This window comes from Rhodoferax sp. TS-BS-61-7 (assembly GCF_002943465.1).
In the GTDB taxonomy this organism is placed as follows: Bacteria; Pseudomonadota; Gammaproteobacteria; order Burkholderiales; family Burkholderiaceae_C; genus Allorhodoferax.
The window spans coordinates 114229-340261 of sequence record NZ_PTQY01000002.1 but is presented as its reverse complement, the minus strand read 5'-3'; the positions used below and the strand labels follow the sequence as shown (position 1 = coordinate 340261).

Genomic DNA, 226033 nt, shown 5'->3' with positions numbered 1-226033 from the left:
CTGCAGCTCCATGGTGTCCTTGCGGCCATGGGTTTCCACCACGCCCACCAGCACCCGCTGGCCGGCGCGCTGCGCCCGTTGCGCAGCGCTGAGCATGGCGTAGGTTTTTCCCACGCCCGCGTTGGCGCCAAAGTAGATGCGCAGCTTGCCGCGCTGCTGCGTGGCCTGCGCCTCTTGCAGCTGCGCCAGCAGGGCGTCTGGGTCGGGCCGTGAATCTGAAGGGCTTGCCATCTACTTAGTGTGCATCAAGCGCCAGATTCAGTTGCAGCACATTCACCACGGGTTCGCCCAGCACGCCCAGCAGCGGGCGTGTGGTGTGCTGCGCCACCAGTGCTTGCACAGCTTGCGGGGAGAGCTTGCGGGCGGCGGCCACGCGAGCCAACTGGTACTGGGCTGCTGCGGGGCTGATATGCGGGTCCAGCCCGCTGGCCGAGGCTGTGACAAGTTCCACCGGTACCGGGGCCGTGTTGGTGGGGTCAGCAGCGCGCAGCACTTTCAAGCGGCCTTTGGCAGCGTCCACCAGGGCCGGGTTCAGCGGGCCCTGGTTGGAGCCGCTGGAGGCGGCCGCATTGTTGCCAAACGGGCCAGTGGCCGAGGGGCGGCCCCAGAAGTGGCCGGGGTCGCTGAAGTTCTGGCCAATCAGGGCAGAGCCCACTGGTTTGCCATCCCGCACGATCAGGCTGCCATGCGCCTGGTGCGGGAAGACTGCCTGACCTACACCGGTGACGACCAGCGGGTAGGCCACGCCGGTGACCAGGGTGAGTGCCGAAAACAGAACCAGCAGAGGGCGAAGTGTTTTGTTCATGATGAGACTCCTTAAACCAGATTCAATGCAACGAGCAACAGGTCAATGGCCTTGATGCCGATGAAGGGCACGATCAGCCCGCCCAGGCCGTAGATGGCCAGGTTGCGGCGAAGCAGTGCGGCAGCACCCACGGGGCGGTATTTCACGCCCTTGAGTGCCAGCGGGATCAGCACCACGATGATCAGTGCGTTGAATATCACCGCCGACAAAATAGCCGAGTTCGGGCTACCCAGACGCATCACATTCAGCGCACCGAGTTGCGGGTAGGTGCTCACGAAAATGGCAGGGATGATGGCGAAGTACTTGGCCACGTCGTTGGCAATAGAAAAAGTGGTGAGCGAGCCCCGTGTCATCAGCAGCGCCTTGCCGGTCTCCACAATCTCCAGCAGCTTGGTCGGGTTGGAGTCCAGATCCACCATGTTGCCGGCTTCCTTGGCAGCCTGGGTGCCGCTGTTCATAGCCACCGCCACATCGGCTTGGGCCAGCGCGGGGGCATCGTTGGTGCCGTCTCCCGTCATGGCGACCAGGCGACCTTCAGCCTGGTAGCTGCGGATCAGCGTGAGTTTGTCTTCGGGTGTGGCCTCGGCCAGGAAGTCGTCCACACCGGCTTCGGCGGCAATGGCAGCTGCGGTGAGTTTGTTGTCGCCCGTGATCATCACGGTCTTGATGCCCATGCGGCGCAGCTCGCCAAAACGTTCCTTGATGCCGGCCTTGACGATGTCCTTGAGCTCCACCACGCCCAACACGCGGTTGCCATCGGCCACCGCCAGCGGCGTGCTGCCACGGCGTGACACTTCATCGGCAGCGCGCAGCACCTCGGGGGGCATGCTGGAACCCATGGCTTCCAGGTACTTGCGCACGGCATCTACCGCGCCTTTGCGCAGTTGGCGTGTGCTGTCATCGGGGCGTGTCAGGTCCATACCGCTCATGCGGGTCTGTGCGGTGAAGGCAACCTCCTGGGTCTTGCCCACCAGCGGCTCGATCTGCACCTTGCTCTGCGCCAGGGTCACGATGCTGCGGCCTTCGGGCGTTTCATCGGCCATGGAGGCCTGTGCGGCGCACAGGGCCAGCTGGTTCAGAGTGATGCCGGGTGCGGGAATGAACAACGCGGCCTGGCGGTTGCCGTGGGTGATGGTGCCGGTCTTGTCCAACAGCAACACGTCTACATCACCGGCAGCTTCGACTGCGCGGCCCGAGGTGGCAATCACATTGGCCTGCATCATGCGGCTCATGCCGGCCACACCTACAGCCGACAACAGACCACCAATGGTCGTGGGGATCAGGCACACCAGCAGCGCAATGAGTGCGGTGATGCTGACCACGGTGCCACTGCCCGCAGCCTCTACGCTGAAGATGGAAAACGGCAGCAGCGTGACCGTGACGACGAGGAACACGATGGTCAGCGCCACCAGCAGAATGGTCAACGCCACTTCGTTGGGAGTCTTCTGGCGCTTAGCGCCTTCCACCATGCCGATCATGCGGTCCAGAAACGACTCGCCGGGGTTGACGCCAATACGCACCACCAGCCAGTCGGACAACACCCGCGTGCCGCCGGTAACCGAGGCAAAGTCGCCACCGGACTCGCGCACCACTGGTGCCGATTCACCGGTGATGGCGCTCTCGTCCACTGTGGCTACCCCCTGGATGATTTCACCGTCCACAGGGATCATGTCACCGGCTTCCACCAGCACCACATCACCCTTGCGCAGGTTCTCGGCTTGTTCTGGCAACCAGGTGGAGCCATGGACGGGGTCCTTAAGCTTCTTGGCCCAGGTGCTTTTTTTCAGGCCTTTGAGCGAATCCGCCTGGGCCTTGCTGCGGCCTTCGGCCAGCGCTTCGGCAAAGTTGGCAAACAGCACGGTGAACCACAGCCACACTGCCACGGAGAGGATGAAGCCCGGCGAATCGCCCACGCTGCCCTGCAATGCCTGCAGGCCCAGCAAGGTGGTGACGATGCTGCCGATGTAGACCACAAACATCACCGGATTGCGCCACTGCACGCGGGGGTCCAGCTTGGCAAATGCGGCCCACACGGCGGGCTTGACCAGTGCCGGGTCCATTAGGGTTAAGGAAGTTTTGCTTGTCATAAAGTTATCTCGCAAATAAGGGGGGCGTTTATGCGGCGGGCCAGAGCATCAGGTGCTCCACCACAGGGCCCAGGGCCAGCGAGGGCACGTAGTTCAGCAGGCCCACCAGCAGTACCGTGCCCATCAACAGCACCACAAACAACGGGCCATGCGTGGGGAAGGTGCCAGCCGTAGCAGGCAGGCGCTTCTTGGCGGCCAGCGCGCCGGCAATCGCCAGCACCGGCACGATCACGCCAAAGCGGCCAAACCACATGGCAATGGCCAGCAGGTAGTTGTAGAACGGCGTGTTAGCCGACAGACCCGCAAAGGCGCTGCCGTTGTTGTTGGCAGCCGAGGTCAGCCCGTACAAGATCTCGGAGAAACCATGGGCGCCGGGGTTGGCAATGCCGGCCTTGCCCGCACCGGCCAGCACCGCAATGGCGGTACCTGCCAGCACCAGTATGGGGGTGACCAGAATCGCCATCGAGGTGAGCTTCATCTCATGCGACTCGATCTTCTTGCCCAGGTACTCGGGGGTGCGGCCAATCATCAGGCCCGCAATAAACACCGCCAGGATGGCGAAGATCAACATGCCGTACAGGCCGGTGCCCACGCCGCCAAACACCACCTCACCCAGCTGCATCATCACCATGGGCACCATGCCGCCCAGCGGCGTGAACGAGTCGTGCATGGCGTTCACGGCGCCGCAGGAGGCCGCGGTGGTGATCACGGCAAACAGGCTGCTGGCAGTGATGCCAAAGCGCGTTTCCTTGCCTTCCATGTTGCCGCCGCTCTGCAGGCTGCTGGCGGCTTGGTCCACACCCAGTGCGGCAATTTGCGGGTTGCCTGCCTGCTCGGCCGGCATGATGGCGGCCACGGCGATCACAAACATCACCGTCATGGCAGCCAGCACAGCCCAGCCCTGGCGCTGGTCACCCACCTCGCGGCCAAAGGCGAAACACAGCGCCGCAGGGATCAAAAAGATCGCCAGCATCTGCAAGAAGTTGCTCAAGGGCGTGGGGTTCTCATACGGATGGGCCGAGTTGGCGTTGAAGAAACCACCGCCGTTGGTGCCCAGCATCTTGATGGCCTCTTGCGACGCCACCGGGCCCTTGGGCAGGGTTTGCATGGAGGTGCTGGTGTCTTCCATCAACGGTGCACCCTTGTCGTCCAACACCGGTTGACCGTCCGCGCCCAGCTTGGCTTGCTGGAACTGGGTGGCTTCTAAGGTGGTGACGCTCTGATACGCGTCAAAGTTCTGGATCACGCCCTGGCCGACCAGGAAGATGGCGAAGACAAGCGACAGTGGCACCAGCAACCAAGCGGTGATACGCGTGATATCGACCCAGAAGTTGCCAATCACGGAAGTGGATTTGGCCGCAAAGCCGCGGAACAGCGCAAACACCACGGCAATGCCGGTGGCGGCGGACAAGAAGTTTTGCACCGCCAAGCCCAGCATCTGCGTGAGGTAGCCCATGGTGGACTCGCCCGCATAACCCTGCCAGTTGGTGTTGGTGGCAAAACTCACCGCGGTGTTGAGGGCTGAGTCCACAGACACGGCGCCCATGCTCGCAGGGTTGAGAGGCAACACCGCTTGCCAGCGCTGCAAGAGGTAGACCACCAGCGCGCCCAGCACATTAAAGGCCAGCAGCGCGATGGTGTATTGCTTCCACGGCATGGACTGATCGGGCGAAGTGCCCGCCAGGCGGAACAACGGCGCCTCCAGCCGCAGCAGCCACTGCGGCAGGCGGCCAGAACTGATACGTGCAATCCAAATGCCCAAAGGCCAAGACGCAATCAAAAGGGTCGTAAGAAAGAGGGCCAGCAGCCCCCAAGCCGAGCTGCTCATTAAAAGTCCTCCGCGCGCACCAGCGCATAAATCAAATACGCCAGCAACAGGGCGGCACAGCTGCCGCCCAGGCCGTAGATCACATGCAATGTGTTCACCGTTTCCATCATTTCTCCTGCATCAAATCGATGGGAGAAGTGTGGTCAGGCGTGCGTAAAAACGGGGTTTAGATTGGGAGTGGGGGTATAAAAAAAGCGTAAATGTGCGCGGCTTACTTGGCGGTACGCAGCCCCACACCCAGCGCCGCACCCACGCTCAGCAACAGCACCAGGGCGGCGCCCAAGAGCGTGGCGCCGTACCAGCCGCGGTCCATAAACACGCCGAATACGATGGGCGAAATGGCAAAACCGGTGTCCAGGCCCGAATACACCAGGCCATAAACGCGGCCCGTGGCCCCCTTGGGCGTGGCCTTCTTGATCATCATGTCGCGCGAAGGGCCGCCAATGCCCACTGCAAAACCGGTGATGGCCAACACCACCATGGTGCCGGTGGCACCCAGCAGGCCAGTGCCGCACAGCGCCAGCAGCACGGCGCCCGCGGCCATGGCCAAGGCCACCACGCGGTCCGAATGTTTGGACTTGGCTGCCACAAAACCGCCAATGAACATGCCCACCGCGCCGCACAGCATGTAGGAAGAAATGGTCAGCGTGGCCGCCTCAAAGCTCACGCCGTGCATGGCCTTGAGGATGGACACCGCGTAGCTTTGCACCACGGCCAAGGTCATGGTGGACAGCAAAAAGAACCCAAAACACCACCACACCACAGGCAGCTTCATGAAGGCCAGGTCGTGCTCGGTCTTGGCATGCTCCGCTACACGCGGCGCCACCGTGGTGCTAAGGTGTTCCCGCTGCACCACCAGCAGCGCCAGGATGGCGGCGTACATCACCGCTGCGGCCAGGTAAGCATTGCGCCAGCCCATCAAAGCGCCCAGCCCGGCAAAGAACACCGGTGCCACGGCCCAGCCCAGGTTGCCCGTGAGCCCGTGCGCGCTGAAGGCGTAGCCAAGGCGCGGGGCGGATACCCGCTGGTTCAGGATGGTGAAGTCCACCGGGTGGAACGTGGCGTTGCCCAGGCCCGCCAGCACCGCCACCACAAACAGGCCGGAGTAGCCCGTCACAAACGACGCCGCCACACAGGCCACCATGAACAAGACCAGGGCCACATACATCAGCGGCCGTGCCCCCAAGCGGTCCACGACAAAACCTGCGCTGGCCTGGCCCACACCCGACACCACAAAAAACACGGTCATCAGCAGCCCCAGCTGCGAGTAGCTGAGCCCAAACTCCTGCATAAACACCGGAAACAGCAGCGGCAGCAGCAAATGGCCGAAGTGCGAGCTGGCATGGGCCAAGCCGACAAGGCCAATCACGGTAGCGTCCTGCTTCATGGGAACCAAGGATGCGGCGGCGGGGGAAGAAAGTGTGGCGCTGGTCATGTGGGGCATCGTACGGACGAAAGCATTTTCTTGATTACGACAAAAAGACAATAATTGTCGAAATCCCGCCAAACCTGACCCAACGATCAATACCCATGAAACGCAAGGCCCCGCTCAACTCCGTGTCCTTCGACACCTCGGCCAAACGCCCACCCACAGCCCAGCGCCCGGTGCGCAGCCGGGCCCGCTCGCTGGCCATGGACGCCCACATCGAGCCCCACCAGCACCCCTGGTCGCAGTTCACCTACTGCGCCAGTGGGCTCATGCAGGTCACCGTGACACAGGGCGAGCGGCAGACCACTTTCATCGTGCCGCCCAGCCGCGCGGTGTGGATTCCGCCCCACGTGCAGCACAACGTGGTGGTGCTGGAAACCGCCGAGCTGCGCACCGTGGACATTGCCCCCAGCGTGCTGCCCGCCAACTGGACTGAATGCCGCGTGCTGGTAGTGAGCAAGCTGCTGCGCGAACTGGTGCACGCACTGGAGGGCAGCGAACCCGGCCCACGCGATGACGCCCTGATGGCCCTGACCGCGGATGAGATGGCGCGCGCCGACATCCAGGCCCTGGGCGTGCCCATGCCCCACCCCGAACACGGTGACAAGCGCCTGCGCGCCTTGTGCGAAGCCGTGCTGCGCGACCCGGCCGAAAAAGGCCAGCTCAAGGAATGGGTGGCCGACGTGGGCGCCAGTGAGCGCACCATGGCCCGCCTGTTTCGTGACGAGTTGGGCACCAGTTACCAGCAGTGGCGCACCCAGGCCGTGCTGGCCCACGCCCTGCCCCAGCTGGCGCGCGGCGTGCCCATCGCCCAGGTGGCCGCCGCCGCGGGCTACGCCAGCGACAGCGCGTTTTCCGCCATGTTCAAACAGAGCATGGGCAAGGCGCCCAGCCACTTCAAGGTAACGGGCTGAGCCAGGCAAGTACCATCGTTGCAAAGGAAATCTTCATGCACTTCTCCAACTGGCTGGTCTTCTGCGGCGTCGCGTTTCTGGTCACTTTCAGCCCCGGGCCCGGTGTGCTGCTGGCCATCTCCAACGCCATGGCGCATGGCAAACGGGACTGGGTGGCCAGCTCGCTGGGCAATGCCACGGGCCTGTTCATCCTCTCGGGCGTGGCCATGACCGGCATGGGCGCCATCCTGGCGGTGTCGGCCCTGGCGTTCACCGTCCTCAAGGTAGCGGGCGCCCTGTACCTGGTTTACCTGGGCATCCGCCAGTGGCGCAGCCAGGCAGTGTCGTTTACCGCTGCCGAGTCAACCGCGCAAGTGTCTGGCTCCGCGGAGGACAAGGCCATCACCCGCAAGCTCTACGGTCAAGGTATGGGCGTGGCGCTGACCAACCCCAAAGCCATCCTGTTTTTCTCCGCCCTGTTTCCGCAGTTCATCACGGCCGATGCGCCGGTGCTGGAACAGGTGGCGGTGCTCACCTGCACCTTCGTGGCCATGTCACTGCTCTCGCACCTGTTTTATGTGCTGGTGGCGCGCCTGTTCAAAGGGCAGCTGGCCAACCCGCGCAAGCAGCGCCTGTTTAACCGCATCTCTGGCGGCCTGTTTGTGCTGCTGGGCCTGAGCCTGCTACGCCTGAAGAACAAGGTAGCCGCCTGATCCAACCCAGCTTGCTATCAAAATAGAAGCTGTTCGCGCATATTCCACGGGGGCTAGAGGCCTATTTATCTCTCAATTGGCTGGCGCAGCGTCTGCACCAGCCCCAGAATAAACAGGCACACCACGACCAGGTCAAAGCCGATGGCCAGACCCGCCGTGCCCAGATACGCCTGGCCGTATACCAGCACCAGCCCGATGAAAACCAGCTTGCTGACGATGGCCACCACCAACACCAGCGGGCGGCTGGCAGGCCGGTAGGCGCCGTAGATCAGCAGCGCCCCCACCAGCGTGATCAGCACACCCCAGTTGCGCACCACGATGTCGGCCAGCGGCCCTTCCAGCGTAGTGCCAAAGGTCTGGCGCAAGGCGCCCTGCGGGTCGATGGCGGCATACAGCATGGTGCAGGTCAGCACGCCCGACACCAGCATGATCCACTTCAACGGTTTGGCAATCCAATGCATGACGTACTCCTTCAAGACGATGATGGTTGGGCCGACGCAGGCAGTCCGAATATTTTGTCAAACGCCCAGGTGAAACCCACGGTGTAGAAAAAGAAGAAGGCCAGCAGGCCCAGGTCCGCCACAAAGGCGGCCCACAGCGAAATGTCTAACCAATACGCCATCACCGGCATCAGGATGATCGCCAGCCCACCTTCAAAACCCATGCCGTGCGCAAAACGGCGCAAGGGCGAACGGCCCTTGACGGTCTGGCGCGCCTCCCAGCGCTCAAACAGGCTGTTGAAGATGTAGTTCCAGGCCAGCGCAATGGTGGACATGACGGCCGACAGCACAAAGGCCGAACCGGGGGGATGGGCGAAAGCAAACGCCAACGTGGGCGTAACAACGGCAATGGCAATGCTTTCGTACAGGGCGGCCTGCACGATGCGGCGGGTAATGGGAGTCATCACCCAATCGTAACGGCTGCGCCCCGCCGCGCTATATGCGCCTGCGTATCATGGCCATGGCCTGTTCATTGCATGCCATAGGGCCATCCCAGCCCGATTCTTGTGGAGCCCACCCTTGCTGATTGCCCAACTGTCTGACCTGCATGTGCGCCCGCCCGGCGAGCTGTACCGCGGCGTGGCCGACTCCAACCGCGCGCTCACCAACGCCATCGTCCACCTGCACCAGCTAGACCGCCGGCCCGACCTGGTCGTCATCACCGGCGACCTGGTGGACTACGGTGAATCCGAGGAATATGCCCACGCCCGGGCCCTGCTCTCGCAGCTCACCATTCCTTACCTTGTGCTACCCGGCAACCACGACCACCGCGAGGCGTTCCGCGCCGCCTTTGCCGACCACACCTACCTACCGACAGATGGCCCGCTGCACTACTGCGTGGACGACTACCCGGTGCGCATCATCGCGCTGGATTCCTGCGTGCCGGGGCAACACCATGGCGCGGTGGATGCCGCCGGCCTGCAATGGCTGCAGCACACGCTGCAGGCCACCCCACACAAGCCCACGCTGGTGCTGCTGCACCACCCGCCGTTTGTGAGCGGCATTCCGTATCTGGACGAGTACTGCTACCGCGACCCCGCGCCGCTGGAAGCCGTGTTGCGCACGGCAAGCCATGTGGAGGCAGTGCTCTGCGGCCATGTGCACCGCCCCATGGTGCGGCGCTGGGCCGGCACCGTGGTCGCCAGCTGCCCCAGCACCACCACCGAGATTGCGCTGCAGCTGGCATCCAATGCCGTGCCCCAGTCCTTTATTGGCCCCGCGGCCTGCCTGCTGCACCTGTGGCAGCCCGCGCACGGGCTGGTCACCCACACCAGCTACATCGGCCAGTATCCGGGTCCGTATCCCTTCTTCTGAACCCACCACACCAAAGCGGTGCGTCAAATCTGGCACACCAATTGCTTGATCCAGGTCAGAGTAGAAGCTGTCAGTAACCACCGGGCACCCGCCCCAGGTTATCGGTCATTGCTCTGGTGACGGTAGTGCCGTCGCATGCTGAAGGTTCGCTTTCAGCATTTGGGTTCGTACCCAACAGAGACTGGCAGCCCCTGGGCTGCCGCCTGGCCCGGCACTGTCGTCTTTCCATATCAACTTTTGGAGAGATCGACGATGCAACGCAAACTGACCCAACACTTCACTCGCCTCGCCTGCGCCACCGTGCTGGCAGCCCTGTCCAGCGCCACCTGGGCGCAAGACAAAGTCACCCTGCTCACCTCCTGGTACGCCCAAGCCGAGCACGGCGGCTTCTACCAGGCGCAGGCCACCGGCCTCTATAAAAAATACGGCCTGGACGTCACCATCAAGATGGGTGGCCCCCAGGTCAATGGCATGCAGCTGCTCACCGCAGGCCAGGCCGACTTCATCATGGGTTACGACTTCCAGACGCTCAACTCCATTGAGAAGGGCCTGCCTGTCGTCACCGTGGCTGCGTCTTTCCAGAAAGACCTGCAAGGCCTGTTGGCCCATGCGGATGTGAAGGGCCTGGATGGCCTGAAAGGCAAAACCATTCTGGCTAACAGCTCGGCCCAAACCAGCTGGCTGCCCTGGCTGCTGACCAAATACGGCTACGGTGCGGAGCAGGTGCGCCCCTACACCTTCAACCTGCAGCCCTTCTTTGCCGACAAGAACGTCTCGCAAAGCGCCTACCTCTCGTCCGAGCCCTTTATTGCCCAGAAGAACAATGTGCCTGCCAACTTCTTCCTGTTTGGGGACTATGGCTACCCACCCTACGGCACCACCATCGTCACGCAGCAAAAGATGGTGAGCGAGAAGCCCGAGGTGGTGGCCCGCTTTGTGCGCGCCACTATGGAAGGCTGGAAAAGCTACCTGGCCAACCCCGCGCCCGGCAATGTGCTCATCAAGCAAGACAACCCCAAGATGGAAGATGACCTGATCGCCTTTGCCATCAAGCGCCTGAAAGAAGTGAAGGCCGTGGACGGTGGCGATGCCGCCACCCAAGGCGTGGGCACCATGACCGATGCGCGCTGGGAGCAGACCTACAAGTTCATGGTCTCGGCCAACCTCATCAAACCCGGCACCGACTGGAAGAAGGCCTACACCACCCAGTTCGTCAAAGACCTCAAGGTCATGCCCTGAGCCCCGCACGCACGCAAACCAAGGAGTCACCATGGTGATGTACACCGAACCCGTGCGTGCGCTGCGGCCCACGCTGGACATAGGGCCCTGGCTGGACGGCAGCGACAAACCCGGCGTGGCCCGCGCGCTGGACCGCATCTGCCGCGAGATTGGCTTCTTCTACCTGGTGGGCCACGGCCTGGCCAGTGAAGAGATGGAGTCCATGCTGGCGCAGGCGCAACGCTTCTTCGCCCAGGGCGATGCCGCCAAACAGCGGCTGGCCGTGAACACTGCACGGCGCGGCTACGAGAGCATCGGCTCTCAGGCGCTGGATGTGGATTCGCCACCCGACTTGAAAGAGTCGTTTCTGCTGGGCCACGAAACCCCGGCAGACCACCCCTTTGTGCAGGCCGGCCTGCCCAACTACGGTGCGAACCAGTGGCCCACCGAGGCCGAGCTGCCCTGGTTTCGCACCCTGTGCGAGCTGTACCTGCAAAAGGTGAGCAGCATCTCGGAAACGCTGATGCGCATCTTTGCCGTGGCCACCGGCGAGCGGGAGGATTTTTTTGACGAAGCCCTCATCGACCCCATGGCCACGCTGCGCCTGCTGCACTACCCACCGCAGGCCAAGGTGGTGAACAACCAGATTGGCTGCGGCGCGCACACCGACTGGGGCGCGTTCACCATCCTGCTGCAGGACGCTACCGGTGGCCTGGAGGTGCAAGCCGCCAGTGGCGAATGGCTGTATGCCGACCCGGTGCCCGGCGCCTTTGTGGTGAACCTGGGCGACATGATGCCGGTGTGGACCAACGGGGCTTACCACTCCAACGGCCACCGCGTGCGCAACCGCTCGCCACAGAAGCACCGCTACTCCATCCCCTTCTTTCAGGACCTGAACTACCACACGCGCATTGCGTGCCTGAAGGCCTTCCGCACGGGGGATGACGAAGACCTGCCCACCCGCACCGCGGGCGAGCACTTTGAGTTGATGTACCGGCTGACGCACGAGGCGGCCCTGGCTGCCTAGTGTGCTGTGCCCTGCTGGCGAAGGCGACCATTCTGGCGCGCCGGCCAGCGCTGCCCCACCTGCCTCAGCAGGCGGAGCAGCAAATCTGGAGATACGACTATGTTGGTCACCCAACAACCTGTGCTGCGCCGCTTCTGGTACGCACTTTTGCCCATCAGCCAGTTGGACGATGGCCCCAAACCTTTCACACTGCTCGGTGAAAACCTGGTGCTGTGGAAGAAGGCGAATGGCGAGCCCGCCGCCCTGCGCGACCGCTGCTGCCACCGCACCGCCAAGCTGTCCAAGGGTTTTGTCGAAGGCGACAACATCGTCTGTGGCTACCACGGCTGGACCTATGACTGCAGCGGTACCTGCGTGCGCATTCCGCAAAACCCCGACGCCGCCATTCCTGCCGGTGCCAAGGTGCCCGCCTTCCACTGCCAGGAGAAATACGGCTACGTGTGGGTAGCACTGGAAGACCCGCTGCGCCCGATTCCCCACTTTCCCGAAGACGGTGCACCGGGCTACCGCCGCATCTTCCAGTTCTACGAAGAGTGGAAAACCAGCCCGGTGCGCGTGATGGAAAACTCGTTCGACAACTCGCACTTCAGCTTTGTGCACAAGGCCAACTTCGGCATCCTGAACCAGCCCGTGCCGCAAAAGTACGAACTGGTGGAAACCGACTTTGGCTTTGAGGGCGAAACGCTCATCCCCATCAACAACCCACCCGCAGGCCACCGCGTAACTGGCGCCACCACGCCCACCACCACGCGCCACCTGGCCAACAAGTACTACCTGCCCTTCTCGCGCCGCTTTGGCTGCCACTACCCGGACAGCGGCATCGACCACATCATCTACAACTGCGCCACCCCCATCAGCGACGACCGCCTCATGCTGGTGCAGTGGCTGTACCGCAACGACACCGAAGAACAGTGCAGCACGCAGGAGCTGATTGACTGGGACGCCACCATCACCGCCGAAGACCGCGACATCCTGGAGGCCACCGACCCCGATGCCTGCATCGACACCAAGCGCCGCCAGGAATTCCACATGCCGTCCGACAAACCCGGCCTGCTGATACGCCGCATGCTGATGGACGTGCTGGCCGAACACGGCGAAGTGGAAATGCACGCCGGCAACCGCCGCACCGTGGTGCCCATTCACCCCGAACCATCTGTGAAGGAGTGACCATGCTCATGAAAACCAGCACCGATACCGCCATGGCCGACGAAGAAACCCCGGCCCCGCAAATGCCCGATGCCCCCGACGCGCAGACCGTGTTGCACGCCAACAAGGTCGAGAAGACCTATGGCAACGGCACCCACGCGCTGGCGCGCATGAGCCTGCGCATCCAGCGCGGCGACTTTGTGTCCCTGCTCGGCCCCTCGGGCTGCGGCAAGAGCACGCTGCTCAAGATGTTTGCCGGGCTGGAGGAGCCCAGCCACGGCCACATCCGCTGGGCCGGGGCCGACCAGCCGGCCAAGTCCGGCCTGACATCGGCCATGGTGTTTCAGGAGGCCACGCTCATGCCCTGGGCCACCGTCGCTGCCAATGTGCGCCTGCCGCTAGACCTGCAAAAGGTGCCACGGCCCGAGGCCGATGCCCGTGTGGCCGAAGCGCTGGCACAAGTGGGCCTGGGCGCTTTTGGCCATGTCTACCCGCGCGAGCTGTCGGGCGGCATGCAGATGCGCGCATCTATCGCGCGTGCGCTGGTCACCCAACCCGACGTGCTGCTGATGGACGAGCCCTTTGGCGCGCTGGACGAGTTCACCCGCAACAAGCTCGACACCGACCTGCGCGCTCTCTGGCAGGCCACAGGCCTGACGGTGGTGTTTGTCACCCACAGCATTTACGAGGCGGTGTTCCTCTCCAGCCGCGTGGTGATGATGGCCGCGCGCCCCGGCCGCATCGTCGCCGATGTGCCGCTGGATGAACCCGACCGCTCCGAGGCCTACCGCCTCTCGCCCCCGTTTGCCGAACACTGCCGTGACCTGTCCGCCATGCTGATGGCCGCCAGCGACCCTGCCGATTTGCACTAAGGACCCAACGCCATGCAAACCTCATTTTTCAAAAACACCGCCACCCTCAAATGGCTGGCCCCGCTGGTCGTGGGCGCCTTCTTTCTGTTGCTGTGGCAGGGCATCTGCACCGCCTGGCAGGTGCCGGTCTACCTGGTGCCCAAGCCCACAGACATTGCGCAGACGCTGGTGAGCGACGGCCCGTCTCTGCTCATGGCGCTAGGCACCACGCTCAAGATCACCGTGCTGGCCTTTGTGCTGGCCACGGTGTTGGGCGTCATCGCCGCCTTTCTGTTTGTGCAGAGCCGTCTGATCGAGGCCAGCCTCTTCCCCTACGCCATCCTGCTGCAGGTCACACCCGTGGTGGCGGTGGCGCCGCTCATCATCATCTGGGTCAAGCAGCCCACGCTGGCGCTGGTCATCTGCGCCACGCTAGTCACGGTGTTTCCCATCATCTCCAACACCGTGCTGGGCCTACGCAGCGTGAACCCCGGGCTGGTCAACCTGTTCAAGCTCAACCGAGCCAGTCGCTGGCAAACGCTGGTGCGCCTGCGCATTCCCAGCGCGCTGCCCTTCTTCTTTGGGGGCTTGCGCATATCCAGCGGGCTGGCGCTCATTGGCGCCGTGGTGGCCGAGTTTGTGGCTGGCACCGGTGGCACTGGTGCGGGCCTGGCGTATGAAATTTTGCAAGCGGGTTTTCAGATCAACATCCCGCGCCTGTTTGCCGCGCTGGCGCTCATCTCGCTCACCGGCATCGCCCTCTTCCTTAGCATGGACTGGCTCAGCAAAAAAGCCCTGGGCCACTGGCATGACAGCGCGCAAGGCGCCTAACAAAAACTCTCTATGACATCAACCCTCATCCGCAACGCCGCCGCCATCGTCACCGGCCAGCGCGGCGCAGCCTCGCGCAGCGCCGGCCCCGATATCCGCATACGCGGCAACCTCATTGAAGCAATAGGCCAGCTCACGCCCGAGCCCGGCGAACGCGTGGTGGACGCCACCGACTGCGTGGTCTACCCCGCCTGGGTCAACACCCACCACCACCTGTTCCAGTCCCTCATCAAGGGCGACACGCACGGGCTGGACCTGCCGCTGACCGCTTGGCTGGCCGCCACGCCCTACCGCTTTCGCGCCGCGTTTGACGAAGGCTTGTTCCGCACTGCCGTGCGCATTGGCCTGCTGGAGCTGGCGCTGTCGGGCTGCGGCACCGTGGCCGACCACAACTACCTCTACTACCCCGGTATGCCGTTTGACAGCTCGGCCATCCTGTTTGAAGAAGCCGAGCGCATGGGCCTGCGCATGGTGCTGTGCCGTGGCGGCGCCACCAAGGTGCGCCAGTTGGAAGCCGAACTGCCCCAGGCCCTGCGCCCCGAGTCGCTGGACGCCTTCTTGGGCGACGTGCAGCGCCTCACCAAGCTGTACCACGACGCTTCGCCCAACGCCATGCGCCGCGTGGTCATGGCGCCCACCACACCGCCCTACTCCATGGCCCCGGCCGAGCTGGTGGAGTGCGCCCGCACCGCGCGCAGCCTCGGTATCCGCCTGCACTCGCATTTGTCAGAGACGGTGAGCTACCAAGACTCCGTGCACAGCATGCACGGCATGAGCCCGGTGCGCTTTGTGGCCGAGCACGAGTGGCTGGGCAGCGATGTGTGGTTTGCGCATCTGGTGAAGCTGGACGCCGAAGAGATTGCGCTCTTGGGCAGCACCGGCACCGGCATCGCCCACTGCCCGCAAAGTAACGGCCGCCTGGGCAGCGGCATCGCCCCCATCCTGGCGTTACAGGCCGCAGGCGTGCCCATCTCCATGGGCGTGGACGGCGCCGCATCCAACGAAGCCGCCGACATGATTTCCGAAGTGCACGCCGCCTGGCTCATGCAACGCGCAGCGGCGGGCGACCGCTGCCAGCCGCTCTATCGCGATGGCCAGGGTGAAGGCGAAGCCACTGCGGTGAGCGCCGACGACGTGGTGGCCTGGGGCACATCCGGCGGCGCCAAGGTGCTGGGCCTGGACGCCATAGGCACGCTAGCCCCCGGCATGGCCGCCGACATCGCCCTCTACGCGCTGGACGACCCGCGCTACTTCGGCCTGCACGATGTGGCCGTGGGACCAGTGGCCAGCGGTGGGCGACCTGCGCTTAAGGGGCTTTGGGTTAATGGGCAGCGTGTCGTTGAGGACGATGTGCTGCGGGGGGTGGACGTGGGGGAGCTGCGGAGCGAGGCGCGTGGGGCGGTGCGGAGGTTGATAAATCAATAAGACCATACTCGCAACATACAGCAGCCCCCACTCTGTTGAATTCGACGGCTCAACCTTTCGTAACAGGAGCTACCGCTTGGACCGTTTTTGGAATCTTGCCGGGCTTGTCGATTTCAACTGTATTTCCACCAACATTCAAAGATAGCTTTGAGGCACTACCCATAAGTGCTGACGCCAACTCATCCGCCGGATGAAGCACCGAGGTGACAGTGTCTCGCCCTGCAAACAATCCCCGAGTAAGACTATTAATCAACTCTGTAGGAATGTCTGACTTTGTCTCTTTTCGCCACTCCAAACAAGTCTCAACTACCCAATTTGCACGGTTCACATCAATATGGAACTGCTGAAGCGATTGTTCAGTCGTGGCGTAAGAAGTAGCCCACTGGTTTTGCCAACGAATGTAGTACAGGATCGAAGCTGCCAACCCAAGCGAAAGAAGACTGAAACGCAACCAAAGAAAGATTCGCTCAATATTGCTTTGACTGACCAATTCACTGCTAAAACTCGATGTGGGTAGTTGGTCTATACCAGTCGCCTTAGATGATGTGGACGGTGAAGTCAGGGCTGTGAGCTTATCGACTTGCATTGCAAGTGTTTTGAGTAAAGCAGAGGAATTGTCCGGTCGAACTGTCGCGATTTCATAGCCAGTAAAAAGGAGAAGGCCAAACAAAAGATACATGAGCACGTAAATACCCATCGCGACTGGTCTTCTAGCTCTCACAGTTGCTTCTGAAAGCCCGAAGTTTTTAACTCTTTCAGATACATCGCTGAGCATCCTTTCGCGAATTTGGCGACGAGCAAAAGTGTTGTCACTTTCATCAAGTAACCTTCTTTGTTCAACTAGCTCTTGCTCCCTATTTTCTAGATCGTCAGTTTGTTTCTGAAGACGCTGGTCCGCTTCAATCTGCTTCTGTTTGAACGAATCTTCTAGAACCGTCTCCTTGCTGCGAACTTGGGCTTCGAGCTGCTCACGAAGGTCAATAGTTTGCTCGAACACCTTTTCAAGTTGAAGTTGAAGACGAGCAAACGATGACTCTTGCAACGCGCGCTGAGACTCCAATAGCGAAATCGGATCAGCTGGACGCGGTAGCTGTACAGGTCTGAATAGATCGAGTGCACGCGATGCGATTTTGATTCTTGCTGGATCGAACCCTTGCGTGTCAATTCCAAGATCGTCAAAGACGGGGGACTTCTCCCAAATCTGGCCTTGCACCCCGCCTCGATAGTAGGTTAGAACCATTCCACTGATGTTTGCCGAGAAGTGGAAAATCAAATCACTTTTCTCAGCGAGGATCACCTTCAAGTTCGGGGCATTTGCATCTGGATAGGTGAACTGCCCGACATGGGCATCACCCACTTGCACGCCAACTTCGAACGTCCCAAACTCAGTAGCTAGTTCTTTCTATCAATGAACGATGAATCTGCTCATCTGATACCCGGGGAATCTTGTACGCAACCTGTCCCATTTGAACGAACTTTCAGTTTTTTGGCCAAGGGCCACAAGTTAGTCGAAAGGACTGCGGCTTGAAGCGTACAGATCTGGATAAATAGATACGCAAAAGAACTGAGCAAGCTTGCCCAATCCTCATCAAGCGCGCCTCCCTAGCAGCGGCTTTTCATAGTTTTCTAAATAGTATACGGTGGCGCGTTAATCTCCTCACCATGACGAAAACTCCCCTCCACCTAGAAACCCCACTCCTCGAATCCCGCGCCCTCAGCCTCGCCGCGCTACGCACCGTCTGGCTCAAGATGGAAGCGCTGCAGCCGCCCGGCAGTTTCAAGATTCGCGGCATTGGCCATGCGTGCCAGATCCATGCGCAGCGCGGGGCCAAGCGGTTTGTGTCGTCGTCCGGCGGCAATGCGGGCATGGCGGTGGCGTATGCAGGGCGGGTGCTGAACATCCCCGTAACCGTGGTGGTGCCGCAGACGACCACGGCGCGGGCGCAAGAGCTGCTCCGGCTGGAAAACGCGGACGTGATCGTGCACGGAGCATCGTGGCAAGAGGCCAATGAGCTGGCGCTGTCGCTGGTGGGGCCGGACGATGCGTTTTTGCATCCGTTTGACGACCCGCTGCTGTGGGCCGGTCACGCCAGCATGATTGACGAAGTAGCTAGGGCGGGCGTAGTGCCCGATGCGGTGGTGCTGTCGGTGGGGGGTGGTGGCCTGATGTCGGGCGTGGCCGAAGGCATGGCGCGCAATGGCTGGGGGCAGGTGCCCATCATTGCGGTGGAGACAACTGGCGCTGCGTCGCTGCACGCGGCCATGCAGGCCGGGCAAACGGTGGCGCTGGACGCCATTACCAGCATTGCTGGATCGCTAGGCGCCAAGCGCGTGTGCGAACAGGCTTTTCAGTGGACGCAACAGCGTCCGGTGCAAAGTGTTTTGGTGTTAGACGCCAGTGCGCTGGATGCGTGCGAACGTTTTCTGACCGACCACCGCGTATTGGTGGAACCCGCCTGCGGCGCCAGCCTGGCGGTGGCCTATGAAGCCAACGCGGCGCTGGCTCCCTACCGCAACGTGCTGTTCATCGTGTGCGGCGGCGCCACCGCCACGGTGGAGCAAATCCGCCAGTGGCGGCAAGCCACGTAGCGGAGGCTAGAGGTTTAAGGGGCAGCGTTTTTCTTGGCAATTTCATTGCCAACGTAGCCGCCGCCTACTGCACCTGCGATGGTGGCAAGGGTCTTGCCATCGCCACTGCCAATCTGGCTGCCCAGCGCACCGCCAACCAGAGCACCCACACCGATACCGACTACGCTGTTTTTCTGGGCCGGAGCGGCGGGAGCTGCAGCGGGTTGTGCAGGGGCATTGGAATTGGCTGCCACCTGGGTGGAAGATTTTTGCGTAGCTGGCTTCTGGCTTGCAGCCTTCTGCACGGAAGTTTTTGCAGCAGGGGTAGACACATCTGCCGGGGCACTGATGGCAACACCATCTGACGCCGCCTTGGCATTGGAGTTGGGAAGAATGCCCGTAATGGCAGCGGCGCCCAGCAGGCTCACCAGAACCACTGAGCCTGCAGCGACCGCAACCAGTGGATGCAGACGCGAGAAGCGAGATTGATTGGTAGAGAGGGGGTACGAGTTCATGGATTTTCCTTACGTGGTGACTTGATAAACCACGACGTCAGTTTGGCTGACGCACGCAGTTGGCACCAGAGGAAAAAATCCCGACTTGGCGTAGGAATACACCTACAGGAATCGGGCCGCAAGTAGTCTCGGGCCCGCGCAAACTCACTCCGGCGTATTGATATCGCCATCGTCCCCCGGAGCGTTCAGCGCCTGCCGCGCCAACTCTTCGTCAGAAACTTCAGGAAGACTATTCAGTTCGTTCCACTCTTCCAAAAATTCGTCATTGGGTGCTTCACCATGTACCAACACGTCATCGATGGTCTGAGGGCGCTGGGCGGCGATGGCAGAGTCAATCGCTGCAAGGGGGGCCGCACTGTCAGCGGCAGGCCCAGGCGCGTTCTTGGCTTTTTCCTCCAGGAGGGAGGCAAAGTCTCCGTTGTGGGGTGTGTTGTGGCTGGTCATTGTGGTTCTCCCTTCAAGGTTTGGTGGCGTTTGATAAGCCTCTTGCAGACTTTGCGCATCTTAAACACTAGCCCAACGCTACCAAATCAGTAGCTGCTCGCGCATATTCCACGTGGCTTATGGGCCAATTTAGCCAATAAATCAGCCTACGCAGTGACCTGCACGCCCTTCCAGAAGGCCACGCGGTCGCGCACCATCTCGGCTTCGGGTTTGGGGTCGGCGTAGTACCAGACGGCGTCGATGTTCATCTCGCCATTCACCATCAACGAGTAGTAGCTGGCCTGGCCTTTCCAGGCGCAGCTGGTCTTGTGGTTGCTGAACTGCACGTAGTCACGGTTCAGGGCGCTGGCGGGAAAGTAGTGGTTGCCTTCCACCAGCACGGTGTCATTGCTTTCGGCTATTACGGTACCGTTCCAAATCGCTTTCATTGCAGGCTCCAGGGTCACATTCAGGGGCTCCCATTCCACCACAGCACAGTCCATCCGGGGGCTACCCGGGCTATTCGCTTTCGCTTATCCTGTGCCCACATTTGAAAGGCCCTGCCATGCGTACATCCTCTCTCTTTATGCGTCGCCACTTGCTGGTGCTGGCTGCCGGCCTGCTGGCCAGCTGGGGCGCCCAGGCCCAAAGCCCCGTGCGCGTGGGCTCCAAGATCGACACCGAAGGCAAGCTGCTGGGCAACATCGTGGTGCTGGCGCTAGAGGCCAACGGCATCAAGACCGAAAACAAGGTCGCGCTGGGCAATACCAAGGTGGTGCGCACCGCCCTGCTGGCCGGCGAGATTGACCTCTACCCCGAGTACACCGGCAACGGCGCCTTCATGCTGGGCGACGAGGGCAACAAGGCCTGGAAGAGCCTGCGCGCAGGTTACGAGCTGGCCAAGAAGATGGACATGGAAAAGAACAAGATCGTCTGGCTGGAGCCGGCCAACGCCAACAACACCTGGGCGATTGCCGTGCGCCGCGACGTTGCCACCGCCAACAAGCTGCGCACGCTGGACGACATGGGGCGCTACATCGCCAAGGGCGGCGCGTTCAAGCTGGCGGCCTCGGCCGAATTTATGGAGCGGGCAGATGCCATGCCGGCCTTCCAGGCGGCCTATGGATTCAAGCTGCGGGCCGACCAAACGCTGGTGCTGGCCGGTGGCGACACCGCGGCCACCATCAAGGCCGCGGCCGAAAAAACATCGGGCGTGAACGCCGCCATGGCCTACGGCACCGACGGCCCCGTGGCCGCGCTGGGCCTAGTGGTGATGGACGACCCCAAAGGCGTGCAGCCCGTCTACGCGCCCGCGCCGCTGGTGCGTGAGGAGGTGCTCAAGAAGTACCCCGCCATTGCCACCGTACTGGCGCCCATCTTCAAGGCGCTGGACGGCCCCACGCTGCAGATGCTGAACGCGCGCATCCAGCTCGAAGGCCAAGACCCACGCAAGGTCGCCACCACCTTCTTGCACAGCAAGGGCTTCCTGAAATAGCCGCCGCCGTGGCGGACACGCCCCCTCAGCGCTGTAACCCGGTGCTGGCGCTGTGTGCTGCACTGGCGCTGGCCGGCGCCTGGGCCCTGCCCTTTGTGCGCGTGGCGCCCAACCGCCTGCTCTCGGGCGAGCCCGTTTACTTGGTTGATGTGCTGCTGGGCCCCTGGGTCTGGCTGGCGATGGCGCTGCTGTCGGCATTGGCCATCGCCACTTTGCAGGCCCACCGCCGCGCCACCCAGGCGCTGGTGATAGTGGCCATGGCCGCCACACTGCCCGCCCTGTGGCTGCTGGCCGGCGCACATGCCCACCATGTGGCGCGAACCGAATCATCTTTGCACCGCACTGCACTGGGCGCTGGCTTTTGGACGCTGGCCGGCCTTGCATGGCTGGTGGCGCTGGACGCCGTGGCACGGCTGCGGCTGGCCACGCTGGCGCGCTTGGCGGTGCTGATGGCGGCCAGCCTGCCCTTGCTGGCGGTGCTGGCGACACTGGATACAGGGCAAGAGTTGTCCATCGCGCAGGAGTACGCCAACCGCAGCGATGTGTTTGGCGCGGCCGTGCTGCGCCACCTGCAGATCGTACTGCTGGCCACCATGCCGGCCGTGGGTATTGGCGTGCCGCTGGCCTGGGCCATGGCCCGCACACCGCGGCTGCGCAAAGCGCTGTTTCCGGTGCTCAATGTGATCCAGACCATTCCGTCCATCGCGCTGTTTGGCCTGCTGATGGCGCCGCTGGCCTGGGCAGCAGCGCACGCGCCCGTGCTGGGGCAAATGGGCATCAGCGGCGTGGGCCTGGCACCTGCGGTGCTGGCGTTGCTGCTGTATGCGTTGTTGCCCATCGTGCGCTCCACACTGGCCGGGCTGGAGCAGGTGCCGGCCGCGGCCACCACCTCCGCACGCGCCATGGGCATGGCGCCCTGGCAGGTGCTGTGGCAGGTGGAGCTGCCGCTGGCTTTGCCAGTGCTGCTGATCGGTCTGCGCACGGCGGTGGTGCAGACCACGGGCCTAGCCGCGGTGACTGCGCTGGTGGGCGCCGGGGGCTTGGGCAGCATCATGTTTGATGGCCTGTTCAGCGCGGCCAACGAGCTGGTGATGCTGGGCGTGCTGCCCATCGTGCTGCTGGCCGTGCTGGCCGATGCCCTGTTCAAGGCGCTGGCCGCGCTGCTGGAAACCCCCACCGCATGATCACGTTTGACCACACCAGCAAGTCCTACGATGGCACACCCGCCATCACCGACCTGCAGCTGAACATTGCGCGCGGCGAACTGCTGGTGCTCATCGGTCCCTCGGGCTCGGGCAAGTCCACCGCGCTCAAGATGATCAACCGCATGGTGGACCACGACGGTGGCCGCATTTTGCTGGACGGGCAAGAGATCTACAGCTTCAACGTGCGCGACCTGCGCCGGCGCATGGGTTATGCCATCCAGTCGGTGGGCCTGTTTCCGCACTGGACGGTGGCACGCAACATTGCCACCGTGCCGCAGCTGCTGGGCTGGAGCGCTGAGCGCATAGAAGCGCGAGTGACCGAGCTGCTGACGCTGTTTGCCATGGAGCCCGCGCAGTACCGCGACCGCTACCCACACCAACTGTCAGGCGGGCAGCAGCAGCGTGTGGGCGTGGCACGCGCGCTGGCGGCTAACCCCGATGTGCTGCTGATGGACGAGCCCTTTGGCGCGCTGGACCCGGTGACACGCGCGGCGTTGCAGCAGGAACTCAAACGTGTGCACCAGGCGTCTGGCAAAACCATTGTGCTGGTCACGCACGACATCGACGAAGCCCTGCTGCTGGCCACGCGCATCGTGCTGCTGCGCCAGGGCCGCGTGGAGCAAGTGGGCACGCCGCTGGAGCTGTTGGCCACGCCGGCCAACGACTTTGTGGCGGACTTTCTGGGCCGCGCCGACCGTGGGCTCAAGCTGCTCTCGCTGCGGCCCATTGCGCCGTTGATGCAGCCGCTGACTGACCCTGAGCCCGTGGCGCAGATCAACGACACGGCCACGGTGCGCGAAGCCCTCTCTCATATGGCGGCGCAGGCTGTGTCCGCGCTGCGTGTGGTGGATGCTGCGGGGCAGACGCTGGGCCAGGTGCGCGCGGCGGACCTGCTGGAAGCCCAGCACCATGGCTAACGATGTGGTGAACGCCCCGCGCCCTGCCCGCGCCTGGTGGACCGACCGCCTGCTGTGGACCCTGGCCCTGCTGCTGGCGCTGGCCTACGGCCTGCCGCACAGCCAGCCCCTGTTTGCCGCACTGTTCCCCGCGCTGCCGCGCCCGGTCTACCTGCAGGAGCCGCTGGCCGCGCTGCTGTGGCAGCACCTGGGCCTGGTGCTGCTGTCCAGCGTGGTATCGGTGGTGCTGGGCACCGCGGCTGGCCTGGCCGCTACGCGCCCGGCAGGCCGTGCCTTTCGCCCGCTGCTGGAAACCATTGCCGCCATGGGCCAGACCTTTCCGCCCGTGGCCGTGCTGGCGGTGGCGGTGCCTGTGGTGGGTTTTGGGGAGTTGCCGGCCCTGCTGGCGCTCTCGCTGTTTGGCCTGCTGCCCGTGCTGCAGGCCACGCTGGCCGGTGTGGAATCAGTCCCTCAGCCGGTGCAAGAGTCCGCCCGCGCCATGGGCCTGGGGCCGTGGCAGCAGCTGTGGCAGGTGCAGGTGCCGCTAGCCCTGCCCCTGTGGATGGCCGGTGTGCGCACCTCCGTCATCATCAACATCGGCACCGCCGCCATCGCCTCCACCGTGGGTGCCAAGACCCTGGGTTCCCCCATCATCGTCGGCCTATCCGGCTTCAACACCGCCTACGTGCTGCAAGGCGCCGTGCTGGTCGGCCTGCTGGCCGTAGCCGCCGACATGGCGTTTGAACGCCTGGCGCGGCGGGTACAGTGGGATGTGTGAAGCACGGGTGGCCAAGCAGCCACTATGTATTTGATAGCTGCTTGCGCAATATCGACGGGGGCTACAGGCCAATTTAGTACTAAATCTGCTCTCTTGAAAGGGTAGTTGTATCGAGCCCTGCAGTTGTTTGCGCAGGGTCAAAGCAGCCAAGCGTGGTGCTGCCTACAGTCAAGCTTTCAGCCCCGGAGACTGGTATGAGCAGCTTTGACCACAACACCCTGATCAAAAACATCAACGACAACCTGGGCACTTTGCGCAAGGCGCAGCCGGATGCTCTGCAAGGTTTTGGGCAACTCGCCAAGGCTGCAATGGCAGACGGCGCCATCAGCGCCAAGCACAAGGAGCTGATCGCACTGGCCATTGGCATCACCCAGCATTGCTCAGGATGTATTGGGTTTCACATCAAGGCGCTGCACAAGCTGGGCTGCACCCGCGTCGAGCTGGACGAAATGCTGTCCGTGTGTGTCTACATGGGCGGCGGCCCCGCCCTGATGTACGCCGCCGAGGCCGGAGCCGCCTGGGACAGCATGGCACCCGTAGCGGCCTGAAGCATTCAGCCAACGCCCAACAACAAAACGCACCGTCTCCGGCGCATTTTTCATTGGCGGGTACCAGTTGGCTTCAGGTGAAGCTGAACTGCCCCGGCGCTTGGATCGGGTCCACCCCCACACTGATGGTGGACTTGGGTGCGAACTTGCCTTCCAGCAGCAGCTTGGACAGCGGGTTCTCGATGCGCTGCTGGATCGCACGCTTCAGGGGGCGTGCGCCAAAGACGGGATCGAAACCCACCTTGGCCAACTCGGCCACGGCGGCGTCGCTCACCTGCAGAGTCAGGTCCATCTTGGCCAGGCGGCCCATCAGCGTGGCGAGCTGGATCTTGGCGATGGATGCAATGTTGGCCGCGTCCAGCGAATGGAAGACCACGGTTTCGTCGATGCGGTTCAAGAACTCGGGACGGAAGTGGTTCTTCAGCTCGCCGGTCACGGCCTCTTTCACGTCCTCGTAGTCCTGCCCCACCATGCTCTGGATGAGCTGGCTGCCGATGTTGCTGGTCATCACGATCACGGTGTTCTTGAAGTCCACGGTGCGGCCCTGGCCATCGGTCAGGCGGCCATCATCCAGCACCTGCAACAGCACGTTGAACACGTCCGGGTGGGCCTTCTCGATCTCGTCGAGCAGCAGCACGCTGTAGGGCTTGCGGCGGACGGCTTCGGTGAGGTAACCGCCCTCCTCGTAGCCCACGTAGCCAGGGGGCGCGCCGATCAGGCGGGCCACGCTGTGCTTCTCCATGAACTCGCTCATATCGATGCGCACCAGGTGCTCTTCGCTGTCGAACATGAATCCGGCCAGTGCCTTGCACAGCTCGGTCTTGCCCACACCCGTGGGGCCCAGGAACAGGAAGGAGCCTGTGGGGCGGTTCGGATCACTCAGGCCCGAGCGTGAGCGGCGGATGGCATTGGCCACAGCCGCAATGGCTTCGTCCTGCCCGACCACGCGGTCGTGCAACTTGCCTTCCATTTGCAGCAGCTTGTCGCGTTCACCCTGCAGCATCTTGCTCACCGGAATGCCGGTGGCGCGGCTCACCACCTCGGCAATTTCGTCGGCGCCCACCATGGTGCGTAGCAGCTGGGTGCGACCGCCGTCCTTGGCGTCTTTGGTCTTGCCGGCCTCTTGGGCCTGCGCGTCTTTCAGGCGCTTTTCCAGCTCTGGCAGCTTACCGTATTGCAGCTCGCCGGCCTTGTTGAAGTCGCCCTTGTCGGTCAACTCCTTGATCTGGAAGCGCACCTTCTCCACCTCTTGCATGAGGGTCTTGGAGCCCTGCGCCTGGGCCTTCTCGGCCTTCCACAGTTCGTCCAGGTCGGCAATTTCTTTTTGCAGCGCGGTGATCTCTTCGTTGATGAGCTCCAGGCGTTTTTGCGAGGCTTCGTCTTTCTCGCGCTTCACGGCTTCGCGCTCAATCTGCAGCTGGATCAAGCGGCGGTCTTTTTTGTCCATGACCTCGGGCTTGGAGTCCAGCTCGATCTTGATCTTGCTGGCGGCCTCGTCGATCAGGTCGATCGCCTTGTCGGGCAAAAAGCGGTCGGTGATGTAGCGGTGGCTCAGCTCCGCCGCGGCCACGATGGCGGGATCGGTGATCTGCACGCCGTGGTGGGTCTCGTAGCGCTCTTTCAGGCCGCGCAGGATGGCGATGGTGGCTTCCACGGTGGGCTCGCCCACCAGGATTTTCTGGAAGCGGCGCTCCAGTGCGGCGTCCTTCTCGATGTACTTGCGGTATTCGTCCAGCGTGGTGGCACCCACGCAGTGCAGCTCACCGCGCGCCAGCGCGGGCTTGAGCATGTTGCCGGCGTCCATGGCGCCCTCGCCCTTGCCGGCGCCCACCATGGTGTGCAGCTCGTCAATGAACACAATCGTCTGGCCCTCGTCCTTGGCCAGGTCTTTCAGCACATTCTTCAGGCGCTCTTCAAACTCGCCGCGGAACTTGGCACCGGCCAAGAGTGCGGCCATGTCCAGACTCAGCACGCGCTTGCCCTTGAGCGAATCGGGCACGGCACCATCCACGATGCGCTGGGCCAGGCCTTCCACGATGGCGGTCTTGCCCACGCCAGGCTCGCCAATCAGCACCGGGTTGTTCTTGGTACGGCGCTGCAGTACCTGGATCGCGCGGCGAATTTCATCGTCGCGGCCAATCACCGGGTCCAGCTTGCCCAGGCGGGCGCGCTCGGTCAGATCGATGCAGTATTTCTTGAGCGACTCGCGCTGCTCTTCGGCATCGGCACTGTCCACGGCCTGGCCGCCGCGCACGGCGTCAATCGCACTTTCCAGGCTCTTGCGGGTCAGGCCGTTGGCGCGGGCCAGGTTGCCGGCGTCGCCCTTGTGGTCTGCCAGGGCCAGCAAGAACAACTCGCCGGCCACAAACTGGTCACCACGTTTGATGGATTCTTTTTCGGCAGCCTGCAGCAGGCTCACCATGTCGCGGCCCACCGTCACCTGCTCGTGCCCCTGCACCTGCGGCAGGCGTTTGATGGCGGCCTCGGCCGAGGCCAACAAGCCTGCCACATTCACACCGGCGCGGTTCATCAGCGCTTTGGGGCCGTCGTCCACACGGATCATGGCAGCGAGCACGTGCACCGGCTCGATGTAGGCGTTGTCATGGGTCAGGGCCAGCGTCTGGGCTTCGCCCAGGGCTTCCTGAAACTTGGTGGTGAGTTTTTCGATGCGCATGGCGGCTCTCGTGACGATTTATGGAATGCTACCCAGCTTGGGGCCATGGTGCCCCATTTCAAGCCCGGTGCGCGTACGCCAGCGGACATTGGCACGCTGTTTGACCCACATCAAACAGCGTGCCACGCGACCCGCAACCCTCAGCCCAAGGTCCAGTCGATCTGCACCTGGTCAGGCGTGGCCACATCAAAGCGGCGCATGCTGAAGCTGGCGCGCAACCGCTGGCCCCCGTTGGCCAAGGGCTCCAGCTCACATTCCAGCCAGCCATCGCCGTTCCAGGCCTGGGCCACGATTTGCGCACTGCCGCCTGCCAGCGGCACCGTCTCCTGCGCCAGCACATCGCTGGCGGCCACGTTGGCAAAACGCAGCGGTGCATGCAGTGGCGGTGTGACCAGCGCATAGGCCTTCACCGGGCTGTGGCTGAAGGTGATGGTGGCGCTGGCCGCGCAGTGGTAATCGCCCGACAGAAACACCACATTGCTGATGCGCTGCTCGGCAATGAAGTCCAACACGCGCTGACGGTCGCCTTCGGCAAACTGCCAGTTGTCGGTGGACCGGGGCGAAGGCCGGCCAAGCCCCTGCACCAGGCCCGGTGCCAGCACCGCGCCCGTGGCGATGAACTTGGCGTGGTGGCCACGCGCCTGCTCCTGCAGCAGCCAAGCCTCCAGCACCGGCCACTGGCCGGGCTCCAGCAGGCGCCGCTCGGTGCCCAGCGCGCGGTTGCGGTGCACCCGCGTGTTGAGCGAAAGAAATGCCGCTGCAGCGTGTGAAACCGCTCCGTCGTGCCCCTGCGGTCCCAGGGGTGCGGGGCCGTGGGCACGCTGGAAGGCCGCAAAGGCGCTCAGCGCGTTGCGCGTGAGCACGGCGCGCTCAGTGCCCAGGCGCTCTTCGTCACGGCTCCAGTTGTCGGCAATCTCATGGTCGTCCATCGCCATGTAGAGCGGCAGGCTGCGCGCCAGTTGCCTGAAGCCGGTTGAACCAAAGGCCTCGCGGTAACGCGGCAGCAGCGCTTCAATCGGCGAGCTGCCCGAGGCCAGACCGGCCCGCGCATCGGCATAAATCTGGTCACCCAGCATCCACATCAGCGAGGCCGGCGCCTGCCGCTGGCGCAGGGCCAGCTGCTGCAGGGTGTGGTCACTGCGGGCCGCTTCAAACTCGGTAATGCCCGGGTGGCGGCAGGTGGCCGCCACAAAGCGCAAGCCGGCCTGCGGGGTCAGCAGCTGGCCCTGCAGGCGCAGCACGCAGTCGCGCATCCAGCGCAGGCTGCGGCGCTGGCGCGACAGCGTGCCGGGCTGCGCACGCAAGGCCACGGCGCGCTGCTCGCGCACCAGCGCGGCCAGTGGCCGCAGCAGGGCCACGGCATCGTCCAGTGTCAGGTCCAGCGGCTGGGGCTGCAGCACGCCATGGCCCACCGCATGGGGGACGGCCATGGCCGTGGGGGCCAGCTCCCAGCCTGCGGCGCCCTGACCCTGCGCCAGGGTTTGCCGGTAGTCCGCATTTGCGGCCTCGGCCGAGGGTGGCACTGCGGGCACCGGGCTGCGCCCGGCGCTGTGCGCCACGTCTTCCACGGTCACCGGAGCCCCCCACACCGTGGGCCAATGCAGTGTGTGGGCAGCACCATCGGCAGGTGCATCGGCCGCAATGCGGTGCAGGCTCACCATGGCCACGGTGATAGCGCCTTGCCAGTCAGCTGGCACCTGCAGGTCGGCCACGGCATACACAATGCTTTGGTCCGGTGAGGCGTCTTTTGCCACGCCCACCAGGCCCTCCAGCGGGCTGCTGACCAGTGGCCAGGCTTGCACGGTGCGCTGGCGCCCCACCGAGAGCAGCGTCATGGCACCTACCGCCGTGTCTGCCTGCGAGTTGTCCACCTCCATCCACACGCGCAGCACGGTGTCTGCGCCCTCGCGGCGTACCCAGCCCGTCAGCGGGCCGGTGCGCGGCAGGCGGGCCCGGAGGCGGTTTTGCGTCATGGGCTCGGGCAGGTCCGCGGCCTGGGCTTGGTTGAAGAAGTCCACCACCTCCGAGAAGATGACCTCGGGCGCCCGCTTGCCGATGGTGCAGTCAAAGTGCGCATGCTCGGGTGCCACCAGAAAGCGGTCCAGCTTGCTGGCCAAGCGCTGCCCGCCAAAGGCGCGGCTGAACTGGCGCTGGGTTTCGTGCAGCGACTCCTGGTCGAACAGCACGTTGTCGGCCCCGTGCAGCAGCATGACGGGCATGCCCAGGTAGCGGCGCACGTTTTCGTCCGTCACATAGATGTTCTGGCCATCGGCGTCCACCAGGTGCTCGTACTCCACGCACTTGGCGCCGTGCAAGAACACACCCAGGTTGGTGCGGCCAAAGTACAGGTCCAGCTTCTCGTGCGTGCCGGGGCGGCCGGGTTGGCTTTCAATGAGCTGGTCGTGGCGGAACAAGCGGCTCAAGAAACCGGCCATGCGCTTGCACGAGGTGCTGTCGGGCTGGTGCACGCGCAGGTCGTGCTCGTGCGGGCAGCGCTCGGCCTCGTCGTAGTGGAAGCTGGCAAACGCCCGGTCCATGAGGGCGTGCAAGCCGTTGGCCTGGGCCGTTCCGGCAGCAAAGTTCACATACTCCAGGCCCAGCGCATTGACCATGAGCGAGGCCACTTGCAGGCGCATTTGCGCGGTAACGGAGCCAATCACATAGGGCTGAAACTGCGAGAACAGTACCGCCGCCACTTTGGGTTTGCCCGCCTCGTGCATGAGGTGCCCACCCAGCAAAGCCATAGCGGTAGAGGCCGAGCCCACGCAGTGGCTGAACACACTGAGCTGGCCGGGCAGCAACTCGGGCTCGATGCGCTCAGCCTGCAACACGGCCAGCGCGTGGTTGACCGCGGCCGGCAGGTCGCAGGCGCCAATGTCATCCATGCTGGAGAGCCGGGCCGAGGCGCGCAGAAAGGGGCTGACGCGGTATTCGAGCAGCCACACGTCCCAGCCCTGGGCGTAAAGCATGGCGGCCAGCGCACGTTCGCCCAGCTCTTCGGCCACAAAGGGTAAGGTGTTTTGCGCAAAGCCGTTGAGCAGGATGATGGACTTGAAGCGCCGCAGGCCCTGTGCGGTGACGCTGGATGCCACCCGCGGCTGGGCATAACGCACCAGGCCAATGCGGATGGTCTCGGTCTTCGGATCAGACACATCAGCCCCCGCACGCAGGGGCACGGTGAGGCATACCGGCGCCTGCGGGAGCACCTTGCCGCCCCCGGCCAGGCAGATAGGCGGGTATTGGTCGGCCGTCAGCTCAAAATCGCCGTTGTCGGGCAGCGTGGCCGGGTCGGTGGCGGGCAGGTCGGCCTTGTAGTCGGGCAGGCGGAAATCGAGCATGCGGCTGCTCACCACGTAGCGCAGGATGGTGAGCGGGTAGGTGATGAAGGCGGCCAGCGCGTTGACTGTGTCGGGGCCCGGCTTCATTTGCGGCGCAATGCGGCGCACCATCTCGGGCACGTCCATGGTCAGGCGACCGGTGGCCAACACACGCCCTCCCTTGGCCTGCATAAGCTGCACGTCGAGCTGGGTCAACTCGTCCCACACGCTGCGGCGCTGCGGGGCGGGCCAGCCGCCGTGCTGCCACTTTTTGCGCAGCCAAGCCCGCAGCTCACCCCAGCTCAGGGCTGGCTGGATCAGCTTTTCTCCTTGCAGGTACCAGTTGCGCTGGCCGTCGCTCAGCGTGAGCCGGTAGTCAAAGGTACGTGCAGCGCTGGCGTGCCAGAGCAGCTTGGCACCATCCCAGACCATGTCGCGTATCTTTTGTTTCTTTTCTCCTTCGACCTTGGGGCGCTGGCTGTCGGGGTACCAGCGTGTGATCCCGTAAGTCAACCCGGCCCGCAGCGTGCGGCAGGCACGGGCCACAAAGCCTTCGGGCGCCGCACGGAACAGCTGCACGGTGCCACCGGTGACCTGCAGTACGGTGGACGGCCCCTGCACAGCGTCGACGACCAGGCGCGAGGCAGTCAGGCTGCGCGCCGTGGCAGTGCCTGGCAGCGCCTGCAAGGTGTGGCTGGGGTCTTGCCACAGGCGGGTCCAGTCGGCCACGTCCATCTCTAGAAACAGCGCGGCAGCAGGTGCAACTGGCCCGGCAGGCCACCAGGCTGGCAACACCACGTCAGGCTCGGGCTGCAAGGGGCCGCGCAATACCTCGGCCAACACAGCACCATGGGGTGCATCGGGTTCGGCTTTCACCATGGGGGCAACGGGCGGGTGTGGGGGCAAGGTGCGCGCTTGCGGCGTGCGGGCCGGTTCGTCCTGCAACAGCAGGCGGCAGGCCCGTTCTGCAAGCGCTGTGATCGTCAGCAAGGGGTTCACACCCAGCGACGTGGGGATAACCGAACCATCCACCACCACCAGGCCGGTGTGCACACTCCCATCGGGCAGGAAGACCTGGCCCTGGTGGTTGACCACGCCCTGTGCGGGCGAGGCGGCCATACGGCAGCCGCCCAAGGGGTGCACCGTGATCCAACTGGTGTCGGCCTTGGGGCCGCTGAGCACGCTGGCAATCTTGTCGGGGAGCACACCGCTGCCCGGGTTGGGCAAAAATTCTGCGCCCACGCCCTCCACACTGGCGGCACGGCTGCGGTGCAGCACGGGCGCGGGGTCCACCGCGCCACTGCCCCAGGACCAGGCAATACGCGACTGCCGTTTGGCCAACTGGGCCTGCCCCGCCGAGCTGTCGTGCCCCATGCCCAGCATGACCAGGCTGCGGGCCGTGCGCCGTGGGTCGGCCACCAGCGGGTCTTGTCCACCCGTCTGGCGCAAGCCAAAGCGCGCCAGTTGGGGCAGCACGCCCAGCGTGGCCAGGGCCTCACCCACAATGGGCGCGAGCATGCCAGGAATGCCACCGTCTTCGGTGACGGTGCTCTGGGTATGGTCTAACTGGTCATGAAAGCGGATCACCGCACTGATGGTGGGCCCCACCTTGTCGGTGGCGGCGCGCATGGTGCCACTGCCCTCCCCCAGCGCGTTGGCCGTGTCTGCCATGTCATAGGCCGCGCTCAAGTCATCGCCGTTGGCAGAGATGCCCTTGCCCAGCCAGCTGTGGGCCACGGGCAGACCGTATTCCCGGGAGCGCAGCAGGATTTCACTGGAACCAAAGGTGCCGGCGCTGAGCACCACGCGGCCGGTGCGCAACACAAATTCGTAGGCGCCGTTGAGCGCGCCTTCGGGCGCCTCGAAAGATTGCTCCCAGGTACCACGCTCGGTGGTGCGCACGCAGTGCACCACCCAGTCACGCCCGGGGTGGGCCACGTCGGGTTTGTGCAGCACATAGAGCACGCTGACGCCAGTGAACAGCTGCGCACCCGCTTGGGCAGCGCGTGGCAGGTAGGTTTTATCCAGGCTGAGCTTGGCGTTGTGGTTGCAGCCCGAGCAACAGTCGCCACAGCCCACGCAGGCATCCCGCGGGCCCAGCCCTAGCGGAGCATCGGCCCGAAACTCGATGGCCAGGGGCACGTCTTCGGTACTGACCTTCAGACGGGTGCTGCCAAAACGGTCGGCTGCTGCCTGGCCAATCTCTTGCATGCGCTGGTACTTGGCGGTGTGCTGCGGCACGCAGGCCGGTGAGGCACGCTGTGCCTGGGGCGACTGGATCTCCAGCACCTGTGTGGCCAGCGCGTAGTCGGCATCCAGCGAGGCCTCGCGCACCGCAGCTGGCCAGGCGTCCTGCTGAAACACGCGCGGGTCGGGGCGCAAGGCCACGGCCGCATTGATCAGGCTACCACCGCCCAGGCCATTGCCCACCAGCGCACTGGCACGGGTGCCCACGCGAAAGTCGAACAGCGCGTCTTCGTAGCCAATGGCCGCGGGGCCCTGCCCACGTTCCAGATTGCCGCCCACCTCGGCGCGCACAAAGCCACCAAACTGGCCAAAATCAGTGGGGAACTCTCCGGCCAGGTACTCTGCGCCGCGCTCCAGCACGGCCACGCTCTGGCCATGCTCGGCAAAGCGCAAGGCGGCCACCGAGCCGCCGTAACCCGAACCCACCACCAGCACCTCGGGCGCGTAGCCTTCTTGTGTGTTGGTGATCAGTTGCTCCACACCGTGTGACAGCCAGTGCATAGCGAATCCTCCCTGGAAATTTAATCGTTAGTTCATCGTAAAAAAGGCAGCTGCGTCTCACACCAGCGCTCGAATTCCGGCACCGGCATGGGCCGCGCAGCGTACCAGCCTTGCGCGTAATCGCAGCCAATGGCGCACAGCAAGGCCCATTCCTCGGCGTCTTCGGGGCCCTCGGCCACCACGCTGAGCCCCAGGCGGTGGCCCATGGCGATGGTGGACTCCAGCAGGGCCGCACCGTCGCTGCCATGGCGCACATTGCGCACAAAGGCACGGTCGATCTTGAGCTCGGCCACCGGCATTTTTTGCAAATACGCGAGCGAGGAGTAGCCGGTGCCGAAGTCGTCAATCGACAGGCTGAAGCCGCTGGTGCGCAAGGCGTTCATCACCTCCAGCGCGGAGGCTGGGTCCTGCATGGCGCCGCTCTCCGTAATTTCAAGCCGGATGTCAGCAGGGTCTACGCCTACCTGCTGCGCCAGCAGTGCCGTGCGCGCCGCAAAGCCTGCCTCGCCCAGGTCGAAGGTAGAGAGATTGACCGAAATCTGCAGCGGGCGGCCCTGGGCACGGTAGCTGGCAGCCAGGCGCATGGCCTGCTCCAGCACCCAGCGGGTGATGAGGGTGATGCGCCCGGTCTTTTCGGCAAAGGGGACAAAGTCGCCGGGCGGAATCATGCCGCGGCGCGGGTGCTCCCAGCGTACCAAGGCTTCGGCGCTGCCCACGGTGCCGTCGCTCAGGCGCACCTTGGGCTGCAGGTACATACGCAACTCGCCCTGCTCCACCGCGCGCTTGAGCTCGGAGAGCAGGTCCAGGTCGGCGCGCTGACTGGTTTCCATTTCCTGCTGGTACTGCAGCCAGTTGCGGTGCTGCGCACGGCCCGCATCCAGGGCAATTTCGGCATTGCGCAGCAGCTGGGCCATGGAGGCCTTGTCGGGTGGCGGCAGGGCCACGCCCACGGCGAGCGTGATGTCCACCGCCTGGCCCTCGATCTCCGCAGGGCTGTTGAATGCGTAGTCCACCTCTTCGCGCATGGCTGCCAGACTGATGTCACTAGGGAACACCAGACAGAACTGGTCCGCATGCATGCGCCCCACACAGGCCGTGGCATGCACCTGGCATACGGCCTGCAAGCGGCGCCCGGTTTCTTTGAGTATCTGGTCGCCCAAGATGGGGCCCAGAGTTTCGTTGATGGCGTGGAAGCGCTCCACATTGAGCATCAGGGCGGCCGGCACGTCCCCTTCGTCGATGCGCAACTGGCCGTACTGGCGCGCGCCCTCACGGTTCAGCAGTCCGGTGAGTGCATCAAAGCGGGCCATGCGCGAGGTCTCGCGCTGCAAGCGCAAGGTGCGGTCGGCAATGCCGTAACAAAACGCGACAGGCAGCAACAAGGTACGCGCAAAATCAAACGTGGAGCCCAGCGCCACAGCCGAAGGCATGGGCTCGCGCAGCACCACGTTGTAGAGCAAAAATGCGGACCAGTAAATCGCAATGGGGGTGAGCCCCAGCAGCAGAATTCCGCAGCCACGCTCTCCCCCGCGCCAGCCGCGCCAGTTGCCCGTGAGCAGCACCAAAAAGTGCAGCGGCACCAGTGCGTAAATCAGCACATTGGCCAGGCTGGGCCAGAGGTAGTGCAAGGGGATCATGCTGGCAAACAGCATGGCCACGCCGTAGGCCACCTTGGTGGTGCGCGGGCTGTGCCTGGCAAACCGCCCAAAACGCACGCTCAACAAAACGGAGAGTACGCCCACCAGGTAGTTAAAAATCCAGGCATTCAGCCAGAGCGGAGAGCTCGCGTCGAGCACAAAAGGCAGCCCGCTTTTGGTGAAGATGGTGAGCGACTGCACTCCCGCATAGAGCGCATAAATGGCGTAATTGGCCTCCCGCAGGGTGATGCTGAAAAACAGCGCAACCAGCGCCGTGGTGAACAGGAAGACCGCACCGCTGTGGTTGAGCAGGTCTGTGCCGTGCTCGTCGCGCAGGCTCTCCTCGGGCACCACTGCTTCTACCAACAGGGTGCGCGCCAAGCCTGGGTAGGCCAATGCGCCCAGGGCGGGTTCAAAGCGGGCATAGAGCGGAAATACAGCCGCCGCGTCGGGGGTGAAAATGGCCCGCAGACCAGTGACCAGGGCCCCGCTGCTTTGGCCCAGGCGCAGCGCCTGCCCCAACGGCTTGCCCTGCGCATCGAACAGCGCAATGTTGACACGCTGCACATTCAGGTCGGCAAAGGACAACCAGGGCCGGGTTTCCAGCGCCTGGCCGGCTGGCAGGCTGGCAATCCGGACCCAGCAGGCACCGCCCTCGGGGTCCACGGGCACTTTCCCCTCGGGTGCCGCGATCCAAGCGCTTGCGGGCTGGGCGATGGTCTGCTGGACCGACTGCAGACCGCAGTGGTAGTCCACCGGCAAGGGCGCAGCCAACGCCCAGGCACTCCACAGCGTGACCACCACTCCCCCTCCTAGCCGCAGTGCGAGTCGCCGGAAATCCATTTCTACCCTTGTGTATTGAGGTAAGGCGAAGACTGAGCTGGGCAACTTCCCGCAGCATCAACCCGCAAATGATTGTAGAGGGATCAGGCCCAAAACGCCTGTTTTCAGGGCCTGTGTGCTACGCTTTTTAACGCAGGGGGCTCAGGCGTTGCGCGCCTCTATGCCCCAGCGGGCCAGGGCAGCGTCATCACTCACGCGCGCATCCACCCAATGCGCCCCATCCGCGGTCTGCTCCTTCTTCCAAAACGGCGCCTGGGTCTTGAGGTAGTCCATCAAAAACTCGCAGGCCTGAAAGCTCTGGCCACGGTGGGCCGAGGTCACCACTACCAGCACCACCCCATCGGTGGGCCGCAGCACCCCCACACGGTGCACCACACGGGCTCCCAGAATGTCAAAACGCGCAAAGGCCGCGTCCACCATGGCCTCGATGGACTTCTCGGTCATGCCCGGGTAGTGCTCCAGCTCCATGGTCTGCACCGAGCCGGCAGCGCTCGGGGTGTTGCGGTCACGTACCGTGCCCACAAAGGTGCACACCGCTCCCACGCGCGGGTCACCGGCTTGCAGGGCGGCAATCTCCTGCGCCACATCAAATGGCTGTGGCTGAATGCGGACACGGGGGGAAGAAATGGCGTCAGAGGGCATGGCCGAATTGTGGCACCGTGCTAGCATGGTGCCCATGTTCGCATTCACCGCACTCCTCACCATGGCCACGCTGGCCCTGGTCGGCGCACGTGTGGTGGCCGCGAACACATCCAAAAAACCCAAGCTCATTTGACCGGAGCTGCGGTTCCGTCCTCAGATGAGCGATGGAACTGCGAACAACACCCCTCCCCCGTTTACGCAACCCGCCGCGCAGCTGACGATGGTTCTTTCCATCGGTCTTGTTTTCTGCAAAGGATGTTCGCGTGCACACTACTGATACCTTCTCCGGCCTCTGGATTCCACTGGTCACCCCCTTTCACAACCATGCGGTGGACCACCCGGCGCTGCGCACACTGGTGCAGCACTTGGCGCCGCAAGGCATTGCCGGCATCGTGGTCTGCGGCTCCACGGGCGAGGCCGCTGCCTTGGGTGCAGACGAGCAACTGGCCGTGCTGGACACCGTAGCACAGGCCGCCCCGGGTCTGCCGCTGGTGATGGGCCTGTCGGGCTACCACCTGGGCGACACGCTGGCATGGGTGCGCACCTTGAATGCCCAGAAGCTGGCCGGTCTGCTGGTACCGGCACCCCACTACATTCGCCCCTCGCAAGCCGGGCTGCTGCAGTGGTTCACGGCGATTGCCGACGCGAGCGCCCAGCCTGTGGTGATTTACGACATTCCGGCACGCACCGGGGTTCAGCTTACGCTGGCCACGCTGCGCACGCTGGCCCAGCACCCCAACATCACAGCCATCAAGGACTGTGGCGGCGACCCGGCCAAGACGCAGGCGCTGATTGCCGATGGGCAGCTGCAGGTGCTGGCCGGGGACGATGCCAACATCTTCACCACGCTGGCGCTGGGCGGCACAGGTGCGATTGCAGCCAGTGGCCATGTGCACACGGCGCGCCTGGTGGCGCTGATGCAGCAGGTGGTGCGCGGGGAACTGGTGGCGGCGCAGGCACTATGGCGGCCGCTACAGCCCTTGATCGAGGCCCTGTTTGCGGAGCCAAACCCGGCGCCGGTGAAGGCGCTGCTAGCGCAGCAGGGGCTGATGCAGGCTAGCTTGCGTGCACCGATGTCGGCAGCCTCCCACGCGCTCACTGAGCGGCTGGTGGCGCTCAGTGCCTCGCTGGAGGTTAACCCCCGGTAACGGGCGGAAAAAAGGCGACTTCGCAGCCCGCGGTGAGCACCGCGGACTCGGGGCGCATCACCTGGTCCAGCGCCATGCGCACCGCGCGGCCTGGGGCCAGGGCGTCGGCCCCGGCACCGCCGCGCGCCACCAGCTCGGCGCGCAGCGCGGCCAGCGTGGGGGCTTGGGTGTCCAGCACCTCCGTGCCAGTGCCCATAGCCTCGCGCACCGAGGCGAAGTAACACACGGTGACCTTCATGCCAACAACTCGCTGAACGGGATGTAGCGCACCGTGGCGCCGTACTGGATGGCCTCGCCCGGTGGCGTGTCGATCAGGCCGTCGCCCCAGACGGCCGAGGTCAGCACGCCCGAACTCTGGTTGGTAAACAGCTCCAGGCCACCCTGGTCGTTGCGACGCACACGCAGAAATTCACGGCGTTTTTCGGCTCTAGGCCAGTCAAAATCTGCGCGAGCAGCTATGCTTTTCATAGCAACATCGTGCACACCTTGCAGCCGCAGCAAGAAGGGCCGCACCAGCAGTGCAAAAGTCACAAAACTGGACACCGGGTTGCCGGGCAGGCCGATGAAGTGCGCCGAACCGATACGGCCATGTGCAAAAGGTTTGCCGGGTTTGATGGCGATTTGCCACAGGTCCAGCTGCCCCAGCGACTGCACGGCGGGCTTGATATGGTCTTCCTCGCCCACCGAGACGCCACCGCTGGTGAGCACCAAGTCATGGCTGGCAGCAGCCTGCTGCAAGGCTTGCACCGTGGCGTCGAGCCGGTCGGGCACGATACCCAGGTCGGTCACCTCGCAACCCAGGCGGCGCAGCATGGCACCCAGGAAAAAGCGGTTGGAGTTGTAAATGGCGCCCGGCGGCATCTGCTCCGGCGGCACGGTGCCGGGCAGCACCAGCTCGTCGCCCGTGGAGAACAGCGCCACACGCGGCTTGCGCACCACCTGCAGCTGGGCCATGCCCACGCTGGCGGCCAGGCCCAGCGCGGCGGGGCCCAGGCGGGTGCCCGCGGCCAGCACCACGTCGCCACGGGCCACGTCCTCACCCGAGCGGCGGATATTCTGGCCAGGCAGCGGCGTGCTGTGGATCTGCACACGGGGCGTGACCGCCGCATCGGGCGCGTCCACCACCGTGCATTCCTCTTGCATCACCACCGCATCTGCCCCGGGGGGCACCGGTGCGCCGGTGAAGATGCGGGCAACGGTGCCAGGGAGCAAGGGCGTGCCCACGCTGCCGGCCGCAATGCGCTGCGACACCGGCAAAGCGCCTTGTGCAGCCAGCACATCGTCCACACGCAGGGCGTAGCCGTCCATGGCGCTGTTGTCGCACGGTGGCACCTGCAGGCCCGACACAATGGCCTGCGCCAGCACGCGGCCATCGGCGTCACCGGTGGGCACGGGCTCAAACTGGGTCAGGGGCTGCACGCTGGCCAGCAGCTGGGCCAGCGCGTCGTCCAGCGGCAACAGGGGTTTGCGGGGGGCGTTGGACATGCGGTAATTTGCTATGGTTTATATAGCTGCTGGCGCATATTCCATGCGGGCCAAGCAGCTATTTCATTCCTATTTGGCTCAGTAGCCGCACTCGGCAGCAATCAGGGCCTGGATGGCCGCCACATCGGCGTCCATCACCTGCACGCGTTTGGGCAGGGCCTCAATGCCTTCGAACTTGGCGGGCCGCTCGGGCTCTCGGCCCAGGGCTTCGACGATGGTGGCAGCGAACTTGATGGGCAGCGCGGTTTCCAGCACCACCATGGGCACGCCGGCGGTGCGCTGCTCCAGCCCCACCTTCAGGCCGTCGGCCGTGTGGGTGTCGATCACCATGCCGTGGCGGCTCCACGTGTCCTGGATGGTTTGCAGGCGGTTGGCATGTGTGCTCTTGCCGCTGACAAAACCGTAGCGTGTCGCGGCCTGGGCAAACGCAGGGTCGGCGCTCAGGTCAAACTGCCCGGTCTTGGACAAGCCTTCGCCAAACAGCGCCTTGACGCGCGCGCCGTCGCGGCCCAGCAGGTCGAACACAAAACGCTCGAAGTTGCTGGCCTTGGAAATGTCCATGGACGGGCTGGAGGTCTCGTGGGTGTCGGCCGTGCCGCGCACGCGGTAGACACCGGTGCGGAAGAACTCGTCGAGCACATCGTTCTCGTTGGTGGCGACCACCAGCTTGTCGACGGGCAAGCCCATTTGGCGTGCCACATGGCCGGCACAGACGTTGCCGAAGTTGCCAGATGGCACCGCGAAGCTGACTTTACTAGGCTCAATGACGCTGAAAGAGCCCACTCCTGCGCGAATATTCATCGGGTCCGATGCCGTCGCTTGAAAATAGCCCGCAAAGTAGTACACCACCTGGGCCAGCAAGCGCGCCCAGTTGATGGAATTGACAGTGCCGATCTTGTACTTGCGCTTGAAGGCCAGGTCGTTGGACACGGCCTTGACGATGTCCTGGCAATCATCGAACACGCCGTTGATGGCGATGTTGTGGATGTTGGCGTCCTGCAGGCTGAACATCTGCGCCTGTTGGAAGGGGCTCATGCGGCCGTGCGGGCTGGTCATGAAGACGCGCACGCCCTTCTTGCCGCGCATGGCGTACTCGGCCGCGCTGCCGGTGTCGCCACTGGTGGCACCCAGGATGTTGAGCTCCTCGCCGCGACGGCCCAGCTCGTACTCGAACAGGTTGCCCAGCAACTGCATGGCCATGTCCTTGAAGGCCAGCGTGGGGCCGTTGGACAGGGCTTCGATCCACACGCCGTCTTCCAAATGGCGCAGCGGCACGATCTCGCCGGTGCCAAACACCTCGGCGGTGTAGGTCTTGGCGCACAGGGCGCGCAGGTCGTCGGCGGGAATATCGTCGATGTAGAGCGAGAGGATCTCGAACGCCAGCGCGGCATAGCCCTGCTGGTGGTACACGGTGCGCCACTGTTGCAGCGTGGCATCGCTCACTTGCGGGTAGGCCTCGGGCAGGTAGAGGCCGCCATCGGGCGCCAGGCCTTCGAGCAGGATTTCGCAAAAGCGTTTGCGGTCGGGGTTGCCGCGCGTAGAGAGGTAACGCATCAGTTCAGCTCCTCTTTGCGGATACGGGTGATGGGCGCCAGCACGGTGGGCAGGGCCTGCATCTGGGCGATGGCCGCATCCATCTTGGCCTCGGCACAGTCGTGTGTGAGGATGATGACGTCGGTCTGGGTACCGGCCTCGCCGCTGATCTCGTCGGCTTCGCGCTGCAGCACCGCGTCGATGCTGATGTTGGCCTCGGCCAAGATGCCGGTGACCTTGGCCAGCACGCCGGCCTCGTCGGCCACGCGCAGGCGCAAGTAGTAGCTGGTCACCACCTCACCCATGGGCAGGATGGGCGTGTTGCTCATAGCGCCGGGCTGGAAGGCCAGGTGCGGCACGCGCTGGGCCGCGTCGGCGGTGTGCAGGCGGGTGATGTCCACCAGGTCGGCAATCACGGCGCTGCCGGTGGGCTCGGAACCCGCGCCCTTACCGTAGTACAGCGTGGTGCCCACGGCGTCACCATTGACGACCACGGCGTTCATGGCGCCTTCCACATTGGCGATCAGGCGCTTGGCCGGGATCAGCGTGGGGTGCACGCGCAGCTCGATGCCATTGGCCATGCGCTTGGTGATGCCCAGCAGCTTGATGCGGTAGCCCAGTTGCTCGGCGTACTTGATGTCGGCCGAACCGAGCTTGGTGATGCCTTCCACATAGGCCTTGTCGAACTGCACGGGAATACCGAAGGCGATGGCCGACATTAGGGTTAACTTGTGCGCGGCGTCCACGCCTTCGATGTCGAAAGTCGGGTCGGCTTCGGCGTAGCCCAGGCGTTGCGCTTCTTTCAGCACCACGTCAAAGTCCAGGCCCTTGTCGCGCATCTCGGACAGGATGAAGTTGGTGGTGCCGTTGATGATGCCGGCGATCCACTGCACGCGGTTGGCGGTCAGGCCTTCGCGCAGCGCCTTGATGATGGGGATGCCACCAGCCACGGCTGCTTCAAAGGCCACCATCACGCCCTTGGCGGACGCGGCGGCAAAAATCTCGGTGCCATGCACGGCCAGCAGCGCTTTGTTGGCAGTAACCACGTGTTTGCCGGCGGCAATGGCTTCGAGCACCAGTTCCTTGGCCAGCGTGTAGCCACCGATCAGCTCCACCACGATGTCGATGTCGGGGTTACGAATAATCTCGCGTGCATCGGCAACTACCTTAGCCTTGTCTCCCACGATTTCTTTGGCCAGCGCGGTGTTGCGGCGCGACACCATGGTCACCTCAATGCCGCGGCCAGCGCGGCCCTTGATTTCTTCCTGGTTGCGCTGCAGGACGTTGAACACACCGCTGCCCACGGTGCCCAGGCCCATCACGCCCACTTGTATCGGTTTCATAAATTCTTCAGGTAAAAAGTAGGTCTGGCCCGCATGAATACTGCGCGAGCCGCTATCAAAATCGGAGTGATTCAAGTCCCATTGCGCTTGCGGTAGCTCTCCAGGAACTTGGCGATGCGGCCAATGGCCTCACGCAAGTCGTCCTCGTGTGGCAAAAACACAATGCGGAAATGGTCTGGCTGTTGCCAGTTGAACCCCGTGCCCTGCACCAGCATCACGCGGGTCTCACGCAGCAGCTCCAGAAAGAACTGGCGGTCATCGGCAATCGGGTACACCGCCGGATCCAGCTTGGGAAACATGTAGAGCGCAGCCTGTGGCTTCACGCAGCTCACTCCGGGGATGGCGGTGATCAGCTCGTAGGCCAGGTCGCGCTGGCGGCGCAGGCGTCCGCCCTCACACACCAAATCGTTGATGCTCTGGTAACCGCCCAGTGCAGTCTGAATCGCCCACTGGCCGGGCACGTTGGAGCACAGCTTCATGTTCGAGAGCATGTTCAAGCCCTCGATGTAGTCCGTGGCATTCTTCTTGTCGCCCGACACCACCAGCCAGCCGGCGCGGTAACCGCAGGAGCGGTAGCTCTTGGACAGGGAGTTGAAGGTCAGCGTCAATATGTCAGTGGACATGCTGGCAATGGCCGTGTGGTGGATGCCGTCGTACAGCACCTTGTCATACACCTCGTCGGCCAGGATCACCAGCCCGTGCTCACGCGCGACTTCGATGATGCCTTGCAGCAGTTCGTTGGAATACAACACGCCCGTGGGGTTGTTGGGGTTGATGACCACAATGCCTTTGGTGCGCGGCGTGATCTTGGCGCGGATGTCGTCTAGGTTGGGCATCCAGCCATTGGACTCATCACACAGGTAGTGCACTGGCGTGCCACCGGACAAGCTAGTAGCGGCCGTCCACAGTGGGTAGTCGGGCATGGGCAACAGCAACTCGTCGCCGTCGTCCAGCAGCGCGTTGGTGGCCATGGTGATGAGTTCACTGGCGCCATTGCCCAGGTAGATGTCATCGAGGGTGACGCCGGCAATGCCCTGCTTCTGGGTTTCGTGCATCACCGCCTTGCGCGCGGCGAAGATGCCCTTGCTGTCCGAATAACCCGCCGAATTGGGCAGATTGCGGATCATGTCTTGCTGAATTTCCTCGGGCGCGTCAAAACCAAACACCGCCAAATTGCCCAGATTGAGCTTGATGATTTTTTGGCCTTCGTCCTCCATCTGACGCGCCGCGTCCATGATGGGACCGCGGATGTCATAAAGCACATTGGCCAGCTTGGCAGATTTCTGAATGGTTTTCAAAGTCCCTCCGGGAGGTGTCAGCACAGGGTGAAACCTATAATTTGACCACAGAACGACGACGCCAAGCCTGCGTCACCACCGCTACATCCAGCACTCCCTCTACACACGCCGCCGCCCACCATGAAATTTATCCCCGATGCTGCCCAAGGTCCGTCCATCACCGGTTACGGGCCGGGCTGGATCGGCGTGAATGGCGAGCAACACCACGCCAGCATTCTGGTCAGCAGCCAGGGCCTGTGCCGCCCCTGGGGGGGCGCCAGCTTTGCCGACTTGCAGAGTGCACACTTTGACGAGTTGGCGGCGCTGGAACCCGAATTGGTGTTGTTTGGCAGTGGCCCACGCATCCAGTTTCCGCCGCCACAGTGGCTTGCCGCCCTGTATGCCCGGCGCATTGGTGTGGAAACCATGGACACCCAGGCGGCCTGCCGCACCTACAACTTTCTGGCCGGCGAAGGCCGCAAGGTGGTCGCCGCTTTGCTGGTCTAGGGAATCCACTAGGAATTCGTGGCGGGGTGGTAGTCATTTCAGAGTAAAATTGCGGGTTGCGGTCTGGGGCGACAAATTGCTGTCACGTTTGACGCCCCGCACTACGACTGACACATCAAGCACGCGAGACTGAAATACCCTATGGCGATCGTTGTCAACAAACCCCTCCCCGAATTTGAAGCCAACGCTACCGGCGGCATCAGGGTGACCAACACCACCCATGTCGGCAAAACCATGGTTTTGTACTTCTACCCCAAGGACAACACCCCCGGCTGCACCACGGAAGCCATGCAATTCCGCGACAAGTACAAAGATTTCGTCAAGGCAGGCGCCGAAGTGTTCGGTGTTTCCCGCGACAACATGAAGTCCCACGACGAGTTCAAGACCAAGCTGGAACTCCCGTTTGAGCTGATTGCCGACACCGAAGAAAAAATGTGCCACATGTTTGGTGTGGTCAAAAACAAGATCATGTACGGCAAGAAGGTCAAGGGCATCGAGCGCAGCACCTTCCTGGTGGGCGCCGATGGCATGCTGAAAGAAGAGTGGCGTGGACTCAAGGTCCCTGGCCATGTGGACGACGTGCTCAAGGCTGTCAAAGCGCTCAAAAAAGCCGGCTGACCCTTCACTGTTGTTTTGGTGCACCACCAAAACAACAGGGCCATGGCGCTCATGCATAATGGTTTCATGCCGTTGAACGTCGCAACCGCGCTCTCACAAAAAGCCGCCTTGGCTCAAGGCGGCTTTTTCGTTTTTCCGGCTAGTGTTTTCCATTTTTCATCCTCTGCGAGCCCACTCCATGCCATTGCCCACTGCCCCGTCCAAGCGCGCCGATCGCCTGACCGCCAAAGAGTTTGACGCACCCGCACGAGCCTCCCAGCGCCCTCTGCGCAAAACACCGCACACCCAAGCCCTGGCCCCTGCTGTCCACGTCGTCCCCGCTGTTCGCAGCAAACCGGCGGCACCTGAGTCCGCAAAAAAACCGCAAACCGCCGCGCTGACCCACACGCCGGTCAACGTGCCCGCACCTGTGGCCACCACGCTGGCGCCCAAAGCAGCGGTATCTCCGGTTCGCCGCGCCAAACGCACCGCAGGCACCGGCCCTACCAAGCTGTTTGTGCTGGACACCAATGTGCTGATGCACGATCCGATGTGCCTGTTCCGCTTTGAAGAACACGACATCTACCTGCCCATGATCGTGCTGGAGGAGCTCGACGGCCACAAAAAGGGCATGACCGAAGTGGCGCGTAATGCGCGCCAGACCAGCCGTACGCTGGATGCCCTGGCCGGCACGCCCGGGGCGGACATCACGGCGGGCTTCCAGCTCGACAGCACCGGCCACAAAGACGCCCGCGGCAAGCTGATGTTCCAGACCCAGCCGCTGAACTACACCCTGCCCACCAGCCTGCCCCAGGGCAAGGCGGACAACCAGATCCTGGGGGTGGTGGAAGCCCTGCGCCAGCACTACGCACCGCGTGAAGTGGTGCTGGTGTCCAAGGACATCAACATGCGCGTGAAGGCCCGCGCCTTGGGCCTGGCCACCGACGACTACCAGAACGACAAAACCCTGGAAGACGGCGACCTGCTGTACTCCGGCGCACTCGCCCTGCCCACCGACTTCTGGGCCACCCATGGCCAGAGCGTGGAGAGCTGGCAACAAGGCCCGCACACCTTCTACAAGGTGGACGGCCCCGCGGTGCCCAGCATGATGATCAACCAGTTTGTCTACTTCGAGTCGCCCGGCGAACCCAGCCTGTATGCACGCGTGACCGAAATCCGCGGCACCACGGCCGTGCTCAAGACGCTGAAAGACTTCAACCACCTGAAGAATGCCGTGTGGGGTGTGACAACCCGCAACCGCGAACAAAACTTCGCGATGAACCTGCTGACCGACCCCGAAGTCGACTTTGTCACCCTGACCGGTACCGCCGGCACCGGCAAAACGCTGATGGCCCTAGCCGCCGGCCTGACCCAGGTGCTGGACGACCGCCGCTACACCGAAATCATCGTCACCCGCGCCACCGTGAGCGTGGGGGAAGACATCGGCTTCCTGCCCGGTACCGAAGAAGAAAAGATGGGCCCGTGGATGGGCGCATTGGACGACAACCTGGAAGTATTGGGCAAGACCGACACCAGCGCCGGTGAATGGGGCCGCGCGGCCACCAACGAGCTGATCCGCAGCCGCATCAAGATCAAGAGCATGAACTTCATGCGCGGACGCACATTCCTCAACAAATACGTGATCATCGACGAAGCGCAAAACCTGACGCCCAAACAGATGAAAACGCTGATCACCCGTGCCGGCCCCGGCACCAAGATCATCTGCATGGGCAATCTGGCGCAGATCGACACGCCCTACCTGACCGAAGGCTCCTCAGGCCTGACCTTTGCAGTGGACAAGTTCAAGGGCTGGCCGCACGGTGGCCACATCACACTGGCACGTGGTGAACGCTCGCGTCTGGCGGACTTTGCGAGTGAAGTCCTGTGAGTTTGAGGGGCAGACCACTCGCAAAGCGACGTGCTCTGACCCCAGCTGACTGAAATGATGCAGACTACTTGCTATTGATTCAGTAGCTGCTTGCGCAACAACGGCAAGGGCTGGAGGCCAATTTGGCATCCAGCCCTTTTCTTATGGCCGCAAACCGTGTTCAGTAGTCGTCGCCACCGCCGCCATGGGCCAAGTTTTCAAATTTGGTGAAGCGGTTCATGAAGGCCAGTTTGACCGTGCCCGTGGGGCCGTTACGCTGCTTGGCAATGATGACCTCGGCCACGCCGGGCTCCTTGCACTGGTCCTTGGTGTAGTACTCGTCGCGGTAGATGAACATGATGATGTCCGCATCCTGCTCAATAGCGCCGGATTCACGCAAGTCACTCATCATGGGGCGCTTGTCGGGGCGCTGCTCGACTGAGCGGTTAAGCTGCGAGAGCGCAATCACCGGGCACTTCAGTTCCCGCGCCAGCATCTTCAGGCCCCGGGAGATTTCACCCAGCTCGGTGGCGCGGTTTTCCCCGTCGCTGCTGCTACCGCTCATGAGCTGCAAATAGTCCACCACGATCAGGCCCAATTGGCCGCATTGGCGGGCAAGACGGCGCGCATTGGCCCGTACCTCGCTGGAATTGAGACCCGCGCTTTCGTCGATGTGCAGCGAGATGGTGCGCAGTTTTTCGATCGCTTCCGACAGGCGCGGCCACTCGTCATCGGTGAGTTTGCCGGTGCGCAAGTGGCCCTGGTCGATACGGCCGATGGAACCCACAATACGCACCGCCAACTGGGCGGCTCCCATTTCCATCGAAAAAATGGCAACCGGCAGGCCTTCGTTGAGGGCCACATGTTCTGCGATGTTGATCGCCAACGCTGTCTTGCCCATGGAAGGACGTGCAGCCAGCACAATCAAGTCCCCCGCCTGCAGGCCGGCGGTCATGCGGTCAAAGTCGATAAAACCGGTGGGCACCCCGGTCACGTCGTTGGGGTTGTCGGCCATCTCCTGCACACGGTCCAGCAGGTTGACCACCAGCGTGTCCATGCCCTGGAAACCCTGTTTGTTGCGTTTGCCGGCTTCACCGATGTTGAAGATCTTCTGCTCGGACTCGTCTACGATCTCGGACACCGGCCGCCCCTTGGGGTTGAAGGCGTTGGTGGCAATCTCGTCGCTGGCGCTGACCAGCTTGCGCAGGATGGAGCGGTCCCGCACGATCTCAGCATAACGGCGGATATTGCTGGCGCTGGGCACGTACTGGGCCAGCGAGTTCAGGTAGGTCAACCCGCCAATCTCTTCGGCCTTGCCCTGGCTCTGCAGGTGCTCAAACACCGTGATCACATCGGCCGGTTTGTTGCCGTTGATCAGCGTACCAATCGAAGCGTAAATCAGGCGGTGTTCGTAGCGGTAAAAGTCGGTATCCACCACCACATCACCCACGCGGTCCCAGGCTTCGTTGTCGAGCAACAAACCACCCAGCACACTGGACTCCCCCTCGATGGAATGGGGCGGTACGCGCAGTTGGGCAATTTGGCGGTCGGGCTCGAAGGCGTCGCTGGCAGACAAAACGGCAGACATGGTCAATTTCCTTGGAACCTTGCATCCTAAGCGGCTAACAAAGCGGCGTCGAGGGCAAAGGCTGGGGGCAAGTTGTGGGCAAACTGTGCAAAGGGCGGGATAAGTCCACCCCAAAAACACAAAAGCCGCAAGGGACCAGCCCCGGCGGCTTTTGGTGAGAACTGTCCCGTTGCCGGGCCAGTCTTCAGGGTGCTGTTAAGCGGTTTCGCCGTACACAGACACAGTGATGTCCACCACCACGTCGGTGTGCAGAGCCACGCTCACGGTGCTGTCGCTAACGATCTTGATAGGACCGTTGGGCATACGCACTTGGGACTTGGCAACCTTGTAGCCGGCTTTCACCAGTTCTTCGGCGATGTCGTAGTTGGTCACGGAACCAAACAAACGGCCATCCACGCCAGCCTTTTGGGTCAGCTTGATGGTGGTACCACCGAGCTTTTCGCCCAAAGCTTGGCACTCGGCCAGCTTGGCGGCTGCAGCCTTTTCCAGTTCAGCGCGCTTGGCTTCGAACTCTGCCTTGGCAGATTCGGTAGCACGGCGTGCACGGCCGGATGGGATCAGGAAGTTGCGTGCGTAGCCATCTTTGACCTTGACGATTTCGCCCAGGTTGCCGAGGTTCACGACCTTGTCGAGCAGAATAATTTGCATGGTCGGAGCTCCTTAGATCTTGTGCTGGTCGCTGTAAGGCAACATCGCCAAGAAGCGAGCGCGCTTGATAGCGGTGTTCAGTTGGCGCTGGAAAATAGCGCGGGTGCCGGTCAGGCGTGCGGGGATGATCTTGCCATTTTCAGCAATGAAGTCACGCAGCGTGTCGATGTCTTTGTAGTCAATCTCTTCCACACCGGTCACGGTGAAGCGGCAAAAGCGCTTGCGCTTGAACAGCAGGGATTGCGTGTTGCGCTTGGGGCGCTTGTCTTTGTTGAAACGTTTTGGTCCGGGCATGATGGACTCCTAAAAATTAGTCTTGCAAAAAATCTTGAATGTGAAACACGAGTGATTTGCCTTGGCGTGCATTGGCAAGAAAACCGTTGAACTTCCAGACACTGCCGATGGCCTGCTTTGCAAGCCGCTCTGCCAATGTGCCGAAAGCCACCGCTTTCACCACCACCTTCACGGTTCGCTGGCCTTCTGCTTCCGATACGCGGGACTCGTGTTCGAGTCGCAGGTTCAGAGCGGGTAGGCCGGCTGGCGTGTAACGCATGGATTCAACCTCTGCGATACAGGCGCTTAAAACCAATGAGTTGGCTTGCACTCCTTTTCAGGCAAATACGTGTTTACGCCTGGTACTCGGCCTGTTGGGCCTTGCGTGCGTCTTCACGTTCCACGGTCTTCATCATGGAAGAAGGACCGGTGTCGGCTTTTTTCTTCAACACGGTGAGGTGGCGCAACACGGCGTCGTTGAACTTGAACGCGTGTTCCAGTTCAGACATCACAGCCTGGTCGGCTTCTATGTTGACGCACAGGTAGTGGGCCTTGGCCAGCTTGTTGATCATGTACACCATCTGACGACGGCCCCAATCTTCAACACGGTGCACCTTGCCACCGCCAGCGGTGATCATGCCCTTGTAACGTTCCAGCATGGCAGGAACTTGTTCGCTCTGATCCGGGTGGATCATGAGGATGATTTCGTAATGACGCATTGATACTCCTTGAGGATTTCCCAGCATCTGGGATTAAGTAAGCTGCCCCCGGCGTCTAAACAGGGTGCAGCAAGGCGAAGCCCAAGATTATAGCTCAGCCAAGATGGGGGGCCAAATCCCGCTCAGGAACCGGGTCGGGGCGACCCAACCAGCTGCACAGCACACCCGCGACAAAACCCGCAGGCACGCCGAACACGCCGGCCGAAATGGGCTGGATACCCCACCACAGCCCATCACCCTGCAGACCCAGCGCCTGGCGCACCACCGGCAGGTTGATCGCCATGTAATACACGGTGACGCCCAAACCGGTCAACATGCCGCCGACCGCCCCCGCGCGGGTCATGCCCGGCCAGAAGATGCCCAGCACCATGGCCGGCACAAAAGCGGCGCCGGCCAAGGAGAAGGATGCAGACACGAGGTACAAAATGCCCGCAGGCCGCTGCGCCGCTGCATAGGCCGCCAGCAAGGCCACCACCAGCAGGGCAAACTTGGACCACATCACCCGACGCATGGCCTGGGCCTTGTTGCTATTGCCCTCAAAGTACACATCGTGGGCCAGCGCATTGCCAATGGTAAGCAACAAGCCGTCGGCCGTGGACAAGGCTGCGGCCAAGCCCCCCGCCGCCACCAGCACCGACACCACATACGGCAAGCCGCCAATCTCCGGCGTCGCCAGCATCACCAGGTCCGGGCCGATTTTGAGCTCGGCAAACTGCAATATCCGGTCCCCATTCACGTCCACCGCCATCAGCAAGGACGGGTCACGTGCCCACTGGGCGATCCAATGCGGCAGCGCATCCATGGGCCGCCCGACCAAATGCGCCATCACCTCGTACTTGACCAGCACCGCCAGCGCCGGGGCCGACAGATACAACAAGGCAATGAACACCAGGGACCAGGCCACCGATCGCCGCGCCTCGGCCACCGAGGGCGTGGTGTAGTAACGCGTGAGCAAATGTGGCAAACCCGCCGTGCCCACCATCAGGCAAAACATCAAGGCCAAAAAATTGGCCCGGGAGTTGTCAAAGTCTTTCTGCTCCTGCGGCGTGCCGTCTGGCTTGCCGGCATAGGGGCGCGTATGGGCGGGCATGCCGCCCAGGGGTTGGGCACGCTCCTGGTTGTCAGCCAGGGCCTTGGTCCAGCGATCGCGCGCCGCATCCACATCTTTGGGCAGGGCAGCCAGCTCACGGCGCAAATGCTGGGCGTGGGCATCGTCGGCTTTCTGCTCCCCCAGCGCACGCAATTGGCGGCGCAGCTCCTGGCGCTCCTGCTGCAAGGCCTCTTCCACGTTTTGCAGCTTGCGCTCCAGCTCCTGGGCACGCCGGGCATAAATGCTGATGACCTCTTGCTCAGCGGGCGACTCTTTGAACTGGCGCTCCAGCTCGGCAATCTTGCCCAGCTGCTGGCCATAGGCCAAGGGCGCCAGCGGGTTGCCGGTCTGCTTGTAAGACAGCCAGGACACGGGTATCAGGAACGCCAGAATGATGATCACGTATTGGGTGACCTGGGTCCAGGTCACGGCCCGCATACCGCCCAAAAACGAACACACCAGTACACCACCCAGCCCCAGCAAAATGCCAATCTCGAAATGCACGCCGGTCAACCGCGAGGTGATCAGGCCCACCCCGTAGATCTGTGCCACCACATAGGTGAAAGAACACAACACCGCCGCCAGGGCGGCCAGCATGCGCGGCCAGCGCCCTCCGAAACGCACCGCAAAGTAGTCAGGCACGGTGTACAGCCGCATGCGGCGCAGGTAGGGTGCCACCAGCAGGGCTACCAGGCAAAAACCGCCCGTCCAGCCCAGCACATAGGCCAAACCACCGGGCTGCCCGCCGGCTCCTGAAAAGCCCTGCAAATACAAGCCCCCGGCCATACTGATGAAGGAGGCCGCACTCATCCAGTCCGCCGCCGTGGCCATGCCGTTGTACATGGCAGGTACACGTCGCCCCGCCACGTAGTATTCGTTGGCATCGGCCGTGCGGCCGACCACGCCGATAACGGCGTACAGCACCAGGGTGGTCGACAAGAAAATGCCCGCCACCCAGGGTTTGGACAATCCCATGCCCTCGGCCACCGCCAATGCCGCAATGAACAACAGCACCGACAACACGTACAGGCCAAAACGGCGGTGCAGACGCCGCTCGTAGCGGTGGTACACCACAGGGTCGAAGTCCAGGGTTTCGGTGTTGCGCTGGTTCACCCGCCAGGCAAACACCACCACGATGGCAATGAAGGCCAGTACCGCGCCCTGGGCCGCGAACCAGAAACCCACGGGCCAGGACAGGACTTCTTGTTGCAGGTCGTAGGCGAAAAACACCACGCCAAACGACACGGCAAACCACAGCGCCAGCAGCCCTGCATGCAGGTGCCACCGGCGTGGGCTTGCCCCCCCGGTCATTTGCTGGCGAGCTGCTGCCAGGTGGCAACCACCGAGTCAGGGTTCAAGGAGATGGAGGAAATGCCCTGCTCTTCCAGCCACTGCGCAAAGTCGGGGTGGTCGCTGGGGCCCTGGCCGCAGATGCCGATGTACTTGCCCTGGCGCTTGCAAGCGTCAATGGCCAGGCTGATCAGCGCCTTGACCGCCGGGTCGCGTTCATCAAAGTCCGCCGCCAGCAGCTCCAGGCCCGAGTCACGGTCCAGCCCCAGGGTGAGCTGGGTCAGGTCGTTGGAACCGATAGAGAAACCGTCGAAGTATTCGAGGAACTGGTCTGCCAGGATGGCATTGCTCGGGATCTCGCACATCATTACCAGCTTCAGCTCGTTCTCGCCACGGCGCAGGCCGTGGCGGCCGAGCAGCTCGGTCACTTTTTTGGCCTGGCCCAAGGTGCGCACAAACGGCACCATGACCTGCACATTGGTCAGGCCCATGTCGTTGCGCACGCGGTTGAGCGCTTCGCATTCCATGGCAAAGGCCTCACCAAACTCGGTGCTGGTGTAACGCACGGCGCCGCGGAAGCCCAGCATGGGGTTCTCTTCCTCGGGCTCGTAGCGGCTACCGCCGATGAGCTTGCGGTACTCATTGCTCTTGAAGTCCGACAGGCGCACGATCACCGGCTTGGGCCAGAAGGCCGCGGCAATGGTGGCCACGCCCTCCGCCACACGGTCCACGTAGAAGGCGCGTGGCGATGCATGGCCCCGGGCCACCGACTCGACCGCCTTTTTCAGGTCGCTGTCGATGTTGGGGTAATCCAGGATGGCCTTGGGGTGCACACCAATGTTGTTGTTGATGATGAACTCCAGCCGGGCCAGGCCCACGCCCTGGTTGGGCAGCTGGCAAAAGTCAAACGCCAGCTGGGGGTTGCCCACGTTCATCATGATCTTGACGGGAATTTCGGGCATCTCGCCGCGCTGCACCTCGGACACTTCGGTTTCCAGCAGGCCGTCGTAGATGAAGCCGGTGTCGCCCTCGGCGCAGCTCACCGTCACCAGCATGCCGTCTTTCAGCAGGTCGGTGGCATTGCCACAGCCCACCACGGCCGGAATACCCAATTCACGCGCGATGATGGCGGCGTGGCAGGTGCGGCCGCCGCGGTTGGTCACGATGGCGCTGGCGCGTTTCATCACCGGTTCCCAGTTCGGGTCGGTCATGTCGGTGACCAAGATGTCGCCGGCCTGCACCTGGTCCATCTCATTGATGTTGTGCACGATGCGCACGGGGCCGGTGCCAATCTTTTGGCCAATCGCACGCCCTTCCACCAGCACCGTGCCTTTGCCCTTGAGCTTGTAGCGGTACTCGGCCTGGTTGCCGGCCTGGCTCTTGACCGTCTCGGGGCGGGCCTGCAGGATGTAGAGCTCACCGTCGATGCCGTCTTTGCCCCACTCGATGTCCATGGGGCGACCGTAATGCTCTTCAATCACCAGCGCGTAGCGGGCCAGTTGCTCCACGTCGGCGTCGGTCAGCGAGTAGCGGTTGCGCAACTCGGTGGGCACGTCGGTGGTTTTGACCAGCTTGCCGCCGGCGGCCTTTTCCTCGGGCGAGGTGAACACCATCTGCAACAGCTTGGAGCCCAGGTTGCGGCGGATCAGCGCACGTTTGCCCGCCTTGAGCATGGGCTTGTGCACGTAGAACTCGTCGGGGTTCACGGCGCCCTGCACCACGGTTTCGCCCAGGCCGTAACTGCTGGTGATAAACACCACCTGGTCAAAACCGGATTCGGTGTCGATGGTGAACATCACACCCGCTGCGCCCAGGTCGGAACGCACCATACGTTGCACACCGGCAGAAAGTGCCACCACGTCATGGGCAAAACCCTTGTGCACGCGGTAGCTGATGGCGCGGTCGTTGTAGAGGCTGGCAAACACCTCTTTCATCTTGTGCAGCACGTCTTCAATGCCGACCACGTTGAGGAAGGTTTCCTGCTGGCCGGCAAACGACGCATCAGGCAAGTCTTCGGCCGTGGCGGAGGAGCGCACGGCAAAGCTAGCTTGGGCGTTTCCTGCGGACAGCGTGACAAAGGCCTCGCGGATGGCTTTTTCCAGATCCGCCGGGAAAGGCTGGGCCTCGACCATCGCGCGAATTTCGGCACCCACCACGGCCAGCGCGCGCACGTCTTCAGTATCCAGATTCTTGAGTTTGGCGCTGATCTTGTCGGCCAGGCCGGCATGGGCCAGGAACTGGCGGAAGGCATGGGCCGTGGTGGCGAAGCCCGTGGGCACTTTCACACCCTGGGGAAGTTGCGAAATCATCTCCCCCAAGGAGGCGTTCTTGCCCCCCACGGATTCCACATCGGCCATGCGCAGCAGCTCGAAGGGGACGACCAGGTCGGTCGGGTTGAAAAGATTAGACATAGGAATGCTCCAGAAGTTAAAACCTTTACAGGGCCCCGCGGGGAGATGTCACCCGCCTGCCGCAAGCGCACGACCGTTCGTTTTCTGTTGTTGGTGTTCTGGATAACGAACCGGTTACCAAATGCGCTAAATTGCGGTGATTGTAGGTGGCGGACGCAGTAGGTCAGACTACGGAAAACCCGCCTGCGCTTGCAAATCACTGACATCCCGGACCCACCCACCATGCCCCAACGCACCGTATTTTTCATTTCCGACGGCACCGGCATCACCGCCGAAACCTTTGGCAACGCCATCCTGGCCCAGTTTGAGATGAAGGCACGCCACGTGCGCCTGCCCTTTGTGGACACGGCCGACAAGGCTTACCAAGCGGTGCGCCAGATCAACCACACGGGCGTGGTGGATGGCAACAAACCGATTGTGTTCACCACACTGGTGAACATGGAGGTGCTGAAGGTGATTCAGGAGGGCTGCCAGGGGATGCTGCTGGACATGTTTGGCATGTTTGTGCACCCGCTGGAAAACGAGCTGGGCATCAAATCCAACCACCGCATTGGCCGCTTCAGCGACGCCAGCAAGAGCAAGGAGTACCAGGACCGCATTGAGGCGATCAACTTCTCATTGGCACACGACGACGGCCAGAGCAACCGCGACCTGGAGCAAAGCGACGTGATTCTGGTGGGTGTGAGCCGCAGCGGCAAAACCCCCACCTCGCTCTACCTGGCCATGCAATACGGCCTGAAGGCGTCCAACTACCCGCTGATCCCCGAAGACTTTGAACGCCGCCAGCTGCCGCCGGCGCTGGTGGCGCACAAGGCCAAGATTTTTGGCCTGACGATCCAACCCGAACGCCTGAGCGAAATCCGCAACGAACGGCGCCCCAACTCCAAATACGCCTCTATGGAGAACTGCCGCATGGAAGTGGCCGAGGCCGAGACCATGATGCGGCGCGCCGGCATCCGCTGGTTGTCCACCACCACCAAGTCCATCGAAGAGATTGCCACCACCATCCTGCAGGAGATCCACCCGGAGCGGCTGGTGTACTGATGGGATAAAGCCCCACGCTCCGCCGCTACGCGGGTCGCTGCCCCCAGAGGGGGTTAACCCGCCTTGGGGCGGCCCGGCGGCTGGTTGGCCCCCACACTCCGCCGCCCATTCACTATTAATTTGATAGCTGCTTGCGCATATTCCACGGGGCCTAGAGGCCCATTTCTCTCATAAAACGCGACTGGGACAACGCGACGATGCCCGCGTTCTTTCAGGGCTTGGGGCTGGCCGACGGAGCCGCCCCCGGTGCGGCAGGCGCCGCCAGGCCCGGCAGAGGTGTGGCGCAGGGGTCGGGTCGATCCTCGCCCGCTGCGGTGAACCACAACACATCAAACCCCGCACGGTCGTAGTCGGCGGGACGGGCCTGCCCAGCCACGGTTTCCACCATGGCGATGCTCAGTGCCTGCGCAGGCGCCGCCAGATAACGTGGCACGGCACGGTCGGCACGCACATGGCCGGCACCGGCAATCAGCACCACCGGGCCACCCACAGCATCCATCGTCTGGGCCATGCGCGCGTCTCGCGCACGCTGCGCCGCCACGATGCCATTGAGGCGCGCAGTCTCGGGCCGATAACCGCAGTGGCCTTGCACCACATCGTTCTCCAGCGCGGCCTGTTGCTCCGGCGTGGCCGCGGGCAAGTTGGGGGTGCGCTCACCCAGAGCAATTTTGCGCGCCTCGGTGCGTGACAGGTTGGCGGCGCGCAGCGGCCACCGGTGCTGGGCGGCAAAGGCCATCAGGTCTTTGTACATAGGCCAGCGCCAGCCCTTGCGGTTGAGCTGGCCCGCATCGGCCAGGGCTTCGGCATCGGCCTGTCCGGCACCTTGGGCCTGGGTCAATGCGGTTTGGTGTTCCGAATCCATCTGCTCCATGGCCAGGGCGGGTTTGGCCCCCAAAGCAGCCAAACCTTTGAGCACATCGAGCTGGCGTGCGTGGTGGGCCTCACTGTCGTGTTTTTCACCCAGCAACACATACCGCGCGACGGCAGCACGCTGGTAGAGCGCGTCTTCCGTGATGAACTGCTGGGCGCGGGTGTCCCAGATGCGGCCCTGCAGCACATGGGGCGGTGGTGTTGGGGTTGGGGTTTGCGCCATCACCACCGTCCCCAGGCACAGGCCCAGACAGAGATGCATGGTCGTGAGCAAGATTTTGGTCGTCATACGTTGCGTGGGTAGGTAAAAAAACCGGGAGCCCCCGAAGGTGCTCCCGGTGAACGGTGCCCTCACCGTAAAAGCTGTGTTTTACATGCCAACAGCGCCTGGCGTCAGCGTGGCAGTTCCGGTACCAGCACGTCGACTGCCGGCTTGGCGATGGCAATCTGGGCCAAACCACGCTCCAGCGAAGACGCGCTGGGGTTCTCCACAAACACACAACGTTTGCCGGTGCGTTTGCAAAAGTCTTTGACTCGCCAGTAGGCGTTGTGGCTGATGCAGCCGGTCTGGCAAATCACCAGGTCAGCGGCCGCGAGGTTGGCATCCAGCACCGAGGCGTTGTCCTCCACCCCACCATCGTGGTGCGCAAAGCGGCCACCCACGCGCTCCACCACATCGCGGTAGTTGGCAATGTTGCCGCTGCGCCCCCCCACACACAGCACCATTTTTTGGTGCAACTGCACCACCATGGCTTGCACATCCTGCAGCGCACCGGCCTCGGCTCCCATGGCCACCCGCTCCAGCCCCGCGCGCTCGGCAGCCACGCGTTCTGCCACGGCCAGCCGGCGCCGTAAGTCACCGTTCTGCGCTTCCAGCTCCTGCTGGCGTTGGGCCATTTGGTCTACCCGCTTTTGCAGGCGCTGCTTGTCTTCCAGTTGGGGAATGGAGGCTTGGAGGGCTTCCAGATCCTGCGCCATAAAAACGATACGGCTGTCTTTGGCAATGGCCTCGGCACGCACCTGCAGTAACTCGGCGTTGAGACGTTCGATGTCCGCCGTCTTTTGTGCCATGACCCGGGTGATGCGCTCTTGCACCTTGCCCAGCTCCCGGCCCAGCACGGCGTTTTCTTCTGCCAGTGCGTTAAAACGGGCAATCTCCAGGCGCACACCGGCGCCAGCTTGGTGCTGGAACATGTGCAGGTCCTTGCACATGGCCTCCTGCAGCGGCATGTCACAACGCGGATGCGAGAGCGCGGCCCAAAAGGCACCCGCCACGTCACCCGCCTTCAGGTACTTGATCCACAACTCCGCCACGGCCAACGCACTTTTGGCCGCTTTGAAGGTCTGGATCTCGCGGACGTACCGCGCATCCAGCTCGTCCTGCATCAGCTCCGACAGTTTGCAGCGGCGTGCGCATTCCGATACGGCGCCTGCATGCACCTCGTAGTCGTTGGCCACCGCACTGCCGCCCAGCGCCTTGTTGACCAGACGGCGCAAGGTGTCGATGGGCAGGCTCACCCCCACCAGGGGGCAATGGCAATGGTGGTCCAAGTCCCACAAGCGCCGGCGCCGGGAACCGGATGACGGTGGTGCCACATGTTCCTGGTGGCAATGGATCTCGGGGCTAGGCAGATTCTTCAGCATGGGCTGGCCTCCTAATGCTATTTTTTCAATAGCTGCTTGCGCAGTACCTGTAAGGGCTATTGGCACTTTTTACCTTCAAACGCTGGTTTCACCTGCGCCCTCTGCCAGCGCTTGCTGCGCTGCCAGACGGGTGCGCCAGGCCAAGGTCGGGCGGTTGACGCTGCGACGCTGGGGTTTGCCCTCCAGGGCTTCGGGCTCCGGGGCGCAACAGGCACACATGGCCCGGTAGGCACTGCGCTTGCCATGTCGGGCTGCGGGCGTGTGGCCTTCGAGCAAAGCTTCTACGGCCGAACTCACTGCACCACCTCCGGGCTGTGGTGCCAGAGACTGCGCTCGGTGGCCGGCAACTGCGCCAGCGCGGCACCCTGCCCCTGGTTTTGCCAGCGCTGGCGCAAGGCCCACAGCAAGGTTTTGAAACCGGGGGACAGCAGTGGATCTTCGGCCAGCGCTGTGAGATTCGACACGATTTTCCCTGCCATGGCCTCCCGGTGCGCACCGCAACAGGCCTGCACGTGGCCCGTCATCAGTGCCATGGTGCCAGCCAGCAAGGCCTCGGCACAGGGCATGGTGTACTCCTCGTTGTAATGCGGGGCTGCGGTGCTTTGCATGGTCTCTCCTTGGTGGTATCCGTGTGCTGACTGTTGTATGAATGGACTCAGTATATGCGAATCATTCTCATTTGCAATATTTTTATAGTTCTTGTTTGGGGGTTATTCCAAGGGACCGGATTCGCTGCAATCGAAGCCGGTGGGGATAATCGCGCTTTCCATACCAATACAAGGAGTTCCCCATGAAAGGTGACGCACAAGTCATTGCCCATTTGCAGGCCCAGCTCAAGAACGAACTCACCGCCATCAACCAGTACTTTTTGCACTACCGCATGTACAAACACTGGGGCCTGGACAAGCTGGCCAAGAAGGAATACTCCGAATCCATCGGCGAAATGAAACATGCCGACCTGTTGATGGACCGCATCTTCACGCTGGACGGCCTGCCCAATGTGCAGGACATGGCCAAGATCCTGGTCGGCGAAAACGTGCCCGAAGCGCTGGAATGCGACTTGAAAGCCGAAGTTGGTGCCCAGGCCACCATCAAAGCCGGCATCGCCCACTGCGAATCGGTGCGTGACTATGTTTCGCGCGACCTGCTGCAAAAAATTCTGGACGACACCGAAGAGCACATCGACTTTCTGGAAACCCAGATCGAGCTGATTGGCAAGGTAGGCCTGCAGAACTACCTGCAGAGCCAGATGGGCGAGCTGTCCTAACACGTACGCAAGCACTCCCCGCTTTTGCGCCCGATCACAAGGGCGCTTTCTTCGGTCTACAAATGAGAACGATTTGTATTAACATACATGCCGTTCCTGCCATGCAGCTTTCTGCACAGCAGCCTCTTTGTACTTTCCAGAAAGACATTCATGCAAAAGCGACACTTCCTCACCGCCACGCTGCTCGGTGCGGCCCTGCTCACAGGTTTCTCGGCCCAGGCGCAAACCGTCGATGCCAAAGCCGTGGTGCAGCACTACGCCACCCTGGTACACGCCAACTACAGCGACGTGTTGACCAGCGCCCAGACCCTGCAAAAGGCCATCGCCGCGTTTGCCGCAGCCCCATCGGCCCAAGGCCTGGAAGACGCCAAAAAAGCCTGGTTGGCTGCGCGTGAGTTCTACGGCCAGACCGAAGTGTTCCGCTTCTACAGCGGCCCGATTGACGACGACAACGGGCCTGAGGGCCGCATCAACGCCTGGCCGCTGGACGAGTCTTACATCGACAGCGTGGCGGGCAAGCCCAAGGCCGGCTTGGTGAACAACCCCAAAATCAAAATCACCAAAGCCAGCCTGTCCAAACTCAACGAACGTGGCGGTGAAGAAAACATTGCTGCGGGCTGGCACGCCATCGAGTTCTCGCTGTGGGGCCAAGACCAAAGCGACACCGGTCCCGGCAACCGTTCGTTTGAAGACTTTGTGGACGGCAAAACCCCCAATGCCGACCGCCGCCGTGCCTACCTGGTCACCGCCACCGAGCTGCTGATCGACGACCTCGGCTTCCTGGTCAAGGCCTGGACACCCGGCGCCAAAAACTACCGCGCCAAGTTTGAGCAAGGCGGTATCCAATCCGTGCGCAAGATCATTGTCGGCATGGGCTCGCTCTCGCGCGGTGAACTGGCCGGTGAACGCCTGGAAGTGGCCATGAACACGCAGGACAAGGAAGACGAACACTCCTGCTTCTCCGACAACACCCACCGCGATGTGGTGACCAATGCCCAAGGCATTGCCAACGTCTGGCTGGGCAGCTACAAGCGCTTGGACGGCAGCATGGTGCAAGGCGCTTCGCTCAAGGACCTAGTTGCCGCCAAAAACGCCGCACTGGCCGACAAGGTGAGCCAACAGATCGCCCAAAGCGTGGCCAATGCCACCGCCATCCAGGCCCCGTTTGACCGCGAAATCGTTGGCAACAAGGACGCGCCGGGCCGTATCCGCGTGCAAAAGACGATTGACAGCCTGGTGCAACAGTCCAAGGACATCACCGAAGCGGCAGCCGCTTTGGGCATTACCAAGCTGGCCCAGGCCAAATGATGCGAGCCCGTCAAAAAGTCGGCCTCGTACTGACTCTGGCGGGCGCTGTTGCTGGCTTGACGTGGCCCCTGTGGGGCCACAGCAATACCGACCTCTCCGGCGTGGTTCAAGGTGAACTCACGGCCGCAGAGGCCACGGTGTTTGCCACCGGGCGCAACGCCTTTTCCATGCCCCTGCCCACGCTGGACGACGCAGAAAATGCGCGTTTCGCGGTGGGCAATTCTTTCTTCCGCCGCAACTGGGTGGAAGCCCCCGCCTCCACCACCGCGCGTGATGGCCTGGGGCCGCATTTCATTGCGCGCTCCTGCGGCGGCTGCCATGTGCAGGACGGCCGCGGTGCGCCGCCCGATTTCCGCAAGGGCCTGAGCGATCCGCCCGTGGCGCTGCTGATGCGCCTGTCCGTGCCTGGCGTGGGTGCCCACGGTGGCGTGGTGCCCGACCCGGTCTACGGCGACCAGCTCAACAACGCGGCCATCCAGGGCGTACAGCCCGAAGGCCAAATCCGCATTCGCTACCAAACCCTGCGCGGCCAGTTTGCCGATGGCACGCCCTACACGCTGCGCAAACCGCTCTACAGCCTGACCCAACTGGCCTACGGCCCGCTGGCACCCGGCGCCATGATCAGCCCGCGCATCGCCCCGCAAATGGCGGGCGTGGGCCTGCTCGAAGCCATTCCCGAATCCGACATTCTGGCCAACGCTGCGGCACAAGCCGCTGCGGCGGGCCCGATCAAAGGCCAGCCCAACCACGTGTGGGACGACTTTGCCCAGGCCCAACGTGTGGGCCGCTTTGGCTGGAAGGCCAACCAGGCCAGCCTGGCGAGCCAGACCGCAGGCGCGTTTTTGGGCGACATCGGCATCACCTCACCCCAGCACCCCGACGAGGCGTGCACGCTCACGCAAAAAGACTGCCTGGCCGCACCCCGCGGCGCGCAAGGCAAGGCGCCCGAGATAGATGAGCGCACACTGGCGGACGTGATCTTCTACCAGGCCACGCTGGCGCCAGCGGCGCGGCGCAATGTGAACGACGCCAAGGTTGTGCGCGGCCAGGCCCTGTTTGCCCAGGCCCAGTGCAGTGCCTGCCACCGCCCCAGCTACACCACGGGTGCGGCACCGTTCCCGCGCCTGTCCAGCACCAAGGTGCAGGGCCTGAAAATCTGGCCCTACACCGACCTGCTGCTGCACAACATGGGCCCGGACCTGGCCGATGGTCGCCCTGACTACGCAGCCAACGGCCAGCAATGGAAAACCCCGCCGCTGTGGGGCGTGGGCCTGATCCATGACGTCAACGGCCACCGCCGCCTGCTGCACGATGGCCGGGCCAACGGCGTGCTCGAAGCGATTCTGTGGCACGGTGGTGAGGCGCAAGGGGCCAAAAACAACGTGCTGCAACTCAATGCCCGCGACCGGCAAGCGCTGGTGGCTTTTGTGGAGTCTTTGTGAAACGACGCACCCTGCTGACTTACATGCCTTTTGGGGCTCTAGCCCTCATGGAAACTGCGCGATCAGCTCCTAAAACCATAGCAACTCCACGAGTGGCAGCCCCCTTTATCTCGTCCAGCCAAATGGTGCTGGGCCTGCTGAAGCAGCACCTGCAGCCCAGTGCAGCAAGCCTGCAGCAGGCTGCGCAGGCCCTGGCGCAATCTTTGTCGCACGGCACAACACCCTGGGCACAGCACCGCCCGCGGTGGGTGGCCACCATGCTGGCCTGGGAACGGCTGGCGGCGGTGGCCGTGGGGCCGCTGCTGGAGCGGCGCTCGGCCCGCGCCATTGATTTTTGGCCGACCCGCCCCGCCCAAATCCAGCGCCTGCTGGAGAGCGGCAGCGTCACCAGCGTGCAGCAGCTGGAAACCGTGGGCGCCACCGCACGCGGCCTGCCCGCGCTGGAATGGCTGCTGTGGAAGACCGATGGCAGCGGCCACGCGCAGACCTACGCCAGCGTGCTGGCCCAGCAAATTCTGACTGAGAGCCAGGCGCTGCAAGCGGGCTACCAGACCCTGGCCGATACCGCATGGGAAGAGGAAGACGCCTGGGCCCTGTACGGCGAGTGGTTTGGCCAGGCCGTGGGCGGGCTGGACCAGTTGCGCATCAAAAAAATGGTGCCCGACACCCGCGGCAAGGACAGCGCACCCTGGGTGCGTGGTGTCAGCGGCCAAACCGCCGCCGCCTGGCTGGCCCAGGCACAAGGCCTGCAAGCCTTCCTGATCGGCTCGCCCGCGGCGCGGGCGGCCACCCAAGCCGCCAACCCTGGCTGGCCGGTGGCGGGCAGCCTCAACAGCCTGCTGCTGGGCCGCGGCCATTTGCGCGACAGCCTGACCTTGCAAGAGCGCACCGCCACCCTGCTGCGCACGGTGCAAGCAGCACGCCCTGGCAACGCCGCGTCGGTGCGCGCCGCCCAGGCTGCTTTGGCCCAGATCTCGGCACAGGCCAATGGCCTGGCAGGCGATGTGCTGGCCATCACCATGGGTTTTACCGACGCCGATGGGGACTAACGCCTCCATGGCTTTTCACCCGTCCCGTCGCGCCTTTCTGGGCCAGGCCGTGACCGCCCTCGGCTTGGCGGGCAGCGGTTGGCACGCCGGGGCCGCCACGCCACGCGCGCCAAACACCCCGCGGGTGCTGACCGCATGGATGCGCGGCGAACAGTCCTGGGCTGGCGTGTGGACGCCAGAGCAAACGCCCCGCGGCGTCGCCCTGCCCGCACGCGCGCACCAGTTGCTGGTGCTGCCTGGCACGCCAGGCAATGCGCCACAGGCGCTGGTGCTGGCCCGCCGGCCCGGTGAATACCTGCTGCGCATGGACCCGCTGCGGGGCAAGGCCCTGCAGTGGCACACCATGGAAGACGACCGTTACCTCGGTGGCCACGCAGCCCTGTCCGCCAACGGCAAGACCTTTTTCACCACCGAAACCGACGGCGACACCGGCCAGGGCTTGATTGCCGAGCGCGACCTGCACACGCTGGAGAAACTGCGCGAATTTCCCAGCGGCGGCATTGGTCCACACGCGCTATTGCTGGAAGCCAGCGGCACGCTGCTGGTGGCCAATGGCGGCATCCTGAACCTGCCCGAAACCGGGCGGCGCAAGCTCAACATTGGCCGCATGGATTCCAACCTGACCCGGCTGGACGTGCAGAGTGGCCAGGTACTGGCGCAGTACCGCTTGGCTGACCACTACCTGAGCCTGCGCCACCTGGCCTTTGCGCCCGATGGCACGCTGGGCATTGCGCTACAGGCCGAACACCCGCAGCCGCAGGACCGCCAGGCCGCGCCCGCACTGGCCCTGCTGCAGGGTGACACCCTGCGCACGGTGGACTGGGCAGTGGGCCAAGCCCCCGACGCCTGGGACGGTTACGCGGGCGACGTGTGTTGTGCAGACAACCGGTTCTGGGTCAGCGCGCCGCATGCGGGCTGGCTGGCGTCGTGGTCTGTCGCGGGTGAAGGCCTGCAAACCCAGGCCCTGGCTGGCGCTGGCGCCTTGGCAGCTGGCGGTGAGCGCTGGATGGTCGGCGGCGACACGGCGGCCCTGCTTTACCGCAGTCACGCCCCGCAGCCGCAGCGCTACGGCGTGGCCTTGCCGTGGGACAATCACGCCACCTTGCTATCGTTTACATAGCTGCTTGCGCATATTCCACATGGCCTACAGCCCTGTTTGATACTTAAACAGCGGCTTAGCGCGCGGGGGCTACTGGTTTCAAGACCGGCGCGAGTTTGTACTCCACCAGCGTCTCCCGGCGGATTTGCTCCAGCACACCTTCGGCCTTCATCTTTTTCAGCACGGCATCGATCTGCGGCACCAGCGCCGCGTGTTTGCGCTGCAGGTAAAAGTACAGCGGAATCGCCTCACCCACCGAAAACAGCTTGATGGGTGGCGGCAGGCCCGCCAGCTCGGCACTGCCGGCATCGGACAACACCGCGGCATCGATGCCACAGTGCACATCGTTGCGCCCCATCTGCAGCAGGGTCAGCGCGTTGACGGTGGTGGTCACATCCACCACGCGTTGGGGCGGCAGCAGACCTTGCAGCAGGCGTTCACACTCCACCACGCCACGCGTGAAATTGACCGACAGGCCGGAGTCCGCCAACTGGTCCAAGCGCAGCAACAGGGGCCTGGGTTGGATGGACCAGAGTGCAAAGCCAATGGTCATGATGGGCTCTTCCACCCGCACCAGGCCAGGCTGGCTGTCGGCAAAGGCCAGGGGGCGGGCCACCTCACCATCAATGCGGTCAGCGGCCAGCTCCACCGTGAGCCGGGCCGAAGGCATCACCTTCATCTCCAGCGGCACTCCCAAACGGCGGAACAACTCCTGGAAAGTACGCCGCAGCATTCGTCCGGCATAACTGCCATCCGGGCGCGATGTTCCCAGCACCATCCCCTGCGGGGTTTGGGCCAGCAATGGGCCGGTGGGCAACACCAATAAACCGGCCAACACAGCGCAGAGCCACGGCCGGCATTTGCCCCCAGTCCCCCCTGTATCCGGTGGGCTCATGAAGACTCCAATCACAACGACGGCGGCCAGTATCGCACTGGCCTGCTTCACTGAAGCCACACACAGCCTACATATTTCTTCACATAGAATACAAATAAGATAGATTCTCATTTAGAATCCACCCATCAACACCAGCCACCCCAATTTGCCATGATTGTTTGCGTCTGCCGCCGTGTGTCCGAGAAAGAGATTGCTCTGCACGCCAGCGAGGGCATGGGTTTTGACGACATCCAGTTTGAACTGGGTGTGGCCACCCAATGCGGCAAGTGTGAAGACTGCGCACGCGAAGTCATCGACAAGTGCCACGCCCAAGCCAGCATCGCCCAGCAGGGTTGGATGCCGATTGCCGTATCCATGTCCCGCTAAGTGGGTCGTTTTTTTGCACACAAACAAGAACGCTTCTTGTTTGCATTGATTTTGATCTCTCCGCCTCCTTTTTTGCATCTCCCCTCACCGATAGCACGCAAGATCAGGTAGCTTCCCTGGGCCTCCTCCACCAATGTCCACTTCCGCCCTACCCCGCCCCAGCGCCTTGCCTGCCCTGAGCCGCAACACCACCATCGTTCTCAGCGTCATTGCCCTGCACGTGGTGGTGCTGTGGGCCATGCAAACCGGTTTGCTGCGCCGCGTGGCCGAGGCCGTGGTGCCTGCCGAAATCCTGGTCGAGATCATGTCCCCCCCTGCGGCGCCGCCTGCCCCCAAACCGGTGGTGCAGCCGCAACCCAAGGTGCAGCCCAAGGCCGTGACGCCCAAACCCGTCCAGCCCACACCGGCCCCTGCCGTCGCCCCACAACCCACCCCGGTGCCGCTGGCCATTGCGCCCTCGGCCGTGGCCCCCGAAGCCAGCGCCGCAGCCCCCACCGCCGTGGCACCCGCCCCCGCGTCTACCAATGCCGGCAGCAAGGCCAATGCACCGCCCGCCCCGCCCGCGCCCCCCAAAGTGGAGCTGCCATCCAGCGACGCTGCCTATTTGAACAACCCCTTGCCGGCCTACCCCTCCATGAGCAAGCGCCTTGGCGAACAGGGCAAGGTGGTCGTGCGTGTGCTGATCAGTCCCGATGGCCAGGCATCCCAGGCCAGCGTCAAGACGTCCAGCGGCTCTGACCGGCTGGACCAGGCGGCGGTCACCACCATTCTCAAGTGGCGCTACGTGCCAGGCAAACGCGGTGGCGTGCCCGAGGCGATGTGGTTTGACGTGCCCGTGAACTGGACGCTCCAGTAGTTCTTTTTTTCTGTATCTCTTTCTGATTTTTTGTGGAGTAGTAAATGGAATCGCAACTCGGACTCATGACCCTCTGGACCCAAGGCGATTGGGTCACCAAAGCCGTCGCCCTGCTTTTGCTGATCATGTCCTTGTCCTCGTGGATCGTGATTCTGATCAAGGCACTGGACGTTTTCAAATTCAAGTCCCTGGGCCAGCGTACCGAAGCGTTTTGGCACAGCGAAGACTTCTCCGCAGGCATGAAGGCCCTGGGCCCCCAGCAGGACAACCCCTTTGTGCAACTGGCCCAGACCGGCGAGGAAGCCACCGCCCACCACCGCAACACCCAAACCCAGCTGCACGATGCGCTGGACATCAGCGACTGGATCAGCCGCTCGCTGCGCAACAGCATCGATGACAGTACTGCGCGCCTCCAGGGCGGTCTGGCGATTCTGGCCTCGGTGGGTTCCACAGCGCCATTTGTGGGCCTGTTTGGCACCGTGTGGGGCATCTACCACGCGCTGATGGGCATTGGTGCCGCCGGCTCAGCCACCATCGACAAGGTGGCAGGCCCGATTGGTGAGGCGTTGATCATGACCGCGCTGGGTCTGGCCGTGGCGATTCCCGCCGTGCTGGGCTACAACGCCCTGGTGCGTGGCAACAAGTCCATCCTGACCAAGCTCAACCGGTTTGCGCACGACCTGCACGCTTACTTTGTGACGGGTGCCCGCGTGGGCAACCGCCAGGCAGACGGCAAGGTCATTGCCATGAAGAAGGCATAAGGCAAGGTATGTCCTTCGGAATACAAGACGCCAGCGCAGAGGGCGACGCCGATGTGATGAACGAAATCAACATGACGCCCCTGGTGGACGTGATGCTGGTGTTGCTCATCATCTTCATCATCACCGTGCCGGTGATGAAACACGCGGTGAACGTGGAACTGCCCACGGCCAGCAGCCAGCCCCAAAACGCCAAGCCAGAAACCATTCAGCTCAGCGTGGACGCCCAGGGCGCCTACTTCCTGAACCAGAACCCGGTCGCCGCAGACGCCTTGCCCGCCGTGTTGCAGGCCGAGGCAACCAAGGACCCGCAGCCAGAGCTGCACATCCGCGGCGACAAAACCGTGCGCTACGAGTTTGTCGCTCAGGCCATGGGCGCGGCCCAAGTGGCCGGGCTGCGCAAGATCGGTTTCATCACCGAACCCAAGCCCTGAGGCAGGCGCCCATGCTGCTGACCCTGAAAACCCGCCTGGACTGCACCGCAGAGCGCTGCTTTGACGAGGTGCAAACGCCGCGCCTGCTGCTGCACATTGCGCAGCCACTCGTGCACTTCACGCCCATCACCCCGCCGCAGTTGCCTGCGCGGTGGGAGGCGCGGGAGTACGAGGTCGCCATGCACCTGCTGGGTTGTATTCCGCTGGGGCGGCAGATGGTGCGTATCTCGGGCCAGGACCACACGCAACGAGACGGCCACTTCTCCGTGGAGCTACGCGACAACGGCTCGGGCACACTGATCTCGCGCTGGGACCACCGCATCTTCATTCAGGCGGCAGAGCAGGGCTGCCACTACACCGACCAAGTGGACATCCGGGCCGGCTGGCTTACGCCCTTGGTGTGGCTGTTTGCCTGGGGGTTTTACAAACACCGCCAGCAGCGCTGGCAGCAGCTCGTGCGCCGGAGTTTCTCGTATGCCTAGCACCCAAGAAGCCTGCGACAGCCCGATCCCCTCGCCCACACCGCGCAGTCCCCCTTCCCCGGTGCCGGGGAAAGCGCGAGAGAACCACGACGTGTTGCAATCCAGCGCCCTGCTGGGGCCCCGCCAGGCCATCGAGATTGAGCACAACGGCCAGCGTTACCGCCTGCAAAGCACCAAGTCGGGCAAACTCATTCTCACCAAATAGGCATAAAAATAGCTGCTAGCGCACATTCACAGTGCGCGAGCAGCTATGCTTTTAATAGCAGCTTGGCGGCTTACAGGCCGATGGCGGCAATCCCGGCCTTGGCAATCTGGGCGTCCTCGTTGGACTTGACGCCGCTCACCCCCACCGCACCCAGGCATTGGCCGTCTTTGAGGATGGGCACACCGCCCTCCAGCATGCCTTCCAGGTTGGGCGCGCTCAGGAACGACACGCGGCCACCATTAATCATGTCCTCGTACACCTTGCTCTCGCGGCGGCCCATGGCGGCCGTGTGGGCCTTGCCGGGTGCAATGTGGGCGGAGATGGGCGCCGCTCCGTCCAGGCGCTGGAAAGACAGCAGGTGTCCGCCATCGTCCACGATGGCAATGCTGACGGCCCAGTTGTTTTTCAGGGCTTCAGCTTCGGCCGCAGCGGCAATGGCTTTGACATCAGCGAATTCGAGTACGGATTTGGTTTTCATGGCAGACCTTGCAAAAAATAGGGGGCAAAGAGAGTGAGAGAGGGGGAAAACCCCAAGCATACCGTTTGCCAAGGCAGCATTGACCGTGCCAAGCGCAGAACAGCCCTGCACAAAACCCGGCCAATCGCGGGGCCAAATGCGGCGCAAGCCTTGTTTTTCCCTAGAATGGTTGCACCTGCAGACTGCAGTAACAAGGAGCAATGACTATGACCGATCGCATAACCACCATGGGCCAAAGCCTGGGCTATGGCGCATCTTCCGCACAGCGCAACAAAGTGCTGCGCAACACTTATTGGCTGCTGGCCCTGAGCCTGGTCCCCACCGTCTTGGGCGCATGGGTTGGTGTGGCCACCGGCATTACCCAGTCGCTGGGCGGCATCATGGGTATGGTGGTGTTTTTGGCCGGCGCGTTCGGTTTCATCTACGCCATCGAAAAAACCAAAAACTCTGCCGCCGGCGTGCCCGTGCTGCTGGGCTTCACCTTCTTCATGGGCCTGATGCTGTCGCGGCTAATTGGCCACGTGCTGGGCTTCCGCAACGGCGCTGAACTCGTGTTCACCGCCTTTGGCGGCACCGCGGGTGTGTTTTTGGTGATGGCCTCGCTGGCCAGCGTCATCAAGCGTGATCTGTCCGGCATGGGCAAGTGGCTGTTTGTCGGCACCATCGTGTTGCTGGTCGGTGGCGTGATCAACGCCTTTGTCGGTTCCACCGCCGGCATGATGGCCATGTCCATGGCAGCCATTGGTATCTTCAGCGCCTACATGCTGTACGACATCAAGCAGATCATTGACGGCGGCGAAACCAACTACATCAGCGCCACGCTGGCCCTGTACCTGGACATCATCAACGTGTTCCAGAGCCTGTTGGCCCTGCTGGGTATCTTTGGTGGCGAACGCGACTAAACACCGCGCACATCCCCTGCACATCAAGGCCCTTCGGGGCCTTTTTGCATGGCGCGCTCAATTGCGCGCAAAATCAGCCGATAAAAGACCTAGACCACTCTCTGCATCCATGTCCCTGCGCCTACTCCCCCTCGCCCTCACCCTTCTGCTCGCTGGCTGCGACCTGCAAGCCCTGCTGGCAGACCCGCGTGTGGCCCAGCGTGAGGCCGACGCCAAGGCCATCGGCAGCGCCTGCCGCCACGGGCTGCGCAGCATTGAAGACTGTTATGCCATGAACGAGAAGGCCTCCAAGGCGGCCGTTTTCACGGGCTGGAAAGACATGGACCAGTACATGCGCGACAACAAGATCGAGGGCGTGGCGCCCACCGGCATCAAACCCGCTTCGGCCACAGATGCAGACGGCGTGATCACCGAAACCAAGGACGCCGAAGCCAAAGACCCCAAGGCCAAGACCAAAACGGCCAAGGCCGGTGGCGAGAAGTCCAGCGCCCACTGAGAGCGCCACCCCACGGACGTGGGGCCTTCACACTCAGTCCTGCAGCTCAAACACCGCAATACTCTCCACGTGCGCCGTGTGGGGGAACATGTTCACCACGCCCCCCTTGGTACAGCGGTAACCCGCCTCTTGCACCAACACGCCCGCATCGCGCGCCAGCGTGGCGGGGTTGCAGCTCACGTAGACGATGCGCTGGGGTGGCGTCCAACCTTTGCGCAGCTCGGGCTGCTGGTGCAAGGCAGCCAAAGCCTGCACCAGGGAGAACGCGCCTTCACGCGGAGGGTCCACCAGCCATTTGTCGGCGGCGCCATCACCAATCAGCAACTCGGGCGTCATCTCGAACAGGTTGCGCGCTACAAATTCAGTAGCTGCCAGCGCAGGTTTTACCGGGGCTAGAGGGCTATTTGATGAAGAAGTCGCGGCCATATTCAGCGCCAGATTTTCGCGCGAACGTGCCACCAGCGCCTCGGCGCCCTCCACACCCAGCACCTCGCGCGCCTGCGTGGCCAGCGGCAGCGTGAAGTTGCCCAGGCCGCAGAACCAGTCGATCACACGTTCGGTCTTTTGCACCGCCAGCAGGCCCAGCGCGCGCGACACCAACACGCGGTTGATGTGCGGGTTCACCTGGGTGAAGTCGGTCGGGCGAAACGGCATGGTGATGCCGAAGTCCGGCAGCTGATAAGCCAATTGGCCCGTGGTGTGGCCTGGCAGTTCGTCAAGACGATGCACCGTGTCCAGCCCCTTGGGCTGCAACCACCATTGCAAGCCGGGGTTGAGCGAGGCAAACTGGCGCAGGCGATTCAGGTCGCCATCGGACAGTGGCTCCAGGTGGCGCAGCACCATGGCAATCACCTCGCCCGCACCGCCATTGGCACCGGCGGTGGGGGCCATGTCGCCCATGGCCAGCTCGATCTGCGCCAGCGTCTCTATCGCGTCCATAGACTCAATCAGGCGGCGCAGAGGTACCAGCATGGCGCTCACATGGGGCGCCAGCACATGGCATTCCTTCATGTCGGCCACGTAGCGGCTCTTGCGCTCATGAAAACCAATCAGCACCTGCCCTTTTTTGCGCACATGGCGCACCGACAGGCGTGCACGGTAGCGGTAGCCCCAGGCCGGGCCTTCGATGGGGCGCAGGATGTTGTCGGGCTTGACCTTGCCGATGTGCCAAAGGTTGTCCTCCAGCACGCGCTGCTTCACCGCCACCTGGGCGCTCACGTGCAAATGCTGCATCTTGCAGCCGCCACAAGCGCCTTCGTGCAGGCCGAAGTGCGGGCAGGCCGGGCGCACGCGCTGGGACGATTCCTGGTGGATCTCGGTCAGTGTGCCCTTCTCGAAGCTGCTTTTGCTGCGATGGATCTGGGCGCTCACCACCTCAAACGGCAGCGCACCATCAATAAACACCACCTTGCCATCGGGCCGGTGGGCTACACCCTGGGCTTCCAGGTCCAGGGATTTGACGCGCAACCAGCCCTCGGGCAATGCGGCTTCGGTCAAAACTTCAGGGGAGATAGGGGAAAGGGTGTCGGGGGAAATAACGTCGCTCATGCCTGAATTGTCTCAGGTACGCACACCGGCCCCGGCGTAAGGCCACCGGCTACATTAAAAATTCGCGTTTGATACCGCGGCGGGCCAGGTGGCGTTTGAGCTTGAACAAAGCCTCGTTTTGCACCTGGCGCACACGCTCACGTGTCAGCCCCAGCCGGCTGCTGATCACGTCCAGCGTTTCGGGTTCACGGTCATGCAAGCCGAAACGGCCCTCCAGCACCTCGCGCTCACGTGGCGACAGGGTGGCAATCCACTCCTCCAGCAACACGTCCACCTCATGGGCATGGGCCTGCGCTTGGGGGTCCAGCGCCAGCTCGTCCACCAGGCTGTCGCCCAGCGAATGTTCTTCGCCGCCCGGATCCAGCGTGGCATCGAGCGAGCGTGGTGCCTCGGACATGGCCAGCAGATCGGCCACATCGGGCGCATCGCGCCCCAACAGTGCCGCAATGTCCTCCACACGAATGCCTTCGGGGCGCTGCGCCACCAACGCGGCATCGTTTTCCAGCGCCCGACGTGCGCGCAGCACCTGCTGCACCTCGCGCACCACATTCACCGGCAGGCGCACGGCACGGCCCTGGTACATCAGCGCTCGGTCCACCGACTGGCGTATCCACCAGGTGGCGTAGGTGGAGAAACGAAAGCCCCGCTCGGGCTCAAACTTGTCGATGGCGTGCATCAGCCCCAGGTTGCCCTCTTCGATCAGGTCGGACATGGGCACGCCGCGCCCGTTGTAGCCCTTGGCAATGCTGACCACCAGGCGCAGGTTGTGTTCGATCATGCTTTGGCGCGCCGCAAAGTCGCCGGCACGGGCGCGCACCGCCATGCTGAACTCTTCTTCGGGGGTGAACAAGGTGGTACGCCGCACGCCGCGCAGGTACACGGCCAGCGCATCGGCTACGTCCTCGCCCGCGGTGGGCGCGGTAGCCTCAGCGGTCCAGCCCTCGGGGGCTTGGCTTGCTATGCTTTCAGGAGCTGCTTGCGCAGAATCCATGCGCCCCGGAGGCCGATTTGATGCCCAATCGCTCCCCGCGTGGTTCGGACGGGCGGGAGCGTCATCCGGTGCGGGGGGGCGGGGCTTTTTCATGGGGGCCTGCTATCTGGCGGGGAGGTATTTGGCCGGGTCCACCGGCTTGCCTTGCCGGCGCACCTCAAAGTGCAGTTTCACGCGGTCGGCATCGCTGCTGCCCATCTCGGCAATCTTTTGGCCCTTTTTCACCGTCTGGTCTTCCTTGACCAGCAGGGTCTGGTTGTGGGCGTAAGCCGTAAGGTAGGTGTTGTTGTGTTTGAGAATGATCAGGTTGCCATAACCACGCAGGCCGGCACCGGCATACACCACCTTGCCTTCGCCGGCAGCCAGCACCGGGTCGCCCGCGGCGCCACCAATGTCCAGGCCTTTGTTCTTCACTTCGTCAAAACCCGCGACCACCGGGCCATTGCCGGGCCAGATCCAGGCCAGATCATCTTCCCCAGACGCTGCGGCTGCGGGCGCGGGTGTGCTGGGTGCCGAAGCAGCGGCAACCGGTGTGGATGCCGCCTTGGCAGGCGCCGATGCCGCACCCGCTGCGGGCAGCGTGGTCGTGGTGGCCGACGAACTTGCCACGGGCTTGGCCACTGCCACCGTGTCCGCAACGGGCGGCACCACGCGCAGCACCTGGCCCACTTCAATCTTGTCGGGGTTGTCCATCGCGTTCCAGCGCGCGATGTCTTTGTGGCCCTGACCGGTTTCCAGGCCAATGCGCATCAGCGTATCGCCGGGTTTGACGGTGTAGTAGCCAGCCTTGCCCGCGTTCTCAAAGCCCGATGGCTGCTTGACAGGCTGGGTGCGGGGGTCCGTCACCGGGGCCGACTTGCCGGCGGAGCTGCCACGGTCCTCGACAGGCGCGCGGTTCACGGACGTAGAGCTACAAGCAGACAACACCACCACAGCCACACAAGCCCCGGCCAACGCTAAACGACGCACACCAAACATATGTTTCTTTCCCTTTAGGCAATGCCCGATTTTAGAGGGACAAAATGCACCGCCTCCAACAGGGTCTGGCGCACCCCCTGCGGCGTCTTGTCCAGCACCAGCAAAGCCTGCGTGCCCGCCCCCGTAACCACGGGTGCCACCAGGCGCCCACCCACGGCCAACTGGTCCACCCAGGCCTGGGGCAGCGCCTCGCCACCGGCTGCCGCAATGATGCCGGCATAAGGCGCGCCCTTGGCATAACCCGCCATGCCATCCCCAAACAGCAAATGCACATTGGGCAGCCGCAGGTGGCGCAGGTTTTCGCGTGCCTTGTCGTGCAGGCCGCGCAGGCGCTCAATGCTGTACACCTCGTCGGCCACCAGGCTCAACACGGCGGCCTGGTAACCGCAGCCCGTGCCAATCTCCAACACGCGGCCCACACGGCCCGTGGCGCCGTTGCGCAGCAGCTCAATCATGCGCGACACCACTCCGGGTTTGGAAATCGTTTGTCCCAAGCCAATCGGCAGGCTGGTGTCTTCGTACGCTTGATTGACCAGCGCGCTGTCCACAAAACGGTGGCGCTCAATCGCACCCATGGCGCCCAGCACCAGCGGGTCAGTCACGCCCTGCCCGGCCAGCTTTTGCACCATGCGCTGGCGCACGGCTTCGGAGTCCATGCCATGGCCCTGGGGCATGTGGTGCAACGGGTGACTGCTGGCTTTGGCGCGCGCGGTGGGCAACACCACGGGCTTGGCTGGCGCTGCCTGCGCGGCAGTCTTGGGTATTGGCTTGGCCACAGACACCCCACTGCTGGCCACGGCGCCGTGGGGGTTGGGCCGTGTTTTGGCCAGCGTAGCGTCCAGCCGGGCGGGGAAGGACGGGCGTGGCTTCATGCCACAACCGGAGGGTGCTGCGCCAGCCGGGACGCGGTTTGCGCCCAGTAGCCCAGGTTGTCGTGGTCGGTCAGGTCCACTTTCAGCGGTGTGATGGCCACATGGCCTTGCGCTGTGGCGTGGAAGTCGGTGCCCTCGGCATCGTCTTTCACCGGGCCAGCCGCGCCAATCCAGTACATGGTCTCGCCGCGCGGGCTTTGCTGTTGAATCACTTTTTCGGCTGCATGGCGCTTGCCCAGGCGGCACAACTTCACACTGCCAATCTCGTCAAACGGCAGATTGGGAATGTTGACGTTGAGCAGCCAAGGCTTGGGGGTGATGAGCTGCTGCTGTTGCATGGCGAGCACCAGCTCGCGCGCCTTTTGAGCGGCCGAGGCCAGGTGCACCCAGTCTTTTTCGACCTGCGAGAAAGCGATGGCCGGAATGCCAAACAAAAAGCCCTCCATGGCCGCCCCCACGGTGCCGGAGTAAATCGTGTCGTCGCCCATATTGGCGCCATTGTTGATGCCGGACACCACCAGGTCAGGCCGGTAGTCCAGCAGGCCGGTCAGCGCAATGTGCACACAGTCGGCCGGGGTGCCATTCACATAACGAAAGCCGTTGGCTGCGCGGTGCACATACAGCGGCGAATGCAGGGTCAGCGCATTCGATTTGGCGCTGTTGTTTTGCTCGGGCGCAATCACCTCGACCTCGGCAATGTCTTTGAGCGCCTCATACAGCGCCACGATGCCGGGGGCTTGGTAGCCGTCGTCGTTGGAAATCAGGATTTTCATAGGAGTGCAGAGTGTGCTGGCATTGTAGGTGGGGGGTGTGAAACCTGGTCGCACGAGAGACATTTTTAAAACGCCCGCCCACCTATGATTTGCCAACTTTTTGGAGACACCCCATGCACGCCTGGTTATGCGAAAACCCCACCGGCATCGACGCCCTGACCTGGAAAGAGCTGCCCACACCGCAACCCAAGGCTGGTGAAGTGCTGCTGGAGATCAAGGCCGCCAGCCTGAACTTCCCCGACATTCTGATCGTGCAAAACAAGTACCAGATGAAACCCGCCCTGCCCTTTGTACCGGGCTCGGAGTACGCCGGCATTGTGCAAGCCGTGGGTGAAGGCGTGACGCATCTGAAAGTCGGCCAGCCCGTCGCCTGCTTGAGCGGCACCGGCGGCTTTGGCACCCACACCATCGCCCCTGCCGCGCTGTGCATGCCCCTGCCCCCCGGCTTCCCCATGGTGGATGCCGCGGCCTTCATCATGATCTACGCCACGTCCTACCACGCGCTGGTGGACCGGGCCCAACTCAAGGCCGGTGAAACCGTGCTGGTGCTGGGCGCGGCCGGTGGTGTGGGCACCTCGGCCATCCAAATCGCCAAGGCCATGGGTGCGCGCGTCATTGCCGCAGCCTCCACGCAAGAGAAGTGTGAGCTCTGCAAGTCGATTGGCGCAGACGCCACCATCAACTACAGCACCGAGAATTTGCGCGATGCCCTCAAGGCCTTGACCGATGGCAAAGGACCGGACGTGATTTACGACCCGGTGGGCGGTGACTTTGCCGAGCCCGCCTTCCGCTCCATCGCCTGGCGCGGCCGTTACTTGGTGGTGGGCTTTGCGTCCGGCCCCATCCCCGCCCTGCCTTTCAACCTGGCGCTGCTCAAGGGCGCGTCCATCGTCGGTGTGTTCTGGGGCGACTTTGCCAAGAAGGAACCCAAGGCCAACGCCGCCATGATGGGCGAGCTGGCCCAGTGGTACGGCCAGGGAAAGATCAAACCCGTGATCGACCGCACCATGCCCATGGCCGAACTCAAAGCCGCCTACGCCCACATGGGCTCACGTGGAGTAATGGGCAAGCTGGTGATGGTGAACTGAAACGCGGGGCCTCAAAGGTGCCAAAGGTTGGCATCTTTGCGGGCAAGATGCGGGTAAATCGCATCGTGGTCATTCGACAACTCGTGAATCGCCATCAACACCTCTGCGGGAAAGCCTGCCCGTGGCCGATCACCCACATCGTGCTGCAGCTCGTGCATTAGCGCTACAAACTCCGGGTGTCCCCAGAACAGTTTGATCTTCTTTCCAATGTTCGGAAAGGCCGCATCAATCGTCTTGAAAAAGATGCTGTCTTCAACCATGTGTTTTCTCCATCCAACGACAGCCCGGTTGCTGCTGCTGCGATCACACGCTGCGCGCCTCCAGGTCAGATGGATGAGATATCGGATAGCAAGGAAAGTTTCTTCAAACCCAGGCCGGGCAACCACAAGCACCAGACGTAAAAAAACCCTGTTTCCTTACGAAAACAGGGTTTTTACATACCTTGGGGTGGCTGATGGGGCTCGAACCCACGACAACAGGAATCACAATCCTGGACTCTACCAACTGAGCTACAGCCACCGCAGAGCCGAAATTATAACCCGATAAAACCCTTATGGAGCCTCGGGCGGCACAGAACTTGTAGGCGCTGGCACTTTGATTTGCACCTTGAAACGCTCTTTGAGCACTGCGTAATAGGCTTGGCTTTCGGCGTTGGCGGTCCATTGCGCATACTGGTTGCGCTCCTGCTTGGCCACATCGTCGGCCACAGGCGCGCGCGGCAACACTTTGTTGACCTTCACAATCGCATAACCTTGGCGGCCCAAGTCCACACCCACAGTGGCGGGCAGCTTGGTTGGGTCGGCGCGCAGGGCGGCGTCCAACAGCAGCCCTTGCACAGGCTGGTTGGCTTCGCGTGACACCGTCACGGCCGCTGGGAAGCTGGCCGATGCGGGGGCAGCCTTCCAGGCTTCCAGCTTGGCAGCGCCCTCTTTCTTGGCCAACTCCTGGGCCCGGCTGGCCACCAGTTGCTCACGCACTTGGGCACGCACCACCGACAAAGGCAAGGCCGCGGCAGGGCTGTAAGACACCACACGTGCCGCGCTCAGTTGGCTGGGGCCGGTTTCCACGGCTTCGGTGTTGCGCTTCTTCTCCAGCGAATCGGCGCTGAACACAGCAGCGAGCAACTTGGCGTTGGCCAGCACACCTTTGGCATCCACCGCGGGTTGGCGTTGCAGATTGCTGGCTTGTTTGACCTCCAGCTTGAGGCGTTCGGCCACGGGCTTCAGGCTGTCTGACTGCTCGTACACCCCATTGGTAAAGGTCTCCGCCACTTCGGCAAACTTGCGCTGTGCCTGTTGCACGCGCAGCTCGGCTTCGAGCCCCGCACGTGCTTCTTCAAACACGGGTTGCTTGGGGGCTTTCACGTCGGTGAGTTTGATGATGTGAAAGCCAAAGTCGGACTCCACCACATCGCTGATGTCGCCCTTCTTCATCGCAAAGGCAGCATCCTCAAAGGGCTTGACCATGGCGCCACGGGCAAAGAAATCGAGGTCGCCGCCGTTGGGAGCCGAGCCCGTGTCTTGCGAGTTTTTCTTGGCCAGATCTGCAAAGGTGGCCGGCGCCTTGCGGGCCTGTTCCAACAGGGCTTGCGCTTTTTCTTTGGCCTTCTGGCGATCAGCGGCGGGCATGTCTTTGGGCGCGTTGATCAGGATGTGGCTCGCACGGCGCTCTTCCTTGGCGCTCAAACGGTCCGCATTTTGTTCAAAGTACGACTTGAGGTCGGCGTCATTCACCACGACGGTCTTTTTGACAGCGTCCAGGTCCAGCACCACGTACTCCACCGTAGCCGACTCGGGTGACTGGAACTGCGACAAGTTGGCTTGGTAGAAGGCTTCGATATCGGCGTCCGACAGATTCACCTTGCTGGCAAAGTCGGCAGGGCTAAAGCGCGTAATTTGCACTTCGCGGCGCTCAAAAAATGCGTTCAGGGCGATGTCAGCCAAGGCATTGGGAGCGAACGCCGTGGATGTCATGCCAGACTCCACTTGCATCAGCGACAAATCACTGCGCACGCGTGCTTCAAAACCTTCAGGCGTCAGGCCCTGGCTGGCGGCGAGCTGGCGGTACCGTTCCATGTCGAGCGAACCATCGGGCTTGCGCAGGCCCGCAATCGTGGGGTTCTGCTGCAATTCACGGGCCAGGCGTGCATCGGAGGTGGTGAAGTGAGCGTCACTTACCGCAGCAGCCATCACGCGCTCACGCACCAGGCGTTCCAGCGTCGCGTAACGGGCTTCAGGGGAGTCCAGCAGTTTGGCGTCCAAGTTGGGCACAGACGCACGCAAACGGTCCACCTCATTCTTATGGGCAAAGTCCCACTCTTCCTGGGTGATGCTGGCATTGCCCACTTGGGCCACGGTCGCACCACTGGAGACGACACCTTTGTACCCATCAATCCCCACCAACACAAAAGCGGCAATGATCAGCAAGAACAATGGCGCCGCGATGAACTTGGTGTTCCGGCGGACAAATTCAAACATGCACTAACTCTCCATGTAAACAACAAAAAAGGCGAACACACTGTTCGCCTTTGCTGGGTGGGTGGTGGGTGATGACGGGCTCGAACCGCCGACATTCTGCGTGTAAGGCAGACGCTCTACCAACTGAGCTAATCACCCAAACCGAAACCGAATTTTAGTTCAGGGCATCTTTCAATGCTTTGCCTGGACGGAACTTTGGCACTTTGGCAGCCTTGATTTTAATCGCAGCGCCGGTACGTGGATTGCGACCCGTGCGAGCAGCACGTTTGCCCACTGCAAAAGTACCAAAACCGACCAGGGAAACAGTGCCACCTTTTTTGAGGGTGGTCTTCACTGCGCCAATGGTGGATTCCAGAGCGCGCGTTGCAGCGGCCTTGGAAATGTCGGCGTGTTTTGCAATGTGCTCAATCAGTTCTGTTTTATTCACAAAGACCCCTTGTACGGAAGCGAATTAATGGATTGTCTCTTCAAATTTGGTTGTACCGCCTTGGACCTGAGATGCGGTGCAATGGCACACAACGCAGACACAAAACGATTCGGCGGTAGCAGTCAAAGCTGCTGCATTGCATTAAAGCCACGGCCGAATTCCGTGTCAATATGCCCTGCAACATTGCGACAGCGCGGAGGCGAATTCTAGACGCAATTCTTTCCAAAACTGGAGCAAGGGTGGAAGTTTTTTATGGCGCTTGGCACTGTCGCAAATGCAACAAAGTGTAGGCGCCATGCGGGGTGCACCGCTTCGGGGCACTTAGCCCGAGGGCAGGTTATTTGGTGCGTGCGCGGATTTCGGGCAAGGCTTTTTGCAGGTAATACACCATGGACCAGACGGTGAGAACGGCGGCGGCCCAAATGAGCCACACACCCCACAGATGGGTGTCAATCACACCAAACAGCACACCATCAAACAGCAGAAAGGGAATGGCCACCATCTGCACCACGGTCTTGACTTTGCCAATCATGTGCACGGCCACACTGCGCGATGCACCAATCTGCGCCATCCACTCGCGCAGAGCCGAGATAGCAATCTCGCGGCCGATGATGATGAGGGCCACAAACACATCGGCGCGTTGCAGGTGCACCAAGACCAGGACACAGGCACACACCAAAAATTTATCGGCCACCGGGTCCAGAAAGGCGCCGAATGACGAGGTCTGGTTGAGCTTGCGCGCCAGGTAACCATCCAGCCAGTCCGTCGCCGCGAAGACCACGAACATGATCGTGGCCACCAGGTTGCGCTCATAGGCAGACGCCATGGAATCGGGCAAATAGAAGACACCCAGGATGAGGGGAATCGCGAAGATTCGCGTCCAGGTCATGAGGGTGGGGATGGTCATAAACATGGCGGGATTGTGGCACGGCTAATGCAGCGCCCGGTAGATTTCATCAGCCAGTTCGCGCGAGATGCCGTCCACCGTGGCAATGTCCTGTGCGCTGGCCAGTGCCACACCGCGCACACCACCAAAACGCTGCAGCAGTTTGGCACGGCGCTTGGGGCCTATGCCCGGAATTTCTTCGAGCTTGCCGCCACCGGTGCGCACCTTGGCACGTGCGGCGCGCATGCCGGTGATGGCAAAACGGTGCGCCTCATCGCGGATCAGCGCCACCAGCATGAGGGCGGCCGAATCCGCGCCCAGATACACCTTCTCGCGGCCATCGGCAAACACCAACTCCTCCAGCCCCACCTTGCGACCCTCGCCCTTCTCCACGCCCACGATGAGCGACAGGTCCAGCCCCAGGCTCTCAAACACCTCACGCGCCATGGCCACCTGGCCCTTGCCACCGTCCACTAGCACCAGGTCGGGCAGGCGTGCGGTGCCGCTAGGCGTGGTGCCCTGGTGTTTGGCTTCGCGCAGGGCTTCGGCCAGCTTGCTGTAGCGGCGCGTCAGCACCTGGCGCATGGCGGCGTAATCGTCGCCCCCGGTGATGCCTTCTATATTGAAGCGGCGGTATTCACTGTTCTGCATCTTGTGGTGCTGGAACACCACGCACGATGCCTGGGTAGCCTCGCCCGCGGTGTGCGAGATGTCGAAGCATTCAATGCGCAGCGCGTCCAAATCGTCCAGCGCCAGGTCCAGCGCGTCGGCCAGCGCACGTGTGCGCGCCTGCTGCGAACCTTCTTCGGCCAACAGACGCGCAAGCTGCAGCGCGGCATTGGTCTGCGCCATGTCCAGCCAGGCGCGGCGCTGTTCGCGCGGCTGGTGCACTGCGGTGACCTTGATGCCGGTTTGCTCGGTCAGCGCCTGCAACAGCACTTTGCTCACGGGCTCGCTGACCACCAGCGCGCCGGGCATGGGCACGTCGATATAGTGCTGCGCCAGGAAGGCCTCCAGCACCTGGGCCTCTACCGACTTCTTTACCTCGGTGTCATCCGCCTCGACCATGGCAGTGGCGTCTTCCACATGCACGGGGAAGTAAGGCCGGTCGCCCAAGTGGCGACCGCCGCGCACCATGGCCAGGTTCACACAGGCCTTGCCGCCCTGCACCTTGACGGCCAGGATGTCCACATCGCGGTCCGACACGTTGTCCACCGACTGCTGGTGCAGCACATTGGAGAGCGCCGCCACCTGGTTGCGCAGTTCAGCCGCCTGCTCAAACTCCAGCTTGTCGGAATGCGCCATCATGCGGGCCTCCAGGCCACGCATCACGTCCTGCGCCTCGCCGCGCAAAAAGCGTTCGGCGTTGGCCACGTCCTGCGCGTAGTCCAGCGGGCTGATGTGGCCGACGCAGGGCGCGGAGCAGCGCTTGATCTGGTACAGCAGGCAGGGCCGCGTGCGGTTGCTGAACACCGGGTCTTCGCAGGTACGCAGGCGAAACACCTTTTGCATCAGCAGGATGGCCTCCTTCACCGCCCAGGCGCTGGGGTAGGGTCCAAAGTAGCGGTGCTTCTTTTCCACCCCGCCGCGGTAGTAAGACACGCGGGCAAACTCCACCGGCTGCGGGGGCCGGGGCTTGGCGCTCGGTTCAGCAGGCGCCAGATTTTTCGGCACGGGCGGCGTGCCGGTCATCTTCAAATAGGGGTAGCTCTTGTCGTCCCGAAACAGGATGTTGTATTTCGGGTTCAGCGTCTTGATGAGGTTGTTTTCCAGCAGCAGGGCCTCGGCCTCGGAGCGCACCACCGTGGTCTCCATGCGCACAATCTTGCTGACCATGTGGCCGATGCGTGTGCCACCGTGGTCCTTCTGGAAATAACTGCTGACCCGCTTCTTCAGGCTAATGGCCTTGCCCACGTACAGCAGCTGGTTGTCCGCATCAAAGTAGCGGTAGACCCCGGGCAGCGACGGCAAGGCCGCCACCTCGCGCAGCAGCGCGTCGGAATGGGTTTCTGCGGAGGGGGCTTCAGACATGGGACGCTATTGTGCTTGCTACTTGGAGGGTGGACCGCGCATGGACAATAGCCGCCATGCAATGGGATATTTTCTGCAAGGTCATCGACAACTTTGGCGACATCGGTGTGTGTTGGCGCCTGTGTGCCGACTTGGCCCGCCGCGGCCACACGGTGCGCCTGTGGGTGGACGACGCCAGCGCCCTCGCGTGGATGGCGCCCGGCGCGCTGGAGGGCCGCTGGCCTGGCGTGCAGGTGCGCAACTGGGCGGATGCGCACAAGCCCTCGGCACTGACGGACCTGCCCCCCGCCGATGTCTGGGTGGAAGGTTTTGGTTGCGAAATTGCTCCTGAATTCATAGCTGCTTGCGCAATAAGTACGGGTCCTAGAGGCCAAAATGGGCATAAACCTCCGGTGTGGATCAACCTGGAGTACCTGTCGGCCGAGGCCTATGTGGAACGTTGCCACGCCCTGCCTTCGCCCGTGATGCAGGGCCCCGCCCAAGGCTGGACCAAACATTTTTACTACCCCGGTTTCACAGCACACACGGGCGGGCTGCTGCGCGAGCCGGACTACCTGGCACGACAAACCGCCTTTGACGCAACGGCACGCAGCACCTGGCTGGCCCAACAACGAATTCCTTGGCACGGCCAGCGCTTGGTATCGCTCTTTTGTTATGAGCCGCCCGCGCTGGCAGCCCTGCTGCAAGGTTTGATGGACGGTGCGGCCCCCACCCTGCTGCTGGTCACACCGGGCCGCGCCCAGCGCGCGGTGCAAACCGCGCTTGCGCAGATGGACATCGCCCCTACCGGCGCTGGCGCGCTGGCGCTGCACTGGCTGGAGCCGCTAACCCAGACCGAATTTGACGCGCTGCTGTGGGCGTGTGACCTGAATCTGGTGCGCGGCGAAGACTCGCTGGTGCGCGCCATCTGGGCGGGCAAACCCTGGCTGTGGCACATCTACCCGCAGGACGATGGGGCGCACGCTGACAAGCTGAACGCCCTGCTGGACCAGATGCAGGCACCGGACTCGCTGCGCGCGGCACAGCTGGCTTGGAACAACCTCTCTGACGTGGCTGGGCCGGGCCAAGCCAAGCCGGACTGGAGCAGTCTGCCCCTGGCCGAATGGTCGGCTGCCGCACACGATTGGCGCCGCACCCTGCTGCAAGCGGACGACCTGAGCAGCCAGCTCACCAATTTCGTGCTGAAAAAAAGATAAAATGCTAGGCTTTGCTGAATTTGCCGCCTGAGTTTTGGGGCAAGTCATGCCCCGCCGCAGACTGCGGCCTACAGTCGCACCACGCGACATTCGTTCCTGCAACCCTATGAAAATCGCTCAAGAAATCCGCGCCGGCAATGTGATCATGCACGGCAAAGACCCCATGGTCGTCCTGAAAACCGAATACAGCCGCGGCGGCCGCAACTCTGCCACCGTGCGCATGAAGCTCAAGAGCCTGATCGCCAACTTCGGCACCGAAGTCGTGTTCAAGGCCGACGACAAGATTGACCAGATCATTCTGGACAAGAAGGATTGCACCTACTCCTACTTCGCTGATCCCCTGTACGTCTGGATGGACGCCGACTACAACCAGTACGAAGTCGAATCCGAAAACATGGGTGACTCGCTGAACTACCTGGAAGACGGCATGACCGCCGAAGTGGTGTTCTACGAAGGCAAGGCCATCTCGGTGGAACTGCCCACCAGCGTGGAACGCGAAATCACCTGGACCGAACCCGCCGTCAAGGGCGACACATCGGGCAAGGTGCTCAAGCCCGCCAAGATCGCCACCGGTTTCGAAATCGGCGTGCCAATCTTCGTGGCCCAAGGCGACAAGGTCGAAATCGACACCCGTACCGGCGAATACCGTAAACGCGTCTGACCAGCCGCGTTGCCTCAAGCGCATCGAAACTGCGCTTCGTGCCCAGTTCAAAAAGGCTCCTTCGGGAGCCTTTTTGCTGTCTTGCATTTGCCGCACAATGCACGCATGGAAAACACGCAAAACCTCAACGAAGCCCGCCTGGCCAATGCCTGGGCCGACCTGCAAGCCCACGCCGACCTCGGCAATATGCTGGAGACTGACGCCTACCGCCTGGCGTTTGCCGACCCCGAATTTCTGCTGCGCCGCGAGACCCGTGGCCTGCGCATCCAGCTGGAGATGCTCAAGCCCGATCTGGACCAGGCGGCCCAGGGCGTGGAGAACACCGTGGTGGTGTTTGGCAGCGCCCGTTTTCCGTCCCCCGAAGACGCCAACACCGCCTTGGAAGCCGCCAAGGCCAGTGGTGACGCCCAACAACTGGCCCTGGCCGAGCGCCATGTGCGCAACGCCAAACACTACGACAACGCCCGCCTGTTTGCCCGCCTGGTGGCTGGCTACAGCGCGCGCAAGCCGCTGAAGGACCGCCTGTTCATCTGCACCGGTGGCGGCCCCGGCATCATGGAAGCCGCCAACCGCGGCGCGTTTGAAATGGGCGCGCCCACGCCGGGCCTGAACATCGCCTTGCCCCACGAGCAGCGGGCCAACCCCTATGTCACGCCGTCGCTGAGCTTCAAGTTCCACTACTTCGCCACACGCAAGATGCATTTCATGATGCGTGCCAAGGCGTTGGTGGCCTTCCCCGGCGGTTTTGGCACGCTGGACGAGCTGTTCGAAGTCATCACACTGGTGCAAACCAAAAAGGCCAAACCCGTGCCCATCGTGCTGTTTGGCACCGATTATTGGAAACGGCTGATCAATATGGACGTGCTGGTGGAAGAAGGCGCCATCTCGCCCGAAGACCTGAACCTGCTGCACTACACCGACGACCCGCAAGAGGCCTGGGACACCATCCGCACCTTCTACAACCTGCCCCTATAAGGCACTGCTGCCTGAAGGTTGGTGCGCTTAGGGCCGCAGCTTCCAGGCCGCCGGGGCCCCCAGCCCCACCAGCGTCCCCACGGTCCAGAACACCACAGACACCCCCACCACCACACCCGCCGTGCCAAACAGCATGGGCATGAGCACGCTGGAGAGGTTGATGCTCATGAGCCGCAGCGCGATGGCCTGGCCATGCAGAGCGTGCGGTGTGATCTGGTGCAGCGTGCTCATAAGCATGGGTTGCACCGTGCCCAGGGCCAGCCCCAGCAACACCGAACACAGCCCCATGGACCAGGCACCGGGCATGAAGGGGTAGGCCGCAAACAACACGGCAGTGGCCACCATGGCACCGGTTACCACCGCCCATTCACGCAGGTGTGCAGCCAGCAGCGGCATCAGCACCCGCACCGAAGCGGCCGCCACGGCAAAACCGCCCAGAATGGCACCAATGACCGAGGCGCTAAAACCGCGCTCATGGCCGATCACCGGCACCACAAAGGTGTGCACATCCCAGCAGCTCGACAGCAGCCAGTTCACCAGCAACAGACGACGCATCAAAGGCTCGCACAACAGCGGCCACACGCTCGGCGCGGCACTGCCCGGCTCGGAATGCAAGCTGGGCAACTCCACCGTATGGCGCACACACAACCAGCACAAGGCGGGCACCAATGCCGTCAGGGCAAAGGCGGCGACAAAGCCGTTGTGATCGGCCGCACGCCCACCCAGCCATACCCCGGCGTGGTCAATCAGCAAGCCCACACACACCGGGCCCAAAAAGTTGGACACCGCCGGCCCAATGGACAACCAGCTGAAAACACGCCGCAGCTCCTGCGCGCCATGCGCAGCGCGGCCCACATGCCGCTGCAGCGCAATGGAAGCTGCCCCGGTGGCGGCGCCCGTCAACAAGGCACTGAAACACAAAATCGCGAAGTGGGGAAACAATGCCGCCACACCACCACCCAGCATGGAAGCCCCAATGCCCAACGCCACCGGGCGACGCAGGCCGTGGCGGTCTGCATAACGTCCCGCAGGCAGCGCCAGAAACACCTGGCTCAGTGAAAACAGGGCCAGCAAAAACCCGACGGCGAGCGGACCATACCCCTGCTGCAAAGCCCACAGCGGTGCCGCCATACGCATACCCGCCATGCTGGCGTGCAGGCACACCTGCCCGGCAATCAGCCGTAGCAGCCCCCAAACACTGCTGTTGGTGTGGGCCTCAGAGCCGGAAGCACTCATACCGTGCCCGTGTCAGCATCCCGGTCAAAGTCGCGGTCGGTGGGCAGCAAAGCCTGGGCTTGCGTGTCCGGCAGCGCGTCCACTTTTTTGAGCGCACGGCCCATGGCGCGGCTGCGCACCTCGGCACTGTCCAGCGTTTTGAGCACGGTTTCGGTCTGCGCCTTGACCTTGGCCAACACATCGCCAAACTTGCCGAACTCGGTTTTGACGGCGCCCAGCACCTGCCACACCTCGCTGGAGCGTTTCTCCAGCGCCAGCGTGCGAAAGCCCATTTGCAGCGAGCTCAGCATGGCCAACAGCGTGGTGGGGCCGGCCAGCGTGATGCGGTGGTCACGCTGCAGACTTTCCATCAGGCCGGGGCGGCGCAGCACCTCGGCGTACAGGCCCTCAGTAGGTAAAAACAAAATGGCGAAGTCGGTGGTGTACGGCGGCTCCACGTATTTCTCGGAGATCGATTTGGCCTCCAGCCGGATGCGCATCTCCAGCGCCTTGCCGGCCACCTCGGCGGCCAGCACATCGGCGCGGCCCTGGGCGTCGAGCAGGCGCTCGTAGTCTTCGTTGGGAAACTTCGCGTCGATGGGCAGCCACAGTGGCGTGCCGTCGTCCGACTTGCCGGGCAGCTTGATGGCAAAGTCCACCACGTTTTTGCTGCCAGGGCGCGTAGCCACCTGGGTGGCGTACTGGTCGGGCACAAACACCTGCTCCAGCAGGCCGGCCAGCTGCGCCTCGCCAAACATGCCGCGGGTTTTCACATTGGTCAGCAAATGCTTGAGGTCACCCACGCCCTGCGCCAGCGTCTGCATTTCACCCAGGCCTTTGTGCACCTGCTCCAGCCGCTCGGCCACCTGTTTAAAACTCTCACCCAGGCGGGCCTGCAGCGTGGTCTGCAGTTTCTCATCCACCGTGGCGCGCATCTCGTCCAGCTTGGCAGCGTTGGTGGTTTGCAGCTGCGCGAGCTGCTTCTCCAGCGTCTCGCGCACTTCGTTCATGCGCCGCGCATTGGATTCGCTCAAGCTGGAGAGCTGGTTGGTCAGCGTGTCGGACAGCGTTTTCTGCAACAAGGCGAGCTGCTGGCCAAACGCGTCGATCTGGGTGTTCTGCGTGCGGGTAGCCTCAGCCCCCTGCTGCACCAGGCTTTGCTGGAAGGTGGCCAGGCTCTGCGCCAGCTCTTGGCGACCGCCGCGGGCGGACTCGGTCACTTCGCGGCGCAGCTCGCGCTCCAACCGCTCGCTGCTGGTTTTGACCAGCGCCAGCAGCTCCTGGCGCTGCGCCTCTTGCAAGGGGCTAGGGAGCGTTGGCACTGGACGCCGCACCAGCAGTAGCACCAACACCACCAGCTGCACCACCGCCAACCCGACCAGCAGCCATTCAAACCATTGCATTGCCACACCCACCAAAATATGAATAAAAAAGCACTCTAGCCCTTATGGAGTCTGCGCAAGCAGCTCCTGAATTTATAGCAAACTACGCCCCGCGCAGCATCGGCTCCACCCCGATAAATGCCTGCTGGATGGCCGGCACCAGCGCCAGGGCCTCCTCGGCTTTGCCCTGGCGGGCCAGAGTCTCCAGGTCCTGGCACAGCGCACCCAGCTGCATAGCGCCCACCGTGTGAGACGACGATTTGAGCCTGTGCCCCACCGCCGCCAGGCCCTTGAGATCGTGCGCGGCCCGCAGCACCTCCAATTCACCCATTTGTGCCGACGTGGTGGTGACAAAGCGGTCCAGCAGGCGGCGGTGCATGGTCGGGTCGTCGCCCACCATGCGGCTCAGGGCTTGGCTGTCCCACTGCGGCGGTGGCGCATGCGGCGCGCTGTTGCGCGGCAGCCATTTGGCCAGCATGGCGCCTAGCTCGCTCAGGCGCAGGGGCTTGGTCAGGTAGTCGTCCATGCCGCGCTCCAGGCAGTGCTGCAACTCACCGTCCATGGCATTGGCCGTTACCGCCACGATGGGCATGTGCTCCTGCGGGTCTTCCGCCTGGCGGATGGCGTCGGTCAGCGCAAAGCCGTCCATGTGCGGCATGTGGCAGTCAGTCAGCATCAGTCCGTAGCGGCCGGTGCGCCACATGGTGAGCGCAGTGGCGCCATCCGCAGCGGCTTCTGCGGCATAGCCCAAGATGCGCAGTTGCTCCTGCATCACTTCGCGGTTGGTCTCGTTGTCTTCCACCAACAAGATCAGGCGGCCGGCGTCGCGCGCGGCCTCCACCGACGGCGGTGTCGGGCTGGGCTGCGGCGCGGCAGCGGGCCGTGGCACCACCGCGGGCACCGACAGACGCCCGCAGGCCAGCGCAATACCCCGCAGCAGCTCCTGCTGCAGCATGGGCCGGGCACACACGGTGACCGATCGGCCTGGCAGGCTGCTCTGGTTTTGCCGCACCAGGCGCACCACGCCGCGGCCCGGCACAGCCTGGGCCCAGGCGTCCACCGATTCGTCCCACGCGGCCTCCACATCGAGCAGCAACACTGCCTGCCCCTGCACTACCGCCATCCAGGGTGTGGCCTGGTCCAACGTGTGCACGGTTTGCACCTGGGCGCCAGCCAGGCGCAGGTGGCCCGGCAGGTTCTGCGCACAGTCTGGGTCATCCGTCACCAGCAGCACCTGGGTGCCGTCCAGGCGCACGCCCGGCACCACATCGCCGCCCACCGTGGCCACTTGCAGCGGCAGCAACACGGTGAAGATGGAGCCCTCGCCCAAGGTGCTGTGCACCAGGATACGGCCGTGCATCATTTCCACTAGGCGACGGCTGATAGTGAGGCCCAGCCCGGTGCCGCCAAACTGGCGCGCTGTGCTCACGTCAGCCTGGGTAAAGGCTTCAAACAGGCGCTCCACCAACTCGGGCGCCATGCCAATGCCGTTGTCCATCACACTGAGCTCCAGCATGGGCACACCCTGCGTCTGCTGCGCGGCGCGCACGTACAGGCGCACATTGCCACGCCGCTCGGCCCGGCCCAGCGTGAACTTGAGGGCGTTGCCGACCAGGTTGTACAGCACCTGGCGCAGGCGTGTGGGGTCCACCCAGACCCAGGCCGGCAGGTCGGGGTCGACCAGCACCGAGAGGTCAATGTCCTTGCCCGCCGAGATGGTGACCATGAGCTGGGCCACACCTTCCACCAGCTCGCGCAGGTGGGTGGGCATGGCCTCCACCTCCAGCTTGTCGGCCTCGATCTTGGAGAAGTCCAGGATGTCGTTGAGGATTTGCAGCAGCGCAATCGAGGAATCGTGGATGGTGCCCACCATGCGGCGCTGCTCACGTGTGAGTTCGGTGGCACGCAACAGGTCCACCATGCCCACCACGCCGTTCATGGGCGTGCGGATCTCGTGGCTCATATTGGCCAAAAACTGCGACTTGGCCTGGCTGGCCGCCAGCGCCGACTGCTCGGCTTGGCGGCGCTGGGTGATGTCGGTGCTGACCGTGATGTACTCACGCGGCGTGCCGTCGGTGTGCATAAAGGCGGCCACCGTGGTGTCCAGCCAGTACAGGGTGCCGTCCTTGGCGCGGTTGCTCAGTTCGGAGCGCCACACCTTGCCTTGCGAAATGGTGTGGATCAGGTCGGTGTAAAACCTGTCATCGTGCTGGCCCGAGTCCATCATGCGGTAACTCTTGCCCAAAAACTCCTGGGGCGCGTACCCACTGATCTCCACAAACCTCTGGTTGCCGTAGGTCAGGTGGCCGCCCAGATCCATGATGGTGACGATGGCGTGCTGGTCAATCACATAACGCTGTCGCTCCAGCTCCGACAGGGCCTTGAGCACGCGCGCATTGCTGGCATCGCGCTCGTCGAGCAGCATTTTCTGCGCCGCGTTGATGCGCTGGGAGGCGTCCAGCAGGTGGCGTTTGATCAGCACCGCCATGCGGTAGGCCACGATAAAGCCGGTGGCCAGAATCGCCCACTGGGCCTGCGGCACGGTGGGCGCCGAAGGCTGCAAACTGCCCGACACCTGGGCCCAGGTGATCCAGGCACTGGCGGCCACGGAAAGCAGCAGCAGCAAAAAGCCGGCACGCTCGCCCAGAATGATGACGCAGTAGATCAGCGGAATGCCGGCCAGTGCGGCCTGCGCAATGCTGACCGAGCCAAAGCGCAGCATGCTGGAAAACACCCCCACAAACAGCAGCACCAGCACCACCGCCGAGCTGGAGCGCACCCAGCCCTGGATCAGGAACACCTGCACCAGCGCCGCCAGACACACCAGCAGCACCATGTTGAGCATGTTGAGCCCATCGGTGAACAGGCCCAGCGCGTAGGCCGCCACGATGACCAGGCCACAGACCACAAAAATACTGGCGTTGAAGCCGCGGGCTACCGCACCAATGCCCACCATGCCGTCTGCCGAAGGAGCGCCGCCCGCGCCGCTATCGGCACCGGTCTGCGGCCACCACTTCATGTGCTGCGGGCCACGGGCTGTGGCGTGTTGATAGGGGTGCGCACCTTGCCATGCACCAGAAAGTCGACCAGGTTGTCCGCCGCCAGTTGCGCCATGGCGCGGCGTGTGCGCAGCGTGGCGCTGGCAATGTGCGGCGTGAGCACCACATTGGAAACAGTCAGCAGGTCGGGGTGGACTTTGGGTTCACCTTCAAACACGTCCAGCCCTGCCGCGGCAATGCGCCGTTCACGCAGGGCCACGGCCAGGGCCGCATCGTCCACAATGCCGCCGCGGGCGATGTTGATCAGTGTGGCCGTGGGTTTCATCTGGGCCAGTTCGGCCGCACCGATGGTGTGGTGCGAGGCGGTCGAATATGGCACCACCAGCAGCACGTGGTCGGCAGTCTGCAACAGCGTGGTTTTGTCCACATAACGGGCGCCACAGGCGGCCTCGGTGGCGGCGTCCAGACGGCTGCGGTTGTGATAGATCACCTGCATGCCAAAGCCCAAAGCACCACGCCGCGCAATCGCCTGGCCAATACGGCCCATGCCGATGATGCCCAGCGTGGCGCTATGGATGTCGGAGCCGCAAAACATGTCGTAGCTCCAGCGTGTCCAGTGGCCGGCGCGCAGGTAGTGTTCGCTCTCGGTCACGCGCCGAGCGGTGGCCATCAGCAGGGCAAAACCAAAGTCGGCGGTGGTTTCGGTCAACACGTCGGGCGCATTGGTGCCCTGCACGCCCGCGGCCGTCATGGCGTCCAGGTCAAAGTTGTTAAAGCCCACCGCCATGTTGGCGCAGATGCGCAGCTGCGGGCAGGCCGCCAGCAGCGCGGCGCTGATGCGCTCGCCGCCCGTGCTCAGCACGCCCACCTTGCCTTGCAGCTTGTCGATCAGTTGCTCCGCACTCCAGGCGGCGTCGGCCTGGTTGGACTCTACGTCGAAGTGCTGGGACAAGAAGTCCAACACCTCCGGAAAGAGGGCGCGGGCCACAAGAATGCGTGGCTTGGCGGCAGAAATAGACATGCGGGTTCCCTGGAAAAAGGCGCTGGACAGCAGTTGGCAATCAGGCGGGCGATGTGATCTGGAAAACCTGGCGCAGGTAGGCCAGGTACTTCTCGTCATCGCACATATTCTTGGAAGGAGTATCCGACAACTTGGCCACCGGTTGGCCGTTGCAGCGCACCATCTTGATGACTATTTGCAAGGGCTCGTAACCCAGGTCATTGGTGAGGTTGGTGCCAATGCCAAATGCCAGCTGGCAGCGCCCACGGAACTGCTGGTAGAGCTCAATGGTGCGCGGCACCGTCAAGCCATCACTGAAGATCAGCGTTTTGGTGCGCGGGTTCACGCGGTTGCGCTGGTAGTGCTCCAACATGCGTTCGCCCCAGTGGAAGGGGTCGCCGCTGTCGTGGCGGGCGCCGTCAAATAGCTTGCAGAAGTACATGTCAAAGTCGCGCAGAAACGCGTTCATGCCATACACGTCGCTGAGCGCAATGCCCAGGTCACCGCGGTACTCGCGCGCCCATGACTCGAAAGCAAAAATCTGGCTGTCGCGCAGGCGTGGCCCCAGCGCCTGCGAGGCCTGCAGGTACTCGTGCGCCATGGTGCCCAGCGGCAGCAGGCCCATGCGCATGGCTTGCAGCACATTGCTGGTGCCGGCCAACTGCCCCGGCGCAGCACCTGCCTGGCCCGGGCTGCGTACCGTGCCCAGCTTGGCGGCCAACACACGCAGCACCTCTTCGTGCCAGGCGCGCGAAAAACGGCGCCGTGTGCCGTAGTCGGCAATCTTGAGGTCGCCCAAGCCCGCCACACGCAGCTCGGCAATCTTGGTGTCCAGGCGCCGGCGGCCTTCGTCCAGATTCGGCGTCGGCTGGGTGTTGCGAAAGTACACCTCGTTGACGATGGCCAACACCGGGATCTCGAACAGGATGGTGTGCAGCCACGGCCCCTCAATCACGATCTCCAGCTCGCCCGTGGGCAGCGGCGTGACCGTGATGTATTTCTCGTTGAGCTTGAACAGGCCCAGAAAGTCCACAAAGTCGCTTTTGATAAAGCGCAGCGAGCGCAGGTAGGCCAGCTCCTCATCCTGAAAACGCAGGCTGCAGAGACTGCGAATTTCTTGCCGGATGTCATCGGCATGGGCCGCCAGGTTCACCCCGGGGTTGCGGCACTTGAAGCGGTACTCCACCTGGGCGCCAGGAAACTGGTGCAACACCACCTGCATCATGGTGAACTTGTACAGGTCGGTGTCCAGAAGGCTGGCGATGATCATGGTGTGACAGGTGGTGCCGCTGCGGCACCTTTTTTGCTATGTTTTCAATAGCTGCTTGCGCAGCATCTACGTGGGCTAGAGCCCTATTTCTTATAAATTTTCGGCCTCAGTCCAGCCAATGGGTGAATTCGGCCACCGGCACGCGGGGGGTGTGAAAGCCGTTCACGGGCGCCTGCACATCCGCGTAACCCAGGGACATGCCACACACCAGCATCTCGCCCTCCCCCGCCCCGATGTGTGGCAGGATGATTTTGGCAAAGCCGTTCCACGCCGCCTGCGGACAGGTATGCAGGCCACGGCCCCGCGCCGCCACCATGATGCTCTGCAAAAACGCGCCGTAATCCACCAGCGAGCCGCGGCCCATGACCTTGTCCACGGTGAACATCAGGCCCACCGGCGCGTCAAAGAAGCGGAAGTTGCGCTGGTGCTGGGCGTGCATCTTGTCCTTGTCGGCCTTGCCAATGCCCAGCAGGCCGTACAGGCCCCAGCCGTTCTCGCGGCGCCGGTCGATATAGGGGCTGACCCACTGGCCCGGGTAGTAGTCATACTCTTCTTGGTACTCGGCCGCCAGCGCTGGGTTGGCGCGGATGGCATCGTGCGCGGCGCACACTTTGTCCACCAGCCCCGTACGGCTGTCGCCCTGCAGCACATAGACCTTCCAGGGCTGGCAATTGGTACCACTGGGCGCCCGGCTGGCCACCTGCAAGATCGCCTCCATATCAGTACGCGCCACCGACTGCCCGGTAAAGGCCCGCACCGACATGCGGGAGCTAATGGCGTCGTCCACCACAGAAGCGGTCATACAAGGGTCTCCAGTACTTTTTTAAGGGCTGGCGGCAGCGCCACCGGTTTGCGGGTGATCTGGTCTACATACACATGCACAAAGTGGCCCTTGGCGGCAGTCAATTCGCCTTCGCCAAAAATGCCGACCTCATACCGCACGCTCGACGTTCCCAACTTGGCCACACGGATGCCGGCCTGCACCGCCTGCGGAAAAGCCAGCGAAGCAAAGTAGTTGCATTGCGTCTCCACCACCAAGCCAATCGTGCTGCCCCCGTGGATATCCAACACGCCCTGCTCGATCAGGTAGGCGTTCACCGCGGTATCGAACCAGCTGTAGTAGACGACGTTGTTCACATGGCCATACACATCGTTGTCGGACCAGCGGGTGGAGATGGGGCGGAACACCTTGTAGGCGCTGCGCGGTTCGGCGTGGGGTTTGGCGGGAGCGTGGTCCATGGGTCCATTCTGCCAGCGCAGGGCGGCCTAGTTGCCCGCGGTGACAAAGGCGTGAAAAAGTGCCGAACTAGGCCTTCGCATCTAAATTGTTGCACTGCAACAAAAAGTGCTTGCATTGCACCGCAGCATCGCTACAATTCGACCCATGCTGCACTGCAACATAAACAGAGCCAAGGGGCCAGGTTACGGAGCAGATAGTGATTTTCACCTTAACTACTGGAGAATGAACATGCTGACCGTTGAACAAGTAATCGCTTCCCACAAAGCCAACATCGAAACCCTGTTTGGCCTGACCAACAAGGCCTTCGAAGGCGTGGAAAAAATCGTTGAACTGAACCTGACTGCTTCCAAGGCTGCCCTGTCCGAAGTCGCTGGCCACACCCAGTCCATCCTGAGCGTGAAAGACGCCCAGGAACTGTTGGCCCTGCAATCCAGCCTGCTCCAGCCTTTGGCTGAAAAGACAGCTGCTTACAGCCGCCACCTGTACGACATCGCTTCCGGCGCCAGCGCCGAGCTGACCAAGACAGTCGAAGGTCAAGCCGCTGAAGCCCAGAAGAAATTTGCTGGTCTGGTTGATAGCGCTGCCAAGAACGCACCTGCCGGCTCCGAAGCCGCTGTGGCGATCCTGAAGAGCTCGGTGGCCGCTGCCAACAACGCTCTGGAATCTGTGCAAAAGGCTGTGAAGCAAGCGACGGATGTGGCCGAAGCCAACTTCAACGCCGTGGCCGCCACTGCGACCAACGCCACCAAGGCTGCTGCCAAAAAGCGTTAATTCAGGCAAGGGCTTCAAGTTTTTTCAAAAATTTGAGCCTTTTCCCTAGCTACCAAGGGAAAACCCTGAGATAATTCAGTCATCGGAAACAAAGTTTGTTTCCACCGGTTGTCTCCTCGGGTCCTTTCGAAACCTTCAGGTTCAGGGATCCCTTCAAGGCCTCGTTGCAAAACGGGGCCTTTTTTTTGGCCCCGCCGGGTGTTATCGCGCTGATGACCCAAACCCAATGTTCATGCGGGTTTCCGGGCTTTTTTACTCCACAAAAAAGAAAATTAGACGACCCAAAACGCTCTTCGCCAATTAACGTGAGTTACATCACGGTAACTGCACAAATTCTCTGGCCCTTGATTAACGTGATGAACCTCACGATAATCCCTTATGGCCCGACCAATTGCGACCCTAAAGCCCGAAGGTATTGAGCCTGCCCTCGTTTATCTAAAACGTGCTTTAGAACGCTCCACTGACTCCTTCCACCTAAATCCGGCCGCGGCAAAACAATCGCTTCTTCAATTAACGGAGCGACTTTCCACGTGCTACCCGGAAATCAGGGCGTTGGTGTTTAAAGATTGGGTGACGGTGAACCTAACCGACAAAGGTCGAATCAAGATGCTGAGTGCCGTGCGGCAACAGCGTGTCAGCGCTAAGAAGCGCAAAGTTACTCACCGCAGTCTGCGATTGCCCATTCAAACTGCCAAGGACCTCGAAAGCTTGGCCAAGCAGGCAGGCGGCATGCCAGTGACCAAGCTCTTGGCTGCTTTCACAGCGATGGGCTCCGCGGATGCAAAGTTGCGGGAGAAGCTGATTCGCTTAGCAATCGCAATCAATATGAAGTAGCCCGAAAGTGAACGGTCAGGCCGGTATCTCCGCTACGCCCAGAAGGTGTCCGTAGTGCCCAAGAACTTTTGAGTCCAATTGCACGCCCCCGTCTTCTGTCAGGACCAGCAGACCCCGGTCATACAACGCATGCAGGTCCCGTCGCAGCAAGACCCCGTCAGTTGCCTGGTTCTGGCCCTCCCGCCAATTCCGCCCCGACAGGTGTGCTGCCTCCAGCGCCTCTGGAACATCGCAGCCGCTGACGACGCACTTACCTCCACACGCTTTGAATACAGAAATTCGGAATGAGGTCTGATGCGGACGCACCTCAACTTCCACGAATCGCCTCGTCAATGCTTCGAAGGGGGTTTCCTTGGGCGCAAGTGTTGTCCGCACAGAGCTCACCGATGTCGGGACCGCCGCCTGCGGCGACCAGTGGGCATAGCACCGTTCACGCTCAGCCTGGTCATCTTCGATTCCAAATTCAGCCTCGAATCCGTTAGAGCAGTGCAAGCTGTCTTTATCAACGATTAATGCGGTGATGATAGGTTCGTTTGCACTCTTACAAGCGTGGCCTAATTGGCCCATGGCAGCAGTCAGGGGGAAGAACGTTATCCCAAAGTTCTCCATCAATTCGCCGTACGTAACGTATCCCTTGCGATGGCTAACTTCGATAAGCCAGTTACGCATTGCCGGAATTTTCTCTTTGTACGAGGCCGTGGAGAGCCCAGTTTGGAAGACATCTTGTACTGGGAACGGTCCTTCTGCAGGTGCTGTGCGGAAGGTCTTGGAGTGTTCTAATAGGTTTGCAACTGGAACCAATTCATCAAGCACAGCCAGAATAGCGCCATCAGCTCTGGCTTCAAGTCTCTTGATGGAAAAGACAACATCGTCACGAAAGTCCTTGATAACCCGGGGACTTGCAGATGCATCTACAACATTGGCCATCACGGTGTAGGCAGCAGTTCCCCCGTCCCACATGTCTTTCAGATATCGAATGCGTTCATCCAACCCATACGACTCCCGCATCTGGTACCCGGCAGGCTCGCGCAGCACGAGCACTTGACGTTCTTTGGATTTGTATTCGTCGCCCCAGGTTCGCAAAAGGATTAGATAATCGTTGCGTGCACCCCATGACCAGCGCACATTCCTGAACGGTAGTCCAAGGCCTTCGAAGAATTTTGATATTGTTGCCACTGGCGCACTCCCTTGTAAGAGAGTTTGCAGCCAGTTTGATGGTTTGGCAACAGCCGAATACTCAGATTCCTGATTGAGTACTTGCCAAGTTCAGAAGGCCGGGTGTCTTTGGGTTTTTGCGAAGCTCGTCCATAACCCAGAGCACTGCATGATTTGCAGCTAGCGCCAGTTTCTCCGTAGCTGGTTCCTCGTTGTATCGCACTTTGGGAGAGCAGGAAGCGGTTTCCAGGTGAGAGGTACTTATCGCAATGTCATGATGTTTTTTAAGTAACTCACCAAGATGGGGGAGGTCATGACCAAATTTTCCGCCTTTTGGAAAGTCTGTCCCCCCTAGTTCCAGAAGACCCTTAATCATCTTCTCAACCGCTTGTTCCGAACCCCACATTGATTGGATATACCGACCTGCAAGAAGGTCAGATGTCGATGCGTCATAGTCCCAGCGAGCTACAGAAAATTTCTTGGTAATCGGCAGTTGTGCCAACCATTGCAGATTCTCATGCACGTGTACGTGAAAGCCTAAATGGTTTAAGAGGTCTGGTTCAGACAAACCATCTACTAAACCCTGAGTGAGGTCTTCCACTTCCATGAGGACATTGAAATTTGCGGGAGACTTCCCCGTACCTGACGTAGTTCCCGGATTGGTCAAATTGCGGTCAATGAACAGACTCACTTGTCCAAATACCACCCCCGCACGAACACGCCAAATTGCTCGCCCAAGTTTTACAGGCGCGTAGCCGTAGGTTCCGCCCTGCTTCAACTTTTCACCGTATGTTAGGACGTACCAGTCCTGGGCCTTTATCACCAACGAACTTCCCTCATACCCCGGAAGTTGCCCAAATTCCTTTGCTGGAAATAGCGGGCCACTCCAGCCAAACGCCTCCCAAAATTTTCTGCTTAAGTGCATCGGGCGCTGAAAGGGCTTTACTCCCTCGTCGTCCAATACTGCATCGACCGCCTGCATTAAGGCATTGAATTCCTGAGGGTTTGTAGGGTATCGAGGCCATGTAAATTTAATGTTTCCTGCCATGCCTAAATCCAAAAGTTGAAAGTTACCACCTGTTTAGGCGCAAGGTTTATTCCAAACTAGGCAATTGTTGATGATGCAAGTGTTATTTTTCGACCAAAAAAGAACACGACAGCTCGACGACAAGGCGGGAATCGGGGCCAAATCCCGACTCCCCCTCCCTACTTAACTTGGGAACTCAGGCCGATTGAGCTACCGCCTTCTTACCGTAGCTCAAGAGGAACTCTTGGACTGCCCTTTGGCGGTCCAGTGACTTCTTAACTTGCCCAACCGTGACAGTCTTGGCATCGAGCAACTTTTCAAGCTGGTCTTCCCAGCGCAAAACCCGGTGTTCCCTCAAGAACTCATATACCTCCGAAAATCCGGCGGACTCGGATAGCTCGACATCAGGAGGCAGGTACATATCAATCAGGGAAAATTCTTTGCTTCGCGCCTGAACGTGTCCTTCCCCAAAAGCTGCAATGAGGTTGCTTGCGACGGCTTGGGTACTGGAGCGGCCATTGGCCCGCTCAAGCTCCATAAACACCTGCTCCACGTCCATGCCATACGCTCCGACAATGAAGAGAACTTCATTGCTGTATTTCAACAAAACCTCTGCGTCCGTGTATCCAGGTTGCACCAGCATTCGGCGATACCCATTGGCATACGCGCTTTCAATCGAAGACATCATCGGCAAAACTTTGACGGCGTCAGGGACCAGCATGTCTTTTGCGGGAGTACTCCGCTTACGACCCAATACCCGCGCTGCGGGACCTGCAAATTCCGTCAATGGCAACATCGCAGTGACAAGGTCAATTGCACGATGGTCCTCAAGTACGTCCGACCCAACAACTAAGAAACCCGTTTTTCGCTGAGCCAGCGCCTGCTGGAAAAGGGGTAACGCTGCGGAGGGGACAGCATCCGTTGACGCGTTACTGGGAACCATGACCGGAGTTGGGAGCGGCGTCACAAAAGGATTCCGGGCTTCAAGCACACCATCTTCCGTGACAACGCCCACCAAACCGCTCGAATAGTCATCCCCTTCGGAATCCGCCATCAACTGCAGGTCCTTGTACATCAACTCGGGAGCCGGCGTGTTAACCAATATCGCAACGCGGTGTTCTGAGTCCAACGCACGCAAACAGGCCATTCCCACTCGTTGGGCATTGCTTTCCCAAGATTGTTGATTCAGGTCTATGGGACCAATTACCAGCAAAGTACCGCTAGGTACGCGGTGGAGCCCCGACGACCACAGGCCGTCTTCACCCAAATCGATACTGCCCTCAAAATGGTTTCCAGCGCGCTCTGCGTAAAGCAAAGCCCCATCAGTGGCTTCTTCGTATTGCTCAAGCAATGCCAATATCGCAGAGTTGGATGTTGTGACATAGACGCCAGGAGGGGCTCCCGTCGGCCATATCTGCGGGGCGTGTGCCGGTTTGTATTCGGTAGGTGGGCGCAGGAAGTCCAAAATGACCTCCGCGCTCAACTCAAGCGAAAAGCGACTTTTGAGCCGGTGAGCCAACCTGCCGGCGGAAGCCATATCCAACTCGGCGAGTTCCACGCGGTCCGGAAAAGCCATTACTTCGGGCCAATTGCGCAGCCCGATAATTGCCGCGGATATATCCAACGACTGGCTGTGATTAAGGGGAATGTTTGATTGCTCCAGCAGACCGCGAATGCGACCTGCCAGCAACTTCACTTGCTGGATGTCCATGTTTGCTCCTTGGGCGCTTATCCGGTATACGCATTGCGGGCCGCCCATGAAGGAAACATGATGGGAATGCCTACGGCTTTCATCCCAGCTTCGTCATATCCATTGCTGGACGCGTATGGCAGGTGCTAGGAACCCGCCGCAAATATAGCAGGTTGTCCGGCAGCTATCAATCCAGGAAGCGCGCCAACAGCCGACTCCAAAAGCTAGCTTCCTTTTGCTCTGTCGAATCCAATCCTGAATTGGTGACGGCCTTCCAAATTGAAATTACGCTGCAAAGAATCAGTGTTGCGATTCCCGCCCATTCGCTGGGACGTATGAAGCGGCGGAGGACTGCGTCATCCAAAAGCTTCCCCATCGGGGCTGCCAATTGGCCGGTCATCTTGGCCTTGTTGTAGTCAATCCAATCTTGGATTAAGCCCGGAATGACAAAGTAAAGCAGGATGAATCCTGCGACGCCTGTTATGAGCGCACCCTTCGGACCAAACCAGTTTGCAATTGCTCCAAGGTCCCCAATTGTTGAACTCAAAGTAACGCTATTGCGTTTTCGATATCTACGTTTGTTGTAAGCCATGTGCTTTCCCTGAATTTCGTTGTATACGTAGTGTGTTTAGTCAAGGAGCCGAACCCACTCAGACGATGCTTGCATTCGACACTAGCTCTTGGACCGATACCAAGACTCCATGGGCCCGCCAGGGCTCACCGGCGCCCTGCGAACTTCAAAGGCGCCAGCGTCACGCAGCACATGGCGCCAGCTACCAAAGGTGTACTTCCTCGGGGTCTCTTCAGGTGCCACCTTTTTGATGAAGGCTATGGCGTCAGTCTGAGAAGTCCACCCGTCTTTTGCAACGTCCGCTTCAGCACGGCGCAGGAGTTCAACAAGGGCAGGTAGCGCCGCTTCCCGTTGGGAAACTGATGGCGAAAACTCTGCCATCAAAAACGCTTTGTATTCAGGACTCTCCATAAACGCGGCCATGGAGCGCATTGCTTCGTTCGAAGACGCAGCCCAACCTCGCAGTGAAACCAGGTGACGGTCAATTTCCTCGTAACAGTCATGAAGATACATGTCGGCGGCAATACAGCCTTCCTCCGTAACGAGGTCTTGCCCTTCGACAAAGTGATGTACTAGGTCATTGCGCAGGTCAACCAGCTCCTGAAGTTCTTCTATCAATTTCGCGTGCGCATCCGGTGGCATTGAGACGCTCATCCGGATACGAGCCCAACCCGCGGGATGTTCGTCGTCATCGGACGAAGTCTCGGGGGGAGTCTCCCCAGACTCAAGGAGCGTGGGCTGGAAGTACTTGCCAGTCAGTTCGCCCACCAATTGGCCCATGGTTCTGGGGGCTGCGTCAGGAGCACTTTCTGCGAGCTGTGCGGGAGTGCTGCCGAGAATCCCCGAGACTTCGCGCTTGGCCACCATTTCCTTCAGCAACAGCTCGTACTGCTGGATGCGAATCATGCATCGCCCAAGTTTGCGTTGAACTTCCCGCTGCAGCGCAGCGTATGGCGGTTCTTCCATTTTTTCTCACCCTAGGTTTGTACTTCTGAAATCATTTTAGGTCGCGTGAAGCAAGGCAGAGTACCTACACAGGGCAAATTCGAAAGCTGTTCACATGCCCGCATCCCTAAACAAGCTGACACCTTCTGGGTCAGTATTTCCACTCTCAAAAATCTTGGCCGGAGCCTTGACCGGAGTCGCGCTTTGCATGTCCTTGGGCTGCAGTGATTCGGCGAGTTCCCGGGCCTCCGCCCGCGACATAAGCATCGAAGCGCAAGAAATCTCTCATCACTTCGAGGGTGAATCTCGGTCTATCGTTACCGCTGCTTGGCCGAAGGTTGTAAACCTTTGTCCAGGCCTTACCAAGTATCGTGATGACTACGTGCTGAGCCGGTATCAAGACAACACTTTCAGAGATGATTTTTTACAGCAAGAGAATTACAAGTTCTTGGAGGTCGGATTCAAAGTTGCCGAATCTCCGACTAACAAAGAACTAATTGGCTACCGTGTTTTCGGTCGGTATTGCGGCATCAGGCTTTCACCTGACGGGCACTTCGCAGCTGTGATTCCCTCTACCTGCTTAAGCCTTTGTTTAGACCGTGCCGAAGTTCCCAAGACGGAGGGAGACCTGTTCATCCCCTTGGACACGGAGGGGCAGACCTTGGGAGCTCAATTTGCAAGTGAACCCGCAACTCCAATTGGAAACACATTGGGCTATGTTTTCGCCCAGGACGCATACAACACAATCAGCAAAGAAGCATTGGCAAAGAGGTTGGAAAGTGCCGAGCTAGCCCTCAACTCGAAATCCTTTACACCTGCAATGAAGGAGTGCCACGCAGCCGTTACCAGTTTGGGAACGGGCAAATACAAGTCATGGGTTGCGGCGGTAAGCAATAGTTGCCAACGGCTATCAAAGCCTCAACAGACCGAAGTGTTGGATGTCGCGGCAAAGAGCCTGTCTCCGGATATCTCAATGTTCTACGATATTTCAGACATCGTTGAGTCCCCTAAGCTTTTCGGAAGCTCAGCGTTCGTCCCATCGCTGGCCAACGCTTACTCTGAATGGGGCGCAATGGGCGGCAATTTAATGATGCGAACTAATCACATCTACGCTCTCAAGTCCCGCGGAGACTTCGTGGGGGCGTGCGCATGGGGACTCATTACTACCTCTGAAAACTCAAAGGAAATTGAAAAAGACCCATATACCTCCGAGAAACTACTCCGTGGATGCAAACGCTTAAAGCTTAGCCAAGAGGCTGACGTCGAACTCAGGGTGCAAAGTTTGCTCAATCGCACCAAAGACCTTTGAATCTAGCTTCTGCGGCAATCTGAGAGTCCGTTACGGCAAAAAACCAGCCTCAATCAAAACAGCCAGAATTCCCGCGACATTACTCGGGAACTTTTCCCAGAATTTGCAAAAATACTGGATACGCGTACAGTTAATCCAACGAACAAACGTTCGATGGAGCAAACTGATGAATGATGAGAAGTACCTGGCAGCTTTGAGAAGCTATTGGAAGGCCAACAGCGCCTTTCCCTCGATGGCCAAGCTATGCGACGTGCTGGGCCTGAGCTCAACATCCAGCGTTTTTGCTCTCATCAACCGCCTGACGGAGGCCGGCTATCTGCAGCGACAAGACGGCCGCATCGCTCCCAGCAAAAAGTTCTTTGCCCGCCCATTACTGGGCCCTGTGCGTGCCGGCCTACCCCAGCCTGTGAGCCAGGAAGAGCCAGAACTGCTCACCCTGGACGACTACCTCATCGACGAGCCAAATCGTACGTCCCTGCACCGCGTCAAAGGCGACAGCATGAAGGACGCAGGCATCTTCGACGGCGACCTGCTGGCTGTGGAGCACAACACCCCCACCAAGCCCGGCGACATCGTCGTGGCCTATGCTGACGGGGAGCTCACTGTCAAAACCCTGCGCTTGGACACAGACGGCAAATACTTCCTTGAAGCCGCCAACCTGGCCTACAAGCCCATCCACCCCAAAGCCTCCTTAGAGCTGCTCGGGGTCGTAGTCAGCGTCGTAAGACGCGTGCGGAGGTGACCTACTGAACACCTCCAGCCCCACCCCTTAGCCGTCCGCGGCCCCCGGTCTCACTCACACGGCCTTGAGAGATTTCAAGGCTCAGGGAGAGCTACGTCCTAACGAATCTGAAAACAAACAATATGACGGAAAGAATTCACACCAATGAGCCCGTAGTGGCTCTCACAGACTGGTCGGTATACGAGGTCCCTTTGTTCGGACCGGAGAACCTCTGGACCCGGCATTTTGTCGGTTACGCCGAAGACCTGGACCTTCCGCAAGTCAGCTCAGCAATCGGCACCTTTGACCCATCAACGGGCATCGGCACCGCCGCGAGCGGCCGCGTGTTCCAGCTCGTAGGTCAATCCGGGCGTCACCTCGAGAGCTCTCGCATGTGGGTACGCTGGAAGCGGCTGAACCAAATTCACGAAGAACGTGACATCACTTTCGGTATGTCCAAGTACCTGGGCTTCTTCAATGACGGAGGCAGCGTATGAGACCCCTCTCTGGCAACGGTTTGCTGCTTCTCTACTTGGATTTTGACGGCGTGCTCCACCACGAGAACGTCCTTTGGCACCCCCGCATCGGCGCCTACTTGTCGGCGCCTGAACAGTACAAAATTTTCCAGCACATTGGTTTGCTGGAAACGTTGCTTGCGCCGTACCCACAAGTACGAATCGTCTTGAGCACGTCATGGGTCCGCCGCTATGGATGCGCCAAGTCTGCAAAACAGTTAGGCCCACGTTTGCGCCAACGCGTCCTGGGTGCCACGTTCCATTCCCGGATGGATGAAGACCTGTTTATGGAGCTACCTCGAGGGCAACAAGTCTGGGAGGACGTCCTGCGGCGCAAACCTCGTGGTTGGATTGCGTTGGATGACGACGGCGAGGGCTGGCCGCCTGAGAGTGCCGGCAAATTCATCCAGACACATGACAAGGACGGCATCAGCCACCCTGAAGTGCTTGAGCGACTCAAGGCCGCACTGGAGCAGCTATGTTCGAAATGACCGGCGGAGTGTGGGTCATTGCCCCCGTAGAGGACGAGCCGCAGCTGTGCCTGGATGACTGGTCCGTGTTTGAGGTACTCGTACCGGATATTGGGGTTAGAACGCGGCATTTTGTGGGCACCAACCTTCGCGGACGTGAAGGTCGTGCGAGCAGCCCCATGGTTGCGTTTGACGCGGTGACGTGCAAAGGCATGACTGCAAGTGGCAGGGTCTACCAGCTCGTAGGCAAGCGGACGGGGCTTTGCTCAGACTCCAGCTACGTCTGGAACATCTGGAAGAGCCGAAATCAGGTGGTTGACGTCGTTGACGTCACTAATGAAATCAAGAAATTGATTGCAGGAGGCTCGAATGAACGTGCCTGAATCCTTCCCACGCAACCCGTGGCCAGCCGCACTCAGTGGCGCGCAGCCGAAGCTTGCCTTGCGACTGGTGGACGGGCAGTACGTTGCAGGCATCTCGGACGAGGAACGCGAAGCACGGTATGCGATGTGCGCGGACCTTGTGGAGCAGTTGGTCGCGTACTGCCAGCGCAAGCAGGCCCAACAACCTGAAAAGCCTCTGGAAACACTGCTGGAACAGGTTGACGCGGCGGTGCGCACCAAAGGGTGGGACACCTCGCCCATCGAACTGACCTGGTGCATTGCCCGGGTGCGGGAACGGTTGCTGTGACCAAGCCACGTCGCCCCAGCCGTGCAGCCGTCGAAGCTGCAGGCGCCGCAGCCCTTAGAGAAGCAGCGAATCAGCCACCGGCACTGCATGCGTGGCCAAGCACCGTCGATGCGCTGCTCAAGCAGCTGGAGTGCTATGCCAAGTACCGGGTGAAGTTTCCGGAGCTGGAACTGGTGCTTTTCGGGTGGACGCTGACCGACAAGGAAGTGGATGGCGTGCTGGAGGTCGACGACAAGCTGGCAGCAGCGCAAGCGCTGTATTCCCAAAAAATCAACCGACTTGACTGAGACAGGAACACACCATGCCCCCATTTACGCTACTCACCCTTTGGCTTCTTACCCTGGCCTGTACCCCCGTAATGTGGCACCTCAATGCTCTTCACGCCCAACTCGTCGAGGACCATCAGTGCAAAGGACAAGCTAAACGTTCCGCGGGTGAAGCGACTGATGAGGACGCGCTCGCTCATCACCCCGCCGTAACCCTCCAATCGCTTGGCCAGGTCGGCATAGGTGACTTGCTTGGACTCCCGCAATTCCCGCAGCAGTGCTTTCGCACGAGCGTCGTAAAAGGCGCGGCGTTTTAGGTTGTTTGCCATGTGCTGAATTCGTTACATCCTAAAGGACTACTCGCAAGTTCAATGTGCCGAATTCGTTACATGTTTAAAAAATCGACTGTTTGATGACTAAACGGAAAACTAGTACCAAAACCTTTTAGATATTTAGGACATCACATGAAAGTCAAAGTCAGGGTATTGCGCAAATTGGGGCGCCACCTCCATCGCCCAGAACACGAAACCACCCCACCCGTGGTCGGGGAACTGTCAATTGCAGAGAGCCGGGATGCCGAATTGAGCCGCACCATCGTGTGCGCCCGGCTTACCGACCACCTTTCCGAGTCAGGCTTTGACCTGATTCCAGCCTTGATTGACGCTCAAGTCATCTGGGCCGTCGACAATAAGCTGCGTGTCAGCGGTATCGAGCGCATCGAAAAGGCCGCGTACTCCCAAACCTGGTCAGTGGAGCTGGTCCAATGATTCGCGTCATCATCTTTTCAGGCGACCTTGCCACTCGCAATCCCGGTAAGCAGTTGGCTGTCCTGGACATCGCCTATGCCAAGAAGGGCCACCTCTCTCACTACCTTGTCGCCATGTCGCTGCGCGGCGTGGGAGAAATGCCACCGGATGGTGTTGCCAGCTACCCCCGCTGGTCCGCCAGCCTCTGGGATTTGGTCGCAAGAGGTTTGACACGCGTTCTGTACCGTGCGGACCAGGCGCCGGCATTGGGTGAGCCTGACCGCCGCTGTGCATACGCCACGAAGCTTTGCGCCGTGATTGAGAAAGCCACGCTGACCGAGCGCGCTGTGGAGCTTGGCACCGTGGAAATCGCACAAAAGACTGGCCGGCGCGGCCACTACACCGCGACTTTCACCGAAGACGTCCTTGGCCCCCGAGAGGCGCACTTCGTGTACGGCCAGAAGCAACTCAACCCAGCGGACCTGCTTTTGCGAGCAATCTGCTGGGCGCTGTTCGACCAGGACCGGCTGGGCCCAATGCCCAAGCTGATGCTGCCGCCAACGCTCAAGCTGGATGACGGTTTTGACTACTTCCATCTTGAGGCTTTGCGAGAGCCTGCGAAGACTGGGTTCCTGCGATACCTGGAAGACCGCATGCCGGCAGGTACGCCGTTGAACCCGATGCCCAAGGCGAAAGAGTACACGCGCTTCTTGATTGAGAGTTGAGTCATGACCGAAACCACTTCGACTGAAGCTACGGCGACTCCGGATGGAAAGCGCAAACTGTTTCCGCTGCGCAAGCGTACTGGTACGGCTAGTTTTCACATGTCCAAGGCGGCAGTGGGATTCGGTGCCGACGACCTGGAGAACCTGTCACCCAAAGAGGCCATCATGCTTACGGCAGGTGCTGTGTGGGGCTCGACAGAGGTGATGCCGTGCCCACACTGCGGGACCATCGATTCGCACTTGTGGCGGCCATTGGATTTGCGCTGGAAGTGCAAAGGCTGTGGCAGTACGTTTTCGGTAACGTCCAAGACGGTCTTCGCGGACCTGAAGCTCCCGTTGAGCAAGGTCCTGAAAATTGCCCACAGCTGGATGCCTGGGTCTTCAGGCGTTCCTGCCCTGCAGCTCCGCCGGCACTGGGGCATGACCTACCCCACGATATTCACGCTCTGTCACAAGCTGCGCGAAGGGATAGCCCGCGGATTCAACGTGGGAGTGCTGGCCGGTTACCAAGAGATGGACGGGATGGACACCAACGGGAGGCGTTACAGGGAGAAGCGCAATAAGCCTTTGGGTAGCCGCCACAAGGGAGCACCCACGGTGCCGGTGGAACTGTTGAAGCCCGACAAAGACTTTGTGGGGCCACCAGTCCCTCATAAGTTCTGGAAAAAGGTCCAGCAACCTGCCGACCGGCGCATGGTGATGGTGATGCGCCAACGTGGTGTCAGCAAAGGCAAGGGTGCGACTGCAACTCGCGTTGGCATTGCCATCACGGAATCCAGTCATACCGCCACGACACTGGCCACCCGGTTTGCCTCTGCCGAGTCTGTCGTCCTGAGCGATGAGGACGGGTCATACGATGCCTTCGGGCGCATATTCAAGGAACACAAGAGCATCAGTCACTCGGAGGCCTACAGCGATGGCAAAGGAACGAACAACAACCAGGCGGAGAGCTTCAACAGGCGCATGCGCCGCGCGGTTGAGGGCATGTACCTGAACCCCTCGAACAAGTACCTGCATGAATACGCTTCAGAGCAAGCTTGGCGGGAAGACACGCGCAGGATGCCCACGGGGGAGAAGCTGCACAACCTTTTGCGAGTGGTGATGTTTGTGGGGCCGTCTCAGTCCTGGTGCGGATACACGCAGGGGAAGCACCGCTTGGAGGAGTTGCTGCTTGAAGGGAATAAGCCAGCAAAGGCCAGAGGACGGCCTAAGGGATGGGTGGCGCCGGTGCCGAGGTGACTGCCTGTCAATTCGGTGGCCTACTCAAACTCTGCCGGTTGAACCCGAGCAAGCTCAGTCAATGCCTCCATACCTTCCCACTTACCTACCAAGTCAATTTCCGCGCTCGGGTCGTAAAAGAAATACTCTTCTGTTACAGGTCGATAGAAGCCAACAACACCTTCGCTATCGGGCAGCATTGCAATTGCCTTTCCGATATCTTCTGGCAGCCATTCGTGCTGCCAGGCTCTCGGGTGGTACGCCCTCTCAAAAGCAGCAATATGGCTTTGCTCTAGAACAATAAACGTAGCCTCACGCCGTACTTGGGTTTTAAAAATGAAAGGAATAGAGGACTCAAGCTGGTTTGGCGTTAGACCATATTTGGTATGTCCAACATATTGAACCGCCTTGTCGAAAATGGGAGTAAACCAGCTTCCATCTGGAAATTTCCTGCCTGGAGCCAACCAGGTTCCTCTGTAAAGGACCGTGCCCTGGGCCACCGTCAATACTTTGTTTTGAGATGCAAATAGGCTGGTTAAATTTTGAATGACTTGCGCGCTGCGTGGCATACGAATATTCGGGGATTAGGTTGTATGTAATTAATGGGTATAGCGCTGCATTGTTGGGCATACCTATGCTCACCGAACTGCTCATTGCCGCCTCCAACCAACGCATGCTCTTTGCGTGCTACCTAGCTACAAATACGCCAGTTGACTCAACTGGCATATTGGTCAATTCAAGAATCGAGCCTTGAAGTCCGCGGGTGGCATAAGACAAACTTCTGACCTGCCAAAGAGCCAATATCGATTGCGCGCAATCCAGCGGTACATTGCATCTCGCAAAGGCGCTGGCACTAGCCAACCTAGCCAAGCCGCTTTCCACGGCCACCCGAGCCCACCTAACACGCGAAAAATGGCAGATGTGTGCTGCCAAGTGTTCGGACCATCCACAAGCAGCAGAGTCTGCAGACCTTCCACTTGCAAGCCTGCCTTGGCAAGCAGCTCTTGCCCAGCCGTACCCTGTATGGACGCGAACTGGAATACGCCCTTGCGGTCGTGCTTCAGTAAAAACTGAACCCAACCGTTGCAAAGCAGGCACTTGGCGTCGAACACGACAATCATTCAGAAGCCTCTTGAGGAATGTTCAGATACCCCGTGTAGCTCGCGACCATGCCGATGACGGGAACTGAAGCTTGTATGTGAAAATTTAGCGTATGGACTCCACCTGTCTCCCGGGCCGTCACTCTTGGCATCAGCCAGCTGGGACAAGGGATTCCAAGGAAGTGCAACTTCTCCAACCGCATCTCCAGAGCTCCCGCTACTTCCATAAGCTCAAAGGTAAGGCGGGACGCACCAAGTCGCTCAGTGATGCGGTTACCCGATTTCGTCAAAGTAGACCGCATTGTTTTACTTGGGAAGAACCGGGTCCAGGTCTCGGTACTCGGCGCTGCCAAGAGCTCAAAACGAATAGGTCCCTGGGATGCCTTCAAAGGGGCGCCTAAGAAGATGGCTAACAGTTTGGCAAGCACTGATGCTGGCTCTGCCACCTGGACCTCCCCGTGAAACTCTTGGAGGCCTTCAAAGCTGTGAAATTGCTGAACAGGGGTGGCCAAGCGATTAAACGCGTCCCCCATGACTGAGCGATACATCGACGCGGTACTCACTGAGCCGTCTCCGATGTTGTGATTTTGAGGCCCTGCATTTCACGAGCGAAGTCTTCTAGCGTCAATAGCCCGACACAGGGCATGGCACCGGCAAGGGCTGGGCCTCCCAAGTGGAGTTTGCGAACAAGCGCAGAGGCGGCCAGAGTGGGCACATAGGGTCCGTCGCCGTGCGTGGCAACCAATTGCCACTCTCTTGAAACGGTGCGACCTTCCGGCGCAATGCCAGAAACGGCGACGTGCATGGCTCCAGCATCCGTTCCCCAGGTCTGGACAAGGTCAGCAGCGCGCTTAAGCCATTGAGCGTGAGCCGACCAATTCTTGACCTGGCCATGTCGAGCCATCCAGGCCATTAGGTTCATACCCCGGTGCAAGAACTCTAGCTCTAGCCCCGCTCCAAATCGCACTTCTGGGTGACCTGCGTATCGAGCAGGAAGGAGCGCCAAGTCTGGAACATCGCAGGGGGAGTGCAGTCGAGAACCCACGGGGTCCGGATAGCTGTGCCGATACGAATTCAACCAGCCTACCAATGGCTTGCCTGCGGATGTCGGCAACTCCTTGCCGCAGTAGCTCAGAATGCCCCGCACTGTCGAAAGCCCCCGTTCTGTGCGGTTGCCCGGGCTGATGCCCACATCGATTGTTTTGACGGACTGAAGTCCTTTGACAAGATGGTCTGCAACCGCACTGGAAAGAGCCGGTACCGAGCTGGCGCCACTGGTTACCAAGACACCCGCCTTGAGTGCGGCCGAGTTCAATGTGCCAATGCCTGCCACAAACTCTCGACCATCCGCCAAATCAATGTAATGCGCACCCGCTGCAATGCAAGCCCCAGCCACGCGGTAATCTTCCCCCTGAAACGGTCCGGAAGCGTTGACCACAACGGCAACGTTCAATTTCTTGAACTCGCTCGCGAATGCTTGATGCATCGCATCCACTACTGCAAAGGAAAGTTGAGACGTTGCTGCCGGGCGGAGCTTTCCTACCAAGGACTCTGCGGCTGCGCCTGAACGGCCAGCCACGATGATGTGGAGGTCGGATTGCAGCGACAACCGCTCCACGAGCCTACGCCCGAAGAAACCATAACCCCCTATAACCAGTATTCTTGTTTCTTGCATTCCAGAGTCTAGGAATTGTTGTTCACGACTAGTTCACAGAGGGCAAACAGTGCATTGGATGTTCAAGTCGGGAACATGAGCGTCCAGAAGTTGCTGGACCGCTGTCAAACTCTCTTTGGTCTCAACTTCAATACACACTAAATCGATTGACACTCGGGAATTTGGTTTGCCGAGGGGAATCGCGACAGCTTCGTGCCTTTGTGACTGCTTCACGACCAAGTCCGTTGTCTGGTCGAATCGCTTGACCAAGAGCCGAACCTCCGCTTCCTGCGAGTGGTATGAGTCGAGAAAGAATGCGCCATTTCGAGAAACTTGCCACGGAACAAAGTGGCGATTAAAGCGTGCCTGAGCGAACTGTTTAAGAATGGGTATGGGATTACCCCCCGGCAAGTAGTTCATTCGCCACAATTGCGCGCGTTGTTGCACAGGCACAATTTTGAGACGCAAGCGAACCTCTCCGAAATCCTTCCACATGCCAGCCGGTTCTTCCTGCTCCGTAAGCGACAAATAGAACAAGTCCCGAGCGAATGTGTCTGCAATACGCTGGCCGTCCTCTCCAATGGCCAAAAGCCCACTGTAGTCAAATTGCTTAGCAAAGTCCGTTAGTTCACCTTGGGACATTCGCTTAATAAGCGAATGCAGCCAAACCTCCCGAGACTTGAGAATCCCGGCTAGTCCGGCAATTGGTGTGTAGTGCCACAACACAGCCCCTGCCATGTCCTTGTAGCAGGTACTCCACAGGGCAGTTGAAAACGAATGGCTACCGTCAGGAACCTCGAGGATGGCATTGTCAGTGGCCCGAAGCCGCGAGTAATGCGGCTCAAGCTTGGCCGACCAGGGGTACTTTCGCATCTCGTCCGCAAAGCATTTTCCAAGTTGCGGTTGAACATGGTCAGGGTACAGGGACTTGTCCAGTTGCATCCAGGGGCCTCGGCTCAGATAAGTACGGTTAGCTTACGCGTTCGCTATACCCAGATTAGTAACAATCTGGAGGAAATATGAAAATTGTTAGGTTTGACCGACTTTTTCACATCGGCTCAATGGACAAGAAGTTGCAGGGCTCCAACTTTGGCGGAGACTCCTATCACGGTGGCGCCCTTTCACTCTCACCCTGCCCCGCGGATTGGGCTGCTGTTTTGAAAACAAAAGCCCCCCTGCTTGAGTTTCAAAATCCGAGCCATCAGCTATTGTCCTTTGAGAGCATTTCTGTTGAAGAAGGTGAACATCTCAATGACTGGGCTGAAGCCAAGGGCTACGCCAAAATTGAGCAGAACCCCTATCCCCCTAACGGCCCCTTGTATACGAGGCGATTTGTACATTTGACTGACGCCTTTTACAAGCTTTTTCCCGACTCAGTTCATGGAAGCATTTGCAACGATAGGGCTAGATATTTAGCAATGGCTTTTGCAAACATTGAATTGGGCTTAGACGGCGTTTTGTTTGAAAAAACGGAACGAATAGTAGATGCCGAAACTCTGCCAACAGTACCTGGAATTGGTATTTTTGAACGCGCGCTAAATGCACGACATTGGAAGTTCTTTCACCAGAAGTGGAAGTACTTCAAATGCGAACAGCCTATCGACGAAGCCCGCGGGACTATGCACACTCTGCGGGTGGTTAATTTGATTTAGTGAATGGCTCGAGGACTCAGTCCTCGAGCCTTCCTTATTTGTCGCGGCGTCCGGCTGATTTAGTCAAATTCAGGTCTGATGCATCCTCTCCCTCGCACGAGAAGAAACAGTTTCCAAACCCGAGCGGATGTGACGAAATTGACCGCACTGGGCCATACCGTGCGAAATTCGCCCCAACCCTCGCTTGTTGTCTTCGAGATAAACAAGGTGCCTTCACGTGGTGACACAGCTAACACGTCGAGACATGAAAAAATACTTCAAGGACCGAGCCAATCTAAAAGTTGCACTCGAACTCATGTGGCAACTAACGCCTAGCCCTAACTGCGCCAAGGAAGCAATTGTCAAGGCCGCTCAGGCGGAGCATCGACATAAATCGCTGGTGACAATTCAAGTGTTGGCTCGCAATGCCAACTCACCAAAGTCATGGCTTCGCGCAGAGATAGAAAAGAAGTTAGGCCTTGATGTCGCTTGGTGTCAATTGGCGATTGCTGAAACAATACGCTGGGCGATTACCCAAGGCGCCAGCCTTTCTGACGTCTCCGCCGTCGTTGCTGCCGTAGCCCCAATACCCGTGGGAAAACATAAACGACGAAAACGAGTTGCTGAGTTAACGGAAAAAATTATTACGACTCAAGGCATTAACCTAGGTGCAGCCCTGAGCGTCTTGGCTGCCACCATCGAAATCCATGCCCTGCTTGCGCCAGAATTTGATATTTCGAATACCGAACAATTGGGGGTCGTCGTCTCCGACAGCATTTCAACGGATGCAATGATTTCAGCAGGGGTACGCATGTCTCTAGTCATGTTTTGCTTCGGCGTTACTTTTGTCGTGTGGGCATTTGTTACGTGGGCCATAGCTGAGCTTTTCAATATCTTCGGCGCTCTGATTTTGGGCAGTGCCCTTGGATTCCAGCTTGGAAAACTGATTACGAGGGGGGCCCCGACGCTACTCGCCAAGGAAGTGACTAAGACATTTGCACTTTGGCAAGTAAGTCGTGAGCTATTGCGCGCGCCCTTTTAGGCCCGCGGTGCATTTTTGCGGCTAATGCAACAGTCGCTGTATGTAGCGCTCTGTTAGCAATCGACTGCCCGCGCGAACCCGCCCAAATCCCTTTCGCCACCCCTCAGCCGTCCCAATGCACTCCGGGGCAATAGATGCATCAAACTGCCTCACCGTCGCATAGAGCGCATCTCTGTCGGCAAGCAGCCTCTCCCGACGTGCATCCAACCGCATCCGAACCTCAGGACAAAGCTCCTGCGTACGCCCAGCGCCCTGCGCTCCGCCGGCAGTACCTTCCCCGGCAAGCAACCCTTCCAAGAACGCAAGCTCCCCATGGACGTTTGCGACCATCTCCGCCAACTTGGTAAGCGTCGTCTGCGTCCTGGTGCGCGTCATCGTCAGTGCCATTACTAAGACACCTCCGCTCGCACCGTCACCAACCCGATACCGCTTTGCGCAGCCATCTCCGCAAACGTTGGAAACTCCTCACGCCAGCACCAAAGCCCATGCGAACCCGCCTTCCGGTCATGCACGGCCTCAATCAGATTGCGCTTTTGAAAACTAGTCAGGGCACTACTGACCGATTTCCTAAAGCTCCTACGCTCTGCAGGTGTGGACAAAACCAAACCGAATTGCCTCGAGGCAAGGTCGATGAGCACCGAAGTCGTAACGGGCTCAGGCGCCGCGCCTTCCAGAACCCGCGCGATGTATTCGCCCAGACCGCCGCGGCTGCCGTACTTGCCCGCCCATGCCCAGACGGAACCTCCTGCGCCCGGGTTGACCCCTTTGTTCACAATCCCCATGGTGGCGTCAAGAGCGTCCAAGGAGGCTTGACTGCGTGCTTGCGCCACCTGGGAACGCTCCATTGCTTTCAAAACGACTGCCAGCTGGTTTCGAAGGCGGTCTCTTTTGTGGGCAAGAACAGCCTGCTTGGCCAACGCCTTCTCCACCTCTCCGGCGAGGGCCGCCCGTTCGTTCAGCAGCCATTTGATATCAGGAGGGGTTCTACTCACCACGGTGAAGCTCCCACTCGTCCTGAGCCATTTGCTCGAATGACGGAAAGTCGTCTTCTGCTTTCCAGCGCCAGAGCCCACTGTTGTTGGAGACTTTTGCGTGCAATGGTTCGGCGCGACCCTGTTGCAGCAGCCACTGCAAGGCGCCACGTATGGAGCTGCGTAAAGCTTTCCTGTCTGCAGGGGCTGCTGCTTTGACTCCAAATTGGGTGATGACAGATTCCATGAGGTCGACCATGGCGACCGGTGACGGGTATGCGGCCTCCAGCGCTTGGCCTATGTACTTGCGCAGGCCCCCAGATTCGCCGTACTTGCCTTGCGTGGCGTTCACAACTCCGGCGGCCGCGGGGCTGACTCGTTTGTCGACAAGGTCTATGGCGACATCCAGGGCTTCTAAAGTGCGTCGGGAGCCAATCTGGGTTTCTTGTGCGGCATTTAGGTCCTTTGCGCACAGGACCAAGCTGTGTTGGAGCTTCTTTAGCCTGCGCTGGAGCGATTGTTGGCGCTCGATGCTTCGTTGCAGGGTGCCGGCAACAGCAGCGCGCTCGTTTAAAAGCCACTTGATTTCGGGTGGCGTACGGGTGCGAAAGGCGTGGTCGAGGGACATTTTTGGCGGACATATGAGCAACGTTACCCCTGTACAGCCACCGTTTTTGGCGTTTTCAGCCCTATCGGACCCCTTTGATGGACCCAATTACGGGGCAAGGGTCATCAGCGATATAACACCCGCCCCGCCAAAATCGCCCCTTCAGCGCATGCGGGCGGCTAACGCCGCCTTGAGTTCAGGGATAGCCCGCAGCATGGCCTGGCGGCCAGCGTCGATGGAGCGCTTACGGGCACTAAAGTCTGAACTGGCTATGCCCTGCAGGGCCGGGCGAACCACCACATCGGCATCACGCAGCTCAAAGGTGTTGATGCTTTTGCCCATGATGGAAAAGGTTTGCAGCAGGATTTCCAGCGTACCGCCGGTCAGACTGCCCTCGGGTGGGCTGGAAATATCCACCGCAATCACAAAATCAGCGCCCATCTTGCGCGCCGCCCCTACCGGCACCGGCGAGACGAGCCCGCCGTCCACATACTCACGCCCTGAAATTTTGACCGGCTGAAACACGGCTGGCACGGCACTGGAGGCGCGCACTGCCGTGCCCGTATCCCCACGTTGGAAGATCACGTCCTTGCCGGTGTTCAGATCGGTGGCAATGATGCCCAAGGGCAGCGGCATGTCCTCAATGCGGCGCGAACCGACCTGGGTATTCACATAACGGGCCAATGCTTCGCCCCGCAACATGCCGCGGCTGAAGATCGGCAGGGTCCAGTCGGCAATGGCGGCCTCTTCCATGGTTTCTGCCACACGCTGCAACTGGGCTCCAGTCTTGCCACTGGCATAAATGGCGGCGACAAGACTGCCTGCAGAGGTGCCGGTCACCAAGGCGGGTCGTATGCCGTTCTCCTCCAGCACCTGGATCACGCCCACGTGGGCAAACCCGCGCGCAGCACCACCGCCCAGAGCCAAGCCTATTTTGGGAGGCGGTTTGACCACCATGGGCGGCACCACGGGCACCGAAGGGTTGGCATCCACCACCGGTGTATCAACCACTGGGGCAGACGCACACCCCACCAAAACGCAGACCGCGCACATGACAACCGGCGTCGCCCAAACTCTTTTCACCCACTCCGTGACTAGCATCAATTTACCTTTATTACGAATGATTCGTGTTTGTTCTATGATGCGGCTGGTTCCCACAACATCCGAGCGACACACCATGAAAATTTCTCGCATTACCCTGGCCGCACTGATGGCCGTTAGCGCAACCGGCGCCATGGCGCAAGAGCAAACGCTGAACATTTATTCAGCACGCCACTACCCCACGGATGAGGCGCTGTACACCAACTTCACCAAGGCCACCGGCATCAAGCTCAACCGGGTGGACGCCGATGATGCGGGCATTCTGGCGCGCTTGAAAGCAGAGGGCACCGCATCCCCCGCCGACATTATCTTGCTGGTAGATGCCAGCCGCCTGTGGCGAGGTGAAGTGGATGGCCTGTTCCAGCCCGTCAAGTCCAAGTTGCTCGAAGACGCCATACCTGCACAGTTGCGCGGCAAAACAGCTGCCGATGGTGGCACACCTTGGTATGGTTTCTCCACCCGCGCACGCGTCATTGTGTATGACAAGGCGAAGGTCAACAAAGACGATGTGGACACCTACCAGGAGTTGGGTGACGCCAAGAACAAAGGCAAGCTGTGCATCCGCTCCGGCTCCCACCCCTACAACCTGTCTCTGTTCGGCTCTGTGGCCGAGCATTTGGGTGACGCTGCAGCGGAACAATGGCTCAAGGGCATGGTCGACAACATGGCGCGCGCGCCCAAGGGCGGCGATACGGACCAGATCAAGGCGGTTGCCAGCGGCGAATGCGGCATTGCGGTCACCAACTCCTACTACCTGGCCCGCTTGATGCGCTCAGAGGTCCCTGCAGACAAAGCCGTAGTTGAACGTATCGGCGTGGTGTTCCCCAACCAGGCTTCCTGGGGCACCCACATGAACATCGCCGGTGGCGCAGTCGCCAAGAACTCCAAGAACGTGGCCAATGCCGTCAAATTCCTCGAATACCTGGCCAGCCCCTCCGCCCAAGAACACTTTGCGAACGGCAACAATGAGTGGCCCACCGCCAAAGGTGTGAAGTCCAACAACCCTGCGCTGCAAGCCATGGGTGGTGGCTCGTTCAAGAGCGAAACCATTCCCATCAGTGTGGTGGGCATGAACCAAGTGAAGGTTCAGCAAATGCTGGACCGCGTGGGCTTCAAGTAAGCTAGGATTTGTGTGCGCCCTGCCCTTGCGGCAAGGCGCACACCATCACACTTGCTGGGAGAGGGTTCGCTATGAAAGTCGTTTGGTTCATTGCTTTGCTGGTCTTCGTCATTGCAGCGCTGCTGTTTCTGGCGGGCCAACTGGGTATGCTCAAAGGGGCGACACCCTCTGACTTGGGTCTCAAAGACGGGCGACTAAAGCCGCCCGCCCGCACACCCAATAGTGTCAGCAGCCAGGCAGATCTGTATCCAGACCATCCGCAAGCCCAATATGCGGCCATTGCCCCCCTGGATTACCAAGGGAATGCCAAAGCAGCCATGGCCAAACTGGCTAGCGTGGTGCAAGCCCAAACAGGCACGGTCATCATGTCGCAAACCGATGACTACTTGTATGTCCAAAGCACGACAAAGCTACTGCGCTTTACCGATGATGTTGAATTCTGGCTGGATGCCACCAACCAAAAGATCCATGTACGCTCTGCAAGCCGTATTGGACGCAAAGACTTTGGCGTGAATCGACAGCGCATCGAAGCTATTCGGGCCCAGTTTCAAGCCAGCTGATGGCGCGGAAAGGGTCATAAAAATGGGGCGCTTAAAGCGCCCCATTTTCTTTTGGCCGTCAACGGCAGCGATCAGCCCGCCGTAGCCTCTTCAGGCTTGGACTTGCCCTCCTTCTTGGGCAGGGGCTGTATGTCCAGAATCACTTCGGTCTTGTCGGCCACCGCATCGTCCAGATCCACAGTCAGTCGCCCCCCATCCACCAGACGGCCGAACAACAACTCATCCGCCAAGGCACGGCGAATCGTGTCTTGAATGAGACGCTGCATGGGGCGTGCGCCCATGAGTGGATCAAACCCTTTTTTGCCCAGGTGCTTGCGCAACTTGTCGGTGAAGGTAACGTCCACTTTTTTCTCGGCCAGTTGGGTTTCCAACTGCAGCAAGAACTTGTCGACCACCCGCAGGATCACCACCTCGTCCAGCGCCTTGAAGCCCACGATGGCATCCAGTCGGTTACGGAACTCGGGCGTGAACAGGCGCTTGATGTCCACCATCTCGTCGCCCGCTTCACGCGGATTGGTGAAGCCAATCGTGGCCTTGTTCATCGTCTCGGCGCCCGCGTTGGTCGTCATGATGATGATGATGTTGCGGAAGTCCGCCTTGCGGCCATTGTTGTCGGTCAGAGACCCGTGGTCCATCACCTGCAGCAGCACATTGAAGATGTCCGGATGGGCTTTCTCAATTTCATCCAGCAACAGCACCGCATGCGGCTTCTTGGTCACAGCCTCGGTCAACAGACCACCTTGGTCAAAGCCCACATAACCCGGGGGCGCACCAATCAGGCGGCTCACGGCATGGCGCTCCATGTATTCGCTCATGTCAAAACGAATCAGGTCAATGCCCATGATGTAAGCCAGCTGCTTGGCCGCTTCGGTCTTGCCAACGCCCGTGGGGCCGCTGAACAGGAAGGAGCCAATTGGCTTGTCACCCTTGCCCAGACCGGAGCGCGCCATCTTGACCGCCGAGGCCAGGATATCGAGCGCCTTGTCTTGGCCAAACACCACACTCTTCAAGTCACGTTCCAGTGTCTTGAGTTTGCTACGGTCATCATTGGACACATTGGCCGGAGGAATACGCGCGATCTTCGCCACGATTTCTTCGACCTCGGTTTTGCTGATGGTCTTCTTGCGTTTGCTGGGCGCCAGAATACGCTGGGCGGCACCGGCCTCGTCAATCACGTCAATCGCCTTGTCCGGCAAGTGGCGGTCGTTGATGTACTTCGCGCTCAACTCTGCGGCGGCTTGCAGCGCAGCCAACGCGTATTTGACGTTGTGGTGCTCTTCGAAACGGGACTTCAAACCCTTGAGGATTTCCACGGTCTGGTCGATGGTGGGCTCCACCACATCCACCTTCTGGAAACGGCGAGACAACGCAGCATCCTTCTCGAAAATGCCACGGTACTCGGTAAAGGTGGTGGCACCAATACACTTGAGCTGACCCGAGCTCAAACTGGGCTTGAGCAAATTGGAAGCATCCAGCGTACCGCCGGAAGCAGCACCTGCACCAATCAACGTGTGGATTTCATCAATGAACAACACCGCATTGGGCCGGTCCTTGAGAGCTTTCAAAACACCTTTGAGGCGTTGCTCGAAATCGCCGCGGTACTTGGTACCCGCCAACAGGGCGCCCATGTCCAAGGAGTAGACGACCGAATCGGCCAAAATTTCTGGCACCTCATTTTGGGAGATGCGCCAAGCCAGGCCCTCGGCAATCGCTGTCTTGCCCACACCCGCCTCACCCACCAACAGTGGGTTGTTTTTACGGCGGCGGCAGAGGATTTGAATAACCCGCTCCACCTCGTACTCACGGCCAATCAGCGGGTCAATCTTCCCGTCTTTGGCCATCTGGTTCAGATTTTGGGTGTACTGCTCCAAAGGCGAGGTTTTCTCGCTTTTCTCAGCCCCGCCCTCTTCTGCTTCAGCGGGGTTTTCGCTTGACTTGGCGGCTTCAGGTGGATCACTTTTCTTGATGCCGTGGGCAATGAAGTTCACCACGTCCAGGCGTGTAACACCCTGCTGGTGGAGGTAGTAGACCGCGTGTGAATCTTTCTCGCCAAAGATGGCAACCAATACGTTGGCGCCGGTGACTTCTTTCTTGCCACTGCCGGTGCTCTGCACATGCATGATGGCGCGCTGGATCACGCGCTGAAAGCCCAGGGTGGGCTGGGTATCCACCTCATCGCTACCCGCCACCTGGGGCGTGTTGTCCTTGATGAAGTTGCTCAGGGATTTGCGTAGATCGTCGATGTTGGCCGCACAAGCCCGCAGCACTTCGGCAGCGCTGGGGTTATCGAGCAAGGCCAACAGCAAGTGCTCTACGGTGATGAACTCATGTCGCTGCTGTCGCGCTTCGACAAACGCCATGTGCAGGCTGACTTCCAATTCTTGGGCAATCATATGAATTCCTTTTTGCCTTGCTGTGTTGAATAACTGTAATGCGTTTTACGTCGCGCAAAGCGCTTACGCCGCAAATACCCTACAAATCGACCGGCTCGCTCACACACTGCAGAGGGTGACCGGCTTTGTGCGCCGCCTCCATGACCTGGTCTACCTTGGTCGCCGCAATGTCCTTGGAATACACGCCACAAACGCCCCGCCCATCCAAATGGATCTTGAGCATGATTTGCGTGGCGGCCTCCAGATCCTTGCCAAAAAACTCCTGAATCACCACCACCACAAACTCCATGGGGGTGTAATCGTCATTGAGCATCACCACCTGGTACATGGAAGGCGGCTGCACCTTTTGTGTCAGGCGCTCCATCACGACAGAGCCGTCCCCGTCTCCGGTAGAGGGCGGCGAGATCATCGGTTTGGTGGGTTTGTTGGTAGCCATGCGTGAGATTTTATCGGGCGCTTACTGGTGTACACGCTGGCGATGTTGTTTGGAGTTGGTGACAAAATTTCAGGTTTCAAGCCGCGCCAGAAAAAAACCGCTGCGCAGCCTAGCTCCACAGCGGTTTTCGGGGCCGACGAGGCGCTGCACGCAGCGCCCGCACAACACGTCTCACATATTGTCGATCATGACCTGGCCGAAGCCGGAGCAGCTGACCTGCTTGGCACCGTCCATCAGGCGGGCAAAGTCATACGTCACTCTTTTGCTGGCGATGGACTTCTCGATGGAACTGATGATGAGATCGGCCGCTTCTTTCCAGCCCATGTGGCGCAACATCATTTCCGCTGACAGGATCTCGGACCCGGGGTTCACATAGTCCTTGCCCGCATATTTTGGCGCCGTGCCGTGGGTGGCCTCAAACATGGCCACGGTATCCGACAAGTTGGCACCAGGGGCAATCCCAATGCCCCCCACCTGAGCAGCCAATGCGTCGGAGATGTAGTCGCCGTTGAGGTTGAGGGTGGCCACCACGCTGTACTCCACCGGGCGCAACAGGATTTGCTGCAAAAAGGCATCGGCAATGCTGTCCTTGATGGTGATGTCCTTGCCCGACTTGGGGCTCTTGAACTTGCACCAGGGGCCACCATCAATCAGCTCCGCACCAAACTCCTTTTGTGCCAATGCATAGGCCCAGTCGCGGAAGCCACCCTCGGTGAACTTCATGATGTTGCCCTTGTGCACAATCGTCACATTGGGTTTGTCGTTGTCAATGGCGTACTGAATGGCCTTGCGCACCAAACGTTCTGTTCCTTCGCGTGACACAGGCTTGATGCCGATGCCGGAGGTGTTGGGAAAGCGAATCTTCTTGACGCCGAATTCGTCTTGCAGGAATTTGATCAGCTTCTTGGCCTTGTCAGACTCCGCTTCAAACTCGATGCCTGCGTAGATATCTTCCGAGTTCTCACGGAAGATCACCATATTGGTTTTCTCGGGTTCCTTCAGCGGACTGGGAACACCCTTGAAGTACTGAATCGGCCGCAGGCACACATAGAGATCGAGCTCCTGGCGCAGCGCCACGTTCAGTGAGCGGATGCCGCCACCCACCGGTGTCGTCAGTGGGCCTTTGATCGATACCACGTACTCGCGCACCACGTCCAGTGTCTCTTGGGGCAGCCAGACATCGGGGCCATAAATTTTGGTGGACTTTTCACCCGCGTAGACCTCCATCCACTGAATCTTGCGTGCACCACCATAGGCCTTGGCGACTGCCGCATCCACCACTTTGAGCATCACCGGGGTGATATCCAGCCCCGTACCATCACCTTCGATGTAAGGAATGATGGGATGGTCCGGCACATTCAATGTTTTGTCGGCATTGACGGTGATTTTTTGGCCTTCGGCAGGCACCTTGATGTGCTGGTACATAGAAACGGAACTCCGGGTTCGGTGCGCTAACAATGTGACGCCACACACCACAAACGAATGGCGAGTGCATGGACTTGAACGTCAGAATTCTAGTTGTAAATCCCGCCCAGCCTCTCCCGCGCATGGCGCACAATTCAAACACCCGCCCACCAACCCGCAAACGGACAACGCATGAAATCTTTCAGTAGCTACTTGGCTGCGCTCTGCCTGGCACTGGCAGGTCCTGCACTCGCGCAAGACACCCCCCAAACCAATTTGCCACGCGTCAAACTCACGGCCGGCATGCACCTCATCGACGCACAAGTGGCGCAAACCTCGGACCAGCGCACCATCGGACTCATGTTCCGCAAAGACATGCCGCAGCACGAAGGCATGCTTTTTATCTTTGAACAAGCTTCTGGCTTGTGTTTCTGGATGAAAAACACCTTGCTGCCTCTGACGGCCGCGTTTGTGGCCGATGACGGCACCATCGTCAACCTCGCCGACATGAAGCCGCAAACAACGGACTCCCATTGCGCCAGCAAACCGGTACGCTACGTACTGGAAATGAACCAAGGCTGGTTTGCCAAACGCGGCTTCAAAGCAGGCAGCAAACTTGGTGGGACACCCTTTGAGAGCCGTAAATAAGACACCGTTGACCGCTCTCGCACCATGAAAAAGCCCCTTCAAGCCGAAGCTTGAAGGGGCTTTGAACATTGCGCTGCAGACCCTAAGGCCCGCCACACACCGTTACGCTTTTACCGATGCCAATGCGGCATTCAGCGTCTGGCTGGGGCGCATCACTGCGTCCAGCTTGCTGGTGTCGGGCAGGTAATACCCACCGATGTCCGCTGGCTTGCCTTGCACCGCAGCCAACTCCGCCACGATGGTTTGCTCGTTGTCGGTTAATTGCTTGGCCAAGGGCGCAAACAGCTTCGCCAGTGCGGCATCGTCGGTCTGCGCGACCAGTTCCTGCGCCCAGTACAAGGCCAGGTAAAACTGGCTGCCACGGTTGTCGAGCTGGCCAGTTTTGGGAGACGGATTTTTGTTGTTGTCCAACAATTTGCCCGTCGCAGCATCCAGCGTTTTGGCCAACACTGCGGCCTTGGCGTTGCCCGTTTTCAGACCCAAGTCCTCCAACGACACGGCCAACGCGAGGAATTCACCCAGCGAATCCCAGCGCAAGTGGTTTTCTTCCACCAATTGCTGCACGTGTTTGGGCGCAGAGCCGCCCGCACCGGTTTCGTACATGCCGCCACCCGCCATCAAAGGCACGATGGAGAGCATCTTGGCCGAGGTGCCCAGTTCCATGATGGGGAACAGGTCGGTCAGGTAGTCACGCAGGATGTTGCCAGTGGCGCTGATGGTGTCTTGGCCACGGATCACGCGTTCCAGGGTGTAGCGCATGGCACGCACCTGGCTCATGATCTGAATGTCCAGGCCTACGGTGTTGTGCTCGTGCAGGTACATCTTCACCTTGGTGATCAACTGCGCTTCGTGCGGACGGTAGGAGTCGAGCCAGAACACGACGGGCATGCCCGAGTTGCGCGCGCGGTTGACGGCAAGCTTGACCCAGTCGCGGATCGCTGCGTCCTTGACCTGGCACATGCGCCAGATGTCGCCGGCTTCCACGTTTTGGCTCAGCAGCACTTCACCCGTGGCCAAGTCGGTGATGTTGGCCACACCGTCTTCCGAGATTTCAAACGTTTTGTCGTGTGAACCGTATTCTTCGGCCTGTTGCGCCATCAGGCCCACGTTAGGCACGGTACCCATGGTCTTGGGGTCAAAGTTGCCATGCCATTTGCAGAAGTTGATGATCTCCTGGTAAATGCGCGCAAAGGTCGATTCAGGCATCACGGCCTTCACATCCTTCAGGCGACCATTGGCGTCCCACATCTTGCCGCCGTTGCGGATCATGGCCGGCATGGAGGCGTCCACGATGATGTCGTTGGGCGAGTGGAAATTGGTAATGCCCTTGGCAGAGTCCACCATGGCCAGCTCGGGGCGGTGCTCGTGGCAGGCGTGCAGGTCGCGCTTGATCTCGTCCTGCTTGCTTTGCGGCAAGGTGGCGATCTTGGTGTACAGATCGGCCATGCCGTTGTTGACGTTAACACCCAGCTCTTTGAACAAGGCGCCGTGTTTTTCAAACGCCTCCTTGTAGAAGATCTTGACGCAGTGGCCAAACACGATGGGGTGCGACACCTTCATCATGGTCGCCTTGACGTGCAGCGAGAACATCACGCCGGTCTTGCGCGCGTCTTCGATTTCCTTCTCGTAGAACTCCAGCAGCGCTTTTTTGCTCATGAACATGCTGTCGATAACTTCACGGTCCAGCAGCGACACTTTGGACTTGAGCACGATGGTCTGACCGCTCTTGGTGATTAACTCCATCTTGACGTCACGGGGGCGGTCCAGCGTCATGGACTTTTCACCGTGGTAGAAGTCCCCGGCGTGCATGTGTGACACGTGTGAACGCGAGGCCTGGCTCCACTCGGCCATGCTGTGCGGGTTCTTGCGCGCGTATTCCTTCACGGCCTTGGGCGCGCGGCGGTCCGAGTTGCCTTCGCGCAGCACAGGGTTCACGGCGGAGCCGATGCAGCGCGCATAACGGGCGCGAATGGACTTTTCTTCGTCAGTCTTGGGCGCTTCGGGATAGTCCGGAATGGCGTAACCCTTGGATTGCAGCTCCTTGATACAGGCTTGCAACTGGCCGACGGACGCGCTGATGTTGGGCAGCTTGATGATGTTGGCATCGGCTTGCAGCGTCTTCTTGCCCAGCTCGGCCAAGGTGTTGGGCAACCGTTGGTCTTCGGGCAGAGATTCGGGGAACTCACCCAGCACCCGGGCCGCCACCGAGATATCACTCTCGGTCACATGGATGCCCGCAGGCGCAGCAAAGGTGCGAATGATGGGCAAAAAGGACGCCGTGGCCAGGCGGGGTGCCTCATCGGTCAGGGTGTAGATGATGGTGGGTTGCTGGGTACTCATCTCTTGTCTCCAAAAAATAGATAGGGGTGGCGCCGTGGGTCTGCACTACCCACCGGCTTTGTTAACCGGATAGTGCGTGATTGTGCTTTCAGCGGTCTGACCCAAACCCTGTTTTTTGCAATGCATTCTCACGATGCGGAATTTAACTTCATTCTGATGAAATTTTTTTGAGCCCACGGTACGCCCTGCCGTAAAAAAGGCCAACAGGTTGCCCTGTTGGCCTTTCAGGCGCCGCAAGGGCAACACTCAGGCGAAGTTCTGCGCCGCGAATTCCCAGTTCACCAGCTTGTCGAGGAAAGTCTCGACAAACTTGGGGCGCATATTGCGGTAGTCGATGTAGTAGGCGTGTTCCCACACGTCCACCGTCACCAGCGCGGTGTCAGCGGTGGTCAGGGGCGTGCCGGCGGCACCGGTGTTCACGATATCCACGGAGCCGTCGGGCTTTTTCACCAGCCAGGTCCAGCCGGAACCGAAGTTGCCCACAGCCGACTTGACAAAGGCTTCCTTGAAAGCAGCATAGCTGCCCCATTTGGCATTGATGGCGTTTGCCAGCGCTCCTGTGGGTTCACCACCACCAGCGGGCTTCATGCAGCTCCAGAAGAAGGTGTGGTTCCAGATCTGGGCAGAGTTGTTGTAGATGCCGCCGCTGGACTTCTTGATGATTTCTTCGAGCGTCATGCTCTCGAATTCGGTGCCCTTTTGCAGGTTGTTCAGGTTCACCACGTAGGCATTGTGGTGCTTGCCATGGTGGAACTCCAAGGTTTCTTTGGAGTAAGCGGGAGCCAAAGCGTCGATCGCGTAGGGCAAGGCGGGCAAGGTATGTTCCATGGAGTCCTCTGGGTTGGTTAGCAAGAAAAATGGGATTGTAGAAACTAATTGGCCGCCTGTTGGCTGACCTGAACATCAACCGCACCGTCGGCAAGGGTTGCCCGCAAGCGGTCCCCCGGCTGGAGCTGGGCCACCCGTGTCACGGCCTGTCCCGACGCATCGCTGAGCCAGGCATAACCCCGGCGTAACACCAATCTGGGGTCCAGCAGTTCCAGGCGCAAGCCAGCCCGCGCTGTGCGCTCCTGCTGGACTTGGTGGGCACGCGTCAGGCTGGGCAACAGGCGTTGTTGGGCATGCTGCCAGGTGGAGCGCTTCCACTGCACATCGGACACCACAGCCTGCAGCATGCGCTGCCGCAAAGCCACCAGCCCTGCACTCCGCTGCGCGACGATGGACGAAGGCCGCCCCAGACGTGCCGAGACGCCATCCAGGCGTTGCGACTGCCGGTCCACCACGCGCAGCAGGGCCGCCTGCAGGCGGTCCTGCTGGCTGTCTACCAAGCCTAGCAGCTGCTCGGTTGCGGGGCTCACCATCTCGGCTGCTGCCGTCGGCGTGGGCGCCCGCACATCGGCCACAAAGTCGGCAATCGTAAAGTCGGTTTCGTGCCCCACACCACTGACCACGGGCACCGGGCTGGCCGCAATCGTGCGCGCAAGTTGTTCGTCGTTGAAGGCCCACAGATCCTCCATGGAACCGCCACCCCGCACCAGCAAAATGGCATCCACGCCCTGCGACTGCGCGCCCCGGTAACGGTAGAGCGACTCCAGCGCCTGCACCAACGCGGGGCCCGCCCCCTCCCCTTGCACCAGGGCTGGCGCCAGCACCACCTGCACATGGGGCGCCCGTCGGCGCAGGGCGGTCACCACATCGTGCAAGGCCGCAGCGCCCAGCGAGGTCACCAGACCGATGGTGCGCGGCACGGCGGGCAATGCCCGTTTGCGTGCGGCGTCAAACAAACCTTCGGCTTCCAGCGTCGCCTTGAGGCGCATGAACTGCTCAAACAGGTTGCCCTGCCCCTGGCGCGTCATGCTTTCCACAATCAACTGCAAATCGCCACGCGGGCCATAAATGTCCAGACGCCCGGTCAACTCCACCAGCTCGCCTTCGCGCGGCGCAAAGTCCAGCTGGGACGAGGCCCGCTTGAACATGGCACATCGCAGTTGGGCTTGCGCATCTTTCAGGGTGAAGTAACAGTGGCCACTGCTGGCCCGCGTGAAGCTGGCCAGCTCCCCAGTGACTCGCACCGGGTTAAAACGTGCATCCAGCGTATCGGCCAAGGCACGGCACAGGGCCGACACCGGCCACACCCGCCGTGTCGGGAGCTCGGTCTCAAACGCGGGCATACACACGGCTCCGGCAGGCGCCAGCGCACGGGCGTGCGTAGCAAGTTGTTGAATTGATTGGTTTTTCCACTGCTGTATTTGTCATCAAACTGTTCGCACCCGCATGCAGATGGGCCTGGAGGGCTTGGCAGGTGCAGTTGCCCACATACTTATCCACACATTTTGTGAAAAATGGACACACCGGGGTACGCCATAATCAGCCAGCTTTTTACTCTGCGTGGGGTTTCACTCTTGTTTTCCATCATACAAGCCGCGGGTTGGCCGATCTGGCCTTTGATTGCCTGCTCCATCCTGGCCCTGGCCATCGTCATTGAACGATTTATCAGTCTTAAAGTCGCCAAGGTAGCGCCCCCCCGCCTGCTGGAAGAAGTGCTCAGCGTCACCCGCACCAGCGTGCCGGCACCCGACGTGGTCACCCAGCTCGAAAAAAACTCGGCCTTGGGCGAGGTGCTGGCCAGCGGCCTGCGCGCCGTGAATGCCGACCCCCATATCTCGGAAGACGATGTGCGCGCCACCATGGAAGGTGCGGGCCGACGCGTCACGCAACGCCTGGAACATTACCTGGGTGCCTTGGCCACCATCGCATCGGCCGCACCCCTGCTGGGACTGTTTGGCACCGTGGTGGGCATGATTGAAATTTTTGGCTCACAGGCTCCTGGTGGCAGCACGGGCGGCAACCCGGCGCAGCTGGCACACGGCATTTCGATTGCGCTGTACAACACTGCCTTTGGCCTGATCGTGGCCATTCCCTCGCTGATTTTCTGGCGCTACTTCCGCGCCCGCGTTGATGGTTATTTGCTGACGCTGGAACTAGCGGCCGAGCACCTGAACCGGCACCTCAAGGCCATGCGCAAGTAAGCCGGCCCCTTTATAGACGCCACACCATGAACTTTCGCCGCCACCGCCAGGACGAGCCCGAGATCAACCTGATTCCGTTTATCGACGTGCTTCTGGTGGTGCTCATCTTCCTGATGTTGTCCACCACCTACAGCAAGTTCACCGAGCTGCAGCTCAAGCTGCCGGTGGCCGACACCGATGCGCAGCGCGACTACCCCAAGGAACTCATCGTCGCGGTGAGTGCCGATGGCAGCTACAGCATCAACCGCAACGCCATCGCAGGTCGTAACCTGGACAGCTTGGCCATCGCCCTGACCGAGAACACCAAAGCGGGCAAAGACACCGTGGTCATCATCAGTGCCGACGCCAGCGCCAAACACCAGGCCGTGGTCACCGTGATGGAAGCGGCCCGGCGCGCCGGACTCAACCAGATCACCTTCGCCACCCAGTCCTCCGCCCAGGCGGGCGGCCAGTAAAACCATGCATTCAGGCCTGCAACAGGCCTTTCTGCAGGCCTGGACAGGCCGCAGTGCGCTGGCCTGGGCTCTGCGGCCCATCGCGTTCTTCTACGGCGTACTGATTGCGCTGCGCCGCGGGCTCTACCACCAGCAGTGGCTGGCCATCCAGCGCCTGCCGGTGCCCGTGGTGGTGGTGGGCAATGTGCTGGCAGGCGGTGCTGGCAAAACCCCCACTGTCATCGGCGTGGTGGCCCATTTGCAGGCACAGGACTGGCAGGTAGGCATCGTCTCGCGCGGCTATGGCCGCCAGGGTGAAGCGGTCCAGGCGGTGCACGCCGACGCATCGCCCACTGAGGTGGGCGATGAACCCTTGCTGCTGCAGCGGAGAACCGGGGTTCCGGTGTACGTGGGCCGCCAACGCGCCGCTGCGGCCCGGGCCTTGCTGCAAGACCACCCCCACACGCAGATCATCGTCTGTGACGACGGCATGCAGCACTACGCGCTGTACCGCGATGTAGAGATTTGTGTGTTCGACAGCCGGGGCGCGGGCAATGGCTGGCTGTTGCCGGCCGGCCCACTGCGGGAGCCTTGGCCGCCCCGGGCGCTGAAAGCCGCGGGCCAGTCCCATGACAATTTGCTGGTGCTCAACACCGGCCCCAATGCCGTGCCCGGTTTCACTGCCACTCGCCAGTTGGCTGACCACACGGTGGGGGCCAGCGGTGATGTGCAGCCGCTGACAGCCCTGAACGCCCCCGACACACACCCGGTGTGTGCGGTGGCAGGCATTGCCCAACCCGAGGTGTTTTTTGCCATGCTGCGTGCACAGGGTGTGCTGCTGGCCCATACCATAGCGTTGCCAGATCACTATGATTTTGATAGCTGGTCGCGCAATACCCACGAGGTCTACACCCTTATTTGCACCGAAAAAGACGCCGCCAAGCTGTGGCAGCACGCCCCCGAAGCCCGCGCCGTCCCGCTGGTGCAAACCGCGCCGCCCGATTTCTATGCCGCGCTGGACCGCTGCCTGCAGCCCCACCGCCCTGCCCCGGTATCATCCCCCCATGGACACCCGACTTCTTGAACTGCTCGTTTGCCCCGTGACCAAGGGCCCCCTGGAATACAACCGCGACCAGCAGGAGCTCATCTCCCGCAGCGCCCGCCTGGCCTATCCCGTGCGCGACGGCATTCCCATCCTGCTCGAAAACGAAGCCCGCGTACTCACCGACGCCGAACTCGGCTTGTGAGCAGCACCATGGGTTTCACCGTACTGATTCCGGCCCGCCTGGCCTCCACCCGCCTGCCCAACAAACCCCTGGCCGATCTGGCCGGTGTGCCCATGGTGGTGCGCGTGGCGCAGCGGGTGCGTGATGGCGTGCCGCAAGCCACCCAGGTAGTGGTGGCCGCCGACAGCGACTCCATCGTACAAGCCTGCGCAGCCCATGGCGTGCAGGCCATCCTGACACGCGAAGACCACCCCTCCGGCAGCGACCGGCTGGCCGAGGCCTGCGACATCCTGGGCCTGGCCGACGAAGACATTGTGGTCAACGTGCAAGGCGACGAACCGCTGATGGACCCCGACCTGGTGCAAGCCGTGGCCGCGCTGCTGCAAGCCACGCCGCAGGCCAGCATGGGCACAGCTGCCCACGCCATCACCGATGTGGCCGACTTTGCCAACCCCAATGTAGTGAAAGTGGTGCATGACGCCGCGCACCTGGCGCTGTACTTCAGCCGCGCGCCGATTGCCTGGTGGCGCGATGGGTTTGCCAATGGCATCCACACCCTACCCTCACCCGCCCCCCTGCGCCACATCGGCATTTATTCCTACCGCGTAGGCTTCTTGCGCCAGTTTCCACTGCTGCCACAAGCCCCCATCGAGGTGGTGGAGGCGCTGGAACAGCTGCGTGCGTTGTGGCATGGCCACCGCATTGCGGTGCACGTCAGTGCGCAGGCGCCCGGCCCCGGTGTGGACACCCCCGAAGACTTGGCGCGTGTGCGCGCCATCCTCGCCAGCCAGGCCCCCACGCTGTAAGTTAGGCGCGGGGCAGCCCGTGCTATTCTCCAGAGCTACACGCGCGCAATAAAAATGCACCAGCAAGGTGCCAAACAAGCGCCAAAGTTTTTGTTTTATCCGAGGTTATCCATGAGACTGATTCTGTTGGGCGCGCCTGGCGCTGGCAAAGGCACGCAAGCCACCTTCATTTGTCAAAAGTACGGAATTCCGCAAATTTCGACCGGTGACATGCTGCGCGCTGCCGTCAAGGCCGGCACACCGCTGGGCCTGCAGGCCGACGCCGTCATGAAGTCCGGCGGCCTGGTCAGCGACGACCTGATCATCAACCTGGTGAAGGAACGCATCGCCCAGCCCGATTGCGCCAAAGGTTTTTTGTTTGACGGCTTCCCCCGCACCATCCCCCAGGCCGATGCCATGAAGGCAGCTGGCGTGCAGTTGGACTATGTGGTGGAAATCGACGTTCCGTTTGACGCCATCATCGAACGCATGAGCGGCCGCCGCTCCCACCCCGCCTCGGGCCGCACCTACCACGTCAAGTTCAACCCACCCAAAGTGGAAGGCCAAGACGATGTGACTGGCGAGCCCTTGGTGCAGCGCCCCGACGACCAGGAAGAGACCGTCAAGAAGCGCCTGGATGTGTACAGCGCCCAGACCCGCCCGCTGGTGGAGTACTACTCCAGCTGGGCCCAGAAAGACCCCGCAGCCGCCCCCCAATACCGCGCCATCAGCGGCATGGGTGATGTGAATGCGATCACCCGCCGGGTGTTTGAAGCGCTGACCAAATAAGCGCTACTGGCACCGCCCGAAAAAGCCGCATCTGCGGCTTTTTTTACGGCATCAGCTGCAGCATCAGCGCGATGCGCGCCTTCACCGCAGACAGACCCTGCGAATGCGGCAAGGCAGCAACGCCCTCACCCGCCACCACCTGGCCACGTGCGCAACGGCTGGCGCGGACCACCGGCGTGCCCTGCGCTTGCGCCTCCAGCAAGGCTGCTTCCAGATCCACATGCAGCGTGCCATTGCCGGTGCCCGCCACCACCAAGCCACGCAATGGAGGAACGTTGGCATCGGGCACGGCCAAGCTGCGTACCATGGCGCCCGAGGCACCCGCATAGCTCATCACAATCTCCACCCGCGGCCATGCAGTGTTGGCCAGTGCCTGCAGATCGACCACACGCGGGGGAGCCATAGGGGCAGGCTTGCCCAACCAGCGCACGCGGGCCTCTTCCACCAGCGCCAGCGGCCCGGCATCGCCCGAGTCAAACGCGTCCACACGGTAGGTATAACTCTTCTGCACCAGGCGGGCGCTGTGCACTGCGCCCGCGCACACCACCAAGACGCCGCGCGCCGCGCTGTCCAGCGCCACGGCCACCGCATCCAGCACGTTTTGTGGCCCATCGGGTGTCAGGGCCGACGCGGGGCGCATGGCGCAGGTCAGTACCAGGGGCTTGGCCTGCAATAGGGCAGGTGGCAGCACCTGCTCCAGAAAGAAGGCCGTTTCCTCCAACGTGTCCGTGCCATGGGTGATCAGCACCGCATCCACTTGCGTATCCTGCAGGTGCTGGGCACAACGCTGCGCCAGCGCGGCCCACACTGCAAAGCCCATGTCTTTGCTATCCACCTGCGCCACCTGTTCGGCCACCAGTTCGCGCCCCTGCAGCGCAGCCTGCAGCGGGGCAATGTCTTGCAGCAACGACTGCACGCCCACCTGTCCGGCCTTGTAGCCCACGTTGTCCGACCCGCGCTCCGAGCGACCTGCAATCGTGCCGCCCGTGCCCAAAACCACTACTTTTTTACCCATACATCACCGCCCCACTTGCATTTATCAAAAAACTGGTTAAAAATACAGTTACTGGATGAGAAAACAGTGTGTACAGACACACAGCCAGCACCGACCCAACATGAAGGAGTCAGTATGCTTGAAAGTCCCAAACTCACCGCTCGCCAACAGCAAATTCTGGATCTGATCCAGGGCGCCATTGCGCGCACCGGCGCCCCCCCAACACGGGCGGAAATCGCCACCGAGCTGGGCTTCAAGTCTGCCAACGCGGCCGAAGAGCATTTGCAGGCCCTGGCTCGCAAAGGCGTGATCGAACTGGTCAGCGGCACCTCCCGCGGTATCCGCCTCAAGGGTGATGTGCTGCGCTCCATGCAAGAGTCGCGCATGAAACAGTTCGCCCTGCCCCTGCCCGGCCTGGCCCAGCTGGCCTTGCCCCTGATTGGCCGTGTGGCCGCGGGCTCGCCGATCCTGGCGCAAGAGCATGTGGACCAGACCTACTACGTAGAGAACAGCCTGTTCCAGCGCCAGCCCGATTACCTGCTCAAGGTGCGTGGCATGTCCATGCGCGACGCCGGGATCATGGACGGCGACCTGCTGGCTGTGCAAGCCACCAAAGACGCCAAAAACGGCCAGATCGTCGTGGCCCGCCTGGGTGAAGAAGTCACCGTCAAACGCTTTCGCCGCAACAAACACCTGATCGAGCTACACCCCGAAAACCCCGACTACCAAACCATCGTGGTTGAACCCGGCGAGCCCTTCGAGATTGAAGGCCTGGCCGTTGGCCTGATTCGTAACACCATGTTGATGTAACGCAGACAGAAAGTACCCACCATGAACACCGCCATCGTCATGAAACCCGACTTTCTGGCCCCCCTGCGCCAACTCCTGGCCTGGCTGCTGCCAAGTCCTTCCCCACGTGTGCCCAGCTACACCGTGCCACGGTCTTTTGAACGCAAAAATGCTCCTGATTTAATAGCTACTTGCGCAGTATCTACGGGGGCTAGAGGCATAAACAAGCCTAAAACCAAACCCCTGCGCGTGGTCCGGGTGCTGGAGAGTGGGCAACCCCGCTCTGACGTAGGTCGTATGGTCATCTCGGGCCGCATGGCCGATGTCTGCGCCGAACTGGACCGCCTGGCCGCCTGCGAAGCCGCGTAACAACAGCGGGGCAAATTTGCCCTGCACCCGGCTGGGCCACCTGCATCCCAAGGCACAATGGCAAGCATGAATATTGTGATTCTGGATGACTATCAGGATGCGGTGCGCAAGCTGCAGTGCTCGGCCAAGCTGGACGCTTTTCCGGCCAAGGTGTACACCAACACGGTCAAGGGCATGGGCCAGTTGTCGATCCGGCTCAAAGACGCCGATGTGATCGTCCTGATCCGTGAACGCACGCAGATCACCCGGGCACTGATCGAAAAACTTCCCCGCCTCAAGCTGATTGCCCAAACCGGGCGGGCGGGCTCGCACATCGATGTGCAGGCCTGCACCGAGCGCGGCATTGCCGTGGCCGAGGGCACTGGCTCCCCGGTCGCTCCGGCCGAACTCACCTGGGCCCTGATTTTGGCGGCCATGCGCCGGCTGCCCCAGTACATTGGCAACCTCAAACACGGGGCCTGGCAGCAGTCCGGGCTCAAGGCGGGCTCCATGCCTGCCAACTTCGGGCTGGGTGGTGTGCTGCGTGGCAAGACCTTGGGTGTGTGGGGCTACGGCCGTATTGGTCAGCTGGTAGCCGGTTATGGGCGCGCTTTTGGCATGAACGTCTTGGTGTGGGGCAGCGAGGTCTCCCGCCAGCAAGCCGTGCAAGACGGCTATCACAGCGCCACTGACCGCGAAGATTTCTTCTCACGCAGCGATGTGCTGACCCTGCACTTGCGACTCAATGACACCACACGAGGCATGGTGACGGCCGAGGATCTGGCATGCATGAAAAACACGGCCCTGCTGGTCAACACCTCGCGGGCAGAACTGATTGAAACCGATGCACTGATTGGGGCCCTGAACCGGGGCCGCCCGGGCCTGGCGGCAGTAGATGTATTCGAAACCGAACCCGTGCTGCAAGGCCACGCACTCCTGCGGCTGGAGAACTGCATCTGCACCCCCCACATTGGTTATGTGGAGCAGGACAGCTACGAGATGTACTTTGGCGCGGCCTTCGACAACGTGGTGAATTTCATCAAGGGCACACCGTCCAACATCATCAACCCCGGCGCACTGCAGGTGCGCCGCTAAGCCGCTGCCTTGGAGCGGCCCACAGCCTAAGAACGGGGCGTCAGTGGTGGGGTGAGCGACAGCCCAGACGCATCGAACTCGATGAGATTGTCTGCGGCTGGCACAGACTCCGACAAGTCCAGGTCAATGTCCATGGCAGGCTCAAGCAAAGCGGCGTCCACGGGAGCCGGGCCCGTGTCGGGCGACGGGGCCGTTGATGGCTCTGCCGATTTGGCTGCACTGAATGGCACCACGCCGCTGGTCGTCTCGCCCGACAAACGCGTGACGAGTGCATGCAGCAACAGCAGCTCCCGGAAAGCCTCCAAGTCAAAATTGACGTCTGCGGCCGCGTTGCGCTCACGCACTAGACATTTCTCAATGAACTCCAGCGCGGCCCTGCTGGGCCACACCGATGCGATGTGCGCGCACAGCTCGGGGTAAGCATCCAACCCCTGCCCCGGCTGGTTGAACTGGATGTAGGGTGGCACCTGGCCTGTGAAGAGTGCATTGAACTCGTCACGGTAGCGGTCAAACGCTTCCTTGCGACTCAGAGTGTGCAGGGCCTTGAGCAGATCCAGGTACACCAGCGGGTTGGACTCTGCATGGTCGGCAATGTTGTGCTCCAACAAAGCGATGGCGTCGTCATACTGGCCCAGTGTCATGAAAAACTCGGCCTGCTGGCGCACATCCAGCACCTCTTGGGTATTGATGGAACGCAACGAACCCGACATGCTGGGTGAAAAATCGCGCAAACCCATCATGCGGGATGACGGCGGGGCCACTGTCACTGGCGCAACCGTCGGTACGGGCGGTGACAAGTCATCCAGATGCAGGTCAATGTCCACATCGGTCAGCAGCGCGGCTTTGCGCACAGGGGTTGGGGTTGGCAGCGGCTTAGCCACCACGGGCCGCACCGGTGCAGTCACTACGGGTGGCGGCATAACGGATGGGTCTTGGGCCGTCGTATCACGCTCCACAGGCGTCAACAGAGACTCACCCTGCCCGCTCCACCAAGGAGAGTCTCCCGCATTACGCAGCTTGCGCCAAAACCAGAACATGCCACCGGCCAGAGCCAACAGCGCTGCTGCGAGGGCGTAGATCAGCGGGTTGGCGTATTTTTCAGACTCTGACTTTTCCAGGCGCGCGAGCAAGGCCTGCATCTGGCGTTGATTTTGGGCGGTCTGCTCTCCCAGTTTGCCAACGCTTTGCTCCAGCCCCTGGAGGCGCGCAGCATCACGCAGCACCTCTTCGGGCGTGAGGTTCAGGGTCTTCCACAGTGCCGCCGCGGCAAGGCGCTTTTGCACATCCTCCACAGGCGGCGCAATCAACTCCGATGAGGACTTGAGGGCCGGCTCCCAATCCTGCGACAAGTCCAGCGGGGCCAGCTTGAGGCGCGGACGGCTGCTGGTCGGCACTTTGTTGCCCAATGGGCTTTCGATACGGGGCAGAGATTTTTTGGCGGGCACTGCCGGTGTTGCTACCGGCTTGGCCGACGCGGCGGCGACGGTACCTGTGCCGGTGGTTGCCGGAGCCGCATTGGCTGACGTGCCCCCAGGCAAGGCCACCGCCGGCTGGCGTGTCGCCTGGACAGGAGAGGTAGCGACCAACGGCGGACTGACTTCCGAGACCAGATCTGCCAACAGCACGTAGCGGCGGGAGGTGGAAACACCACAGGTCGAGCGCACATATACCGACACCACAGGCTCGTCCACCGGCATACGCGCCTGGATACGCAGCGCCGTGGGTTGGCCAGCGGCATTACGCTCGGGAGTGACGGAAACCCGGGTCGCTTCCTGGCGAACATCGCCGTAGAACACATCGGCCTCAAAACACAGGCCACTGCCATCTTCGTCCACCGCCAGCTGCACGGGCACCGTGATCTGGAAGGGCTGGCCCAACAGGGCCGCCCCGCGGGCGCGCCCCAGAGTCAGTGCACTGCTGCCCATCGCAGCACACAGCAGCAGGGCACCCAGGGCGCAATGTTTAAGTTGAAAGACCGGCTTCATTGATTCTGTCGATTCTCGCATACCCTAACCGAGCGAAAAGCTATCGTGCCAGCGGCAACACCCCGCATTTCTAGCACCACCGCGCCAGATAATCCGGGCATGAAACCACTCTTTGAACACATTGGCATCGTCGGTGCCGGCGCCATGGGGCGCGGTATTGCACAAATCGCAGCCCAGGCGGGCAGCACCGTTCTGCTGTTTGACACGGCGCCAGGCGCCACACAGGCAGCCGCGGCCGCATTGCAAGCGCAGTGGCAAAGCCTGGCCAGCAAAAACCGCATCAGCGCCGACGACGTTGAGGTCTTCACCTCCCGCATCCACCAAGCTGCCAGCCTGCAAGAACTGGCCACGTGCCCCCTGGTGATCGAGGCCGTGGCCGAGCGCATGGACATCAAGACCCAGCTGCTGCAGGCCCTGGAATCCTGCCTGGCGCCCAGTGCGGTACTGGCCAGCAACACCTCATCCCTGTCCATCACCGCACTGGGGGCGGGTCTGCAACGCCCGGCACAGTTGGCCGGCTTTCACTTCTTCAACCCGGTCCCCTTGATGAAGGTGGTGGAGGTCATCCCGGGCCTCAAGACCGCGCCCACCGTGGTGGAGGCATTGCAGCAATACGCCAAAGACCTGGGCCACACGCCCGTGCTGGCGCAAGACACGCCGGGCTTCATCGTCAACCACGCAGGGCGTGGGTATGGCACCGAAGCGCTGCGCGTGGCCTCCGAAGGCGTGGCGGACTTTGCCACCATTGACCGCATTCTGCGCGACCAATGCGGCTTCAAGCTCGGCCCCTTTGAGCTCATGGACCTGACCGGCCTGGATGTGTCGCACCCGGTGATGGAGTCGATCTACCAGCAGTACTACCAAGAACCCCGCTACCGCCCCAGCGTGATCACTGCACAGCGCCTGGCAGGTGGACTGACCGGCCGCAAGGTCGGTGAAGGGTTCTACCGCTACACCGACGGCCAGGCCGTACTGCCTGCCGAACCCGCCGTGCCGGTGGTCGAAGAGATGCCGCCCGTCTGGCTGTCACCCCGCGCATCACGGCGTGTGGAGCTGCTGATGCTGTTGAAGAACCTGGGCGCCAAGATCGAGACCGGGCAATCCCCCTCACCCATCGCGCTGACACTGGTAGCCCCCCTGGGCTTTGACATCACCACGGTGGCCGTGGTGGAGCGGCTGGACCCGGCCCGCACGGTGGGCATCGACATGCTGCTGGACGACGCAGGCACCATGCGCCGCGTGCTGGCCACCAACCCGGCCACTCGCACCGACATGCGTGATGCCGCCCACGCGCTGTTTGCACGTGACGGCAAAGCCGTGAGTGTGGTGCGCGACAGTGGTGGTTTTGTCACGCAGCGCGTGGTGGCCAACATCGTCAACATTGCCAGCGACATGTGCCAACAGGGCATTTGCAGCCCCAAGGATCTAGAGACCGCTGTGACACTGGGCCTAGGCTACCCCATGGGCCCACTGGCACTGGGCAATCTGTGTGGCCCCACCAATGTGCTGGAAGTGCTGTTCAACATGCAAACCGTGTACGGTGACACGCGCTACCGACCCAGCCCGTGGCTGCGCCGCCGCGGCGCCATTGGCCTGAGCCTGTTGCACGAAGAAGAGTAGACCTCGCACCAGACGCACTGGTGACACCCCCCTGTACCTGGCGCGGTCCCGGGGGTGACAATGTGGGCGCGATTTCCCTTCCGCAAGTCACCCAAAAGACAGGCCATGGACGAACCCATTCTTACCATTGATGAACGCACTGCGATCAACGCAGGGCGCTGGTTTTCATCCCTCTCTCCTTCTCTCAAACACGACATTCTTCGATGTGCCTACGTCAAACGTTACAAAGACGGCGAGCTGATTGCAGCGCGCGGCGAGCCGCCCGAGGAATGGATTGCCTGTGCCAAGGGCGCGGTGCGCGTGAGCTCCACCTCCATCTCGGGCAAGCAGATCACGCTGACCTATGTGGAGCCCGGCATCTGGTTTGGCGATGTGGCGATCTTCGACGGGGACCGCCGCACGCACGATGCCTATGCACACGGGGACAGCACCATCTTGTGTGTGGCCAAGGCGGACTTCCGAAAAATTCTGGCCAACCACGTAGAGCTGTACGAAGCCATGCTGCGCCTGCACGCACGGCGTATTCGCCAGCTCTATGGTTTGGTGGAAGACCTCAACACCCTGCCCTTGCGTGCACGACTGGCCAAGCAACTGCTGCATTTGGTGCGCAGCTACGGGGTGCCCTCGCTCAGCGATGGCAGCGAGGTGCGCATTGGACTGCAACTGGCGCAGGAAGAGCTGGCGCAGCTGCTGGGTGCTTCGCGCCAGCGCGTCAACCAGGAACTCAAAGCCATGGAGCGCGAGGATGCGATTCGCATCGAGCCGGGTGGCCTGGTGATACGCGACCGCGCGGCGCTGATGCACATCATTGACGCAGATAACTAGTTTTCGACTTTCACACCATCCATCTGCATGAGCGACTTTGACCACTTTATCGGCACCCGTTCCGTTTCGGGCCAGCACGTCTTTGACGTGGCGGCGCTGGACGCCTGGCTGCACAGCAACCTTCCCGGCTACGCCGGCCCGCTGGAGGTGGAGATGTTCAAAGGCGGCCAGTCCAACCCCACCTACAAGCTCAACACACCGGGCAAAAGCTATGTGATGCGCGCCAAGCCCGGCCCGGTGGCCAAGCTGCTGCCATCGGCCCATGCAGTCGAGCGCGAGTTTGCAGTCATGCAGGGCCTGCACGGAACCGATGTGCCTGTGCCGCAGATGCACTGTCTGTGCGAAGACGAGTCCGTCATCGGCCGTGCCTTCTATGTGATGGAGTTCATGCAAGGCCGCGTGCTGTGGGACCAGTCGCTACCGGGCATGACCACCGAACAACGCGGCGCCATATACAACGAGATGAACCGCGTCATCTCGGCACTGCACACGGTCAAGTTTGCTGATCGCGGGCTGGCGGGTTATGGCAAGCCGGGCAATTACTTCGAGCGCCAGATTGGCCGCTGGAGCAAGCAGTACGTGGCCTCCATCACGCAGCCCATCCCAGAGATGGACCAGCTCATGGAGTGGCTGCCCAAGAACATTCCGACGATGGCGCGCGACGACAGCATGGTCAGCATCGTGCACGGCGACTACCGGCTGGACAACCTGATGTTTGACAGCAGCGAAGCCAAAGTGCGCGCCGTGCTCGACTGGGAACTTTCCACGCTGGGCCACCCGCTGGCCGACTTCAGCTACCACTGCATGGCTTGGCACATTCCGCCGGGAGCCTTCCGCGGCATTGGCGGACTGGACTTTGCGGCACTGGGCATTCCCTTTGAGGACGACTACATCCGCATGTATTGCGACCGCACGGGCCTGGCCGAGCCCGCGCAGCTCAAGACGGACTGGAACTTCTACATGGCCTACAACATGTTCCGCATCGCAGCCATCCTGCAGGGCATTGCCAAGCGCGTGGAAGCGGGCACCGCCTCCAGCGCGCAAGCGGTCAGCTCTGCTGCAGGCGCCCGCCCGCTGGCCCAGATGGCCTGGAAGTTCGCCCGCCAGGCCTGATTTTTTGACCGCACACGCCCCCTACCCCCGGAGACTCCATGGATTTTGATTACTCCCCCAAGACCAAAGACTTGCAGGCCCGCCTGCTCAAGTTCATGGAAGAGCACATCTACCCCAATGAGGGCGCGTACCACGCCGAGATTGCGGCCAACACCGCCGCCGGCAAGCGCTGGACGCCGCTGCAGACCATTGAAAACCTCAAACCCAAGGCCCAGGCCGCGGGATTGTGGAATTTGTTTTTGCCGGTAGACAGTGCGGAGGCTTCCGGTTACCACGGCGCGGGTTTGACGAACCAGGAATACGCCCCGTTGGCGGAAATCATGGGGCGCGTGATGTGGTCTAGCGAAGTGTTCAACTGCTCGGCGCCCGACACCGGCAACATGGAAACCATCGCCCGTTACGGCTCAGACGAAAACAAGGCGCGCTGGCTCAAGCCGCTGCTTGAAGGCAAGATCCGATCCGCCTTTGCCATGACCGAACCCGATGTGGCATCGAGCGACGCCACCAACATTGAAACCCGCATCGAGCGCCAGGGCGACGAATACATCATCAACGGCCGCAAGTGGTGGATCTCCGGCGCCGGTGACCCACGCTGCGCGGTCTACATCACCATGGGCAAGACCGACCCGGAAGCACCTCGCCACTCGCAACAAAGCATGGTGCTGGTGCCCGCCGACACCAAGGGCATCACCGTGGTGCGCCCCCTGAATGTGTTTGGCTACGACGATGCCCCCCATGGCCACATGGAGATGCGTTTCGAGAATGTGCGCGTGCCGGCTTCCAACATCCTGCTGGGTGAAGGCCGCGGTTTCGAGATCGCCCAGGGTCGCCTCGGCCCCGGCCGCATTCACCACTGCATGCGCCTGATCGGCCTAGCCGAGCGCGCGCTGGAGTTGATGTGCAAACGCGCCTCCAGCCGCATTGCCTTTGGCAAGCCCATCGCCGCACAAACCGTCACGCAGGAGCGCATTGCCGAGGCCCGCTGCAAGATTGACATGGCGCGCCTGCTTACACTCAAGGCGGCCTGGATGATGGACATGGGCGGCAACAAGTTCGCCAAGAATGAAATTGCGATGATCAAGGTCGTGGCCCCCAGCATGGCCTGTGAGGTCATCGACTGGGCCATGCAGGTGCATGGCGGCGGCGGCATGTGCGACGACTTCCCGCTGGCCTACAGCTACACCTGCGCACGCACGCTGCGTTTTGCCGACGGCCCGGACGAAGTACACCGTAACGCGATTGCCAAGCTGGAGCTCGGCAAATACGCACTGAACCCCAAACCGGTCGAGATGCCCGTCACCCGGGGCTGTTAAAGAAAAAGGAGCCAGTGCCCAAACACTCGCTCCTTTTTTAATAGCTGCTCACGCAGTATCTACGCGGACCAGAGGCCTTTTAGGCTCTAATTCTCAGGTTTTTACCAAGGTGCATTGGGCAAACCGGACCACAGCTCATTCAAATCGGCAAAGCGCCATTTGGCGGGGTCCTCCCGGCTGGCGATTTTGTCATTCGCGCTGGGCTTGGATAGGTCCACCAGTTCGGGGACGATGCGCATATTGGATTTGGTGGAGAAAAACACCTTCACACAGGGTGTGGTCAGCGACTTGGCCGTCTGCTCCACCACAACGCCCAAACGCCCCGAGCTCAGGCGCACCAAAGAACCAATCGGGTAAATCCCCAGACTCTTCACGAAGGCCTGAAACACCTTCCCATCGAAGTGCCCATTGGCCCACTCGGCCATCTTGCGCAGCGATTCTGCAGGGTCCCAGCCAATTTTGTAAGGGCGGTTGGACGTGATGGCGTCGTACACATCACAGACGGCGCCCATCTTGGCAAACAAGCTGATCTGGTCTGCCTTCAAGCCCTCAGGATAGCCCGATCCATCGGTTTTTTCATGGTGGTGCAGGCATACATCGAGCACCACCGGATCCACGTCCTTGCTGGTCTTAAGCAGGCGATAGCCTTCTTGCGGATGTGTCTTGATGATGGCGAACTCGGCATCGGTGAGTTTGCCTGGCTTGTTCAATACCTCCATGGGCATGGCAGCCTTGCCCAAATCGTGCATCAGGCCCGCTAGCCCAGCCAAGCGGGTTTGTTCCTCGTCCATGCCCAACTGTTTGGCCAGCGCTACCATCATGGCGCACACCGCCACAGAATGCATATAGGTGTAGTCGTCGGCAGTCTTGAGGCGGGCCAGACTGATCAGGGCACCTGGGTTACGGGTAACGGAGTCGGTGATTTCTTCCACCATCTGCCTGGCACCACCCGCATCCACGGTATTGCCCATGCGGGCCTCCTGGAACATGGACATGACAGCCTGCTTGGACTGGTAGCAGATTTTGGCGGCGCGCTGCAGTTCCACATCAATGGAAACCGGTGCAACCTCGCGCTGGGCAGACACCGCTTGACGCAACTCCTCTTCGACTTGCTCTTCGGACTCAGACTCTGTCATCGCCGACTGGCCTTCTGCCACATCCAAGCCCTTGTCGGAGTCGATCCAAACCTCCTTGATGCTGCTGGCCAAGATGGTAGTGATGTCTTTGGGATCGGTGATCACAAAGCCCGTTCGCCAAAACGGATGCTCCATCCACGAACCGCAGAACTCCTTGAGGTGCATGCCCACAGTCAGTTGTTGAACGCTGATCTTCTTGAGCATGGATTTGTTTTTGGAATCTAGCGACGACACGGAAATGGACGAATCAAGCTACATAGTCAACGACGAATTTTCAGTATACGTGCGCAAATGCCGGCTGCGCAGAAAATAAGTGCCGCTCAATGCAAATGCCGCGGCTTGCGTCCACCACCGTGGCCGCTGCCAAATCCGCCACCCGAGCCACGCGGGGGTTTTCCAATTTCTAGGGAGCTCACCAACGCATCAAACCGCTGCGTGAACAACTTGTCCACTTCGGCGACAACTCCCCCCAACTCGGAGCCATCAAAATGGCGCTCCATGAGATTGATCAGATCTTGCACCAGCAAGTCACGCTGAACTTGCATGATGGAGGCCGGATTGGGCCCCACAAACAACACCACAAAGTCATCGCGCGAGGCTGCATCGGAGGACAGTTCGTCTTCATCAAACTCGGAGTCATAGAAAGTCACCTCAATGGCAGCCCCAGCATCAGCCAACTCATTGAGGTTCATGCAGACTTCATCCAGTGTCTGACGAAAGTCTTCATCACCCGCCACGGTCCAACACATCTGCAATACACGGTCAGGCGCATCGAACTGGATGCCTGGCTCGTCTTCATAGCTACTTTTGGAACCGTCCGTCAACGACTTGGCTCCGGCGTACTTCCACATCGGTTTCAAGGCATCTTGTAGCTGGGCAAAGGTCACGTCCGCACGCAGCAGAATCTGGCCATGGACATGGATTTCGAAAGGGGCGTTGTAGTTCGACATAACAGTATGTGGTTGCGAGACCGGAACCCCAAAATTCGCCCGAAAGCACCATGGGCAAAAGATCTCAAGAGCAGCCCTTTCAAGCTGCCAACAGCAGGTCAACGGGTGCAAGCTGATTGTACTGAATGCCGTCCACAAGCACGGCACGCATTGAGATTGCAATAGTTCTTCGCCATCTTGGTATTTTTCTTTCTGCTATTTGGTGACAAAACAGCGGAAATCCGAGTCCCGTTTTGCGAGGCACACCGCCGTCCTTTGGACGTAATCGGTGCGTGCAGAACACGCACAAGGGGCTTACCCAAAGATTGACGACAATAGAGGCCTGACTGGATATCTAGTCAGACAACAAAAAAGGAAATTCAATCAAATGGCAACTGCAAAAAAAGTGGCTCCCAAGGCCGCAGTAACTCTCAAGGCAAAAGCTGCCCCTGCGAAGATCAAGAAGGTCGTAGTCTCCAAAGAAGCCAAGCTTATTGCAAAGCTGACAGAGAACATCGCCAAGCTGACCGAGCGTAAAAACAAGATCTCTGCAGAAATCAATACCTTGCGTGACCAACGCACTGCACTCAAGGCTGCGCCTGCAGTTGCACCGACAGCCCCCAAGGCCAAGACTGTAGCTAAACCTGCAGCAAAAGCCCCAGCCAAGGCTCCTGCAAAGAAGGCCAAGGCAACTGCCAAAAAGTAATCGCCAAGCGATTGCCAGAAGCAATAAGGGCCCCAATTGGGGCCCTTGTCATTGGTGCACTCGGCTCAGCTGCACTTGGGATCACATACAGCTTGGGATTTCCCAATGAACTTGCGAGATTTGAGTTCGCTACGGGGACGGTGTTTGCCGCACAAGAAGCAGGACATGGTCGCGGCTCCGGGACTTGACGCTGTCAAGAATGGCGATCCACCAATTTTTGACTTGTAGCGCAAACCGTCTTCCAGGATCTTGGTTTTTTCTGCAGACTTACTCATGCCATGATTTTACGTTGTCAGTGATGGAGATACCGCATATGAGCCGGCGCCCAACTGCCAGCAACCCTTGCGGGTATTCAACTGGCCGCTGAAGTGAAAGGAAAGCCACAGGTTTTCGAGGTAGCTCCGGCATACGCCGCTTTATCTACCCACAGTGTGAGGTAATGGTGCCGAGACCGGTATCCAAAACATGCCGCAAAGCACCATGGATAAACGATCTCAAGCCCCTCGCCCTTCAAAATACCAACAAAAATACCAACAAACAGTCGGATTACAGCAAATAGCTTGTTAGATCATGAGTTGAACGAAGCCTATGGAGCCTTTACAGCTTGATCAAGTGACCAAATTTGTAAAGACGATATGTGATTGTACTGAGTTGCCTGAGAACGACTGGCCTTGAAGTACATTGCAAAAAAACACCAAATTGGTCAAGACTGCATGACAAAGAAGGAATGACTGCATGACCGGCTCGGTTTTCCGCCTCAAGGATCTTATTCAGCGCACCGGACTGTCTCGATCTGCCATCTATGACCGAATGAACCCGGACTCACCTCGGTATGCCCCCGATTTTCCAAAATCGTTTTCTCTCAGTGGGAAAGCTGTGGGGTGGAGCGAGGACGCTGTCGCGGCATGGCTCTCTGCGTGTAAGACCGCCCCTCAAAAGACTACGTCCAAAGCCAGATCAAACGCTGCACGTGATGGCAAAACGCCACCGCCAAACAAAGCACCCACGCAAAACACTAGCGCCAAACGTAATAAAACTCCAGGCAGCTTGGCCTCCACGATTCTGGAAGGCGGCGAAATCAACGCACGTATCTTGAATTACCTGCAAATGTCGGCCTGGACCCCGGCGATGGGCGTTCTGATCGTTTGCGGAATCGCACCAGAAGCCAACTGCACCGAGATCCCGGAAGAAAACATGGGTTTGGACGCAAAACCCATCAAAGCCGCTAGCCTTCAGATCATGAGGGCTCGGCGAATGCTGGAACAATGGAACGACTGGGCAGAGGATGAGGAGCCGATCACACAAATGTCACCTGGACGATTTCTATATTGGTGCCAGGACAGCGACATTGACACGGATTGGCTGCGCCTTTGCCTGCAAATTGCAGGTTTTCGTGACGACTCGAAAACAGACCTTACTGGGGCAAGGTTCGCTTTGTTGACCTCAAAGTAAACGACCTCAGTGACTCTGCCAGTCATTTAGGCATGCGGCATAAGTCATACGCAGGTCCTGATGGCCGATCTAACAAGATATTCCAGTCCGTAGCGGAAAAGTTCCGCTTCGGAATGCAAGGTGGTAGCTGTACTAATCTGCGCCACCAGACTTCTCCGGCGCCAATTGCAGCATTCCGACTTCTCCAGTAGTACTCCCAAATCTCTGGGCCAATGCAGGGCCGTACCGTGCAGCACGAAGGACATCTACGTACCACGCTCTCCTCATGCCGTGTTACGGAGGTCTCGGCTATCCAGACATCGTGGTGCTGGAAAATGACTCAGGTGCTTAATGCTCGTCGATTCAGTCTGATCGTGAGATAAGTGAAGTCACTTTGACGTCGCGCTATCGGTAGACGCGGCAGGTCTGAACGCCTTGTACCACCTCCGCCTTTCGCTCAGGTAGATTTTATTTTCCGCCTCATCGTGGATAAGTGTTTCCAATATCTCCGCCCGACTAAATCGAAACTCCTCAGCAAGCTTGTCCAACTGTTTTATTGCCTGCGTACTCAATACCCAATTCACCTGCTTCTTACCCTTAAGATTCTGACGATATAGGTTTTGTGAGCGTCGCTTCTTAACTCGTTCAACGAACAGCTTAATCTGTTCAACAGAATAACTGCTGACGTCAAAATAGCGAAGCATATCTTTCAAATTATTAAACCGGGGGTGCCCCAGAAGTGACGAAGGGTTCTCCTTCATCAAAACATCCCACATCAGAGTACACCGCTCACACTCGTCTTGCTCCAGAAACCAAAAGTACAGGCTACCTTTTTTTAGGTGCTCATTCCAGGCCGCATGCATTTGACATACCACCTGATCCTTCGTAATCAAGGGGAAATTGATCCAGTCAATAAGACCCACGATTAGTTCTCGCCCAGAAAGCACAGCTTGAATTGACTCTGCCATATCTGGGAATACGAACTGATTTCTCTTCAAGTACGAGAGCAACATCCGAATTTGTCGCGTGTCATTTTCAATCCATTTTAACGATGGCTCAGGTAGAAAAGCCTCCCAGAACGTTGACCGAATAACTCCGCTGACGTGTTGGTTTTCGAGACAAAAGTTAGCCATCCCTGCCACATCTTGCGGATGCTTCAGCCCTCCTGGAAAAGCCACTAGTCCCGTTCCCCGGCCATATGTAACGGAGAGCCAAATCCACACCTTCACTCGGTAGGTAATCTGATCTGGATTCAGATCTAAAGCCTTTGCAAGGGAAGCACTATCAGCATCATCTATGGCCATTTTTTACTATATCCCTAGTAGATTTTTAGTGGATTTTCTTAGACGTTTTATCGTCATTTGTTGCCAGTTTCACTGCAGTTTTTGACGACTTTAAGTGGATGTTTTTGTGCGTCTTGCCTGGTAGTTTAGCTGGTTTTGCCGCGAAACATAGACAACATCGTTGCTCAGCCATCTTCGTTGCACGACTGACACTATGGATCGCGCTAGAAGGGCGCGAAACCAGGTAACAGGAAATCTGGGGCGACTGAGCTTCAAAAGTCCAACGAACAAGCCACGAAAACCGACGCGCACCGACAGCGTCAACTCACATTGGCATCCATGGAAGCTGCTGCAAAACCTCGGTCAGCCTAGCCAAGGCATCGCAAGAACCTTTGTCCTTACTGACTCGCGATTGACCCTCTAGGCCCCTAGAGGAGCTAGCACTCCCGCTCGGAAGTCAATTTCGTTGACAGGGAAAGCGTTGTTGCGCTTACCACCCAAGTACTCATTCATGATTTTGATGGATATGCACGATGGACTAAACGGTCCATCGTGCATATCCATGTGAATGTAAAAAAATACTCGGCCTCCCTAATCTGATGAGAGGGACTAACTTTTCCAAAAGCGCAAGGTTATGCAGCCCATGAAAACCAGCAAAAAAGGAAGCGCAGTTGCAGATTAGCTCTAGGCCATATCGATTCGACTATATCGGGAGTTAATTCAATATATACAAAATAATTTAAGTCCCCTACCCATTTCTACCAATAGATAACCAAGAAAGGAAATTTTAGTGATGACCCAGCAATACGTGGAGGTTGCCTCACCCGCTTAAAGACTAAGCCCAACAAACCCCATACGTATATTCAATTAGCTGCGCCTACTGACCCACTAACCAAGAGGGAATTCAATACCTAGAGAAGTTCACCGCGCTCCCATCACTGCCACCACGATCGCAGCAAATCCAGTAACAGCTGGAGGGGGATACTTTTGCCCAAATAAACCCGACGGTACTCACCTGGCGTCAGGTGGGCCGGATTCACCAAGGACTAGAAATGAATATTGCACAACACATCACCGATGCACCCAGCGCCAGCGAGTTATTCGCATCGGCCACTAAATTTGAAACCCATGGTGACGTCACCGTTTTGCACGATGAGGGATTCGCTATTTTATGCACCCTCCTCAAAGCCCAGCAGGTCGTTTACACGGTCTCGCAGTCAACCGGGCCCCTCTTCAGCGTTGAGGATCTGCGCAAAGGCCAAAGCAAGGTCTACCGTGTCGCCCCTACTCTGTGTGGCAAACAATTACTCGGGCTGATTTTCGAGCGTTTGCCCATGTTGGTCGACGACCACCCTGAGCACACATTCCGACCTGAGATCCTGGTGTTGAATGAGGCCCTGACGAAGCTGGGCTTGGAGGACTTGACGCGCGAAGCGCTTATTGGTTCTGAACTGCATGGAACCCAGGCTCTGTGCAACGCGCTGAATTTGTGTGTAAACCATATCCGCGTGACTTTGACTGCACCTGAGTTCCAGGCTCGGATTCGCAAACAGACCCAGGCGTCACTCAAAAACCAACGCAGCGCGTTTCGGTGGCTGGATTTCATCCTGCAAAAAAATGTACGGTTGTGCGCAATCCGGATTGATCTCACATATTTGAAGCAGTTTCAGTGGAAGCAAGCCAAGAACAGCGAAGCCGCCCTGCATGCAGTCGATTTGGCTGAGTGCTTTGCGCACCGAGAGCGCTTTCTGCGCCAGTTGCCAACATGGATTGAGCACGACGCGCTACTTGGATATGCACTGAAAACCGAATATTCCGTAAGACGGAGCGCACACCACCATGTTTTGGTCCTGATTGACGGCTCAAAACTTTGCAACGCTGAAGTGATTTGCCACATGCTGGGCTACCGATGGGTACACCAGGTCACACAAGGCCGGGGCAGCTACTTCAATGTCAACGCGAATACGGACCTGAACTCACCCACTTGCGGGATTGGAGATGTCTTTGCACACGACCTAGCCAAAGTCGACAACCTCAAGCGTTACGTGATTTCGTACATCGCAAAGCCTGACCACGCGATTCGCTGGGTGGTGCCGCGCAAGCACCGGCTGTTCCTCAAATCAGTGGCCAAGGTACTCACGGGGAATAAGCGAGGCCGCAAACGGACCAAGATGCCTGTCGTGGTTTCGGTGGGCACTCCCCCTGTTCAAGTGATGGATGCCCTGCCCTCCCCGGCTGTGCGCTCTGCCGTGACAACCACTGAGGAGGTGCAATATGCTTGAAAAAAAAGCTGCCGCAGATGCATTCCAGCAGTCCGTGATGCAAGCCATCCGCTCAGAACGAGCAGTGACGCCCAACTCACTGACTTTGCGTATGACGGAGTGCAAAGACACGCAATTCGGCTGCAAAGTGCGTGTGGAGGCCATGGAGACAGACCCCATCAGTACTGTAGATGCCTTGCTCATTGACGAGCGATTCAGGGATGCCACGGTAGATTGGGCTGGCAAGACAAGCGACAAAAGAGTCACCGCTCAGTTCAGCAATGACGAGGACAACGTCCTGTATCTGCGTGGGGCCTCGGCATTTGAGTTGCAGCAAGTTGAAACACTGCAGCTGAACAGCCTGGATTTTTTGACTCCCATTTTGAAGGCTTGGACATGTGAAATATGGAGCGAAAAGGCCATGGGTATCTACGCGGCGATGAAATCCACGATCCCCGTGGACGCTGTACCGCTCGCCCAACAGAGCATTGCAGCGCGTTTAAGTCCATCGCAACAAGGTGCACTGGGGCTCGTCAATTACCAACTGGGCTACCTGTGGGGACCACCAGGCACGGGCAAAACGGAAACATGTGCGGTAAAAGTGACAACCTACCTCATGGCAAAACAGGAGGCCAAAGTTTTGGTTGTCGGTATTGCCAACGACCCCTTGGACCAAGTCTTTCAACGCGCGGACCAGTTACTCAAACTGTACGGGAGGAATGACCTGCGAGGCCATATGACGCGGTATGGCATAGGTGCTGCGCGCCACTTCTTTGAGCACCTGCTGCCTGGAAAAAATGATGAGTTGGCACCGCGCCGCCCCAAACCCGATGACCAACGTCCCGTGACAAAAGACCCGGAAATGGTTGGTTTTGATAGCGATCGGAAAGTCACGCGGTTGTTTGCGCTGTCGATTGCTTCGGCGATTGCCAGGATCGAGCAACTCCGTGCGATGGGTCCCTTTGATCTGCTACTCATTGAAGAAGGTTCACAGGCAAATCTGGCTCAAGTGCTGCCGCTGATGGCTTTGGCAAAGTCCACCGTGGTCGCTGGTGATCCAGCCCAACTGTCGCCCGTTTCAACGTCTGATCGCCCCGAGGTCAAAGCATGGATGGCACGTTCGGCCTTTGCGCTGATGCCGAACATGGAAGCAGACTCGGTCTACATGCTCCATGAACAGCGCCGGATGGCCGAGAAGATCTGCCAACTGGTCAGCGCGGTGGGGTACAACAACACATTGGTGACTGCGCCTGATTGCCTGACTGACGGTCTTTGGCAAAGCGAGCGTCAGGTTGGTTTCGCAGACTATGCGGCGGATCAAGCCGTTGTTGTCCCAGCGCTAAACATGACACCAACTCCTCACAAGGGAGCCAAGTTTCGCGTTGAGTCTGCGTCTCGGATCTTGGAGATGCTGCAGCAGCAGCGCTCAGAAGTGCCGGGATTCAAGGCGGCGGATGTGTTTGTGCTCAGCCCCTTCCGTCTGCAGGTTCGGGTGATCCGGGCTATGTTGGACAGACATGGGTTCAAGGACGTACGTGTAAAAACGGTTCACCAGACCCAGGGCAAGGAGGCCAAGATTGTGATCTTTGATCCTGTCGATGGGAACTGTCCGTTTTTGAAGTCGGAGGAAGCCAAGCGTTTGCTGACGGTGGCATTTAGTCGGGCGAAGGCAAAGTTATTGGTATTGGCGACTGAGGGGGACTGCGCCAATCCAATTTTGCGCATGGTGAAGAACTTGGCAGAGGAATACATCCAATGCGCTAAAGCCTGAGGGGTTGGAACATGTTGGGTTGAATACATGTTTGTCCATGGTCGGGTGAGCTCGAACTCACTTGAGCTCCCCCCCCCTATAGATTCGGGTGAAGACGAGCCCGAAGATCTTGATTTGACTGTCGCAGAGCGACCCAAAGCGGAGATTCGCGCAGCCAGACAGGTGACCCGGTAGCTGACATTCAATGGCGGAAGCAATTCGGTGAATGAGATATCCGAAATGCAGTGGTTGCGGCCCATCGCAACCGTGGGCCGAACTCACGCTGAGAACCTGCAAGCGGTCACCGGCAGAGGCGATCAGGGGCACACGAAATTAACCTGGGCCGCTTCAACGAGCATCGCGCAACAGTCAGGCCACAGCCGCGATGACTTCACAGCGCAGTTGATGCCGGCAAGAAGCCATAGGACTTCCTGGTCGCCTAAGCGGGAGCCGCTCAAGGCGCCTGTAGCAATGCCAGCTGCGGATGATTGGCAAAGTCACTCTGAGCAGCGTTGAGCAGGGTTGCGAAGGTAATGGACCGTCCCCCACCTCCCTGCTTGAGCTTGCGGAGCGCGGAGTGCCAGGACGCTTGACCGCTAGAGTGAAAATCCAAACGAGACAAGTCGCCACCAGCACGGCTCCAGATCTCTTGGTCACGCGGACCGAACGGATATAGATCGACAAGCACCGTCTCAAGCGCAGCCCACGCGTCACCCAGCTGTGGCGATGCATTAGCGCCACTGCCTGGTAAGGCGGACTTCTTACCGCCTTTGCTAAGTGCTACTGCAAAGTTCAACTCCAGGTTTTCAGCCTTGAAGATAGGGTGCTGGCCGTCCGGGACCTGCTTCGGAATCTCTTCGACGATGTAGTTGAAGAGGTCGAAAATTTTAATGAAACCACTTCCAGCTGCGTCTGCCCCCCCGCGCAGACCGGCCAGCAGAGCGGATGTGAAGACGCTGTTACGTGCTCCTGTGAACACGGCCGAGACCTCATCCGCACGACATGAAGCCATCAACGCTCGTCCGCTTCCACTTGCCAGCTTTGCAAACGTGGTGGATGCGTAGCCAGACTTGAATCTGTGTCCCTTACCGTCGGTCAACGTCTTCGAGATGGCAGCGCCACCGGCATGACATGCGTCTATGAACACCAGCACTCGCTTGGCCCTTATTGCGGCAAGGGCTCTGGCGAACTCGTCGGAACTTATAGACGTAGCTTCAAGGTCAGCGAGGTCTGTGTCCACGGTTGCCAAAACGCTGTCTTCCGAGCCTGGAGCGCCAACAATGGCACCATGGCCAGAGAAGAAGACGCATGCCGTGTCGTCCGTTCCCGCTCGCGCGGCTAGTTCTGCCAGGCCCTTCAGTACGCCTGTGCGCGTAGCCTGGCTGTCCAGCAGCGTGACCACATTGGCAGGCGAATAGCCGCAGTAGTTGGGCGACGTCAGAGTGGCAGCGATGTCGCGCGCGTCGTCGAGGATGGCTAGGGGAAGGTCTGTGACGTGCTGGTAGCTCGACACTCCGATGAGCAATGCGTGTCCTTGAGGGTAACCAGTTGTATTCATATTTAAGGGGACTATGGAGACGTCAGTGTTAGCCGACGATGTCTACGTCATTGGCGAATAGACCTAGCGTTTCGTTGCCTGGACGGTCCTCGCGCATCTTTGCCAGTAGCGCTCGTGCGTTGGGGCGTCCGCCGTAGCGCATGGACCGAAGAGCGGTGTGCCAACGAGTCGCACCGTTCTGCGACCAGCTGGGTAGATCGGAGTTCTTCCCGCCAGCGCGAGACCAGAGTTCCTCGCAATCCGGGCCAGTGGGATAGAGCTCGCACGCCGTCTCCTCAAACGCCCGCCATTTGTCATCAGCACTGGGTTTGAAGATTCCAAAAGTCCAGCGCTGAAACAGGTTGAGGAGGCTCGAGCACTGTTGAAGAGCAGGTGTGAGGTCGTACCTGCGGTCCGCAAGTCGGTTGCAGAGAACGGCGACTGCACGCTGCCAGCGCCTGCTTGCCACCAGGGTTCCTAGCTGATCAGCATCGGCATGGGGCAGCGCGCGGCTGCTACGCAGGATGTTGCCCAGCAAGCTGACGAAAACCTCCTCGCGAAACGATGGGAGGGCACTCACGATGGCTAGTCGGGTTCGTACCGGCACAGCCGCGTCCCCAAGGACAAGGTCCAGGGTGGAGTTCGTCATCACGGCCTCTTCAAGCTCCGGCTCCGGGCGGTTGATGTCGGATCCTGCGACCGCAGCGTTGAGCCATCCAAGGGCTGTAGCGCGCAAGTAGAGGTTGCGGTGAGACACGGGAAGAAGCGACCAGAGGTTCGGGCGATCAGGTGCTGCAGTCAGGTCTGCTAAAGGGGTCCCAGCAAGGGCTTCTACCAGTCCGGTGAATGCACCTGCTCCCTTGCCGAGATGCACCAGCACAGTGTCTCGAACTTCCAGTGGGTTGCCAGGTGCACTCCACAGCGAGTTGCTCTTCCCAATGGCGGCGGCCCAGATTTTCTGCTCGGTTAGGTCTTCGCAACCGATACCAGTTAGCACCTCCGGTTGAGCGACCGCTAGGTCAGCGCACATTTCAACCAGGCGAGGGTCCTTGAGGACGATGGCAGCTTCCAAACTCTGGGCGAGCGTCGCGTGGCGAAGCGCAGCCCGGAGCCCAGCTGTATGGACCAGTGCCTTGTCCACCTTGAGCTGCTGCACTGCCGCCTCAAGAGGAGAGACCGTTGCTGCCAAAACGGCGCCGTGAGCCATCAGCCAACCTCTTTGGCGCAGAAGTGCGACCAACGACGCAGGATTGGCGGGGATGAGCCGCCTAGGAATCTCCTGCACTAATCGCTGCTCGACGGAGGACTCGGATCGAAGCTTCTGGATTGCGGCGGTAGAGGCGGCGTCGCTGCGCTCCACCCATCTCCAGATGGCCTTCCAAAGACCGGGGTTGTCGTGCACTGCAGCTGCCAACAGACCACCGGCGACCGCAGAGCGCCATGGCGCCAGAGCCAGCACAGCGTTTTGGGATGCCTCCACCATATCCACAAGGTCAGCGTCATCGGCCGGGGCGAACTTGAGTTCGCTGACCAGAAGCACAACCTTGGACCAAAGCGTTGGAGCGTTTGAGAAACCGTCCAGCGACAGATTCCTCATCTGTAATAGCCGCTTGCAGCCAGCAGTGGGTAACTGCGCGGCCAGTCGCTGCAAGAGGCTGTCCTTCAGCTGGACGCCTGATGTTCGCTGGTTGGAGAGGCCGTCGGCCAAGCGAACCGCTGCAAGGAGATCGTCAAAGCTGTCGTTGCCCGCCTTGAGGCTGTGCAGCCGCTCCAACCGACTCAATACTCGCACGTCGGTGACCTGCACGCCAAGATCCGCCCCAAGCGCTAAATACTGCGCCGCATCAGCCTTGCCACAGAGCACGGCCGCGGAGGCTGACTCGGCCGCCTGGTCGTCTGGTTTGACGATTCGATGTTGAGTCCAGCGAGCCTGAAGCTGCTCCGGCGTGCAGACAAGGGCTGGTGGCGGCTGATCCACGACGTCATTCGGTCCAAAGCTGAGCCGAAATGCGAAGGTACGCCTCATAGCGGGCCAAAGGTTGCGCCATAGCGAGTGAACAAGGTTCTCGAAGCCCTCCACTCCTAGCCGAACAGCGGGAGCCTCCCTTTGACCAGCTATAGCATTGGCAGCGCCGATCAAATCCGGCGCAGGGGGAAGGCCATCGTCGAGGGGTTGTACCTCGATGGCCGATGGATTCGTTGGGCACGCCGAGGCCGTGGGAGCCAGGCAAGCAAATAGCGCCATGAGGCTGCCCACCTGCGAGACCTCGTCCAAACTAACGATTAGTGCATGGGTCAGCACCATGCCGCCGCGGGACGCAGTGGTGTCCAAGAAGGTCCGTGCCAACACGTAGTGCTGGTCCACGGGAAAGCCCCGGACGAACGGAGACCAGACTTGAACACCAGGAGGCACCGCATCCGGCAGGTCAAGCTTTGACGCAATATCAGCGGCCACCAATGCGTCAGTACTCGACGCTCGCAGGCCGTGCCCTCTTCCCTGAACCTCGCCGTAGACAGCTTGCTCGACGCGCATTTCAGGGTGTTTCAGCCATGAGCCGCTGGATGGGCAGTGTGATGTCGCTCTTTCGCTCGCCATCCGGCAGCACCACGTAGCCGAAATCCTCAGGGCCGCGCGTCGCGTAGTCGGCATCAGGCATTGTCATACTCAGCGCCTTCTCAAGCGCGGATAGACCGATGACGCTCGGCGTCATCCAGTTGCTTTGCACGAAAGACCACAGCATAGGCAGCCGTGCCGCCAGTAGATCCGGCGGCAATTCGGTTGTGCGGAGCTCGTCCCAGCAACTGAGCAGGATGGTCAGCCGAGGCTTACGAAGCGGTCGGTCGAGGGAAAACTGCGCCAGGTAGAGCAGCATCTGGAGCAACTCAATTGTCCTGGCCTGATCTGAAGGTTCGAAAGCCGTCGGCTCTTCCTGGGCTTCTGCCGAAGCAAACGACTGTAGTGGCCGCGAGAACAGGTCCTCATCCGAGCGCAGAGAATGCAGTCGAATGAGGACAACCCAATCCGTCGCTTCCAGCACACGTTCACGCCAGGCCGGAGGAATCCGCCGCTGGGTCACCAGATTGCGAACCTGCTCGCCGCCGTAGTCCGGCCAGACGAGCTCCGCCGAGCGCCCCGAGTCGTCTTGAATAGGCCAGACGCTCTCGACATAGCTGTTGGCCGGCGTGTGATCGGTGGCCATGCCTTCAGTCAGACAGCTGAGGGCGGAGGTAAACGCTTCAATGTTGGTCGGTGCACCGTGCATCTTCAAGGCACCGACCTTGACCATCAGACGCTTCAAGAACTGGGCGCCATAGTGCGTCTTACCGACGTTTGACTCGCCGACCAGCAGGATGGTGTGTTGCTCGGCCATCTACTATCTCCTCCCGAAGCGAAAAAGGGGATCGTGGCCGGACGCCTTGGTCGCCGGCAATTCGACTCCAGGCCGCTTCGTTGAAAGAATCCAGTCGAACAGCCTACGGAAGCCCTCCGAAGTCTCCACACCCTCTCGAGGGGCCGCACTCACAGTGAATTCAGGAACGGATAGCGACGCGAAGGCGACCGCGCGTCGGATTTGCGCTTCCATCGCTGGCGCTACTTCGAGGTCTCCCTTGGTCCAGACGAGAGCAAGGGGACGACCGCGAGCATCGGCGATGGCACGCTGAGCGAGCAGTTGGAAGTCATTTCGAGCCGTTCCCATCTTTGGGCCAGAGAGCGCTTGCCGGTCGGCGATGAGCAGTGTGACATCTGCATGCCGAGCAATCCACCGAGCGCCTTCCGCATCTGGAGCGTCCTGGTTGATGGCCCATTTCCTGAACCATTCTCCCGGCGCATCAGCAAAAAGCAGATCGCGCAAGCTCCCATCCTCCCGGCGGAATGCCAAGTGCAGCATGCCTGGAGAGCGTGCGTTGCCACTCGGAGTGTGGGGAGGGAAGCGAGGTGGCTGCGGCCCCGGCTTCCAGCGCATGGATGTCGCTACAGCCTCCCAGCCTGTCAGGGTGTACGAGTTGCTGAAGGCGTGCACCTCGGTGGTAAGGGCGCCGCGTCCTAGGAGCAGATAGAACGAGCCGAGAATCGTCGTCTTTCCTGCGCTCTCGGCCCCAATGATGCCAACCGTGATGGGCTTTCCTCGACCGTTGACGAAGTTCAGGTCGGACTCTCCCATCGCCAGACCGGTCCAGGGGAGCAATACTTCGTCCGCTGTCGTGGTGGCCGCAACTGTCGGATTCGAGACGCGCTTCCATTCCGGGCACAAATCCAGACTGAGGTGACCCAGCGTGCAGGTTGTGTTGTCGTCAGCGAAGCAGTTGTGGTGAGGACACTTGTCCATACACAACCTACTTCTTCTTCGTCCGCTTGCCGGCGCTGGTAGCGCGCGCAGCCTGCAGCTCGCGGAACAGGAAAGTTCCCCACTCGGCGGGAGTCATCATCGCCGACGCATCCACGCCACCGAGCGCACGCAGTGATGTGGCGTCAGTTGCCACCGGCTCTTGGGCGTGTCCAATCAGGGACAGAAGTGGCCCTCGACCGGCTGGCGCGGGTACGTACTGTGCAGCCAGTACCCGAAATGGTTGCATGAATGCGGCTGTCTTGGCGTCTTGAACGAGAGTTGCGACATCGCGCTGACCGCTGCCCTGGCTCTCTGGTTCAGTTGGCAGGCAGCGGATGGCTTCTTTCAAGAAGGCCGATACGCTCGCCGGCGAGTAGGTCGGAACCTGTTCATGCAGGTCTAGCGCCATCAGCGCCGAAGCCTGGAAAACGGGCATCTCCAGATAACTCTGATGGACGCTCGGTGAGTAAAGCGCTTCCTTCCACCACAGCAGGTTGGTGCGACGCTGGAGGCCGGCCGTCGCGCCGCTGAAACTGGCTAGCGCCGCTTCGACGTGTGCAGTGACTGCCTTGGCTAGCGACGTCAGCGGCGCCGAAAGATCGACCGGTGCAGGAGCAAGCTCTTCGGCCATTGCATCCAACGTCTCGGCGATGGCAACGCTCATTTTGTTCGCAAACTCTTGCGACCAAGCCTGCGGGTTGTTGTGAGGTTGATGTTGGTTTGGATTGTTAGCACCCCATGGGCCCGCAGCGGAATGAACCTTCACCTTCAGGGTAGGCCGATCAACGATAGGCGGCTCGAACTCGACCTTGCCTGGCGCCGGAGGCGTGTACTTGAGCGGTTCGACAGAAATCATATCCGGCGTCGCCCACTCCGCTTCCGCACGCGCGTCAACCTTCGTCTCGATTTCGCTGACCGCTTCCCGCCAGATCGGAGCCTCGTCGGCCGTCTCGGAATGGGCAAGGGCGTTACGAGCGGTGTTCACGAAGGCAACGGCAATTGCGTCATCCTCACGAGCGGCCTGAACGATGGCATCAAGCAGGACGGCCCGCAGGACCGTGACCGGACGGCCAGTAAATGCGTTAGATACTGTTTCCCAGCGCTTGCGCAGCGCCCCCATTGCTTCTTCAAGCACGGGATCACCAGGCGGCACGGAGGGATCGGCCGACACCATCGTGAAGTTAGCTGTCTTGGCTGGCGCTTTACGGAGCGCAGCGCTCAAGTCCTTCGCAGTTGTGCGCAGCTTCTCAAGCTTGGAGTCATCGCTGTTGAGATTGATTGCCCCACTTTCGAGGAACCTCATCAGATACTCTTGATCCATCCTCTGCCTCCCTAAGCATTTTCGTCATTTCGGAGAATAATACGCGACTTCCCCTATGTTCATAGCGACGCAAGTAGCAAACGACAGCTCGAAGGTTTAGCTGACTTATGCGACTTGGTATGCGCCGTCGCTGGTGTAACCAAACGCGGCGAGCGTTCACGGGCGGGGCGCTGCATCTCGAACTGCAGCTTTCGGCTCCCGCACACATTGGGTGGGCAAGTCTCAGCGGCTGCAACCAGCCCGTTGCTGAAATTCAAATTCGTCAGGAAGGAGCCGGTAAGGCATGAAATTCGCGGCTCCAAAGCAGTCACATGCAAGCGTCGGCACCTGGCCCAAACTTACTTTTGCGATTGGTTTGGTAGTACAGCGACATATCCAACACCGGGCGAAAGCTTCAGTTCTTCTATGCGGGTTGGGTCAACGCTCCAATGTCCGGCAATTGCCGTTGCATCGCCCTCACTGGGTATCGGTCCGCGTTGGCGTTCAGATATCTTTCTGTAAGCTTCCTTGAACGACAGCCCTGAAGCCACTAAGTGCTCTCTTTCATCTTCATTTTTTTTAGCCATGGAAAAAATGGCTGATGTCGCTTCTTCTGGTGTCATAGCCGACAGATTTGGAAATTTCAGCTGTTTCTCTACAGAGGTTTGCGGACCGGTATTTTCATAGACATCGCCATCTGAGAAACAAAAAAGTCGCTCAATCTCTCCGCCTTTGGCACGAGCCCAGGCTTCAAAGCCAACTACGCGGTAACTTCCAAAAAACTGCACCTCATCAAAGCTTTTTACCAGTGCACCAAACATCGAATTAAATTGACCGTCAATGTCTGCATTGCGCCCTTGCGAACGCCTATCAGGATATGGGAGCGCCAAGCTGACCATTAAGACCCACCCCTTTACCGGTGGAGAAATGAAAACATATCTATCCCCATTCGGCTTATTGTTGAATGAGTAGGCTGCCGCTATGCCACTTGCCCAGTTCGCAGGCTGTAGGTCCTTTAATCCAAGTGTCTCGGCGACGTGCATTGGTTCTTGGGTTTTTACCGCAAACCAACTGGTCTTGAATCCAAAACCCTCTGGCAAGTCAGGCGTTTTGTCAAAAGACGGAGCCGCAACAGCAGGATGCACTGCTGAAGCGATAGTCAAGACCGTCGCGGCCTTCAGAATCTTTTTTAACCACATAAGGGCCTTTCTTCTCGAATGAATGTTGCGTTGAAGGAACGGCTAAACCTGAGCGCCCAACGCCTCCTTTAACAGTGCTAGTAGCTTTCGAGGGTTGTCCAGAGCAATTAGGGCTTCGTACAGTGCCTCGTCGGGAGAGGCCTCGTTCGCAAATCCCACCGCTGCGGCAGCACGGGCTTGCGCAAAGACTGCCTCCGCTTCGACTGAGCCTTGTGCCTGAAGTTGGATATACCGTTCGTCCAGACCAGCGGCGATCGCAGTTGCATCAGTGGTCGTGTCAAACAGTGCGGATGGGACACCAGGGACTAGCCTTGCCACTTGCAATGCGACAAGACGGACAGCCGCGAGGCGTGCGCTGGCCTTTGCACCGGCGAGTTCCAATGCGATTTCTGGTGAGGCTGTACTTAGGCGTTTTTGCATTGTTTATGGCTAGGGGCCGCTCCGAAGCCGACATTGGTCAACGGCTGCTTCTGGCCCAAAGTCATCAATCGCACCACCGGCACAGGATTCACTGCCTGAAATGACGCAGGAAAGTCGACTCTGAGCCTTCACGGTAGCTGATGGCGAGACTGTTGCGTGCTCTGGAGGTTGCCACGTAGAACAGGTTTCGTTCATCCTGGCTAGACCCATCAAACATCCTGGCATTGCAATCCGGGATGAAGATGTGCTGAAACTCTAGGCCCTTCGCGTCTTCGATGGTGGATAGTCTGAACTGATGCCGTGCAGCAGATTCCTTGCGCTTCTGGTGGTCAATGATGTTCAAGGCACCCAGCAGTCCGTCAATCGAGTCATAGTGCTTGGCCACCTCGGCGAAGCTCTCCAGAGAAGAGATGGTTTCCTCTATGTCTCGCTTGGACACTAGAACCTTCTGCGCCATAGCAAGGAAATTCAACGCCCGCACAAATTCGCCAACTCTCTGCGCATCGTTATAAGCCGCGATCTCCAGTGCGGCATGCACAGAAGTGATGAGCTGCTTGTCGGCCTCACCCAACAATGCGTGAAAGACGAAGCTCCTAAAGTTCTGCTCCGTGGCGGACTCTACGGTGTTTTTTGTCTCCTCTGCAGTGCTTGGAACTGGCAGGTTTACGCCAAGGTACTGCCACACCGCCAGTTTGGCCTCAAGCAAGGACTCCGGCATAAATACGGTTTGATGGTCTACCGCAATGGACAGAAGCATCCGAACAAATGCTATCTCCGGGCGTTGCAAGAAAGTCTTGAACCCCACCGTTCGGTAGCCCACACCTTTCAGATGCAAACTGTGTTCCAGCTCCACTGAAGCCCCAGGATGGCGCAACAGAATGGCAAAGTCTTCTTCGACTGACCCGGCGTCACTTTTGTATTTACCGAATAGCTCCAGAATCAAGCCAGCATTGTCTTTGGCATGCTCCGCGCGATGCAGGCTGACTAGGGTCTTCGCAGCAGGGGACGACTGATAGTCCTTCTTGGAAAACAAGGCCAATGGACGTGCCACCTGTTCACCAAATCTGTGCGTCAGGGTGAGCGGAAAACGGGATACGCCGCCAATTTCTCGATCAAGGTCCGGCTCCATGAAATAGGCGTCTGCTCCGTGTTTGCCGTGAATGACTTGGTCACGATCTCCGATCCCCATGAAAGACGCATTCAGATTCTGCTTCAACAAGTGACTAATCACCGTGAACATAGACCAGCTGCAATCGTGCATCTCGTCGAGCACTATCCCCTCCAGGCTCAGATCGAGGGGATGTTTGTCCCCACCCCAGATCGGATCATCCGACAACAGATGCATTGCCATGTCATAGGTCGAGTCACCGACGTACCGGAATCGGGGCACGCATTCCTCGGGATGTGCCGAATCATTCCTCAGCTTTTCGTATTGACGCAGAACCGCCAAAGAGGTGTAGTCGCAGCCTAGGTCAGCAGCTGTCGCGGGGTCATACCGGAAATGGTCACCGTATCGCTGCGGCCCTAAGGTTCCTTTGATGTACGAAAACTCCTCCAGTAAATGCTCCACGGACAAGACACCCGTTCCTTGAATCGAGAAATCGCCGGGGAACCGTTGATCCGAAATCCCACGAGCAATCTGGATTGCATTCAGTACGTAAGGTTTGACTTCCCGCGCGTCGGAATAACTGATAACCGCAGTGCCATCAATTTTTTTCAGGCGTGCAGCACAGAATTCCTCCACCGTACCAAGGCGAATTTTGGAAGTAATGGCTTCGGGCATACCTATGCGACTAAATGCCGCCGAATAGGCCAATACGCCAGGTTTGCTGAAAGCAAGTGCACAGATACGGGAAGGATCAACACCACGATCGACGAGCCGCCAAATCCTCATAGCGGCTGTAGTGGTTTTTGCAGCACCCGCATTTGCCTCCACAAGAATGCGCAAAGACTCGGAGTCCAGTATTTTCTGCTGCTCGTTACTCGGCGTTATTCGCATTACGGGAACTCACCTTTAGGTCCATTGAAGATTCAGTGTAGCGGCGAAATTGAACACTATTCGAAGTAGCCAGGTGGCACTTCAGCCATGGGTTTCCGTCAAGCCGACCTTGGCAAACACAACTGCACTATGCGCCGTCAAAATGTAAAGAGAAAAGCTCCAAAGCAGGCATTCTCCAATGACTGCTCATGCCGCCCAAACCTGCCTCAACATTTGACTCAAAGCGGTAAGTCTCTATGTCGAATTTGGAGTCCAATTCAGTACGCTCAAGTGAGCTGCACCTCTAACATGCAGGCTTATTGGATAGTGAAGGAAGTAGCCACCAGAAAGACAAGCGCAGACAGCTACTTCTTCAGTTTCGTGAATATTTAGGATGCAGCTATGGCCGCTTGAAAAAGCAACCCGAGCTCGCGTTTTTGCTCTACCGTTTCATCCGAAACGCTCGTTTGCACGAGTACTGTCTCTGTTGGCAAGTCAATAAGTACGTGCTGCCCATATGCGCCATGAAATGCAGGCCTGGAACTAACATGAAAACAACTTTGAACTTCGAGTGGTACGACGACTTCACGCGATGGGACTTCCCCATGTCGATACGCAGTAAGGGCTTAACTGAGATCATTTCTTGGATTGGTGCGGACATTGAGGCTTGTGGTGGCGACGCTGCTCAAAAGATGATTCAGCGTCTGCGCGGCATCAAAGTCGGCCAAGAAAAGAAAGGCTACATCGGAACTGGAAATGCGCACAGTATCTTGGCTTTTGATCAAAGCTTGTACCTTCGATGCGAGTTTGACGACGATCTCAAAGTTATCTTGCCAATTGACGAGGCTATCAATGCACTGGTTAGCTACGTTAAATTCAAGAGTGGTGATTGGCGAGACCCCAATTGCCAGCCAGAACCATTTACGGTTTCATACGACTATGAGGGAGCCGAGGCGGAAGCACATTTCGCGGGTACCGGCTTACCCTGGGGGTTATCCGAGCAGGACATCGCATATGACAACGGAAAACTCAATGCGATGGATAAAAAAGGAAAGAAGCGCGGCGGATAGTTGGGGCAAATGGGGGAGTCCCAGCAGTTAGCCAAATAGACTTGGCTCCACCACCGAATATTTGCCCGGTCTATTCGCCCAAAGCAGCCTCCAAGGGGGGACTGGAGGCGATATTAAGCGGCTAAGTACCATCCGCCAGCCGGGCGATGCTGCCAACGGCCGCACCACCCTGGACCGCCAGGCCCGCGTATATTCAGCCACGATTGGTTATGGCGCTGGTGGTAGCGTCAGTGTGGGCGCCACTAAGATCAACAGCGACTATCTGCCAGCCTAGCAAAAGTATTTGCCGGGGAACGGACTCAGCCGCGGTGAGCTTTTGTCACATTCCCTGCACTGCTCAGTTCCTAGCGCTTGTAATCAATCGTCAAAGTCCCCGTAACCGCATTCTTTGCGATCTCATAGTCCGGATTCCAGGTCGCCAAGTTGTGTATACCCATCGCGATTCCCGCAGCCCATCCCCCAATCACCGTTGGTGAAATCGGGATCGCCGCCGCAGCCATCGTGGCCATACGCCCTTTGGTATAGACCCGGCACTTCAGGCCTTTTGACTCAATGACCTTCTCCAAGGTCGCAACCGCCTCAGTCATGTTCAGCCTCCCCACGTCCTCCAATACAAAGGACTTGCGCTGATCAATAAGCTCAGCGACTTTTTCGTTGGAGACGGTGTTGATCGAGTACACAGAGTAGTCCATGGTTTTCAGTTCCTTTAGGTTGAAGCGCGATCCCGCGTGTGATCACTCAAACTCACTTTAGCATGAATGCTACTTAGATTATGTAGACCTAAAATCATCTAAATAAGACGCTCTGGGGGTGCCAGCAACCAAGCCCCCCATTCCCAAAACACTACCCGCCAAAGCCTTGTTTGGCCTGCGTCTTCGCGCCGCGCGGGTGGAGATGGCCTTGTCTCAAGAAGAGCTGGCAGACCAAGCCGATCTGCACCGAACCTACATCGGCCAGGTTGAGCGTGGGGAGCGGAACATCTCCGTCGACAATATGGAAAAACTGGCTGAAGCCGTAGGCAAGGATCTCTGGCGCATGCTGCAACCAGACTCAGATTGAGCTAAACGGCGTCCGGTACTGGACTGGCTTATTTAGTTTTTTGAACAAAAATATTCACCAATTTGCACGAAGCGCATTTGAGCGCTGCGTGCAAGTCACTCGTCCTGTTTGGTTGATCACCCCAGACGTTGCTTGTAGATGTCATCTGCCATGTAGATGGGCATCTCACCCGTGCGGCCCTCTACGTCGGCAACTGTCCTCCGGCGACGCTCTTCCTGATGCATTCCGAGCAAAAAATAGATCAGTGCCGATCTAGCCAGTTTCAGCATACGCAGTGTGCGTTGCTCCAGCTCCGTTACCGTGAGTGAAAATGCCAAATCGTCCTTGAATAGATCGAACCCCTTAGAGATCGAGGGATCAACTGGCACGATCATCGAATGCAGCTTGAGATACTTGTGCTCCAAATGGTTTCGCAGGTCATGACAGTTCCGTGCATCTGGCTCCGTTGTGTCTTTGAGTTCCGAATCAAAAAAGTCCTTGGCCAGCCAGAACAGCCCCCGAAACGGCAAGTTCTCCGTATTTTCAAATTCTGGCTTCAGACTCCCAGTCTTCTTATCTCGCCAGATATGCCGGAAAGAAATCTGCGTGGCTGGAATGCCAAGCTTCATGTAATGGTTCAGAAAAAAAGCCATCTTGTCGAACAGTGAGTAGCTCATCCTAAAGGCCAGCTTCACCTTTTCCGCAGCCACACCAAATACAGGGTAGTCGAGTGTGTTGTACAAGCTTACGTCTCCATCGGAGAAGTGCATGCCTTGCATAGTGACACCCTCGTAATAGAGCCAACGCGCCGAAACAAATTCCTGCTTTAGCTGATTGAAGAGTCCCAGCACAACCGGTTTTTCGTTGAGCGCTGTGACGAAGGTTGGAAGTTGCATCACATCACGTGCAGCAATCGAATATGGTCCGGTGTCATTCAGCGGGTTTAGAAAAAGGCATTGATGCAGACACCAGTGTCGATAGGCCTTCTCCTCTTCGGTATCACCCAATGAGAATCCATCTGGGTTGTACTCTGCGGAGAACGTTGCCAAGTCGATTCGTTTGGCAATGTAGTCAGCGGCCTCCACAAAGCTCGCTTTTAGTCGCGGATCACCGTACTCTGGGTAGTCTCCAAGGCTATTGATGGCGTGCATCATGTCCGTGTGAGCATCGACAGCTAGGACCTCTCTGTGACCACCGTCGTACAGATGCCGCGCGTACGTCAGTTGACCATAGCCACGATTGAAACGCGCCATCCAAAAGTTGGGCTGTTTGTCCAATGCACGTGACCATAACTCGCGTGCCTCAACGAACCGTCCAACGGAATTGAGCTGATTGCCAAGGTTCGTGAGGATTTGGCACTGCATAAGAGTGGACATTTCATCAAATGCACTCCGGTTCAATGCACGCCTCAGCAGCAATATCTGCCGCTCCAATGGCTCCTGCTCCCACGCCCACGTTGTGGTTAGCTTTTGGCGAGCTACCCGGTTGACGTTGGCCCAGGCGTTTGCTCTGTAGTAGTCCAGTTTGACCAGCTCAACACCCGCCACCAGACTAGCCTCCAGCCTGTCAGCCCAGGCGAGCACCTGAGTATTCAGCTCCGGATCTTCAGTGTCCATCGCATGATCGACCAAAAGTGCGATGACATCCAGGGACTCAGTTACCTCAAGCCCATCTAGTGTTTTTAGTGCCAACGCAGCTTCAAGATTCACATCAGCACCTCATGTTGAATGCCTGCTCGTTTAAGCGGCATTGACAGCCCATTTTGACCTGTCCTGCTCATTTTTAATTCGGAACAGTAATAGGTCTTAGCTTTCCTATTCAGGTAGCTGGAACAATGAATCGCACCTTATTGGGCTTGCCCGCCGGCATCACTTCAAAGTGATTTGGAAACTTTTTAAACAGCTTGGTGGAAGTCGCGCTCTTTGCCAGTAGCTTCTGGTCATGCAACAGTTTCGCCACCTCAGCCAAGGGCTGCCATTCACCAGTTTTTAGATTGGGGACTGCAGCGAAGATGCTCGATACAGACAGCTCAACATGTGCCGCCGCTGCGGCCTTCTTGGCAGGAGCCTTCTTAGCCACAACTTTCTTTGCAATCGGTGCAGGAGTTGAAGTTGCCTTTTTAGCCGCTGGTGCTTTTTCTGCCGCCTTCTTAACAGAGGGTCGAGCAGGCGCCACCACCGGAGGTTTGCTCTCTGCGATCTTTGGACTTTCTCCCAGGTTGCCCCCGACGTATAGCACCTGGTCATAGGCAGCCACCGCGTCTTGCGCCATCTTGCTCCGTTCTGTGACACAGATGACCTTGATGCCCTTCTCACGGAGCCGCACCACCAAAGGTAAGAAATCCAGATCCCCCGACCCGATCACGATCTGCGCAGGCCTGGGTGATGTGCATGCCAACTCCATGACGTCCACAGCCAAGGACAGATCTGTCGTGTTCTTCGGTAGCGAGAGATTTGCAAAGGGACGAATGGCCCATGTGCGCAGCGCGTCTGCAAGACCTTTCAGGTTTTCTGCGCTGCCATAGGCCCTTCGAATCGCGATGGAGCCTACTGTCTTTTCAAGTCCGTGGAATGCCTCATCAATCCAAGCAGGCGATGAGAAGTTATCCGCATCAATCAGAAACGCAATCATTTTTCGTTCTCCCTTTGTCCCACTGTACCCCAGTACCTGGGCGAAAACACCCCCCTCCCATGCCAGTCGCCCAGTGGCACGGAAGCAGTGCCCTGGGAGGGATCTGCTTCACCCAAAGTACTCAACTGAGCTTGCTGGCTAGCTTGTCTGAGAGGCTTGTCGCTCCGCCCGAAGCGGCGCCTGGAATTTCAGCTCCACCCTCCGCCGGTGGATAGAACTCCTCCACCACAGCCCCACCCTCCTCCGCAGACTCTTCAAACGCACCAGCTGCAAAGCCTAGGCGCGCCGCATCATCCAGGCCTTGCTGGTCTATCCCCGCAGCCTGGCGAGCTTCATCCAACCGCCTAGCCTCTGTCACTGCCTCAGCCATCCCCATCCCCGCCCGGATGGTCAGATCCACGTAGTAGATCGGAGCCCGGTGTGACTGGGTGGTGGACTTCCCCCGCAGTTTGAGCTCCATGGGGAGCGTTGCCAGCCGTCCACCGGAGATGGCATGGAAGTACTTCAACCGTGCTACCAAGGTGCGGATGGAGTTGTGGCCCGTGGTACGGAAGATGAACGAACCCAGCTCATCCTCATCCCCAATCAACACACTCAGGCGGCCATAGGGCTTGCACAGCCCTCCCTGCCCCATCTGACAACCATCCGGTCCTGGGCATGACAGCTCTTGGATACCGTCAACTGTTGAGCGTTTGCAATGCTCCCCATTGCCCACACACAGTGGCCGCCCAGTCTGGCGATCAAAGTAGTGGTAGCTGGCCCGCAGGTTCAGGTCTGGATCATTGAACATGACGCGCACCGGAATGGAGCGCAGTTTGTTGTTGGCATTGCCGTCTTTTCGGAGGCTTTGGTTCAGCGGGTGCAACATCCAGCCGTCTTTGGTCTGGACTTGGGTGGTAATGGTGAATTCGTCGTCTTTTTCAGGGAGTCGACGTCCGCCTTTCTCGACAACTTTTCCGATGGAGATGCGTCCCACGATGGGGGGTGTAATGGCCAATCCTTTGAGCATGATCGTTTCGTCCTTGTAGGTGAGCAAAAAAATAAGCCCCACTCCGGTCCATCCGGGGTGGGGCTTGTGGGGTTGAAGTAAAAAGTTTGTTGCAGGTCTGGGTTGCCTGGGTTGTCTGGATAGCTCCATCAGTCCTTGGCCAGATTGACCAAGAACCGCCGGCTGCCAGGCCTAGGGATGGCATAAGTCTCTTGGTAGTCCGGGTGGTCAGCCAGGATTTTGGGGAGGTCGATGTCCACCCCGTCCTTGCTGCGTCTCCAGGTGACATCGCCGGTTTCAAACACCGCTTTGGAGGCGTCCCCCATCCGTTGCTGGATACGCTGTTTGAGCAGCGCTTCCAGCTTGGTTTGGGTATCCAGGGTCTGTCGAACTGCCACCAGGTCAGAGAAGGTGGCTGACATTTCCAGATCCTGGCTGAAGTCCACGGTTGATCCGACATCGTTGGGGTACAGACGCCGAAGCGCCTGGTCCGCAGAGTCAGATCCATCCACCGGTGGTGCCACATCCGACTGGACATAGCCCCAGAAGACTTCTTCCAGCTGGATCAGGCGTTCTATCAACAGGTCGTCCCGCTTGATGCGGTGGATCTGCAATTCCTGGCCTCCGATCAGGACTGCGACGTCGGCTGCCCGTTTGCCGGTGACTGCAAGTTGATGTTGTACTTGCAAAACCACGTATTCCGGGACACCGTCTTTCCAGAGACGGGCACCTTGGACACCAGCTGTTTTGCACTCCAGGATCTGGACTTCGGGCACGCCCACCACTTCGCGGTCCAGGTTGGCAAGCATCCAGCCGTGGTCTGGGTGCTGCAGGACAGCGTTGACCTTGCGGACACGGTTGCCCGTGCGCTTGACATAGGACGCGGCAACAATGGGCTCCAACAGAGTGCCCCAGTAGACCGGGGTGGACTCATCATTGACGTCGATGGGCGCAAAGAGGTCATCACGACCGGTTTTCTCCATCCAGAGGGCGAGCTGTGACTTGTAGGGGTTCAGGCCCACGGCAGCTGCTGCATCGGAGCTACCGATCCCGTTTCTGCGAACTGAGAGCCAGTCTTCGCGGCTGAGGTCGTTGGTTTTTACCAGCTTGAGGGCTGGGCGTGGCCGGGCCTCCCGGTCCAGGGCTAGTGCTTTGGACATGGGTTTCCTTTAGGTTGGGGGAATGAAGAAGGTTTGGAGCTACGGTCAGGCCACCAGCTGCATGGCGTGGTCGAGGGCACGTGCTTTGAGGGCAGCACCTTGGCCAAACCAGGCCGAGTCCAGGCGGTAGTCCGTGCTTCTTGCGCGGCGTTCGTGGTCCACGTACTCGGTGACCGCATTGAGCAGTCCCCAAGCAGTACCAGCAGCAGAGTCCAGCGTTGCACCCTTCCCTGCGCCGTCGTAAAGCTCCTGCACCCGCTTCAATGCCCGTTCATTGACCAAACCGCCTTTGGTGTTGGCGGGCTGGTCGGTATGGCACAGGACATTCAAAAAGTAGTTGAGAGATTCGTGGGACTTCACTTTGCGCTCGGAGAGGGTTTTCATGCGATACATAAAACCATCCCAATGCGATACGGCGATACCCAGTTGCTTCTTGACGGCCTGACCATCGAAGCTGGTGCTGTGGGGGACCTTAACGGCACTGGCGGCACCGTTGAGGGCGACCGTCAGGGTGTTGTTGCAGACGACGCGAATAGAAGTCAGGGTTGCGGTGGTGGCCAGAGTGCCATCGCAGCTGGTAGCCAAGAGGATGTAGCCGTTGACCTTGTCTTTGCCTTTTAGGGTGCTTTCTTTACCGGTCTTGGCCAGGGCCCAGAACTTCTTACCTGCCTTCAAAACACCTGCTGTTTCTAGCTCAAAGCCGGAGATTTCTGTCAGGTCACGGTAGAACTCAAGTACGGTTCGTGGCTGCACCACAACATATCTATCAGACACCACAGACAGCGGGGCTTTGGTGTCGCTGCGGTAGAGAACCTTTTGGTCATCGAAGGACATGATGCTGCCCAGGCTGCCTGCTTGCTCGGTCATGTAGCGCACGGGGCTTGAGCAGATCTGCCAGTCCATGCCGGCTTCTTTGGCCCAGACATCAATCGACTGCTTGGGTGGGAGTGCGTTGCCCAGGGAATGCCATGGGGTTTGGCCGACGTAGGCCATGGTTTGAACTTGGTGTGCCATGAGGGGTTCCTTGTGAATGAGGGGGAATGGGGAATGGCTTCGTGAATGAAGCCGGGGAAACGGATAAGCAGACCGATCAATGGACTGCTACTGCTGGAATGCGCTGAAGCTAGGTAGTTGGCGGTTTATTCGGGGGCGCTGAAGACGTGCTCGCAAACCACACACTCCAGGTTGTCCAGCACACGCTGATCCAGTACTGAGCCGATCTTGGCGCCAGCCACTCCGCCCGTGGCAGCGCCAACCAGGCCACCTACCAAAGCGCCGGCCACACAGCCCAGGGCGATGACTGCGGGGCCCCCCATCAAACCAACGGTCATACCGACACGGGCACCAGTAACGGCACTGGTCCAGCCGGTGACGCCGCCTGCGATGACACCAGTAGCGCCACCGACTTTTTTACCGAGGTCTCGGGTGGTGATTCGGGTGGAACCACATTGAGGGCATTGAATACACATGGGGATGCTTTCGTAAATGAAGGAATGACAGACGCACGCCTCCCTGCCATCCCCATAAAGGACAGGCATGGAAAAGTGCGGCACAAAGCCCAGAGCCGCTCAACGAGGTGTTGAGCGGTCTGGTGTGACTACAGCGGGAAATAGAGGGAGATCAGACCCACAGAATGTGGAGCTGGGGTTCAGGCACCTGGATAGGGCTGAATGGGATAGATGGTCAGGCTTGCGGCCTGGTGGTGGTTATTCCCTGCTGGAGGTCAGGGGAAGTATGTGTGGCTGAGTTTTTTTAGGAGGGGGAAAGCGGCGGAGGTCGACCCAAAGCGGAATTCCAAGGGTATCAATCGACTGCCATAAAGCCGACATTGACTATCGTTTGCGGACATTACTGGTGGCCAACTGGAAAGCAGCGAAAACGGTCAAAAAAACTAACTATCGACAATATTGCATTGTCGATAGTCAGCCGCAAATTCGCTGGCGACCATTTCATGTGCTGTATGTCCTGCTGGGACGTTTTGAGGTGCTTCATCGGCGGCATCCGAGGAGATTTCAGGACATGCTGAGAAGGCTCGCGTATCTAAGAGCACATGCTGCGAATGATAGTGGTGTCGGCTGTCTCCACCAACACGGCCGTGGCCGGCCAGGTCTAGCGTCACGCTACTGAATGCCGTGGCCCTGGAAATCGGACTGGGCTCTCCAGATGGTTTCCAGCGCCGAGCGCGTTGCCGCATCCGCAGGGTAAAGGACTTCGAGAGTGAGTTCTGAGAGCGAGACTTCAAGTGGCGTACCGAACATGGTCACTGTGTTGATCAGCGTCAACGGCCCCCAGGGCGTAGCAAGTCGCAGCGGCATAACCAGGGCGCTGTGGCCACTTGGCTCATCATCCGTGTCTGAATGTCCGGCCAATCCCTGCAGTTCATGTAGCAGACGGATAAGCACGGGATCGGCGGTTAAGTCAATCTGACGGGCAAGGCGCGTGAAGATGTAGGAACGCCACTGCGGAAGATTCAGGATCTGCGGAGCGAGTCCCTCAGGATCAAGCGCGAGCCGGAATGCGTTAATGGGCGCATGAAGTAGTCGTGGAGCGACCTGCCCCAAAAGCACCTCAGTCATGCGATTTCTGGCGATCATATTCCAGTGGCGGTCGACAGTGAATGCGGGAGACGGCTCGCTGGCCCGAAGCACCGAATCAACAACTTCCCTGGCGGCAGCCAGTGAGGGATCCTCCCAAGGTCGCTCAGGGAACATCGGTGCGAACCCCCCCGCCATCAGAAGCAGGTTGGTATCTCGCAACGAGAGCTCCAAGTGCCGTGCGAGGCGCATAAGCATGACGCGACTGGGCTCGGCCTTGTCGCTCTCAAGACAACTGAGGTGACGTGTCGACACCTGTGCCTGAGAAGCAAGCTCTAACTGGGTTTGTCCGCGGGCATGGCGCCAGTCGCGCAGCATCTCCCCAGCGGTGCGCCTCAACGGTTGCCCTACGCTTGCATTGTTGCTCGACACACACATTCCTTTATGTTCGAAGTTTGACCTTCTAGGTCATCGACATCATGTCCGGGACCATTCAGCATTCGCCCCTTATCTAACTCATCTTTGGAGAATATATGATTTACAGCGATTTGCTACGGCAGGTGCTGCTTGCGTCGACGGCGTTAATCTTCGTTGCTTTCGCAGGCTGGGCTCTACTGAAGCCGGACTCCCTGGCAAAAGTTCTTGGCTATCAGCTATCTTTGCCGAATGGAGCCAGCGAGTTTGGAGCCATTTATGTGGGAGTGTTCCTGGCCCAGGCACTGCTGTTTGCATTCGCGCTGTTCCGAGTACATGACGCCATCATCGGAGACATCTGCGCCGTATTCCTGTTGGCGCAACCTCTTGGGAGGATCATGCCAATGATCGCGCACGGCGCGCCTAATGGAATGCTCAAAGCGCTGGTTTTGCTTGAAATTTTTGGGGCGGTTGCTTTGCTCAGTGTCCGCCCGCTGCCCTAGGCCAGAAACAGTACGCGGCGCGATCCTTCAAGAAACCACGCCGGTGTCGGCGTGGTGTTGAAACTGATACCGCGCACCGCCTTCTTCGGCCGCTTGTGGCTGGGCTGCACCATGGTCGATGCCGTAGTCTCGCACCTGTTCCTGACCGGTGACTCGTCCATATACGCAACGTATTTCGCGCGCATCGAGTGGCTCCAGCGAGATCAACTTGCGTCGCCTCGCGGCGCGACGACCTCTTCAAGGGCATAGAGGTAACTACAGAAACGATGCCGTCGGTGATACCGGCGGTTGAATTCCAGCGCTGAGACTTTGAAACACGCAATACTGGCGCCGCTCGTCAGTAAATGTTGACGGATTCTCTTTCGTCAGCTATTGTTGACGATATGAACCTGACGCAGCACCTGCCAAACCCAAGTGACATTCCTACAGCCCTTGCGGCGGTGGTCGCACTTCGTCAAGTAGCCGATCAATACGAAGCGCGCGTTGTCACGTTGGCACTGCAGCGTGGCTGGTCTTGGTCTCAAATCGCTGAAGCCTTGGGTGTGTCAAAGCAGGCCGCCCATCGAAGGCTTTCTTACTTGAAAGACTGACTCACCTCAAAAGGATGAAAATGTTAACCGCCCTCAAAAACAAGCTTAATGACGTTGGTACGCTCTCCGCCCTGTGCAAGGAGGCTGAGCGAGTCGCACGTGCCCACGGCAACCAGACGCCAGGGTCTGAGCATTTCCTACTAGCCTCTCTTTCCTTACCAGACGGAACTGCCCGGAGAGCGCTCGCCAGCCTTGGTGCGGCCCCCCAGGCGTTTGAGGAGGCCATACGCTCCCAGTTTGTCGACGCTCTTCGTCATGCAGGGATGGAGGCAGCACCGGATGCCGGACTTCACCTCCCAGATAGCCCCCGCGTCCCCGCTGCTTCAAAACTGTACCGCGCGGCGCCGTCTGGACAAACGATTGTTCAGCGTCTTGCTTCAACCGCTGAGGCCCGCAAGGCTCGCCCGCTTCTGGCTGCAGATGTTCTTCTCGCCGCCGCCGAGGAAGAGTTCTCAATTGCAGCTCGTGCATTGGGCGTGCTTGGCATCAAACCACAGCAACTAATTCGCGCGGCCCGTCAGGAGATTGCGCTCCATGAACAAGGGCAAGGCACGGATTGACCAGAAATGGAGCCGATCGCATGAGCCTGCAATCCGAACTCGACCGCATAGTCGACAGCGAATACGGGCGCGGCGATGCTCACGAGGTTGCGCTTGGTGTCATGGAAGCCGAAACCTGGACCCATGCTTGCAGGGGCAATTGGCAAGGGCAGCCGGTCGGGCCGGAAACCCCGTTTCTGATCGCATCGACCTCAAAGCTGCTGGTCACCGCCATGCTCCTGCAGCTTGTCGGAGAAGGACATCTTGCCCTGGACGATCCGCTTGGACGATTCTTTGCCCCGGGCGAACTCGATGGTTTGCACGTCTTTAAGGGGGCGGACTTCACTGAACGCATAACGCTGCGCCATTTGCTCACACACACCTCTGGTTTGCCCGACTATTTCGAAGGAAAGCGTCGCGACGGATCGACGCTGGCCGCCAGTCTCTTTGCGGGCCGCGACCAGGCCTTTGGTCTGGCAGAGGTGCTGGCATGGACACGCGACGAAATGCACCCATCCTTTCCCCCAGGCACGGGCATGAAAGCCCTCTATTCGGACACGAACTTCTTTTTTTTGACTGAGGTCATTGCGCGTTCGAGGGGGCAGGACATCGACGAAGCGCTGGCCACCTGCATCGCGCATCCGCTAGGCTTGAAGTGCACTGCCTTCTACAAGCGAGGAATGGGCGCGCTACCGTTGCGCTACGGCGCAGGGGTGGTCGAGATCCCCTTCGCGCTTTCGTCGATGCCCGGCGACGGAGGGGCGGTGTCCTGCCTTGGAGATCTGGCCCGCTTCACTTCTGCATTCTTCAACGGTGGATTGTTCTCACGAGCGATGCTGGAAGAGTTTGCACCCTGGAGACGGATATTCTTTCCGCTGCAGGCGGGCACCGGCGTATTGCGCTTTGCCGTCCCACGGTGGCTCCCTCCGTTTCGTCAGGGGCTAGAGTTCATTGGACATTCGGGCATTACCGGCACGCTGGCCTTTTCCTGCCCCTCGCGCGGACGGATCATCGTGGCCACGGTCAATCAGCTCCAGGGCCGCTCCCGCCCCTACAGGATGATGATCAGAGCCGCGTTGGCGTGACGACCGAGGCCGGGTTGCGGTGCGCCAGGTACACAGGAGAGTAAATCACTTTAGAAATCAATAGGCGCGGTTTGTTATGGTCAGCGGCCTGAGGGTGCCTGCTAGCCAGGTGCAAAGGTCAACTGACGAGCAAGCAATTCGCGATCAGCAACGCCGCGCTTAACGGCCACAGGATGAAGGCGTTCAACTGAATCATTCAGTCGGTCCCGACGCTCTGCGTGCTCGCCAGTTCGATGAATGCGCGTCTTTTTGCCGCCGGCTTGCGGTTGCGCTGGCCACGCCGCCACACAACCCCGATCCAGTTATGAGTCGCCCTCAAAATTCGCGTACCTGAAAGCAGTCACTGGCGGATGACCGCACTTGGCCCTAAGCAGAAGCCTCTTTACGCATGAAGCTTAAATAGGACGCCGCTACATCTTTGATGTGAACTATTCCCCCGTCACACTTTGACTGTGGCAACCATACCTTCCAACCGGAGCTTATCCAGATAGTCAGCCCATCTCTGCATCATTTCTCGTCGTGCCGGCAGGTGCGCAGTCCTGTTGTACGCACGGCCATTCGCATCTTTCACAGCGTGCGCCAATTGATGCTCAATCAAGTCAACCCTTTCGTTCAGAACTTCATCCATGATCGTACGTGCCATGGCACGAAAACCATGAGCCGTGTGAACGTCTTGAGCGTAGCCCATCCCGCGCAATGCGGCGTTTATAGTGTTTTCAGACATCGGACGCTCTCCACTCCTCAGACCTGGAAAGACGAACTTTCCTCGCCCCGTTATTTGATTGAGATCTCGCAAAATTGCTTGAGCCTGTAAAGACAACGGAACAAGATGATCAGCGCCCATTTTCATTTTCTTAGCCGGAATCCTCCATTCCGAAGCCTCAAAGTCGAATTCTGACCATTCAGCCATACGCAGCTCTCCAGGGCGGACGAACAACAATGGAGACAACTTCAATGCTGCAACCGTGCAGTGGTGCCCCTGGTAGTCAAAGATTGATCGCAGCAATTGGCCAGCCAGTTTGGGATCTGTAATCGCCGCAAAATTGCCGGGCTTATGCTTGGCCAAAGCACCTTTGAGATCCTGCGTAACGTCCCGTTCTGCAAACCCACATGCAACCGCGTAACGAAAAACTTGGCCGCAAACTTGTTTCACGCGCTGCGTGCTGTCCAACGCTCCCCGGCCTTCCATATGACGAAGGGCTGCCAACACGTCGCGCGGGCCAACGTCTGAAATTGGGATCTTTCCGATATACGGAAAAATGTCCTTCTCCAACCAGTTCGTGACTTTTAGGTGAGTGCTAGCCATGCGATCACCTTGGCTTTTCTTCAACCACTCTTGAGCAACCAATTCGAATGTGTTGCCTGAGGAAATGACCTTGAGTGCTTTTGCCTCCCTCTTGGCTGCGCTTGGATCTACTCCCTGTGCGAGCAACTTTCGTGCTGTTTCTCGGTGCTTCCTGGCCTCTGCCAGTGTCACTTCAGGGTAAACGCCCAACGAAAGCGTTTTCTGCTTGTCTGCGAACCTATATGCCATTCGCCAGTACTTTCCACTGGCACTAATGTGCAAGTACATCCCTCCACCATCTGCGTGTTTATCCCCTGACGGTCGTCCCGAGTACTTGGTGTTTCGAACAAAAGTGTCCGTTAATGGCATGCGCCCCCCCTTGTGTTGGTATCTAGATTGTTGGTAGATGCCTGATACCAACAAAGATACCAACAAATTCATAGGAACTGATGGTATCGCCTGGAACCTCTTCGGACAACAAAAAACCCGCTGCAGCTATAGACTACGCGGGTTTTAGTATGATTTCGTACGAAATAAAACAAGAAAATGGTGCCCGAGACCGGAATCGAACCGGTACGCCCGTTATTCACGAAGCGGCGGATTTTAAGTCCGATGTGTCTACCTATTTCACCACTCGGGCACGTGGGTCTATTGTCAAACAAAAACGCCCCGCCAACCGAGGCCGACGAGGCATTTGTGACCAGATCAATCTGGAGGCGCGGTCCGGAGTCGAACCGGACTAACCGGATTTGCAATCCGGGGCATAACCGCTTTGCTACCGCGCCACTTTGAATAAAAAAATGGAAGTCAAGACTTCCATTTTTTGAATTGGAGCGGGAAAAGAGGCTCGAACTCTCGACCTATACCTTGGCAAGGTATCGCTCTACCAACTGAGCTATTCCCGCATGAACTGACACTGTACTAGAAACGACACTCCAGTACGAAATTGGAGCGGGAAAAGAGGCTCGAACTCTCGACCTATACCTTGGCAAGGTATCGCTCTACCAACTGAGCTATTCCCGCGTTTCAAGCCTCGAATTATAGCCTACTTTTTTAGCCTAAGTCCACTCCGACTCAAAAATGCCAGCACTTAGTGTTTGACGGACTCATCCAATTGCACGGCAGGCGCAATGGCAGCCACTGCCGTCGCGGGCAGCACCTCTTCGTCCGCAAGGGGAATGGGATGGCTTTCCAGCGCCAGCTCCAACACCTGGTCAATCCAGCGCACCGGCACAATCTCGAGACCGTTCTTCACGTTCTCAGGAATGTCCTGCAGGTCCTTGGCGTTCTGCTCAGGAATCAACACAGTCTTGATGCCGCCACGCAGCGCGGCCAACAACTTTTCCTTCAAGCCACCGATTTCCGTGATCTCACCGCGCAGGGTAATTTCACCAGTCATCGCCACATCGCCACGCACAGGAATGCCGGTTAATGCGGACACAAACGCAGTTGCCATCGCAGCACCGGCGCTGGGACCATCTTTGGGGGTCGCACCATCGGGCACGTGGATGTGGATGTCTTTCTTCTCAAACACCTCGTCCTTGATGCCCAAGCGGCGTGAACGGCTGCGCACCACCGTACGTGCAGCCTCCACAGACTCCTTCATCACATCGCCCAAAGAACCGGTACGCGTGATGATGCCCTTGCCAGGTGTTAATGCGGCTTCAATGGTCAGCAAATCACCACCGACTTCCGTCCATGCCAGGCCGACGACTTGGCCAACCTGGTTCTGTTCTTCAGCGCGACCATAGGTGTACTTGCGCACACCCAAAAAGTCGTTGAGGTTGTCTACGGTCACCACCACCTGCGGCGTCAGCTTTTTGAGCAACAGGCCCTTGACCACTTTACGACAGATTTTGGAGAGTTCACGCTCCAGCGAACGCACACCGGCTTCCCGCGTGTAGTAACGCACGATGTCGCGCACCGCGTCTTCCGACACGGCCAGCTCGGAAGCCTTTACACCATTGTTTTTCATCTGCTTGGGCAGCAGGTAGGTGATAGCAATGTTCGTCTTCTCGTCTTCGGTGTAACCCGAGAGGCGAATCACTTCCATACGGTCCAACAGGGCCGGAGGAATGTTCATAGAGTTGCTGGTGGCCACAAACATCACATCGCTCAGGTCGTAGTCCACCTCCACGTAGTGGTCGCCAAACTTGTTGTTTTGCTCGGGGTCCAACACTTCCAGCAGCGCGCTGCTAGGGTCACCCCGGAAGTCCGTGCCCAGTTTGTCAATTTCGTCCAGCAGGAACAGTGGATTACGGGTGCCAACCTTGGACAAGCTTTGCAGGACCTTGCCAGGCATCGCGCCGATATAGGTACGGCGGTGGCCACGGATCTCGGCCTCGTCCCGCATGCCACCCAGGGCCATGCGCACGTACTTGCGTCCTGTGGCCTTGGCAATGGACTGCCCTAGGGACGTCTTACCCACGCCAGGAGGGCCTACCAGGCACAGGATGGGCGCCTTGACCTTGTCCACGCGTTGTTGCACTGCAAGGTATTCCAGGATGCGGTCCTTGACCTTGTCCAAGCCGTAGTGGTCTTCATTCAGCACATTCTCGGCATTCACAAGGTTGTGCTTGATCTTGGTTTTGGTCGTCCAGGGCAAGCCGGTCAACACCTCGATGTAGTTGCGCACCACGGTGGCTTCGGCCGACATGGGCGACATCAGCTTGAGCTTCTTGAGCTCGGCCTCGGCTTTCTTCAAAGCCTCTTTGGGCATCTTGGCGGCCTTGATCTTTTTCTCGATCTCTTCGATGTCCGCACCGTCTTCGCCCTCGCCCAGTTCCTTCTGGATGGCTTTGACCTGCTCATTCAAATAGAAATCGCGCTGGTTCTTCTCCATCTGGCGCTTCACGCGGCCACGGATCTTCTTGTCGACATTGAGAATGTCAACTTCGCGTTCGATTTGCTCGAACAGGTTTTCCAGGCGGTCTTTCACCTGCGGCAGGCTCAGCACGGTTTGTTTGCTGTCCAGCTTCAGAGGCAAGTGCGCCGCAATGGTGTCGGCCAAGCGGCCGGCATCGTCGATGCTAGAAATGGAGGTCAGGATTTCAGGCGGAATCTTTTTGTTGAGTTTGACGTATTGGTCAAACTGCTGCATCACCGCCCGACGCAGGGCCTCCACTTCGCTAGCGGCCTTGCGGGCTGCATCGCTGCTCTCGTCGGGAGCTTCAATCGGCGTGACATTGGCGGTGAAGTGCTGCTCCCCTTCCACAATCTCGTTCACAGTCGCACGCTGGTGCCCTTCCACCAACACCTTCACGGTGCCATCGGGCAATTTCAGCATCTGCAGAATGGTGGACACGCAACCCACATCAAACATGTCAGACACCACAGGATCGTCTTTGGCAGCCGCCTTCTGGGCTACCAGCATGATACGGCGGTCGGCTTCCATCGCGGCTTCCAGCGCCTTGATGCTCTTGGGACGGCCCACAAACAGGGGGATCACCATGTGGGGGAAAACGACCACGTCACGCAGGGGCAACAGTGGCAAGTCAATGGGGGTAGCAGGCAGGGGTGTGTGGCCAGACATGGGAAACCTTTTCGTTACCTGTTGAATATGGACCGAGTTGCCTGAAATTCAAGCGCACTGCCATTATGGGTGGCAACTTCGCCTGCGATTTCAGGTGTACTCTCCCAAAAGCCCTGTTAATTGGACCCTTGGGCGGAAATGCATTACGCCTTCTTGGCCGACTCGCGGTAAACCAGCAATGGGGGCTTGTTTTCTTCGATGGTGGACTCGTCCACCACCACTTTTTCCACGTTGCCCGCATTGGGCAACTCGTACATGGTGTCAATCAGCGACTGCTCCAGAATGGAACGCAGCCCACGTGCACCAGTCTTGCGTGCCAGAGCGCGCTTGGCAATCGCCTTGAGGCCAGCAGGGCGGATTTCCAGCTCAGCGCCTTCCATGGCCAACAGCTTGGCGTATTGCTTGACCAGCGCATTCTTGGGCTCGGTCAGGATTTGCACCAGCGCATCTTCAGTCAGCTCGGCCAGGGTCGCCACCACCGGCATACGGCCAACCAGTTCGGGAATCAAACCGAACTTGATCAGATCTTCCGGCTCCACTTCCTTGAACACCTCGGTCAAGGCGCGCTGCTGCTTGCTCTTGACGGCAGCACCAAAGCCAATCCCCGAAGACTCGGTACGGCGTTCAATGACCTTTTCCAGGCCCGCGAACGCACCACCGCAAATGAACAAGATGTTAGTCGTGTCGATCTGCACAAAGTCCTGGTTGGGGTGCTTGCGCCCGCCCTGGGGCGGCACGCTGGCCATGGTGCCTTCGATGAGCTTGAGCAAGGCCTGCTGCACACCCTCGCCTGACACGTCACGCGTGATGGATGGGTTGTCGGACTTGCGCGAAATCTTGTCAATTTCGTCGATGTAGACAATGCCGCGCTGGGCGCGCTCCACATCGTAGTTGCAGCTTTGCAGCAGCTTGAGAACGATGTTCTCCACGTCTTCGCCCACATAACCGGCTTCGGTCAGCGTGGTGGCATCGGCCATCACAAACGGCACATCGAGCATCCGCGCCAGCGTCTGGGCCAGCAGGGTTTTGCCGGAACCGGTGGGGCCAATCAACAAGATATTGCTCTTGGCCAACTCCACGTCGTCCTTCTTGGCTTTTTCCTTGTGTTTGAGGCGCTTGTAGTGGTTGTACACCGCCACTGCCAGCGTACGCTTGGCGGGCTCCTGGCCAATCACATAGTTGTCCAGATTGGCCTTGATGTCAGCGGGGGTGGGCAGGTCGCTGCGCGCGTCCTTGCCTTCGGTCGTGGCGGGCAGTTCGTCGCGGATGATCTCGTTGCAGAGTTCGATGCACTCATCGCACACAAACACCGATGGGCCGGCGATCAGCTTTTTGACCTCGTGCTGGCTCTTGCCGCAGAAAGAGCAGTACAAGGTTTTTTCGCCGGTTGCGCCTTTTTTCTCGGCCATGTGAAGTCTGCCTTTTTCGCTAAGTTAAGCAATGATAACCAAATAAAAACGGTGCCTTTCCAGCAGAAAGACACCGTTGGGAGGGCTAAAAGCCGCTCAATCAGGGGCGCTTGGCGATCACCTGGTCCACCAAGCCATACTCTTTGGCTTCGTCGGCAGACAGGTAGTAATCACGTTCGGTGTCGCGCTCGATCTTCTCCAGCGGTTGGCCCGTGCGCTCTGCCAGGATCTTGTTGAGCTGCTCGCGGGTCTTCAGAATTTCGCGAGCATGAATCTCAATCTCGGTGGCTTGGCCTTGTGTACCACCCAAAGGCTGGTGAATCATGACCTTGGAGTTGGGCAGCGAGAAACGCTTGCCTTTGGCGCCTGCAGCCAGCAGGAATGCGCCCATGCTGGCGGCCATGCCGGTACACAGCGTGGAGACATCGGGCTTGATGAAGTTCATGGTGTCGTAAATCGCCATGCCCGCACTGACCGAACCACCGGGGGAGTTGATGTAGAACGAGATGTCCTTGTCAGGATTTTCGCTCTCCAGGAAGAGCAGCTGCGCCACCACCAGGTTGGCGGTCTGGTCGTTCACCGGGCCGACCAGGAAGATCACGCGCTCCTTGAGCAGACGTGAATAGATGTCGTAGGAGCGCTCACCGCGGCCCGACTGCTCGATGACCATGGGAACCATGCCCAATGCCTGCGTTTCCATTGCGCCGGACATTCCATATTTCACGTTCATAAGCTCTCCAAATTGAATGGTGTAACTGTACCGAAAAAACCTGACCCTCCATGCAAATGGGGCTTGACCGCCGGACTGCAAGTCCCGCGCAAGCCCCATTTCCGATTCAGCGTGCCAAGCACGCCAATCGCATGGCCAATCAGTTCTGGCCCATCAGCTCGTCAAAGGAGACCGACTTGGCAGTCACTTTGGCCTTGGCCAACACGAACTCGGTCACGTTGTTTTCGATCACGATGGCTTCGACTTCAGCCATGCGGCGGTTGTCACCAAAGTACCAACGCACCACGTCAGCAGGCTTTTCGTAGCTGGCAGCCAGCTCGTCCACGTGGGCCTTGATCTGCTCGGGCTTGGCGGCCAGGTCATTGGCACGCACCAGTTCAGCCACCACCAGGCCCAAACGCACACGGCGCTCGGCTTGGGGACGGAAGATGTCGTCAGGGATGGGGGCTTTGTCCGCATCCTTGATGCCGCGCTGCTTCAGGTCTGCACGGGCGTTTTCGATCATGCGGTCCAGTTCAGCTTGCACGCTGGACTTAGGCAGGTCTAGTTCAGCCTTGGCAACCAACGCGTCCATGGCGGCTTGTTTGTTGCGTGCCAGCAGGCGGTGCTTGACTTCGCGCTCCAGGTTTTTGCGGATGTCGGCGCGCAGGGCTTCCACGGTGCCTTCGGCAATGCCCAGAGACTTGGCCAGTTCTGCGTCCACGGCGGGCAGGTTGGCTGCTTCGAGCTTCTTCAGGGTCACCATGAAGTCGGCAGTTTTGCCGGCCACGTCTTTGCCGTGGTAGTCAGCGGGGAATGCCAGGGGGAAAGTCTTGCTTTCACCGGTCTTCATGCCGCGGGTTGCGTCTTCAAATTCTTTGAGCATCTGGCCGTCGCCCAAGATGAACTGGAAGTCATCGGCCTTGCCACCGGAGAACACTTCGCCGTCCATCTTGCCTTCGAAGTCCACCGTCACGCGGTCGGTGTCTTGCGCAGCGGTGCCTTGGGCACGCTGGGCGAAAGTGCGGCGCTGCTTGCGCAGAATTTCGATGGTTTTGTCGATGGCTTCGTCGGTCACATCAGCTGCCAACTTTTCAACTTCGGCGGCGGCCAAGTCACCGATCTTGACTTCGGGGAACACTTCGAACACGGCGTCAAAGGCCATCTGGCCTTCGGGAGCGGCTTCGCTCTCGGTGATCTTGGGCTGGCCGGCCACGCGCAGCTTGGCTTCGTTGGCGGCAGTGGCGAAAGCCTCGCCCACCTTGTCGTTCATCACTTCGTAATGCACGGAGTAACCGTAGCGCTGTGTCACCACGTTCATGGGCACTTTGCCTGGACGGAAACCGTCCATCTTCACGGTGCGGGCCAGCTTGCGCAGACGGCTGTCCACTTCAGTCTGGATCACGCCCACGGGCAGGGTCAAAGTGATCTTGCGCTCCAGCTTTTCCAGAGTTTCTACAGTAACGGCCATGACTAACTCCTAATTTTGGTTTTGGCAGGACTTTCACCTGCGGCATCGTTCAAAGATGCCTATTTAAAGGTTGGTGCGCGGGGGGGGACTCGAACCCCCACAGTGTTGCCACCGTCAGGACCTAAACCTGGTGCGTCTACCAATTTCGCCACCCGCGCAAAAAACAGAAATGGGAGGCCAGGTGCGCTTGCAGGGGGTACCCGCAAGGCCTAGACCACCCATTTGAAATCGGTCAGCCCGCTATTTTAACCTGCGGAAAGACCGGCTCCGTTTAAACCGGGGTTGGCACCTCACGCTTCACGCGAAACCAGGCGGCGTACATGGCCGGCAAAGCCAGCAAGGTCAGCACAGTCGCTACGATCAACCCGCCCATGATGGCCACGGCCATGGGGCCCCAGAACACCGAGCGGGACAGCGGAATCATGGCCAGCACCGCAGCGGCAGCCGTCAGCACGATGGGGCGCAGGCGCCGCACGGCCGACTCCACAATTGCGTCCCAGGCCGGAATGCCTGCCGCCCGGTCCTGCTCGATCTGGTCAATCAGGATCACCGAGTTACGCTGGATCATGCCCATCAGGGCGATCACCCCCAGCAAGGCCACGAAGCCAAACGGACGGCCCAGCAGGATCAGCGCGCCCGCAACCCCGGCAATACCCAGCGGCCCGGTGATGAACACCAGCAGCGCGCGGCTGAAACTCTGCAGCTGCAGCATCAGCAGGGTGAAGGTCAGGAACAGCATGATGGGCACACCCGCCACGATGGAGGCCGAGCCCTTAGAGCTTTCCTCCACGGCACCAGCCACTTCAATGCGGTAGCCCTGCAGGTCCGCCTGTTGCCACTTGGTCTCCAACGCTTTGAGCTGGGGCATCAGTTCAGCGGTCACCGTAGCGCCCTGCAGGCCTTCCACAATGTCGCCCTGCACGGTGATGGCGTAGTCGCGGTTTTCGCGCCACATCACCCCGGGCTCCCAAGTGAACACGGGTTTGGCAATCTGCGTGAGCGGAATCGACTTGCCACTGGCCGTGGGCAGGTAGGCGTTGGCAATGTCGGTAATGGCGTTGCGCTCGTCCAGCGGCTGGCGCAGCACGATGTCGATGAGTTTGTCACCCTCGCGGTACTGGCCCACGGTGGTGCCGGCCAATACAGTTTTGGACGCTTGCGCGATGGACTGGCTGGTCACGCCCAGGGCGCGGGCCTTGGCCTGGTCCACTTCCAGACGCAGCACCTTGACCGACTCGTTCCAGTTGTCGTTCACACCCCGCATATTGGGGTTGGTGCGCACCACGGCCTTCACCTCGTCAGCACGCTCGCGCAGCGCAATGGGATCGGGGCCGACCACGCGGAACTGCACCGGGTACGGCACAGGTGGGCCGTTGGGCAGCAGCTTGACGCGGCCGCGCACCTCGGGAAATTCGGCCGCCAACAGGGCCGGCAACTTCACACGCAGCGATTCACGCACCTTCAAGTCTTTGGGGATGATGATGAACTGCGACACGTTGGTCTGCGGGAACACCTGGTCCAGCGGCAGGTAAAAACGCGGCACGCCCGAACCAATCCAGGTGCTGACAGTGTTCACGCCCTCTTCCTGCATCAGGCGTTGTTCCACGCGCTGGGTCACTTCCTGGTTGGCCGCAAAGGACGTGCCTTCGGGGAACCAAATATCTACCAACACCTCAGGGCGGCTGGAGTCGGGGAAGAACTGCTGCTGGACCTTGCCCATACCCACAATTCCCAAGGCAAACACCAAAATGGTGGCGCCAATGGTCAACCAGCGGTGCTGCACACACCAGTTCACCGTCTTGCGGAAGATGTTGTAGAACGGCGTGTCGAAATGTTCGGCGTGCACACTTTCCTCGCCCGCAATGTGCTTGTGCTCCTTGAGCAGCAGCGTCCCCAGGTAGGGCACAAAGTACACCGACACAAACCAGCTCAGGATCAGCGCCAGCACGGTGACGGCGAAGATGGCAAAGGTGTATTCACCGGTGGTGGACTTGGCCAGACCGATGGGCAGAAAGCCCACGGCGGTGATCAGCGTGCCCGTCAGCATGGGCATGGCAGTCACTTCATACGCAAAAGTGGCGGCGCGTACCTTGTCGTAGCCCTCCTCCATCTTGCGCACCATCATTTCCACCGCAATGATGGCGTCGTCCACCAACAGCCCCAGCGCAATGATGAGCGAACCCAGCGAAATTTTGTGCAGGCCAATGCCCCAGTAGTACATGCCCAGGAAGGTCACGGCCAGCACCAGCGGAATGGTGATGCCCACCACCAGTCCGGGGCGGATGTCCAGAATCCAGCGGCGCCACAGCGGGTTCTTGCCGGGGCGCTTGTGCAGGCCCAATGCAATAAAACTCACGGCTAGCACAATCACCACCGCTTCAATCAGCACCTTCACAAACTCACTGACCGAGGTGGACACCGATTTGGGTTGGTCCTGCAGCTGCACCAGCTTGATGCCGGCCGGCAGGTCTTTCTCGATGCCCTTGAAGACCGAGTCCAGCGCATGGCCCAGTGCAATGATGTCGCCGCCCTTGGTCATGGAAACGCCCAGCGCAATCACCTCTTTGCCCTGGTGGTGCACCTTCACGGATGGGGGGTCCACATAACCTTTGGCGATGGTGGCAATGTCTTTCAGCTGCAACTGGTTGCCCGAGGCGCCACGGATCGGCATAGCCTGCAGCTCTTCCACCCGGTTGAACTGGCCACCCACGCGCACTTGCACCACGTCCAGCGGGGTTTGCACCGCGCCGGCGGATTCCACCGCGTTTTGCTGACCCAACTGGGCCAACACCTGGTTCAGGTCCAGCCCGAGCTGGGCCAGGCGTTTCTGGGAGATTTCGATGTACAGCTTCTCGTCCTGCGCACCAAACAGCTCCACCTTGGCCACATCGGACACGCGCAGCAGGCGCTGGCGCACGTCGTCCGCAAAGGTCTTGAGCTCGGCGTAGTTGAAGCCATCGGCCTCCAGCGCATAGATCACGCCATACACATCGCCGAAGTCGTCGTTAAAGAAGGGGCCGACTACACCGCCGGGCAAGGTGCCTCGGATGTCGCCCACCTTCTTGCGCACGCTGTACCAGACGTTGGGCACATCCGACGGTTTGCTGGAGTCCTTGATCTGGAAAATGATCTGCGACTCACCGGGCTTGGAGTAGCTGCGGATCTTGTCGGCATAGGGCACCTCTTGCAGGGTGCGCTCGATCTTGTCGGTGACCTGCTCGGCCACCTGCTGCGCCGTGGCGCCGGGCCAGTAGGTGCGCACCACCATGGCACGGAAGGTGAACGGCGGGTCTTCGTCCTGCCCCAGCTGGAAGTAGGAAGCCACGCCCAGCAACAGCAGCACGATCATCAGGTAGCGCGTCAGCGCCGCGTGGTCCAAGGCCCACTTGGACAGGTTAAAACCGGCTTTGGGTTCGTCGAGGTTCATGCCAGCCTCACTTCGCAGCGGTGTCGCTGGTGGCCTTGGCCACTGCGGGTGCTACGGTTTCAGGAGCTGCTTGCGCAGAATCCACGGGGGTTGCAGGCACTTTTCCCTTGTAAATGGAGACCTTCTGGCCAGGCGACAACACATGCACACCGGCGGTCACCACCTGGGTGCCGGGCTGCAGGCCATCAGCCACCACCACCTCGTTGCCGTCGGCCGTGGCCACGGTGATGGGCTGCAGCTTCACGGTCATGCTGGCGCTGTCCAGCACCCACACCGCGGTGGACTTGCCACTTTGCACCAGCGCGCTGGTGGGCAGCTTGACCACTTGCACCCCGCTGCGATCAAACGCCTGCGGCACCACCGACACCGTGGTGCCCAGCGCCAGCGTGTCCTTGCTGTCCAACGCCACCTTCACCACAAAGGTGCGCGTCACCGGGTCGGCACTGGCCGCTACTTCGCGCACCACACCCTTCACGGTGGTTTTGCTGGCCCACACCTTCACGTCCACGGCGGAGCCGGCCTTGATCATCGCCACCTTGTCTTCTGGCACCGAGAACACCACGTCGCGCGGGCCGTCCTGGGCAATCTGCACCACCGGCGTGCCGGCGCTCACCACCTGGCCGGGTTCGGCGTTGATGGCAGTCACCACACCGGCCATGTCCGCCACCAAGGTGGTGTACGAGGCCTGGTTGCCCTGGCTGTTGAGCTGGGCCTGGGCCTGGTCGAGCTGGGCTTGGGCGGCTTTGAGCGTGGTTTCGCGGCGCTCCAGTTCGGCGCCGCTGATGAAATTCTGGTCGCGCAGTTCCTTGAAACGCTTGAAGTCTGCGGCGGCCAGGTCGCGGTTGGTGGCGGCAGCGGCCACTTGGGCACGGGCGGCCTCGGTGGCCAGTTTGTAATCTTGCGGGTCCAGCTGAGCCAGCACCTGGCCGGCTTTCACCATTTGGCCCAGCTCCACCGGGCGGCGCACCAGCTTGCCGGCCACCCGAAAGCCCAGGCGGGACTCAACCCGGGGCCGCACTTCGCCTGAAAACTCGGCCCCCGACTGGATGCTGGCCATGCCCACGGTGCTGACCTTGACCGCACGCACCGGCTCTTCCGAGGGGGCGGGCTTGGAGCAAGCCGTGACGAGCAGCGCGGTGGCAAGCACGGCGCCTGCGGTGTACAAAGTTCTGGTTGGCATGGTGGTGGCGAGGGGTAAGAAGAGAAAACATACGGTGCCGGGCAAGCCGCCCGGCACCACTAATGACCAATTGGTTAGTAATTTAGGGTAAGCCCTGATATTTGTCAAGGCGAGGTAAAGCAAACAGGCCCAAAGGCACAATGGCGCCCATGCCAAGCCCCCTGCCCGCAGCGCCCGCAACTGCCGCCCCCATCACCCATTACGAAAACTTTCCGGTCGCTTCCTGGCTCTGCCCGCCGCACCTGCGCGCACCGATTGCCGCCATCTACCACTTTGCCCGCACGGCGGACGACATTGCCGACGAAGGCGACGCCAGCCCGGCCGAGCGTTTGGCCAGCCTGCAGACCTACCGCCAGGCGCTGCAACAAGCCACCGACGGTGGAGCGGCCTTTGCCGACTGGCCCCAGGTGTTTGCCCCGCTGCAGGGGGCAATTCAACAGCACGCCCTGCCGGTGCAGTTGCTGCACGACCTGCTGGACGCGTTTGTGCAGGACATTGAGAAAACCCGCGACGCCGCGGGTTACGCCGACGACGCCGAGCTGCTGGACTACTGCCGTCGCTCAGCCAATCCGGTGGGCCGCCTGCTGCTGCACCTGTATGGCGTGCACGGCACGCAGGCGCTGGCCGAGAGTGATGCCATCTGCACCGCCCTGCAACTCATCAACTTCTGGCAAGACCTGAGCGTGGACATTCCGCGGGGTCGCTACTACCTGAGTGACGCCGCGCGTGCACGGTTTGGTGTGCCGCAGGCCGACATTTTGGCCCGGCGCCAAACCCCGGACGCTACTAAATTAATAGCTGCTTGCGCAGATGCAGCAAGGGCTAGCATGCTAAAAGGCTCGCAACTGGTGCATCGCCTACCGGGCCGTGCGGGTTGGGAGTTACGCCTTGTGGTGCAAGGCGGGCTGCGCATTTTGGACAAGATCGCCGCGCTGGACTACACCACACTCACGCAGCGTCCCGTGCTGCGGGCTTGGGACTTTCCCCTACTGCTGTGGCGCGCTGCACGTATGTAAGCGTGCTTCAATCACGGCCATGCCTGCGCCTGCGCCACAAGAACAACAAACCGAACCCCGTTGGACCCGCCGCCAATCCCTTTTGCACATCGCCAGTGCGGGCTGGGCGCTGGGCAGCACACCGCCCGGCCTGGCCCAGGTGGCCCCTCTTGCGGTGGTCTACCCCAACCTCAACGGCAACGGCGCAGACAACCTGGGCTACCGCGTGCTGGAACTGGCACTCCAACGCGCCGCCAGACCCTACTCACTGCTGCTGCACCCCGTGGCAGTCAACGACGAACGCGCACGCGCCATGTTGCGCCGCGGCGAGGTCAACGTGGCGGACTTTGGCTCTGGCGGAGAGTTCGAAAAAGCCTTCAACGCCGTCTACTTCCCCATCGACCGCGGCCTCCTGGGCTACCGCATCAGCCTGATCCACTACAGCCTGGAACACGAATTCGCCCGCGTGGGCAGCCTCACGCAGCTGCGCCGTTTTCGCGCTGGCCAGGGCCTGGGCTGGTCCAACAACGCCATCATGCAGGCCGCCGGTATCTCGGTGGTCACCGGCCCCACGCTGGAATCGCTGTTCCCCATGCTGGAGGCCAAACGGTTTGACTTTTTGCCGCTGGGCCTGAATGAGGTGTACGGCTTCTCCGAGCAGTACGGCGACTTTGCACCGTCCATGCTGGTGGATGCCCACAACTTGCTGGTGTACCGCTTTGCCCGCCTGTTTTATGTTCGCCCCGACAGCGCCGAGCTGCATGCGACCATCTTGCTGGGCCTGCGGCGTGCTTTTGCCGATGGATCGTTCCAACGGCTGCTGAACAACGACCCTTCGGTGCGCCGCGCCCTGCTGCGCGCCAAGCTCTCGCAGCGCAACGTCATCACCCTGGACAACCCGCTGCTGACCGAGGCCTTCCGGGCCATGCCGGACGAGTATTTTTTCAAGCCCGGCGAATTCAAATGAAGCGCTGCGGGATGTAACAATCCCCGCCATGACCCCAGAGCAATACGTCCAGGACAAAGCCGCCGCCAGCGGCAGCAGCTTCTACTACGCCTTTCTGTTTCTGCCCGCACCGCGGCGCGCCGCCATCACCGCGTTTTATGCGTTCTGCCGCGAGGTGGACGACGTGGTGGACGAGATGGTGGACGCCGGCGTGGCCGCGACCAAGCTGGCCTGGTGGCAGACCGAGGTGGCCCAGTCGTTTGCAGGCAACCCGGTGCACCCCGTGATGAAGGCGCTGATGCCCCACACGGCGCTGTATGGCATCGAGGCGCGCCACCTGCTGGGCGTGATCGAGGGCTGCCAGATGGACCTGGAGCAAACCCGTTACCTGGACTACCCCGGCCTGCAGCGCTACTGCCACCTGGTGGCCGGCGTGGTAGGCGAAGTGGCGGCGCGCATCTTCGGCCAGACCGATCCGCAAACCACCGCCTACGCCCACAAGCTGGGCCAGGCCCTGCAGCTCACCAACATCCTGCGCGACGTGGGCGAAGACGCGTTGCGCGGCCGCATCTACCTGCCGGTCAACGAGCTGCAGCAGTTCGACGTGAAGGCGCACGAGATTCTGAAGCGCACCTACTCCGACCGCTTCACCGTGCTCATGAAATTCCAGGCGCAACGTGCGCAAGCGCTGTACGACGAAGCCCTGGCCCTGCTGCCCGCGGATGACCGCCGTGCGCAAAAACCCGGCCTGATGATGGCCAGCATCTACCGCGCCCTGCTGCGCGAGATCGAGGCGGACAACTTCCAGGTGCTGCACCAGCGCGTGGCACTCACGCCGCTGCGCAAGTTGTGGCTGGCGTGGAAAGTCCAGGCCCTCGGCCGTCTATGAACAAGGCCCCCACGGTCGCCCACTGCGTGTGGCTCCCTGCCCCCCAAGGGGGCCGCGTTTTGCCTTGGGACGGCCCGGCGGCAAAACCTGCTTCAGCTTGCCTATGCGCGTAGCCATCGTCGGTGCCGGCTGGGCCGGTATGGCGGCGGCTGTGACGGCCACGCAAGCAGGCCACCACGCTACAGTTTTTGAAGCAGCCCGCGCAGTCGGCGGGCGGGCTAGAGCCCTGAATGGCACCTTGCCCGACGGCACGCCCGTGGTGCTGGACAACGGCCAGCACATCCTCATTGGCGCCTACTCCGAGACACTCAAGCTCATGCGCACCGTGGGTGTGGACCCACAGCAAACGCTGCTGCGCCTGCCGCTCACGCTACTTTTCCCCGATGGCGACGGCTTGGCCCTGCCCAACTGGCCGAGCCCGCTGGATGCGCTGGCCGGCATTGCGCATGCCAAGGGCTGGACCTGGGCTGACAAATGGAGTTTGTTGCGCGCCGCCACCGGCTGGCAGTTGGGCGGCTTCGCCTGCGCGCCACAAACTAGCGTGGCCGACCTGTGCCGCACGCTCACGCCCACCGTGCTGGCCACCATGATCGACCCGCTGTGCGTGTCCGCCCTCAACACACCGGCCGCGCGCGCCAGCGGCCAGGTGTTTTTGACCGTGCTGCGTGATTCACTGTTTGGCGGGCGCGGCAGCTCCAACCTGCTCTTGCCCCGCGCCGACCTGGCCACGCTGTTCCCCCTGGCCGCGGCCGACTGGCTGCAGGCGCAAGGCGGCGTGGTGCAACTGGGCACGCGTGTGGAGCAGCTCGCACCCCAAACCGCAGGCACTGGCTGGCTGGTGAACGGCCAGCCCTTTGACGCCGTGCTATGGGCCACTGCATCATCGAATGCGGCCCTGGCCCTCGTGGAATCTGCGCAAGCAGCTCCTGAAACCATAGCAACCTGCATGCAAACCTGGGCGGCCACCGCGCAGGCCCTGCAGTTTGAAGCCATTGCCACCGTCTACGCCCACGCTGATGGTGCCCGCCTGAGCCAGCCCATGCTGGCGCTGCGCAGCGATGCGGACTACCCCGCCCAATTCGTCTTCGACCGCGGCCAGCTCAGCGGCGCCCAAGGGCTGCTGGCCTTTGTGGTCAGCGCCAGTGAGGGCGACCGCGACACCCTGCAAACCCAGGTGCTGGCCCAGGCGCAAGCCCAACTGGGCCTGGTGCTTACGCCGCTGCAAACCGTGGTGGAAAAACGCGCCACCTTTGCCTGCACACCGGGACTGGTGCGCCCCAGCCAAACCATCGCGCCCGGCCTATGGGCCTGCGGCGACTATGTCGATGGCCCCTACCCCGCCACGCTGGAGGGCGCAGTTCGCAGCGGTGTGGCTGCCGCAGGCCTTTTATAAAACAAACTATCTTTAAATTAACTTAAATGTTATATTTATTGAAAGTTTGTTTTCATAAAGGCGCCATATGGCAACCTCCATCGCTTGGTTCACGGTCTTTCTTGGCCTGGGGCACATGGCCTACGGTGTGCGCAAATACCGCGCCCCACTGCGGGCTGCCTGGGCCAGCGGCTACATCGGCCAGTTCGGGGCTACAGAAGAACGGCGCACCGCCTTCTGGTTTCTGATCTTCAGCCCGCTGCTGGTGCTGGCCGGCCACGCCGCCTTGCACGCGGCTGCCACGGGTGATGGGGCGCTGCTGAAGATTGTGGGTGGCTACCTGCTGCTCACCGGCGTGCTGGGTGCGGCGGCCCTTCCCAAGTCCCCGTTCTGGGCCGCACTGCCTGCCGGGCCTCTGCTCATCGCCGCCGGCTACGGCTGGCTCTCGCTGTAAAAAAGGAAACCACCATGTCCAGCTCTGCCTTCAGTGCCAAAGTCTTCGCCGTCTACCTCTTCCTCGCCGGTGCGGTGCTCATCACCGTGCCCAACCTGCTGCTCACGCTGTTGCAGATACCGCCCACGCCCGAGGTGTGGATCCGCGTGGTGGGACTGGTGGCCTTCATGATTGGTGTGTACGCCTGGGTGGCGGCCAGCCATGAGTTCAAGCCGTTTCTGGTCGCCTCGGTCTACACGCGGTTCATCGTCTTTGTGGCGTTCACGGCCTTTGCGCTGTCCGGCCTGGGCAGCCCCATGATCATGTTGTTTGGCCTGGCCGACCTGGCGGGTGGCCTCTGGACCTACTCTGCCCTGCGTGCCGATGCCCGCTGGGACGGCACCCTTTAACACCCACACCCCCCATGCGCACCACCAAAGCCCAACAAGCCCAAAGCCACCGCCTGCTGATTCGCATGGCGGTGGACCTGATGACCCAGCACGGGTTTGACGGCACCACCATGAAGCAGATCGCCCGCGCCGCCGAGCTGGGCGATGCCACCATCTACAAGTACTTCCCCAGCAAAGAGAAACTGGTGCTGGCCTATTTCGAGCAGGCCGTGGAGGACGCCTTGGTCCGCACGAACAAGACCAAGGGGCTGGACAAGTTTTCATTGCAAGAGCGCATGCAGCTGCTGGTGGACCACTTGCTGGAAACCCTGCTGCCCGACCGCGAATTTGTGGCCCTGGCGCACCAGTTGCTGAACAAGACGCCCCTGGCCCTCCTGAGCGGCTCCCTGCCGGGCAAGGCGCTGCTGCAGGCCGCATTTGTCGAGATGCTGGAAGCCGCGCAAGTCAGCGGCGAGATGCCGCCCTGCGGCTTTCAGGGCAGCCTCTCCAGCCTGATGGCGGACTATGTGTATGCGGTGGTGGGCTTCTGGCTGCGCGATACGTCAGACGGCTTTGCCGACACCACGCGCATGACGGACCTGAGCCTGGGCGTGCTGACCCTGGCCCTGCGCAGCGGCCTGGTGGACCGCCTGCTGGAGCTGGGGGGCTTCATGCTGCGCAGCCAGTTGGCGCGCCTGATGCAACCCGGCGGAGGCTGGCTGGACCTGATGCAGCGCGCACGCCAAACCCTGCAAACCCCATGAATACCATGACCGCCACCACCATCACCGAAACCCCGCTGCCCGCGCACAGCCAGATTGCCCAGCGCACGGCGGGTGCTGACTTTGCCGACTGCTACACCTTTGCCGACCCGCAGCCCGCCAGCAGCGCCATGGAAACCTACCTGACCGTGATGGGCTACACGCCGGGCTGGATGAACTTTCTCATGTCGGTGCGCAACCAGGCCGTGCGCCTGGTGGGGCTCAAGCACCTGGGCAGCCTGGAGGTGAAGATGCAGGCGCAAGACAGCAAGCCCGCCGCCCGCTACGCCCTGGGCGACCGCGCGGGCATCTTTAGCCTGTGCTACCTGTCGGCGCCCGAGGTCATCCTGTGCGATGACGACAAGCACCTGCGCGTGGAACTCTCGGTCTACAAACACCAGCAAAACGGCCAGCCCATGGTGTCGGTCAGCACCGTAGTGCACAACCACAATGCGCTGGGCCGTGCCTACATGGCCATCGTGGGGCCGGTGCACCGGCTCATCGTTCCCAAAATGCTGAGCCAGTCCCTGCATGCCGCAAGCACCGCGCACCAGTAAGCTCGCGCGCGGCGCCATTGTGGGCGCCGCCGCCGCGCAGGCCGGTGCCACGCAGCTGGCGCGCTCGGCCACCCAACTGGTGCGGCGCAATGCCAGCGCGGCCGACCAGGAGGCCGCCCGCGTGGAGCACGAGGCCAAGATGGGCCGCATTGCGTTCACCGCGCTCAACCAGCTCAAGGGCACGGCGCTGAAAGCATCGCAGCTGCTGAGCATGGAGCTGGGCCTGCTTCCCGAGGGCGTGCGCCAGCAGCTGGCGCGCGCGCACTACCAGGTCACGCCGCTGAACCGTGCGCTGGTGCTCAAGCTGCTGCGCCAGGAGCTGGGCGACAGCCCCGAGGCGCTGTTTGCCGACTTTGACCTGCAGGCCTTTGCCGCCGCCAGCCTGGGCCAGGTGCACGCGGCCACGCTGCACAGCGGCGAGGCCGTGGCTGTGAAGCTGCAGTACCCCGGCATGGCCGCCACCATCCAGAGCGACCTGGCCATGCTGCGCCTGCTGCTCAAGGGCATCAGCCTGGGGCCCGAGGCGCTGCCCAACGCCGACATCCAGGCCCACGTGATGGACAACATCACCCAGACGCTGACGCAGGAGCTGGACTACCTGCACGAGGCCAGCCAGCTGCAGTGGTTTGCCAAAGCGCTGCAACACCAGCAGCTGGTGGTGCCCCAGCCGGTGATGGCGCGCACCACGCCGCGCATGCTGACCATGCAGCACTTGCAGGGCCTGCACCTGGCCGAATGGCTGGCCACCCAGCCCAGCCAGGCCCAGCGCGACCACTATGGCCAACTGTTGTTTGACACCTTCATGCAGTGCGCCTGGGGCCTGCAGCGCATACAGGCCGACCCGCATGCGGGCAACTACCTGTTCATGGCTGAGGGCCAGTTGGGCCTGCTGGACTTTGGCTGCACGCGCACACTGTCGCCCCTGTTTTGCGAGCAGGCCGCCATTGTCTGGAAGGCCGCACTGCGCCGCCCCAAAAACACAGCGGCGCTGCGCAACGCCTACCTCGCTCTGGACTTGATTGACCCCGCGCTGGACCTGCATCGCTTCGAGACCGAGCTGCTGCCCGCGCTGGCCGGCTGGCAGGACTGGCAATGCCTGCCATTGCAGAGCGCGGTGTATGACTTTGGTCAATTACCCCCACCGCCCCAACCCAATGCGGCCGCCCGAAGAGCCGCCACGCTCCACATGCACGCCCTGCCCCCTGACCTGCTGCACTTTGACCGCGCCCACCTGGGGCTCACGCAAATGCTGCGCAGCCTGGGTGCCCGGGTGCGCACCACCAACCCCTGGATTTTTTAGGGCACGGCTGGTAATTTTGGTGGCACCATAGTCGCCAGGGCACACACCTTGTGGGCCATCACCATTCCTCACCATGAAGCTTGTCCTGAAAATTGTTGGCGGCCTGATCGCCTTGCTCTTGATTGCCGCATTGGCCCTAGGTGGCTGGTACCTCTACCAAAAACAACCTGTGCGCAGTGGCACGCTGGCCCTGGAAAAACTCACCGCCCCAGTGAGCGTGCGCTTTGACGAACGTGGCGTGCCGCACATCCGCGCCGAGAACCAGACCGACCTGTACCGCGCGCTGGGCTATGTGCACGCCCAGCACCGCCTGTTCCAGATGGAAATGGTGCGTCGCCTGGCCAAGGGCGAGTTGGCCGAAATCTTGGGCCCCAAGCTGGTGGAGGTGGACACCCTATTCCGCACGCTGGGCATACGCGCCCACGCCAAGGCTACCGTCGCCAAGATGGACATGGCTACGCCGGCCAACCAGGCCCTGCTGGCCTACCTGGACGGCATTAACCAGTACCAGGACACGCAGCGCTCGCCCATCGAGTTCGACATTCTGGGCATCCCGCACCAGCCCTTCACACCTGAAGACACGATTGCCGTGTCTGGCTACCTGGCCTACAGCTTTGCAGCAGCGTTTCGCACCGAGCCGGTGATGACCTTTATCCGCGACAAACTCGGCCCCGACTACCTGCGCACGTTTGACATTGAATGGAACCCGCAAGGGGTACTCACCCAGCCCACCACCTTGAGCCAGCGCGACTGGGGGAGCCTGAACCACATCGCCCAGATCAGCCAAGACGCCATGGCACTGGCGGGCGTGCCGCTGTTCGAGGGCAGCAACGCCTGGGCCATCTCGGGCAAACGCACGGCCAGCGGCAAGCCGCTGCTGGCGGGCGACCCGCACATTGGTTTTTCCACCCCCAGCGTCTGGTACGAGGCGCACCTGAGCGCACCCGACTTTGAGCTGTATGGCAACTTCCAGGCGCTGAGCCCCTTTGCACTCTTGGGCCACAACATGGACTTTGGCTGGAGCCTGACCATGTTCCAGAACGATGACGTGGACCTAGTGGCCGAAAAGGTGAACCCCGAGAACCCGCAGCAGGTCTGGCACAACGGCCAGTGGGTGAACCTGACAACACGCTCGGAAACCATCACCGTCAAAGGTGCCCCGCCGGTGCAGCTGAGCCTGCGCCGCTCGCCCCACGGCCCCATCATCAACGATGTCTTCAAGGACAGCCTGGGCGACACCCCGATTGCCATGTGGTGGGCCTTTCTGGAAACCGAGAACCCAACGTTACAGGCCTTCTACGAGCTCAACCGCGCCGACACGCGCGACAAGGCGCGCGAGGCGGCCAGCAAAATCCACGCCCCCGGCCTGAACGTGGTGTGGGCCAACGCCAAGGGCGATATCGGCTGGTGGGCCGCCGCCAAGCTGCCGCAGCGCCCCCAAGGCGTCAACCCCACTTTCATCCTGGATGCCAGCAAGGGCGAGGCCGAGAAGCCCGGCTTCTACGCCTTTAACTTCAACCCGCAAGAAGAAAACCCGGCACGCGGCTACATCATGTCCGCCAACCACCAGCCCAAGCCCAGCAGCGGCGTACCGGTGCCCGGCTACTACAACCTGTACGACCGCGCCCAGCGCATGGACGACGTGCTCTCCAACCCCAAGGTCCGCTGGGATACGGAGGCCGCGCAGGCCCTGCAACTGGACACGAGCAACGGCTACAGCCGCCGCATCCTGCAAAACCTACTGCCCGTGATGCAGTCCGTAGTGACCGACGCCAACGAAAAAGCCTTCATGGAGCCGCTCACCAAGTGGGACGGCAACTACAGCACCGACAGCATTGCCGCCACCTTGTTCAGCCAGATGCTGTATGAGCTGAGCAAGGCCGCCATGGAAGACGAGTTGGGCGAGGTGCAGTTCAAAAACCTGCTCAACACCCGCGCCATCGACTTCGCCCTGCCCCTGCTGGTGGCCGACCCGCAATCCCCCTGGTGGGACAACACCAACACCAAAGCCAAAGAGAGCCATTTCGAAACTGTGCGCATTGCCTGGTCCAACACGCTCAAGCATCTGCAGGGCCTGTATGGCACCAGTCTGCTGGACTGGCGCTGGGGTGCCGCCCACACGGTGACCCACGTGCACCCTCTGGGCCGGCAAAAACCGCTGCACCTGCTGTTTAACGTGGGGCCTTTTGCGGCACCAGGCGGACGCGAAACGCCCAACAACCTGTCAGGCGCCATGGGGCCTGCGCCCTGGGCCGTGAGCTACGGGCCGTCCACCCGCCGGGTGATTGACTTTGCCGATGCCAGCCGTGCCGTGGGCATCAACCCCGTGGGCCAAAGTGGCGTACTGTTTGACACGCACTATGCCGACCAGGCCGAGCGCTACATCGCGGGTGAATATGTGCCGCAGCACCTGAGCGAAGACAATGTGCAGGCGTACACCAAGAGCCGCCTGCGCTTCAAACCCGCGCCCTGATGCCCTGGGCCAGGACGGGGCTCAGGCCGCGCTGAGCAGGTCGCGCAGCTCGGTCAGGCTGGCCACCGTGGCATGCGGGTGCTGCGCGTGGCTCCACAGGTGTTCGGCGCGGTTCACCCACACCGCCTGCATGCCCACGCCCAAGGCACCCAACACGTCCAGCGCCGCATCGTCACCCACGTGCAAGATGTGCTGCGGCGCCACCTGCAGGGCCTGCGCCGCCGCCATAAATATTTTCGCGTCCGGCTTGCCCACACCCGCGTCACGCGCACTCACGGCGCCCGTGAAGTAGGCGCCCAGCCCCACCTGGTTCACATCGGCATTGCCGTTGGACACTGCGTACAGCGGCCAGCGCTGCGCCATCCAGTCCAGCGTTTCCAGCGCGTCGTCAAACAGTTCCACACGCATGCGCTCGGCAAAAAACACATCGAAGGCCGGGTCGGCCAAGTCGGTGTCATCCCCCGCGCGCTCCAGCGCCAGGCGGATGGACTCGCGGCGCAGCACACTCAGGTCGTGCGCCTGGGCGGCCCACTGCCGCTCGGTGTCTTCGCGCAGGGTGCGTCGTGCGTGTGGGTCGGCATACAGGGTGGCGGTGGCTGGTGCGTACTGCAGCAACCAGGCATGCAACACCTTCTCGGCCCGTTCAATGCACGGCCAGATGGGCCACAAGGTGTCGTCCAAGTCGAGGGTAATGGCCTTGATGTGGGAGAGTTGCAGCATAGGTGCGGGAGAATACCGCATGCTCTTCCAATCCCCCTTCCAGCCCGAGCCCCCCTTCACCCATGGACAGGTGCCACGCACCGCCGTGCTGCTGTGCAACCTGGGCACGCCCGACGCACCCACCGCCCCCGCGGTGCGCCGCTACTTGGCGGAGTTTTTGGGCGACCCCCGCGTGGTGGAAATTCCGCGCCTGCTGTGGCTGTTGATCCTGCACGGCATCATCCTGCGCACCCGCCCCGCCAAGTCGGCCGCCAAATACGCCAGCGTGTGGACGCCCGAGGGCTCGCCGCTCAAGATCTGGACCGAGAAACAGGCCAAGCTGCTGCAAGGCTGGCTGGGCCAGCGCAACCACCAGGTCAAGGTGCGCTGGGCCATGCGCTATGGCAGCACCTCCATCGCCTCACAGCTGGACGCCATGAAGGCCGAGGGTATGACCCGCGTGCTGGTGCTGCCCGCCTACCCGCAGTACAGCGGCACCACCACCGCCAGCGTGTGCGACGCGGTCTACGCCTGGGCCGCCAAGACCCGCGCCATCCCCGAGTTTCGTTTCATCAACCGCTACCACGACGACCACGGCTACATCAGCGCCCTGGCCGCCAGCATCCGGCGCTACTGGATGGCCAATGGCAAGCCAGACCAACTGGTGATGAGCTTCCACGGTGTGCCCGCACGCACGTTGCAGCTGGGCGACATGTACCACTGCGAATGTTTCAAGACCGCGCGCCTGTTGGGTGAGGCGCTGGGCCTGAGCAAAGACCAGTACCAGGTCACCTTCCAGTCCCGCCTGGGCCGCGCACAGTGGCTGGAGCCCTACACCGAGCCCAGCCTCATCAAACTGGGCAAGGCCGGTGTGAAACGTGTGGACGTCATCTGCCCCGGCTTCACCAGCGACTGCCTGGAGACCCTGGAAGAAATCAACATGGAAGCCCGCGAAGCGTTTTTGCACGCGGGCGGCAAAGAGTTTCACTACATCCCCTGCCTGAACGACGACCCGGAGTGGATCACCGCGCTGTGCAACCTGGCGCAGAAGCACCTGCAGGGCTGGCCCACGCAGGAGGCGCCGGATGCGGCCGCGCTGCAGGCCTCACGTGCGGCTGCGTTGGCGCTGGGGGCCAAGCAGTAGGTTGCTTGGCTTGGGGTTGCTGGCAGGCTAATTTTTAGTATTTTTGGCCTCTAGCGCCCGTGAAATATGCGCAAGCAGCTACTAAACTGATAGCGTATTTGCTTTGCTGACTGCGTGATAGGTGGGCAGAGCTGGGGCTAGGGGCCCCCGCCTCATACTGTCAAACGCCCAGAAATCGGCGGGGGCCCCTAGCCCCAGCTCCGCCGGTGAGTGGGTTGGATTGCGTGGGGGATGAATTCAATTCAGAAGGCAGCGATGTGGTGGGCGCTGACGTTCGTAAATTCACCCGAACGGGGGATATACGACTTATCTCCCTCCCAGCACAATCTCCTTCATACGCAGTGAGGCCATTTACGCAGAGGCTTTGGCAAGTGAAGCCGCTGGTTTGACTTCGCGAATACCCCACCGCAAAAAGTAAAAACTACTCAGGAAGCAACCAATGAAGCCAAGCATCATCCTTGCAATTGCGCTAGCAACGTTATCAAGCCTTCAGATTTCAATGGCCGCGCCAATTCAGGCGCAATTCACCGCAATCGTCACATCCACTTCGCATACAGCTGGGATTCCTCCGATAGGCGCTGGAATCCAAGGTGTGATCACGTTTGACTACGATCCGTCCTCCTATAGCCTTGCAAACGATTGTGGACCCTTCTGCACAAGCTACTTCTATTCAACTTCGCCCCATCATTTCACAGTAAATTTGGGATCATCTGTGATTTCAACGCCATACACAGGGCTTGCTGTTAGTGACAATACGACCTTCCTAGACCCACTCGCTCCTGCAAAGGACGCGATTGATTTCGCAACGAAATCCCAAGGAACTGGATACACCCTTGTTCTCAACGGGCCCTCTTCTTCATTTTCAGGAACTGCGATTCCATCCTTAGCTGTGCTGACGGCGCTTGGGCAAGAAGGCTATTTCTACATAACTTCCCCAACGTTTGACAACCTGCTCACGGCAAGAGTTAACAGCTTCTTTATTTCGTCCGTACCGGAACCATCCGTAGCGTTGCTGCTTGCCTTCGGAATCGCAACTCTTTTAGGAATGAAGTCACTATCAAGGCGCGTTGCTGAACCAAAAAACTATATGGTTCCATTCCCCGCATAAGTTTGATTGCCAGCTAACCCGGTTTTCGAAGACTGGTTTCTAACAATCTAAAACACTGCAATCAGTCGGATGCGCCCTTCATTTACAACCCGTGCCCACAAAATCCGTCCAAACCCTGCTCGAAGACATCCGCCTCGTGAGCGAGGAGCGCTACGCCGTTGTGGAGGCGGTGCGCGCCTTGGTCAAGAAGACCTTCAAGCCCTTTGCCGAAGAGGTGAAGTACGGGGGCGTTCTGTTTGCATCCGAAGTGCAGTTCTGCGGGGTGTTTGCCTATAAGGGGCATGTGTCAGTGGAGTTCAGCCAGGGCGCGCGCATTGATGACGTTTATGGCCACCTGGAAGGTTCTGGCAAGGGGCGCAGGCATCTCAAGCTCGTGTCCATCGAAGACATCACAAGCAAGAAGCTGGTGCTATACCTGCCGCTGGCGCTCAAGGCTTGCCAAGACCCACACTGACGTAGCGACGTGCACACAACAAAAAACCCGCCAAGGCGGGTTTTTTGTTGGAGTGGCAAACGCTCAGGCTTGTTTGGCTTGGCGGCGGCGGGCCCAGCCCAAGACGCCCAAGCCTGCCAGCAGCATAGCGTAGGTTTCGGGTTCGGGCACGGGGGCGGCCACGTCCACACCCGACAGGTGCACGCTGTAGCGGGTGCCCATGTTCACGGTGCTGGCAGGTTGGTCCCAAATAGCCAAGGGGATGGGGGTTTGGCTATCGAACTTGAAGCCTTGCGCCAGCGTGGTGCCATTGGCCCAGTTGTTGTAGGTGGCGATGGTGAACAGGTAGTTGCCAGCGGCCAGGCTGCTGAAGGTCAGGCCGGAGTCAAACTTGGTCAGACCGGGAACGATGGTGGGGTTGTCGTCGTTCTGCTCCACAAGGCTCCAGCCACTGCCAGCTTGCGACCAGACGGCGGTGATGGGGTCGAAGTTCACACCGTCCAGGTAGGAGTCGGTCCAGACCTTGACGTTGGTGGCGTCACTGGCCAGCGAGAAGCTGATTTGCACCACGTCATTGTGGTTGGCAATGTTGCCACTGAAATCGAATTGGGCGGCCTGCGCGCTGGTGGCAAGCAGCATGGCTGCGAGCAGTGCGGTGGGTTTGAATGTCAAAGGAACTCCCTGTTTTGCTGTGCACCGCCGCCAGGGTTTGGTGGGGTGTGCCCGGTCGGGCGTGCGCAGTGTAAGTTCGCCAATTCGTACCCCATTAGCTCCAAAGAACTAACTGAAACAGGTGGAAACAATTTAACGACTCGCGCATGGTGTCCAATAGCGCTTATGGATACTACCGACCGCACCGAACAGCGCCTGACCGAGCTGGAGATCAAGGCCAGCTTTGCCGAAGACGCGCTGGACCAGCTGGACAAAATTATTGTTCGCCAGCAGGAGCAGATCGACTTGCTGGTGCGCGAACTGACACACCTGCGCCAGCAGGCCAGCGAACCGGCTACCGCGCGCAACCTGCGCGACGAGTTGCCACCCCATTACTGAAAACCCAACCCAAGGACAAAACCCATGAGCCTGAATACCTGGTGGCTGTTTGTGATGATGACGTTTGTGGTGTCGGCCACGCCCGGCCCCAATATGCTGCTGGTGATGAGTACCGGTGCACGCCAGGGCCTGCGCGGCGCGGTGACCAGCATGGCGGGTTGCATGACGTCGCTGATGCTGATGCTGAGCCTGTCGGCTGCCGGACTGGGGGCGCTGTTGCAAGCATTCCCGGCCGTGTTTGACGCGCTGCGCCTGGCCGGTGCGGCCTACCTGGCCTACCTGGGCGTGCAGGTGTGGCGCAGCCCGGTGCAGGAGAGCAACCCTTCGGATGGCGCAGCCCAAGGCAGCAACCTGGGTGCGACGCTGAGCAGCTGGGCGCTGTACCGCCAGGGTGCGCTGGTGGCGGCCAGCAACCCCAAGGCCATTTTGTTTGCCGCGGCCTTCTTTCCCCAATTTTTGAACCCGGCGCTACCCCAGTTGCCGCAGTTTGGCATTTTGCTGGGCACCTTTGCGGTGGTGGAGGTGAGCTGGTACTTTGTCTACGCCGCCAGTGGCAAGCAGTTGGCGCGTTACCTGCAGCGGGCCAGTGTGATGCGGGCCTTCAACCGGCTAACGGGTGGGGTGTTTGTAGGTTTTGCCGCACTGATGGCGGGCGCCAAGAGCTAAAACGCTATCAATTCGGGAGCTGCTTGCGCAGCCTCCATAAGGGCTAACCCAGGCTTTGATGCCTGGTGTCTTTTTCGACATACATGCCCACGTCGCAGCGGTGCAGCCAGCTGCGCAGGCTGTCACCGCTTTGTGCACCGGCCAGGCCCACACTCACACTCACGCTGAGCCCAGGGCGCAGACGCTCCCAGGGGTGGGATGCCACGACATCCTGAATGCGCTGCGCCAGGCCATGGGCCGCCGCTTCTTCCACATGCGCAAAAGCCACCACAAATTCATCGCCCCCCAGGCGCACGGGCACATCCCCCTCGCGCACAAAGCTGCGCAGAATCTGCGCCAGCTCCTGCAGCACAGCGTCGCCCACCTGGTGGGAAAACCGATCGTTGATGCGTTTGAAGTAGTCCACATCCACAAAGGCCATGGCAGGCGATAGACCGCGCTCGCTGCCCTTGCGCAGCAGGTCGGGCACCATGCGTTCCAGGTAGCGGCGGTTAAACAGGCCGGTGAGCGCGTCTTCCATCGCCAACTGCTCCAGCTGCTGTGCTTGCTGGGCCAGACGGCGTGCCGTGGCGCGGCTGGCGCGGGCCTGCAGTTGCCATTCAATACGCTCCTCGCGCTGCTGCAGTGCGGCGTGGCGCAGGTCGTTTTCGCGCTGCTTCAGGGCACGCAGCTGCACCTGCGAAGCACGCTCTTTGCCCTGGGCGGTCAGTATCTGGGCCAGCAGCAAATAGGCAATGCTCACCATGTGCTCGTTGTCGATGGACATGGCCAGTTGCATCATGCGGTGGCAGTGGTATTCGGCCAGTTGCCAGTCTCGGGCGGCCCAGGCAATCTCGGCCCGCAACCACAGCTCCATCAGCGTGACCGAGGGGTTGGCGTCGCCCCGGGTTTCTGCGGCCTGGGCAAAGTCGGCATGGCTTTGTGCGGTGGCCAGGTCGCCCAGCCAGCAGGCTTCAAAACCGTCGCTCAGGCCCAGCAAGGCCTGGGTTTTGAGATAAGCCCCCTGGAACACCAGCAGATTGGGCGCCGCCTGGGTGGTACGCACGCTGGCGCGGCGCAGCTTGCCCAGCCGCTCCAGGCAAGCAAACTGGCCCTGGTAATACCGGTCAAAAAAGCAGCGACTGACCTCCATGGCACGCTGATTAACGCGTGGCAAATAGGCTTCCATCCAGTGGCCGTTGTCTTCCAACAGCCCAATGGCGGTGCGGAAGGCGGCATCGGCCCGGTCGAAGCTGCCACCACAGGCGTAGGCCACGCCCAGGTAGTTGTATGAGAGCGCTTGCGAGAGCGAGGGCGCATCGGCATTAAGCTTGAGGCCCAGCAAGGCGGCTTCCACGCCCTCTTCGCTATGGCCCATCACGCTCAGGGTGTGCGACAGGGTGGCCAGGGCCTCGGCCTCGCCCCGGGTGTCCTCGCACATCTGGAACAGGGTGGCCGCGCGCTGCGCAGTTTCTTGGGCGCGCCGAAAGCGCGACACCATGCGGTCCGCCTGGGACAAGGCCAGCAGGGAGCGCGCCTCGGTCGGCAGGTCGTGCGCGGCTTGCGCACGGGCCAGAGCCGATTTAGCCAGCACCAGGCTGTGGGCCACATCCCCGTGTTTCAGCGCCAGCTGGGCTTGGTGCAGCACCTGCATCACAGGCACAGAAGAGTCGGGGGGCGCGTAAGCGAGCATAAGAGGGGCTAAATTCGTGCTGCAGTGCATCAAAAAAGAATGCACCAGCGTAGCCCCGTCAATCGCCCCTGTCACTCCCCCAAACGGGTGAATTTGGGGCTGTTTTTCACAAAAAACTCAGTTGGCCAAGGCCAGCGCCTTGACCTGGGCCCACACCGGCTGCCCCACCGCCAGCCCCAGCGTGTGCACCGAGCGCCGGGTCACCCGCGCCAGCAGGCGGTCCGGGCCACAACCCAGCTGCACCAGCGCCTGCGCGGGGTGGCTGTCGTCGGCGATGGCCAGCACCGTGCAGGGCAACACGTTCTGGATGCTGGTGTGCGCCGGCTCTTGGGTGGCCAGGCTCACATCGCGCGCCAGCACACGCAAGCGTACGGCCGTGCCCACGGCCAGCCCGGCGTCTGTCAGCCACAGGCTGCCGCCGGCAAATTCCAGCCGGGCCAGGTGCCAGGCCGCATCCACCTGCGCCACCCGGGCGTGCAGCAGGCTTGAGGCTTCGTCCCCCAGACCCAGGGGCACGTCCACCTGCGCCAGCACCTGGGCGGCCGGGCCGCTGGCCTGCACGCGCCCCTGCGCCAGCACCACCAGGGTGTCGGCCAGGCGCACCACCTCGTCCACCGAATGGGTGACATACAGCATGGGGATGTGCAGTTCGTCGCGCAGCCGCTCCAGCCAGGGCAAGACATCCTGGCGGCGCGCCGGGTCCAGCGCGGCCAGGGGTTCGTCCAGCAGCAGCAGCTCGGGCTGGGTGGCCAGTGCGCGGGCAATGGCCACGCGCTGGCGTTCGCCACCCGACAGATCGGCGGTCTGGCGCGCCAGCAGCGGTGCCAGACCCAGCAGGTCGATGGCGGTCTCCAGCGCCAGCAGGGCCTGGTGGCGGCTGCTGGCCTTGGCGGCGCGTTTTTGGGCATAGGCCAGATTGCCGCGCACATCCAGGTGCGCCAGCAGGCTGGCCTCCTGGAACACATAACCCACCGGGCGGCGCCAGGCCGGTAGCGTGATGCCCTGGCCATCGTCTTGCCAGACTTGGCCATGAATATTGATGTGCGCCTGGGCCGCCTGCTCCAACCCGGCCACACAACGCAACACCGTGGTTTTGCCCGACCCCGAGGCGCCAAACAACACGGTGATGCCACGTGCGGGCAAAGCCAGGTCCACCTCCAGCGTGAAGCCGGTGCGTGGCAGGCGCAGGCGAATCTGGTTGGGTGCGGTGCTCATGGGCGCAGCCTGCTACCGCGCGGGTTGAGCCAACCCAGGCCCAGCAGCACCACAAACGAAAACACCACCATGCCGCCAGACAACCAGTGTGCCTGCGTGTACTGCAGGGCTTCCACATGGCCGTAGATCTGGGTGGAGACCACACGGGTTTTGTCGGGAATATTGCCGCCCAGCATGAGCACCACCCCAAACTCCCCCACGGTGTGCGCAAAACTCAGCACCGCCGCGGTCACAAAACCCGGGCGCGCCAGCGGTACGGCCACGGTGAGGAATGCATCGAGTGGGCTGGCCCGCAAAGTAGCCGCCACCTCCATGGGGCGCGTGCCCATGGACTCAAACGCATGCTGCAAGGGCTGCACGGCAAAGGGCAGCGAATACACCACCGAGCCCAGCACCAGCCCCGCAAAGGTGAACGGCAACAGCCCCCAGCCCAGCGCCTGGGTCAGTTGCCCCAACGGCCCTTGCGGCCCCAGGCTCACCAGCAAATAAAAACCCAGCACCGTGGGCGGCAGCACCAGCGGCAGCGCCACCACGGCGCCCACCGGCCCGCGCCAGCGCGAGGCCGTGTGCGCCAACCACCAAGCCAGCGGAGTGGCCAGCAACAGCAGCAACACGGTGGTCACGCTGGCCAGCCGCAGAGTCAGCCAGATGGCGCCAAGGTCGTCAGGACTCAGGGGCATACGCGCTTACCAATTCAGACTTCGTAACCAAAGCTGCGGATCAGTGCCTTGGCTGCATCACTGCGCAAAAAAGCCATGAAGGCGGCCGCGGCGGCGTTGTTTTTACCCGCGTTCAACACGATGGCATCCTGGCGCAGCGGACTGTGCAGGTGGGCGGGCACCACCCAGGCCGAGCCCTCGGCCACCTTGCCCTCCACCATCACCTGCGACAGCGCCACAAACCCCAGCGCTGCGTTGCCGCTGAACACAAACTGGTACGCCTGCCCAATGCTTTCGCCCTGCACCAGCTTCGGTTGCAGGCTGGCGGTCAGGCCCAACTTGGCCATCACATCCACCGCCGCCGCACCATAGGGGGCGAGCTTGGGGTCGGCCAGCGCCAGGTGATTAAACCGGCCACTGCGCAACACCTCCCCCTTGTCGTCCACCACCCCGGCCTGGCGGCTCCACAACACCAGGCGGCCGGTGGCATAGGTGAACTGCGAGGCCGCCACGCCCGCGCCCTCTTTGCCCAGGCGCGTGGGGGTTTCGTCATCGGCCGACAGCAGCACGTGAAAGGGCGCGCCGTTTTTGATCTGTGCATACAACTTGCCGGTGGAGCCCACCACCACGGTGGCCTTGTGGCCGGTGGCCGCGGCAAAGGCAGCGGCAATTTTTTGCACTGGCGCGCTGAAGTTGGCAGCTACGGCGACGGTGACTTCTTCGGCATGCAGGGCACTGCTGGTCAGCACAACCAGTGCACCCACCCAACGCAACACTTTTTGCAAAGAGTTCATAGAAACCATAGAAACATCGCTATTCCAAAAAAGGATAGCGTAGCATAGCCTGTATGACACCTCCCCCCCCTTTGAGCCACGCCGGACTGGCCGGTGCGCTGGGCCACGAGGCCGCTGACAAGCGGCTGGACATCCTGCGCCGCATTGGCCAGGTGGGCTCCATTTCTGAAGCCGCGCGCGGCGCTGACGTGAGTTACAAGGCCGCCTGGCAGGCCATCGACACGCTGACCAACCTGGCCGGTGCCCCGCTGGTGGAACGCACCGTGGGCGGCAGCGGCGGCGGCGGCGCGCAACTCACGGCCACCGGCCTGCAGCTGCTGGACGCGGCCGACACCCTGGCCACGCTGCGCCAACAAGCGCTGGCCCAGGTCGCCCAACGCCATGCCCCGGCAGACGGGGTGGCGCCCCGCCTGGCGGCCTTAAGCCTGCGCACCAGCATGCGCAACCAGCTGCCTTGCCAGGTGGTGGCGCTGCAGCGCGCCGGGCGGGCCATGCAGGTGCGCCTGCGCCTCAGCGATGGCAGCACGCTGGTCTCGCGCATCACGCGCGAAAGTGCGGAGTTGCTGGACTTGGCAGTGGGCAGCGAGGTGCTGGCGCTGGCCAAGGCCACTGCGGTGGCGGTGCTGGCGGCCCCGGCGAATGGCTCTGCGCTACCCAACCGCTTACACGGCACGGTGGCGCGGCTGGCGCGCTCCACATCGGGGGACGAAGTGGTGCTCACGCTGGCCTGCGGGCTGCAGATGGTCGGCTTTAGCGCGCCGGGCCTGCAGCTCAAAGTGGGCCAGGCCGCCGTGGTGGTGTTTGACGATGCTGCGGTGGTGCTGGCCATCGGCGGCTAACTATAAACGCTCCTATTTCAGGAGCTGTTCGCGCAATATCCACGCGGGCTAGTGCCCTATTTGGCTTAAATTTTGGCGGCTGCAGCCTGCGCCGCGTCAATGAAATTGGACACCAGCGAGAGCTGCGCGGGCACGTTCAGCGCTGGTGCGTGGCCGCAGCCCGGTACCTCTATCAGTTGCAGGCGCCCTACCGCTCCCGGCCCCCGTGTGGTCATGGTTTTGACCGTCTCTGGCAGCACCAAATCCGACTCGGTACCACGCAGGCACAGCACAGGCACCTGGATCTGGTCGTAGTGGTCCCAGATGCGGTAGTCGTCCGGGTGGGCGGTGAATTGCTGCACCATGGCCGGGTCGTAATGCGGGGTCACGCGGCCATCGGGCAGACGGCGCGTGGAGGTTTCGGTCAGGTGGCGCCATTGCGCATCGCTGAGCCAGCCGTAGGGCTGGTAGACCTGCCGAAAGAAAGCTTCCAGCTCCAGCACCGTGTCAAACGCCGGCGGGTTGCCCGCGTAGGCACGGATACGGTCGATGGCCGCACTGGCCAGCTCGGGCGCATTGTCATTGAGCGTGAGGCTCACGATGCGACTTTGCAGTTGCGGCTCGATCAGCCCCCCTGCGCACACCGTGCCAATGGCGCCGCCCATGGATGTGCCCACCCAATGGGCACGTTCAATTTTTAGCGCGTTAAACAGGTCGGCCGCCATGCGCGCGTAAAACGCCAGGCAGTACTCCTGCGCCGGCTTGCTGCTCCACTGGCTCAGGCCGCGGCCCAGGGTGTCGGGGCAGATGACACGGTAACGCGGGCTCAGGTGCCGGGCCAGCTCGTCCATGTCACGCCCGGTGCGCGCCAGGCCATGCCAGGCGATCACCACAGGGGCATCAGCTGCGCCCCATTCGGTGGTGTGCAGTTCGTAACCCGCGCAGCGCAGGTAATGGGAGGTGGGCACTGCGGTGCTCATGCCTTGCTCCCCAGGCTGGCGGCCCGCAGGCGCCCCACCACGCCAGTGGGGAAGTAATAGACCGACAACACAAACAACACGCCCAGCCACAACAACCAGCGGTCGGGCGACAGCAGGGCCGACAGCCAGGGCAAACTCGCCGCCGCCTCGCTGCCCACCCGCAGCAGATCCTGCAGATAACTTTGCGCCACCAGGAACAACACCGCACCGACGATGGAGCCATAGAGCGTTCCCATGCCACCAATGACCACGATGAGCAACACGTCCATCATGATCTCGAAGGACAGCGAGGTGTCCGGTCCGTTGTAACGCAGCCAAAGCGCCAGCATGGCGCCGGCCAGCGTGGCAAACAGGGCCGAGAGGATGCTGGAGATGGTGCGGTACACCACCACGCGGTAACCAATCGCCTCGGCGCGGAACTCGTTCTCGCGGATGGCCTGCAACACACGGCCAAACGGTGAATTGACGATGCGCAGCAGCGCGAGGAACAGCACCGCGGCCACGGTAAACAGCAGGTAAAAACACAGCAAACGGCCATCGAGCGAGGCACCCAGAAACGGGGTTTCGCTGAACTCGAAACTGGGTGACAACACCGCCGGCACCTTGAAGGTCAAGCCGTCTTCGCCGCCCGTGAACTCATGCAGCTGCGAGGCCAGCGTGAGAAAGGCCGACGCCACGGCCAGCGTGATCATGGCAAAGAAGATGGCCCGCACGCGCAGCGAAAACAGGCCGATGAGCCAGGCCAGCAGCAGCGACACGATGAGTGATGCCCCCAGGCCCACGCCCAGCGCGCTCCAGGTGGCACCCAGGCGTGTGGTGGCAATGGCAATGCCGTAGGCGCCAATGCCAAAAAACATGGTGTGCGCAAAACTCACGATGCCGGTGTAGCCCAAGAGCAGGTCAAAGCTGGCCACCAGCACGATAAACACCAGCACCTTGGCCGCCACGTTGAGCGCTTTGACGCCCGGGAAGAGAAACGGTGTGAACGCCAGTGCGAGCACCAGCGCGGCCAGGATCAGCGCGAGCCAGCGGCTGCGTGGCAGGTCGTTGGAAAGAATGCGTTTGAACATATCTATTCCCTTACCGGTTGGCGACCGGATAGACGCCTTGCGGACGCCACAGGAGGATGGCGACCATGAGTGCGATGTTGGAAAACAGCGCCACCTTGGGGACCAGAAAACCGGTGTAGTTGGCCATCAGGCCCACCAGCAAGGCACCGATGAGCGCACCACCCGTGGAACCCAGGCCGCCGATGATGATGACGATGAAGATCAGCACATTGACCTGCGCGCCCATCTGCGGCGTCACGGTCTGCTGGTACAGGCCCCACATCACACCGCCCAGGCCGGCCAGTGCGCTACCCACCACAAACACACCGATGAACAAGCGCTTGATGCGGTAGCCCAGGCTCTCCACCATCTCGCGGTCCTGCACCCCGGCGCGGATCAGCAGGCCGATCTTGGTACGGCCCAGCACCCAGGCCAACGCGGCAAACACCACCAGCCCCACCACCACGGCCATGAGGCGGTATTTCTCGATGGCCGCGTCACCCAGCAGCACGGCACCACGCATGCCCTCGGGCAGCGGTAGCGCAATCTGTGCGGGGCCCCAGACGACCTTGATCAACTCCTCACCAATGATCATGCCGCCCATGGTGATGAGGATTTGCTTCAGGTGCTGGCCGTACACGGGCCGCACAATAAACCGCTCGAACGCCAGGCCCAAGGCGCCCGCCACCGCCATGGCCACCAGCATGGCTGGAAACACGGCCACCAGGTTGCGCCACAGCTCTGGTGAGCCGGTCCAATCGCCCATGGTGCCCATCACCGTGGTGGCCACAAAAGCCCCCAGCGCGATGAACACACCGTGGCCAAAGTTCAGCACGTCCATCAAGCCAAACACCAGCGTGAGGCCGGAGGCGATGATGAACACGATCATGCCCATGGCCAGACCGGCCACGGTGAGCGTGAGCCAGGTGCTGGGCGAGCCCACCAGCGGCAAAGCGAGTACGGCCAGCAGCGGCACCAGGGCCAGCGGCTTCCAGTCAAAGTCGAGTGTTTTCATAGTGACAACCCCAGCAGCGTGCGCTGCAGTGCTTCGTCTTCGGCCAGCGCCTGCATGGCACCGGCGTGCACCACGCGGCCATCGTCCATCACCGCCACATGGTCGCCCAGGCGTTTGGCGAAGCTGATGTTTTGTTCCACCAACAAAATGGTGGTGCCGGTCTGCTTGAGCTGGGCAAACGCGTCGATCATGTTGTTGATGATGGCCGGCGCCAAGCCCTTGCTGGGCTCGTCCACGATGAGCAGTTGACGCGGCTCCACAATCGCGCGGGCTACGGCCAGCATCTGCTTTTGGCCGCCCGAGAGCTTGCCCGCTGGGTGGTTCCAGAATTTCTCCACCGCGGGGAACAGCGAGAAGATCCACTTCAACCGCTCAGCATCGATGTGCTGTGCGCGCTTGGCTTTGCGCGCCGCCAGCAGCATGTTTTCCTGCACGGTCAGGTCGGCAAAGATGCCCATGTTTTCGGGCACATAGGCAATGTCCAGGCCCGCAATCTGTGGGGTCTCGGTGGCGGTGATGTCTTTACCGTCAAACACCACACGGCCCTGGCTCGCGTGCCACAGGCCCATGATGGTGCGCAGCGTGGTGGTCTTGCCCGCACCGTTGCGCCCCAGCAGCATGGTGAGCTGGCCACGCGGCACAGCCAGGTCCACGCCGTGCAGGATGTGGTACGCGCCGATATGGGTGTGCACGCCCTCCAGCGTCAACAGGTTGTCGCTCATGCAGCCTCCTTGTCAGCAGGGGCCACGCCCAGGTACGCCTGTTGCACCACGGGTGACGCGATCACCTCAGTTGGGTCTCCATCGGCCACCAGCGTACCGTTGTGCAGCACGATGATGCGGTCCGCCAGTTCACGCACCACGTCCATCTTGTGCTCCACCAACAGGATGATCTTGGTAGGGTCTTGCTTGAGCGCGCGGATCAGGTTCAGGATCACGGGCGCCTCGTCGGCGCTCATGCCGGCGGTGGGTTCGTCGAACATATACACATCGGGGTCCAGCGCCATCAACAGCGCCACTTCGAGCTTGCGCTGGTCACCATGCGGCAGGCTGGCCACGGTGGCGTCCTGCTTGTCGTGCAAGGCCACGCTCTGCAGGATCTGCTGCGCACGTTCGGTCAACGCGCGGTGGTCGCTCCAGATGCTCCAAAGGTTCAGGCCGCGCAGGTGCTTGCCTTCCTTCGTCGCCTGCACCGCCAGCCGCACGTTCTCCAGCACGCTGAGGTTGGGGAACAGGTTGGTGAGCTGGAACGCCCGCCCCAGCCCGGCCCGCGTGCGTGCCGAGGGGCTGAGCGACGACAGGTTGGCCCCGTTCAGATACACCCGGCCCTGCGTGGCCTGCAACTGGCCCGATATCAGGTTGAAGTACGTGGTTTTGCCCGCGCCATTGGGGCCGACGATGGCGGTCAAGGTGCCAGGCAGGAAATTGCAGCTGACAGCATTCACCGCCACGTGGCCGCCAAAGCGGATCGTGAGGTCTTTGGTTTCAAGCATATAAGAGGCTCCCAAAAGAATGGGAACGGTGTAGCGGGCAGTTGTCAGGCAAGGCGCACGGAGCGCAGGAACCGGAACGTACTTCGGTACGTGAGGATTCCGAGCACCGCGCAACGCCGCATGGCGACTGCACGGTAGCCGGGCACATTCTTTTAGCGCTGGTTACGAATCGGAACGGCCATCTCTTCGGCCTTGATCTCGCGGATCAGCTCAGGCACACCCCAGGCAAAGGCCGGGTCCACCTTGATCTTGAAGTGGTACATGCTTTGCATGGCCTGGTGGTCTTCCTTGCGGAAGGTCATCTTGCCCTTGGGCGTGTCAAAGCTCATGCCTTCCATGGTCTTGATCAGCGTGTTGGCGCTGGTGTCGCCGTTGCTGGCTTTCAGTGCGGTCACCACGGCCATGGCGGCCGAGAAACCACCGGCGGTGAAGAAGTCCGGCGGTGCCTTGAACTGGCTGTAGTGGCGCGCCACCATGGCTTCGTTCACCGGATTCTTGGGCATGCCAAAGTAGTAATAGGCCGCACCTTCCATGCCAGGGAACTGCTTGTAAGCGACCATGGCGGGCAGGATGTTGCCGCCAGTTGCAATCTCGATGCCATGGCGCTTGAGGTCCATGTCGGCGATCTTGAAGGGGTTGCCACCGGCCCAGATGATGAAGATCACCTTGCGGCCGGGTTGGTCCTTGAGTTTGTCGATAAGGCGCTGGCCACCGGCGGTGAAGTCGGTGGTGGCGGGCGGCAGGTACTCCTCGTGCACCAGCTTGGCTTTCTTGATGGCTTCACGGAAGGCCTTGACGCCATCGCGGCCAAAGGCGCTGTCCTGCGCCATGGTGGCAATGGTCACGCCGGCCTTGTCCAGCGCCACGGCGTTGGCAATCGCGTCCTGGCTGCTGTTGCGGCCGGTGCGAAAGATGTACTTGTTCCACTTGTCACCGGTGATGGAGTCGGCCACTGCGGGCTCGACCACCAGAATCTTTTTGTATTCCTCGGCCACAGGCAACATGGCCAGCGCCACGGGCGATGCGGTGGGGCCCACGGCCAGGTCCACCTTGTCGTCCCCATAGGCGGCGGCCAGCAGGCTCTTGCCCTGGTCGGGCTTGCCCTGGTCGTCTTTCTCGATCACGGTGATCTTCTTGCCCGCCACCATCATGGTGCCGCCAGTGGCGTAGTCCAGGCCCATCATGAAGCCGGTCTGGGTCTGCTTGCCATAGGCTTCCAGCGGGCCGGTCTTGCTGTAGATATGGGCGATCTTGATCTCTTTGGACTGCGCGAGCGCAGTGCCGGAAATCAGCGCAGCGCAAAGGCTGGCGGCAAAAAGCGTGGCCTGGGTGGCCCAGCGGCTTGGGTGCATGTCTGTCTCCTTTTATTGTGGTTTGACATGCAGCAATTTGCACATTACGTGCCATCACGCAAGTGCTTGATTTCACTTAAGATTTTTTGGAGTCGCCTGAAACAAGAGTTTAATATGACTGATATCTAGACATTAAATATGTCTAGATATCAGACTCATGTCTATTTTTCAGACAATTCAAGTCGTGCGTACAAGGTGGCACGCGAGATACCCAAGGCCTTGGCCACGGCCGCTTTATTGCCCCCCAGGGTCACCATAGCATCGCGAATGGCCCGAGCCTCCAAGGCGGCCACCTGCTCCGCCAGCGGGCGTACCGGCACCGCAATAGTGGTCTCCACGGACACCGCCTCTGTGCGCAGGGGCGCTGCCTGCAGTGGCTGCACGCCCGATTCGCTGAGTACCAGCGAAAACACCTCGGCTTCGACCCGCACCGACTCACTGCGCATCACCGCCTGCTCCAGCACATTGCGTAGCTCGCGGATGTTGCCGGGCCAGGGCTGGGCTTCCAGCAAAGCCAGGGCTTCGGGGGAGAGCTCGGGCGGTGGCAGGCCACTGCGCAGGGCCACGTCTTCCCCCAGCACCTCCAAGAGCGCGGCAATGTCAGCCCGCCGCTCGCGCAGCGCCGGGACGCGGATGGGCAACACATTGAGGCGGTAAAACAAATCTTCGCGGAACGTGCCCGCACGCACCAGGCCCGCCAAGTCGCGCGAGGTGGCGGCAATCACGCGCACATTCACCGGCAGCAGTTTGTTGGAGCCCAGGGGCTCAATCTCGCCCTCTTGCAAGGCGCGCAGCAGCTTGCTTTGCAGGGCCTGCGGCATGTCACCAATTTCGTCCAGAAACAGTGTGCCGCCATCTGCCAGACGGAACTTGCCATCGCGCCCCTTGCGGTCGGCCCCAGTAAAGGCACCCGGCGCGTAGCCAAAAAACTCGGCCTCCAGCAGGGTCTCGGGCACGGCGGCAATGTTGACGCTGATGAAGGGGCCGCGTGCCCGGCTGGACGCGGCATGGATGGCGTGGGCCAGCAGCTCCTTGCCGGTACCGGTTTCGCCCAGCAGCAGCACCGGGCTGCTGGACAGCGCAGCGCGGCGCGCATGGCGCTTGACCTCCACCGCCGCAGGACTCAGGCCGACAAAACTGGCAAAGGTGTATTTGGACTGGCGCTGCCCCGGCGCCTGCAAGCGCTGGGTGGCCAGCTCGCGCCGGGCGTCGTCCAGGTCGCGCTGCAGCAGCGAGAACTTGTCGATCAGCGGCTGTAGCGTAGTTTCGGCATGGTCAAACAGCACAATGCCCAAGGCACCAATCACCTGGCCCGCAGCATCACGCAGCGGAATACGGCTGACCACAAAGGTGCCAGCGCGGTTGGTCAGCAGGTCAATCAGGATGGGCTTACCGGTCTCCAGCACCTGGTGCATCTGGGTGTTGTGCACCACCATCGAGACGGGATGGCCGACAAAGTCTTCCTCACGCTCGAAACCCAGGGCCGGCAAGAAGCGTTTGTACTGCTCGTTGATCCACACCACGCGGGCCTGGCGGTCCACCAGCATCATGCCTTCACTGGCGCTGGAGAACAGCGCAAACATGGAGCGCGCTGCCAGCTCCAGGATGCTATGGGCGTCGCGCGGCAGGGAGTCGGGGGTCAGCATGCGGCAATGTTAACGCAGGAACAGCCCCTGAACCGCTATGAATTCAGGAGCTGTTCGCGCATATTCCATAGGCCTTAGAGGCCTATTTCATGCCAAATCGTGGTCAGGCAATGGCTTCGATGTTTTTGCGCGACATGCGCTTGAACACACGTGGCAAGACCAGCACGGCCACCACCACCACCAGCAAGGTCACCGACATAGGCCGCTGCAGGAACACCATGGCACTACCTTCACCAATCGACATGGCGTTGCGCAACTGCGCCTCGGCCAAGGGGCCCAGGATCATGCCCACAATCACCGGTGCGGTGGGGAAGTTGAAGCGCCGCATGACCAGGCCCAACACGCCAATGCCGTACAGCAGGAACAGGTCAAACGCGCTCTGGCGCATGCCGTAAGTGCCCACGGTGGCAAAAATCAGAATGCCGGCGTAGAGCTGCGCCTTGGGCACCTTGAGCAGCTTGACCCACAGGCCCACCAGCGGCAGGTTCAGCACCAGCAGCATGAGGTTGCCAATGTAGAGCGAGGCAATCAGCGCCCACACCAAAGCCGACGAGCTGCTGAACAGCTGCGGGCCGGGCTGGATGCCGTAATTCTGGAACGCGCCCAGCAGCACCGCCGTGGTGTTGGAGACCGGAATGCCCAGCGTCAGCAGCGGGATCAGCGCGGTGGTCACCGTGGCGTTGTTGGCGGCCTCGGGGCCGGCCACGCCTTCGATCGCACCCTTGGTGCCGAACTCGGCCAGGTGTTCGGGCTTGGCCAGCTTTTTCTCGGTGGCGTAACTCAGGAAAGTGGGGATCTCGGTGCCGCCCGCAGGGATGCAACCAAACGGTGCCCCAATCGCGCTGCCGCGAATCCAGGCCGGGATGGAGCGCTTCCAGTCCGAGCGCGTCATGGTCACGCGGCTCATCTTGTTCTCGGTCTCTACCACTTTGCCTTCAAACAGCACGGCGTGCAGCGCCTCGGCCACCGCAAACAGGCCCACCGCCACCAGCACAATTTCCACACCGTCCAGCAGCTCGGGGGTGTTGCCGGTGTAACGCGCCTGACCAGTGATCTGGTCCATGCCAATCAGGCCTACCGCCAGACCGATGAACAAGGCCGTCAGCCCGCGCAGGGTGCTTTGGCCCAGCACCGCACTCACGGTGGTGAAGGCCAGCAGCATCAGGCAAAAGTATTCGGGCGGGCCGAGCTTGACGGCGTATTCGGCCACCAGCGGCGCAAACAAGGTCACCACGATGGTGGCAATGGTGCCCGCCACAAACGAGCCAATGGCGGCCGAGGCCAGCGCCGCACCGGCGCGGCCGCTTTTGGCCATTTTGTTGCCCTCCATAGCCGTGACCATGCTGGAGGTTTCACCGGGCGTGTTGAGCAGGATGGAGGTGGTGGAGCCACCGTACATCGCGCCGTAATAAATACCGGCAAAAAAGATCATGGAGGCCGTGGCCTCCACCTGGGTGGTGATGGGCAGCAACATGGCCACCGCGGTGGCCGGGCCAATGCCGGGCAACACGCCCACAGCGGTGCCTAGTGCGCAGCCCACAAAGGCCCACAACAAATTGACCGGCGTACCCGCCGTCATAAAACCTTGAAGGAGTTGGTTCCAGATATCCATCATCACAGCCACCCGCTTTGCGTCAAACCTGGCAAGCTGATGGCCAGAAACTTGGTAAACATCCAGTACACCGGTGCAGCAATGAGCACGCCCACCACCGCGTCCAGCAGCCAAGTGCGTGCGCCCCCGGCGGGCTGCCCCTGCGACATGCGCACGCCCCGCGCGGCCAGCACAAAACACAAGGTGCAGCTCAAGATGAAGCCGATGGTGGTGATCAAAGCGCCATTAACCAGCAGGCCGGCCGACATCCAGACAAAACCCAACCAATAAGGTGGCGCCTCATCGTCGGCAGCATCCAGATCCCGAAAACCGCCGGAGCGGGCCTCCCACAACAGGAAGCCGCCACACAGCAGCAAGGCCACAGACACCACCCACGGCAAAAAGTCGGGGCCCACGCCCGCGTAACCTGCCTCCGAGGGGATGACCCAGGCTCCCGAGGCCAGGCCCAGCGCGAGCAAGAGCACGCCCAGGGCCAGCGCCGTTTGCTGGCGCACTTTGATCACCGCACGCATCACAACATGCCGGCCAGGTGCATCACGCCGCGCAGGCTGGAGAACTCGTTGTCCACAAATTCATCAAACGCCTTGCCGGTCAACACGGCGGGGGTCCAGCCGTTCTTTTCCAGCGACTCGGCCCAGGACTTGGACTTGGTGGCCTTGACCACCATCTCGGTCAGCGCAGCGCGCTGCTCGGCCGTGATGCCAGGGGCACCGTAGACCGCGCGCCAGTTGCCCAGCACCACGTCAAAACCCTGCTCACGCATGGTGGGCACATTGATGTTGGGCAGGCGTTTTTCGGATGTCACGCCAATCGCGCGCATCTTGCCGGCCGTGATGTATTCGGCAAACTCGCTGTAGCCGCTGCCGCCCACGGTGACGTTGCCACCCAGAATGGCCGCTGTGGCTTCGCCGCCGCCACGGAAGGCCACATAGTTCACCTTCTTGGGGTCCACACCCACCTTGCCCGCCAGCATGGAGGCACAGATGTGTTCTGTGGAACCACGCGAACCGCCGCCCCACTTCACGCTACCAGGGTCTTTTTGCATCTGGGCGACCACGTCTTTCATGGTCTTGAGCGGAGAGTCGGCCGGCACCACAAACACGTTGTATTCGCTGGTGATGCGCGCAATGGGTGTTGCCTTGTCCAGGGACACAGCGGGCTTGCCGGTGATGATGCCGCCCACCATCACGGCGCCGGTGATCAGCATGGCATTGGGGTCACCCTTGGCGGCGTTGACAAACTGGGCCAAGCCGATCACGCCGGCTGCACCGCCCTTGTTTTCGTACTGCACCGTGTCGGCCGCTTTGGCATCAATCAGGGCTTTGCCCAGGGCGCGGCCAGTGCCGTCCCAGCCACCGCCGGGATTGGCGGGGATCATCATCTTCAGGTTGGCAGCGGCACGGGCCGACAGGGGCAAGGCACCGGCTGCGGCCAAAACGGCCATGGACTTCAGAAAGGTATCGCGACGCATGGGATGTCTCCTAGGGTTGAATGCAGGCCCTATGATGCGAGCCCAGCCTGTCAAACGGCTGTCCAAACGCCTAGGGAAAACCCCATGCACCTGCTGCTCATCGAAGACGACCCCGCCCTGCACACCACCTTGCAGCGCAGCCTGGTGCGCGCGCAGATGCGGGTCGATGTGTGCAGCGACGGTCGCCTGGCGCTGCACCACTGGCGCAGTGCCGAGCCCGATGTGGTGGTGCTGGACCTGAGCCTGCCCGGTGTAGACGGGCTGGACATTCTGAAAGCCGCACGCGCCGAGGGCCTGGGCACCCCGGTGCTGATCCTGACCGCCCGCGGCACCGTGGGCGACAAGGTGTTGGGCCTGAATGCCGGGGCCGACGACTACCTGCCCAAGCCCTTTGACCTGGACGAACTCGAAGCCCGCGTGCGCGCCCTCTACCGCCGCCACGCGGGTAACACGCCCAGCGCCAGCCCCGACCTGCAATTGGGTGCCCTGCGGCTGGACAAGGCCAACGGCGCGCTCTACCACCGCCACCAGATCCTGGACCTGAGTCCGCGCGAGCTGGCCCTGGTGGCCGCACTGATGGCGCGGCCCGGCCACGCGGTGAGCAAGGAGCGCTTGTTTGAGGTGGTGTTTCCGGGCGAGGTGGACGTGCAGTTTGAAGCGATTGAAGTGGTGGTGTACCGCCTGCGCAAAAAACTGGCCGCCACCGGTGTAGGCCTGGTCACCCTGCGCGGCCTGGGTTATTTGCTCAAGGCCGAGGGCTGATATGGCCCCCAACCACCGCACGCCCCTGTCCCTGCGGCGCAGCTTGCTGCTGGGCATCTTGCTGCCGATCGTGCTGTTTGTGGTGGTGGACACCATCAGCCTGTACCGCCAGGCACTGGGCGCCGTCAACACCGCCTACGACCGCACGCTGCTGGCCTCGGCCAAGGCGATTGGTGAGCTGCTGGACATTGAGGGCGACGGCGCCCAGGCCCGGCTGCGCGCCCAGGTGCCCTACTCGGCGCTGGAGGCTTTTGAGGCCGACAACCGCAGCCGCATGAGTTACCGCATTTCGGATGCGCGCGGCCAGTGGATCGACGGGGCCGAAGATCTGCCGGCCTGGCGTGGCACCCTGCCCAACCAGGGACCGTATGCGGCGCTGGTGGACTTTTACGACGACAGCTTCCGCGGCGACCCGGTGCGCGTGGCCGTGCTGCTACAGCCTGTGGCCACGCGGCGCGAACGCACCATGGCCATGGTGCAGGTGGCCGAAACGCTGGAGCTGCGCCGCACGCTGGCGCGACAAATCCTCATCGACACCCTGCAGCGCCAGGCCATTCTCATCACCGTCATTACCGCCGTGGTGCTGGTGGTGGTGCAGCGGGTGACCCGCCCGGTGCGCCGCATGAGCAGCGAACTGCAGCAACGCCCCGAAGACGACCTGACCCCGCTCAATGCCAGCCACCTGCCACTGGAAATTCGCCCACTGACCGAGGCCACCAACCAGGTCATGCAGCGCCTGCAGCACCTGCTGGACCACCAAAAACGTTTTGTGCGCGACGCCGCCCACCAGCTGCGCACCCCACTGGCCGTGCTCAAGGTGCAGGTGCAGTCAGCCCTGCGCGGCGATGTGGCGCCTATCGTTGCCCTGCAGGAGATCCAGACCACGGTGGACCGCGCCACCCAGCTGGCCAACCAGATGCTGTCGCTGGCCAAGGTGGAGCAGGTCAAGCAGCAGCAGGATTTCGCCACCATGGACTGGACCGAACCGCTGCGCGCCGTGGCGCTGGATGTGTCGGCCCTGATTGCCGAGAAAGACCTGGACTTTGAGATCCGCACCGAGCCCAGCCTGGTGCATGCCCACGAATGGATGCTGCGCGAAATGGCGCGGAACCTGCTGCACAACGCCATCCGCCTGAGCCCGCGCGGCGGCCGCTTGAGCGTGCATTTGCAGCCCCTGGGCGATATGGCCGAGCTGCACATCGAAGACAGTGGCCCCGGCATCTCTGACGAGCTGCGCCTGCGCCTGTTCCAGCCTTTTGCCGCGGGCCACGCCCATTCGGGCTCCGGCCTGGGCCTGACCATCACACGCGAAATGGTCAAAGCGCTCGGCGGCAGCATCACCCTCACCAATCTGTACGAACAGGGCTTGTGCGTGGGTCTGGACGCCTGTGTACGATTACCCCTCCAATCCCCGCCCACCTGAATCCGCATGGACAGCACCCGCATCGACAAATGGCTCTGGGCCGCACGTTTCTTCAAGACCCGCGCACTGGCCACCGACGAGGTCAACAAAGGCCATGTGCAGATAGCGCAGCGCGACATCAAACCGTCCAAGGACATCCGGGCCGGTGATGTGCTGACCATTTGGCAGGCCAAGGTGCCGCGCACCGTGGTGGTCAAAGGGATCAGCGACCAGCGTGGCCCGGCCCCCGTGGCGCAGCAACTGTACGAAGAAACCCCCGAAAGCGTGGCCCAACGCCACAAGATGGCCGAGCAGAACCGCCTGGCTGCCGAGCCCGCCCATGCCATTGAACATGGCCGCCCCACCAAACGCGAGCGCCGTGCACTGGACAAGGGCTGGGGTACGCGCTGGAGCGCATCCGTGGACTAAGCCCCCACGCTCCGCCGCTGCGCGGGTCGCTGCCCCCCAAGGGGGCGCGTTTAAGCTTGGGGCGGCCCGGCGCTGAAACCTGATCCATTGCCCTTGTGCCGGGGCTTGCCTTGGGGTTTGCGGCGATAATCGGGGACACGCCTGCCATCGGCACGGCCTTGTTGGACCGCTCTTTTGAAAGTACTTTGCGCATGACCGCCTTCTCCCCCGTCCCCATTTCCCCGGTTGAAGACATCGTCGCCGACATGCGCGCAGGTCGCATGGTCATCCTGGTGGACGAGGAGGACCGCGAAAACGAGGGCGACCTGGTCTTGGCCGCCGACCACGTCACCCCCGACGCCATCAATTTCATGGCCAAGTTTGGCCGCGGCCTGATCTGCCTGACGCTGACACGCGAACGCTGCGAGCTGCTCAAGCTGCCACCCATGGCCACGCGCAACGGCACCAAACACAGCACCGCCTTCACCGTCTCCATCGAAGCTGCCGAGGGCGTGACCACCGGTATTTCTGCCGCCGACCGCGCCCGCACCGTCCAAGCTGCCGTGGCCAAGGGTGCCGTGGCCAACGACCTGGTGCAACCCGGCCACATCTTCCCGCTGCAGGCAGTGGATGGCGGCGTGCTCATGCGCGCTGGCCACACCGAAGCCGGTTGTGACCTATCGGCCATGGCCGGCTGCACACCTGCCGCCGTGATCTGCGAGATCATGAAGGACGACGGCACCATGGCCCGCCTGCCCGACCTGCAGCTGTTTGCCGCCGAACACGGCCTGAAGATCGGCACCATTGCCGACCTGATCGAACACCGCAGCCGCAACGAATCGCTGATCGAAAAGCTGGGCGTGCGCCCCATGCAAACCGCATACGGCGAATTCACCGCCCACGCCTTCCGCGACACCACCGGCCAGGGCGTGCACCTGGCGCTGGTCAAGGGCAGTTGGACGGCCGACACTGTGGTCCCCGCCCGTGTGCACGAGCCGCTGTCGGTGCTGGATGCGCTGGAAATCAACCGCTCCATGCACAGCTGGAGCCTGGACACCGCGCTGGCCCACATTGCCAAAGAGGGCAAAGGCGTGCTGGTGCTGCTGAACTGCGGCGAAAGCGGCGAGCAGCTGCTGGCCCAGTTTGACGGCACGGCCCGTGCATCCCAAGCGCCCGAGCGTGGCCGCATCGACCTGCGCACCTACGGCATTGGCGCGCAAATCCTGCTGCAATGTGGTGTGCACAAGGTGCAACTGATGGGCAGCCCACGCCGCATGCCCAGCGTGACCGGCTACGGCCTGGAAATCACCGGCTACATCTGCAAATAAACAAGCACATAACTTTGCGGGACAGATCGTTAACGCTGTCCCCCACTTGAAAGGGAAATTCACCATGTTTGGCGCAGACAAAGGCACCACCACCGAAGACCGTTTGAACGGTAAAAAACTCTCCATTGGCATCGTCCAGGCGCGTTTCAACGCCAGCGTGACCGACGCGCTGGCAGCCGCCTGCAAGGCCGAGCTGCTGGCCCTGGGCGTCTCCGACAAGGACATTGACCACGTGACCGTGCCCGGCGCGCTGGAAGTACCAGTCGCCCTGCAAGCCATGGCCGAAAAAGGCAAGTACGACGCGCTGGTGGCCTTGGGCTGCATCATCCGCGGCGAGACCTACCACTTTGAGCTGGTGGCCAACGAGTCCGGCTCCGCCGTAACGCGCCTGGCGCTGGACTACCAACTGCCCATCGCCAACGCGATTTTGACCACCGAAGACATGCCCCAGGCGATTGCCCGCCAGGACGAAAAAGGCCGCGACGCGGCCCGTGTAGCCGTCGAAATGGCCAACCTTCTGGAAAGTATTTGATGAGCGACACCCCTTCTTCCTCTGCAGCCAAGCGCCCGCCCCGCCAGTCCCGCACCGGGCTCACGGCCACGGGTGCGCGCAAGGCGGCTGGCAAGTCCAACCGCACGCGGGCACGCGAATTCGCGCTGCAAGGCCTCTACCAAAGCCTGGTGGGCCGCAATGCGGTGGACGACATTGACCCGTTCACGCGCGACCTGGCCGGTTTCAACAAGGCCGATGCAGCCCACTTTGACGCGCTACTGCACGGCTGCGTGGAGCACGGCGAGGCCATGGACGCGCTCATCGCCCCCCTGCTGGACCGCCCCTGGGGCGAGATTTCACCCGTCGAACACGCGGTGATGTGGATTGGCGTGTACGAATTCCAGCACTGCCTGGATGTGCCCTGGCGTGTGGTGCTGAACGAATGCGTGGAACTGGCCAAGGAGTTTGGCGGTACCGACGGCCACAAGTACGTGAACGGCGTGCTCAACGGCCTGGCACCCAGCCTGCGCGCCGCCGAGGTGGAAGCCGACAAGGCCAAGAAACCCCGCAAAGCCTGACACGCCCCCGCCCCACCCATGCAGATATCGTCTCGCGCAAAGAACATTGAACCGTTTTATGTGATGGAGGTGGCCAAGGCCGCTTCCACCCTGGGCGCCCAGGTGGCACACACCGATGCGCCCATGGTGTTCCTGAACATTGGCGAGCCCGATTTCACCGCACCACCGCTGGCGCAAGAAGCCGCCGAACGTGCCGTGCGCAATGGCCATTCCCAGTACACACCGGCCCTGGGCCTGCCGCAGCTGCGTGAACGCATCAGCGCTTGGTACAGCAGCCGCTTTGGCGTGCAGGTGCCGGCCAGCCGCATTGTGGTGACCGCAGGTGCATCGGCTGCGCTGCACCTGGCCTGCCTGGCATTGATTGAATCGGGCGACGAAATTTTGATGCCCGACCCGAGCTACCCCTGCAACCGCCACTTTGTGAGTGCGGCTGAGGGCAAAGCGGTGCTGATTCCCACCACGGCGGAAGAACGCTTCCAGCTCAGCGCGGCCAAGGTCGAAGCGGCCTGGGGCCCGCGCACACGTGGCGTGCTGCTGGCCTCGCCCTCCAACCCCACCGGCACGTCCATCCACCCGGATGAGCTGCGCCGCATCCACCAGGTGGTGCAGGCCAAGGGCGGTATCACGTTGATCGACGAGATTTACCTGGCGCTGAGCCATGACGCGCAGTTTGGCCAGACCGCGCTGGCGCTGGACGACCAGATCATCAGCATCAACAGCTTCAGCAAGTACTTCAACATGACCGGTTGGCGCTTGGGCTGGATGGTGGTGCCCGAGGTGCTGGTGCCCGTGGTGGAGCGCCTGGCGCAAAACCTGTTCATCTGCCCCAGCACCATTGCGCAGCATGCCGCGCTGGCCTGTTTTGAGGACGCGAGTATTGCGCTGTACGAGCAGCGTCGCGCCGAGTTCAAGGCGCGGCGTGACTATTTCATTCCAGCGCTCAATGACTTGGGCCTGAAAGTGCCCGTGATGCCCGATGGTGCGTTTTACGCCTGGGCCGACTGCTCGGAACTTTGCCAAAAACTGGGCATCAAGGACAGTTGGGACTTTGCCTTTGAGGTAATGAACCGCGCCCATGTGGCCATCACCCCTGGGCGAGACTTTGGTACTGCACAAACCGCCCAGTTTGTCCGTTTCTCCACCGCCAGTTCGATGAAACAATTGGAAACAGCGATTGCCCGTTTGCGTGCGATGCTCGTGACCTGACCACCTGAACCTTCCTGATGAACCAAGACCTCTCCATCCTCCATTTGGTCCTCAACGCCAGCATCGTGGTGCAGGCCGTCATGTTGCTGCTGATGCTGGTATCGATTTCCAGCTGGGCCGCCATCTTCCGCAAGCTGTTTGCACTGAACCGCGTGAAGGCACAAAACGAAGCTTTCGAGCGCGAGTTCTGGTCCGGCTCCAGCCTCAACGACCTGTTCACCGCGGCCAGCAAAAACGCCCAACACTGCGGCCCCATGGAACGTATTTTTGCCAGCGGCATGCGCGAGTTTCAAAAGCTGCGCGAGCGCCGCGTGGCCGATGTGGGCACGCTGATGGACGGTGCCCGCCGCGCCATGCGCGCGAGCTTCCAGCGCGAGATGGACTCGGTGGAGAGCAACCTCTCCTTCCTGGCCTCGGTCGGCTCGGTGTCGCCCTATGTAGGCCTGTTTGGCACCGTGTGGGGCATCATGCACGCCTTCACCGGCCTGGCCTCACTGCAGCAGGTCACGCTGTCCACCGTGGCTCCCGGCATTGCCGAAGCGCTGGTGGCCACCGCCATCGGCCTGTTTGCCGCCATCCCGGCCGTGGTGGCCTACAACCGCTTCGCGCGCGACCTGGACCGCATTGCCATCCAGCAAGAGACCTTCATCGAAGAGTTCTCCAACATCCTGCAGCGCAACGTGAGCGCGCAGGCCTCTGCCCCGGCTGCCCGCTAAGCCACCGCAAGGAACCCACCCATGCCCGCAGTAGCCGGACGCGGCCGAGGCCGCCGCACCATCAACGAGATCAACATGGTGCCTTTCATCGACGTGATGCTGGTGCTGTTGATCATCTTCATGGTCACCGCCCCGCTGATCACGCCCAGCATGATTGACCTGCCCAGCGTCGGCAAGGCCGCGCGCCAGCCCGACCAGATCATCCAGATCGTCATTGGCAAAAACGACAAGCTGGAAATGAAGGTGAAAGAACAAACCACGCCCCTGGTGCTCAAGGACCTGGCCGCTGCCGTCCAGCGTGCACAAGGGGGTGCCCAGGGCGCCAAAGGCGGCACCGCGGCTGCCAACTCGGCCGTGGTCATCAGCGCCGATAAGGCGGTCAAATACGAAAGTGTGGTCCAGGTCATGGACACCCTGCAGCGCGCGGGCATCCAGCGCGTGGGCCTCTCGGTGCAACTGGCCAACTGACCCCCATGAGCGGCACCCGCCACCTGGAATTTGCCCCGCCCGCCACACCCGGCATGGTGCGGGCCGTGTTGCTGGCCCTGGTAGCCCACTTGGCGCTGGTGGCCGTGTTGGCCATTGGTGTGGCCTGGAAGCGGGAGACACCGCCCGTGGCCGTGGAGGCCGAGCTGTGGGCCACCGTGCCACAAGAGGCAGCCCCCCTTCCCCCCGAGCCGGAACACGAGCCACCAGAACCGGAACCCGAGCCGCCGCTTCCTGTTCGCCCCGCGCCGCCACCGGCTCCGCCCGTGGTGGACACGCCCAAGGCCGCCGACATCGCCCTGGCCAAAGAGAAGGAAAAGGCCCGCCTGCAGAAGGAGAAAGAGCTGCAGCAAGCCAAGCTGGAACAGGAGCGCAAGGCGCAGCAGGACAAACTGCAGCGTGACAAGCTGGCGCAAGAGAAACAGCGCAAGGAACAGGAAACCAAAGTCGCCCGCGAGAAGGCGGAAAAAGCAGAGAAGGCCGACAAGGCCAAAGCTGAAGCCCTGGCCAAACAAAAAGCCACCAAGGCCGCGGAGCTTGCGGCCCAGAAAAACCGCGATGACCAGCTCAAACGCATGGCCGCGCTGGCCGGTGGCGAGACCACAGGCTCGGGCGGCGCCGGCAGTGCCGCCAAAAGTGCAGGCCCCGGTGCCAGCTACTTCGGTCGGGTGGCGGCACGTATCAAACCCAATGTCACGTACACCGACATCATTTCGGGCAACCCCATCACCGAGATTGAAGTCTCGCTCAGCCCCAGCGGCGATATCCTGAGCCGGCGCATCAGCAAACGCAGCGGTAACACCGCGTGGGACAACGCGGCCCTCAACGCCATCGACAAGACCGAAAAGCTGCCCCTGGACAACGGCAAGGTCTGGTCACCACTGGTGATTGTGCTCTCACCCCAAACGCTGCTGGGCCCCTGAGGCATACAGAGCGCTATTTATTTGATAGCTGCTCGCGCAATATCCACGGGGGCTAGAGGCCTAAAAGGCTTATAAATCGTAGACGATGGCAGCTTTGCCCTGGTAAGCCTGCCCCCGCCAGCTGGCCAGGGCCGCGTCACTCGGGAAAAACTTGGCCCGCTCATCCAGGTGCAGGTC

General features: G+C 60.8%; 219 protein-coding genes and 7 tRNA genes (2 of these 226 running past the window's edge). 103 read left to right on the top strand and 123 right to left on the bottom strand.

The window, feature by feature from the left end; translation table 11 throughout:
• The 6 genes from C5F53_RS07475 to C5F53_RS07450 all read right to left on the bottom strand — a co-directional run.
• Positions 1-231 carry the 5' portion of a DUF4118 domain-containing protein gene (locus tag C5F53_RS07475; protein ID WP_105260729.1) on the bottom strand. It extends 2535 nt beyond the left edge of the window, so the window shows 231 of its 2766 coding nt (coding positions 1-231); the start codon lies at positions 229-231; its stop codon lies beyond the left edge, outside the window.
• A 4-nt stretch (positions 232-235) separates the two neighbouring features.
• Positions 236-805: a potassium-transporting ATPase subunit KdpC gene (kdpC, locus tag C5F53_RS07470; protein ID WP_105260728.1), complete on the bottom strand. Its 570-nt coding sequence runs from the start codon at positions 803-805 to the stop codon at positions 236-238.
• Positions 806-816: 11 nt separating this feature from the next.
• Positions 817-2892, bottom strand: a complete 2076-nt coding sequence (gene kdpB, locus C5F53_RS07465) for a potassium-transporting ATPase subunit KdpB (RefSeq protein WP_105260727.1) — start codon at positions 2890-2892, stop codon at positions 817-819.
• A gap of 28 nt (positions 2893-2920) precedes the next feature.
• The gene (gene kdpA, locus C5F53_RS07460; RefSeq protein WP_105260726.1) at positions 2921-4720 is read right to left on the bottom strand and encodes a potassium-transporting ATPase subunit KdpA; all 1800 of its coding nucleotides are present in this window, start codon (positions 4718-4720) and stop codon (positions 2921-2923) included.
• Positions 4720-4827: a potassium-transporting ATPase subunit F gene (locus C5F53_RS07455; RefSeq protein WP_236635286.1), complete on the bottom strand. Its 108-nt coding sequence runs from the start codon at positions 4825-4827 to the stop codon at positions 4720-4722. Before C5F53_RS07455 ends, kdpA begins: the two co-directional genes overlap by 1 nt.
• Before the next feature lie 104 nt (positions 4828-4931).
• Complete coding sequence (locus C5F53_RS07450; RefSeq protein ID WP_105260970.1) at positions 4932-6155, bottom strand: MFS transporter; 1224 nt, start codon at positions 6153-6155, stop codon at positions 4932-4934.
• Between the two features lie 95 nt (positions 6156-6250).
• Between C5F53_RS07450 and C5F53_RS07445 the strand changes: the two genes are divergently transcribed.
• Positions 6251-7063, top strand: a complete 813-nt coding sequence (locus tag C5F53_RS07445) for a helix-turn-helix domain-containing protein (protein WP_105260725.1) — start codon at positions 6251-6253, stop codon at positions 7061-7063.
• 35 nt (positions 7064-7098) lie between these two features.
• A complete protein-coding gene (locus C5F53_RS07440; RefSeq protein ID WP_105260724.1) occupies positions 7099-7755 on the top strand; it encodes a LysE family translocator in 657 nt (218 codons plus the stop codon).
• Positions 7756-7820: 65 nt separating this feature from the next.
• On the opposite strand, the gene C5F53_RS07435 is transcribed toward C5F53_RS07440, so the two are convergent.
• Positions 7821-8216: a hypothetical protein gene (locus C5F53_RS07435; protein ID WP_105260723.1), complete on the bottom strand. Its 396-nt coding sequence runs from the start codon at positions 8214-8216 to the stop codon at positions 7821-7823.
• A gap of 11 nt (positions 8217-8227) precedes the next feature.
• Positions 8228-8659 (bottom strand): PACE efflux transporter, encoded by a 432-nt coding sequence (locus C5F53_RS07430; protein ID WP_105260722.1) that lies wholly within the window; start codon positions 8657-8659, stop codon positions 8228-8230.
• A 115-nt stretch (positions 8660-8774) separates the two neighbouring features.
• Here C5F53_RS07430 and C5F53_RS07425 point away from each other — a divergent pair, with 115 nt between their 5' ends.
• From C5F53_RS07425 to C5F53_RS07395, 7 genes are all read left to right on the top strand, one after another.
• A complete protein-coding gene (locus C5F53_RS07425) occupies positions 8775-9569 on the top strand; it encodes a phosphodiesterase (RefSeq protein WP_105260721.1) in 795 nt (264 codons plus the stop codon).
• A gap of 252 nt (positions 9570-9821) precedes the next feature.
• On the top strand, positions 9822-10808 hold the full coding sequence (locus C5F53_RS07420) for an ABC transporter substrate-binding protein (protein WP_105260720.1): 987 nt from the start codon (positions 9822-9824) through the stop codon (positions 10806-10808).
• Positions 10809-10839: 31 nt separating this feature from the next.
• Positions 10840-11814: an isopenicillin N synthase family oxygenase gene (locus C5F53_RS07415; protein WP_105260719.1), complete on the top strand. Its 975-nt coding sequence runs from the start codon at positions 10840-10842 to the stop codon at positions 11812-11814.
• A gap of 99 nt (positions 11815-11913) precedes the next feature.
• Complete coding sequence (locus C5F53_RS07410) at positions 11914-12981, top strand: aromatic ring-hydroxylating dioxygenase subunit alpha (RefSeq protein ID WP_105260718.1); 1068 nt, start codon at positions 11914-11916, stop codon at positions 12979-12981.
• 32 nt (positions 12982-13013) lie between these two features.
• Complete coding sequence (locus tag C5F53_RS07405) at positions 13014-13832, top strand: ABC transporter ATP-binding protein (RefSeq protein WP_201740821.1); 819 nt, start codon at positions 13014-13016, stop codon at positions 13830-13832.
• A 12-nt stretch (positions 13833-13844) separates the two neighbouring features.
• Complete coding sequence (locus C5F53_RS07400) at positions 13845-14642, top strand: ABC transporter permease (protein WP_105260716.1); 798 nt, start codon at positions 13845-13847, stop codon at positions 14640-14642.
• A 12-nt stretch (positions 14643-14654) separates the two neighbouring features.
• Positions 14655-16067, top strand: a complete 1413-nt coding sequence (locus C5F53_RS07395; RefSeq protein ID WP_105260715.1) for an amidohydrolase family protein — start codon at positions 14655-14657, stop codon at positions 16065-16067.
• A 49-nt stretch (positions 16068-16116) separates the two neighbouring features.
• On the opposite strand, the gene C5F53_RS07390 is transcribed toward C5F53_RS07395, so the two are convergent.
• On the bottom strand, positions 16117-17430 hold the full coding sequence (locus C5F53_RS07390; protein ID WP_105260714.1) for a hypothetical protein: 1314 nt from the start codon (positions 17428-17430) through the stop codon (positions 16117-16119).
• A 299-nt stretch (positions 17431-17729) separates the two neighbouring features.
• Between C5F53_RS07390 and C5F53_RS07385 the strand changes: the two genes are divergently transcribed.
• Entirely contained in the window at positions 17730-18656 is a 927-nt protein-coding gene (locus C5F53_RS07385) for a pyridoxal-phosphate dependent enzyme (RefSeq protein ID WP_105260713.1), read from the top strand.
• Between the two features lie 14 nt (positions 18657-18670).
• Here C5F53_RS07385 and C5F53_RS07380 read toward each other — a convergent pair whose 3' ends face one another.
• The 3 genes from C5F53_RS07380 to C5F53_RS07370 all read right to left on the bottom strand — a co-directional run bounded on the left by C5F53_RS07380 (position 18671) and on the right by C5F53_RS07370 (position 20022).
• On the bottom strand, positions 18671-19150 hold the full coding sequence (locus tag C5F53_RS07380) for a glycine zipper 2TM domain-containing protein (protein WP_105260712.1): 480 nt from the start codon (positions 19148-19150) through the stop codon (positions 18671-18673).
• Between the two features lie 144 nt (positions 19151-19294).
• The gene (locus C5F53_RS07375; protein WP_105260711.1) at positions 19295-19594 is read right to left on the bottom strand and encodes a hypothetical protein; all 300 of its coding nucleotides are present in this window, start codon (positions 19592-19594) and stop codon (positions 19295-19297) included.
• Positions 19595-19740: 146 nt separating this feature from the next.
• Positions 19741-20022 carry a DUF427 domain-containing protein gene (locus C5F53_RS07370; protein ID WP_105260969.1) on the bottom strand — a complete coding sequence of 94 codons (282 nt, stop codon included), beginning with the start codon at positions 20020-20022 and terminating at the stop codon, positions 19741-19743.
• 116 nt (positions 20023-20138) lie between these two features.
• On the opposite strand from C5F53_RS07370, the gene C5F53_RS07365 reads away from it, so the two are divergent.
• The 5 genes from C5F53_RS07365 to C5F53_RS07345 all read left to right on the top strand — a co-directional run bounded on the left by C5F53_RS07365 (position 20139) and on the right by C5F53_RS07345 (position 24495).
• Complete coding sequence (locus C5F53_RS07365; protein WP_304590027.1) at positions 20139-21068, top strand: ABC transporter substrate-binding protein; 930 nt, start codon at positions 20139-20141, stop codon at positions 21066-21068.
• 8 nt (positions 21069-21076) lie between these two features.
• Positions 21077-22252, top strand: a complete 1176-nt coding sequence (locus tag C5F53_RS07360) for an ABC transporter permease (RefSeq protein WP_236635284.1) — start codon at positions 21077-21079, stop codon at positions 22250-22252.
• Positions 22249-23190, top strand: coding sequence for an ABC transporter ATP-binding protein (locus tag C5F53_RS07355; protein WP_105260709.1), 942 nt, complete (start codon positions 22249-22251; stop codon positions 23188-23190). Before C5F53_RS07360 ends, C5F53_RS07355 begins: the two co-directional genes overlap by 4 nt.
• Positions 23183-23947 carry an ABC transporter permease gene (locus tag C5F53_RS07350; protein WP_105260708.1) on the top strand — a complete coding sequence of 255 codons (765 nt, stop codon included), beginning with the start codon at positions 23183-23185 and terminating at the stop codon, positions 23945-23947. Before C5F53_RS07355 ends, C5F53_RS07350 begins: the two co-directional genes overlap by 8 nt.
• A 194-nt stretch (positions 23948-24141) precedes the next feature.
• Positions 24142-24495 (top strand): carboxymuconolactone decarboxylase family protein, encoded by a 354-nt coding sequence (locus C5F53_RS07345; protein WP_105260707.1) that lies wholly within the window; start codon positions 24142-24144, stop codon positions 24493-24495.
• A 73-nt stretch (positions 24496-24568) separates the two neighbouring features.
• Here C5F53_RS07345 and clpB read toward each other — a convergent pair whose 3' ends face one another.
• From clpB to C5F53_RS07325, 4 genes are all read right to left on the bottom strand, one after another.
• Positions 24569-27169, bottom strand: coding sequence for an ATP-dependent chaperone ClpB (gene clpB / locus C5F53_RS07340; protein ID WP_105260706.1), 2601 nt, complete (start codon positions 27167-27169; stop codon positions 24569-24571).
• A gap of 140 nt (positions 27170-27309) precedes the next feature.
• The gene (locus tag C5F53_RS07335) at positions 27310-33234 is read right to left on the bottom strand and encodes an alkaline phosphatase D family protein (RefSeq protein WP_105260705.1); all 5925 of its coding nucleotides are present in this window, start codon (positions 33232-33234) and stop codon (positions 27310-27312) included.
• 32 nt (positions 33235-33266) lie between these two features.
• Positions 33267-35672, bottom strand: coding sequence for a bifunctional diguanylate cyclase/phosphodiesterase (locus C5F53_RS07330; RefSeq protein WP_161499898.1), 2406 nt, complete (start codon positions 35670-35672; stop codon positions 33267-33269).
• Between the two features lie 183 nt (positions 35673-35855).
• The gene (locus C5F53_RS07325; protein WP_105260703.1) at positions 35856-36356 is read right to left on the bottom strand and encodes a molybdenum cofactor biosynthesis protein MoaE; all 501 of its coding nucleotides are present in this window, start codon (positions 36354-36356) and stop codon (positions 35856-35858) included.
• A gap of 263 nt (positions 36357-36619) precedes the next feature.
• Between C5F53_RS07325 and dapA the strand changes: the two genes are divergently transcribed.
• On the top strand, positions 36620-37504 hold the full coding sequence (gene dapA / locus C5F53_RS07320) for a 4-hydroxy-tetrahydrodipicolinate synthase (RefSeq protein WP_105260702.1): 885 nt from the start codon (positions 36620-36622) through the stop codon (positions 37502-37504).
• Here the strand turns inward: dapA and C5F53_RS07315 are convergent.
• From C5F53_RS07315 to C5F53_RS07295, 5 genes are all read right to left on the bottom strand, one after another.
• Positions 37491-37742 (bottom strand): MoaD/ThiS family protein, encoded by a 252-nt coding sequence (locus C5F53_RS07315; protein ID WP_105260701.1) that lies wholly within the window; start codon positions 37740-37742, stop codon positions 37491-37493. The genes dapA and C5F53_RS07315 overlap by 14 nt on opposite strands.
• On the bottom strand, positions 37739-38989 hold the full coding sequence (gene glp, locus C5F53_RS07310) for a gephyrin-like molybdotransferase Glp (RefSeq protein WP_105260700.1): 1251 nt from the start codon (positions 38987-38989) through the stop codon (positions 37739-37741). The genes C5F53_RS07315 and glp overlap by 4 nt, the downstream gene beginning before the upstream one ends.
• Before the next feature lie 78 nt (positions 38990-39067).
• Positions 39068-40543, bottom strand: a complete 1476-nt coding sequence (gene thrC, locus C5F53_RS07305; RefSeq protein ID WP_105260699.1) for a threonine synthase — start codon at positions 40541-40543, stop codon at positions 39068-39070.
• A complete protein-coding gene (locus tag C5F53_RS07300; RefSeq protein ID WP_105260698.1) occupies positions 40543-41865 on the bottom strand; it encodes a homoserine dehydrogenase in 1323 nt (440 codons plus the stop codon). The genes thrC and C5F53_RS07300 overlap by 1 nt, the downstream gene beginning before the upstream one ends.
• A gap of 71 nt (positions 41866-41936) precedes the next feature.
• Positions 41937-43163: a pyridoxal phosphate-dependent aminotransferase gene (locus C5F53_RS07295; RefSeq protein ID WP_105260697.1), complete on the bottom strand. Its 1227-nt coding sequence runs from the start codon at positions 43161-43163 to the stop codon at positions 41937-41939.
• Between the two features lie 120 nt (positions 43164-43283).
• Here C5F53_RS07295 and C5F53_RS07290 point away from each other — a divergent pair, with 120 nt between their 5' ends.
• From C5F53_RS07290 to C5F53_RS07280, 3 genes are all read left to right on the top strand, one after another.
• Positions 43284-43649 (top strand): Mth938-like domain-containing protein, encoded by a 366-nt coding sequence (locus C5F53_RS07290; RefSeq protein WP_201740815.1) that lies wholly within the window; start codon positions 43284-43286, stop codon positions 43647-43649.
• Positions 43650-43790: 141 nt separating this feature from the next.
• Positions 43791-44267 (top strand): peroxiredoxin, encoded by a 477-nt coding sequence (locus C5F53_RS07285; protein ID WP_105260696.1) that lies wholly within the window; start codon positions 43791-43793, stop codon positions 44265-44267.
• A 178-nt stretch (positions 44268-44445) separates the two neighbouring features.
• Positions 44446-46134: a PhoH family protein gene (locus tag C5F53_RS07280; protein ID WP_105260695.1), complete on the top strand. Its 1689-nt coding sequence runs from the start codon at positions 44446-44448 to the stop codon at positions 46132-46134.
• 160 nt (positions 46135-46294) lie between these two features.
• Here C5F53_RS07280 and dnaB read toward each other — a convergent pair whose 3' ends face one another.
• From dnaB to ppsA, 7 genes are all read right to left on the bottom strand, one after another.
• Entirely contained in the window at positions 46295-47701 is a 1407-nt protein-coding gene (dnaB, locus tag C5F53_RS07275) for a replicative DNA helicase (protein WP_105260694.1), read from the bottom strand.
• A 195-nt stretch (positions 47702-47896) separates the two neighbouring features.
• Complete coding sequence (rplI, locus tag C5F53_RS07270; RefSeq protein ID WP_105260693.1) at positions 47897-48349, bottom strand: 50S ribosomal protein L9; 453 nt, start codon at positions 48347-48349, stop codon at positions 47897-47899.
• Between the two features lie 12 nt (positions 48350-48361).
• Complete coding sequence (gene rpsR, locus C5F53_RS07265; protein ID WP_029708819.1) at positions 48362-48643, bottom strand: 30S ribosomal protein S18; 282 nt, start codon at positions 48641-48643, stop codon at positions 48362-48364.
• Between the two features lie 16 nt (positions 48644-48659).
• On the bottom strand, positions 48660-48953 hold the full coding sequence (gene priB / locus C5F53_RS07260) for a primosomal replication protein N (RefSeq protein ID WP_255413701.1): 294 nt from the start codon (positions 48951-48953) through the stop codon (positions 48660-48662).
• Between the two features lie 22 nt (positions 48954-48975).
• The gene (gene rpsF / locus C5F53_RS07255) at positions 48976-49341 is read right to left on the bottom strand and encodes a 30S ribosomal protein S6 (RefSeq protein ID WP_105260691.1); all 366 of its coding nucleotides are present in this window, start codon (positions 49339-49341) and stop codon (positions 48976-48978) included.
• 94 nt (positions 49342-49435) lie between these two features.
• Entirely contained in the window at positions 49436-51742 is a 2307-nt protein-coding gene (locus tag C5F53_RS07250; RefSeq protein ID WP_105260690.1) for a VC_2705 family sodium/solute symporter, read from the bottom strand.
• Positions 51739-54132 (bottom strand): phosphoenolpyruvate synthase, encoded by a 2394-nt coding sequence (ppsA, locus tag C5F53_RS07245; RefSeq protein WP_105260689.1) that lies wholly within the window; start codon positions 54130-54132, stop codon positions 51739-51741. Before ppsA ends, C5F53_RS07250 begins: the two co-directional genes overlap by 4 nt.
• 222 nt (positions 54133-54354) lie before the next feature.
• Between ppsA and C5F53_RS07240 the strand changes: the two genes are divergently transcribed.
• Complete coding sequence (locus tag C5F53_RS07240; protein WP_105260688.1) at positions 54355-55176, top strand: pyruvate, water dikinase regulatory protein; 822 nt, start codon at positions 54355-54357, stop codon at positions 55174-55176.
• A 211-nt stretch (positions 55177-55387) separates the two neighbouring features.
• Here the strand turns inward: C5F53_RS07240 and C5F53_RS07235 are convergent, their stop codons facing one another.
• From C5F53_RS07235 to C5F53_RS07220, 4 genes are all read right to left on the bottom strand, one after another.
• Complete coding sequence (locus C5F53_RS07235) at positions 55388-56335, bottom strand: ChaN family lipoprotein (protein WP_105260687.1); 948 nt, start codon at positions 56333-56335, stop codon at positions 55388-55390.
• Between the two features lie 104 nt (positions 56336-56439).
• Positions 56440-57690 (bottom strand): DUF2325 domain-containing protein, encoded by a 1251-nt coding sequence (locus C5F53_RS07230; protein WP_105260686.1) that lies wholly within the window; start codon positions 57688-57690, stop codon positions 56440-56442.
• Between the two features lie 75 nt (positions 57691-57765).
• Positions 57766-57987 carry a hypothetical protein gene (locus C5F53_RS07225; RefSeq protein ID WP_105260685.1) on the bottom strand — a complete coding sequence of 74 codons (222 nt, stop codon included), beginning with the start codon at positions 57985-57987 and terminating at the stop codon, positions 57766-57768.
• The gene (locus C5F53_RS07220) at positions 57984-58298 is read right to left on the bottom strand and encodes a hypothetical protein (RefSeq protein WP_105260684.1); all 315 of its coding nucleotides are present in this window, start codon (positions 58296-58298) and stop codon (positions 57984-57986) included. The genes C5F53_RS07225 and C5F53_RS07220 overlap by 4 nt, the downstream gene beginning before the upstream one ends.
• A gap of 182 nt (positions 58299-58480) precedes the next feature.
• Between C5F53_RS07220 and bfr the strand changes: the two genes are divergently transcribed.
• The 5 genes from bfr (at position 58481) to C5F53_RS07195 (ending at position 63876) form a co-directional block, all read left to right on the top strand.
• A complete protein-coding gene (bfr, locus tag C5F53_RS07215; protein WP_105260683.1) occupies positions 58481-58957 on the top strand; it encodes a bacterioferritin in 477 nt (158 codons plus the stop codon).
• Positions 58958-59107: 150 nt separating this feature from the next.
• Positions 59108-60265, top strand: coding sequence for an imelysin family protein (locus tag C5F53_RS07210; protein WP_201740814.1), 1158 nt, complete (start codon positions 59108-59110; stop codon positions 60263-60265).
• Entirely contained in the window at positions 60262-61707 is a 1446-nt protein-coding gene (locus C5F53_RS07205) for a di-heme oxidoredictase family protein (protein WP_370446712.1), read from the top strand. The genes C5F53_RS07210 and C5F53_RS07205 overlap by 4 nt, the downstream gene beginning before the upstream one ends.
• Positions 61708-61799: 92 nt before the next feature.
• Positions 61800-62756: an imelysin family protein gene (locus C5F53_RS07200; protein ID WP_161499897.1), complete on the top strand. Its 957-nt coding sequence runs from the start codon at positions 61800-61802 to the stop codon at positions 62754-62756.
• A 7-nt stretch (positions 62757-62763) separates the two neighbouring features.
• Entirely contained in the window at positions 62764-63876 is a 1113-nt protein-coding gene (locus C5F53_RS07195) for a DUF1513 domain-containing protein (protein ID WP_161499896.1), read from the top strand.
• 55 nt (positions 63877-63931) lie between these two features.
• Here the strand turns inward: C5F53_RS07195 and C5F53_RS07190 are convergent, their stop codons facing one another.
• Complete coding sequence (locus C5F53_RS07190; protein WP_105260679.1) at positions 63932-64693, bottom strand: ABC transporter substrate-binding protein; 762 nt, start codon at positions 64691-64693, stop codon at positions 63932-63934.
• Positions 64694-64900: 207 nt separating this feature from the next.
• Between C5F53_RS07190 and C5F53_RS07185 the strand changes: the two genes are divergently transcribed.
• The 6 genes from C5F53_RS07185 (at position 64901) to hemP (ending at position 67851) form a co-directional block, all read left to right on the top strand.
• Positions 64901-65116: a bacterioferritin-associated ferredoxin gene (locus C5F53_RS07185; RefSeq protein WP_105260678.1), complete on the top strand. Its 216-nt coding sequence runs from the start codon at positions 64901-64903 to the stop codon at positions 65114-65116.
• Between the two features lie 133 nt (positions 65117-65249).
• On the top strand, positions 65250-65972 hold the full coding sequence (locus tag C5F53_RS07180; RefSeq protein ID WP_105260677.1) for an energy transducer TonB: 723 nt from the start codon (positions 65250-65252) through the stop codon (positions 65970-65972).
• Between the two features lie 44 nt (positions 65973-66016).
• Positions 66017-66733 (top strand): MotA/TolQ/ExbB proton channel family protein, encoded by a 717-nt coding sequence (locus C5F53_RS07175; protein WP_105260676.1) that lies wholly within the window; start codon positions 66017-66019, stop codon positions 66731-66733.
• 8 nt (positions 66734-66741) lie between these two features.
• Positions 66742-67164, top strand: a complete 423-nt coding sequence (locus tag C5F53_RS07170; RefSeq protein WP_105260675.1) for a biopolymer transporter ExbD — start codon at positions 66742-66744, stop codon at positions 67162-67164.
• Between the two features lie 11 nt (positions 67165-67175).
• Entirely contained in the window at positions 67176-67646 is a 471-nt protein-coding gene (locus C5F53_RS07165) for a hypothetical protein (protein WP_105260674.1), read from the top strand.
• Positions 67639-67851, top strand: a complete 213-nt coding sequence (gene hemP, locus C5F53_RS07160; protein WP_105260673.1) for a hemin uptake protein HemP — start codon at positions 67639-67641, stop codon at positions 67849-67851. The genes C5F53_RS07165 and hemP overlap by 8 nt, the downstream gene beginning before the upstream one ends.
• Before the next feature lie 70 nt (positions 67852-67921).
• Here the strand turns inward: hemP and C5F53_RS07155 are convergent, their stop codons facing one another.
• Positions 67922-68329, bottom strand: coding sequence for a heme-binding protein (locus tag C5F53_RS07155; protein WP_105260672.1), 408 nt, complete (start codon positions 68327-68329; stop codon positions 67922-67924).
• 206 nt (positions 68330-68535) lie between these two features.
• On the opposite strand from C5F53_RS07155, the gene C5F53_RS07150 reads away from it, so the two are divergent.
• Positions 68536-69231 (top strand): Bax inhibitor-1 family protein, encoded by a 696-nt coding sequence (locus C5F53_RS07150; RefSeq protein WP_105260671.1) that lies wholly within the window; start codon positions 68536-68538, stop codon positions 69229-69231.
• A 109-nt stretch (positions 69232-69340) separates the two neighbouring features.
• Complete coding sequence (locus C5F53_RS07145; protein WP_105260670.1) at positions 69341-69727, top strand: hypothetical protein; 387 nt, start codon at positions 69341-69343, stop codon at positions 69725-69727.
• Positions 69728-69760: 33 nt separating this feature from the next.
• On the opposite strand, the gene rlmD is transcribed toward C5F53_RS07145, so the two are convergent.
• From rlmD to surE, 5 genes are read right to left on the bottom strand one after another with little or no spacing between them, the layout of a single operon-like run.
• Positions 69761-71275 carry a 23S rRNA (uracil(1939)-C(5))-methyltransferase RlmD gene (rlmD, locus tag C5F53_RS07140; protein ID WP_105260669.1) on the bottom strand — a complete coding sequence of 505 codons (1515 nt, stop codon included), beginning with the start codon at positions 71273-71275 and terminating at the stop codon, positions 69761-69763.
• Positions 71276-71324: 49 nt separating this feature from the next.
• Positions 71325-72359: a sigma-70 family RNA polymerase sigma factor gene (locus tag C5F53_RS07135; protein WP_105260668.1), complete on the bottom strand. Its 1035-nt coding sequence runs from the start codon at positions 72357-72359 to the stop codon at positions 71325-71327.
• A 9-nt stretch (positions 72360-72368) separates the two neighbouring features.
• A complete protein-coding gene (locus C5F53_RS07130) occupies positions 72369-73244 on the bottom strand; it encodes a peptidoglycan DD-metalloendopeptidase family protein (protein WP_105260667.1) in 876 nt (291 codons plus the stop codon).
• Between the two features lie 14 nt (positions 73245-73258).
• Positions 73259-74116: a protein-L-isoaspartate(D-aspartate) O-methyltransferase gene (locus tag C5F53_RS07125; RefSeq protein WP_370446711.1), complete on the bottom strand. Its 858-nt coding sequence runs from the start codon at positions 74114-74116 to the stop codon at positions 73259-73261.
• Positions 74113-74889 (bottom strand): 5'/3'-nucleotidase SurE, encoded by a 777-nt coding sequence (gene surE / locus C5F53_RS07120; protein ID WP_105260666.1) that lies wholly within the window; start codon positions 74887-74889, stop codon positions 74113-74115. The genes C5F53_RS07125 and surE overlap by 4 nt, the downstream gene beginning before the upstream one ends.
• Positions 74890-75002: 113 nt before the next feature.
• Between surE and C5F53_RS07115 the strand changes: the two genes are divergently transcribed.
• Positions 75003-75977 carry an NADPH:quinone oxidoreductase family protein gene (locus C5F53_RS07115; RefSeq protein ID WP_105260665.1) on the top strand — a complete coding sequence of 325 codons (975 nt, stop codon included), beginning with the start codon at positions 75003-75005 and terminating at the stop codon, positions 75975-75977.
• Positions 75978-75988: 11 nt separating this feature from the next.
• Here the strand turns inward: C5F53_RS07115 and C5F53_RS07110 are convergent, their stop codons facing one another.
• The 7 genes from C5F53_RS07110 to uvrC all read right to left on the bottom strand — a co-directional run bounded on the left by C5F53_RS07110 (position 75989) and on the right by uvrC (position 81798).
• The gene (locus C5F53_RS07110; protein WP_105260664.1) at positions 75989-76237 is read right to left on the bottom strand and encodes a hypothetical protein; all 249 of its coding nucleotides are present in this window, start codon (positions 76235-76237) and stop codon (positions 75989-75991) included.
• A gap of 183 nt (positions 76238-76420) precedes the next feature.
• Positions 76421-76496 (bottom strand) — tRNA-His (locus tag C5F53_RS07105).
• 32 nt (positions 76497-76528) lie between these two features.
• Positions 76529-78454: a SurA N-terminal domain-containing protein gene (locus tag C5F53_RS07100; protein ID WP_105260663.1), complete on the bottom strand. Its 1926-nt coding sequence runs from the start codon at positions 78452-78454 to the stop codon at positions 76529-76531.
• Between the two features lie 62 nt (positions 78455-78516).
• A tRNA-Val gene (locus C5F53_RS07095) sits at positions 78517-78592 on the bottom strand.
• Positions 78593-78608: 16 nt separating this feature from the next.
• Complete coding sequence (locus C5F53_RS07090) at positions 78609-78881, bottom strand: HU family DNA-binding protein (protein ID WP_066709320.1); 273 nt, start codon at positions 78879-78881, stop codon at positions 78609-78611.
• A gap of 337 nt (positions 78882-79218) precedes the next feature.
• The gene (gene pgsA / locus C5F53_RS07085; RefSeq protein WP_105260662.1) at positions 79219-79794 is read right to left on the bottom strand and encodes a CDP-diacylglycerol--glycerol-3-phosphate 3-phosphatidyltransferase; all 576 of its coding nucleotides are present in this window, start codon (positions 79792-79794) and stop codon (positions 79219-79221) included.
• A gap of 18 nt (positions 79795-79812) precedes the next feature.
• Positions 79813-81798, bottom strand: coding sequence for an excinuclease ABC subunit UvrC (gene uvrC, locus C5F53_RS07080; RefSeq protein WP_105260661.1), 1986 nt, complete (start codon positions 81796-81798; stop codon positions 79813-79815).
• A gap of 56 nt (positions 81799-81854) precedes the next feature.
• Between uvrC and earP the strand changes: the two genes are divergently transcribed.
• The 3 genes from earP to C5F53_RS07065 all read left to right on the top strand — a co-directional run bounded on the left by earP (position 81855) and on the right by C5F53_RS07065 (position 84630).
• Entirely contained in the window at positions 81855-82994 is a 1140-nt protein-coding gene (gene earP / locus C5F53_RS07075; protein WP_105260660.1) for an elongation factor P maturation arginine rhamnosyltransferase EarP, read from the top strand.
• A 106-nt stretch (positions 82995-83100) separates the two neighbouring features.
• Positions 83101-83655, top strand: a complete 555-nt coding sequence (efp, locus tag C5F53_RS07070) for an elongation factor P (RefSeq protein WP_105260659.1) — start codon at positions 83101-83103, stop codon at positions 83653-83655.
• A 105-nt stretch (positions 83656-83760) separates the two neighbouring features.
• A complete protein-coding gene (locus C5F53_RS07065) occupies positions 83761-84630 on the top strand; it encodes a TIGR00730 family Rossman fold protein (protein ID WP_105260658.1) in 870 nt (289 codons plus the stop codon).
• A gap of 27 nt (positions 84631-84657) precedes the next feature.
• Here C5F53_RS07065 and C5F53_RS07060 read toward each other — a convergent pair whose 3' ends face one another.
• From C5F53_RS07060 to C5F53_RS07030, 7 genes are all read right to left on the bottom strand, one after another.
• Positions 84658-85866 (bottom strand): MFS transporter, encoded by a 1209-nt coding sequence (locus C5F53_RS07060; RefSeq protein WP_105260657.1) that lies wholly within the window; start codon positions 85864-85866, stop codon positions 84658-84660.
• Positions 85863-87248: a DNA recombination protein RmuC gene (locus tag C5F53_RS07055; protein WP_105260656.1), complete on the bottom strand. Its 1386-nt coding sequence runs from the start codon at positions 87246-87248 to the stop codon at positions 85863-85865. The genes C5F53_RS07060 and C5F53_RS07055 overlap by 4 nt, the downstream gene beginning before the upstream one ends.
• Before the next feature lie 82 nt (positions 87249-87330).
• Positions 87331-90246 (bottom strand): response regulator, encoded by a 2916-nt coding sequence (locus tag C5F53_RS07050; RefSeq protein WP_105260655.1) that lies wholly within the window; start codon positions 90244-90246, stop codon positions 87331-87333.
• Positions 90243-91247, bottom strand: coding sequence for a D-glycerate dehydrogenase (locus C5F53_RS07045; protein ID WP_105260654.1), 1005 nt, complete (start codon positions 91245-91247; stop codon positions 90243-90245). The genes C5F53_RS07050 and C5F53_RS07045 overlap by 4 nt, the downstream gene beginning before the upstream one ends.
• A 40-nt stretch (positions 91248-91287) precedes the next feature.
• A complete protein-coding gene (gene pncB / locus C5F53_RS07040; RefSeq protein ID WP_105260653.1) occupies positions 91288-92496 on the bottom strand; it encodes a nicotinate phosphoribosyltransferase in 1209 nt (402 codons plus the stop codon).
• Between the two features lie 106 nt (positions 92497-92602).
• On the bottom strand, positions 92603-93298 hold the full coding sequence (locus C5F53_RS07035) for a nitroreductase (protein WP_105260652.1): 696 nt from the start codon (positions 93296-93298) through the stop codon (positions 92603-92605).
• Complete coding sequence (locus C5F53_RS07030) at positions 93295-93735, bottom strand: thioesterase family protein (protein ID WP_105260651.1); 441 nt, start codon at positions 93733-93735, stop codon at positions 93295-93297. The genes C5F53_RS07035 and C5F53_RS07030 overlap by 4 nt, the downstream gene beginning before the upstream one ends.
• 229 nt (positions 93736-93964) lie before the next feature.
• Here C5F53_RS07030 and C5F53_RS07025 point away from each other — a divergent pair, with 229 nt between their 5' ends.
• Positions 93965-94507 carry a phasin family protein gene (locus C5F53_RS07025; RefSeq protein WP_105260965.1) on the top strand — a complete coding sequence of 181 codons (543 nt, stop codon included), beginning with the start codon at positions 93965-93967 and terminating at the stop codon, positions 94505-94507.
• Positions 94508-94885: 378 nt separating this feature from the next.
• Positions 94886-95341, top strand: coding sequence for a hypothetical protein (locus C5F53_RS07020; RefSeq protein ID WP_105260650.1), 456 nt, complete (start codon positions 94886-94888; stop codon positions 95339-95341).
• A 15-nt stretch (positions 95342-95356) separates the two neighbouring features.
• Here C5F53_RS07020 and C5F53_RS07015 read toward each other — a convergent pair whose 3' ends face one another.
• The 5 genes from C5F53_RS07015 to C5F53_RS06995 form a co-directional block, all read right to left on the bottom strand.
• Positions 95357-96517, bottom strand: coding sequence for an HNH endonuclease signature motif containing protein (locus C5F53_RS07015; RefSeq protein WP_105260649.1), 1161 nt, complete (start codon positions 96515-96517; stop codon positions 95357-95359).
• Positions 96518-96578: 61 nt separating this feature from the next.
• Positions 96579-97544, bottom strand: a complete 966-nt coding sequence (locus C5F53_RS07010; protein ID WP_146097320.1) for a HEPN domain-containing protein — start codon at positions 97542-97544, stop codon at positions 96579-96581.
• A gap of 175 nt (positions 97545-97719) precedes the next feature.
• A complete protein-coding gene (locus C5F53_RS07005; RefSeq protein ID WP_105260964.1) occupies positions 97720-99234 on the bottom strand; it encodes a hypothetical protein in 1515 nt (504 codons plus the stop codon).
• 166 nt (positions 99235-99400) lie between these two features.
• Positions 99401-99805, bottom strand: coding sequence for a hypothetical protein (locus tag C5F53_RS07000; RefSeq protein ID WP_105260647.1), 405 nt, complete (start codon positions 99803-99805; stop codon positions 99401-99403).
• 81 nt (positions 99806-99886) lie between these two features.
• Positions 99887-100750 carry an OST-HTH/LOTUS domain-containing protein gene (locus C5F53_RS06995; RefSeq protein ID WP_105260646.1) on the bottom strand — a complete coding sequence of 288 codons (864 nt, stop codon included), beginning with the start codon at positions 100748-100750 and terminating at the stop codon, positions 99887-99889.
• 94 nt (positions 100751-100844) lie between these two features.
• Between C5F53_RS06995 and C5F53_RS06990 the strand changes: the two genes are divergently transcribed.
• The 7 genes from C5F53_RS06990 to C5F53_RS06960 all read left to right on the top strand — a co-directional run bounded on the left by C5F53_RS06990 (position 100845) and on the right by C5F53_RS06960 (position 104721).
• On the top strand, positions 100845-102038 hold the full coding sequence (locus C5F53_RS06990; protein WP_146097319.1) for a hypothetical protein: 1194 nt from the start codon (positions 100845-100847) through the stop codon (positions 102036-102038).
• 166 nt (positions 102039-102204) lie between these two features.
• Entirely contained in the window at positions 102205-102780 is a 576-nt protein-coding gene (locus C5F53_RS06985) for a LexA family transcriptional regulator (protein WP_105260644.1), read from the top strand.
• Positions 102781-102902: 122 nt separating this feature from the next.
• On the top strand, positions 102903-103256 hold the full coding sequence (locus tag C5F53_RS06980) for a hypothetical protein (RefSeq protein ID WP_105260643.1): 354 nt from the start codon (positions 102903-102905) through the stop codon (positions 103254-103256).
• Positions 103253-103765 (top strand): HAD domain-containing protein, encoded by a 513-nt coding sequence (locus tag C5F53_RS06975; protein ID WP_105260642.1) that lies wholly within the window; start codon positions 103253-103255, stop codon positions 103763-103765. Before C5F53_RS06980 ends, C5F53_RS06975 begins: the two co-directional genes overlap by 4 nt.
• Entirely contained in the window at positions 103753-104127 is a 375-nt protein-coding gene (locus C5F53_RS06970; RefSeq protein ID WP_105260641.1) for a hypothetical protein, read from the top strand. Before C5F53_RS06975 ends, C5F53_RS06970 begins: the two co-directional genes overlap by 13 nt.
• Positions 104114-104434, top strand: coding sequence for a hypothetical protein (locus C5F53_RS06965; protein WP_105260640.1), 321 nt, complete (start codon positions 104114-104116; stop codon positions 104432-104434). The genes C5F53_RS06970 and C5F53_RS06965 overlap by 14 nt, the downstream gene beginning before the upstream one ends.
• Complete coding sequence (locus tag C5F53_RS06960) at positions 104431-104721, top strand: hypothetical protein (protein WP_105260639.1); 291 nt, start codon at positions 104431-104433, stop codon at positions 104719-104721. Before C5F53_RS06965 ends, C5F53_RS06960 begins: the two co-directional genes overlap by 4 nt.
• A gap of 29 nt (positions 104722-104750) precedes the next feature.
• Here C5F53_RS06960 and C5F53_RS06955 read toward each other — a convergent pair whose 3' ends face one another.
• Positions 104751-105029: a DUF6471 domain-containing protein gene (locus tag C5F53_RS06955; RefSeq protein WP_105260638.1), complete on the bottom strand. Its 279-nt coding sequence runs from the start codon at positions 105027-105029 to the stop codon at positions 104751-104753.
• 135 nt (positions 105030-105164) lie between these two features.
• On the opposite strand from C5F53_RS06955, the gene C5F53_RS06950 reads away from it, so the two are divergent.
• Genes C5F53_RS06950 through C5F53_RS06940 form a run of 3 tightly spaced genes read left to right on the top strand, consistent with a single transcriptional unit; the run spans position 105165 to position 107410 of the window.
• On the top strand, positions 105165-105467 hold the full coding sequence (locus tag C5F53_RS06950) for a hypothetical protein (RefSeq protein ID WP_105260637.1): 303 nt from the start codon (positions 105165-105167) through the stop codon (positions 105465-105467).
• Positions 105464-106171, top strand: a complete 708-nt coding sequence (locus C5F53_RS06945) for a hypothetical protein (RefSeq protein WP_105260636.1) — start codon at positions 105464-105466, stop codon at positions 106169-106171. Before C5F53_RS06950 ends, C5F53_RS06945 begins: the two co-directional genes overlap by 4 nt.
• Positions 106172-106174: 3 nt before the next feature.
• Positions 106175-107410, top strand: a complete 1236-nt coding sequence (locus C5F53_RS06940; RefSeq protein ID WP_105260635.1) for an IS1595 family transposase — start codon at positions 106175-106177, stop codon at positions 107408-107410.
• Between the two features lie 20 nt (positions 107411-107430).
• Here C5F53_RS06940 and C5F53_RS06935 read toward each other — a convergent pair whose 3' ends face one another.
• The 5 genes from C5F53_RS06935 to C5F53_RS06915 all read right to left on the bottom strand — a co-directional run bounded on the left by C5F53_RS06935 (position 107431) and on the right by C5F53_RS06915 (position 111085).
• Positions 107431-107958 (bottom strand): hypothetical protein, encoded by a 528-nt coding sequence (locus C5F53_RS06935; RefSeq protein WP_146097318.1) that lies wholly within the window; start codon positions 107956-107958, stop codon positions 107431-107433.
• Positions 107959-108120: 162 nt separating this feature from the next.
• On the bottom strand, positions 108121-108510 hold the full coding sequence (locus tag C5F53_RS06930) for a thiol-disulfide oxidoreductase DCC family protein (protein ID WP_105260633.1): 390 nt from the start codon (positions 108508-108510) through the stop codon (positions 108121-108123).
• Positions 108507-109022, bottom strand: a complete 516-nt coding sequence (locus C5F53_RS06925) for a DUF4166 domain-containing protein (RefSeq protein ID WP_370446714.1) — start codon at positions 109020-109022, stop codon at positions 108507-108509. The genes C5F53_RS06930 and C5F53_RS06925 overlap by 4 nt, the downstream gene beginning before the upstream one ends.
• 26 nt (positions 109023-109048) lie before the next feature.
• Positions 109049-110164: a saccharopine dehydrogenase family protein gene (locus C5F53_RS06920; RefSeq protein WP_105260632.1), complete on the bottom strand. Its 1116-nt coding sequence runs from the start codon at positions 110162-110164 to the stop codon at positions 109049-109051.
• Positions 110165-110197: 33 nt separating this feature from the next.
• Positions 110198-111085: a hypothetical protein gene (locus C5F53_RS06915; RefSeq protein WP_105260631.1), complete on the bottom strand. Its 888-nt coding sequence runs from the start codon at positions 111083-111085 to the stop codon at positions 110198-110200.
• Between the two features lie 119 nt (positions 111086-111204).
• On the opposite strand from C5F53_RS06915, the gene C5F53_RS06910 reads away from it, so the two are divergent.
• Both C5F53_RS06910 and C5F53_RS06905 read left to right on the top strand, forming a co-directional pair.
• Positions 111205-111795, top strand: coding sequence for a hypothetical protein (locus tag C5F53_RS06910; RefSeq protein WP_105260630.1), 591 nt, complete (start codon positions 111205-111207; stop codon positions 111793-111795).
• Positions 111796-112039: 244 nt separating this feature from the next.
• Positions 112040-112816, top strand: coding sequence for a hypothetical protein (locus C5F53_RS06905; protein WP_105260629.1), 777 nt, complete (start codon positions 112040-112042; stop codon positions 112814-112816).
• Between the two features lie 389 nt (positions 112817-113205).
• On the opposite strand, the gene C5F53_RS06895 is transcribed toward C5F53_RS06905, so the two are convergent.
• The 3 genes from C5F53_RS06895 to C5F53_RS06885 all read right to left on the bottom strand — a co-directional run bounded on the left by C5F53_RS06895 (position 113206) and on the right by C5F53_RS06885 (position 115447).
• Entirely contained in the window at positions 113206-113811 is a 606-nt protein-coding gene (locus tag C5F53_RS06895; protein ID WP_146097317.1) for a hypothetical protein, read from the bottom strand.
• The gene (locus C5F53_RS06890; protein WP_105260626.1) at positions 113801-114415 is read right to left on the bottom strand and encodes a hypothetical protein; all 615 of its coding nucleotides are present in this window, start codon (positions 114413-114415) and stop codon (positions 113801-113803) included. Before C5F53_RS06890 ends, C5F53_RS06895 begins: the two co-directional genes overlap by 11 nt.
• Positions 114416-114556: 141 nt before the next feature.
• A complete protein-coding gene (locus C5F53_RS06885; RefSeq protein WP_105260625.1) occupies positions 114557-115447 on the bottom strand; it encodes a patatin-like phospholipase family protein in 891 nt (296 codons plus the stop codon).
• A gap of 124 nt (positions 115448-115571) precedes the next feature.
• Here C5F53_RS06885 and C5F53_RS06880 point away from each other — a divergent pair, with 124 nt between their 5' ends.
• Complete coding sequence (locus C5F53_RS06880; protein WP_105260624.1) at positions 115572-116615, top strand: extracellular solute-binding protein; 1044 nt, start codon at positions 115572-115574, stop codon at positions 116613-116615.
• Between the two features lie 71 nt (positions 116616-116686).
• Positions 116687-117175 (top strand): DUF1499 domain-containing protein, encoded by a 489-nt coding sequence (locus tag C5F53_RS06875; protein WP_105260623.1) that lies wholly within the window; start codon positions 116687-116689, stop codon positions 117173-117175.
• Between the two features lie 71 nt (positions 117176-117246).
• On the opposite strand, the gene clpA is transcribed toward C5F53_RS06875, so the two are convergent.
• From clpA to icd, 3 genes are all read right to left on the bottom strand, one after another.
• The gene (gene clpA / locus C5F53_RS06870; protein ID WP_105260622.1) at positions 117247-119568 is read right to left on the bottom strand and encodes an ATP-dependent Clp protease ATP-binding subunit ClpA; all 2322 of its coding nucleotides are present in this window, start codon (positions 119566-119568) and stop codon (positions 117247-117249) included.
• 79 nt (positions 119569-119647) lie between these two features.
• The gene (gene clpS / locus C5F53_RS06865) at positions 119648-120004 is read right to left on the bottom strand and encodes an ATP-dependent Clp protease adapter ClpS (RefSeq protein ID WP_148666396.1); all 357 of its coding nucleotides are present in this window, start codon (positions 120002-120004) and stop codon (positions 119648-119650) included.
• A gap of 171 nt (positions 120005-120175) precedes the next feature.
• Positions 120176-121429 (bottom strand): NADP-dependent isocitrate dehydrogenase, encoded by a 1254-nt coding sequence (gene icd / locus C5F53_RS06860; RefSeq protein WP_105260621.1) that lies wholly within the window; start codon positions 121427-121429, stop codon positions 120176-120178.
• A gap of 171 nt (positions 121430-121600) precedes the next feature.
• Between icd and C5F53_RS06855 the strand changes: the two genes are divergently transcribed.
• Positions 121601-122056, top strand: a complete 456-nt coding sequence (locus C5F53_RS06855) for a DUF192 domain-containing protein (RefSeq protein ID WP_105260620.1) — start codon at positions 121601-121603, stop codon at positions 122054-122056.
• A gap of 102 nt (positions 122057-122158) precedes the next feature.
• On the opposite strand, the gene C5F53_RS06850 is transcribed toward C5F53_RS06855, so the two are convergent.
• The 3 genes from C5F53_RS06850 to xseA form a co-directional block, all read right to left on the bottom strand.
• Positions 122159-124396, bottom strand: coding sequence for an NADP-dependent isocitrate dehydrogenase (locus C5F53_RS06850; RefSeq protein ID WP_105260619.1), 2238 nt, complete (start codon positions 124394-124396; stop codon positions 122159-122161).
• A gap of 246 nt (positions 124397-124642) precedes the next feature.
• A complete protein-coding gene (locus C5F53_RS06845) occupies positions 124643-125224 on the bottom strand; it encodes a superoxide dismutase (RefSeq protein WP_105260618.1) in 582 nt (193 codons plus the stop codon).
• 44 nt (positions 125225-125268) lie between these two features.
• A complete protein-coding gene (xseA, locus tag C5F53_RS06840) occupies positions 125269-126567 on the bottom strand; it encodes an exodeoxyribonuclease VII large subunit (RefSeq protein WP_105260617.1) in 1299 nt (432 codons plus the stop codon).
• A 231-nt stretch (positions 126568-126798) separates the two neighbouring features.
• Here xseA and C5F53_RS06835 point away from each other — a divergent pair, with 231 nt between their 5' ends.
• The 6 genes from C5F53_RS06835 (at position 126799) to adk (ending at position 130659) form a co-directional block, all read left to right on the top strand.
• Positions 126799-127425 (top strand): MotA/TolQ/ExbB proton channel family protein, encoded by a 627-nt coding sequence (locus tag C5F53_RS06835; protein WP_105260616.1) that lies wholly within the window; start codon positions 126799-126801, stop codon positions 127423-127425.
• Positions 127426-127451: 26 nt separating this feature from the next.
• Entirely contained in the window at positions 127452-127880 is a 429-nt protein-coding gene (locus C5F53_RS06830) for a biopolymer transporter ExbD (RefSeq protein ID WP_105260615.1), read from the top strand.
• Between the two features lie 4 nt (positions 127881-127884).
• Complete coding sequence (lpxK, locus tag C5F53_RS06825) at positions 127885-128943, top strand: tetraacyldisaccharide 4'-kinase (RefSeq protein ID WP_105260614.1); 1059 nt, start codon at positions 127885-127887, stop codon at positions 128941-128943.
• Positions 128924-129106: a Trm112 family protein gene (locus C5F53_RS06820; protein ID WP_105260613.1), complete on the top strand. Its 183-nt coding sequence runs from the start codon at positions 128924-128926 to the stop codon at positions 129104-129106. Before lpxK ends, C5F53_RS06820 begins: the two co-directional genes overlap by 20 nt.
• Positions 129107-129114: 8 nt before the next feature.
• Complete coding sequence (kdsB, locus tag C5F53_RS06815; protein ID WP_105260612.1) at positions 129115-129891, top strand: 3-deoxy-manno-octulosonate cytidylyltransferase; 777 nt, start codon at positions 129115-129117, stop codon at positions 129889-129891.
• Between the two features lie 111 nt (positions 129892-130002).
• Positions 130003-130659, top strand: coding sequence for an adenylate kinase (gene adk / locus C5F53_RS06810; protein ID WP_105260611.1), 657 nt, complete (start codon positions 130003-130005; stop codon positions 130657-130659).
• Between the two features lie 43 nt (positions 130660-130702).
• Here adk and C5F53_RS06805 read toward each other — a convergent pair whose 3' ends face one another.
• Positions 130703-131674 (bottom strand): asparaginase, encoded by a 972-nt coding sequence (locus tag C5F53_RS06805; RefSeq protein WP_105260610.1) that lies wholly within the window; start codon positions 131672-131674, stop codon positions 130703-130705.
• 114 nt (positions 131675-131788) lie between these two features.
• Between C5F53_RS06805 and lexA the strand changes: the two genes are divergently transcribed.
• From lexA to C5F53_RS06795, 3 genes are all read left to right on the top strand, one after another.
• On the top strand, positions 131789-132463 hold the full coding sequence (gene lexA / locus C5F53_RS06800; protein ID WP_105260609.1) for a transcriptional repressor LexA: 675 nt from the start codon (positions 131789-131791) through the stop codon (positions 132461-132463).
• Positions 132464-132484: 21 nt separating this feature from the next.
• The gene (locus tag C5F53_RS20100; RefSeq protein ID WP_146097316.1) at positions 132485-132811 is read left to right on the top strand and encodes a hypothetical protein; all 327 of its coding nucleotides are present in this window, start codon (positions 132485-132487) and stop codon (positions 132809-132811) included.
• 66 nt (positions 132812-132877) lie between these two features.
• Positions 132878-133885 (top strand): D-2-hydroxyacid dehydrogenase family protein, encoded by a 1008-nt coding sequence (locus C5F53_RS06795; RefSeq protein WP_105260608.1) that lies wholly within the window; start codon positions 132878-132880, stop codon positions 133883-133885.
• Positions 133886-133911: 26 nt separating this feature from the next.
• Here C5F53_RS06795 and C5F53_RS06790 read toward each other — a convergent pair whose 3' ends face one another.
• The gene (locus tag C5F53_RS06790) at positions 133912-135870 is read right to left on the bottom strand and encodes a FimV family protein (RefSeq protein WP_105260607.1); all 1959 of its coding nucleotides are present in this window, start codon (positions 135868-135870) and stop codon (positions 133912-133914) included.
• Positions 135871-135969: 99 nt separating this feature from the next.
• Between C5F53_RS06790 and C5F53_RS06785 the strand changes: the two genes are divergently transcribed.
• From C5F53_RS06785 to C5F53_RS06770, 4 genes are all read left to right on the top strand, one after another.
• Positions 135970-137490 (top strand): 3-hydroxyacyl-CoA dehydrogenase, encoded by a 1521-nt coding sequence (locus C5F53_RS06785; RefSeq protein WP_105260606.1) that lies wholly within the window; start codon positions 135970-135972, stop codon positions 137488-137490.
• 105 nt (positions 137491-137595) lie between these two features.
• Positions 137596-138315, top strand: a complete 720-nt coding sequence (locus tag C5F53_RS06780) for a Crp/Fnr family transcriptional regulator (protein WP_105260605.1) — start codon at positions 137596-137598, stop codon at positions 138313-138315.
• A gap of 27 nt (positions 138316-138342) precedes the next feature.
• The gene (locus C5F53_RS06775; RefSeq protein WP_105260604.1) at positions 138343-139428 is read left to right on the top strand and encodes a phosphotransferase family protein; all 1086 of its coding nucleotides are present in this window, start codon (positions 138343-138345) and stop codon (positions 139426-139428) included.
• A gap of 38 nt (positions 139429-139466) precedes the next feature.
• Positions 139467-140741 carry an acyl-CoA dehydrogenase family protein gene (locus C5F53_RS06770; RefSeq protein ID WP_105260603.1) on the top strand — a complete coding sequence of 425 codons (1275 nt, stop codon included), beginning with the start codon at positions 139467-139469 and terminating at the stop codon, positions 140739-140741.
• A gap of 101 nt (positions 140742-140842) precedes the next feature.
• Here the strand turns inward: C5F53_RS06770 and C5F53_RS06765 are convergent, their stop codons facing one another.
• Together C5F53_RS06765 and C5F53_RS06760 are read right to left on the bottom strand one after the other, a co-directional pair.
• Positions 140843-142081, bottom strand: a complete 1239-nt coding sequence (locus C5F53_RS06765) for an HD-GYP domain-containing protein (protein WP_105260602.1) — start codon at positions 142079-142081, stop codon at positions 140843-140845.
• Positions 142082-142197: 116 nt separating this feature from the next.
• On the bottom strand, positions 142198-142827 hold the full coding sequence (locus C5F53_RS06760) for a DUF6806 family protein (RefSeq protein WP_105260601.1): 630 nt from the start codon (positions 142825-142827) through the stop codon (positions 142198-142200).
• A gap of 367 nt (positions 142828-143194) precedes the next feature.
• Between C5F53_RS06760 and C5F53_RS06755 the strand changes: the two genes are divergently transcribed.
• Entirely contained in the window at positions 143195-143512 is a 318-nt protein-coding gene (locus C5F53_RS06755) for a histone protein (RefSeq protein WP_105260600.1), read from the top strand.
• Positions 143513-144247: 735 nt separating this feature from the next.
• Complete coding sequence (locus C5F53_RS06745; protein WP_105260598.1) at positions 144248-144964, top strand: AlpA family transcriptional regulator; 717 nt, start codon at positions 144248-144250, stop codon at positions 144962-144964.
• 368 nt (positions 144965-145332) lie between these two features.
• Here C5F53_RS06745 and C5F53_RS06740 read toward each other — a convergent pair whose 3' ends face one another.
• Positions 145333-146247 (bottom strand): hypothetical protein, encoded by a 915-nt coding sequence (locus tag C5F53_RS06740; protein WP_146097315.1) that lies wholly within the window; start codon positions 146245-146247, stop codon positions 145333-145335.
• A gap of 1031 nt (positions 146248-147278) precedes the next feature.
• Here C5F53_RS06740 and C5F53_RS06735 point away from each other — a divergent pair.
• Positions 147279-148508 (top strand): inovirus-type Gp2 protein, encoded by a 1230-nt coding sequence (locus C5F53_RS06735; RefSeq protein ID WP_105260596.1) that lies wholly within the window; start codon positions 147279-147281, stop codon positions 148506-148508.
• Positions 148501-150258, top strand: a complete 1758-nt coding sequence (locus C5F53_RS06730; protein WP_105260595.1) for an ATP-binding protein — start codon at positions 148501-148503, stop codon at positions 150256-150258. Before C5F53_RS06735 ends, C5F53_RS06730 begins: the two co-directional genes overlap by 8 nt.
• A 433-nt stretch (positions 150259-150691) precedes the next feature.
• Here C5F53_RS06730 and C5F53_RS06720 read toward each other — a convergent pair whose 3' ends face one another.
• The 7 genes from C5F53_RS06720 to C5F53_RS06690 form a co-directional block, all read right to left on the bottom strand.
• Positions 150692-151762, bottom strand: coding sequence for a caspase family protein (locus C5F53_RS06720; protein ID WP_236635282.1), 1071 nt, complete (start codon positions 151760-151762; stop codon positions 150692-150694).
• Positions 151763-151823: 61 nt separating this feature from the next.
• Positions 151824-154307, bottom strand: coding sequence for an effector-associated domain EAD1-containing protein (locus C5F53_RS06715; protein ID WP_105260592.1), 2484 nt, complete (start codon positions 154305-154307; stop codon positions 151824-151826).
• Between the two features lies 1 nt (position 154308).
• Positions 154309-155145, bottom strand: a complete 837-nt coding sequence (locus C5F53_RS06710) for a hypothetical protein (RefSeq protein WP_105260591.1) — start codon at positions 155143-155145, stop codon at positions 154309-154311.
• 3 nt (positions 155146-155148) lie between these two features.
• Positions 155149-156102 carry a GTPase domain-containing protein gene (locus tag C5F53_RS06705; RefSeq protein ID WP_201740813.1) on the bottom strand — a complete coding sequence of 318 codons (954 nt, stop codon included), beginning with the start codon at positions 156100-156102 and terminating at the stop codon, positions 155149-155151.
• A 7-nt stretch (positions 156103-156109) separates the two neighbouring features.
• A complete protein-coding gene (locus C5F53_RS06700; RefSeq protein WP_105260589.1) occupies positions 156110-157423 on the bottom strand; it encodes a GTPase-associated system all-helical protein GASH in 1314 nt (437 codons plus the stop codon).
• A gap of 338 nt (positions 157424-157761) precedes the next feature.
• Positions 157762-158601 carry a hypothetical protein gene (locus C5F53_RS20095; protein WP_146097314.1) on the bottom strand — a complete coding sequence of 280 codons (840 nt, stop codon included), beginning with the start codon at positions 158599-158601 and terminating at the stop codon, positions 157762-157764.
• A gap of 508 nt (positions 158602-159109) precedes the next feature.
• Positions 159110-161020: a 3'-5' exonuclease gene (locus C5F53_RS06690; RefSeq protein WP_105260587.1), complete on the bottom strand. Its 1911-nt coding sequence runs from the start codon at positions 161018-161020 to the stop codon at positions 159110-159112.
• A 527-nt stretch (positions 161021-161547) separates the two neighbouring features.
• Between C5F53_RS06690 and C5F53_RS06685 the strand changes: the two genes are divergently transcribed.
• Complete coding sequence (locus C5F53_RS06685) at positions 161548-162069, top strand: hypothetical protein (protein ID WP_146097313.1); 522 nt, start codon at positions 161548-161550, stop codon at positions 162067-162069.
• A 344-nt stretch (positions 162070-162413) separates the two neighbouring features.
• Here C5F53_RS06685 and C5F53_RS06680 read toward each other — a convergent pair whose 3' ends face one another.
• Positions 162414-162761: a hypothetical protein gene (locus C5F53_RS06680; RefSeq protein ID WP_105260119.1), complete on the bottom strand. Its 348-nt coding sequence runs from the start codon at positions 162759-162761 to the stop codon at positions 162414-162416.
• A gap of 166 nt (positions 162762-162927) precedes the next feature.
• Here C5F53_RS06680 and C5F53_RS06675 point away from each other — a divergent pair, with 166 nt between their 5' ends.
• Entirely contained in the window at positions 162928-163128 is a 201-nt protein-coding gene (locus C5F53_RS06675; RefSeq protein ID WP_236635281.1) for a helix-turn-helix transcriptional regulator, read from the top strand.
• Positions 163129-163244: 116 nt separating this feature from the next.
• Here C5F53_RS06675 and C5F53_RS06670 read toward each other — a convergent pair whose 3' ends face one another.
• The 7 genes from C5F53_RS06670 to C5F53_RS06640 all read right to left on the bottom strand — a co-directional run bounded on the left by C5F53_RS06670 (position 163245) and on the right by C5F53_RS06640 (position 170852).
• Positions 163245-164816: an LA2681 family HEPN domain-containing protein gene (locus C5F53_RS06670; RefSeq protein WP_105260585.1), complete on the bottom strand. Its 1572-nt coding sequence runs from the start codon at positions 164814-164816 to the stop codon at positions 163245-163247.
• A gap of 109 nt (positions 164817-164925) precedes the next feature.
• On the bottom strand, positions 164926-165738 hold the full coding sequence (locus C5F53_RS06665) for an NYN domain-containing protein (protein WP_105260584.1): 813 nt from the start codon (positions 165736-165738) through the stop codon (positions 164926-164928).
• Between the two features lie 121 nt (positions 165739-165859).
• The gene (locus C5F53_RS06660) at positions 165860-166747 is read right to left on the bottom strand and encodes a hydrolase or metal-binding protein (RefSeq protein WP_105260960.1); all 888 of its coding nucleotides are present in this window, start codon (positions 166745-166747) and stop codon (positions 165860-165862) included.
• A gap of 128 nt (positions 166748-166875) precedes the next feature.
• Complete coding sequence (locus C5F53_RS06655) at positions 166876-167886, bottom strand: YqaJ viral recombinase family protein (RefSeq protein ID WP_105260583.1); 1011 nt, start codon at positions 167884-167886, stop codon at positions 166876-166878.
• A gap of 45 nt (positions 167887-167931) precedes the next feature.
• A complete protein-coding gene (locus C5F53_RS06650) occupies positions 167932-168900 on the bottom strand; it encodes a DUF932 domain-containing protein (protein ID WP_105260582.1) in 969 nt (322 codons plus the stop codon).
• Between the two features lie 125 nt (positions 168901-169025).
• Positions 169026-169355: a hypothetical protein gene (locus tag C5F53_RS06645; RefSeq protein WP_105260959.1), complete on the bottom strand. Its 330-nt coding sequence runs from the start codon at positions 169353-169355 to the stop codon at positions 169026-169028.
• A 651-nt stretch (positions 169356-170006) separates the two neighbouring features.
• Positions 170007-170852, bottom strand: coding sequence for a helix-turn-helix domain-containing protein (locus C5F53_RS06640; protein WP_236635279.1), 846 nt, complete (start codon positions 170850-170852; stop codon positions 170007-170009).
• A 101-nt stretch (positions 170853-170953) separates the two neighbouring features.
• On the opposite strand from C5F53_RS06640, the gene C5F53_RS06635 reads away from it, so the two are divergent.
• Positions 170954-171337: a DUF4345 family protein gene (locus C5F53_RS06635; RefSeq protein WP_105260581.1), complete on the top strand. Its 384-nt coding sequence runs from the start codon at positions 170954-170956 to the stop codon at positions 171335-171337.
• Here C5F53_RS06635 and C5F53_RS20235 read toward each other — a convergent pair.
• Positions 171334-171522: a hypothetical protein gene (locus tag C5F53_RS20235; RefSeq protein WP_161499895.1), complete on the bottom strand. Its 189-nt coding sequence runs from the start codon at positions 171520-171522 to the stop codon at positions 171334-171336. The genes C5F53_RS06635 and C5F53_RS20235 overlap by 4 nt on opposite strands.
• 159 nt (positions 171523-171681) lie before the next feature.
• On the opposite strand from C5F53_RS20235, the gene C5F53_RS06630 reads away from it, so the two are divergent.
• Genes C5F53_RS06630 through C5F53_RS06620 form a run of 3 tightly spaced genes read left to right on the top strand, consistent with a single transcriptional unit; the run spans position 171682 to position 173551 of the window.
• Entirely contained in the window at positions 171682-171927 is a 246-nt protein-coding gene (locus tag C5F53_RS06630; RefSeq protein ID WP_236635278.1) for a helix-turn-helix domain-containing protein, read from the top strand.
• Between the two features lie 20 nt (positions 171928-171947).
• Positions 171948-172487: a Clp protease N-terminal domain-containing protein gene (locus C5F53_RS06625; protein WP_105260956.1), complete on the top strand. Its 540-nt coding sequence runs from the start codon at positions 171948-171950 to the stop codon at positions 172485-172487.
• Between the two features lie 20 nt (positions 172488-172507).
• Positions 172508-173551 carry a serine hydrolase gene (locus tag C5F53_RS06620; protein ID WP_105260580.1) on the top strand — a complete coding sequence of 348 codons (1044 nt, stop codon included), beginning with the start codon at positions 172508-172510 and terminating at the stop codon, positions 173549-173551.
• A 439-nt stretch (positions 173552-173990) separates the two neighbouring features.
• On the opposite strand, the gene C5F53_RS06615 is transcribed toward C5F53_RS06620, so the two are convergent.
• The 12 genes from C5F53_RS06615 to C5F53_RS06560 form a co-directional block, all read right to left on the bottom strand.
• Entirely contained in the window at positions 173991-175205 is a 1215-nt protein-coding gene (locus tag C5F53_RS06615; RefSeq protein WP_105260955.1) for an integrase arm-type DNA-binding domain-containing protein, read from the bottom strand.
• A 178-nt stretch (positions 175206-175383) separates the two neighbouring features.
• Positions 175384-175476 (bottom strand) — tRNA-Leu (locus tag C5F53_RS06610).
• A gap of 71 nt (positions 175477-175547) precedes the next feature.
• Positions 175548-175621, bottom strand: a tRNA-Cys gene (locus tag C5F53_RS06605).
• Positions 175622-175665: 44 nt separating this feature from the next.
• A tRNA-Gly gene (locus C5F53_RS06600) sits at positions 175666-175741 on the bottom strand.
• Between the two features lie 42 nt (positions 175742-175783).
• A tRNA-Gly gene (locus C5F53_RS06595) sits at positions 175784-175859 on the bottom strand.
• Between the two features lie 67 nt (positions 175860-175926).
• Positions 175927-178368, bottom strand: coding sequence for an endopeptidase La (gene lon, locus C5F53_RS06590; RefSeq protein ID WP_105260579.1), 2442 nt, complete (start codon positions 178366-178368; stop codon positions 175927-175929).
• A 143-nt stretch (positions 178369-178511) separates the two neighbouring features.
• The gene (gene clpX, locus C5F53_RS06585) at positions 178512-179777 is read right to left on the bottom strand and encodes an ATP-dependent Clp protease ATP-binding subunit ClpX (protein ID WP_105260578.1); all 1266 of its coding nucleotides are present in this window, start codon (positions 179775-179777) and stop codon (positions 178512-178514) included.
• Positions 179778-179877: 100 nt separating this feature from the next.
• Positions 179878-180507, bottom strand: a complete 630-nt coding sequence (gene clpP / locus C5F53_RS06580) for an ATP-dependent Clp endopeptidase proteolytic subunit ClpP (RefSeq protein WP_255413700.1) — start codon at positions 180505-180507, stop codon at positions 179878-179880.
• 139 nt (positions 180508-180646) lie between these two features.
• Positions 180647-181957, bottom strand: a complete 1311-nt coding sequence (gene tig, locus C5F53_RS06575; RefSeq protein WP_105260577.1) for a trigger factor — start codon at positions 181955-181957, stop codon at positions 180647-180649.
• Between the two features lie 71 nt (positions 181958-182028).
• Positions 182029-182115 (bottom strand) — tRNA-Leu (locus C5F53_RS06570).
• A gap of 113 nt (positions 182116-182228) precedes the next feature.
• On the bottom strand, positions 182229-185384 hold the full coding sequence (locus C5F53_RS06565) for an efflux RND transporter permease subunit (RefSeq protein WP_105260576.1): 3156 nt from the start codon (positions 185382-185384) through the stop codon (positions 182229-182231).
• Between the two features lie 7 nt (positions 185385-185391).
• Positions 185392-186564, bottom strand: coding sequence for an efflux RND transporter periplasmic adaptor subunit (locus tag C5F53_RS06560; protein ID WP_105260575.1), 1173 nt, complete (start codon positions 186562-186564; stop codon positions 185392-185394).
• A gap of 149 nt (positions 186565-186713) precedes the next feature.
• On the opposite strand from C5F53_RS06560, the gene hpnC reads away from it, so the two are divergent.
• From hpnC to C5F53_RS06510, 10 genes are all read left to right on the top strand, one after another.
• Positions 186714-187580: a squalene synthase HpnC gene (gene hpnC / locus C5F53_RS06555; RefSeq protein WP_370446710.1), complete on the top strand. Its 867-nt coding sequence runs from the start codon at positions 186714-186716 to the stop codon at positions 187578-187580.
• 19 nt (positions 187581-187599) lie between these two features.
• Positions 187600-188526 carry a hypothetical protein gene (locus C5F53_RS06550; protein WP_105260573.1) on the top strand — a complete coding sequence of 309 codons (927 nt, stop codon included), beginning with the start codon at positions 187600-187602 and terminating at the stop codon, positions 188524-188526.
• 28 nt (positions 188527-188554) lie between these two features.
• Entirely contained in the window at positions 188555-189394 is an 840-nt protein-coding gene (gene hpnD / locus C5F53_RS06545) for a presqualene diphosphate synthase HpnD (RefSeq protein WP_105260572.1), read from the top strand.
• A 103-nt stretch (positions 189395-189497) separates the two neighbouring features.
• Entirely contained in the window at positions 189498-190787 is a 1290-nt protein-coding gene (gene hpnE, locus C5F53_RS06540; protein ID WP_105260571.1) for a hydroxysqualene dehydroxylase HpnE, read from the top strand.
• 67 nt (positions 190788-190854) lie between these two features.
• Positions 190855-191220, top strand: coding sequence for a DUF6463 family protein (locus tag C5F53_RS06535; RefSeq protein ID WP_105260570.1), 366 nt, complete (start codon positions 190855-190857; stop codon positions 191218-191220).
• 14 nt (positions 191221-191234) lie between these two features.
• Complete coding sequence (locus C5F53_RS06530) at positions 191235-191609, top strand: hypothetical protein (protein WP_105260569.1); 375 nt, start codon at positions 191235-191237, stop codon at positions 191607-191609.
• A gap of 14 nt (positions 191610-191623) precedes the next feature.
• Positions 191624-192352: a TetR/AcrR family transcriptional regulator gene (locus C5F53_RS06525; protein WP_105260568.1), complete on the top strand. Its 729-nt coding sequence runs from the start codon at positions 191624-191626 to the stop codon at positions 192350-192352.
• Positions 192349-192906: a DUF2867 domain-containing protein gene (locus C5F53_RS06520; protein ID WP_236635277.1), complete on the top strand. Its 558-nt coding sequence runs from the start codon at positions 192349-192351 to the stop codon at positions 192904-192906. Before C5F53_RS06525 ends, C5F53_RS06520 begins: the two co-directional genes overlap by 4 nt.
• Entirely contained in the window at positions 192881-194206 is a 1326-nt protein-coding gene (locus C5F53_RS06515; protein ID WP_105260567.1) for an AarF/ABC1/UbiB kinase family protein, read from the top strand. Before C5F53_RS06520 ends, C5F53_RS06515 begins: the two co-directional genes overlap by 26 nt.
• A 73-nt stretch (positions 194207-194279) precedes the next feature.
• Entirely contained in the window at positions 194280-196679 is a 2400-nt protein-coding gene (locus C5F53_RS06510) for a penicillin acylase family protein (protein WP_105260566.1), read from the top strand.
• A 21-nt stretch (positions 196680-196700) separates the two neighbouring features.
• Here the strand turns inward: C5F53_RS06510 and C5F53_RS06505 are convergent, their stop codons facing one another.
• Positions 196701-197420 (bottom strand): HAD family hydrolase, encoded by a 720-nt coding sequence (locus C5F53_RS06505; protein WP_236635275.1) that lies wholly within the window; start codon positions 197418-197420, stop codon positions 196701-196703.
• Here C5F53_RS06505 and hemH point away from each other — a divergent pair.
• The 3 genes from hemH (at position 197419) to C5F53_RS06495 (ending at position 200084) form a co-directional block, all read left to right on the top strand.
• A complete protein-coding gene (hemH, locus tag C5F53_RS06500; protein ID WP_105260564.1) occupies positions 197419-198522 on the top strand; it encodes a ferrochelatase in 1104 nt (367 codons plus the stop codon). The genes C5F53_RS06505 and hemH overlap by 2 nt on opposite strands.
• A 439-nt stretch (positions 198523-198961) precedes the next feature.
• Positions 198962-199630: a hypothetical protein gene (locus tag C5F53_RS20090; protein WP_146097312.1), complete on the top strand. Its 669-nt coding sequence runs from the start codon at positions 198962-198964 to the stop codon at positions 199628-199630.
• Between the two features lie 91 nt (positions 199631-199721).
• Positions 199722-200084, top strand: coding sequence for a DUF1801 domain-containing protein (locus tag C5F53_RS06495; protein ID WP_105260563.1), 363 nt, complete (start codon positions 199722-199724; stop codon positions 200082-200084).
• A gap of 63 nt (positions 200085-200147) precedes the next feature.
• On the opposite strand, the gene C5F53_RS06490 is transcribed toward C5F53_RS06495, so the two are convergent.
• Positions 200148-200735: a DVUA0089 family protein gene (locus C5F53_RS06490; protein ID WP_236635273.1), complete on the bottom strand. Its 588-nt coding sequence runs from the start codon at positions 200733-200735 to the stop codon at positions 200148-200150.
• 165 nt (positions 200736-200900) lie between these two features.
• On the opposite strand from C5F53_RS06490, the gene C5F53_RS06485 reads away from it, so the two are divergent.
• Together C5F53_RS06485 and C5F53_RS06480 are read left to right on the top strand one after the other, a co-directional pair.
• A complete protein-coding gene (locus C5F53_RS06485) occupies positions 200901-201113 on the top strand; it encodes a SlyX family protein (RefSeq protein WP_105260561.1) in 213 nt (70 codons plus the stop codon).
• Positions 201114-201137: 24 nt separating this feature from the next.
• Positions 201138-201779: a LysE family translocator gene (locus C5F53_RS06480; RefSeq protein WP_105260560.1), complete on the top strand. Its 642-nt coding sequence runs from the start codon at positions 201138-201140 to the stop codon at positions 201777-201779.
• A gap of 43 nt (positions 201780-201822) precedes the next feature.
• Here C5F53_RS06480 and C5F53_RS20670 read toward each other — a convergent pair whose 3' ends face one another.
• The 4 genes from C5F53_RS20670 to modA form a co-directional block, all read right to left on the bottom strand.
• Positions 201823-203451: a GGDEF domain-containing protein gene (locus C5F53_RS20670; RefSeq protein WP_161499894.1), complete on the bottom strand. Its 1629-nt coding sequence runs from the start codon at positions 203449-203451 to the stop codon at positions 201823-201825.
• A 117-nt stretch (positions 203452-203568) separates the two neighbouring features.
• Positions 203569-204666: a molybdenum ABC transporter ATP-binding protein gene (gene modC, locus C5F53_RS06470; protein ID WP_105260558.1), complete on the bottom strand. Its 1098-nt coding sequence runs from the start codon at positions 204664-204666 to the stop codon at positions 203569-203571.
• Positions 204663-205346, bottom strand: coding sequence for a molybdate ABC transporter permease subunit (modB, locus tag C5F53_RS06465; protein ID WP_105260557.1), 684 nt, complete (start codon positions 205344-205346; stop codon positions 204663-204665). The genes modC and modB overlap by 4 nt, the downstream gene beginning before the upstream one ends.
• 14 nt (positions 205347-205360) lie before the next feature.
• The gene (gene modA, locus C5F53_RS06460; RefSeq protein ID WP_105260556.1) at positions 205361-206119 is read right to left on the bottom strand and encodes a molybdate ABC transporter substrate-binding protein; all 759 of its coding nucleotides are present in this window, start codon (positions 206117-206119) and stop codon (positions 205361-205363) included.
• Positions 206120-206172: 53 nt separating this feature from the next.
• Here modA and C5F53_RS06455 point away from each other — a divergent pair, with 53 nt between their 5' ends.
• Positions 206173-206958, top strand: coding sequence for a TOBE domain-containing protein (locus C5F53_RS06455; RefSeq protein WP_105260555.1), 786 nt, complete (start codon positions 206173-206175; stop codon positions 206956-206958).
• Between the two features lie 65 nt (positions 206959-207023).
• Here C5F53_RS06455 and C5F53_RS06450 read toward each other — a convergent pair whose 3' ends face one another.
• The 10 genes from C5F53_RS06450 to C5F53_RS06405 all read right to left on the bottom strand — a co-directional run bounded on the left by C5F53_RS06450 (position 207024) and on the right by C5F53_RS06405 (position 217554).
• Entirely contained in the window at positions 207024-207917 is an 894-nt protein-coding gene (locus C5F53_RS06450) for an alpha/beta fold hydrolase (RefSeq protein ID WP_105260554.1), read from the bottom strand.
• On the bottom strand, positions 207914-208987 hold the full coding sequence (locus C5F53_RS06445; RefSeq protein ID WP_105260553.1) for a branched-chain amino acid ABC transporter permease: 1074 nt from the start codon (positions 208985-208987) through the stop codon (positions 207914-207916). Before C5F53_RS06445 ends, C5F53_RS06450 begins: the two co-directional genes overlap by 4 nt.
• A gap of 10 nt (positions 208988-208997) precedes the next feature.
• A complete protein-coding gene (locus C5F53_RS06440; protein WP_105260552.1) occupies positions 208998-209981 on the bottom strand; it encodes a branched-chain amino acid ABC transporter permease in 984 nt (327 codons plus the stop codon).
• Positions 209978-210703 (bottom strand): ABC transporter ATP-binding protein, encoded by a 726-nt coding sequence (locus C5F53_RS06435; RefSeq protein WP_105260551.1) that lies wholly within the window; start codon positions 210701-210703, stop codon positions 209978-209980. The genes C5F53_RS06440 and C5F53_RS06435 overlap by 4 nt, the downstream gene beginning before the upstream one ends.
• On the bottom strand, positions 210700-211473 hold the full coding sequence (locus tag C5F53_RS06430) for an ABC transporter ATP-binding protein (RefSeq protein WP_105260550.1): 774 nt from the start codon (positions 211471-211473) through the stop codon (positions 210700-210702). Before C5F53_RS06430 ends, C5F53_RS06435 begins: the two co-directional genes overlap by 4 nt.
• Before the next feature lie 152 nt (positions 211474-211625).
• Complete coding sequence (locus C5F53_RS06425; protein ID WP_105260549.1) at positions 211626-212825, bottom strand: substrate-binding domain-containing protein; 1200 nt, start codon at positions 212823-212825, stop codon at positions 211626-211628.
• 161 nt (positions 212826-212986) lie between these two features.
• Positions 212987-214471: a sigma-54-dependent Fis family transcriptional regulator gene (locus C5F53_RS06420; protein WP_105260548.1), complete on the bottom strand. Its 1485-nt coding sequence runs from the start codon at positions 214469-214471 to the stop codon at positions 212987-212989.
• Positions 214472-214574: 103 nt separating this feature from the next.
• On the bottom strand, positions 214575-216083 hold the full coding sequence (locus C5F53_RS06415; RefSeq protein ID WP_105260953.1) for a tripartite tricarboxylate transporter permease: 1509 nt from the start codon (positions 216081-216083) through the stop codon (positions 214575-214577).
• 2 nt (positions 216084-216085) lie between these two features.
• Positions 216086-216595: a tripartite tricarboxylate transporter TctB family protein gene (locus tag C5F53_RS06410; RefSeq protein WP_105260547.1), complete on the bottom strand. Its 510-nt coding sequence runs from the start codon at positions 216593-216595 to the stop codon at positions 216086-216088.
• Positions 216595-217554: a tripartite tricarboxylate transporter substrate binding protein gene (locus tag C5F53_RS06405; RefSeq protein ID WP_105260546.1), complete on the bottom strand. Its 960-nt coding sequence runs from the start codon at positions 217552-217554 to the stop codon at positions 216595-216597. Before C5F53_RS06405 ends, C5F53_RS06410 begins: the two co-directional genes overlap by 1 nt.
• Positions 217555-217638: 84 nt before the next feature.
• On the opposite strand from C5F53_RS06405, the gene C5F53_RS06400 reads away from it, so the two are divergent.
• From C5F53_RS06400 to tolA, 10 genes are all read left to right on the top strand, one after another.
• Positions 217639-218316 carry a response regulator transcription factor gene (locus tag C5F53_RS06400; protein WP_105260545.1) on the top strand — a complete coding sequence of 226 codons (678 nt, stop codon included), beginning with the start codon at positions 217639-217641 and terminating at the stop codon, positions 218314-218316.
• Position 218317: 1 nt separating this feature from the next.
• The gene (locus tag C5F53_RS06395) at positions 218318-219739 is read left to right on the top strand and encodes a sensor histidine kinase (RefSeq protein WP_105260544.1); all 1422 of its coding nucleotides are present in this window, start codon (positions 218318-218320) and stop codon (positions 219737-219739) included.
• Between the two features lie 6 nt (positions 219740-219745).
• Entirely contained in the window at positions 219746-220147 is a 402-nt protein-coding gene (locus tag C5F53_RS06390) for an RNA-binding S4 domain-containing protein (protein WP_105260543.1), read from the top strand.
• A 191-nt stretch (positions 220148-220338) separates the two neighbouring features.
• Positions 220339-221454 (top strand): bifunctional 3,4-dihydroxy-2-butanone-4-phosphate synthase/GTP cyclohydrolase II, encoded by a 1116-nt coding sequence (ribBA, locus tag C5F53_RS06385; protein ID WP_105260542.1) that lies wholly within the window; start codon positions 220339-220341, stop codon positions 221452-221454.
• Between the two features lie 64 nt (positions 221455-221518).
• The gene (gene ribH, locus C5F53_RS06380; RefSeq protein ID WP_105260541.1) at positions 221519-221986 is read left to right on the top strand and encodes a 6,7-dimethyl-8-ribityllumazine synthase; all 468 of its coding nucleotides are present in this window, start codon (positions 221519-221521) and stop codon (positions 221984-221986) included.
• Positions 221986-222525, top strand: a complete 540-nt coding sequence (nusB, locus tag C5F53_RS06375; protein WP_105260540.1) for a transcription antitermination factor NusB — start codon at positions 221986-221988, stop codon at positions 222523-222525. The genes ribH and nusB overlap by 1 nt, the downstream gene beginning before the upstream one ends.
• Before the next feature lie 18 nt (positions 222526-222543).
• Positions 222544-223731, top strand: a complete 1188-nt coding sequence (locus C5F53_RS06370) for a pyridoxal phosphate-dependent aminotransferase (protein ID WP_105260539.1) — start codon at positions 222544-222546, stop codon at positions 223729-223731.
• A 14-nt stretch (positions 223732-223745) separates the two neighbouring features.
• On the top strand, positions 223746-224447 hold the full coding sequence (gene tolQ, locus C5F53_RS06365) for a protein TolQ (RefSeq protein ID WP_105260538.1): 702 nt from the start codon (positions 223746-223748) through the stop codon (positions 224445-224447).
• A 21-nt stretch (positions 224448-224468) separates the two neighbouring features.
• Positions 224469-224915: a biopolymer transporter ExbD gene (locus tag C5F53_RS06360; protein WP_105260537.1), complete on the top strand. Its 447-nt coding sequence runs from the start codon at positions 224469-224471 to the stop codon at positions 224913-224915.
• A gap of 5 nt (positions 224916-224920) precedes the next feature.
• The gene (gene tolA, locus C5F53_RS06355; protein ID WP_105260536.1) at positions 224921-225856 is read left to right on the top strand and encodes a cell envelope integrity protein TolA; all 936 of its coding nucleotides are present in this window, start codon (positions 224921-224923) and stop codon (positions 225854-225856) included.
• A gap of 69 nt (positions 225857-225925) precedes the next feature.
• Here tolA and dnaE read toward each other — a convergent pair whose 3' ends face one another.
• Positions 225926-226033, bottom strand: the 3' end of a protein-coding gene (dnaE, locus tag C5F53_RS06350; RefSeq protein ID WP_105260952.1) for a DNA polymerase III subunit alpha. The gene runs 3459 nt beyond the window's last position; only the last 108 of its 3567 coding nucleotides appear in the window; its start codon lies off the right edge, out of view; its stop codon occupies positions 225926-225928.

What these genes read in the sequence shown, in the direction of transcription:
- rplI (WP_105260693.1), bottom strand. Translation starts at nt 48,349, where the DNA reads ATGCAAATTATTCTGCTCGACAAGGTCGTGAACCTCGGCAACCTGGGC.
- surE (WP_105260666.1), bottom strand. Translation starts at nt 74,889, where the DNA reads ATGAAAATCCTGATTTCCAACGACGACGGCTACCAAGCCCCCGGCATC.
- C5F53_RS06455 (WP_105260555.1), top strand. Translation starts at nt 206,173, where the DNA reads ATGACACCTCCCCCCCCTTTGAGCCACGCCGGACTGGCCGGTGCGCTG.
- C5F53_RS07135 (WP_105260668.1), bottom strand. Translation starts at nt 72,359, where the DNA reads ATGAAAAAGCCCCGCCCCCCCGCACCGGATGACGCTCCCGCCCGTCCG.
- C5F53_RS07430 (WP_105260722.1), bottom strand. Translation starts at nt 8,659, where the DNA reads ATGACTCCCATTACCCGCCGCATCGTGCAGGCCGCCCTGTACGAAAGC.
- hemP (WP_105260673.1), top strand. Translation starts at nt 67,639, where the DNA reads ATGCCTAGCACCCAAGAAGCCTGCGACAGCCCGATCCCCTCGCCCACA.
- nusB (WP_105260540.1), top strand. Translation starts at nt 221,986, where the DNA reads ATGAGCGACACCCCTTCTTCCTCTGCAGCCAAGCGCCCGCCCCGCCAG.
- C5F53_RS06415 (WP_105260953.1), bottom strand. Translation starts at nt 216,083, where the DNA reads ATGGATATCTGGAACCAACTCCTTCAAGGTTTTATGACGGCGGGTACG.
- C5F53_RS06685 (WP_146097313.1), top strand. Translation starts at nt 161,548, where the DNA reads ATGAAAACAACTTTGAACTTCGAGTGGTACGACGACTTCACGCGATGG.
- C5F53_RS06975 (WP_105260642.1), top strand. Translation starts at nt 103,253, where the DNA reads ATGAGACCCCTCTCTGGCAACGGTTTGCTGCTTCTCTACTTGGATTTT.
- C5F53_RS06995 (WP_105260646.1), bottom strand. Translation starts at nt 100,750, where the DNA reads ATGGAAGAACCGCCATACGCTGCGCTGCAGCGGGAAGTTCAACGCAAA.
- C5F53_RS07180 (WP_105260677.1), top strand. Translation starts at nt 65,250, where the DNA reads ATGTCCACTTCCGCCCTACCCCGCCCCAGCGCCTTGCCTGCCCTGAGC.
- C5F53_RS07055 (WP_105260656.1), bottom strand. Translation starts at nt 87,248, where the DNA reads ATGCAATGGTTTGAATGGCTGCTGGTCGGGTTGGCGGTGGTGCAGCTG.
- C5F53_RS07195 (WP_161499896.1), top strand. Translation starts at nt 62,764, where the DNA reads ATGGCTTTTCACCCGTCCCGTCGCGCCTTTCTGGGCCAGGCCGTGACC.
- C5F53_RS06395 (WP_105260544.1), top strand. Translation starts at nt 218,318, where the DNA reads ATGGCCCCCAACCACCGCACGCCCCTGTCCCTGCGGCGCAGCTTGCTG.
- C5F53_RS07455 (WP_236635286.1), bottom strand. Translation starts at nt 4,827, where the DNA reads ATGGAAACGGTGAACACATTGCATGTGATCTACGGCCTGGGCGGCAGC.
- C5F53_RS07025 (WP_105260965.1), top strand. Translation starts at nt 93,965, where the DNA reads ATGCTGACCGTTGAACAAGTAATCGCTTCCCACAAAGCCAACATCGAA.
- C5F53_RS06525 (WP_105260568.1), top strand. Translation starts at nt 191,624, where the DNA reads ATGCGCACCACCAAAGCCCAACAAGCCCAAAGCCACCGCCTGCTGATT.
- C5F53_RS07175 (WP_105260676.1), top strand. Translation starts at nt 66,017, where the DNA reads ATGGAATCGCAACTCGGACTCATGACCCTCTGGACCCAAGGCGATTGG.
- kdpA (WP_105260726.1), bottom strand. Translation starts at nt 4,720, where the DNA reads ATGAGCAGCTCGGCTTGGGGGCTGCTGGCCCTCTTTCTTACGACCCTT.
- C5F53_RS06980 (WP_105260643.1), top strand. Translation starts at nt 102,903, where the DNA reads ATGACGGAAAGAATTCACACCAATGAGCCCGTAGTGGCTCTCACAGAC.
- bfr (WP_105260683.1), top strand. Translation starts at nt 58,481, where the DNA reads ATGAAAGGTGACGCACAAGTCATTGCCCATTTGCAGGCCCAGCTCAAG.
- C5F53_RS07355 (WP_105260709.1), top strand. Translation starts at nt 22,249, where the DNA reads ATGATCACGTTTGACCACACCAGCAAGTCCTACGATGGCACACCCGCC.
- lon (WP_105260579.1), bottom strand. Translation starts at nt 178,368, where the DNA reads ATGTCTGGCCACACACCCCTGCCTGCTACCCCCATTGACTTGCCACTG.
- clpB (WP_105260706.1), bottom strand. Translation starts at nt 27,169, where the DNA reads ATGCGCATCGAAAAACTCACCACCAAGTTTCAGGAAGCCCTGGGCGAA.
- C5F53_RS06650 (WP_105260582.1), bottom strand. Translation starts at nt 168,900, where the DNA reads ATGGCACACCAAGTTCAAACCATGGCCTACGTCGGCCAAACCCCATGG.
- C5F53_RS06850 (WP_105260619.1), bottom strand. Translation starts at nt 124,396, where the DNA reads ATGAGTACCCAGCAACCCACCATCATCTACACCCTGACCGATGAGGCA.
- C5F53_RS07400 (WP_105260716.1), top strand. Translation starts at nt 13,845, where the DNA reads ATGCAAACCTCATTTTTCAAAAACACCGCCACCCTCAAATGGCTGGCC.
- C5F53_RS06420 (WP_105260548.1), bottom strand. Translation starts at nt 214,471, where the DNA reads ATGCTGACCCCCGACTCCCTGCCGCGCGACGCCCATAGCATCCTGGAG.
- C5F53_RS06480 (WP_105260560.1), top strand. Translation starts at nt 201,138, where the DNA reads ATGAGCCTGAATACCTGGTGGCTGTTTGTGATGATGACGTTTGTGGTG.
- C5F53_RS06990 (WP_146097319.1), top strand. Translation starts at nt 100,845, where the DNA reads ATGCCCGCATCCCTAAACAAGCTGACACCTTCTGGGTCAGTATTTCCA.
- C5F53_RS07370 (WP_105260969.1), bottom strand. Translation starts at nt 20,022, where the DNA reads ATGAAAGCGATTTGGAACGGTACCGTAATAGCCGAAAGCAATGACACC.
- C5F53_RS06945 (WP_105260636.1), top strand. Translation starts at nt 105,464, where the DNA reads ATGATTCGCGTCATCATCTTTTCAGGCGACCTTGCCACTCGCAATCCC.
- C5F53_RS07210 (WP_201740814.1), top strand. Translation starts at nt 59,108, where the DNA reads ATGCAAAAGCGACACTTCCTCACCGCCACGCTGCTCGGTGCGGCCCTG.
- C5F53_RS06925 (WP_370446714.1), bottom strand. Translation starts at nt 109,022, where the DNA reads ATGGGGGACGCGTTTAATCGCTTGGCCACCCCTGTTCAGCAATTTCAC.
- hpnE (WP_105260571.1), top strand. Translation starts at nt 189,498, where the DNA reads ATGCGCGTAGCCATCGTCGGTGCCGGCTGGGCCGGTATGGCGGCGGCT.
- C5F53_RS06535 (WP_105260570.1), top strand. Translation starts at nt 190,855, where the DNA reads ATGGCAACCTCCATCGCTTGGTTCACGGTCTTTCTTGGCCTGGGGCAC.
- C5F53_RS06435 (WP_105260551.1), bottom strand. Translation starts at nt 210,703, where the DNA reads ATGAGCGACAACCTGTTGACGCTGGAGGGCGTGCACACCCATATCGGC.
- C5F53_RS20670 (WP_161499894.1), bottom strand. Translation starts at nt 203,451, where the DNA reads ATGCTCGCTTACGCGCCCCCCGACTCTTCTGTGCCTGTGATGCAGGTG.
- C5F53_RS07415 (WP_105260719.1), top strand. Translation starts at nt 10,840, where the DNA reads ATGGTGATGTACACCGAACCCGTGCGTGCGCTGCGGCCCACGCTGGAC.
- C5F53_RS07060 (WP_105260657.1), bottom strand. Translation starts at nt 85,866, where the DNA reads ATGAGTGCTTCCGGCTCTGAGGCCCACACCAACAGCAGTGTTTGGGGG.
- C5F53_RS07030 (WP_105260651.1), bottom strand. Translation starts at nt 93,735, where the DNA reads ATGGACCACGCTCCCGCCAAACCCCACGCCGAACCGCGCAGCGCCTAC.
- C5F53_RS06890 (WP_105260626.1), bottom strand. Translation starts at nt 114,415, where the DNA reads ATGTCCCTCGACCACGCCTTTCGCACCCGTACGCCACCCGAAATCAAG.
- C5F53_RS07335 (WP_105260705.1), bottom strand. Translation starts at nt 33,234, where the DNA reads ATGCACTGGCTGTCACACGGTGTGGAGCAACTGATCACCAACACACAA.
- C5F53_RS06830 (WP_105260615.1), top strand. Translation starts at nt 127,452, where the DNA reads ATGAACTTTCGCCGCCACCGCCAGGACGAGCCCGAGATCAACCTGATT.
- C5F53_RS07005 (WP_105260964.1), bottom strand. Translation starts at nt 99,234, where the DNA reads ATGGACATCCAGCAAGTGAAGTTGCTGGCAGGTCGCATTCGCGGTCTG.
- C5F53_RS07380 (WP_105260712.1), bottom strand. Translation starts at nt 19,150, where the DNA reads ATGAACTCGTACCCCCTCTCTACCAATCAATCTCGCTTCTCGCGTCTG.
- C5F53_RS06405 (WP_105260546.1), bottom strand. Translation starts at nt 217,554, where the DNA reads ATGCGTCGCGATACCTTTCTGAAGTCCATGGCCGTTTTGGCCGCAGCC.
- C5F53_RS06910 (WP_105260630.1), top strand. Translation starts at nt 111,205, where the DNA reads ATGGACAAGAAGTTGCAGGGCTCCAACTTTGGCGGAGACTCCTATCAC.
- C5F53_RS07315 (WP_105260701.1), bottom strand. Translation starts at nt 37,742, where the DNA reads ATGAAGGTCACCGTGTGTTACTTCGCCTCGGTGCGCGAGGCTATGGGC.
- C5F53_RS07235 (WP_105260687.1), bottom strand. Translation starts at nt 56,335, where the DNA reads ATGACGACCAAAATCTTGCTCACGACCATGCATCTCTGTCTGGGCCTG.
- ribBA (WP_105260542.1), top strand. Translation starts at nt 220,339, where the DNA reads ATGACCGCCTTCTCCCCCGTCCCCATTTCCCCGGTTGAAGACATCGTC.
- pgsA (WP_105260662.1), bottom strand. Translation starts at nt 79,794, where the DNA reads ATGTTTATGACCATCCCCACCCTCATGACCTGGACGCGAATCTTCGCG.
- C5F53_RS06615 (WP_105260955.1), bottom strand. Translation starts at nt 175,205, where the DNA reads ATGCCATTAACGGACACTTTTGTTCGAAACACCAAGTACTCGGGACGA.
- C5F53_RS07110 (WP_105260664.1), bottom strand. Translation starts at nt 76,237, where the DNA reads ATGGTTGAAGACAGCATCTTTTTCAAGACGATTGATGCGGCCTTTCCG.
- C5F53_RS07365 (WP_304590027.1), top strand. Translation starts at nt 20,139, where the DNA reads ATGCGTACATCCTCTCTCTTTATGCGTCGCCACTTGCTGGTGCTGGCT.
- C5F53_RS06745 (WP_105260598.1), top strand. Translation starts at nt 144,248, where the DNA reads ATGACCGGCTCGGTTTTCCGCCTCAAGGATCTTATTCAGCGCACCGGA.
- C5F53_RS06550 (WP_105260573.1), top strand. Translation starts at nt 187,600, where the DNA reads ATGCCTGCGCCTGCGCCACAAGAACAACAAACCGAACCCCGTTGGACC.
- ribH (WP_105260541.1), top strand. Translation starts at nt 221,519, where the DNA reads ATGTTTGGCGCAGACAAAGGCACCACCACCGAAGACCGTTTGAACGGT.
- thrC (WP_105260699.1), bottom strand. Translation starts at nt 40,543, where the DNA reads ATGCGTTACCTCTCTACGCGCGGCAACCCCGACCGCAAACGCTTTTGC.
- C5F53_RS07450 (WP_105260970.1), bottom strand. Translation starts at nt 6,155, where the DNA reads ATGACCAGCGCCACACTTTCTTCCCCCGCCGCCGCATCCTTGGTTCCC.
- C5F53_RS07395 (WP_105260715.1), top strand. Translation starts at nt 14,655, where the DNA reads ATGACATCAACCCTCATCCGCAACGCCGCCGCCATCGTCACCGGCCAG.
- C5F53_RS07185 (WP_105260678.1), top strand. Translation starts at nt 64,901, where the DNA reads ATGATTGTTTGCGTCTGCCGCCGTGTGTCCGAGAAAGAGATTGCTCTG.
- tig (WP_105260577.1), bottom strand. Translation starts at nt 181,957, where the DNA reads ATGGCCGTTACTGTAGAAACTCTGGAAAAGCTGGAGCGCAAGATCACT.
- C5F53_RS07300 (WP_105260698.1), bottom strand. Translation starts at nt 41,865, where the DNA reads ATGAAACCGATACAAGTGGGCGTGATGGGCCTGGGCACCGTGGGCAGC.
- C5F53_RS06970 (WP_105260641.1), top strand. Translation starts at nt 103,753, where the DNA reads ATGTTCGAAATGACCGGCGGAGTGTGGGTCATTGCCCCCGTAGAGGAC.
- C5F53_RS07205 (WP_370446712.1), top strand. Translation starts at nt 60,262, where the DNA reads ATGATGCGAGCCCGTCAAAAAGTCGGCCTCGTACTGACTCTGGCGGGC.
- C5F53_RS07100 (WP_105260663.1), bottom strand. Translation starts at nt 78,454, where the DNA reads ATGTTTGAATTTGTCCGCCGGAACACCAAGTTCATCGCGGCGCCATTG.
- C5F53_RS06705 (WP_201740813.1), bottom strand. Translation starts at nt 156,102, where the DNA reads ATGGACAAGTGTCCTCACCACAACTGCTTCGCTGACGACAACACAACC.
- C5F53_RS06845 (WP_105260618.1), bottom strand. Translation starts at nt 125,224, where the DNA reads ATGGAACATACCTTGCCCGCCTTGCCCTACGCGATCGACGCTTTGGCT.
- hpnD (WP_105260572.1), top strand. Translation starts at nt 188,555, where the DNA reads ATGACCCCAGAGCAATACGTCCAGGACAAAGCCGCCGCCAGCGGCAGC.
- C5F53_RS07345 (WP_105260707.1), top strand. Translation starts at nt 24,142, where the DNA reads ATGAGCAGCTTTGACCACAACACCCTGATCAAAAACATCAACGACAAC.
- C5F53_RS07010 (WP_146097320.1), bottom strand. Translation starts at nt 97,544, where the DNA reads ATGGCAGGAAACATTAAATTTACATGGCCTCGATACCCTACAAACCCT.
- C5F53_RS06920 (WP_105260632.1), bottom strand. Translation starts at nt 110,164, where the DNA reads ATGCAAGAAACAAGAATACTGGTTATAGGGGGTTATGGTTTCTTCGGG.
- C5F53_RS06360 (WP_105260537.1), top strand. Translation starts at nt 224,469, where the DNA reads ATGCCCGCAGTAGCCGGACGCGGCCGAGGCCGCCGCACCATCAACGAG.
- C5F53_RS06760 (WP_105260601.1), bottom strand. Translation starts at nt 142,827, where the DNA reads ATGTCGAACTACAACGCCCCTTTCGAAATCCATGTCCATGGCCAGATT.
- C5F53_RS06715 (WP_105260592.1), bottom strand. Translation starts at nt 154,307, where the DNA reads ATGCGCGTCGAGCAAGCTGTCTACGGCGAGGTTCAGGGAAGAGGGCAC.
- C5F53_RS06780 (WP_105260605.1), top strand. Translation starts at nt 137,596, where the DNA reads ATGGACGAACCCATTCTTACCATTGATGAACGCACTGCGATCAACGCA.
- C5F53_RS07435 (WP_105260723.1), bottom strand. Translation starts at nt 8,216, where the DNA reads ATGCATTGGATTGCCAAACCGTTGAAGTGGATCATGCTGGTGTCGGGC.
- C5F53_RS06450 (WP_105260554.1), bottom strand. Translation starts at nt 207,917, where the DNA reads ATGAGCACCGCAGTGCCCACCTCCCATTACCTGCGCTGCGCGGGTTAC.
- C5F53_RS06955 (WP_105260638.1), bottom strand. Translation starts at nt 105,029, where the DNA reads ATGGCAAACAACCTAAAACGCCGCGCCTTTTACGACGCTCGTGCGAAA.
- C5F53_RS07165 (WP_105260674.1), top strand. Translation starts at nt 67,176, where the DNA reads ATGCTGCTGACCCTGAAAACCCGCCTGGACTGCACCGCAGAGCGCTGC.
- C5F53_RS07155 (WP_105260672.1), bottom strand. Translation starts at nt 68,329, where the DNA reads ATGAAAACCAAATCCGTACTCGAATTCGCTGATGTCAAAGCCATTGCC.
- C5F53_RS07280 (WP_105260695.1), top strand. Translation starts at nt 44,446, where the DNA reads ATGCCATTGCCCACTGCCCCGTCCAAGCGCGCCGATCGCCTGACCGCC.
- clpA (WP_105260622.1), bottom strand. Translation starts at nt 119,568, where the DNA reads ATGATTGCCCAAGAATTGGAAGTCAGCCTGCACATGGCGTTTGTCGAA.
- C5F53_RS06915 (WP_105260631.1), bottom strand. Translation starts at nt 111,085, where the DNA reads ATGCAACTGGACAAGTCCCTGTACCCTGACCATGTTCAACCGCAACTT.
- clpP (WP_255413700.1), bottom strand. Translation starts at nt 180,507, where the DNA reads ATGAACGTGAAATATGGAATGTCCGGCGCAATGGAAACGCAGGCATTG.
- C5F53_RS06690 (WP_105260587.1), bottom strand. Translation starts at nt 161,020, where the DNA reads ATGCGAATAACGCCGAGTAACGAGCAGCAGAAAATACTGGACTCCGAG.
- C5F53_RS07385 (WP_105260713.1), top strand. Translation starts at nt 17,730, where the DNA reads ATGACGAAAACTCCCCTCCACCTAGAAACCCCACTCCTCGAATCCCGC.
- C5F53_RS06855 (WP_105260620.1), top strand. Translation starts at nt 121,601, where the DNA reads ATGAAATCTTTCAGTAGCTACTTGGCTGCGCTCTGCCTGGCACTGGCA.
- C5F53_RS06710 (WP_105260591.1), bottom strand. Translation starts at nt 155,145, where the DNA reads ATGGCCGAGCAACACACCATCCTGCTGGTCGGCGAGTCAAACGTCGGT.
- C5F53_RS07405 (WP_201740821.1), top strand. Translation starts at nt 13,014, where the DNA reads ATGGCCGACGAAGAAACCCCGGCCCCGCAAATGCCCGATGCCCCCGAC.
- C5F53_RS06985 (WP_105260644.1), top strand. Translation starts at nt 102,205, where the DNA reads ATGAATGATGAGAAGTACCTGGCAGCTTTGAGAAGCTATTGGAAGGCC.
- hemH (WP_105260564.1), top strand. Translation starts at nt 197,419, where the DNA reads ATGCTCTTCCAATCCCCCTTCCAGCCCGAGCCCCCCTTCACCCATGGA.
- C5F53_RS06755 (WP_105260600.1), top strand. Translation starts at nt 143,195, where the DNA reads ATGGCAACTGCAAAAAAAGTGGCTCCCAAGGCCGCAGTAACTCTCAAG.
- adk (WP_105260611.1), top strand. Translation starts at nt 130,003, where the DNA reads ATGAGACTGATTCTGTTGGGCGCGCCTGGCGCTGGCAAAGGCACGCAA.
- rpsF (WP_105260691.1), bottom strand. Translation starts at nt 49,341, where the DNA reads ATGCGTCATTACGAAATCATCCTCATGATCCACCCGGATCAGAGCGAA.
- lexA (WP_105260609.1), top strand. Translation starts at nt 131,789, where the DNA reads ATGCTTGAAAGTCCCAAACTCACCGCTCGCCAACAGCAAATTCTGGAT.
- C5F53_RS07285 (WP_105260696.1), top strand. Translation starts at nt 43,791, where the DNA reads ATGGCGATCGTTGTCAACAAACCCCTCCCCGAATTTGAAGCCAACGCT.
- modB (WP_105260557.1), bottom strand. Translation starts at nt 205,346, where the DNA reads ATGCCCCTGAGTCCTGACGACCTTGGCGCCATCTGGCTGACTCTGCGG.
- C5F53_RS06950 (WP_105260637.1), top strand. Translation starts at nt 105,165, where the DNA reads ATGAAAGTCAAAGTCAGGGTATTGCGCAAATTGGGGCGCCACCTCCAT.
- kdpB (WP_105260727.1), bottom strand. Translation starts at nt 2,892, where the DNA reads ATGACAAGCAAAACTTCCTTAACCCTAATGGACCCGGCACTGGTCAAG.
- C5F53_RS06905 (WP_105260629.1), top strand. Translation starts at nt 112,040, where the DNA reads ATGAAAAAATACTTCAAGGACCGAGCCAATCTAAAAGTTGCACTCGAA.
- C5F53_RS06510 (WP_105260566.1), top strand. Translation starts at nt 194,280, where the DNA reads ATGAAGCTTGTCCTGAAAATTGTTGGCGGCCTGATCGCCTTGCTCTTG.
- C5F53_RS07000 (WP_105260647.1), bottom strand. Translation starts at nt 99,805, where the DNA reads ATGGCTTACAACAAACGTAGATATCGAAAACGCAATAGCGTTACTTTG.
- C5F53_RS06425 (WP_105260549.1), bottom strand. Translation starts at nt 212,825, where the DNA reads ATGCACCCAAGCCGCTGGGCCACCCAGGCCACGCTTTTTGCCGCCAGC.
- C5F53_RS06505 (WP_236635275.1), bottom strand. Translation starts at nt 197,420, where the DNA reads ATGCGGTATTCTCCCGCACCTATGCTGCAACTCTCCCACATCAAGGCC.
- C5F53_RS06735 (WP_105260596.1), top strand. Translation starts at nt 147,279, where the DNA reads ATGAATATTGCACAACACATCACCGATGCACCCAGCGCCAGCGAGTTA.
- pncB (WP_105260653.1), bottom strand. Translation starts at nt 92,496, where the DNA reads ATGATCATCGCCAGCCTTCTGGACACCGACCTGTACAAGTTCACCATG.
- C5F53_RS06680 (WP_105260119.1), bottom strand. Translation starts at nt 162,761, where the DNA reads ATGGACTACTCTGTGTACTCGATCAACACCGTCTCCAACGAAAAAGTC.
- C5F53_RS06730 (WP_105260595.1), top strand. Translation starts at nt 148,501, where the DNA reads ATGCTTGAAAAAAAAGCTGCCGCAGATGCATTCCAGCAGTCCGTGATG.
- C5F53_RS07145 (WP_105260670.1), top strand. Translation starts at nt 69,341, where the DNA reads ATGTCCCTGCGCCTACTCCCCCTCGCCCTCACCCTTCTGCTCGCTGGC.
- C5F53_RS06795 (WP_105260608.1), top strand. Translation starts at nt 132,878, where the DNA reads ATGAATATTGTGATTCTGGATGACTATCAGGATGCGGTGCGCAAGCTG.
- C5F53_RS07250 (WP_105260690.1), bottom strand. Translation starts at nt 51,742, where the DNA reads ATGACCGGGGGGGCAAGCCCACGCCGGTGGCACCTGCATGCAGGGCTG.
- C5F53_RS07350 (WP_105260708.1), top strand. Translation starts at nt 23,183, where the DNA reads ATGGCTAACGATGTGGTGAACGCCCCGCGCCCTGCCCGCGCCTGGTGG.
- C5F53_RS07445 (WP_105260725.1), top strand. Translation starts at nt 6,251, where the DNA reads ATGAAACGCAAGGCCCCGCTCAACTCCGTGTCCTTCGACACCTCGGCC.
- C5F53_RS07115 (WP_105260665.1), top strand. Translation starts at nt 75,003, where the DNA reads ATGCACGCCTGGTTATGCGAAAACCCCACCGGCATCGACGCCCTGACC.
- C5F53_RS06400 (WP_105260545.1), top strand. Translation starts at nt 217,639, where the DNA reads ATGCACCTGCTGCTCATCGAAGACGACCCCGCCCTGCACACCACCTTG.
- C5F53_RS06930 (WP_105260633.1), bottom strand. Translation starts at nt 108,510, where the DNA reads ATGATTGTCGTGTTCGACGCCAAGTGCCTGCTTTGCAACGGTTGGGTT.
- rlmD (WP_105260669.1), bottom strand. Translation starts at nt 71,275, where the DNA reads ATGAGCGACGTTATTTCCCCCGACACCCTTTCCCCTATCTCCCCTGAA.
- C5F53_RS06630 (WP_236635278.1), top strand. Translation starts at nt 171,682, where the DNA reads ATGTTGACGGATTCTCTTTCGTCAGCTATTGTTGACGATATGAACCTG.
- C5F53_RS07240 (WP_105260688.1), top strand. Translation starts at nt 54,355, where the DNA reads ATGCCCCAACGCACCGTATTTTTCATTTCCGACGGCACCGGCATCACC.
- C5F53_RS06445 (WP_105260553.1), bottom strand. Translation starts at nt 208,987, where the DNA reads ATGTTCAAACGCATTCTTTCCAACGACCTGCCACGCAGCCGCTGGCTC.
- C5F53_RS06660 (WP_105260960.1), bottom strand. Translation starts at nt 166,747, where the DNA reads ATGCTCAAAGGATTGGCCATTACACCCCCCATCGTGGGACGCATCTCC.
- C5F53_RS06620 (WP_105260580.1), top strand. Translation starts at nt 172,508, where the DNA reads ATGAGCCTGCAATCCGAACTCGACCGCATAGTCGACAGCGAATACGGG.
- C5F53_RS07420 (WP_105260720.1), top strand. Translation starts at nt 9,822, where the DNA reads ATGCAACGCAAACTGACCCAACACTTCACTCGCCTCGCCTGCGCCACC.
- C5F53_RS06565 (WP_105260576.1), bottom strand. Translation starts at nt 185,384, where the DNA reads ATGAACCTCGACGAACCCAAAGCCGGTTTTAACCTGTCCAAGTGGGCC.
- C5F53_RS06820 (WP_105260613.1), top strand. Translation starts at nt 128,924, where the DNA reads ATGGACACCCGACTTCTTGAACTGCTCGTTTGCCCCGTGACCAAGGGC.
- C5F53_RS07375 (WP_105260711.1), bottom strand. Translation starts at nt 19,594, where the DNA reads ATGACCAGCCACAACACACCCCACAACGGAGACTTTGCCTCCCTCCTG.
- C5F53_RS07290 (WP_201740815.1), top strand. Translation starts at nt 43,284, where the DNA reads ATGAAATTTATCCCCGATGCTGCCCAAGGTCCGTCCATCACCGGTTAC.
- earP (WP_105260660.1), top strand. Translation starts at nt 81,855, where the DNA reads ATGCAATGGGATATTTTCTGCAAGGTCATCGACAACTTTGGCGACATC.
- C5F53_RS07170 (WP_105260675.1), top strand. Translation starts at nt 66,742, where the DNA reads ATGTCCTTCGGAATACAAGACGCCAGCGCAGAGGGCGACGCCGATGTG.
- modA (WP_105260556.1), bottom strand. Translation starts at nt 206,119, where the DNA reads ATGAACTCTTTGCAAAAAGTGTTGCGTTGGGTGGGTGCACTGGTTGTG.
- C5F53_RS07045 (WP_105260654.1), bottom strand. Translation starts at nt 91,247, where the DNA reads ATGTCTATTTCTGCCGCCAAGCCACGCATTCTTGTGGCCCGCGCCCTC.
- icd (WP_105260621.1), bottom strand. Translation starts at nt 121,429, where the DNA reads ATGTACCAGCACATCAAGGTGCCTGCCGAAGGCCAAAAAATCACCGTC.
- C5F53_RS06635 (WP_105260581.1), top strand. Translation starts at nt 170,954, where the DNA reads ATGATTTACAGCGATTTGCTACGGCAGGTGCTGCTTGCGTCGACGGCG.
- C5F53_RS06440 (WP_105260552.1), bottom strand. Translation starts at nt 209,981, where the DNA reads ATGAAAACACTCGACTTTGACTGGAAGCCGCTGGCCCTGGTGCCGCTG.
- C5F53_RS20090 (WP_146097312.1), top strand. Translation starts at nt 198,962, where the DNA reads ATGAAGCCAAGCATCATCCTTGCAATTGCGCTAGCAACGTTATCAAGC.
- C5F53_RS06740 (WP_146097315.1), bottom strand. Translation starts at nt 146,247, where the DNA reads ATGGCCATAGATGATGCTGATAGTGCTTCCCTTGCAAAGGCTTTAGAT.
- hpnC (WP_370446710.1), top strand. Translation starts at nt 186,714, where the DNA reads ATGCCAAGCCCCCTGCCCGCAGCGCCCGCAACTGCCGCCCCCATCACC.
- modC (WP_105260558.1), bottom strand. Translation starts at nt 204,666, where the DNA reads ATGAGCACCGCACCCAACCAGATTCGCCTGCGCCTGCCACGCACCGGC.
- C5F53_RS06880 (WP_105260624.1), top strand. Translation starts at nt 115,572, where the DNA reads ATGAAAATTTCTCGCATTACCCTGGCCGCACTGATGGCCGTTAGCGCA.
- C5F53_RS07410 (WP_105260718.1), top strand. Translation starts at nt 11,914, where the DNA reads ATGTTGGTCACCCAACAACCTGTGCTGCGCCGCTTCTGGTACGCACTT.
- glp (WP_105260700.1), bottom strand. Translation starts at nt 38,989, where the DNA reads ATGTCCAACGCCCCCCGCAAACCCCTGTTGCCGCTGGACGACGCGCTG.
- C5F53_RS06700 (WP_105260589.1), bottom strand. Translation starts at nt 157,423, where the DNA reads ATGGATCAAGAGTATCTGATGAGGTTCCTCGAAAGTGGGGCAATCAAT.
- C5F53_RS06560 (WP_105260575.1), bottom strand. Translation starts at nt 186,564, where the DNA reads ATGCCAACCAGAACTTTGTACACCGCAGGCGCCGTGCTTGCCACCGCG.
- C5F53_RS07150 (WP_105260671.1), top strand. Translation starts at nt 68,536, where the DNA reads ATGACCGATCGCATAACCACCATGGGCCAAAGCCTGGGCTATGGCGCA.
- C5F53_RS06765 (WP_105260602.1), bottom strand. Translation starts at nt 142,081, where the DNA reads ATGCTCAAGAAGATCAGCGTTCAACAACTGACTGTGGGCATGCACCTC.
- C5F53_RS06875 (WP_105260623.1), top strand. Translation starts at nt 116,687, where the DNA reads ATGAAAGTCGTTTGGTTCATTGCTTTGCTGGTCTTCGTCATTGCAGCG.
- C5F53_RS07220 (WP_105260684.1), bottom strand. Translation starts at nt 58,298, where the DNA reads ATGCAAAGCACCGCAGCCCCGCATTACAACGAGGAGTACACCATGCCC.
- C5F53_RS06775 (WP_105260604.1), top strand. Translation starts at nt 138,343, where the DNA reads ATGAGCGACTTTGACCACTTTATCGGCACCCGTTCCGTTTCGGGCCAG.
- kdsB (WP_105260612.1), top strand. Translation starts at nt 129,115, where the DNA reads ATGGGTTTCACCGTACTGATTCCGGCCCGCCTGGCCTCCACCCGCCTG.
- C5F53_RS06410 (WP_105260547.1), bottom strand. Translation starts at nt 216,595, where the DNA reads ATGCGTGCGGTGATCAAAGTGCGCCAGCAAACGGCGCTGGCCCTGGGC.
- uvrC (WP_105260661.1), bottom strand. Translation starts at nt 81,798, where the DNA reads ATGTCTGAAGCCCCCTCCGCAGAAACCCATTCCGACGCGCTGCTGCGC.
- C5F53_RS06390 (WP_105260543.1), top strand. Translation starts at nt 219,746, where the DNA reads ATGGACAGCACCCGCATCGACAAATGGCTCTGGGCCGCACGTTTCTTC.
- rpsR (WP_029708819.1), bottom strand. Translation starts at nt 48,643, where the DNA reads ATGCCCGGACCAAAACGTTTCAACAAAGACAAGCGCCCCAAGCGCAAC.
- ppsA (WP_105260689.1), bottom strand. Translation starts at nt 54,132, where the DNA reads ATGTCTAATCTTTTCAACCCGACCGACCTGGTCGTCCCCTTCGAGCTG.
- C5F53_RS06790 (WP_105260607.1), bottom strand. Translation starts at nt 135,870, where the DNA reads ATGAAGCCGGTCTTTCAACTTAAACATTGCGCCCTGGGTGCCCTGCTG.
- C5F53_RS06785 (WP_105260606.1), top strand. Translation starts at nt 135,970, where the DNA reads ATGAAACCACTCTTTGAACACATTGGCATCGTCGGTGCCGGCGCCATG.
- C5F53_RS06940 (WP_105260635.1), top strand. Translation starts at nt 106,175, where the DNA reads ATGACCGAAACCACTTCGACTGAAGCTACGGCGACTCCGGATGGAAAG.
- C5F53_RS06515 (WP_105260567.1), top strand. Translation starts at nt 192,881, where the DNA reads ATGCCGCAAGCACCGCGCACCAGTAAGCTCGCGCGCGGCGCCATTGTG.
- clpX (WP_105260578.1), bottom strand. Translation starts at nt 179,777, where the DNA reads ATGGCCGAGAAAAAAGGCGCAACCGGCGAAAAAACCTTGTACTGCTCT.
- xseA (WP_105260617.1), bottom strand. Translation starts at nt 126,567, where the DNA reads ATGCCCGCGTTTGAGACCGAGCTCCCGACACGGCGGGTGTGGCCGGTG.
- C5F53_RS07020 (WP_105260650.1), top strand. Translation starts at nt 94,886, where the DNA reads ATGGCCCGACCAATTGCGACCCTAAAGCCCGAAGGTATTGAGCCTGCC.
- C5F53_RS06520 (WP_236635277.1), top strand. Translation starts at nt 192,349, where the DNA reads ATGAATACCATGACCGCCACCACCATCACCGAAACCCCGCTGCCCGCG.
- C5F53_RS20095 (WP_146097314.1), bottom strand. Translation starts at nt 158,601, where the DNA reads ATGTGGTTAAAAAAGATTCTGAAGGCCGCGACGGTCTTGACTATCGCT.
- dnaB (WP_105260694.1), bottom strand. Translation starts at nt 47,701, where the DNA reads ATGTCTGCCGTTTTGTCTGCCAGCGACGCCTTCGAGCCCGACCGCCAA.
- C5F53_RS07125 (WP_370446711.1), bottom strand. Translation starts at nt 74,116, where the DNA reads ATGAAGCCACGCCCGTCCTTCCCCGCCCGGCTGGACGCTACGCTGGCC.
- C5F53_RS07130 (WP_105260667.1), bottom strand. Translation starts at nt 73,244, where the DNA reads ATGTTTGGTGTGCGTCGTTTAGCGTTGGCCGGGGCTTGTGTGGCTGTG.
- C5F53_RS06770 (WP_105260603.1), top strand. Translation starts at nt 139,467, where the DNA reads ATGGATTTTGATTACTCCCCCAAGACCAAAGACTTGCAGGCCCGCCTG.
- C5F53_RS06805 (WP_105260610.1), bottom strand. Translation starts at nt 131,674, where the DNA reads ATGGGTAAAAAAGTAGTGGTTTTGGGCACGGGCGGCACGATTGCAGGT.
- C5F53_RS20100 (WP_146097316.1), top strand. Translation starts at nt 132,485, where the DNA reads ATGAACACCGCCATCGTCATGAAACCCGACTTTCTGGCCCCCCTGCGC.
- tolA (WP_105260536.1), top strand. Translation starts at nt 224,921, where the DNA reads ATGAGCGGCACCCGCCACCTGGAATTTGCCCCGCCCGCCACACCCGGC.
- C5F53_RS07325 (WP_105260703.1), bottom strand. Translation starts at nt 36,356, where the DNA reads ATGCCCTCTGACGCCATTTCTTCCCCCCGTGTCCGCATTCAGCCACAG.
- kdpC (WP_105260728.1), bottom strand. Translation starts at nt 805, where the DNA reads ATGAACAAAACACTTCGCCCTCTGCTGGTTCTGTTTTCGGCACTCACC.
- lpxK (WP_105260614.1), top strand. Translation starts at nt 127,885, where the DNA reads ATGCATTCAGGCCTGCAACAGGCCTTTCTGCAGGCCTGGACAGGCCGC.
- C5F53_RS06885 (WP_105260625.1), bottom strand. Translation starts at nt 115,447, where the DNA reads ATGTGCGCGGTCTGCGTTTTGGTGGGGTGTGCGTCTGCCCCAGTGGTT.
- C5F53_RS06665 (WP_105260584.1), bottom strand. Translation starts at nt 165,738, where the DNA reads ATGATTGCGTTTCTGATTGATGCGGATAACTTCTCATCGCCTGCTTGG.
- C5F53_RS07230 (WP_105260686.1), bottom strand. Translation starts at nt 57,690, where the DNA reads ATGCTGAAGAATCTGCCTAGCCCCGAGATCCATTGCCACCAGGAACAT.
- efp (WP_105260659.1), top strand. Translation starts at nt 83,101, where the DNA reads ATGAAAATCGCTCAAGAAATCCGCGCCGGCAATGTGATCATGCACGGC.
- C5F53_RS07050 (WP_105260655.1), bottom strand. Translation starts at nt 90,246, where the DNA reads ATGAAGTGGTGGCCGCAGACCGGTGCCGATAGCGGCGCGGGCGGCGCT.
- C5F53_RS07035 (WP_105260652.1), bottom strand. Translation starts at nt 93,298, where the DNA reads ATGACCGCTTCTGTGGTGGACGACGCCATTAGCTCCCGCATGTCGGTG.
- C5F53_RS06655 (WP_105260583.1), bottom strand. Translation starts at nt 167,886, where the DNA reads ATGTCCAAAGCACTAGCCCTGGACCGGGAGGCCCGGCCACGCCCAGCC.
- C5F53_RS06965 (WP_105260640.1), top strand. Translation starts at nt 104,114, where the DNA reads ATGAACGTGCCTGAATCCTTCCCACGCAACCCGTGGCCAGCCGCACTC.
- C5F53_RS06645 (WP_105260959.1), bottom strand. Translation starts at nt 169,355, where the DNA reads ATGTGTATTCAATGCCCTCAATGTGGTTCCACCCGAATCACCACCCGA.
- clpS (WP_148666396.1), bottom strand. Translation starts at nt 120,004, where the DNA reads ATGGCTACCAACAAACCCACCAAACCGATGATCTCGCCGCCCTCTACC.
- C5F53_RS06625 (WP_105260956.1), top strand. Translation starts at nt 171,948, where the DNA reads ATGTTAACCGCCCTCAAAAACAAGCTTAATGACGTTGGTACGCTCTCC.
- C5F53_RS07065 (WP_105260658.1), top strand. Translation starts at nt 83,761, where the DNA reads ATGGAAAACACGCAAAACCTCAACGAAGCCCGCCTGGCCAATGCCTGG.
- C5F53_RS07440 (WP_105260724.1), top strand. Translation starts at nt 7,099, where the DNA reads ATGCACTTCTCCAACTGGCTGGTCTTCTGCGGCGTCGCGTTTCTGGTC.
- C5F53_RS06485 (WP_105260561.1), top strand. Translation starts at nt 200,901, where the DNA reads ATGGATACTACCGACCGCACCGAACAGCGCCTGACCGAGCTGGAGATC.
- C5F53_RS06530 (WP_105260569.1), top strand. Translation starts at nt 191,235, where the DNA reads ATGTCCAGCTCTGCCTTCAGTGCCAAAGTCTTCGCCGTCTACCTCTTC.
- C5F53_RS06935 (WP_146097318.1), bottom strand. Translation starts at nt 107,958, where the DNA reads ATGCCACGCAGCGCGCAAGTCATTCAAAATTTAACCAGCCTATTTGCA.
- C5F53_RS20235 (WP_161499895.1), bottom strand. Translation starts at nt 171,522, where the DNA reads ATGCGCGCGAAATACGTTGCGTATATGGACGAGTCACCGGTCAGGAAC.
- C5F53_RS06370 (WP_105260539.1), top strand. Translation starts at nt 222,544, where the DNA reads ATGCAGATATCGTCTCGCGCAAAGAACATTGAACCGTTTTATGTGATG.
- C5F53_RS06430 (WP_105260550.1), bottom strand. Translation starts at nt 211,473, where the DNA reads ATGCTTGAAACCAAAGACCTCACGATCCGCTTTGGCGGCCACGTGGCG.